The following is a 224,574-nucleotide window of genomic DNA, read 5'->3' as shown; positions in this document are numbered from 1 at the left end:
GCCCCTGTGACGCCATCAGCATCGCAGGAATATCCACGCCCCAGCCGTGAGGAACGAGGAAGATCACCTTCTCGTTGTTGCGGCGCATCTCTTCGATAATTTCCAGCCCTTTCCAGTCAACACGCGTCTGAACTTTCTCCGGCCCTTTGAGCGCCAGTTCGGCCATCATTGCCATGGCCTGAGGCGCGGTCGTATACATGTCGTCAATCAGCGCTTCGCGCTCGGCGTCACTCTTCTCCGGGAAACAGTACAGGAGGTTAATCTGCGCACGGCGACGGGCACTTTTACCAAACCGGCCCGCCAGGCGGCCTATTTTTCCCAGTACCGGATCGCGAACCGAGGCAGGTAACATCGCAACCCCCGCAAATGCGTAAACGCCAAGCCAGGCACTCCAGTTGCGCGGGTGGCGAAAAGATTTTTCAAACTCAGGAATGTACTCAATATTGTTTTTTTGGGTTTCCATGCTGGTTCCAGGGTCTGGTGACGCAAAATTTCATTCAGATAGTGTAGCGAGGCAGCCGCTCGCGCACAAAACAAAAAGCCGGCACATACTGAGGCCGGCTTTTTCACAAAACAGAGGGCTTAATCAAAGCGCAGCTGCGGAATCACCTCTTTCACCTGCGCCAGGTAATCGGAACGATCTTTACCTGTCAGGCCTTCGGTACGCGGCAGTTTCGCCGTAAGCGGGTTCACTGCCTGTTGGTTAATCCACACCTCATAGTGCAAATGCGGCCCGGTAGAGCGCCCGGTATTCCCGGAGAGCGCGATACGGTCGCCACGTTTCACTTTCTGGCCCGGCTTAACCAGCAGCTTACGCAGGTGCATATAGCGGGTGGTGTAGGTACGACCATGACGCACCGCGACATAATACCCGGCTGCACCGCTGCGTTTCGCAATCACCACTTCGCCATCACCCACAGCCAGCACAGGTGTCCCCTGCGGCATGGCAAAGTCAACGCCACGGTGCGGCGCAACACGCCCGGTTACCGGGTTCAAACGGCGCGGGTTAAAGTTGGATGAGACACGGAATTGTTTAGCCGTCGGGAAGCGCAGGAAGCCCTTCGCAAGCCCGGTACCGCTGCGGTCGTAGAACTTACCGTCTTCGGCACGAATGGCGTAGTAATCTTTGCCATCAGAGCGCAGACGCACACCCACCAGCTGGCTCTGCTCACGCTTGCCGTCAAGCATTTCACGGGACATGAGAACGGAGAATTCATCGCCTTTCTTCAGTTTGCGGAAGTCCATTTGCCACTGCATGGCTTTGATTACCGAGCTGATCTCGGCGCTGGTCAGCCCCGCATCGCGCGCGCTGGAGACAAAGCTTGCGCCTACGGTCCCTTTCATCACGCTGTTCACCCAGTCGCCTTTCTGCATTTCACTGGTCATTTTGAAACCGTTTGCAGTGCGATCGTAGGTGCGGGTTTCGCGACGGGACATTTCCCAGGTCAGGCGTTGCAGATCGCCATCAGCGGTTAACGTCCAGGAGAGCTGTTGACCAATTTTCAGATTACGAAGATCTTTATCAGCCGCCGCCAGCTGGCTGATGTTTCCCATGTCGATACCGTACTGGTTCAGAACGCTGCTTAACGTATCACCCGTCGAAACGACATATTCGTGGATCCCCGCTTCATTCTCGGTTTTATCGTCCAGCTCATCCTGCGGGATGGCTTCATCTTCCTGAGCCGCCTGGTCGATAGGTTCACTGGCCTCAGGGAGGAGAGAGCGGATCTCGCTCTTCTCAAGCTCGATGGTTTTGATGATTGGGGCAGAACTCGGATGGTAAACATAGGGCCGCCAGACGGCGACCGCTAACGTGAGAACTGTAAGAGACCCCAGCATAACGCGATGGGGTCGAGGCAGATTGTTAAATGCCAGGGCGACAGAGCGGGCTATCTGTTGCACGTATTCACTTCCTCGTTAATCTCCTTTCAGGCAGCTCGCATACTGGTTCGCCAGTTGGCTGAGAAACTGCGAATAGCTCGCTTTGCTCAACTGGATATTCGTTCCTAGCGGGTCAAGGGTTCCCATGCGCACGGATGTTCCCCTGGCCACGGCTTCTACGACCGCTGGCCTGAACTGTGGCTCAGCAAAAACGCATGTCGCTTTCTGCTCAACCAACTGTGTTCTGATTTCATGTAAACGCTGCGCACCAGGTTGAATTTCAGGGTTGACGGTAAAGTGCCCCAGCGGGGTCAGGCCGTAGTGTTTCTCGTAATAGCCATAGGCGTCATGAAAAACGAAATACCCTTTTCCTTTCAACGGTGCGAGCTCATTACCCACCTGCTTATCGGTTGCGGCTAATTGTGCCTCAAAATCCGTCAGGTTGGCGTCTAGTTTGGCTCGACTTTGCGGCATAAGTTCCACTAATTTGTCATGGATTGCAACCGCCGAAAGCCGCGCTATCTCTGGGGATAGCCAAAGGTGCATGTTGTACTCGCCGTGATGGTGATCCCCATCACCTTTTTCGCCGTCGGCGTGTCCGGCATCATGTTCATCACCGTCGTCGTCAGCCCCTTTCATGAGCAACGGTTTCACGCCCGGGAGTTCGGCAATGGCGACCTGTTTTTCGCCCGGCACCTGTTTTGCCGACTTCTGCATAAACGCTTCCATCTCTGGACCAATCCAGACAACTAAGTCCGCGTTTTGTAAGCGTTTTACATCGGATGGACGCAGGGAATAATCATGCTCGGAAGCCCCATCAGGGAGCAGAACCTGGGTGTCAGTAACCCCATCTGCAATCGCGGAAGCAATGAAACCGAGCGGTTTAAGCGAAGCGACAACAGCAGCGTTAACATCTTGTGCTGTTGAACCCCAAAGGGCAGCGGATAATGCTGCGAAAAGAAGCGTATTTTTATGTAACATAATGCGACTAATCATCGTAATGAATGCGTGGGATGTGATATTATAACATTCGTTGACTTCTGCAAGCTTAAATTGACATGACAACTTTGGTTTCTCTCGACAATATTTCGGTCTCATTTGGCCAACGCCGCGTCCTCTCTGACGTGTCGCTGGATCTGAAACCCGGCAAAATTCTGACGCTGCTCGGCCCCAATGGCGCAGGGAAATCCACCCTGGTGCGCGTGGTGCTGGGTCTGGTAACACCTGACGAAGGGATTATCCGCCGTGAGGAAAAATTACGCATCGGCTATGTGCCGCAAAAACTCCACCTCGACGCCACGCTGCCGCTGACGGTTAGCCGCTTCCTGCGTCTGCGCCCCGGGACACATAAAGCCGATATTCTTCCGGCGCTGAAACGCGTGCAGGCAGGCCATCTGATTGATGCCCCGCTGCAGAAACTGTCCGGGGGTGAAACCCAGCGCGTATTGCTTGCCCGCGCCCTGTTGAGCAGCCCACAGCTTCTGGTGCTGGATGAGCCGACGCAGGGTGTGGACGTCAATGGTCAGGTCGCACTTTATGATTTAATCGACCAGCTACGCCGCGAACTCAACTGTGCGGTGCTGATGGTTTCCCACGATCTCCATCTGGTGATGGCCAAGACCGACGAAGTGCTGTGCCTTAACCATCACATCTGCTGTTCCGGCACGCCGGAAGTGGTGTCAATGCACCCTGAATTCATCTCCATGTTCGGCCCTCGCGGCGCTGAGCAGCTGGGAATTTATCGCCATCATCACAATCACCGCCATGATTTACAGGGACGAATTGTCCTGCGCCGGGGAAATGGACACTCATGATTGAACTGTTACTGCCCGGCTGGCTGGCCGGGATTATGCTTGCCTGCGCCGCGGGCCCGCTGGGCTCGTTTGTGGTGTGGCGCAGAATGTCCTATTTTGGCGATACGCTGGCACACGCGTCTCTGCTGGGCGTTGCCTTTGGCCTGTTACTGGACGTGAATCCCTTCTACGCGGTGATTGTGGTCACGCTGCTGCTGGCCGCAGGGCTGGTATGGCTGGAAAAGCGCCCTCACCTCGCCATCGATACGCTGCTTGGTATTATGGCCCACAGCGCCCTGTCGCTGGGTCTGGTGGTCGTGAGCCTGATGTCGAACATTCGTGTTGATCTGATGGCCTACCTGTTCGGTGACCTGCTGGCCGTGACGCCTGAAGATCTGATCTCCATCGCCGCTGGTGTGGTGGTCGTGCTGGGTATACTGCTCTGGCAGTGGCGTAATTTGCTGGCGATGACCGTCAGCCCGGATCTGGCGTTTGTCGACGGCGTGAAGCTGCAGCGCGTGAAGCTGTTGCTGATGCTGGTGACGGCGTTAACGATTGGTGTGGCGATGAAATTCGTCGGCGCGCTGATCATCACTTCCCTGCTGATTATCCCCGCGGCCACTGCGCGTCGTTTTGCCCGTACGCCGGAGCAAATGGCCGGTGTCGCGGTTATCATCGGGATGATTGCGGTAACGGGAGGGTTAACCTTCTCGGCGTTCTACGATACCCCTGCCGGCCCGTCTGTGGTGCTGTGTGCGGCGCTGCTGTTTATCTTCAGTATGATGAAGAAGCCTGCAAGCTGATCGCCTCTCCCCTCTCCCACCCGGGAGAGGGGACCTCTGCTACGGCATCGCTGGCGGGGTAATACCAAAATGGTTCCACGCCCGCACCGTTGCCATACGACCGCGCGGGGTACGTTGCAAGAAACCCTGCTGGATCAGATACGGCTCAAGCACATCTTCAATTGTCTCGCGCTCTTCACCAATCGCTGCCGCCAGGTTATCCAGTCCGACCGGACCGCCAAAGAACTTATCCAGTACCGCCAGCAACAGCTTACGGTCCATGTAGTCAAAGCCTTCGGCATCCACATTCAGCATATCCAGCGCCTGCGCTGCAATCTCAGCCGAGATCGTGCCATCGTGTTTTACTTCGGAAAAGTCACGTACGCGACGCAACAGGCGGTTCGCAATACGCGGCGTCCCCCGGGAGCGCTTCGCTACCTCAAACGCCCCATCCTCGCTCATCTCCAGCCCCATATAGCGGGCACTGCGGCCAACGATATGCTGAAGATCCGCAACCTGATAGAACTCCAGACGCTGAACGATACCAAAACGATCGCGAAGCGGAGAGGTCAATGACCCGGCGCGCGTCGTCGCGCCAATCAGGGTAAACGGAGGCAGATCGATTTTGATGGAACGTGCTGCCGGACCTTCACCGATCATGATGTCCAGCTGGTAATCTTCCATTGCCGGATAGAGCACCTCTTCCACGACCGGCGACAGACGGTGGATCTCATCGATAAACAGCACGTCATGCGGCTCAAGGTTGGTCAACATTGCCGCCAGATCGCCCGCTTTTTCCAGCACCGGGCCAGAGGTTGTGCGCAGGTTAACGCCCATTTCATTGGCGACAATGTTCGCCAGCGTGGTTTTCCCCAGACCGGGGGGGCCAAAAATGAGCAGGTGATCGAGTGCATCGCCGCGCAGTTTTGCCGCCTGAATGAAGATCTCCATCTGAGAACGAACCTGCGGCTGGCCAATATACTCATCAAGCAGTTTCGGGCGGATGGCGCGATCCACCACGTCTTCTGCCTGAAGGGTGCCTGCCGATACCAGGCGATCTGCTTCAATCATCCTTTACCTCACAATGCCGCGCGTAGCGCTTCACGAATCAGGGTTTCACTGCTGGCATCCGGTTTGGCAATTTTGCTCACCATTCGGCTGGCCTCCTGAGGTTTATATCCCAGCGCCACCAGCGCAGCAACCGCTTCCTGTTCAGAATCGTCAGAGGCTTGTGCGCCCGGCGAGGTAAGCACCAGATCAGCGGCAGGCGTAAACAGATCGCCATGCAGACCTTTAAAGCGGTCTTTCATCTCGACAATCAGACGCTCCGCGGTTTTCTTGCCGATACCCGGGAGTTTAATCAGCGCAGCAGGATCTTCGCGCTCAACGGCATTGACGAACTGTGGAGCGGACATGCCGGACAAAATAGCCAGCGCCAGCTTCGGCCCGACGCCGTTGGTTTTGATCAGCTCGCGAAACAGCATCCGTTCCTGTTTGTTATTGAAGCCATACAGCAACTGAGCATCTTCACGCACCACAAACTGGGTAAAGACAATCGCCTCTTTGCCCGCGTCCGGCAACTCATAGAAGCAGGTCATCGGCATATGGACTTCATAGCCCACGCCACCGACTTCCAGCAGCACTAACGGGGGTTGTTTTTCAATGATGATGCCTCTGAGTCTGCCTATCACGTGACGCTCCTGCGTTCTGGAAGAAATTAACTGCCGACATAATAAAAAAAGGCTGGATAAACATCCAGCCTGATTTGTCATTATCGTAACCTGCCTCGCGCCAGATTAAGCCGCGATTCGCTCATCTGAACCGCGTTCTGGCTTATATGACAGTGGGTAATGGCTATCGCCAGCGCGTCGGCGGCGTCTGCCTGCGGGTTCGCGGGAAGCTTCAGGAGCGTGCGCACCATATGCTGCACCTGACTTTTCTCCGCGCTACCAATCCCCACGACGGTCTGTTTGACCTGTCTGGCTGCGTATTCGAACACCGGAAGATCCTGATTCACCGCCGCAACAATGGCGACGCCCCGTGCCTGACCCAGTTTTAACGCTGAATCGGCGTTTTTCGCCATAAAGACCTGCTCGATGGCAAAAAAGTCGGGTTGAAACTGGGTGATGATCTCCGACACGCCAGCATAGATTAGCTTCAGGCGCGACGGCAGATCGTCCACTTTGGTCCGAATACAACCGCTGCCAAGGTAGGTTAACTGGCGCCCTACCTGCCGGATGACGCCATAACCGGTGACGCGCGAGCCGGGGTCAATCCCGAGGATAATCGACATCACGCGTCTCCCGTAAACGGTTTATACGCTCTCATCAGAGAGTCGCTGCAACCTCATCAGAGATTTCACCGTTATGATACACTTCCTGCACGTCGTCGCAGTCTTCGAGCATGTCGATCAGACGCAGCAGTTTAGGTGCCGTTTCCGCATCCATGTCCGCTTTGGTTGACGGGATCATGGAGACTTCAGCGTTGTCTGCTTTCAGACCCGCCGCTTCCAGCGCGTCACGTACTGCGCCCATCTCTTCCCACGCGGTGTAGACGTCGATTGCGCCATCATCATAGGTCACAACGTCTTCTGCACCGGCTTCCAGCGCCGCTTCCATGATTACGTCTTCGTCGCCTTTCTCGAAGGAGATGACACCTTTTTTGCTGAACAGATAGGCCACTGAGCCGTCAGTGCCCAGGTTACCACCGCATTTGCTGAAGGCATGACGCACTTCCGCTACGGTACGGTTACGGTTGTCGGACAGACATTCAACCATCACCGCCGTACCGCCCGGACCGTAACCTTCATAAATGATGGTTTCCATGTTCGCGTCTTCATCACCGCCTACGCCACGTGCGATAGCACGGTTCAGGGTGTCACGCGTCATGTTGTTGGACAGGGCTTTATCCACTGCCGCACGCAGACGCGGGTTAGACGCCGCATCGCCGCCGCCCAGACGTGCCGCTGTAACCAGCTCACGAATAATTTTGGTGAAGATCTTACCGCGCTTGGCATCCTGTGCCGCTTTGCGGTGTTTGGTGTTGGCCCACTTACTATGACCTGCCATAAAAATTTCCTCAAAGAGCGCGCCTTTTCAGGCTACGTTAATTACAAATTCTTCAATCGCCTGCCGGTTGCTCCACGATTTGGTCAGTGCAGCGGCATCCGCCGCATCCACCCAGCGGTAGGTCAGGTGTTCGGTAAACACGATCTCCCGTTCATGGGGGAGCGCGAGACAGAACCACGATTCCGTATTGCGCTCAATACCCGGCGCATAGCGATGACGTAAATGGCTAAAAATTTCAAACTCCACCGTGCGCTGACAGTCCTTCAGGGTCAGTTGCTCGCAAGCAACGTCAATGGTGACCTCTTCCTTTACTTCGCGCGCGGCGGCCTGCGACGCGGTCTCCCCCTCTTCCAGGCTGCCGGTAACCGACTGCCAGAAATCAGGGTCATCGCGCCGCTGCAACATCAGCACCCGTTTCGTATCTTCTGCATAAATGACAACCAGAACCGAAACGGGACGCTTATACTGCATATTATTCGTTCTCCGAAATCTCTTTTGAAGCTTTCGGAAGCACCTGAATGCCCAGCTCAGCCAGCGCGGCCGGGTTGGCAAAGCTTGGGGCTTCCGTCATCAGACAGGCCGCAGCCGTGGTTTTCGGGAAGGCGATAACATCACGAATGTTGTCGGTGCCGGTCAGCAGCATGGTCAAACGGTCAAGACCGAATGCCAGACCCGCGTGTGGCGGCGTACCGTATTTCAGGGCGTCCAGCAGGAAGCCGAATTTCTCGCGCTGTTCGTGCTCGTTGATTCCCAGAATACCAAACACGGTTTGCTGCATTTCGCCGCTGTGAATACGCACGGAACCGCCACCCACTTCGTAGCCATTGATAACCATGTCATACGCGTTTGCTACCGCATCTTCCGGTGCCGCTTTCAGCTCTGCCGCCGTCATGTCTTTTGGCGAGGTGAACGGGTGGTGCATTGCGGTCAGGCCGCCTTCACCGTCGTCTTCGAACATTGGGAAGTCGATTACCCACAGCGGAGCCCATTTGCTCTCGTCCGTCAGGCTCAGGTCTTTACCCAGCTTCAGACGCAGCGCGCCCATCGCGTCAGCAACGATTTTCTTATTGTCTGCGCCAAAGAAGATCATGTCGCCATCCTGTGCGCCGGTGCGCTCGAGGATCGCTTCCACGATTTCCGCGTTCAGGAATTTCGCCACCGGGCTGGTAATGCCTTCCAGACCTTTCGCACGTTCGGTCACTTTAATATAGGCCAGACCTTTCGCGCCGTAGATCTTGATGAAGTTGCCGTAATCGTCAATCTGCTTACGGCTCAGCGCCGCACCGCCCGGTACACGCAGGGCAGCCACGCGACCTTTTGGATCGTTAGCCGGGCCGGCAAATACCGCGAACTCAACGGATTTCACCAGGTCTGCAACGTCCACCAGCTCCATCGGGTTACGCAGGTCTGGTTTGTCAGAGCCGTAGCGACGTTCAGCTTCAGCGAAGGTCATGATGGGGAAATCACCCAGTTCCACGCCTTTCACGTCATTCCACAGACTGCGCACCAGGGCTTCCATCACTTCACGCACCTGCTCGGCCGTCATGAAGGAGGTTTCCACATCGATCTGGGTAAATTCTGGCTGACGATCAGCACGCAGGTCTTCGTCGCGGAAGCATTTTACAATCTGATAGTAGCGATCGAAGCCGGACATCATCAGCAGCTGTTTAAACAGCTGAGGAGACTGTGGCAGCGCGTAGAATTTGCCTTTGTGTACACGGGATGGAACCAGGTAATCGCGCGCGCCTTCCGGCGTGGCTTTGGTCAGCATCGGGGTTTCGATGTCGAGGAAACCGTGGTCATCCATAAAGCGACGCACCAGGCTGGTGATTTTCGCACGGGTTTTCAGGCGCTGAGCCATTTCCGGACGACGCAGGTCCAGATAGCGGTATTTCAGACGCGCTTCTTCAGTGTTGACGTGGTTGGAGTCCAGCGGCAGCGCTTCAGCACGGTTGATGATAACCAGATCCGACGCCAGCACTTCAATTGCGCCGGTCGCCATGTCTGCGTTAACGTTTTTCTCGTCACGCGCACGTACGGTGCCGGTGACCTGAATGCAGAACTCATTACGCAGCTCAGAAGCCAGCTTCAACGCATCTGCGCGATCTGGGTCGAAGAACACCTGAACGATACCTTCGCGGTCGCGCATATCGATGAAGATAAGGCTCCCAAGATCACGACGACGATTGACCCAACCACACAGGGTTACCTGCTGTCCAACGTGGGACTGACGCAGCTGCCCGCAATATTCTGTACGCATGAGATATCCCTTAATTAGCCGCAGGCTAAATGTCGCCTGGAATGCAGGCTACTATGTCGCAGCTTTCTGTATGTCACAACTGGATGAAAAAAGGCGGCTATTATACTGGAAATTCCGCCAGACGATAAGAGCGAACCACGGCCAGACGGTCGTTTGCTGCGCGCTTATTGCGTATTCTCACAAAAATTAACAAAATTATCCGACCGATAACAGGTCATTACGTCGTAAGGTGTAGCGGAAGCGACTCATTTCACTGGAGTTACCATGTTAACACTTAATGCCCGCAAAACCGCGCTTGTGGTGATTGATTTACAGGAAGGGATCCTGCCGTTTGCCGGAGGCCCGCACAGCGCCGAAGATGTTGTCAGCCGCGCCGCGCGTCTGGCAGAAAAATGCCGTGCCAGCGGTGCCCCTGTGATCATGGTGCGCGTTGGCTGGTCAGCGGATTTCGCTGAGGCCTTAAAACAGCCTGTCGATGCTCAGGTTGCAGCACATTCACTACCTGAAAACTGGTGGACCTATCCGGTTTCGCTCGGCAAACGGGACAGCGATATCGAAGTGACCAAACGCCAGTGGGGCGCATTCTACGGCACCGATCTTGAGCTGCAGCTGCGTCGGCGCGGTATCGACACCCTGATTCTCTGTGGGATCTCCACCAACATTGGCGTGGAATCCACCGCCCGAAACGCCTGGGAACTGGGCTTTAACCTGGTGATTGCTGAAGATGCATGCAGCGCAGCGTCTGCGGAGCAGCACCAGGGCAGTATGACCCACATCTTCCCGCGCATTGGCCGCGTGCGTAGCACGGACGACATTATAAGCGCCCTATGATCTACCTTGGCCTGCCCCAGTGGTCGCACCCGAAATGGGTGCGCCTGGGTATTACCAGCCTTGAAGAATATGCCCGTCATTTCAACTGCGTCGAGGGCAATACCACCCTCTACGCGCTACCCAGAGCAGAGATTGTTGAGCGCTGGCGCGACCAGACGACCGATGATTTCCGCTTCTGCTTCAAGTTTCCGGCGACGATCTCCCACACCGCTGCGCTGCGAAACTGCGGTGATTTGACCGACGAGTTCTTTGGCCGGATGTCGCCGCTGGCGAACCGCATCGGTCAGTACTGGTTGCAACTTCCGGCCACCTTTAGCCCACGCGACCTGCCTGCGCTATGGCAGTTCCTTGATACCCTGCCCAAGGACTTTACCTACGGCGTTGAGGTGAGACATGCGGCGTTTTTTGCCAAGGGAGAGGCTGAAACGGCCCTTAACCGTGGCTTACATGCGCGCGGGGTGAACCGGGTGATTCTCGACAGCCGTCCCGTGCACAGCGCCATCCCGCATAACGAGGCCATCATTGATGCCCAGCGTAAAAAGCCCAGAGTGCCTGTTCACGCCGTGGTCACCGCGCAAAACCCGATGGTCAGGTTTATCGGCAGCGATAACATGCAGCAAAACCAGGAGATGTTCGCCGTCTGGCTGCAAAAATTAGCGAAATGGGAGCAAACCACCACGCCGTATCTCTTTCTCCATACGCCGGATATCGCTCATGCCCCCGAACTGGTCGATGTTCTCTGGCAGGCCTTGCAGGCTGCGGTTCCGTCCGTTGGCAGCGCCCCTTCTATCCCACAACAATCTTCTCTTTTCTGATATCAGCCCCTATCATAGGAAGGTGCCATCTGCCAAAAACAGGGAGTTAGTATGGTCAGCGCGCTGTATGCGGTGTTAGGTGCATTACTGCTGATTAAGTTTTCATTTGATGTTGTGCGCCTGCGAATGCAGTACCGTGTTTCTTATGGTGACGGCGGTTTTTCGGAGTTACAAAGCGCTATCCGCATTCACGGTAACGCGGTTGAGTACATCCCCGTTGCGTTAATTTTGCTGCTGTTTATGGAAATGAACGGCGCGGAAACCTGGATGGTGCACGTCTGCGGCCTGCTTCTGATTGCCGGCCGGTTAATGCATTATTACGGCTTTCACCACCGCTTATTCCGCTGGCGTCGTTCCGGCATGAGCGCGACCTGGTGTTCGCTTTTGCTGATGGTGCTGGCTAACCTTTGGTATATGCCGTGGGAGTTGGTTTTCTCCTTCCATTAGCGCACAATACGCCACTTTATTTTTCCCGGATTTTTACGTTATGTCAGATCGCGACACGCTTTTTTCCGCGCCTATCGCCAGCCTGGGCGACTGGACCTTCGATGAACGGGTAGCCGAAGTCTTCCCGGATATGATCCAGCGCTCTGTTCCCGGTTATTCCAATATCATCTCTATGATCGGCATGCTGGCTGAGCGTTTCGTTCAACCGGGCACGCAGGTGTATGATCTGGGCTGCTCGCTCGGCGCGGCAACGCTGTCGGTTCGTCGTAACGTTCACCATGAAGGCTGCAAAATCATTGCCGTCGATAACTCCCCGGCCATGGTGGAACGCTGCCGTCGCCACATCGACGCGTATAAAGCCCCGACGCCAGTCGAGGTTGTGGAAGGTGATATCCGTGATATCGACATCAATAACGCGTCGCTGGTGGTTCTGAATTTTACTCTGCAGTTCCTGGTGCCTGAAGACCGTCAGCTGTTGCTGGACAAAATTTATAAAGGCCTGAAGCCCGGTGGCGCGCTGGTGCTGTCCGAGAAATTCAGCTTTGAAGATGCCGAAGTGGGTGAGCTGCTGTTCAATATGCACCACGACTTCAAACGGGCCAACGGCTATAGCGAACTGGAAATTAGCCAGAAACGTAGCATGCTCGAAAACGTGATGCTGACGGACTCCGTCGAAACCCATAAAGCACGCCTGCGTCAGGCAGGCTTCGAGCACAGCGAACTGTGGTTCCAGTGCTTCAACTTTGGCTCGCTGGTGGCGCTGAAAGGTGGGGACATCGCATGATCGAGTTCAGTAATTTCTATCAGCTGATTGCCAAAAACCACCTCTCCCACTGGCTGGAGACGCTGCCGGCACAAATTGCTGCCTGGCAGCGGGATCAGCAGCATGGTCTGTTAAAGCAGTGGTCCAACGCGGTGGAGTTTCTGCCGGAACTGACCCCACACCGTCTGGATCTGCTCCACAGCGTTACCGCGCAAAGCGAAACGCCGCTTCCGCCCGGGCAGATAAACCGCATTGAAACGCTGATGCGTAACCTGATGCCGTGGCGCAAAGGTCCGTTCTCACTCTACGGCGTTAACATTAATACTGAATGGCGTTCTGACTGGAAATGGGATCGCGTGCTGCCTCACCTTTCCGACCTGACCGGGCGAACCATTCTGGATGTTGGCTGCGGTAGCGGGTACCACATGTGGCGCATGATTGGCGCAGGGGCACATCTGGCGGTGGGGATTGACCCTATGCAGCTGTTCCTGTGCCAGTTTGAAGCGGTGCGTAAATTGCTGGGTAACGACCAGCGCGCGCACCTGCTGCCGTTGGGTATTGAGCAGCTCCCTGCCCTGAAGGCGTTTGACACCGTGTTTTCGATGGGTGTCCTGTACCACCGCCGCTCCCCACTCGAACATTTGTGGCAGCTGAAAGATCAGCTGGTCAGCGGCGGCGAGCTGGTGCTGGAAACGCTGGTGGTAGAGGGTGATGAGAATACCGTTCTGGTGCCGGGCGATCGCTATGCGCAGATGCGGAACGTTTACTTTATCCCTTCCGCGCCGGCGCTGAAAAACTGGCTGGAGAAGTGCGGTTTTGTGGATGTCCGTATTGCCGATGTCTGCGTAACGTCAACTGAAGAACAGCGTCGCACCGACTGGATGATCACCGAATCGCTGGCGGAATTCCTCGACCCGGCAGACCACAGCAAGACTGTCGAAGGGTATCCTGCGCCAATGCGCGCGGTGTTGATCGCGACGAAACCGTAGATTCCCCCGGTCCTCTTCCCAAAGGGGCGAGGGAGAAAAGACCGCACCGTACTGTCCCTCTCCTCTTTGGGGAGAGGGTTAGGGGCATAAAAAAAGGCCCCTGTTGAAATTGCAGGGGCCTGGTACAAGCAAGCATCATATTGGGCGACATGATGCGCGGTAAAAATCGGTACGTTGCTACACGTGATGACGTTCAATCATCGATTTCATTACCGCAACCGACTCTCCCTCTACACCGTAGCGTGAGTACTCATCCGCTTCAGCATCCGTCGACATTGACAACCCTGTGTTGCGATAATGCATGGGCGATGGCATCCATTTGCCTGCAGAGCTGTGAAGCTCCTCTACCCCGGCGTTTAAAAACAGTTCCATATTGCTGGCACGCACTCCCGCACCCGCCATTATTATTGGAACACCGGAATGTGCTTTTAGTTCCGTAATTAATTGCAGTCCTTTTTCAGCAGAGGACTGCTGACCCGATGTCAGGACCCGCGCCACGCCAAGTTCAGCAAGAATATCAAAGGATTGCAGGGGATCTTTACACATATCAAACGCGCGATGAAAAGTGACCGCCATCCCTTTTGCCGCGTTCATGACCTGACGCATGCGCGGCAGATCGACATTGCCGTCTTCATCAAGCAACCCAATAACCAGGCCGGGGAATCCCAGATCGCCAACGAGAGTGATATCTTCAAGCATGGCACTGAACTCGCCCGGCGTGTAACAGAAATCGCCGCCGCGAGGACGAATAATCGGGTGTACCGGAACGGTGACAGCCTGACGGGCAGACTTCAGCATCCCGTATGAAGGCGTTAACCCACCCTCTTTGGGTGCGGCGCACAGTTCAATGCGGTCAGCCCCGTGCTGTTGCGCGGTGACGGCACACTCCACGCTGTAACAACAAATCTCCAGCAGCGCCATTACATCCTCCTTAATATCCACTTAACGCACCATCATGACACGCAGGCTACGCCCGGTCTCAGCGTACGGTCACATCTTATGCTTCGCTGGCAACAATCTGTTCAATCGTCCAGGGATGGAACTTCACGGTAACCTGTCCGTCAGTGACGGCCAGAGTAGGATTAGGCAGACGCTCACGTTCGCCTTTCGGGGAACTTGTTTTCACAAAAATGCCAGGCTTGCTCAGCCCCTCGTCAGACAACAGCGCCAGTGCACGAGCATTCAGCGTTTCGGGCTCACCCGGCAGGACAATTTCGATATGCTCCCAGCCTTCATGCGGATAGCGTTTCTCGCCCGGCCAGGGCAATTCGACTACACTGAACTGCCAGTGAGCCACGCACACCGGTTCATGCAGTTTGAACAGGCAAATGGGGCGACCGTTGATGATGTTCTCTGAGAGTAACTCGCCACACTGTTCAAACCCGCGACGCCAGCGCTCGGCGGTTGCGTTCTGATGGCAGCGCAAGGAGATGTGATCGGCCTCAAGCGGCGCAATATCCAGACCAAGGCGGGTGGCAAGTTCTGTGAACGCCTGGGTGAAGCGCGGTAAATCTGCGGAAATATCATGCAGTTCGTCAATGGAGTGCCAGTTCGCCATACGTCAGTCTCTTATCGTGTCGCAAAGCCGCTAATTTACTCTGTTGCCCTCTTTCGACCAACCTCTGAATAGCGGTTTTTACGACTGCATGTTTATGCATGCTTTCTTAGCCTGGATTCTGAGCAATCTTCGGCCCCCGCAATGCTGACGCCAGAAGGCATTTGCAGTATACTCCCGCCCTAAATTCTTTAACTGGCGCGGGCGGTTATTTGCCCGCATCAAAAATGTAAGGTATCCAGGTGAATATTCAGGCTCTTCTCTCCGAAAAAGTCAGTCAGGCACTGATTGCCGCAGGTGCGCCTGCGGATTGCGAACCGCAGGTTCGTCAGTCAGCAAAAGTACAGTTTGGCGACTATCAGGCTAATGGCGTGATGGCAGTGGCTAAAAAACTGGGTATGCCGCCGCGACAACTCGCTGAGCAGGTGCTGACTCATCTGGATCTCACCGGTATTGCCAGCAAAACTGAAATCGCCGGCCCTGGATTTATCAACATCTTCCTTGAGCCTGCTTTCCTGGCACGCCACGTTGACGCGGCGCTGAAATCTGACCGTCTGGGTGTCTCCCAGCCAGAAGCGCAGACCGTGGTGATTGACTACTCAGCGCCAAACGTGGCGAAAGAGATGCACGTCGGGCACCTGCGTTCCACCATTATCGGTGACGCGGCCGTGCGTACCCTGGAATTCCTCGGTCACAAAGTGATCCGCGCGAACCACGTGGGCGACTGGGGTACCCAGTTCGGGATGCTGATTGCTTACCTGGAAAAACAGCAGCAGGAAAACGCGGGTGAGATGGCCCTGGCAGACCTGGAAGGGTTCTACCGCGAAGCAAAAAAACACTACGACGAAGACGACGCTTTTGCCGAGCGCGCGCGCAGTTACGTGGTAAAACTGCAGGGCGGCGACCCGTACTTCCTCGAGATGTGGCGCAAACTGGTTGACATCACCATGTCCCAGAACCAGCTCACCTATAACCGTCTGAACGTTACCCTGACCCGTGACGATGTGATGGGTGAAAGCCTCTATAACCCGATGCTGCCTGGCATTGTGGCCGACCTGAAAGCCAAAAACCTGGCGGTTGAGAGCGAAGGCGCGACGGTCGTGTTCCTTGATGAGTATAAAAACAAGGAAGGTGAACCGATGGGCGTGATCATTCAGAAAAAGGATGGCGGCTATCTCTACACCACCACCGATATCGCCTGTGCGAAATACCGTTACGAAACGCTGCATGCGGACCGCGTGCTGTACTACATCGACTCCCGTCAGCACCAGCACCTGATGCAGGCGTGGACTATCGTGCGCAAAGCAGGCTACGTGCCGGATTCCGTGCCGCTTGAACACCATATGTTCGGCATGATGCTGGGTAAAGACGGTAAGCCGTTCAAAACCCGTGCGGGCGGTACCGTGAAGCTGTCCGACCTGCTGGACGAAGCGCTGGAACGCGCCCGCCGTCTGGTGGCCGAGAAGAATCCGGATATGCCTGCCGATGAGCTGGAAAAACTCGCCAACGCCGTGGGTATCGGTGCAGTGAAGTACGCGGATCTCTCCAAGAACCGTACCACCGACTATATCTTCGACTGGGATAACATGCTGGCCTTTGAAGGTAATACTGCGCCGTATATGCAGTATGCCTACACCCGCGTGCTCTCCGTGTTCCGTAAAGCCAGTATCGATGAAAGCGCGCTGGCCAATGCTGAGGTTATCATTTCCGAAGATCGCGAAGCCCAGCTGGCGGCACGTCTGCTGCAGTTTGAAGAGACGCTGGCCGTTGTCGCACGTGACGGTACCCCGCACGTGATGTGCTCTTACCTGTACGATCTGGCGGGTCTGTTCTCCGGTTTCTACGAACACTGCCCTATCCTGTCTGCGGAAAGCGAAGCGGTCCGCAACAGCCGCCTGAAGCTGGCTCAGCTGACGGCGAAGACCCTGAAGCTGGGTCTGGATACCCTGGGTATCGAAACCGTAGAGCGCATGTAATAAACAAACCCGGCCATCGCCGGGTTTTTTATGTTCAAAAATATTTGCGCAGGTATTCCGTTAAACACAGGATTGCCATGGCCTGTCCATAGGGCATCGACGTGCGTGGGATCTGGCGATAGAACGCCAGATCGCTGCCCATCCCCGTACCGAACGACGTCTGCAGTAACTCCCCTTCCGGCGAGATATTTTCCACAATGCCGCGAATCGCTTTCTCCGCCACCTCAGCATATTCCGCGCCGACATAGCGTTTACGCACCGCTTTCAGAATACCGTAGGCAAAGCCTGCCGTGGCTGACGCCTCAAGGTAGGAATGCGGATCGTCGAGCAGCGTATGCCACAGGCCGCTATCGTCCTGACATTTGGCGAGGGCCGCAATCTGCGCGTTCAGCACCTGCACAAGGTAGCGGCGAACGGCGTTATGTTCAGGCAAATCCACCAGCTCAAGGAAATCCGGGATCACGATGGTCAGCCAGCTGTTGCCTCGAGCCCAGCGTGCCTTCGCAAAGTTATGGTGGCCTTCGTAATTCCAGCCGTGGAACCACAGGCCGGTTTCACGATCCATCAGGTTTTGCACGTGCAGCAGAAACTGATACACCGCCTCTTCAACGTACTCCGGTTTATTAAGGAGCTTGCCGATTTTCGCCAGCGGCAGAACCGTCATCATCAGCGTGTCATCCCACATCTGCTGAGAATTCTCTTCCGCCAGGGTGATGTGCTGCATGCCGCCATGGTCGGTGCGCGGCATCTCATTCATGGCCCACTCCGCCCAGCTTTCCAGCCACGGCCGCCAGGCCGGGTTTCTGGTCTCTTCATAACGATATGCCAGCGTCAGGAACGGTGACATGGTATTCACGTTTTTGGTGGTCGCCCCTTCCCTGAAACGATCGGCAAACCAGCGGTCAATGATGTCACGCATCGCTTCGTCGCCCGTCTGGCAGTAATACTGCCAGATACCGTATAACCCCACGCCGTGGGTCCACTCCCAGCCTGCCCATCCTTTGGTGTCAATGACCCGCCCGTCGTCCAGGCGCAGTAAAAACTCACCTGTTGTATCGTGGATATTAACGAGGTTATGCGTCACCTTTTCAATCAGCGATTTCAGCTCGTCCCGGGCGATGAAATGCGCAGGCTGACGCAGGAGTGGACTGTGTTTGACCGGCCAAACTTTCATTATCTTAACCTCTGTTGTATGTCGAATTCAGTACCGCACGCCCCTTCAGCGAAGGTGCCGCAGGCTTATTACGATTCAGATAACCGATGTTGTTATTGCCCCACAGCGACGCATAAGGCATACCGGCCAGCATCTCCACGGTGGCGCGGGCTTCTGGTGTCGCACTCTCAGGAATGGCGCGGCCAGACGCGCGCATTTTGGCGGTCTCTTCACGCAACGTGGTGTGGGTGTGCAAATTGAGTTTGAAACGCAGCGAGACCAGGAAGCCGCAGAACAGCACCAGAAGCGTTCCCACGCTCAGGATCAGCAGAATGGTGTGGCTCACTTCCGCGGGCTGGGTCTTCTGTCCGCTGACAAAGCCGGACATCTGCATCACAATGCCCACCAGCATTACCGCCCCCGCCTGCGAGGCTTTGCGGGTCAGCGTCATGATGCCGGCGAAAATCCCTTCGCGGCGCTGGCCGGTGATCACTTCATCGACATCAGCAATGTAGGTGTAGGTATTCCACGGCACATAGTTGATCCCACCGCGTCCCAGACCGGCAACTGCAGAGACCAGCAATAACAGAGAGTAGATATCACTCAGGCCCGCGTAATACAGCACGGCGTAGGAAAGCGATGCCAGGCCAAACAGCACCACGACCATTCGATAGGACGGCGCGGGTCCGAAGCGAATGCACAGCGGGATCATGGCGATAACCGCAATAAACTGGAAGATGGCCATCGTGCCCAGCAGGCTGGAGGCCATGGATGCTTCCTGCATCAGCACGAAAACCACGTAGTAGGTAAACACGGCATTAAAGACGTCCTGGGCGATATACCCGCCAAGGTACATCCCCAGATGCTGACGAAAAATTCTCACGCGCAGCGTAGAGCTCAACTCCACAAACAGGCGGTTGAGGCTCTGCCCGAGCGACAGTTTCTTCTTCTCCTCTTCGGCACGCAGGGCGGCTTCGCTCCACTCTTCCCGCGGTCGCTCCCAGGTGAAGAACCAGACGAGCATGAGCATCAGCGCGCACAGCACGGAGAAGACCAGGCTTGCATAGAAAAAGGAGACCGCATTGTCTTTGCCGAAATGCGTGAGCAGGATCCCCGGCAGGAATGAGGCCAGGATGGCAGACATTTGCGCCATCGAGATACGGGCACCTGAGAAGCGGGTTTTCTGTTTGAAGTCATCGGTCATTTCCGGCACCAGCGTTTCGTACGGCACCAGAATCATGGTGTAGACGATATCGAACACCAGATAGGTCAGCAGGTAATACCAGAAACTCATCTCCCCCACCCACATCAGGGAGTAGCTGAATACGCACGGGATCCCCAGCAGAATAAAGAACTTACGCCGGCCGAAGCGCTTGCCGAGCCAGGTCGTGCCAAAGTTATCGGTCAAAAAGCCCATCAAAGGGCTGACGACGGCATCCAGTACCCTTGCGGCGGCAAAGATGAAGGTTGCTTCAATCGGGGAGAGTCCACAGAACGTTGTATAAAAATACAACAGCCAGGCCGCCGTCAGGGCGGTGGTTCCCGCCCCGAGGAAATCGCCTGACCCGTAAGCAAGATAATTTGCGAGTCCAATTTTTCGTGTTTTCATTGCCGTCAACCCTACTCAGTTTTGGGAGACTCCCTGTAAGCAAAATCTGATCCGGGAGTTATTACACGGCTACAGTAAGAGTATCGACCTGGTGATACCTTTCTGTTTTTGCCATCACCGGCAAGCGGCTGGCAAAAATGCAAAGAGTGTCGTTACGCGTGTCACTGATTTATAAAACAGCGTTTCTTTTACATCAAAAGAGGAGGTCATTTTTTGCGAGCCAGCCATCAGAAATGACTGATGGCTGGCGTAAAAAGCGGGGTATTAGCGGTAGTTGACGATAACGGAATTACGCTGAACTTTCAGCGCAGGGATCAGGCGTCCGCCGCCCGGCACTTCCCAGATAAAGCGCAAAGGTTCGACAGCAGGCACGCCGTTGAAGGCCTGAGTGGTGCCATTCTCTCCGTCAATTTCCGTACAGCGTGTCTGGGAGCACAGCCGTACCCGAAGCCCTGCAGGCGTTGGGCCAATAAGCGTGTAGTTCCAGACCACCAGGGTCATCAGACCGGACACCGGCTCAGTCGGTGATAGCGGTCGCGAAGACATGGCGACACCGCGGTTGCTGAGGGTCACGCCAATGCTGCTGGCCTGCCAGGTCCCTTCCCCGGCGGCCTGGGCCACCAGCGGAAAAAGTAAAATCCATAACCACTTACGCATTATTTTCCTCCGATCGTCGCCGTCATACGGATATGACGGTTATCCGACAACTCCATATTCGACAGCACGACCAGCTGGTTCAGGCTACGGCGCAGGAAGCGCGACAGCAGCGGACGCAGCGCATGGTTCACCAGCAGAACCGGTGGCGCACCCAGCATCTCCTGACGCGCCAGCGCCTCTTGTGTTTGCTCCAGCAGACGGTCGGCCAGGCCAGGTTCCAGCCCTCCACCGCCCTGCAGAGCCTGCAGCAGCAGACGTTCAAGCGGCGTATCGAGGCCGATAACCTGCACTTCCCCGGTGCCCGGGAACCACTGCTGCGTGATCGCCCGTCCCAGTGCCACGCGCACCACCGCCGTCAGTTCGTGCGGATCGCTTTGCAACGGTGCATGCTCGGCAAGGGTTTCCAGAATGGTACGCATATCGCGGATCGGCACTTTTTCCTCGAGCAGGTTTTGCAGCACCTTGTGCAGCGTGGTCAGCGTCACGACGCCTGGCACGAGATCTTCTGTCAGCTTCGGCATCTCCTGCGTGACGCGATCGAGCAGTTGCTGGGCTTCCTGACGACCAAACAGCTCTGCCGAGAATTGTCCAATCAGATGGTTCAGGTGGGTCGCCACCACGGTACTCGCCTCCACCACGGTGTAGCCCTGAATTTGCGCCTGCTCTTTCAGCGCACTTTCAATCCAGATGGCAGCCAGGCCAAAGGCCGGGTCGATGGTTTGCTCGCCCGGCAGCGTACCCGCCGCGGTGCCTGGATTAATGGCCAGCCAGCGGCCTGGATAAGCATCACCGCTGCCAATCTCTACGCCTTTCATCAGAATACGATAGCGCGCTGGCGGCAGATCCATATTGTCGCGGATGTGAACCACCGGCGGCAGGAAGCCCATGTCCTGGGCGAATTTTTTACGGATGCTGCGGATTCGGCCCAACAGTTCGCCATCCTGCTGGAAATCGACCATCGGGATGAGGCGATACCCTACTTCCATTCCCAGCGAGTCTTCCAGTTGAACGTCGTTCCAGGTCGCTTCCACGGCCTGCGTGTTCTCCGGCATTTTTACCGGAGCAGGTTCCGCTGCCGGGGTCATCTCACGGCCACGCATCCACCAGGCAAGGCCCAGCAATGCCGCAGTGAACAGCAGGAACACCAGGTTTGGCATTCCCGGCACCAGACCGAGCAGGCCCAGCACCGCGGCGGCCAGCAGCATCACGCGCGGGTTGCTGAAGAGCTGCCCGACCATCTGCTCGCCAACATCCTGATCGGTACTGACGCGGGTCACGATAACCCCCGCCGCCGTTGAGATGACCAGTGCCGGGATCTGAGCCACCAGACCGTCACCAATGGTCAGCAGCGTATAGCTTTCCGCCGCGTGGCCCATGTCCATGCCGTGCTGCAGCACGCCCACCAGCAGGCCGCCGACCACGTTAATCACCATGATCAGGATGCCCGCAATGGCATCACCGCGAACAAACTTACTCGCACCGTCCATTGAGCCGTAGAAGTCAGCTTCCTGCGTCACTTCCGAGCGCCGCTTTTTGGCTTCATCTTCGGCAATAAGCCCGGCGTTCAGATCCGCGTCGATGGCCATCTGCTTGCCCGGCATCCCGTCAAGCACAAAACGCGCGCCCACTTCCGCGATACGTCCGGCACCTTTGGTGATAACCATAAAGTTAATGATGACGAGAATGACGAACACCACGATACCGATGGCAAAGTTACCGCCGACCAGGAAGTGGCCGAATGCCTCAACCACTTTACCCGCCGCGGCAGCACCGGTATGACCTTCCATCAGAATGATACGGGTTGACGCCACGTTCAGCGCCAGCCTTAACAAGGTGGTAAACAGCAGAATGGTCGGGAATGCGGCGAACTCAAGGGTGCGCTGGGTGAACATCGCCACCAGCAAAACCATAATGGACAACGCAATGTTGAATGTGAAAAGCAGGTCGAGGATGAACGCCGGAAGCGGCAAGACCATCATCGACAGAATTAGCAGGATGAGAATCGGTCCGGCAAGGATCTGCCATTGCGTCGATTTCAGGTTGCCGGGCAGGCGCAACATTGCCACCAGATTAGCCATCAGTGTCCTTCTCGTTCATAAAATCCAGCGCGTCAGGCACCGGAAGGTTCTCAGGTTTCACAGGCCGTTGACCGCCAGCCAGACGCCAGCGTTTCAACTGCCATACCCAGGCCAGCACTTCCGCCACCGCGGCGTAGAGTTCTCCTGGGATCTGTTGTCCAATTTCCGCATGGCGATACAGCGCTCGCGCCAGCGGAGGCGCTTCGAGTATGGGCACCCGGTTTTCGGTACCAATTTCACGAATACGCAGGGCGATGAGCCCCGCCCCTTTCGCCACCACTTTCGGCGCGCTCATTTTGTTTTCGTCGTACTGCAGCGCAACGGAATAGTGTGTCGGGTTAGTCACAATGACGTCGGCTTTTGGCACATCTTCCATCATTCGTCGACGGGCGGCAGCACGCTGCATCTGGCGGATACGCCCTTTCACGTGCGGGTCACCTTCCATCTGCTTATATTCATCCCGAATATCCTGACGAGACATGCGCAGTTTCTTGAAGTGGCTGTAAAGCTGGAAGATAACGTCAAAACCCACCATGGGAATAATGCTGAGCACCACCAGCAGGGCACAGAGCCCGGCCAGGTTCAGCGCATTGCTCATCGCGGTTAACGGCGATTCGCTGATAAGACGCATCATTTCCGGCCAGTGGTGCCACAGAAAAAAACCGCCGGTACTGCCCATCAGGACCGATTTAAGAATCGCTTTAAGCAACTCCGCACCGGTTTGCGCCGAGAACATTTTCGCAATCCCCGGCAGCGGGTTCAGTTTCGAAAACTTGGGTTGCAGCGATTTCCCGCTAAACACCAGACCGCCCAGCATCACGGGCGAGACCAGCGCCACCAGCACGACGCCGGTAATCAGGGGCAACAGCGCAAGCATGGCATCTTTAACGAGCAGGATTATCTGGCTGAGGATCAGGTTAGGGTCGTTGACCATACTGTGGTCAAAACGTAGGCCAGCCGAGAGCATTCCCGCCAGTTTGCGGGCGAGCGCCTCCCCACCCCACCAGATAATGCACACGCCTACGATGAGGATCAGCAGGGATGTCAGTTCTCGGGATCGGGGGACCTGCCCTTCCTCACGCGCTTTTTCTAGTCGGTGGGGTGTGGGGGCTTCCGTTTTGTCGTCGTTCTCTTCTGCCACAGTGCCTGCTCGCAGCCCATTTAGTCACGGGTATCATGCCAGCCTGACCTTTCATCAATGGGTTGAAAAAACCCAATAACCGGGTTCTTTTAGCCAGTTCAGCGTCGGAGCAATCGGGTGATGAGTAAAAAACGGCAAAAAAAAAATTTGAGATAGCGTTTGGCAACACTGTCAGCAAGCAGGGCGTGAGCAAGGGCCAGCCACCCCAGCGTTATGCACTCAAAATTAAGCGGCATACCCTCAGGTTGCGTACGCAACCTGAGGGTCATCACCTCAATCAGAAACCAAGGCTGTCCAGCAGGTCGTCTACCTGATCCTGGCTTGCCACAACGCCCGCTTTGGTGGCGTCGAGCTGTGGACCGTTGAGCAGGCTTTCGTTCTCGCGTTTTGGACGAGCGGCCGGTTCCGGAATGTTCTCCAGCAGCACCATCAGCAGCTGACGTTCAATTTCCTGAATCACATCCATCATGCGCTTGATAACCTGGCCCGTGAGGTCCTGGAAATCCTGCGCCATCATGATGTCCAGCAGCTGCGCGTTGGTAAAACTGGTGTGGCCCGGCACATCGCCCAGGAACTGACGGGTATCCGTGACCAGCTCGCGGGCATCCGCCAGCTCGATTGGATTCTCAAACCACTCATCCCAGCGTTTGGTCAGCGCTTTCGCGCCTTTCTCCATCGCATCCTGATGCGGTTGTGACGCTTCAACGCTGTTCAGCGCACGTTCAGCCGCCTGAGCGGTCATCTGCACAACGTAGTCCAGACGATCGCGGGCATCCGGAATGGCTTCCGCCGCTTCAGCAATTGCCTGGTCCAGCCCCAGTTCACGCAGGCTGTCACGCAGCATGCGTGTCAGGCTGCCGATGCGGGCAATGATATCGCTGGGCGAGTGTTCTTCAACGGGTTTCATAGCAGGTTGCATCATCATAACCAACACCTCACATGCCGAGTTTCTCGAAGATCTTACCGAGCTTCTCTTCCAGGGTGGCCGCAGTGAACGGCTTCACAACATAGCCACTAGCGCCCGCCTGTGCTGCGGCAATAATGTTCTCTTTTTTCGCTTCTGCGGTCACCATCAGAACCGGCAATGATGCCATTCCCGCGTCCGCACGGATGGTTTTCAGCAGTTCCAGACCGTCCATGTTTGGCATGTTCCAGTCGGAGATAACAAAACCAAACCCGCCCGCCTGCAGTTTGTTCAGCGCATCAACGCCGTCTTCTGCTTCTTCAACGTTGTTGAAGCCCAGCTCTTTCAGCAGGTTGCGTACGATACGACGCATGGTGGAAAAGTCATCCACAACCAAAAACTTAAGCTCTTTATCCGCCATAAAATAATACTCCTGAGTCAAATACGTATTGCCTGTCCGGCACTGATTTTCGCCAGCATCTGCTGGCTTACCTGGCTAAGATCGACCACTTCGCTCACGCCACCCATATTGATGGCCTCGCGCGGCATGCCGAACACCACACAACTTGCTTCATTCTGCGCAATCGTCCAGGCGCCAGCCTGGTGCATTGCAAGCATTCCGGCGGCACCGTCGTTACCCATCCCCGTCAGGATCACCCCAACGGCGTTGCGCCCCGCATGTTTCGCCACCGAATGAAACAGCACATCCACCGACGGACGGTGCCGGTTTACCGGCGGCCCGTCATGAATTTTGATTTGATAGTTAGCGCCACTGCGCGCCAGCTCCATATGCTTGTCACCCGGTGCGATATACGCATGGCCGGGGAGTACGCGCTCACCGTCTTCCGCCTCTTTCACGCTGATCTGACAAAGCTTGTTCAGACGCTCGGCGAACGAGCGGGTAAAGCCTGGCGGCATATGCTGCGTGATCAGAATACCCGGACTTGACAGCGGCAATGGCTGGAGTACATGACGAATTGCCTCTGTTCCCCCGGTTGACGCCCCAATCACCAGCAGTTTTTCCGAACTGAGTAAAGGACCGGCCTTCAGCGTTACCGGTGCATCCATCGGTTTGTGCGCGGCAAGCTTCGCACGTGACGCGGTGCGGATCTTCTCGGCGATCATTTCGCTGTACGCCAGCATCCCTTCACGAATGCCAAGCTGAGGTTTGGTGACAAAATCCACCGCCCCTAACTCCAGCGCACGCAGGGTAATTTCAGATCCTTTTCCGGTCAGGGATGAGACCATCACCACCGGCATGGGCCGCAGGCGCATCAATTTTTCCAGGAAATCAATGCCATCCATGCGCGGCATTTCGACATCCAGCGTTAACACGTCGGGGTTATATTTTTTAATTAAATCCCGCGCTACCAGCGGATCAGGCGCTGTCGCCACCATCTCCATGTCGCTGTGGCTATTGATAATTTCAGTCATGATCTGGCGCATCAGCGCAGAATCGTCGACAGACAACACCCTGATTTTACTCATGCTTTTTCCTTACTCAGCGCATATACCGTTTGCCCACGCAGGCTAAACTCACGCACGAGGTTGCTGAAGTTTTCCGAGTGCCCGGCAAACAGTAAACCGTCAGGCTTGAGCAACGGAACAAACCGACGCAGAATGTCCTGTTGCGTCGTTTTATCAAAATAGATCATGACGTTACGGCAAAAAATAGCGTCGAATGGCCCCGGCACGTTGTACTGCTTATCCAGCAGGTTAACGGGCGCGAATTCGATACAGTTCGCCAGCTCCTGGCGCACGCGCACCAGGCCTTCATGCGGGCCGGTTCCGCGCATGAAGTAACGCTGCAACTGCTGAGGTGACAGCGTTTTCAGCTCATCCTGGCGATACACGCCGTTGCGTGCCTTTTCCAGCACTTCGGTATCAATATCACTGGCGTAGACTTTCCAGCGTCCAGGCGCCATACCCAGCGTGTCGGCAAGGGTGATCGCCAGCGAGTACGGCTCTTCCCCGGTTGAGGCGGCCGCACTCCAGACGCGATACTCCCCGCTGCGGCGACGCGCGTGCTCCGCCAGGACCGGGAAGTGGTGAGCTTCACGGAAAAATGCGGTCAGGTTGGTGGTTAACGAGTTAATAAAAGCCTGCCACTCTGCGCTGTTCTGGTTCGCTTCGAGCATGCTCAGATAGCGACCAAAATCGTCCAGCCCCAGCGTACGCAAGCGCCGCACCAGACGGTTGTAGACCATGTCTCGCTTATGATCGGCAAGCACAATCCCCGCACGCTGGTAGATTAACTGACATATCCGACGAAAATGCGCGTCGGACAGCGCGAGGCGCTGTGTCATCTGCAACAGTAATGACGTTTGCCCTGGGGGCATTGGTGATGTCATAGCGCCTTCTTAATTACATTCAGGATACAACTGGCACGGCCTGCGACCGCCCGACTTCTGTTACTGCTTCAACGTGCTCTTTCACATTAAATACCGCGACCAGCCCGGTCAGATGATCCGCCTGGCTGGCCAGCTGATCGGTTGCCGCTGCCGCTTCCTCCACTAACGAGGCGTTTTGTTGCGTGACCTGATCCATCTGGCTTACCGCCTGGGCCACCTGCTCAATTCCGCGACGCTGTTCATCGGACGCAGAAGCAATCTCGCCCATGATGTCGTTAACCCGCGTAACGGAGGTGACGATTTCGTGCATGGTTTTCGCCGCCGTGTCCACCAGGGCAGAGCCTTGCTGGACGCGCGAAACGGACTCTTCAATCAGTCCTTTAATTTCTTTCGCGGCGTTGGCGCTGCGGCTCGCCAGATTACGGACTTCACCGGCCACAACCGCAAAACCACGCCCCTGCTCACCGGCGCGTGCCGCTTCAACGGCCGCGTTCAGCGCCAGAATGTTGGTCTGGAACGCAATACCGTCAATCACGCTGATGATGTCGCCAATTTTCTGTGAACTGGCGGCAATGTCCTGCATGGTACTGGCCACGTGAGAGGCCTGATCGCCCCCTTTCTTCGCCGTCATCGCCGCCTGTCTGGACAGGTCAGACGCCTGACGCGCGTTATCCGCGTTCTGGCTTACCGTCGCGGTGAGCTGCTCCATGCTGGCAGCCGTTTGCGCCAGCGAAGCTGCCTGCTGCTCGGTGCGCGACGAGAGATCGTTATTGCCTGCCGCAATCTCCGAGATCCCGGTGTGCATGGCATAACTGCCCTGTCGCACATCGGAGACCGTTTCCCGCAGGGCGCCCTGCATCGCCTTCAGGCTGGCAAAAATCGCCGAAATTTCGTTCTTGCCGTACACCGCCACCGGACGCGCCAGGTTACCCTTCGCAATACTGTCGAAGTGGCTGCTGACGATCGCCAGCGGTTGCACAATCATTCTGCGCGACCAGTACAGGGCACCGCCGGTCAGCAGCACCGCCAGAATCACCACCACGGCAAAAATCACGCCTGACATATGGTAGTTTTTACGGCTGTCATTCCCGGCGCGTTGGACAAACTGGTTAATGTTCTGCTGCCAGGCATTAAAGCTCGCATCAAACGCCGCCTGGGACGCCTGGACCGGCGCGGTCATAAAGTCCGAGAGCTGGTTGTTCTCAAGCCAGGTCGCCTGGTGATCCAGGTCGCTGTGCCACTGATCAAAACGCTTCTTCATCGCGACTTTCAGCGCTTTCACTTCCGCGCTGCCGGCGTCCTGTGCCGCGAAGGCGTTAAACTGCGCGTCAGCCAGCTTCAGGCTGTCGCGCGCGGTCACCATCAACGCCTTGATGTCATCCGGCGGATAACTCAGGGCGGTTAAGGTTCCCGCTTTGTTCAGCGCCGTGCTTGCCTGCAACAGTACGGCGCGCGTCTGTGCCACGGCGGCGCGCTGCTGGTTACTCGCCTCAACTTCCTGCAAATTCTGATAGCCATCGCGAAACGCCCAAAAAGACAACCCGTTACTGCCAACCTGCAACACACCGCAAAGGATCAGAATCAAAAACAGTGTGGTCGAGATACGAATACGATTTAACATCCACGCTCCCATCATGCGGCAAGCAGCCGCGGTTTAAATGTCAGTCAAAATGTTTCCCAGTTTTCATTTCCGGTCGTCGCTGCAGGTTTACGGGTCGCTGCCGCTGCTGCGGCAGGCGCGAGATACGTTGCTTGCGGGGTGACCGTGTTTCCAGCGAGTGAAGCGAGACGAAACGCCGAGACGGCCATCTTCAGACGGCTTGCCTGGTCTTCCAGCGCAGCGGCCGCCGCAGCGGACTCCTGCACCAGCGCGGCGTTTTGTTGTGTCACGCGATCCATTTCCGATACCGCCAGAGCGACCTGGTCGATACCACGACTCTGCTCATCAGACGCAGAGGCGATTTCACCCATGATGTCCGTTACGCGGGTAACGGCATTCACGATGTCATTCATGGTTTCCCCTGCGCTTTCTACCAGCACGGAGCCGGTATCGACGCGGGAAACGGAGTCTTCAATCAGGGCCTTGATCTCTTTCGCCGCGTTGGCACTGCGGCTGGCAAGGTTGCGCACTTCCCCGGCCACCACGGCAAACCCGCGCCCCTGCTCGCCCGCACGTGCGGCTTCAACGGCGGCGTTGAGGGCGAGGATATTGGTCTGGAAAGCGATGCCGTCGATAACGCTAATGATGTCGGCGATTTTCTTCGAACTGTCGGCGATTTCGTGCATGGTTTTCACCACGCCGTCCACCACGCGACCGCCTCGCTGCGCCGTTTCGGACGCGCTTTCCGCCAGCTGTGAGGCCTGACGGGCGTTGTCCGCGTTCTGCTTCACGGTCGCGGTAAGCTGCTCCATGCTGGCGGCGGTCTCTTCGAGCGCCGACGCCTGCTGTTCGGTGCGCGACGACAGATCGTTGTTGCCCATCGCAATTTCGCTGGTACCGGTATAAATGGCTTCCGATCCGTTACGCACGTTGGCGACGGTCTCAATTAGCGAGCGCTGCATATGATCAACGCTGTTTGCCAGCTCGGTAATTTCATTGCGCCCGGAGACGGTCAGCGTTTTGGTCAGGTCACCACCGGCAATCTCGCGAATGTGGGCAATGACGCGACCGAGAGGATTAAGCAGGATGTGGCGAATGCCGTACCACACGCCCACCAGCACGATGACCAGCGCCAGCGCCATGACGGCCATCTGCCATTTGGCAAAGCGGTAATCATTCTGGCTTTGCGTAAAGGCCGAGTGATACAGGTCGCCACTGGCTTTGGCGTATTCCCCGAGTGCCGCACCAAGGGCGTTTTGCATCCCCTGGGTAGGTTGCGCGAAATACGCGTCCATGTTGCCGCTTTCCAGGAACTGAATAAGCTCCGTCAGACCGGCATAGTAGGCGTTGTACTTTTCATCGATATTCTGGCTCACCTGCGCCATGGCAGGCTGTGGCGTGATTTTCTTAAAGGCGTCGTAGTGTTTCGCTGCGTCAGCAAGGGTCGCCCGCGCATTTTTCAGCAGTTCCGTTTTCGCACTGCTCTGCTGATTATTTGGATCCATCATCATGCGGGCGGAAGAGCGGCTCAGGTTGATACGCGTTTGCAGCATCAGATCCCACGTCGACGTCAGTTCACTCTGCTGTACGCGGAGATCGTTCGAGGCGGCGAAACTGTCCTGGTTTTGTTTAAGTGACGAGAAAAAAAGCCCGCCGGAGGTAAGCTGAAGAAGTGCGAAAATGACCAGCACCATCATAAGCATTGTGACAACGCGGATACGGTTCAACATACAACACCTTCTCATAGATTTATTAACGGTGTTATCGGCACTGACTACAGGAACTTTACATTTGAGAAAGGGAAAAGCGCGGGGTTAAAACGCAACGTCAACGATCAGCGTATCGGTATAGGTGCCGGCAGGCGGCGTAGACTGGCTGGTAAGGACTTTGGCAGTGTAGTTGTAGGTTCGCAATAAACCGTCGGTACTGACCTGCGAGGAGGTTGCGCTGGTCCAGCGCTCGGTACCGCTGCCACCCCAGCGGTTGGTCGTGGCTTCTTTATAAATGTCGTAACTCATGTAGTTACTGCCGCTCACCATGCGGCGAACATTATTCAGCGCGTTGGCACCATTATTAATTCCGATAGTGTAAGTGCTTCCTTTGGTACAGGTGACGGCAATCGCCTGCGAGACAGTGGGGAAACTTTGCACCAGCGGCGCACTGTTGAAGTTGACGTCCGGCGTGGTCATGGCGCTGCAGTCGTTGGTGACGGTCATGTTGAGAAGAATACTGGTGGTCGCCGTGCCTGTCTGGGGAACGGTGCAAAGGCCCAGCACGCCCACGGAACAGACGCTGTAGTTGATGCTGAAGGTGAGCAGCACCTGATAGGGCCCGGCTGTGACGTTTTGTCCGGCAACGGTGCGGAAATAAAGCGGAATGCTGTACTGTTTTGACCCCAGTAATCCCAGCAGGGTGTTGCCGCTCCAGGTATAAGCTTTGCTGATTTGCACTTCGCTATTGCCCGAACACCCCGTTAACCCGCACAACCGGGTGGGGATCACATCCGTGATGGCCGCATTGTCGGTGCGTTTCATGGTGGCACGGCTGTTGCCTGAAACCGACGCGGCGGTGTAGTTCAGCGTCACCGAGTCGTTGGTCAGAAGATTGAGCACGGCGTCGCATGCCACAATCAGCCTGCCGGTGGTTTCGACCTCCCCGGTTCCGCTGAGCGCGAACGAGGTGACGCTACCAAATGACGCATTTACCGTACTGACGGTACACGCCGCCCAGCCGCCGCCGGAAAACAGCAGCAGCATCAACAGCAGTAAGCGCTTCACCGTTCCTCCCGGCAAATCAGCGGTCCATATGTCTGCAGTTTATGTTCCGGATTGGCCCCCACGGTCAGCGTGGCCGAGCAGTGTTTTCCATCTGGCGTAATCACCTCAAGCGGGTTCACATCGCTGAGATTTTCCAGCCAGGCGATGCCGTCATACCCCACCACCGCATTGTTGCGCGAGGCACGTCGAACCTGGCTTCCCACCGGAATAGCCTGCCCCTGCTTGTCATGCAGAATGACGCTTGCCACCCGCTCCTGCTCCATCGGGAAATCGACCAGATAACCGCTGTGGCGGCGAATAGCGATCCGCCGCTCTGTCTCTTTCAGCCGGGTATCCGCGGGCAGATTCAGGGTATCAATGCGATAACTGGCCGGGTAATAAGCCGATACCCCGCTGACCAGCAGGTAGCCGTTATTGTTCGTTTTGCCGACCGGCTGGTTCTCATAGCTGACGGGAACGTCCGGGTGACCGTCGGTGCTGATCACCACAAACGCATCGTTGATTTTGTTTGCCGCAAACAGCTCGCCGTCCATCAGCACAACCGCGCCCATCGCCTCCCCCCACCAGGTCATCATGTCCCTTTCGCCATAACCACCGCCCTGAAGTTCGATGTTGTTATTGCGCCAGCCCAGCGTTCCCTGCTGATAATCATTGGCTTTCGACTGGTTGGCCCATGCCATGTTCCAGCTAAAGCCACCGTCGGAAGGCATGGAGTGGTTGTAGTTGATACGCTGCGTACTGCCGGCATCTGGCGTGTTTTCATAGGTTACGGCGGCACTGTCACGCTCTCCCAGCGGCACCTGAAGCGACATGGCCACCGTCCAGTCTCCCCGCTGCTGATCGCGGCTTGCAGCCAGATAAATACTGCTCGCCCCCCACAGATTGCGGCTCCAGGAGAGATTCAGCAGTTCGGTTTTTTGGTTGTCAAAGCTCTCCACGCCGATCCACGCAGCACCGAGACTGCCATACTCACCCAGGTTAAAGGTGAGAGAATACTGGTCGGTGTTGCGACTAAAACTGGCGATGGGCCGGTCATTTTCGTCATAGACCGTCGGTTGGTCGTAGAGGGCGAGGTTGCCAAAATCGCGATCGCGCCGCGTATGCTGTGTCGCTACACTAAATTCACTGGTACTGTACTGATAGCCCCAGTTGATTTGCCCGCCATTATCTCCACGCATGCGGCTTTGAGAGTACGCGGTATTCACGACGCCAAACCGACCCAATTTAACCACCGTCCCCATCCCGCCCAGCGCCAGCGCTTCTGCCCCTTCGGCATGGCCCTCCAGCGTCAGCCAGTCCGTAACGCCGTAGCGATACGACCCACTACCCGCCGCCGGGCCGTAGTCAAAATTCTTGATGCCGTAATTACGCCGCAGGCTGCCGAGCGTCACCGCCCCGTCGCTCAGGCCTTGTTTCAGCAATTCGCTGGTGACGTAAAACGGCAGCGTGGTACTCACCTGGCGCCCCAGCGCATCGGTGGTGACCAGTACCGCGTCCCCTGCTCCGTTGATATAGGGCAGATTGGTCAGGGTGAACGGTCCCGGCTGAAGCTGGGTCGAGCCGGAACGATAGCCATTGATAAAGAGATCCACCGAGGTGGGAACCGCCGCTTCGCCCGAGAACTCTGGCAGTGGCCAGGTCACGAGGTCAGGACGCAGGGAGAAATCCCGCCCGTAGCTGATCCCGCCCATGCGCACACTGGTGCTCCAGCTCAGGGCATCGCTGATCACATCCCCGGCGGTCCAGGTCGTGGCCTCGTCCTCGTTCGTCATCAGAAGCGTCGTGTCATAGCGCACATACCCTTCCTGCTGACCGTCGTTTCCGGTGAAATTTTCCCGGGCATAGCCGGTTGAAGAAAAGGAGCCGTTCTCATTGAAGTAGCGGAATTCATGCCAGAGCGAGGCCTGTCCGCCGACATGTTCCGTATGGTTGGTGTAGAGATCGTAATTGAGCAGCGCTCCACGCCCGAAGTGTGGTTTGCTTTGTGACATTTGTCCGCTGAAAGGGGTCACGCGTGAGGCGACCCAGTCGGCCGGAACGCCCAGCAGCAGACGCTGCGCCGCGCTATCGTACTCTACGCGCACCTGCGGCAGGGTAGAAAGGTTCACGTCTCCGGCAGGCACATGCTCCGGCGGAAGCCCTGCCCGCAGCAGGTCGGCGCTGGAAATAAAGAATGCCCCCTCGCGCTGCGTCACGGGCACCACCATACCGGTGTCGTAGTGATTCAACACAATCGAGAGCTGAAAGACCGCTTCGCCGTTCAACGCCTGAGCCTGCGGCGGCGGCGGTAAACTGTCATCGCCGGGCTCAGCCCAGGTGCTGGTACTGACGCAGAGCAGGATCATCATCGCCGGTTTCAGTTGACGGGCGTCGACTGCCATTGCGTATCCCTGGCATTAATCTGCGCGCTCAGCCGGTCTGGCTGGCCTATTCCGGCCGGGATTGACCAGGTGCGGGTGCTGCCCGCAAGAACATACCCGAGTAATCCGTCTGCAACCGTCCGCTTCTGCCCGCCCTGCTCAAGCGCCACCTGGCTGAGTTTGACGTGCACATCCCCCTGATTACGGACCTCCAGGGCAGGATGTCCCTTCTCCTGCGTCACCCGCCAGCTCAGATTTTTGGTCTCCACCAGCGCATGATGTGCCCCCTCTTTTAGGGTCGGGATCCCCTGTCCATAAACGAACAAAGGAATGGAGTAGCGCATTTGCAATTTCAGGCCTATGGCCGGCTCGGCTTTGGCATCCGGCTGGGGGATTTCATCCACAATAATGCGGTAGGCCTGTTCGACGCCGAGCGGCACCGAACCCTGCTTAATCAGACGAATAAGCTGCTTACTGCCTTTGCCAATGGTGACGATGGGCGGGCTGGCCACCACGTCCTGCTGTGCGGAGTAGCGTTCATAACCGCCCTCCTGCTTCCAGCGCACAATGCGGACCTGCATTGTCGTTGCGCTGTTCCCCTGATTCTGGATCCATAATTCAGTGGCTTTGGCATCCGCTGACAGCCACGGATCGATGGGCCACAACAGAATGGTTGCCGCCGCCTGCGCCTGGCCTGTCGCCGCAGCCATTCCCCCCAACAAACTCACCAGACAAAGGTGTCTGAAAAATGGCTTCATCGACTGTCTCCCTTTATCACCATGACAAGGTCACGGTGAGCTGATCAGAATACGTTCCTGCCGGGCTAAACCCGGTCAGCAGCGCCACGCCAAAAAGCGGCAGCGCAATGTTATTACTGTTGGTATAGGTCACCGGTATTGCCTGATTGACGCCAATTTCGCTGTTCGCCGCCAGCGAACTGCTGCTGTAAAGGCGATATCCCACCACTTCCGTTCCCCCTGAGCGCTTCATACGCCGAACGGAGGAGTAATTCTGTCCGCCGTTAATGCTCATACTCAGCGCCACGCCAGGCGTGCAGGCGATGGACAAGGCCCCGTTAGGCACAAAACTGGTGCTCACCGGGGCACTTTCCACCCCGTTGTGGGTACCGAAATCGAGCGTACCGAAAACTCCTCCGCTGCCCGCGGATACCGCGCACCCGGGCACAATGCTCGCGCTGACCTTAAATGACTGTGACGTCACAGCACCCGCCGCAGGCACCAGCATCAGGCAGACGATCAGCGCGTACAAAGGGTGCACGATCCCCTCCGCGCTGTTGCGCAGACGCAAAATGGATGCCTTCATGGCTGCGTGAAACTAGTAGGTGACGCTGACGTTAATCGTGTCGGTGTAGGTGCCCGGAACGACCGTAACGCTGTTACCGCCCCCGGTAATGCGCCCGTAAAGTGTGTAACTGTCGATGCCCCCGGCGGTTGACGCTATTGGTAGTGCCGCGTTGTTGGCAACGACGTTGTTAAATCCGCTGTCGCTATACAGGCTGTAAGCCACACCCTGTGCAGCATTGGTGGTGTTGACCAGATAGCGCGCAGGCGTGCCTGGCGTCCCCACGACGGTACCCGGCGCGGTGGAGTTGGTATTCCCGGTGATCGCCACCGTATAGCTGGCGGTCGTACATTGAATGGTGAACGTGTTACCGCCGCTGGCACCGGTCAACTGCGTCGTCAGGGTGGAAAACGTTGCGGGATGGGTGCCGAAATCCAGGGTCCCGAAGTTAATGCCATTTTGCGTGGGCGAGCCGTTTATCAGACAACCGTTCGTCAGGGTTAACGTCGCGCCAATAGTACCGCTGCTGGTCACCGCCAGCGCCTGTTGGGCTGTTGTCGCCGTCAGCAACGTGCCTGCACAGATCAAAAGGAGTTTTCTTTTCATTTACCACCCTCCAGAAGACATTTCCGTTCGCTTGCCACATTTTATTTTTGCTGTTCAAGATGTTAGCCCCACTTAACGTTCCTCTTCCGGGGGGTTATTGAGAATTTAGTTTATGGATACCGCTTCGACCACCCGCGCCGCGGAGGGCAAGACTGATGGCTTATTGACTGAATATTTATTTATAAAACAGGATGTTAATACTTTGTGAATGCCTTATTTCTCGTATATGCAGAGGATATATCCATCGAAATGTGATCTGCATCACAATATATCGTCGAGGCGTTAACAACAAAATTAATAAAAATTAAAAACTAGTTGTATCTCCCTCCGCTTTACTTCAATTTATGTGCCGAATAATTTCCTGCGTCGTAATAAAAAATCTATATACATCGGCGCAGACGGCAACCAAAGCGCATAGAGGGTCTTTTTTCGTGGCAAGTGCAAACAAACTCACACTCTTCATCGTGATTTTCATGCTGGCGGGTATTCTTTCAGGGGCGGCGATTCATGAGTATGCCTCTGCGGATGCCATCAAAGCATGGTCGGATAACATCACGCTGCTGACCGATATTTTCCTGCGTCTGATTAAAATGGTTATTGCACCACTGGTCTTCAGCACGCTGACCGTAGGCATTATGAAACTGGGTGAAACCTCCACCATTGGTCGCGTGGGCGGCAAAGCGATGGTGTGGTTTATTAGCTCATCCGTGCTTTCCATTCTGGTGGGACTGTTTATCGTCACGCTGGAGCGTCCGGGCAGCGGCCTGAACCTGGCTATCCCGAAAGAGGCGGTAGACACCGGCCTTGCGGTGGGAGGGATGACGCTGAAAGCGTTCTTGTCCCATACCATTCCGACCAGTATCGCCGGTGCGATGGCGAACAATGAAATCCTGCAGATTGTGGTCTTCTCTATGTTCTTCGGCATCGCCGGCGCGTCGCTGGGGCAAAAATTCAATGCCCCGCTGGTGGCCGCGCTGGATGTGGTCTCCCATATCATGCTGAAGGTGACGGGTTACGTGATGTACGTCGCCCCGCTGGCCATTTTCGCCGCCATCTCATCTGTGATTGCCACTCAGGGTCTGGGCATTCTGCTGAACTATGCCTCCTTTATTGGCGGCTACTACGTGGCAATCCTTCTCACCTGCATGGTGCTGCTGGCCGTCGGCTATATGGTGCTGAAGAAAGAGGTGTTCCGCCTGGTCAGCATGCTGAAGGACCCGGTGCTGGTGGCGTTTACCACCAGCAGTTCAGAAGCGGCGTATCCAAAAACGCTGGAGCAGCTTGAGCGTTTTGGTTGCTCGCGCAATATCGCCTCCTTCGTTCTGCCGATCGGTTACTCCTTTAACCTGGTGGGCTCTATGGTGTATTGCTCTTTCGCCTCGATGTTTATCGCCCAGGCGTACAATATTCACCTGAGCTTCACCGAAGTGACCGTGCTGATGCTGACGCTGATGCTGGCTTCAAAAGGGATTGCGGGGGTGCCTCGTTCGTCGCTGGTGGTGCTGGCGGCAACCATCCCGAGTTTCAATATTCCGGTGGCGGGTATTTTGCTGCTGATGGGGATCGATCATTTCCTGGATATGGGACGTTCAGCGATTAACGTGCTGGGTAACGGTATTGCGACTGCGATGCTGTCGCAAAATGAAGGGGCGCGTGAAGCGGAGACTGAGCTGGTAGAGCAGGAAGCGTAACGGGTTGGCCGAATGGTTTCGTTCACCTTAAGACCAGCAGAAAATACTACGTCTGCAGTAAGTGAATAAGATAAGGGGGCTGCAATAGCCCCCTTAATACGTTCACCGCAGCGGGCGAATCAGATAACCGAAATGCCCGACTGAACGAAACGGTTCCACGAAAGCCTCACAGAACCGTTTAGAGAAACATTACGCCACGTGATTCGTCGCGATATCCAGCAGCGCCATCTCATCACTGTTCAGCAGCTTCTCAATATTCACCAGAATTAGCATACGCTCACCCAGCGCTCCCAGCCCGGTCAGATACTCGGTAGACAGCGTGACCGCAAACTCCGGCGCCGGACGGATTTGATCGGACGTCAGGGACAGCACATCAGATACGCCATCCACCACGATCCCAACCACGCGCTGCCCCAGATTCAGGACAATCACCACGGTGTTCTCGTTATAGTCCACGTCACCCTGGCTGAACTTCACGCGCAGGTCAACGATAGGCACAATCACGCCGCGCAGGTTGGTGACACCTTTAATAAAGGCAGGCGTGTTCGCGATGCGGGTAACCTGGTCGTAACCACGAATTTCCTGCACTTTCAGGATATCGATGCCGTACTCCTCATCGCCTAAAGTGAATACCAGGAATTCCTGCCCTGATGGCTCGCCCGCCAGTTTCGTTACATTACTCATACCGGTCATGTTATTACCTTCTACTTAATCAGGCGGCTGTGTACGCCACACGTTGTTCACGATTTAATCCCTGAAGCGCCGACACATCAACGATCAGCGCCACGCTACCGTCACCCAGAATAGTGGCGGCAGAAATACCTGGCACTTTGCGGTAGTTGCTTTCGAGGTTCTTCACGACCACCTGGTGCTGGCCAATCAGCTGATCAACCAGCAGCGCGTAGCGGCGACCCGCACTTTGCAGGATCACCACGATCCCCTGCGTGGCCTCGGTTTTCGCGCCATCCACTTCGAACACTTTCCACAATTCGACCAGCGGCAGGTACTCACCGCGCACTTCAAGAACGCGCTCGCCACCCGCCAGCGGATGCAGATCTTCTTCACGCGGCTGCAGCGATTCCATCACCGCGTTCAGCGGCAGAATAAAGACTTCGTCCGCCACTTTCACCGACATGCCGTCGAGGATTGCCAGCGTCAGCGGCAGCAGGATACGAATGGTGGTGCCGGAACCTTGCTTAGACTTGATCTCAACGTGGCCGCCCATCTCCTGAATGTTACGCTTCACCACGTCCATTCCCACGCCGCGGCCGGAAACGTCCGTCACCTGCTCTGCGGTCGAGAAGCCTGGCGCGAAGATCAGCATGCCCACTTCTTCGTCAGTCATGTTTTCGTTGACCGCCATTCCCTGCGAAATGGCTTTCGCCAGAATGCGCTCACGGTTCAGGCCCGCACCGTCATCGGTCACTTCGATGCAGATGTTCCCGCCCTGGTGTTCGGCGGAGAGGATCAGATTCCCGACCGGGGATTTTCCGGCGGCAATGCGGTTTTCCGGCAGTTCGATACCGTGGTCGAGGCTGTTACGCACCAGGTGCGTTAACGGGTCGATAATGCGTTCGATCAGGCTTTTATCCAGTTCGGTGGAGCTGCCCATCAGCGTCAGTTCAATCTGTTTATTCAGTTTGCTGGCCAGGTCACGCACCAGACGCGGGAAGCGGCTGAAGACATATTCCATCGGCATCATACGAATGGACATCACCGATTCCTGCAGGTCGCGGGCATTACGTTGCAACTGCCCCATGCTGGTGATCAGATCGCCGTGGGTCACCGGATCCAGTTCGTTAGACCGCTGTGCCAGCATCGACTGGGTAATCACCAGTTCACCCACCAGGTTAATCAGCTGGTCAACTTTCTCGACGGCGACGCGGATGCTGGTGGATTCACTGGAACGCGCGGCCGGTTTGTCACCACGGCCTGGCGCGGCAGCATCTTTTGGCACCGCTTTCAATACCGGCGCCGCAGGCGCAACGGCAGGCGCGGCCGCCTGAGGAACAACCGCCACCTCTTCCACTGCCGCTGGCACGTCAACCGCCGCCGTTTCGGTTTCAAACGCGATCTGGTCGGCTTCGATAACAAAGCACAGGACCGCCACGATATCGTCCTGGCTGATCCCCTCTTCCAGCGTCGCACTCAGGCTGTCTTTGCCTTTCACCACGTTGCTTAATTTCGCCAGGTTACTCAGCTCTTCTTCAAGAAGGTCAACTTCGTTCTCTTTGAGGCGTGACAGCACCACGCGCACTTTACTCGCAGCGGCGGCCGGGGCCGCCTCTTGTGCGGTAACGGCATCGACAACGCTCAGTTTGGCTGCCGGAACAACGGCTGCGGCTGCGTCACCTTTGGCTTCCAGCGCGAGCTGGCGCAGCGCATTGCAGATGTATTCAAAGCTGGCGGCATCAGGCTCTGCCGAGCTTTTATAGGCGTCGAGCTGTTCCTGCATAATATCTTTGGTTTCCAAAAACAGGTTGATAATGTCGGTATTGAGCTGCATCTCACCGCGTCGTGCTTCATCCAGCAGGTTTTCCATTAAATGGGTCGTTTCCTGCAGGATGGTAAATCCAAACGTTCCGGCTCCGCCTTTAATCGAGTGCGCCGCACGGAAGATGGCATTGAGCTGCTCGGAGTCCGGTGCTTCAGGCACCAAATCCAGCAAGTGTTGCTCCATATCGGCCAACAATTCGTCGGCTTCATCAAAGAATGTCTGGTAAAAATCGCTAATATCCATGCTCACGCTATCACCTCGGATTGGCTGGTGGCGATGTTGGAACGGCAGCCGAAGGAACGGCCCCAGGCTGTTTTAAATCGTCCAGTGACTCATTCTGACTTTCGGCGTTTTCGTGCAGGATGGCCTGCTCCGCCTGCTGGTTCAGCACTAAAAGACTGATACGACGGTTGATGGCGTCATCCGGCCCGCGGTTAGTGACACGCATGGTTGATGCCATGCCGACCACGCGCAGTACCTTGCCATCATCAAGCCCACCTGCCACCAGCTCGCGACGCGAGGCGTTGGCACGATCGGCAGAAAGCTCCCAGTTGCTGTATCCCTTCTCACCCGTGGCGTACGGGAAGTCATCCGTGTGTCCAGACAGGCTGATACGGTTAGGAATACCGTTCAGCACTGGCGCAATGCCGCGCAAAATGTCGCGCATGTATGGCTCAACTTCCGCGCTGCCCGTTTTGAACATCGGGCGGTTCTGGCTATCAATAATCTGTATACGTAAACCTTCCTGCACCAGATCGATCTTCAGGTGTGGTCGCAGGGCACGCAGTTTAGGATCCGCCTCAATCAGCTGATCGAGATCGCCGCGCAGTTTCTTCAGGCGCGCTTGCTCCATGCGTTTTTTCAGCTCGTCGATGTTCGGCTCTTTCTTCACCTCACCCTTCTGCTGGGTGTAATCATCGCCACCGCCAGGGATCGGGCTGTCGCTGTTAGAGATTCGCTGTCCACCGGTCACGGCGGTCGCCAGCGGCGTTCGGAAATACTCGGCAATCTGGATCAACTCTTTCGGGCTGGAGATGGAGATGAGCCACATCACCAGAAAGAATGCCATCATTGCGGTCATAAAATCGGCGTACGCGATTTTCCAGGAGCCATGCGCGCCGTGCCCATGCCCCTTGTGCTTGCGTTTTTTTACGATGACGATCGGATGGGACTGATTTTTCATGCGTCCTCAGTTGTCGTCTGTTGGTTTGGGTTTTTCACCGCGCGCACGTGTTCTTCAAGCTCGATAAACGACGGGCGCTCGCTGGAATAAAGCGTTTTACGGCCGAATTCAACTGCGATAGGTGGCGCATAACCGTTAAGGTTAGAGAGCAGCGTGATCTTCACGCACTGCATCATTTTGGTCGTTTCCGCGCTTTTCTGACGCAGAACGCTGGCCAGCGGAGAGATAAAACCATACGCCAGCAAAATACCGAGGAAGGTGCCCACCATCGCATGCGCAATCAGCGCGCCCAGCTCTGCCGCAGGACGATCCGCCGAGGCCAGCGCGTGTACCACGCCCATCACCGCCGCGACGATACCGAACGCAGGGAGGGAATCGCCCACCAGCGCCAGGCTGTTTGCCGGCACTTCGGATTCGCTTTCGTGCGTTTCAATCTCTTCGTCCATCAGCGCTTCGATTTCGAAGGTGTTCATGTTGCCGCTGATGATCAGTCGCAGGTAATCGACGATGAAATCCAGCATCATTGCGTCAGCGAGAATGCGCGGGTAGCTGGCAAAAATTTCGCTCTCTTTCGGGTTTTCAATATCCCGCTCAAGCGAGAACATGCCCTGCTGACGCGACTTCGCCATCAGACGATAGAGCAGCGCAAGCAGATCCATATACATGCTTTTGGTGTATTTAGAGCGACGGAACAGCAGTGGAATAGCTTTCAGCGTGCCCTTGATCGATTTACCGTTATTACCAACGATAAAAGCCCCTACCCCTGCGCCGCCGATGATAATAAGTTCAGCCGGTTGATAGAGTGCTCCAAGGTGCCCGCCGGTCATCATGTAACCGCCGAAAACTGTACCGAGAACTACCAGGTAACCTAATAAGATAAGCACGACATCATCCTTCCGCTAGTGACTATGGCAAGGATGTTCAGCTCGCAGCGTTTACCGTTTGCGGGGTAAAAAAAAGCAGCGGTAATTGCTTACCGCTGCTGGAATCTTGCCCACACGTTCGGGTTAAACAGCTTGTTCGATCTGTTCATCCAGCAGTTGTGGAATAATATCGGCAGCTTCCCGGGAAAGTTTACGTCTTTTTACTGCTCGGGATGGAGGCTGGCATAAACTACAGGCGAAGCTGCCTGCAGGCTGATGCGCATGGGTAATAAAATTGCCATCGCAGCAGTTACAGCGCGACAGCTCAAGCATTCCGCTTTCAACAAAACGCACCAGCGTCCATGCGCGGGTGAGCGCCAGCAAAGGACCCTCGTCCTGCTGCGGGCATTGTTCAAGGTAAAGTTTATACGCTTTGATCACGGCATCAACGCCGCTACACAAACCGGTTTTGAGAAGATACTGCCAGGCATTACAGAACATGGAGGCATGAATGTTCTGTTCCCAGGTCATAAACCAGTCCGTTGAAAACGGCAGCATTCCTTTCGGCGGGGGACTACCACGTAACTCTTTATACAATTTGATGAGGCGACCACGACTCAGCTGAGTCTCGCTTTCCAGCATTTGTAAACGAGCACCGAGCGTAATCAGCTCCATTGCTAACTGTATGTCACGCGCTTCCTGAACAATGCTTTTCTCGCTCATTGCTAGGCCCTTTTCTTACGGGCTGCGTCATCAGGCTGGCTGATTTCGGTAAGCAAGCGAGTGGAAAGAAGAATACCGGTATGGATCTGTTGAAGATCGTCAACACGGGAATCCTGCGTCAGACGCGTGATAGTCTGAGGATTGTCAAAACGGAACTGGCAAACCAGTTGGTTTGTTTCCGCCAGTTTAACCATTTGAGGAAGGGTTAACCCACCCAGCATGGTTGCCATTTCTTCATTAATACCCAGACGAAACATCGCGGACGCCTTGTCCTGACTAATCAAACGCTGCGCGAGCAGTAAATACGACAAATTGATGTCATAGATATGTTTTAGCAACTCGGATGTATGCATTGTTCCCATCCCGAATAACCAACTATTATTTTTATGCGGAAAGACCGCACCCCGTGATGTCGCCGGGAAATCACCCGGTATAAAAAAGAAAAGGCTAAATGCATAGTCGAATTTAGGTTTGTATTCATTGAAACGCGCAACAGCTGAAACGCGGTTACGTCTCTTACACGTTTTATCATTTCTTACAAATAACTAAGATTTTTCCTAATTCGACGCAAACTCTACTCGTCAGTTTTGACACATACAATGCAGCCACCCCCAAATTTAAAAAAAATGTGATCTACGTCACACAATTTAAGTGAATATCTCCCATAAATCCATCAGTATGACTTGTAAATTGGTTGTTTTTTGAACGATCGACACTGTTTTCTATTCTTTATGGGCGAATACTCATGCAGGAGCATGAGCAGAAGTGGCATGACATGTGCTGTTCGAAACGTGTCAGCGACCGGATGCGCGTCACAGCGAATCCATCGTAAGGTCACATTTTCATTACCTATAAAAAACATGTAGTTATGCAAAACGCCCATAACAATTGTTTCACATGGTAATCATTAGAAATGTGTTTATAACGTCTTAAAACGATTTAACACCGGAAACGTAAAAAAGTGTGATTCAGGTTAAGTTGTTAATTTTTTTCATTTAGGCACGTTTTCCCGTTATTCTTCTTATAAGAATAATTAATGAATAATTATGATTAGCTTCACACTTATGTCGTATTCACCTCTTGCAGATCCGGTGAAATCGCGGTAATGGTGACTAAGACGCTGTCTTTCAGACACCTAAGGAGTGCGTTATGAGTTACTCCCATCTTCTTGTTTCTGTTGCGGTTTCGCCCGAAAGCCATGAACTCATCGCCCGGGCGGTTTCCATTGCCAGACCGCATAATGCCCGTATCAGCCTGATCACCCTCGCGGCCGAGCCTGAGATGTATAATCAACTGGCTGCCCCCATGCTGGAAGATATTCGTGAGGTCTTACAGGAAGAAACGCAGCAATTTATGCGAGAGCTGGTAGAAAAGGCGCAATATCCTATATATGACACCATTATTGCGACAGGGGAGCTTAATGCGCATATTCTCAGCATGTGCAGTAAGCAGAATATTGATTTAGTAATATGCGGGAATCATAACCACAGCTTTTTTTCTCGCGCAGCCTGTGCGGCGAAATCGATTGTGGCGTCAAGCCAGGTGGATGTGTTGTTAGTGCCTCTTGGGGGTCGTTAAACCCCCAGAGGAAAATCAGGCGAGTTTAGGGAATGTCGCGATCTTTTTTTGCAGATGGCCTTCATTACTCTGCGGCGCAATATCACGAAGATCGCGAATAAAACGCGCCTGCCAGTGGTTAATATCGTTCTTACGGATCGTTTCCATCATCTCGGCATGGCGGGAAATACGCTCCGTGAGCGGCATCGTCAGCGCACGGTTGAGGGCATTCGCCACGTCGTCACGATCGTAAGGGTTGACGATAAGCGCAGACGTCAATTCATTGGCGGCCCCGGCAAACTGGGAAAGCACCAGCACACCCGGATCGGCGGGGTCCTGGGCGGCGACGTACTCTTTCGCGACCAGGTTCATCCCGTCCCGCAATGGCGTAACCAGCCCGACATCCGCATAGCGGAACACTTTCATCAGGATCTTACGGTCAAAGTGTTGATTGAGATAAAAGAGCGGCGTCCAGCCCAACTGACCGTAGCGGCCATTAATGCGCCCTGCTTCCGTCTCCAACTGGTGACGAATATCCTGATAAGCCTGCACTTCACCGCGCGAGGTGGGCGCTATCTGCGTATAGCGGATTTTACCGTGATGCTGCGGATACTTCTCCAGCAGCGTTTCATACGCCAGGAAACGTTCCGGCAGCCCTTTAGAATAATCAAGACGCTCCACCGAGAAGATATTCTTCACGTGCTTGAGTTCATTCTTAAGCTGCGCCAGTTTGGGCGGCAGCGGACCGGAAGCCTGCTCGGCAATCTCTTCAGGTTCAATACCGATGGGATACACTTCAGTGTGGAATGTCTTGCCCCAGGCCGTATGGGTTTTCCCCCCTTTGGTCACCACTCGCGTTTTGCCGGACACAGAATCGAGGAACGCAAGTCGATCATTCTCGGTCTGGAAGCCCAGCAGATCGTAGTCACACAACGCATCCAGCAACTCTTCATGCGGCGGCAGCGCGGTAAAGATTTCTGGCGTCGGGAACGGAATATGCAGGAAAAAACCAATCCGGTTATTCACTCCCCTTTTACGCAACTCTCTGGCGAAGGGCAGCAGGTGATAATCGTGGATCCATAAAATATCGTCTTCCTCGATTAAAGGCAGCAGTTTATCCGCCAGCAGCGAATTCACCCGCGTGTAGCCTTCAAAGGACTCGCGCTGGAATTTGACCAGATCCAGACGATAGTGAAACGCTGGCCACAGCACAGCATTGGAGAACTGCGAGTAATACTCGTCATAATCTTTTTCGTTTAACGCAAACGACGCCCACGTAATATTTCCGCGCGTCACTTTCTTGAGCGGTTTCTGTTCTTCACTGATTTCACCATTCCAGCCAAACCACAGCCCACCGGCGGCTTTTAAGGCACCTAATACCCCAACCGCCAGGCCACCTGCACTGGATTTTTTATCATCAGGCGGTGCAATTCGGTTAGAGACGACGACTAAGCGACCCATAATGGTTTCCCCCTTTGTTTTGCGCTATTTGTTGTTGTTGCTGGTTAGCGATGTCAGATATCCACTGCCAGACGCTGGCGACATCCGCCAGACGCCATTCGGCGACAGTCTCACCAGGCCCGACCTTGATGGCGATCCCTCCGGCCTGATTCACCACACGAAACCCTGCCTCATCGGTCAGGTCATCCCCAATAAAAACGGGCGTCCTGCCGTTAAAAGGCGGTGTCGCCATAAACGCAGCAATCGCCGCGCCTTTATTGATCCCTTTAGGTTTAAGCTCCACCACGCATTTACCCGGCTGCAGCGCCAGCTCCGGATGTGCATTTGCTATAGCGGTCGCAAGCGCAAGCACAGCCGCTTCGTGCTGCGGCGCCTGGCGATAATGCAGGGCAAAGGCCATCCCTTTGGCTTCAAGCTCCGTACCGGGCAATTCTGCCAGCGCAGACGAGAGTTGTACCTGTAGCGCCTGGATTAATGCGTCGGGGAGTGAAACGATATGCGTTTGATCATGGATGTCGCGGCGCTCCGCTCCGTGTACACCGGCCAGCGGAAAGCGATAAGGCCTGGCAAGCTGGTCCAGTTCGGCCATCGAGCGCCCTGATATCAATGCCACTGCTCCCTCAGTCATCTGCGAGAGCTGATGCAACTTCTGAAGAACCGTGGCGGGGATCGCCACCAGGTCAGGATGCGGCTTTATCTCGGCGAGCGTACCGTCGAGATCAAAAAAGAAAGCATAGTGTCCGGGCAGTACAGGCGGTGCAGTTAACAAGTCAGCCACCCTATTCCTCCTTACGGTTTACGAGAGGTAAACGCCTTTACCTCTTTCATAGCCATGTAAGTATAGACAGTGTGACGTCGCTCGCCATTTGACAACCGCCCCGCCAGCAAAACTGGCGAGGCGGTTCGGGGGTCAGCTAAGGTTATTAGTTGAGCAATATAAAGATAGGAAAAACCTCAGACGGTACGCTTCGCTTTTTGCTTGTAACGGTCGAATATCACCGCTGCCAGCAGGATCAGGCCACGAACGACGTACTGAGAGAACGGCGAAATATTGAGCAGGTTCATGGCGTTCTCTACCGTCCCCAGGATCAGGATACCGGCCACCACATATGAGATTTTTCCGATGCCGCCTTTCAGGGAAACGCCCCCCAAAACACAGGCTGAAATGACGATCAGCTCATAACCGATAGAGGTCATTGGCTGGCCACTGGTCATTCGCGACGCCAGAATAATCCCTGCGGCTGCAGAGACCAGCCCGGAGAGAACAAAGATAATAATCTTGGTACGCACCACCGGCACACCGGCCAGACGTGCGGCTTCTTCATTGCCCCCGATAGCCAGGGTATTACGGCCAAACGTGGTCCGGTTGAGCAGGAACCCGAACAGGATAAGACAGGCCACGGTCAGCCAGATTGGCGCTGGCAGCCCCAGCCAGTTAGCGTAACCGAGGGTAAAGAAGCGCTCGTCTTCAATCCCCACCGCTTTACCGTCAGAGATGATATAGGCAAGACCTCGCACAATTTGCATGGTCGCAAGCGTTGTGATCAGGGCGTTAATCTTCAGACGAGCAATGACAAAGCCGTTCACCAGACCGCTGAGCACGCCCAGTAACAGACCCGCCAGCACGCCAATCCACAGGCTCTCCGTCATGTTGATTACCACAGCCGTGGTAACGCCGGCACAGGCAATAACCGAGGCCACCGACAGGTCAAAATCGCCCGAGGCCAGACAGAACAGCATACCGCAGGCCACCATGCCGGACATGGAAATGGCCAGCCCCAGCCCTTTCATATTAATAAAGGTGGCAAAATTAGGAACGAAGATCGCACAGGCGACAAACAGGGCGGCAAAAACCACCAGCATGCCGTACTGATCCCAGATTCGGCCAAAACTGAACGCCGACTTTGGCGCTCCGGATGTAGTAACAGAGGACATCATTAACTCCTTACTCAGGCGACAGCCTGGCTGACTTTAGGCATGGCGAGATTCAACGCCTGTTGTTCATTCGCCTGTTCATGAAGCAATTCACCGGCAATTTCCCCTTCACGCATAACGACAATGCGATCGGCGACGCCAAGCACTTCAGGCAGATCGCTGGAGGCGAAGAGCACCGCCACGCCGCGTTTTGCCAGTTCATAGATCACGTTATAAATCTCGTGTTTTGCCCCCACATCGATACCGCGCGTCGGTTCGTCCAGTAAAATGACCTTCATATCCTCCGACAGCCAGCGGCCCAGAATGGCCTTCTGCTGGTTGCCCCCGGAAAGATTCATGATCAGCTGTTCCGGTCCCGGCGTTTTGATATTGAGTGAACGAATGTGGTGATCGGCATTGCTCGATTCCCAGCTATCGTTGATCAGGCATCCTGCGCGGATAAATTTGCGACGGGCGGAGATATTGATGTTGTCACGCACCGAATGCACCGGAATAATCCCCTCCGCTTTGCGATCTTCCGGGCAGAGCATCATGCCTGCCTTAATCGCGTGGGCGGGCTTCTGAATATCCACCGCTGCGCCGTCAATAGACACCACGCCTTCGGTAATGCGCGTGCCGCCGAACAGCCCTTTCATTAATTCGCTACGCCCAGCGCCCACCAGGCCGAACAGCCCGACGATTTCACCGCTGCGTACCGATAACGAAACCGGCATGCGTACTCCCGGCGCTTTTACATTATCCAGTCGCAGGCGTTCAGGGCCGTACTCACGCGGTTTCCAGTGGTAAATGTCCCCCAGATCGCGTCCGACCATCGCCTGGACAAGCTGGTCATGGTTCACCTGCGCCATATCGCTAAAGGTGCGCACATAGCGGCCATCTTTAAACACGGTGATGGCGTCGCTCAGGGCAAATATCTCTTCCATACGGTGCGAAACATACAAAATCGTGCGGCCTTCCTGGCGCAACTCCCGGATCACGCGGAACAGGTTTTCGATTTCACGTGCGGAAAGCGAACTGGTGGGTTCATCAAAGGCAATAATTCTGGCGTTACGCGCCAGAGCCTTGGCAATTTCAACCATCTGCCACTGGCCGATGGAGAGGTATTTCAGCGGCGTCTGAGGATCGACGTCCAGCCCAAGATGTTTAAGCTGCAGCCCTGCTTCATAATTAAGTAGCGAACGATTAACCACGCCGCTTTTGTGCGGGAGCTGTCCTAAATAGATGTTCTCGGCCACGGTCATCTCTGGGATCAGGTGCAGTTCCTGATAGATAATGGCCACCCCGGCATTAAGCGCCGCCGTGGTATCATCGAAAGCCACCTCTTCGCCACGAATGGCCAGTGTGCCGGTCGTAGGGGAATAGTTGCCGCTGAGGATTTTCAACAGCGTGGATTTCCCCGCGCCGTTTTCACCCATCAGGGCATGAACCTGGCCGGCATAGCAGTCGAAACTGATATCGGTCAGCGCGTTAACACCGGGGAACGTTTTCCCGATGCCGCGAAATGAGAGATACGGATCAGACTGTCGCATAACGTCTCCGTGATTCCTGTAGTGTGTACGTCTGGCCCCTCATGGTGAATGAGGGGCGCAATCACAGCGTATTACTTACCGCCCAGTCCTTTTTTCGCCAGTTCCTCTTTGAAATTGTCGCGGGTAATCAGCACCACGTCGGTCACTTCAGTAAATTTCGGCGGTTCAGCCCCTTTGGTCACCCAGTTGTAGAGCATTTCACTGGATTTATAGCCGTGTACGTCCGGGCTTGGCAGCAGAGAGCCGTAGAAGCCGGTCGCCTGCGCTTTGGACAGTTCGCTGACGGCGTCAACGCCGTTGATACCGATACCGATCACATCCGGAGCTTTAAAGCCCTGACCTTCTGTCGCACGCACGCCACCCAGCACGGTGTTGTCGTTCATACCGACCACCAGCCAGTGTTTAACTTCCGGGTGTTGAACCAGCATTGAGTTCGCGGCGTCGAACGCACCGGGGATATCGTTGGATTTGGTAGGAACTTTATAGATCTGTTTTTCCGGGAAGCCGGCGGCTTTCAGAGCGTCCATGGAACCAGTAGTACGACGACGTGCAGTATCCAGCTCATCAGCCGTGATGGCCATGACGCCCGTCTCTTTTACATCCCAGCCGCGCTTTTGCATCTCTTTATAGAGTTCCTGACCCTGGCGCTCACCAATTTTGGTCGCGGCCATCATTACCAGCGGCACGGTGTCCATTGGCTTGCCTTTGGCATTGACGAACTGATCGTCAACAGCAATAACCTTCATGTCGTAACCGCGCGCTTTAGCCGCAATTGCCGACCCCAGTTTTGGATCGGGTGTACAGATAACGAAACCTTTCGCACCGCTGGCCGCCAGGCTGTCGATGGCGTTCAGGGTTTTTTCACCGTCAGGCACGGCGATTTTAATGACGTCAAAACCTAAATCTTTTCCGGCTTTATCGGCGAATTTCCACTCAGTCTGGAACCACGGCTCTTCTGGCTGTTTTACCAAAAAACCGAGTTTTAAATTCTCTGCGATAGCGGATTGTGACATAACAGCAGCCAGACCAACGGCCGCCAGCGCTTTAGTAAATTTGTGCATGGTAAACTCCAGCTTTAGCATTCTTTTCTGTAGGGAATATTTGCGTGCTTCTTATTTAATCGGACTTAAAACAAGGCATTAGCGCTTACCTCGTCATAAGCGTTATTGCTGGTGATAGTTTTAGCGGGAAATTAATCATCCATAAGAGAGCGCCATCACACCGCAGAATTACAGTAATTGCGTACATAAATTCAGCGGAAAATGACATAAAAACGGCAGGAATTGTCGGACAAATGAAACGGGGTTAAGCAGAATTATCCATAAGATCAGCTAAGAAGTCCCTGAGTGCCGGACGCTCTAGCATCCGGCGGGAAATTTACCAGGCGTAATAGATGTGGTCAGCGTGATCGCGAACGGGCGTTTCGTCACCCAACAGTCGAGCAGCCAGGGCCAGCGCAAAGTCAAAAGCATGACCAAGACCTTTGCCGCTGAGCAGGTTTTTATCCTGGACGACCGGTGCATCCACATATTCACCGTCTTTTACCGTCTCCCATAAATCCCCGGAGCAGACGTAGCGACGCCCCCGAAGCAGCCCATTTCCCCCCAGCACGCGCGCCGCTGCTGAACAAATAGGGCAAATCAGCTTTCCGCGCGCGTCATGTGCAGAAATGAAACGGATAACCTGCGGATCCGCGGCCATATTTGCGCTGCCCTGGGGTCCCCCGGGTAGAACAATCGCATCGTAAAGCGAATCACGGCGTTCTGATAAGGTGCTGTCTGCCACCATGGGAATGTTATGGTAACTGACCACTGCACGCGACTGCGCGCAGGCCAGAGTTTCCACGTCGATGTTCAGCCGGCGCAAAATATCAATGGTGATAATCGCCTCTGCTTCCTCAAAACCGGGTGCCAACAGCACCGCAACCTTTGCCATCATAGACCTCAATGATTGAAACAAGATAAAACAGTGTTTCATTTTTACACAATCATTAAGAACAATCTTGCACAGCGATCACACACTCGCCTTTTTGCGATAAATTGATTTAGCGCAATTTTATTCCTCAAAATATATCCTGATTGATTGATCTGTTTTTCACATCGTCACAGAAGATTCTGTTGCCTTAATATTTTCACTCTTGAAAAAACGAGACAAACAATACACAAACACATAAAAATCAATTAGTTATTAATGTGTTAATTTATATCCACCTGTTTTCATTTCTGTACTATATTAAATTTTGTAATGTATGGTAAACACAGCCTAATTAAGAGTTTTCTTAGACAGAATACAAGGGTATGCTTATTTATATCGAACACAGGAAGTGAATATTCGATCGACTTTTGTCGCCGCAGAAATGCCATTTCTGCATTCCATTAGATGTGCCTGCCGGGTCAGGTTAGCCGCGGACATCACGTCCCACAGTCAATAAGGATATGAGTATGACTACCCAAACGATGATGCAAAAACTCAATGCCCAGTTGAACCTCGAGTTCTATGCCTCGAATCTGCACCTGCATATCAGCTCGTGGTGTTCCGAAAACAGTCTCAATGGCTCTGCCACTTTTTTTCGCAGCCAGGCGCAAAGCAACGTCACCCATATGATGCGTGTTTTTAACTTCATGAAAGCCGCAGGGGCGAACCCAACCGTAAAAGCGCTTGATACGATCGACGATAACTACTCTTCTCTGGAAGAATTGTTTGAGAAAACACTGGAACAGTACGAACAGCGTTGCAGCACGCTTAACAAGCTGGCCGATGAAGCCAGAGCACAACACGACACCAAAACCCTTAAATTCTTACGCGATATGGATAAAGCGCAACAGCAGGACGGCATGCTGCTTAAAACGCTGGCGGACGAAATCCATAACGCGCAGCAGGCGGGTTTATGTCCGGAACAAACCGACCGTCATCTGCTTGACCTTGTGACAGTACAGCACCACTGATCATTTTTCCTGCTCCCGGTCAGGCGCGCTTTTCGGCCTACCGGGAGCAGGTTCCCCTTCTCGTCGCCAACCTTCTGCTTTTGCTCAGATTTAACAAATCAGATCTCGCTCTCAATGATTAACCACACAACATGTAATGATTTATTTAATTACATTATCATTGACGAGGGAGCATCATGATCACCATTGAGTTTATTGTCATCCTCCTCTGCCTGCTGACAGGTACGCGTTTCGGCGGCATGGGGCTTGGGTTGATAAGCGGTATTGGCCTTTTTATTTTATGTTTTGTCTTTGGTCTGCAACCCGGCAAACCGCCGGTTGACGTGATGCTGACCATTCTCGCCGTCATTGGATGTGCCGCAACGCTTCAGACCGCAGGCGGCCTGAACGTCATGATGCAATTTGCTGAGCGCCTGCTGCGCAAACATCCTCAACACATCACGCTTCTCGCCCCTTTTACCACCTGGATGCTGACCTTTCTCTGCGGGACCGGACACGTGGTGTACACCATGTTTCCCATCATTGCGGATATCGCCCTGAAAAAAGGGATCCGCCCGGAACGCCCAATGGCCGTGGCATCAGTGGCATCGCAGATGGCAATTACGGCCTCGCCGGTCTCCGTGGCCGTTGTGTCACTGGTCTCCATTCTGGGCGCGCAGCATGGGCTCGGCCACGCGTGGGGAATACTGGAAATTCTCGCCGTCTCGGTTCCAGCCTCACTGTTCGGTGTGGCGATTGCTGCGCTGTGGAGTTTACGTCGTGGGAAAGCGTTAGCGGACGATAAGGAGTTTCAGGAAAAGCTCAAAGATCCGAAGCAGCGTGAATTCATCTACGGCGGGACGGAAACGTTAATGAATCAACGTTTTCCAAAACAGGCCTACTGGTCCACGTGGATTTTCTTCGCTGGCATTGCCGTGGTTGTCCTGCTGGGGGCATTCCCCGACCTGCGCCCTGCATTTGAGATAAAAGGAAAAATGACGGCGTTGTCGATGAACCTTGTCATCCAGATGATGATGTTAATTGCCGGTGCCGTAATGCTGATGGCCTGCAAGGTCAATGCGTCTGCCATTTCTAACGGCGCGGTGTTTAAGGCAGGTATGGTCGCGATCTTCTCGGTGTTCGGGGTGGCGTGGATGAGCGATACCTTTTTCCAGGCGCATCTTGATGAGTTAAAGCTGGCGCTGGAAGGCGTGGTGAAAAGTCATCCGTGGACCTACGCGATTGTGCTGTTCCTGGTATCAAAGCTGGTGAACAGCCAGGCGGCAGCCCTGACGGCCGTTGCGCCTATGGGGCTGATGCTGGGAATCGACCCGAAAATGCTGATCGCCTTTTTCCCGGCCTCTTACGGCTATTTTGTCCTGCCGACCTACCCAAGCGATTTAGCCTGCATCGGCTTTGACCGTTCGGGCACAACCCGCATCGGCAAATTTATCATTAACCACAGCTTTATTCTGCCGGGATTAATTGGCGTTAGCTGCGCGTGTGCGGCGAGCTATCTGCTGGTACAGACGTTCTTTTAAGGTGAGCGAAGGGCGACAAACGGTCGCCCTTTTTAGCGTCAGGCGGGCTTTAGTGAGACTCGCCCTGCGGCGTGAATCGCAGTTCAATCAGCGCGATGGCTTTCTGAATAGCGCGAAGCGTGACCGGGTCAGCCGCTGCTGGATGGCTGTTGAAATCGATATTTTTCAGCTGCGTGGACATCTTCTCGCGCACTTCAACCGGCGCAATAACGTCTAGGACATCAAGGATTTGTTTGATAACTAACTGACAGGCGACAACGTCAGACACCAGCTCCTGATCGGCGCTCAGGTTTTGTGACATGGGGCTTTCTCCTTATTTAAAGGCCGCCATAGTAACAAAACGCAGGCCCATTCATCTCCCTCTCGTCGCTTACGGGCACAAAAAAACCCGCCGAAGCAGGTTTTTTTCATCAGAACATTGCGCCCGGTGGCACGTCTTTGAAAGTGTTGCAGTAGTTAGCCCACATACTTTTCAGGATTTTGCGAAGTTTCATCAGGTAGCTCCATTAACTTGTTATACAACTTTATCGTCAATGTGCTTATAATATGACCATCGTCACAAAAATCAATATTTTTGTGATGTACATCACAATTTTATTCTTCCTGACAAACCTGAAAAGTGGGGCTCACGGCACCTTAAAGCGTCAGCCTACGATCCCGCGAACAAAAGCTTCGATCTCTTTGTCCTGGCAATTCTCAAAGAAGCACTGCTGGAAACGCTGACCCGAAACGGCCGTCTTCACCAGCTCGGGATCGATTGCGCGCAGCGTATCCAGATAGTTTTCTTTCACGACCGCCGCTTTAACCTGGTTCAGAATACCGGCATTACGCACCTGCGGCTCCTTGCGCTCGGGCGGATAACCTTCACCGTTTCGACCAGTGAACGCTTTTTCAAAGATAAACCGAACGTTCAGTTCAGCCCCCCAACCGAAGCCTTTGGCAAACGGCAGGGAGAGCGCGTTACCGTTGTTGATCTGAGCAAACAGGAACGCATCCGCAGGATCAATGCAATAGCCACAGATAACACCCGGGTGGATGTTCAGCGACATCAATGCCCCCTGCCCCGTACCGCAGCCGGTCACAACAAAATCAACGGCTTTCGCATTCAGTAAAATGCTCGCCATAATCCCCAGATGGATATAGGTCAGGTGATGGTCATTCTCGTCGCTCATGCCCACGTTATAAACCGGGAACCCTTTTTCATCGGCTACCGTTTTCAACTCTTTCAGTATCACTGGGTTTTTCGCGGCCTGGCTGTTTTCCATCATCAGTGCAATTTTCATTTCATCTCTCCTGAATGCGTGGCGGGAGATCCCGCTATGGATACCTTTACCTGTTCACCCTACTATCAAACAAACAACCTTTCAAATTAAATGAAAGGTTGTTTTAAAAAACAAAGACAGGTTCACAATTTAGCGAGAATGAGACCGTACGCCAAACGTGCATTAAAAAGTTGACGCAAACCTGTTGCCGCTTCAGCCCGTTAGCTAGACTGCAAAAGTACACGCTAAAACCGTATGGGGTTGACCTGTGAATCAGCGCTGCCGGATGCTTCGCTCCCTCTTTCTACTCGCGTTGACGGGTTTGTTGCTTGTTTGCCCCCCTGCCCGGGCAGAAGAGCCTGTACCGGTCTGGATCTTTGATGCTAACAACTTCGAATTCTGGCGCACACCGCAAGGAGAGTGGCAGGGTTTTTATCCTGAACTGATTAAGGCCATCAATAAACAGGCGGGTACGCAGCTGCAGCTGCGGCCGCTCTCCGGAGCCGATATTAGCCAGCGTTTTGCACAAAATGAGTATGGCGTGTATGCCGGAGTATTGCGCACGGAGAAGCGAGCCAGAACCAAAATTCTCTCAGCACGTTTGTTTGATAACGACGTGGTGGCCGCCAGTCCATCGATGACGGTGACAACCGCCGGACAGCTCAGCCATGCCCGGGTGCTGTTCCGTAAAGATGACGCGACGCTCGACAGTGTGCAACAACGTTATCCCGACCTTAAATTTCGTTCTCTGCGCCTCGTCGCCACCAGCGACGAGGCTTTTCGCTTACTGAGCGACAACCAGGCTGATTTCTATATTAATGACGCTCCGGAGATGGAAAATACCCAGCGCTATTATCTGGTCTCCCGGCCCTTTCCTGAGCTACGCATTCCTGTCGTCCTCGCCTTCAGCCCTGACCTGCTTCCCCTGCGGGATAAAATCAATGCGCTGATTGGCACCTGGTATCGCAACGGCGAAATCAACACGATGCTGGAGGAGAGCAAGCGCAATTACCTGCTAAGCCGTATCACCCTGTCAGAGGAGGAGCGAACCTGGATCGCGCATAATCGCCTGCAGATCAACCTGCCCAAAAACGAGAATTTTGCCCCGCTTATCTGGCGGGACAGCAAGGGCTACCACGGCACAGCCATTGATATGATTAACGACATGCGCGATTTACTGGGCATGAAGGTTGAGGTCAATTTTATCGATCACTATTCGAGTCTTCCGCGACAGCAGTGGGCGGTTCGATTGATTGATATCGTTGATCGAAGCGACAGTGCGCATGCACAGGGCCGTATCGGCCCCGACATCGCCTGGCACAACGCCTATTACAATCGCAGCAGTCAGCCCTTCTTGTGGAACGAAGAGAGTATTCGCAGCCAGCGCGTCGGCGTACTCGACGGTTCGTTTGCCGCAGCCTATTTACGCCAGCGTTTTGGCAGCGATGTGATCATCGTGACCCGGCCAACCATTGACGGTCTTATCGACGCGATTGAGAACGATGAGATTGACTATATTCTGGGCGACCTCAGTTCGCTGGAGTCCACGCTTCGCGGCAACGAGCTGTTTCGCGGGGTGCTGAAAGTCGCGGGGGTCACCCGCTCTGAGTTTATTATTGGCCCGTGGGTGGATCCGCAGCATCCGCTCTTTCATCTGCTGACTCAGGTTCATCGCCTGTCAGAATACCGCACGCAAATAGAACGTCAGGATGAGCAGAGTTACTTACCCGATTTTTCTAAAAACACGCTGAAGATTATCAGCGTGATTTTGCTGATCGTGGCCCTGTTCAGCATCGGTATGCTGATCATGATGCGTCGCCATTTACGCCAGAACCGGATGGTTAACCGCAATATGGTGCAGGCGCTGGAGAAAGTAAACCGCGCGCACGATGACGAGACCGGCAGCCATATTCAGCGCGTCGCCCGATATTGCGGCTTGATGGCGCGTGAGCTTGGGCTTTCGCGCAAAATGACCCGTGAGATAGAACATTTTGCCTCACTTCACGATGTCGGAAAAATTGCCGTGCCGGAGCGTATTCTGCGTAAGCAAGGCCCGCTGACCCAGGACGAGTTTGCCGAGATGAAACTTCATACCGTGAAAGGGTGGCGGATTATTCAGGGCTTAGAGCTGGGCGCAGTTGCGGAGAATATTATCCATTTCCATCATGAAAAATGGGATGGCAGCGGATATCCGCAGGGGCTGCGGGGAGAACAGATTCCGCTGGAAGCCCGCATTCTGGCGCTGGCCGATGTGTATGATGCCCTGCGGCAAAAGCGGGTCTATAAGCCGGGATTCACACACGAGCAAGCCTGCAAAATCATTCTGGAAGGTGACGGCCGCCATTTTGACCCGCAGCTTATTGCGCTTTTTCGCCTGCATCATCTTAAGTTTAAAACCATTTTTGACAGCCTGGCCGACTAAACGGCCCGTCGCAAAGAGAAAGCGCAGATTGCCCGGCTATTCCTCGCATTGCGACTCACATCTGCAGGTACGATAACGTATTTCCACTCACTCAGAGCGAACCATGAAAAGAGTCTTCGTCGCCGGTACGATCCTGCTGCTGGCGGGCTGTAATATTAATCGCCAGGCTGAGGTCAGCACCCTGGACGCGCCAAACGGCATCGTCCGCCTCGACTACGGGCAAGCAATGCTGCAAAACGCCTATTCCGATGAGTATGTTAATAACGGCACCGCAGCTAAAGCGTGTCAGAGCATGGGGTATGCCACCGCCTCTGCCTTTGGCCAGCCCATTAAAACCTGCACCCTGACCAGCGGCTCTCTGTGTCTCAATGAGAGCGTGACGATCCAGTATAAATGCATGGGCTTTGCCGTAAACCCTAAGGCAAATAACCCGTGGTATTAATCTGTGCTGCCAGTATTGACTGGCAGTGTATTTCATTACGAACAAAAACAATTCTCATTAATAAAAATATAAATCGGCAATGCGTTTTATTCCCATTCGTATTTTAAATAAAGAAATAATTATTTTACGTTTTGCAAATAATTAAATAACAAATTATAGTGTCGCTCATTGTGAACCAGAATTAATAACCCGGAGCGTCACCATGCTGAAAACTGAAATGATCGACAAGCTCAATGCGCAAATGAACCTTGAGCTTTTTTCATCCCTTCTCTACCAGCAGATGAGCGCCTGGTGCAGCTACCACAGTTTTGAAGGCGCTGCCGCCTTCCTGCGCCGCCACGCGCAGGAAGAGATGACCCACATGCAGCGTCTGTTTGATTATCTGACCGACACGGGCAGCCTGCCGCGCATCGATAACGTTGCGTCCCCGTTTGCCGAGTATAATTCGCTTGATGAGCTGTTCCGTGCGACCTATGAGCACGAGCAGCTGATTACGCAAAAAATTAACGAACTGGTTCATGCGGCAATGATCGGCCAGGATTATCCGACCTTTAATTTCCTGCAGTGGTACGTGGCAGAGCAACACGAAGAAGAGAAACTGTTTAAATCCGTGCTGGATAAATTGTCTCTGGTGGGGAAAACAGGCGAAGGTCTTTACTTTATCGATAAAGAACTTTCTACCCTCGATACACAGAAATAATATTGCTGCGGTGCTGTTTTCAGCGCCGCACTTTTTATTCTCCGCGCACAGATTTACATACACCCCGCACAGCTTGTACACCGCCAGTCCTGCGTATTGACCGCCTGGTAAAAATACCGGTAGTTAGCCGTCTCCAGCGGAATACCGGCGTCAAAAAAAACATCTGTCAGCCAGTCTACGTTTTCGATGATCCACTCATCTTCTTTTAGCCCCTGCGCAAAGGTGTCGTCCTCAGGATCGATGATCGAATAAATGGCCCAGGTGCCCATATCCCTTTCACGACGCGATTCAGGAAGCTGCAGGGCCTGGTTCTGCCAGCTGATTATCCAGTGACCATGGCACAGTAAATTACCGCCCCGGCTCCACGCCGCGATAAAGGGATTATTTCCCGCCATCTGCCCTCACATTATTTGAAAACTTATAGTTATTGTTTAAATTACGCCTGATTTTTCGGCAAAAATAGTGCCCTTACGAAGTAGGTATCCCCTCCCAAAGGGGCAGGTCCGGGTAAATTACCTAAAGTCGAAAAATATCGTAAATAATTCATTACACCTACTGTAACGGTCATTTGACGAAGCGGGGCTTTTCCCTTACTCTGCGCCGCAGAATTTGTCGCGATTACGAATCGTTGTAGAGGAATGCGTGAAAAACAGAACCCTGGGAAGTATTTTTATCGTCGCCGGAACGACGATTGGCGCAGGAATGCTGGCGATGCCTCTGGCTGCCGCAGGCGTTGGATTTGGAATGACACTGCTGCTCCTTGGCACACTCTGGGCGTTGATGTGCTACACCGCCCTGCTGTTGCTTGAGGTTTATCAGCATGTGCCCGCGGATACCGGCCTGGGTTCTCTTGCGGCACGCTACCTGGGACGCTATGGCCAGTGGATAACCGGCTTTAGCATGATGTTCCTGATGTACGCCCTGACCGCGGCCTATATCAGCGGCGCCGGAGAGTTAATCGCCTCCAGCGTTAACGACTGGTTCGACGCTGACATCACGCCTTCAACGGGCGTTATCTTCTTTGCGGTTATTGGCGGGGGTGTGGTCTGTGTGGGGACTTCGCTGGTCGATCTGTTTAACCGTTTTCTGTTCAGCGCCAAAATACTGTTCCTGATTGTGATGCTGGTTCTGCTGGCACCGCATGTTCACAAGGTTAATCTGCTGACGCTGCCGCTGGAAAAAGGGCTGGCGCTGTCCGCGATCCCGGTTATTTTCACCTCGTTTGGCTTCCACGGTAGCGTGCCCAGCATCGTGAGCTATATGAACGGCGATATCCGTAAGCTACGCCGCGTCTTTATGGTGGGGAGCGCCATCCCGCTGATTGCCTATATTTTCTGGCAACTGGTGACGCTGGGGAGCATTGACGCGTCGACCTTTACCGGGCTGATGGCGGAACACGCTGGCCTGAACGGTTTTCTGCTGGCACTGCGCGAGGTTGTCACCTCCCCGCACGTTGAGCTGGCGGTCCATCTGTTCGCCGACCTGGCGCTGGCCACCTCATTCCTGGGCGTGGCGCTCGGCCTGTTTGATTACCTGGCCGATCTGTTCCAGCGTCGTAATACTGCCGCAGGACGCTTACAGACAGGGGCATTCACCTTCCTGCCTCCTCTCGCGTTCGCGCTGTTTTACCCGCGTGGGTTCGTGATGGCGCTGGGGTATGCAGGTGTGGCGTTATCCGTGCTGGCCCTGCTGCTCCCTTCCCTGCTGGCGTGGAAGAGCCGCCAGCAGCATCCTCAGCAAGGCTACCGTGTGATGGGCGGTAAACCGCTGCTGTGCATGGTGTTTGCCTGCGGAGTGATGATTATTCTGGTGCAGTGCTTGATAGCCGCAGGGATGTTGCCGGAAGTGGGTTAACAAAAAAGGGGCTGAAATCAGCCCCTTTTTATTAGTGCAAACAGCAGCTCTTAAACTTCTTACCGCTGCCGCACGGACACGGATCGTTACGCCCGACCTTTGTGCCGTTAACAATCGGTTTTTTTGCTTCCGGCTGCTGTGGGTTGTCCACCCAGTAATTGTACAAACGCAGAGCCGCAGGCTGAATGCTCTCAATGCTGGCTTTATATTCGTCTTCGCTCAGCTCATCCAGCTTCTCGCTGTTCTCGTCTGTACCGTGCAGCGCAATCGCATCAAGATCGGCCTTCAGTGCTTCCGGTAAGGCTGACCAGTCCGTCAGCGCCACACCGCGCATATAGCCATAACACCACTCTTCAACAACGGTATAGCTCTCGCCGTCGACATCGTTGTAACCAAACATCGGCTCAAACTGATCCGGGTATTCGCTCAGGCGCTCAGCAATGTCGTTCATATGCTTAAAGCAGAGATCGATAAAACGGTGCATTTCACGATCGTTTTTCCAGCGCGGAATGTATTTCTCGCCACCCCACACGGCCACCAGCCAGGTATCTGGCTCAACGACAACAGGGCCGGAAAGGACTGCGGTAAGCATGCCGTCCAGTTCAGACACGTCAATCACGGACGCATCGTCATGACCGTAAGACATTAATGTCTCTTCAAGCCACGCCATTTCGCTTTCATTCAATGGGCCTTCAGTCATCGCTGACACTCCTGATAAAAAAGGAAAAGATCCTGACACATATCTCACGGCTTTCCTATCTGAAGTTTAGGTCTTTATTGCTGCAAAAACGTGCAAATCGTGACCATTGCACAACTTATGGGCTTTGTTGTTAACGATATGTGATCTCCGCTGTAATTTCATCGCGTCCCACAAGGTGCCATATCACCGCACTCTATACTCAAACATGTCACAACCCGCTCAATGGGTTAACCATTCTGGCAACGATTTTGCTTAATGTTCTTCGCGCGAACCTGCGCAGGGAAACCTCGCCGTATTACGCAGGCGTTGTCTGGATCTTGTTCGTTTAGTGCATTTTGTTCTTGCTCGTGTTTTTGGATTGGCTGCGCCGCCGGCGTCCGGGTTTACGCCGTGGTGCAAAAACCTCTTTGCTAAGGAACATAATAATGTCGCTGAAATTTATCAGAACTCCCCTTTCTCTCGTGCTGGCCGGTTGTCTGGTGACGGCATTTTCTGCGCATGCAGATATTGTCATTGGTGTGGCCGGGCCGTTTACCGGCCCAAACGCCACCTATGGCGATCAGTACTGGCACGGTGCAACGCAGGCCGCTGAAGACATTAACGCCGCAGGCGGCATTAACGGCGAGAAGATTAAGCTGGTTCAGGGGGATGATGCCTGCGAGCCGAAACAAGCCGTGGCCGTCGCCAACCGCCTGGTCGACCAGGATAAAGTCAACGCGGTGGTCGGCCATTTCTGCTCCTCTTCCACAATGCCCGCCTCCGAGGTGTACAGCGACGCGGGGATCCTTGCCATTACCCCCGGCTCCACCAACCCGCTCATTACCGAACGAGGCATGACCGATATGTTCCGCATGTGTGGTCGCGATGACCAGCAGGGCCAGGTCGCCAGCGATTTCATTATCGATAAGCTGAAAGCCAAACGTGTGGTCATCATCCATGACAAAGACACCTACGGTCAGGGGCTGGCAGACGCTACCAAAGCTGCGCTGGCGAAGCGCGGGGTTCAGGATGTGATGTATGAGGGCTTATCCCGTGGTGAGAAAGACTTTAACGCGCTGGTGACAAAAATCGGCGCGCAAAAGCCGGATGTGGTGTTCTTCGGGGGTTGTCACCCTGAAGCCGGCCCGCTGGTTCGCCAGATGCGTGAACAGGGCGTGCAGGCGAAATTCTTCTCCGGCGACTGTATCGTCAACGAAGAGATGGTGACCGCGGCGGGTGGGCCGCAATATACCAAGGGTATTTATATGACTTTTGGTAAAGACCCGCGTCTGATCCCGGATGGGAAAGCGGTCATTGAGAAATTCCGCGCCGGTAAATTCGAGCCTGAAGGTTACACCCTCTACTCTTATGCCTCCGTTCAGGCCATTGCCGCGGCCTTCAAGGCTACGGGCGGTAAAGACTCGGCCAAAGCCAGCGAATGGCTGAAAGCCAATGCCGTCGACACGGTTATGGGCAAAAAAGCCTGGGACAACAAAGGCGATCTGAAAGTGTCTGACTACGTGGTGTATCAGTGGGACGATAACGGAAAATATAAGGAAGTTCAGTAACGGGACGGAGTCACGCTCAACGCCGGCAGGTTCGCCTGTCGGCGCGTAATAAACATCAGGCTGCGCGTGCCGCGCAGCTTAAAATAACGAGCGCGCTATGATGAGTACATTCTTCCTGCAACAGTTAATAAATGGCTTAACGCTGGGCTCCGTGTATGGATTAATCGCCATCGGCTACACCATGGTGTATGGCATCATTGGTATGATTAATTTCGCCCACGGCGAAGTGTATATGATCTCCGCCTACCTCTGCGCCATTGGCCTGGCGCTGCTCTCCTTCTTCGGCCTGCAGTCGTTCCCGTTGCTTATCCTCGGTACGCTGATCTTCACGATTGTGGTGACCGGTGTTTACGGCTGGACTATCGAGCGCATTGCCTATAAGCCGCTACGCAACTCTACCCGTCTGGCACCGCTTATCTCCGCCATCGGGATGTCTCTGATTTTGCAAAACTACGCGCAGCTGAGCCAGGGGCCACGTCAGCAAGGGGTGCCCACGATGCTGGATGGCGTACTTCGCCTGCATATTGGTGAGGGATTCGTTCAGATAACCTACACCAAAGTGTTTATTCTGGTTGCCTCGTTCGCCGGCATGCTGTTGCTGACATGGATAATCAACAATACCCGGCTTGGGCGGATGTGCCGTGCGGTGCAGCAGGACCGCAAAATGGCCTCCATTCTGGGCATTAACACCGACAGAATCATTTCGCTGGTCTTTGTGATTGGCGCGGCGATGGCCGGTCTGGCGGGTGTGCTCATCACCATGAATTACGGCACTTTCGATTTCTACGTCGGATTTGTCATTGGCATCAAGGCGTTTACCGCAGCGGTGCTCGGCGGGATTGGCTCCCTGCCCGGTGCGATGCTCGGCGGGTTGATTCTGGGCGTCGCCGAGGCGCAATTTTCCGGCATGGTGAACTCAGATTATAAAGATGTGTTCTCGTTTGGCTTGCTGGTCTTGATCCTGATTTTTCGTCCTCAGGGTCTGCTTGGCCGCCCGATTGTCGCCAAAGTGTGAAGGAGAATACGATGACCTCTCACGGCTTTTCGCTTAAGCGCTGCATTCTGGACGCCATTTTTTCCGGGCTGATTGCGTTAATAATTTTTGGCCCGATTGCAGGCGTGGTGCTGGACGGATACAGCTTTAATTTCGCCGGACAGCGGCTCGCATGGATAGTCGGCATCGTGATGCTGGGCCGTTTTCTGCTGAGCGCTTTTTTAGGCACCGCTCCGGGTGCACGTTTCCAGGCACGTTTTGAAGCCGACAGCGCGGGGGTTTATGTCCGGCCGCCGGAATACAAAAGCCGCATGCGCTGGATAATCCCGCTGATTATCGCCCTTGCGATCTGCTTTCCCTTTGTTGCCACCAAGTACGTTCTCACCGTCGCCATTCTTGGGCTTATCTACGTGCTTCTCGGTCTCGGGCTGAATATTGTGGTCGGTCTGGCCGGGCTTCTGGATCTCGGTTATGTCGCTTTTTATGCCATCGGCGCTTACGGGCTGGCGCTGGGGTATCAGTATCTGGGATTAGGATTCTGGAGCATGCTGCCGCTGGCGGCAATTATGGCTGCCGCGGCCGGCGCCCTGCTCGGCTTTCCGGTGCTGCGCATGCACGGTGATTACCTGGCGATCGTCACGCTTGGCTTTGGGGAGATTATTCGCCTGATCCTCAACAACTGGCTGACCTTCACCGGTGGCCCGAACGGCGTTTCTGCCCCACCTCCCACCTTTTTCGGACTGGAGTTTGGCCGCCGTGCCAAAGAAGGAGGCGTGCCCTTTCACGAATTTTTCCATCTGACCTACAACCCGAACATGAAGTTTATCTTTATCTACACGGTCCTGTTCCTGGTGGTGATGCTGGTGCTGTATATCAAGCATCGTCTGACGCGGATGCCTATTGGTCGGGCATGGGAAGCCCTGCGGGAGGATGAAATCGCCTGTCGCTCAATGGGATTAAATCATGTGCTGGTCAAGCTCTCGGCCTTTACGCTGGGTGCGTCGACTGCCGGCATCGCCGGGGTGTTTTTTGCCACTTATCAGGGCTTTGTCAACCCGACATCGTTTACCTTTTTTGAATCGGCGCTGATCCTGGCGATTGTGGTGCTCGGCGGTATGGGCTCAACGCTTGGCGTGGTGCTGGCGGCGTTTGTGCTCACGGTGACGCCGGAGCTGCTGCGCAGTTTTGCCGAGTACCGGGTTTTACTGTTTGGCATGCTGATGGTGGTGATGATGATCTGGCGTCCACGCGGGTTGATCCGCATTAACCGCAGCGGGTTTGCCGTGCGTAAGGGCGTAGCGCCATGAACGGAACGATATTAAGCGTTGAACATCTGATGATGCATTTCGGCGGGATCAAGGCGTTAAACGACGTCAACCTGGACGTGCAGCGCGGTTCAATTACTGCGCTTATTGGCCCAAACGGCGCGGGAAAAACCACCGTCTTCAACTGCCTGACCGGTTTCTATAAGGCTTCCGGCGGCAATATTTTCTTCAATACGCGCAATAAGACGACCAACGTCATTCAGATCCTCGGGCAAAAATTCCAGCCAGGAGACTGGATCCACCCTGCGCAGTTTGGGCAACGCCTGTTCTACAAAATGTTCGGCGGCACTCACCTGGTGAACCGCGCCGGACTTGCGCGCACCTTTCAAAATATTCGTCTTTTTCGCGAGATGTCGGTCGTGGAAAACCTGCTCGTGGCCCAGCACATGCGCGTCAATCGCAACCTGCTGGCTGGCGTATTCAATACGCCAGCGTACCGACGGGCGGAAAACGACGCGCTGGACAGGGCCTTTTACTGGCTGGAGGTGGTCGATCTTGTGGAGTGTGCCAACCGCCTGGCGGGCGAGATGTCGTACGGTCAACAACGGCGCCTGGAGATCGCGCGGGCCATGTGCACCGGCCCGGAAATGATCTGTCTGGATGAACCCGCCGCCGGGCTGAACCCGGTAGAGACACATAAGCTGAGTAACATTATTCGTTTTCTGCGCGACAACCACGGCATAACGGTATTACTGATTGAGCACGACATGGGGATGGTGATGGAAATATCGGACGACATTATTGTGCTCGACCATGGCGATGTGATTGCCCGGGGGAAACCTGAGCAGATCCAGCATGACGAAAAGGTGATTGCCGCCTATCTGGGCACCGATGAAAGCGAGGTCACTCTATGAATGAGCCGCTGCTGGCATTTCGCGAGGTGGATGTGTTCTATGGCGTGATTCAGGCGCTGAAGCAGGTATCCCTCGAAGTGCATAAAGGGGAAACGGTGGCGCTTATCGGCGCGAATGGCGCGGGTAAATCGACATTGCTGATGTCTATTTTTGGCCAGCCGCGTATTCGTAACGGGCAAATCCTGTTTTGCGGCGAAGACATCAGCCATAAATCTACCCACTATGTGGCCTCCGGCGGCATAGCGCAGGCACCCGAGGGGCGGCGTATTTTTCCGGATATGACGGTTGAAGAGAACCTGCTGATGGGGACCATTCCTGTCGGCAATCAATTTGCCGCCGACGATATGCAGAGCATGTTTGAATTGTTCCCGCGCCTCAAAGAACGCCGTAAACAGCGAGCCATGACCATGTCCGGCGGAGAACAGCAAATGCTTGCCATCGCCCGCGCGCTAATGAGCCGCCCTAAACTGCTACTGCTGGATGAACCCAGCCTGGGTCTGGCGCCCATAGTGGTTAAGCAGATCTTCCAGACGCTGCGCGAGCTGGCTCGCAACGGCATGACCATTTTTCTGGTAGAGCAAAATGCGCATCATGCTCTGAAGCTTTCTGACCGTGGCTACGTCATGGTCAACGGGCAAATTCGCCTCAGCGGCAGCGGCGAGGAGTTGCTGGGAAACCAGGAGGTAAGAAAAGCCTATTTAGGCGGAGTGTAATTCATACGCGTGTCATACGCATGTCGCGCATAACTGTAAATATATGTCAGGCGATGCGACGCGGTTGATTCAATATACCGTTTTTAACATCTTCGCTGATAATTTATGAAAGATAGACATTTGCGGCCATCGGTCCGCTGAGTCCGTTGATGCGACAGAACTCAACGCGAATCCCGGGAAGGAGCGTTTCTTTTTCGTTGTTATTAAAGGCTGAAATGTGGAGAAAAACGTCCTTTCGACCATCTGAAGGGATGATTAGGCCTTTGCCACTGTGCATATCAAAACTTTTGACAATTCCTGTCATTTTACGAGACAAATAAGATCCTCTTAGAAAACATGCATTAACTATACACACAAATTAATTTTAAGCTAATGTAGCGTGACACTTTTTATGTGAGCCTTCCGGAAGGCTAAAATAAAAATTGCTAATTCTCCCTCCTCATGCATTAATGAAGTCGTTGGTTTAATCCACACACGAGCGTAAAAAATTTTACCCGGCACTCCTCATAACCAGGCGCTATCGCTGATATCCCCTCCTTTTGAGTCCATACGTTTAATATTATACGTTTCTTAGCATTTCAAATACTCACAAGGAGTCTGCATGTCTTCAAGAATTATAGGTTTGGTTAAGTGGTTTAACGAAGATAAAGGTTTCGGTTTTATCTCTCCTGTCGATGGTAGCAAAGATGTGTTTGTGCACTTTTCTGCTCTGCAGGGTGATGATTTTAAAACTCTCTTTGAAGGCCAGAAGGTCGAATTTGCTATCCAGAGTGGCGAAAAAGGCCCTGCTGCTGCAAGCGTAATACTTTGCGATAGATAAAGTTATCACGGACCCGCGATCACGATGATGGATTTTTCCTGAGTAGACGGGTCCTGGATCAGAAGGCTTTTTCTGAGCAACAGGTCAGCATATTTTTCTCGTAGAAAGAGTGTGCTGACCGATGTGATGAAGTGCAGGTCTGCTGCACGAAGAGTCTTAAAGCAGAAGCGAGCTGCTTGTAAAATATCAAAGTGCGTAAGAGGTCAGGCAACCTCCAAAAGCATCACTTCTTCAATGTTGCTTTGCCAAATGAGATCGTCTGTAAAGACGCAAATTCATCATCTGGCAAATGCATTTTTAGAATTTTTGAGCGGTTTTGAAAAGAGTGCTGCAGTGTGGGCAGACAAGTTGAGCCCCTTTTTGTACACGGCTGAAACTATGCTCAGAGTCTTTTGAACAGTTTGGACATGGACATTTTACTAAGTAATTGCGACGGAATTGTGTATTTTTACGTCCTGACATAGGCATCTCCTGATTTAAACGACTGTCACCATACACGTTCACGAAGATGATTGCTTGCTTTTATTTCCGAATGATTGCAAAAACCAAAGAAAGTACAAATGCAACGTTTTTTCGAAAATTAAATACCGCTAATGTTAAAAAAGGTAAATGATATCAACTTAAATATTCACTTCAGATGCCCATGTTGTCATGGCTCCCAATACAGAACGTCGATTTTTGATGTGTCTGAAAAAAATCCGTATGGCGCTAAATGCATTTTCTGCAAATCGACGATGACATTCGCAGACAGGCCTGACAGCCAGACAAAAATTTTCGCGCCGTCCTGATCCCCCTCGCCTTCACAGAGAAGGTGCTTAAGCAGATAACGACCAACAAGGTGAGATATGAAGAAAGTCATCGTCTTTTTCAATGGTAAACCGAGCAATGTTGTCACCGTGCTTAAGGGTATTACATCCATACGGCAGGAATATCCGAATGGTGAAGCGATAAACCTGCAGATAATGTCCGCAGGTTTTCCTTCTCTGACCGGCGATCATGAAGTGGTTTATGTGGCGTCGGACAGGGAGCTGACTTCTCAGGAAATTCTGGATGCGGCTAAGAAATATTTATAATTATTCTGAATGTATGGCTGTTCTTGTAGATGCCCTTGTTTAAGGGTAATCCCTTTCTTATTTGTGCTGCTAACATCTTTTGTTTACCCTCCCCCGCGTTAAAAACCTTATACGGAATGAATAATACGTTAATGCTATCGCGAACAAACACATCCCTAATAGACTTAATTGCGTCATAATGTGTCAGATGGCTTATTGTCTCAGCCCTGACTCATTCAGTTGTGTGTCAGACACAATATGTGTTACCTCATCCAGATGCCCAATTCGGGCCTCCCCTGAACGATTAAACTTACTCTTATCTATCAACAATAAAGACTGAGAAGCGCGCTTGAGTAGCAGCGATTTGAAGCCAGCGTTGACCCTGTTGGAATCCCACAACCCTCCATGACTGTCTATCCCTTCGCAGGAGAAGATAAACAGGTCGATGTCCAGCAGTTTGAGTTGTGAAATCAACGAGGGGTTAACGTAGCAGCCATACTTACGCTCGAGTTTACCGCCGGAGCTAATAAGTTGAATCTGTTCACGTTTGCCCAGTTCCAGGCAGATGGGGTGACTGTTAGTAAAGACCTGAATATCGATGTCAGGCAGTTGACGCGCAAGGTACCAGCAGGTTGAGCTGGCATCCAGGGCAATGACCATCCCGGCTTCAATCCACTCCAGCGCTTCTCTGGCGATATCCGCTTTATGCGTGAAGTGGCTCTTAAGGCGAATATGAAAAGGATCACCGCTGTCCTGGTTTTCCCGGTGAATATATTTTGCCCGACCGTGGTTGCGCAGCACTTTTCCCTGCGCCTGCAGTTCGCTGAGATCGCGGCGAATGGTTTCTTTACTGACGTTAAGCTGGGTGGATAAAACGTCCGTCGTCAGACTATGATGCTGAATCAACAGGTCGATTATCGTTTGCTGACGTGCCTCTTTCATTTTTTCTCACCCATCATTCGATACACGCCCGCGCTGGCGGGCGCACCGGCATGAGATTACGGCGTTACCCCCTTTTTTAAAAGAATATTCCCGTATTTAGCACACTCCCCTGTGACAACGATCGCAAAGGATTTTTTGGCACGTGCGTAAAACGCATAGCGGTCAATACGGGTAATTGCCGGACAGGGTGCCTGACGTGAAAGCGCATCGCGATAGCGAGCCTCAACACGGGGATCGAGGGAGTCACCCTCAACCGCAGCCATCATCACCAGTGGCGGCGCGTAGCTGTCGAGCTCAAACAGCGGGATAATCGCATGCAGCAATTCGCTGACCTTTAGCCCATCGGCGCGTATAACCTGCGGTCCCATACTTTGGGCGGGGAAATGGGCATCAGAAAAAATAATCTCATCGCCGTGGCCCATTTCGGCCAGGACTTTCAGTAGTTCAGGTGATATTAACGGTGAAATCGTTTTTAACATCTCAAACTCCCTCGATCGGTGCAGATTCGGTTTCCGGAAAGAAGTAGCGGTACTGATAATGCATCTGCGCTCTGGCGTGTTCCGGGCTCGTAAATTCTCCGACCCCGTACCAGCCAAACAGGGCTGCCCCCGCGACAGTGGTTTCTGCATCATCAAGTACCTTGATGGGGATGCCGAGCATATTGGCTTTGATCTGGTTCCACAGCATGTTACGGCTGCCACCGCCGACCAGCAGCAGTTCAGTCGCGTTGAAGTGACCAATCTTTTCCAGCGTGCGCAGATTCTGCGCCAGCTGCCCGGTGAGGCCCTCCAGCGCAGCGCGATAAAAATGACCGCGTGTGGTGTTGAGTGTGACGCCCTCCCAGCCCGCATGCTGACAGCCGAGGAGATCACAGTGCATTTTCACCCCTTCGGACCCCATGGGTATGCGGCGGGCTGTCTCAATCAGCGTTTGCCAGGGCGTCTCTTCGGTCCAAAGCAGTTTACGTACCCATTCAAGTACGCCCGATGCCAGCCACTGCATGCCAGGGTTATACAGCCCTGGCTGGCTGTCCAGTTCGCAGGTAGAACCGACGTAGCGACTGAGCAGCGGCGTGTTGACCTGCGCACTGCGCACCATCAGGATCTCCCATGTTCCCGAGGAGAGGACGGGTTCATCCGCCGCGGCACCTGCACCAAACAGCGCAAACTGGGTATCGTGTCCGGCGGAAATCACCGGGATACCGGCGGGTAGGTCAAGCCATTGGGCAGCATCAGACTGTAAATTACCGACGAGCTCACCGGCTTCCACCAGACGTGGGAAGAGCCGACGCGGCAAACCCGCCGCCTGCAAAATTTCATGGCTGAAATCGCGCTGTTGAATATCCAGCATCTGGCTGGTCCCTGCCATAGTAACGTCGGTGGTGAATTCGCCGGTCAGACGGTGGTTAATCAGCGACGAGATAAACAGCCAGGCGTGTGCCTGTTCCAACAGCTGCGGGTGATTTTCTTTTAGCCACACCAGCTTATACAGCGTATTGAAGCCAAATGCCCCCACGCCGGAAATGTCCTGAAGCCGCTGAGGTGACAGCAAGCGGGCAATATTTTTCATCACTTCGATGGTGCGTGGGCATTTCCAGCTGATGATTGGGTAGAGCAGCCTGCCGTGCTCATCGACCAGCGCGCCATCAACGCCGAAGGTGGTCACCGTGACGCCGCGAACGTGGCAGTTTGCCAGACTCGTCTTCAGCGAGCGGCAACAGTCCGCGAAGCGTTGCATAATGGCCTCGAGAGACCACTGGTGCCAGGCGCTATTTTCTATGGCGATGTCGCTGGCATTTGCCGTAGCGGCACGGGCGATAATTTTGCCCTGCCGGTCAACGGCAATGGCCCGGATATTGGTCGCTCCGCAGTCGAGAACCAGAATAACCTCTTGTTTCATAGCAACTCCTGAAACGTCGCCGGCTAACGTGTCGCTTATCCGGCCTGCAATTCGGTGTTTTACAGGCCCGGTAAACATACGCTACCGGGCAAAGACGTTACTCAACGTTTGTACAGCGGGCCATAGTTTTGACAGGCGCGGTAATCCTGGCCTTCGCTATCCATGCCGTGCGCAGCCCAGGCGGAAGGACGATAGACCTTCGACTCTTCCACGTTATGCATGCAGACCGGAATTCGCAGCATTGATGCCAGGGTGATGAAGTCAGCGCCAACGTGGCCGATGGTCAGCACGCCATGGTTTGCCCCCCAGTTCGCCATCACGGAATAAACATCGGTAAAGGGACCTTTACCCGTCAGACGTGGCGCAAACCAGGTGGTCGGCCAGGTTGAGTTGGTACGGGCGTCAAGCTGATCGTGCATCTCTTTCGGCAGTTCCACGCTCCAGCCTTCTGCAATCTGCAGAACCGGGCCAAGACCTTTGATGATATTCACGCGGGTCATGGTGAACGGCACGCCGCCTTCGGTCAGGAAGCGAGAAGAGAAACCGCCGCCGCGGAAATATTCATGTATCGCCGGACACCATTCGGTGGCCGCCAGGCAGGCATCAACCTCCTGCTGGCTAATGTCCCAGAATGGTTTCATCGTTGGCTTGCCATCGCTGTCGCGCTGTTTGCATGAGCCATCGAGAGCCGCAGAGCCGGAATTGATCAGGTGGATAATACCCTTCTCAGCCAGACCGCTGAGCGGTTGACCGGTCACGCGCGCTACCGCTTCTGGAGACCAGTAGGTGCGCACGTCGGCGAACACCTGTGCTGTGCCGGTCAACTGGTGGCCCATTAGCATCGCCACGCCGTTGAGGCTGTCATTTTCGGTCGCGACGACAAAGGGTTCACGCACGCCATTCCAGTCAAAGGAGCTGTTAAGCAACGCTTCGGCGGTATCGCCGTTCGGGTATTGATCGGTCCAGTGACGCTGGCCCTGGAAGCCTGCCGCAATGGCGTTGTAGCCCAGCGATTCTTCCACCCGCCCTTTTTCCGCCAGTGCTGGGTTGCCCTGCATCATGTCGCGGATACACATCGCCATCAGCAGGCTCTCTTTCAGCACCTCGCGGTTCTGCGCTTCGTTACGCTTATACTGCTGCGCGTTCTGGTCTTCGCCGTAGCGGAAGTTTTTGTCCGCCCAGGCCAGCGCCATTTCCAGTTCGGTTTCATCGAAGATTTTCTGATCAATGCGGCGGCGCAGTTCAGTCATATCAACTGCCTGTACCTTCATCCCCAGCCAGGATTCGAAGAAGTTAGGGTCGACGATGGAACCGGCAATCCCCATCGACACCCCCCCAATGGAGAGATAGCTTTTCCCTTTCATACTGGCGACGGCTAAACCGGCACGCGCAAAGCGCAGCAGTTTTTCCTCAACATCTTCGGGAATCGAGGTGTCGTCGGCGTCCTGGACATCATGACCATAAATAGAGAATGCCGGAATCCCTTTCTGGCTGTGTGCAGCCAGCGCGGCGGCCAGATAAACGGCACCCGGACGTTCAGTCCCGTTAAAACCCCAGATGGCTTTCGGACGCATGGGGTCCATATCGATCGTTTCGCTCCCGTAGCACCAGCACGGCGTCACGGTGATGGTCACGCCGACGTTCTGGCTGCTGAATTTTTCTTCACAGGCGGCAGATTCGGCCATCCCCGCAATGCAACCGTCAGCAATGACGCATTCAATTTGCTCGCCGTTGGGGTGACGAAGCTTTTCAGTGAGCAGCGCGGCGGTGGCGTTGGCCATATTCAGGGTTTGCTCCTCCAGAGACTCGCGAACCCCCATACGACGACCATCAATCACCGGACGGATACCTATTTTCGGTAAGCTGATTTTTTTCATGACAGATCCCTCACGTTTTCGGATACAGGTTTAATTCGTTGCCGCTTGCGAACGGAAACGGGCAAAGATGAAGATGACGGCAAAACACACTGCCGGAACCAGTTCTGCTGCTGGGATATTGCCTGCAGCATCGCTGACAAAGCCCATGACCGGCGTCACAATCCCGCCGCCGATAATGGTCATGACGATGAATGACGAGCCGTATTTGGTATCCTGACCCAGGTTCTTAATCCCAAGGGAGAAAATGGTTGGGTACTGAATAGACATAAATGCACTGCACAGCGTTAGGGCCAGTAGACCGAAATGGCCGCCGAATACGGCGGAGACCAGGCATAGCACCATGGCAAGCAGGGCATAAGCGGCCAGTACTTTATGCGGTGCGAAGCGGCTGATTAGCCATGTACCGGTAAAGCGACCGATGAAGAAGCACACCATGGTGCCGGTCAGGTAGTTGGCGGCGAAACCTGGCGTCATGCCGGGGATCTCTTCAATAGCGTACCGGATCAGATAACTCCAGCAGGCAGTTTGCGCGCCGACATAGCAGAACTGCGCCAGCACCGCCCAACGCCAGTGGCGAATACGGACCAGACGGGAAAGAGAGGCAGAAAATGTGCTTTGTGTACCGTCGACGTGATTATCGCTCTGAAGGACCGGAAATTTGGTCAACATAATCAGCAGGGCGACCAACAATACAATTGCCACGATAATCATATAGGGCGTTTGTACGGATAACACCAGGCTATGCTTATAAATGCTTAGCTGTTCTGGCGTCATTTTATCGAGTACCGCCTGAGAGTGATGCGGCACGTTAGACAAAATTAGGCTTTGTCCAAACACAACGGCAATAATAGCGCCAAAAGAATTAAAAGTTTGCGCCAGATTAAGACGGAAATGACCACCACTCTCTGGCCCCAACACTGTAACAAAGGGGTTAGCAGCAGTTTCAAGGCAACCTAACCCCGCCGCTATAATAAAAAGACCGACAAGAAACAATGTATAATTCATTAACTCAGCCGCAGGCCAGAATAATGCAGCACCAATGGCATATAAAAACAACCCGGTAATAATACCTGCCTTATAGCTGAGTTTTTTCATCAGTATCCCGGCAGGAACTGGAATGACAAAGTAGCCGAAATAGAACGCAGATTGTATCAGGCCAGCCTGGAAGTTTGTCAGGGTAAAGGCTTGCTGAAACTGGGGGAGTAAAATGTCATTCAGGTTATTAGCGACTGCCCAAAGAAAAAACAGTGAGCAGAGTAACGCGAAAGGAATAATGTAACGCTGGGCTTGCCCGGCATTGACCGCACGAAAACTCTGCGTTGGTATTGTTGTATTTCCCATAACACCCTCGTTAGTCAGAAGCGTCAGAATGTGACTTTCCTTTCTTGCCAGACGGTAAAAATAAAAAGGTGCTTTACTCTTACTGGCGCGAATCTGGCGATCGGAATGATCTCGTGAATGCATTTTCATGTAAAAAAGGGGGGCGAATATGATGACAATCACATTTAACGGCAACGCGATATCTTTATGTGATCGTTATCACTTTAAATTTAATAAAAACGCCCCCCGCCGGGGAAAATAAACATTAAAAACCACAACCCCAGTGACCGATTTAATGTATTACTCCGAAAACGGGCATTTTCACGGTAAAAATCATCAAAACGACTGTTTGAATAAAAATCTTCTGAATCGGTCATTTTTACCGAAATGAATTAATCGAATAAGGATCAATTCCCGACTATTAATTGACGGCGATCACAAAGTGCAACCACCGTAATTCTTTTAGCGTTATTCCCTATAAAGATGGTGCGCAAATATACGGTTAATTCATCAGGACAACAGGCTTGTTCTGCTGGTGCTTTAGATCATCAAGAGAGGTAACAAATGGAACGAAATAGACTGGCGCGGCAGATTATTGATACCTGCCTGGAAATGACCCGCCTGGGGCTAAATCAGGGCACGGCTGGCAACGTCAGCGTGCGCTATCAGGGCGGGATATTGATAACGCCAACGGGGATCCCCTATGAAAAACTGACGGAGTCACACATCGTTTATATTGATGCCGACGGTCAGCATGAACAGGGCAAACTGCCTTCCAGCGAGTGGCGTTTCCATATGGCCGCGTACCAGACGCGCCCGGATGCGCAGGCGGTGGTGCATAACCATGCGGTGCACTGTACCGCCGTGTCTATTCTTAACCGCCCTATCCCGGCCATTCATTACATGATTGCCGCCGCAGGCGGTAATTCCATACCCTGCGCGCCATATGCCACATTTGGGACACGCGAGTTGTCCGACTATGTCGCCTTTGCCCTCAGGAACCGCAAAGCAACGCTGTTACAGCACCACGGCTTAATTGCCTGTGAAGCAAATCTGGAAAAAGCCCTGTGGCTGGCGCATGAAGTTGAAGTACTGGCACAACTGTACCTTTGCACGCTGGCAATAACGGATCCGGTCCCGGTACTGGATGACGATGCTATCGCCATTGTGCTGGAAAAATTCAAAACCTACGGACTGCGCATTGAAGAATGACATCGCATAGCAAACAGGAGAAATGCCATGGCGAAAAGAATGATTTTGAACGAAACGGCCTGGTTTGGCCGGGGCGCAACAGGGATGCTTTGCGATGAGGTAAAGCGTCGCGGCTATCAAAAAGCGCTGATTGTCACCGACAGGACGCTGATACAGTGTGGCGTGGTGGCGAAGGTCACGGATAAGCTGGACGAAGCGGGGTTGGCCTGGGAAATATACTCCGGCGTGCTTCCTAACCCGACAATCGGAATAGTACAGGAAGGGCTGGGTGTTTTTCAGAACAGCGGCGCAGATTACCTTATCGCTATCGGGGGTGGCTCGCCTCAGGATACCTGTAAGGCAATCGGTATTATCAGCAATAACCCGGCGTTTAAGGATGTTCGTAGCCTTGAAGGCCTGTCCCCAACCCGTAACCCCAGCGTACCCGTTCTGGCCATTCCCACTACAGCCGGAACAGCGGCTGAAGTGACCATTAACTACGTAATCACTGATGAAGAGAAGCGGCGTAAATTTGTTTGCGTCGATCCGCACGACATTCCGCAGGTCGCTTTTATCGATGCAGATATGATGGACGGTATGCCGCCAGTGCTGAAAGCAGCAACCGGCGTTGATGCGCTGACTCATGCGATTGAAGGGTATATTACCCGGGGTGCATGGGCCTTGACCGATGCGCTACACATCAAGGCGATTGAGATTATTGCCGGCGCACTGCGCGATTCAGTCAAGGGCGATCGAGATGCCGTCGAGGCGATGGCGCTGGGCCAGTATGTTGCCGGCATGGGCTTTTCCAACGTTGGCCTGGGGCTGGTTCACGGTATGGCGCACCCGCTGGGTGCTTTTTATGACACACCGCACGGCGTGGCGAATGCCATTTTGCTGCCTCATATCATGCGTTACAACGCTGACTTTACCGGCGATAAATTCCGCGATATTGCACGGGCGATGGGCGTGAAGGTTGAAGGGCTGAGCCTTACGGACGCGCGCAATGCTGCCGTGGATGCCGTCTTCAGGCTTAATCACGATGTGGGCATCCCGCTCCATCTGCGTGAGGCTGGAGTACAAAAAGAAGATATCCCGATGCTCGCCCAGGCGGCATATGATGATGTCTGTACTGCCGGCAACCCACGGGAAGCGAGCCTGGCAGATATTAGCGAGCTGTACCATACCGCCTGGTAGTGCGACTGCGTTACCCGGTTTAGAGGCCCCTTCTGGGCCGGGTGACGCAGAGAGACAGCGCCATCAGTATTTAAACCGTGATTTCGCAGCTGACGACCGACGCCGACAGATCCTATCGGTAATGGCCATTGTTGGGCATGATTGCCCTCTTATTGTGGCGAAGTTGAAAGGTGAAACTATGGTATACGGCGAAAAGTTGATTAAATGTAGTTAAAGAATCAATTCGCCCCTTGTTTCTCCAGCCCTGAACGTGTTGCGACGGGTATTTTCAGCAAGCGTTCAGAATATGCGCCCGCATTGAAAAGCACGAAAGACGCCGTACGACGAAGCGTAAGGAGTTACCCATCATTCCTTACACCCCGCCCTTTAATTGCTATTTGTTTAGCCTATTTCTGGCTTCGTTTAGCTCATATTGAGCGTCTTCCAACTTCTGCTGTTTTTTTATGATTTTATCCGGACGTCCGTCGGCACTGGCTTCAGCCAGTTCCTGACGGCGTTCCTCTACCTTCAGCTCTTTTTTACGTATATCGGCTTCACGCTCAGCATGCAGCCCTTCGTTAGTGCAGTTGGTATTAAGTTCAGAAAGCGCTTTTTCAAGACCCGCTATGCGGTGATTGTTGTCATGGGTGCGGGCGTAATCTATTTGCTCCTCAATATTCTGACGTTTGGCGTCACAGCCTGTGCTTACCTGAGAGGCAGCCTGAACAGAAAAAAGAGGGGCTAGTACCAGCAAACCTGCCAGCAATGTTTGAGTATGTTTCATAATATTCTCCAGATTAATCCTTTTACCTTTATCGAGATAATACAGATAGTGCATTAATATTGTTAATGGTTTTTTAGGAATGATCTATAAATAAAAATCCTGAACCGACGAAAAAAAAGCCAGGATAAAACGAGAAAAAGTAGTTCATCGTATCCTTCATCCACAACATGATGATGTACATCGTACTTATTCTTTCTATATATATTAACCTCTCACGAAAGTTGTAATACTTACCTCTTTAGTCTAAACACTCTATTTTCTGAAGCAACGAATACTCGTAATATGTAAAGGGTAATAAAGAAACGATTTTTTAAGCTTTTTGCCCCATAAGCATCTCAAACTTACTCTTATGTCGAAAATCCAATTCTATTAGCAAAATTAACCTTAAAAACAAAGTCTTTTTTATCGATAAAGATAAAACACAAAAAAACTTAGTAATTCATAATCCTATCCGATAGCGAAGTTATGCGAGGCACAAAACACACCCCCGCACTGCATTCATCCAGCACGTTGTGGATTGCCGCTACTTTTTCATCTTTATACGAGTCGTGGATGTGCAGGGGTGGTTCTGACCTGCGCTATACCAGCTCAGATGGCGGCAGCCAGCGAGAAACGTTTCCGCATGTAACGTACACCCGACTATATCTCTGATTTTTTTATTGCCAGTAGTCCCGTACTCCAGCGTGAACGCTGATAACCAAAATCGCGGGAACAAAGCTTTATCCGTTCACGTAACAAGGTACAGATATATTCTAAAAGCCATCGGCGGGAGCGTCCGGCGGGTAAAGATTTCTGACCTTCAACCCCTGACAGTGTTAACCAGTTATTCCAGCGTCCAACGGATGAACGGACACAACAGAATGTGCTGACGACCTCGCTGATGCTTGCTCCCCGGTGCAACATCAGCATGGCTGTCAGCCTACGGGCATAATTTTTATCGTTCGTTTTATGAATGGCTTTCTGCATCAGGTACCGTTCGTCATGGTGAATGAGAACCATGATCGACATCGTTCAGTCCGTTTGATGATTTGTTTTGATTTGGCGATTGATCAGATCACACATTATGGGCTGGGTTCCCTTTAAGTGTTCTATTTAGCAATTTAGTAATATGACAGTGGTCGGCCAATTTATGCTTTAGCCAATCGTATGGGAATAAAATCACATGGGAGATTATTCAATTAAAATAATTACTAATCATTTCATCGAATTATTTCCTTGAAAAATAGACAATCATCAACCACTACTGAAAAGCAAAAGTTTTTTCCGTATCAACTGAGATTTATATGTGAGGGGTTATATGACTACGTTAGGCACCATAGAAAGTGACAGGAGTTCAGATGTAGATAATGACTTCATTGTTATTAATGAAGGGGATGTAGCAAAAGGATACATTCATCTTTCCAAAGGTGATGAAATCACTATTAAACCAGATGGGAAATGTACATTCAAATCTTCATTATTAAGTAACACCATACCTGTCCAGGTGGGAAGTATAGCGGTGGTGGCTATGGAGTGTTAATGGCCCTGGCAGGGAAAGTTAAAATAACATTATCACCTGTTTATTTTGATTCCAGCGGGAATGAAGTGACAACGTCTGGAATGAGTGATAGCTATTTGCGACTCACGGATCCAATCGTGAATGGTGACGAACTGATTGGGGCGAAAAATGCAACATTAAATAGCGCCTCAAATATCACCCTCACCCTCAACCAAAACCTGGTCTTGATAAAAAAACAATATACACACCTCTATGATGATCTGAGAATAGCATTCAGCGATGCATTGAATAATTTATATCCGGATGTTAATAAAAACATCAATCCTGACGGTGAATATGTTGATGATGAATTGAAAAAAGCATGGGACATTCTTAGTGAAATGTATAATAAAGGGAAAATCACCCTTATTAAATAGCTGCGTTGAATATCGCTACAAAAACCGGAAAAACCGCTTAACTTCCAGACATGATGATTTTCGGCCGCCGCTATGACAAAGGCCCAACTGGAGTCCCAGAGTGGATCTGACATTCATGGAGCAGAGGTGCGCTATGCCCGAGAGCCCAAACGCACACGCTGCTCTTTATTTCCATCAACTGGGATATCATAGATGAAGATACATCTAACCTGGCAGATAGCGGCCTTCCGGTAAGGATTGGCTTTACTGTTCTATTCCCGGCAGGAGATGGAAATGAATTTTGCTCTATGGAACACGTAAAAACTGGTGAGTTAACTATCATCCACAGTGCTGACACTAATATTGCTAAGGGGTGCTTTGAGGTTGATATTCCGCAACCATTGGGCTCTCCCCCTTCAATGTTACAGACGCAAAGTTATATGCTGGACTAACTGATTAATTGACAAGCAGTCAGTATCCATTTGAAACTCGTTCTCTATTCTTGCACTACTAGCTTTTGATCAATAGTGTTCCCCTGCACGGGCAGTTCGCTTACCACGTTTTGTTATACATAAGGGTGACTTTCTTCGCCAGGCGGACCATAACATCTATATCGCGACGACAGTTCTGAAGCCTTCAGGAAAAACAGCGAACTTCTGGACACAAGACCATCACTCATACAGTACGTTATGATCTTAAAGTTAACCTTGTGCCGCTCGCATGCGGGCAAAAATGACAAATAATGTTAGGAACGATGTTAGGAAAATGAATTTCAGGCACAAAAAAACCACCTTTCGGTGGTTTCACGACACTGCTTATTGCTTTGATTATTCTGCTTTTTCCCATGGTAGCCGGAGTGGGACTTGAACCCACACAGCGCGAACGCCGAGGGATTTTAAATCCCTTGTGTCTACCGATTCCACCATCCGGCCAGGGAAGAAAGTGGAGGCGCGTTCCGGAGTCGAACCGGACTAGACGGATTTGCAATCCGCTACATAACCGCTTTGCTAACGCGCCGTAAAACTTTTTTACGCGACACCCGCTATTGCGCATGTCTTTAATCTGGAGCGGGAAACGAGACTCGAACTCGCGACCCCGACCTTGGCAAGGTCGTGCTCTACCAACTGAGCTATTCCCGCATGTCATCAAGTTAACTTCTAACCACTTGATTTCATTATCGTCCGGCTAGCTGTGCCGCCGTTCGATGCGTTGCATTCTACTGATATGACGGTATGAGTCAACGTTATTTTTTGCATCCCCGGATCGTTTGCTGAAAATTACGTCGAAACGATCACTGATCAAGCAAATCGCCGCGGGCAGCGTTTAAATATTGCAGCATAGACCACAGCGTCAGTACCGCAGCAACCCACAGCAGCCCAATCCCCGCCCACTCAACCCAGGCGTTTGGACGCCAGAGCATCCAGACCAGCGAGGCCATTTGCGCGGTGGTTTTCACTTTACCAATCCACGATACCGCGACGCTGCTGCGCTTACCCAGCTCCGCCATCCACTCACGCAGCGCAGAGATGATGATCTCACGACCAATCATGGTTGCTGCAGGCAGCGTTACCCACCACGTGTGGTAGTGCTCAGCCACCAGCACCATCGCGATAGCGACCATGACCTTATCGGCGACCGGGTCGAGGAAGGCACCGAAGCGGGTGCTTTGGTTCCAGCGGCGTGCCAGATAACCGTCAAACCAGTCCGTAACCGCAGCCACCAGGAAAATCAGTGCACAGGCAAAAGGGGCCCAGACGACTGGCAGGTAAAACGCCAGTACAAAGAACGGGATAAGCACAACGCGAAAAAGAGTGAGCAACGTAGGGATATTAAATTGCATAATGACGGTAACTGTTTGTTGTCAGTAAAATTTAGCTCTATGTTGCTACAGAGCCCTCAATGTTTCAACGAGTAGTAGATCTTTTCTGCCAGCGCTTGCGAAATACCCGGCACTTTTGCAATTTCCTCCATGCTGGCATTGAGTAATCCTTGCAATCCGCCCATATATTTAAGCAACATCTGCCTGCGTTTTGGCCCGACGCCTTCGATGGTCTCAAGCGTACTGGTGTTTTTTACCTTCGCCCGTTTTTTCCGGTGCCCGCTGATGGCGTGATCGTGTGACTCATCGCGAATATGCTGGATAACATGCAGTGCCGGAGAATCCGGCGGCAGGCTGAAGCCCTCCCCTTCCGGCTCAAAGAAGAGCGTCTCCAGACCGGCTTTACGATCGGCCCCTTTTGCCACGCCCAGCAGCAACGGATGGTTTTTATCCCAGCTCACATCAAGTGAGTCAAAGACCGCTTTCGCCTGCCCGAGCTGCCCTTTCCCGCCGTCAATCAGTATCACATCCGGGATTTTGCTCTCTTCGATGGCTTTACCGTAGCGACGGCGCAGCACCTGGTTCATGGCTGCATAGTCATCACCCGGCGTGATCCCGGTGATGTTATAGCGACGATATTCCGCGCGCAGCGGGCCGTTAGCATCAAACACCACGCAGGAGGCCACGGTCTGCTCGCCCATTGTGTGGCTGATGTCGAAGCACTCCATCCGTTTAACCTCCGGCAGCTTCAGGAGCGTAGCCAGTGCCGTTAAACGCTGGTGGACCGTCGATTGCTGGGACAGTTTTGTAGTAAGCGCCGTCGCCGCGTTGGTCCGGGCAAGCTTCAGGTAACGCGCGCGGTCACCGCGCGGTTTGGTCTGCACGTTAACCCGACGACCAGCCAGTTCTGACAGTGAATCCGCCAAAAGCGTTTTATCATCGAGATTGAAATCAAGCAGGATCTCCGATGGCAGCGTGCGCATCTGACTCCCCTGCAGATAGAACTGGCCGACGAAGGTTTCAACCACCTCACCCAGCTCCGTCCCTCCCGGCACTTTCGGGAAATAGCTGCGGCTCCCGAGCACTTTACCCTGACGAATAAACAGCACATGCACGCAGGCCATGCCGGCGTCAAAGGCAACGCCGATCACGTCGAGATCGTCACCGGTGTTCGAGACGAACTGTTTCTCAGTGACTCTGCGCACCGCCTGGATTTGGTCGCGGATCCGCGCGGCCTCTTCGAACTCCAGCGCTGCACTGGCTTTCTCCATCCGGGCGATCAGCTGCGTTAATACCTGATCGTCTTTCCCGGCTAAAAACAGGCGCACATACTCGACCTGCTGCGCATACTCGTCTTCACTCACCAGCCCGGCAACGCATGGCCCCAGACAGCGGCCAATCTGGTACTGCAGACACGGGCGCGAGCGATTGCGATAGACACTGTTTTCACACTGGCGAACAGGGAAGATTTTTTGCAGCAGCGCCAGCGTCTCACGGACGGCATAGCCGTTGGGAAACGGGCCGAAATATTCACCCTTGGCATGTTTTGCACCGCGGTGCATAGCAAGCCGGGGGTGCGTATCGCCACTCAGGAAGATGAACGGATAGGATTTATCATCGCGTAACAGCACGTTGTAGCGCGGCTGATAGAGCTTAATATAGTTATGCTCAAGCAGCAGCGCCTCCGTCTCGGTATGCGTGACGGTAACATCAATATTCTGTATGAGTGCGACCAGTGCTTCAGTCTTGCGGGAGGCAAGGTTACTGCGAAAATAGCTGGAGAGGCGCTTTTTGAGATCTTTCGCTTTCCCCACGTAGATAACCGTACCGCCAGCGTCATACATACGATAGACGCCAGGCTGGCTGGTTACGGTTTTCAGAAATGCTTTTGAATCGAACACATCACTCACTGACTTAACAACGTCTCCGCATTACATAAACCATGCCGGATGGCCAGATGAGTCAGTTCAACATCACCATGAATGTTCAGTTTGCTGAACATGCGATAACGATAGCTGTTCACCGTTTTCGGGCTAAGATTCAGCTGTTCCGAGATCTCATTTACCTTCTGACCTTTGGTGATCATCAGCATAATCTGCAATTCACGCTCGGACAAACTGGCAAACGGCGATTCCGTTTTCTCGGGTTCGATCTGACTCAGGGCCATCTGCTGAGCAATGTCGGAAGCAATGTAACGCTGTCCGGCAAACACGGAACGGATAGCATTGACAACCTCCTGCGGCGCGGCACCTTTACTCAGGTAACCGGCAGCGCCCGCCTGCATCACTTTCGCGGGCAGCGGGTTTTCAGTATGCACGGTCAGCATGATGACTTTTGTATCAACAAAGGTACGCGCGATTTTGCGGGTTGCTTCAAGACCACCGATACCGGGCATGTTCATATCCATCAACACCACATCGGCTGAATTAGTGCGGCACCATTTTACGGCATCTTCGCCGCAACAAGCCTCACCAGCAACTTTAATACCTTTTATATCTTCAAGAATGCGTCGTATCCCTGCGCGCACCAGTTCGTGGTCATCAACAAGAAGGACGTTGATCAAAGGAAATGTCTCCAGAATAGGGATAACGCTACTGAGTGATAATTTGGTTTATATTAACGGTTTTCCTCACAAGATTAAAACGTTAAAAAATCGGCTATTCGATTTCGCTCTCGTTTTTGGAAATTAGGCTGTACAGAACGTGGAAAGAGAGCCCGCGCCACCAGGGCTTGTGCAGCTTTTTTTTAAGCATCTGTATTCAAAAAGTTACAAAAAATCTGTCGCCTGAGTCCGTAAAAAAACAGTTCTTAAATTTTTGTAACAATAATTAACGGCAAGCGAACCGGGTATAAACAATTCGTCGCTATTAACGCCGTACAGTTTAGCGGCACGCGTTGTTTACGCAAATAAACATCCAGTGTAAAAGTACGAAAAACAACCGCTGCATTTTTTGCTGCGCCTTGTGGTATACTCCGCCGCCTTGACTTTCATCGTCGCGCACGAGCGCCGTTTTATAATGAGGAAAATAAATGAGCACACCTGAATTTGCCACTGCGGAGAATAACCAGGAACTGGCACAGGAAGTAAACTGCCTGAAATCGCTGCTAACGCTGATGCTACAGGCGATGGGCCAGGCTGACGCCGGTCGTGTGATCATTAAAATGGAAAAACAAATCGCGCAGATGGAAGACCAGGCTGAATCCGCGGTATTTGCCAACACCGTTAAGCAAATTAAACAAGCCTACCGCCAGTAATAAAAAACGGCTGGATGCGGTGCATTCAGCCGTTGCCTCGTCTGACACGCAGAACGTACTCTCTACTCAAATAAGCCCGGTCGCCGCCGCGTAACACGCGATCTGCGTCTTGTTAGGCGCATTGAATTTCTTCTGCATATTCTTCTGATGAAAGTTAACCGTATTCTCTGAGATGGAGAGAATGATCGCAATTTCCGCCGAGGTCTTCCCTTCCGCGGTCCATTTAAGAATTTCCCGTTCACGTTTGCTGAATTTCATCTCAGGCGGCATCACCATCTCATCTTCAAATCGAATCAACGATGTTAAGGCCACTTGCACCAGCAGTTGTAACCGCAGCTCTATTTCCTCGTGGTCTAACGGGCTCTCCAGCATGCTAGTACGAGAAACCGACAGAAAACCGAGAGCATGATTCGGCAGCATCAGACACTGCGTTATTCCTGTACGTAAGCCGTGCTCCCGTGCGCTATGCCATAATTCCTCAGCATCCGCGAATAATTCGTCAGTCCAGGGTAAATGCCCCTGGATGAAATTCTCCGGTTTTAACACCGGGTCAATGGCGAAATAATTCTTCGACTGATATTGCGCCTGCCACTGTGGCGGATAAGTGGTATGCACAGAAATCTTAGGCCGCGTAAAAGGCACGGGATGGCGTACGCAGAGTGCGTAATAATCGAATTCTAGCGCCTGAGTTTGTCGCTGAAGTTCCTGATATACCTCGTCGGCACAGGTCAATTTCTGAAACCGGAGGGAGCATTCCCGTCGCCAGGTGAAAAAGTCTGAATCCTTCATACTTACTAAATGAAGCCTCTGAAATGATATTCATTATTATGGTGAATATAACCTAACACATAAAACTTATTTCTAACTACAAAATATCGGCAACAGCACAATTAACTTTACGTTTGATAAGGTTTATTGGGCCTGAGCGGAATAAAAAAACACGGTGTCGGGCACAGGGGGAGAATAATTTGCCCCAGATGAATTTTCTGGAGCAAATTAGTGCAAAAATTCTACTGCATAAGGAATTTTTCAAGGAACTGACGGGTTCGCGGTTGCTGTGGGTTGGCAAATAAGTGTTTTGCCGGCCCCTGCTCCACGATCCTTCCCTGATCCATGAAAATGGCGCGGTCCGCCACGTCACGAGCGAAGCTCATCTCGTGGGTAACGATAACCATTGTGCGTTTCTCCTGTGCCAGCTGGCGGATGGTGTTCAGCACCTCGCCCACCAGCTCAGGGTCGAGCGCAGAGGTCGGTTCATCAAAGAGGATCACATCCGGACGCATCGCCAGCGCGCGGGCAATCGCCACACGCTGCTGCTGACCACCTGACAGGCGGCGCGGGTAGCTGGTTTCTTTACCGGCCAGCCCGACTTTTGCGAGCAACTCGCGCGCGCGAACCGTCGCGTCCTCTTTGGCTTCCCCTTTTACAATGACCGGGCCTTCAATGATGTTCTCCAGCACCGTCCGGTGTGGGAAGAGATTGAAGTTCTGGAAAACAAAGCCCACATGCTGGCGCAACTGGCGAATCAGACCTTTTTGCTGGCTGATGGATTTGCCGGTATCAATCGTAATGTTCCCTACCCGAATCGTGCCTTCTTCAGGCTGTTCAAGCAGGTTGATGCTGCGCAGCAGCGTTGTTTTCCCGGAACCACTCGGGCCGATAATGGCGACCACTTCACCCTGCTCAACCTCCAGATCAATCCCGTGGAGCACCGTTTGACCGTGGAATTTTTTCACCAGGTTTTTAACGTCGATAGCACTCATTTTGGATCACGCTCCTGGCGGTTAAGCTGGTTTTCGAAATAGTTTTGCAAGGCGGATAACACTGTCGCCATTACCCAGTAAATCAGCGAGGCCGCCAGATACATGGTGAACACTTCCAGGGTGCGCGAGGTAATAAGCTGCGCCTGACGGAACAGTTCCGGTACCTGAATGGTGGCCGCCAGCGACGTGTCTTTCACCAGGCTGATAAAGCTGTTGCTGAGCGGCGGAAGCGCCACACGCGCCGCCTGAGGCAGAATGGCTCTGCGCAGCGTTTGCCAGGGCGTCATACCGATACTGGCCGCCGCTTCCCACTGCCCTTTATCAATGGACGAGATTGCCGCACGCAGCGTTTCAGAGGTGTATGCCGCCGTATTGAGCGACAAACCAATCATCGCCGCGGGGATCGGATCCAGCTCAATACCAAACTGCGGTAAACCGTAGTAGATCATAAAGAGCTGGGCGATAAGCGGCGTGCCGCGAAACACAGAGATATAAAAACGCGCCACCCAGCGTACTGGTAAGACGGGTGACATACGCATTAAGGCCAGCACAAACCCGAGTACCAGACCGAAGAACATCCCGCCAATACTGAGCTGTAACGTAAATACCGCACCTTTAAGCAGGTACGGCAGGGAATCAATAACCAGTTGAATACTTTCTTGCATTATTATTTTTCGACCTGATTTTAGACATGAGGATGGTAGGCAAACAGCGCAGGTGCCCCGCCGGTGTGAACAAACAAAATCGGCCCTTCATCCTTAAAGCGCTTCTGTTCAATGCCATCGATAAGACCGGCCATCGCTTTGCCCGTATACACGGGATCAAGCAGGATACCCTCGAGGCGCGCCAGCAATTTCACCGCATCCATCCCCTCTTCATTAGGCGTGCCGTAGCCTGGTGCAAAATAGTCGTCCCAGAGCTGGATATCAGCCGTTGCCTTCAACGCCAGTTGCTCTGCCACCGCCTGCTGTAAGGTGACCACTTTCGGCTTCTGGTCCGCGACGCTACGCGATACCGTCACGCCAATAAGCTCGACATCGGGTAATAATTGCTCCAGACCTACGGCCAGCCCTGCGTGGGTACCTGCACTGCCGGAAGCAACAACGACAGAAGAGAGGCTGACCGCTCCCTCGCATTGCTGGGCAATCTCCAGCGCACTTTCCACATACCCCAGCGCGCCCAGCGCATTCGAGCCGCCGACAGGAATAACGTAGGGACGAAAACCCTGCGCTTCCAGACGCGTCGCCAGTTCATCAAGTTGTGCGGTCGGGTCGGTTAATGCCTCGACCATTTCGACTTGTACGTTAAACAGATCCAGCAGCAGACGGTTGCCGTTAGTCAGATAGTTTTCTGCGTGCGTTCCAATTGGGTTTTCCAGCAATGCCACACAGTGGAGACCCAGCTTTGCAGCCACCGCGGCGGTCTGGCGGACATGGTTAGACTGAATGGCACCTGCGGTAATGAGCGTATCCGCGCCTTCACGCAGGGCGTCAGCGGCCAGAAACTCCAGCTTACGCAGCTTATTGCCCCCCATCGCCATCGGCGTTACGTCATCGCGCTTAATAAAAATATCGCGTCCTAAATAGTCAGAAAATCGCGGCAGATACTCCAGCGGAGTCGGCGCGCCGATAAACTCCAGGCGGGGAAAGCGCGTTAAATTCTGTAGTGACATGGGTTCTCCGGTAACACAGACTCAAGGTGATATTTTTCATTATGCACGCAGACGCGTAAGAAATAAAAAAGGCGCTTTTAAAAGCGCCTTTTTTTAACGTCAAAGACTTATTTCGTGACGTCTGCCCCGAACCACTTCTCAGAAAGGGCTTTCAGGCTGCCGTCTTTTTGCATGTCAGCAATCGCGGAGTCAATCGCTTTAACCAGGTCGTCGTTGCCTTTACGAACGGCTACACCGGATTCCTGACGAGAGAACGCATCACCAGCTACCGCCAGGGTATTGTTGGTTTTCTTCACCAGATCCAGCGCGGCCAGACGGTCAACCAGAATCGCATCAATACGACCTACGCGGAGATCCTGGTATTTTGTCGGGTCATCATCGTAAGTGCGGATATCTACACCCTGAACGTTCTGGCGCAGCCACTCTTCATAGTTGGTCCCCAGACCGACACCGACTTTTTTGCCTTTCAGGTCAGCGGCCGTTTTGATAGTGCCTTCGTTACCTTTCTTCACCAGCGCCTGGATACCAGACACGGTGTACGGCGTGGAGAAGTCATACTTCTTCTTACGCTCGTCAGAAATGGTCACCTGGTTAATCACCACATCAATACGTTTGGAATCCAGCGACGCCAGCATACCGTCCCATTTGGTCGGTTTGATGGAGGCTTTCACGCCAAGGTGTTTCGCCAGTTCCTGTGCAAATTCCACTTCAAAACCGGTGAGTTTACCGTCATCGCCCTGGAAGCTGAACGGAGGATAGGTTCCTTCCAGCCCGACCAGCAGCGTACCGCGCTCTTTCACTTTATTCAGCAGATTTTCTGCGGCGAACGTTTTCACGCTCATACCCGCGACCAGCGCGACTGCCATTACACCCATCAGCGCCTGACGACCCAGAAGTGCTAATTTCATAAATACCCCGATATAGTGGAATTTTTGAGTAGTGTAGAGAAATCACCTGCAAGGTCAAAGGCGACTGCGCTACATCTTATTCTTTTTTAATATATATCAGAAGTTGTTCCAGCGTGGGCTTTCTGCTTTATGGCACCCGGCATTTGTACCTTATATTGTGCATACTTGCGCAGCGCAATGCGGTAGTTGTTGGTGCTGGTCGCAGGCAGCCACGGCTCAAGATTCTCATCCAGATAGCCGGTCTTCAGCAGATCGCGGGAGATGTTGTTCACGGTGAGATGTTGTCCGAGACGGCGCAGGCGGACGACATATTCGCGTACGGTTCCGTGGCTCATCTCCGTTTGTTCAAACAGGAATTGTTTGAAGCCGATAATGTCGAAGAAGTCGCTTTGCTCTTTGCAGTGGAGATCACCGCAGAAACGGCAAAGCGCCACCCACTCTTTTTGTTCTTCGAGCCATGCTGCTTCATCCATCAACGTGTCGAGGCGTGAAATCGCGATCTTATTAACGATTTCGCCTCGACGAACCAGCGTGATACGATCGAGTAACTTGTTACAGTGGGCGCAATGCGTCTGGCTGTGTTTAAAGTCTTTCAGGTAGCGGCTTAAAGGCCGTCTTTTAGATTGCTGCACCGTCATGATAACTCCTGGTTGTCAATACGTTGTGCGGCATTTTTCAGGTGAATCAATCACCTATAACTTACCCAGCTTTGTGCGTAAACGTTTAATGGCCTGGCTGTGCAACTGGCTCACCCGAGACTCCCCCACTTCCAGAACAGCGCCAATCTCTTTGAGATTAAGCTCTTCCTGATAATAGAGGGTCAACACCAGCTGTTCGCGCTCAGGTAAAGCCTCAATCGCTTCCATTACGCGCTGGCGTAAATTACCTTCCATTAAATGGTGTAACGGGTTTTCTTGCTGATGCTCATCCGTCACCAGCTCGATGCTATCGCCATGCTCTTCTCGCCACTCGTCATAAGAGAAGAGTTGGCTATTATTGGTATCGAGCAACATCTGACGATACTCTTCAACAGCAATGCCAAGACGTTCCGCCACTTCTGTTTCCGTAGCGTTACGTCCCAGTTCCTGTTCCAGCTGCCCCATCGCATGCGCCACTTCGCGCGCGTTGCGGCGAACACTGCGCGGCACCCAGTCGCGGCTGCGCAGCTCATCCAGCATCGCACCACGAATACGCTGAACTGCGTAAGTCGTAAATGCCGTTCCTTGCAGAGCGTCGTATCGGTCAACTGCATTCAATAACCCGATACCGCCCGCCTGTAGCAGATCGTCAAGTTCCACGCTCGCCGGCAAACGCACCTGGAGGCGCAATGCTTCGTGACGCACCAGTGGGACATAACGCTGCCACAGCGAGTGTTTATCCATTACACCTTCAGCGGTATAGAGTGAATTCACGATAAACAGCCCTGCGTTAGTTGAGTTATCGGCATGATTATCCGATTCTGCAGGGCGTTCAATTGGATGAATAGTGGGTAAAATAAGGGGTTATTTGGGGGTTACCGATGCATGCAGGGATAACATGCATCCTGTGGTAAGGATAACGTCAGCCTTTTTTACATAGCAAGAATATACTTGAACATAAATCAGGGTATTGATGGCCTAACTCGTAGCACCCCTCAAGATATTGCTTTGAGATGATATCTGTCTGTAAAAGTTTGTCCCACTGGAAATTAGCGAGCGCCTTGAAAAAAATACCCGTGCGATAAACAACGTTAAGTCCCGCAAGACGGGCATCTCTTTCAAGAGTATCCAGAGAATAAGTACAACGATGGCCATGCTGAAACTCAGCCTCCGTCACCGCACTGTTATGCGAGATTAAGTTCATTTTTACGGCAATCTGTCGGGAGGCGGCATGCGCATTTGGACAAACCAGAAAAAAGTGGCCTTCATCCGTTAACCATTCATTATTAATGCGTTTTAAGAGGTTAACGGGATCGTCAATATGCTCCAGCACATGGGTGAGAATTATATTGTCATAACGCTCCGGCAGTTCAACATCCTCAAAGCGGGAATGCACAAACGAGACATTTTCCCCCAGGCGCTTACTGGCGATATTCATCGCCTCTGCCGAGGCTTCCACGCAGGTGATGTCGCTGAATTTTTCGGTCAATCGTGCGGTAAAATCACCTTTAAAACTACCAAGTTCAAGTAAATTACCCGGCTTAAAAAATGGTGTGAACGCACGGATCATAAAAGGGTGCATCACATCAAAATCAAAGTTATAGGCATACTGATGATCGGCAGTATCTTTGATTTCCAGATTGTAATCACGAAGGGTCATGTTGTTATCTCACTGTGCAAAGTCATGGTTATCTTTGAAGCGTTTGATCTGCCGAAGATAAATCCATGCTTTAGATATAAATGTTGTGCCGACACGTTATTCTTATCGACTTCAAGATTAATTTCCGTTACACCCAGGGACTGTAGATGTTCAATGCTTTGAATTAATAGCTTGCTACCCACACCGCAATGCTGGGCGTCAGGCAAAACGGAAACATGAGTAATATATCCCTGCTGACGCTGCGCGTTATAATAGGCTGCAACCAGTCCGGTGAGCGTGTTGTTATGCCAGGCTTCGGTTCGCCATGCCCGCTCCGCTATTTTTTTGGCATAGTCCTGCAACGCGATTATTTCGGTAATAGACGCGACAAAAAGCGGGTCACACTGATTAAAGTGTTCGACGATCTCCTCCGGTGAGGCGCGATTCTGGCAAAACGCCCAGCAATTCATAACACCAGTTCCGCCAGGCCAAATCCTGCTTTGCCAAACGCGTTACCGTTATAAAGCAAATAAACTTTCTCATCGCAGCGGAACAGATGGGGATAGCACTGCATTTCGCTGTCCCAGTCATTCACGGACGCGAGCGACGCCATCTGGCTGTCGTCACGATGCCAGTGGTGTAAATCATCAGACCAGGCATAGCCCAGACGATAGCCGCGCCCCTGCTCTGTGCGGAAATCGAAACACTCACGGAAGCAAAAGACCATATGATAACGGCCATTGATTTCAATCACCGTCGGCAGTGCTTGGCATTCATCGTCCCCCAGTACGGAAGGGATAATTTGCTGGCTGTCACGCTGCCAGTGGATGCCATCGTGTGATTCCGCATGGGCAATTTTATAGATGCGATCCGGAACCGAATCCGATGTGCGCTTCTTCCAGCCCGTTCCAAAGATGTACCACATGTGGAAACGTTCACGGGTATGTATAACAAAGGCATCCCCCACTAAGTGTGGCTCGTGCAATGAGGGGCCCATCACGGGCCCAGTACCGAAACGGGTGAAGTGTTCGCCATTGTCTGTGCTTACCGCAAAACCAATGGCTGTATCAACCGAGACCGAAACGCGACGATTCCAGCCCGTTGTCCATGCCATGATTTTTCCTTCATGACGCAGAACGTTACAAGGGAAAATACCGTGCTCATCGAATGTGCCCAACTCAGCAGATGCTATCACCGGCTCGGGACTGATACGAAGCACCTCCCGCAAAGATTTATCCATATCCACATAGCAGACACGGCTAATAAACTTTGCTGAATTCGCCTCCCGCTCACGCGTGGAAAAGTAGATTCGGACAAAGTCATCAAACACCAGCGCTTGCGGAGACTGGGCAAAACCCACCCCATTTGCCAGAGGAGGAACCTGTGACGGCGAATAGATAAGCCCGTGCTTACGCCATTTCAGGGTCAGCATAATTTGCCCTCAAGTTGTGCCAGGCCAAAGCCATAGCGGCCCACCTGATCCCCCAGATAAGCCATGTAAATATTGCCATCGAGTTCAAAAACGTGTGGGTAGCTGATCATCTCTGCATCCCATCCGGAAGCAGAAACGTCAATGCCAGCTTTGCTATCATCCCGGTGCCACGACATCATATCCAGACTCCACGCGTAGCCGATGCGGTAACCGTTCTGCTTTCCGCGGTAATGGGCGCTGTAGCGGTAGCAAAAAAACATATGGTATTTGCCGTTGGCGTAAAAGACATCCGGGCTGGCCTGTGCCTCGTCCTCTTCGATACGGCTGGGGATCAGATCTTTATTCAGCTTCGTCCAGTTGATGCCATCTTCAGATGTCGCCATGCGAATCTTGTAGACCGGCTCTGCGCGGCCATCCACCCATTTCCATTTGCGACCAGCAATATAAAAAAGCTGCCATTGGTTATTGAATCTTCGAATTTTCGGCCCACTCATTACAAACGGCTCATCCGGAGAGTAACCGATTGCTGGCCCCGGACCCGCTTTAACAAAGGTCTCCCCCTGGTCATGGCTTACTGCCATGCCAATTGCCACGTTGAACGGCACCGATTCGCAGCGAGTCCAGCCTGCATACCAGGCTTTTACCACATCCTTATCGCGCATCACGGAGACGGGATAGGTACCAAATTCGTCAAATTCTCCGTATCCACCCAGCGGGAGAATCGGTTCACGGGCAAAGCGCAATACCTGGAAGAGATCGTCACGAGCCAAATCCACCCAAGCGGAATAGCTGACATATTTCCCCTGTTCATCAGCAGGCGGGCGGCAGGAGAAATAGACGCGCACGAAATCATCAAAGATCAGCGTCGCAGGGGCCTGAGCAAACTCTTTAAGCCAAGGGAGATGAGTCACCTCCTGCGGGGTAAAGACCTTACCCAATTTTTTCCATGTAAACATATTAAATTAACTCATAACCAAGTTGCAGGCGACGAACCACCTCATCGCGAGAGTTAAACATCATGACGTCAATAATGGACAGCCAGGGAATAAACGCCGCGTCAGAATGCGGGTAGTGCCACGGTTGCGGCTGGATAAATTGCAGCTGAAGCCCGCGTTCGACAAAATCCTGCCGGGAATAGAGCGCCATGCCCCCCGGGGGGTTAATATACGTACGGACGTTCATCACCTGACAAATATCGATGACGCGATCCTGAGACTTTAACGCGTGATTCGCCGGTAACGAAGACGAGACAATTAGCTCACACGAGAAGCCAAAATAGTCCCGCAACCGGTTCAGGCCCAGCCACAGATAATTAAAAAGATTATCCTCCGGGTTCTGAATAATCTCCTCAACGATCGGCATTACCGCGGAAAATGAGGGTGCGTGGCGATACGCACCGACAATTTGATTGCACAGCTTATTGCGGTCAAATGCTGCTGAGAGCTGCCGCTCCCTGATATCCAGAAAGTCCGAGTCTTTTTTTAGTGGCAGCGAGATTAATGACTCCGCACCGCGAACCTGAATACGGTTACGGTTAATCCACCCTTTTTTCGTGTACTTGATGTTGTCATACACCACGAAAGCATCCACTGCCGCCATCAGTTGGAAATAGCCGCAATACGGGAAAAAATAGGGTTGCATGATCGCCAGCTTCATCGGTTTTCTTTCCTATCCATTGACCACAAGCGCAGGCTCTGCCGCACGGGCGGCATTGATAAAGAGTTCCTGGATAATCTCAATAATACGACGTTGATCGGCCACCAGTAGTCCGGGATAGATGGGCAGGCAGAGCACCGCATGAGAAATTTCATCGGCAACCGGGAGATGTTGTGCATTCGCCGTCGGGAAGTGGCGATACATCGGGAACGCGCTGATAAGCGGATAGAAATAACGGCGGGCATAGATATTATGCTTGCGTAATTCCGAATAGATAGCATCCCGGCTGACCGCCGAATCTTCGCGAATAAGTACCGGGAAGTAGGAGTAATTCCATTCAATATTACTGGCAGGTTTAATGTACTCCAGCGCCGGAAGAGCGGAATCGAGCAGTTCAACGTAACGTTGATAAATAACCGCGCGTTCCTGCAGCGCACTGTCAATATACTTTAACTGCAGCAGCCCCATGGCCGCCTGCACTTCATTCATTTTGGCGTTAATACCCGGCGCCATCACAATGGTTTCATCGGCAAAACCAAAGTTTTTAAGATAATCGATGCGCTGCTTGGTTTTGGCATCATGGCAAATAATGGCCCCCCCTTCGAAGGTATTAAACACCTTTGTGGCATGGAAGCTCAGTACGGACAGATCGCCATAATTGAGAATGCTGGCGTTATCTTGTTTGACGCCGAAACAGTGGGCCGCATCGTAAATCACCTTCAGTCCATAGGTATCGGCAATCTTCTGGATGCGTTCCATATCGCACGGAATACCATAGCAGTGGACTGGCATGATCGCCGTCGTTTTAGGCGTAATCAGTTCTTCAATGCGATCCGGATCGATATTAAAAGTGGCGGGGTCAATATCAGCAAACACCGGTGTTAAATCATTCCACAGCAGGCTGTGAGACGTGGCGACAAAAGAGTATGGCGTGGTGATCACTTCACCGGTTATACGCAATGTCTGAAGCGCCGTCAGCAACGCGAGCGTGCCGTTGGAGAACAGGCAGACATGTTTTACCCCAAGATACGCCGCCAGCGCCTCTTCCAGTTGCTGATGGAATTGCCCGCTGTTGGTCAAAATTTTACTTTCCCACAAGGTCTCCAGGTAAGGGATGAACTCCTCAAGGGGCGGAAGAAGTGGACTGGTAACGTAGACATTTTTCATAAGTTAATCCTCAGTACCTGATACCTGGAAACTGCGGGGTGCTTCATCAGCACACCATTTTCGCCAGGCCCCGCGCAGGGCCTGCTGGAAAGGAATCGCCACATTGCTCTGGCTCTGGAGTGGGATTGTGCTCCGCATGCTCTGACGCAAAGCGCTGAGGGTTTCCAGTCGGGTTTGCCAGCTAACGGCCTTGTCGAAATAGTCTTGCTGACTTTCCGCCACAAACTCATCCAGCCCGTAGATATGCAAGATCTCCAGCCCCTGCCGCGCGGGATAGGTTGCGCCTGCCAGGGTAAGCGTCGGGACGCCCATCCATATGCCATGACTGGTGGTGGTTCCCCCGTTGTACGGGAAGGAATCAAGCAACATGTCTACCTCATGATGCATATGAAGATACGATTCCAGTCCCGTCGTTTTACGGAAGATAAGCTGCTCATCCGATACGCCCAGCGCATTGAGCTTTTTGCGGTAGCGGGCGATCATCGCATCGTCATCCATAAAACCAATCAGCAAACGTGACGTGGCGTTATGCAGCAGAATGCGCGCCCACAACGTAAAGACCTGGTCATTCAATTTTTTCGGGCGGTTGAAACTACCGTAGGTAAACCAGCCGTTCGTTAGGGCTGGCAAGGCATTGACGTCAGGGCTGGAAGCATCCGGCTCAAAGAAGTTATCGAGTGGAATCGCGATCAGCTTTTCAGTGAACTGAGCGTCTATCGCAGCATTCCTGACAAACCCGGTGCTGATAATGCGGTAATCCATCTGCCGCATCCCGGTCGTGCCCGGGTAACCGAGCCAGGTGATTTGCACCGGCGCAGGCTTAAAGGCAAACGCGGGTAAACGCGTCCCGGTGGTATGACCCGAGAGATCAAAAAGAATATCAATCCCGTCGCTGTGGATCTGTTTTGCCAGCTCAACGTTATTGAGATGGGTAACAGATAACCACTTCGTCGAGGTGTTACGGAAGTGCTCCGTGACGGCATCATCTTTATCCAGCGTACTATATCCGTAGAGGGAAAACCGCTCCCGATCCATGCCGTCCCAGAACGGGCGCAGGAAGCGGCTTACGGGATGGTTACGGAAGTCTCCGGAGACAAAGCCGACGCGCAACGGCCGCTCAGGATCCTTACTACCCTGCCACGGCAGCGCCAGGTCGAAGTTTGTCGCCCACTCGGTCACCAGTTCACCATAGGCAAGATGGCGATTGAAAAGCACTTCCGGCGAGACAGAAAAATCGTGGGTAAGAACAAACAGCAGGCTGGTGAAACAGTCAAAATCACCCGGCGCAAACTCGAGCGATTTCTCGAGGAAATAGCGTGCTTCCGTCAGTTTCTGATTATCACTGAGAATAATGCCCATCATCGCGAGATGCAGCGGATTCGTGGCGTTATAGCGCAACGATTCCCTGGCGCAGCGTTCAGCCATGGCCATATTGCGACGCGCATGATAAACCACCGCCAGCGTATTCCAGAATGACGCATTATGTTTATTCAACCGCAGCAGCGCCTGCAGGATCCGGGCGGCATAATGCAGCTCACCTTTTTTCTGCAGCACGGTTGCCAGGTCGAACCAGATATCCTGCCCGGCAGAGTAGCGGCTCATGAGCTGGCAGAGTGCCAACAGAGCCTCGTCCCAGTCGCCCATCAGCAGGCTTGCACGGGAAGAGCAGCGAAGCAGATGCAGATTATGAGGATCGTTTTCAATCTGTCCCGTAATGTAATCGCGCGCGTCTTTCGCCAGACCTGCGGCAATCAGCGCGTTTACGTTTTGGTAAATGAGATCGATGCCAGGATCCTGTTCATCCCTCTCCCCTGCCATAATCTGCGCGTCAACAAGTAAACCGCCCTGTTGCGATCCGACATTAAGCAGTAAAAGCGTATCAATGTTGCTTTTAAGGTAGTCGACATCCCCCAGACGCAAAAAACGCTGCAGTGCTTTGCGCCAAGCTTCAGGGGTACCTTTCAATAGTCCTTTCGCCTTCAGTGCAGAAAAGCACTCTCGGCTTCTGGCCTGATTCACATCCATGCCGGCAATCGCGAACTCCCGTTCGTCGTCACTGAGGGTCACACGCTCCCCCCAGAGATTAAGCATGATGTCAAAGTCTTGCCCTACCAGAAGAGGAGCAATTAACGTGAGTTCACTTTCAGGCTGAACATTGTAAGGCCCCGGTGAACCCGCCCAGTGGAGCCCCGGAATTTGGTTGAGAAAGAGATCTTTTAGAGATTCAAGTACGCTCTGGGAGACATCCCCCTCTTTTTCGGGAAGACGAGCGTTGCTCACCAGTTGATCAAATGACAGGCTCAGCGGCCATGCGCCGCCAAGCAGATCGAGAATATGCAGCGTCGTGGTATTTTGCGTCGAGAAAAATTTCCCTTCAGCGTTGGTGTGAGCATTGACGATCTCGCCGCGATCGTTGCGGCAACGTCTGAAATCACCGGCCCAGTGCAGCGTGTTTAACCGGGTAAAATCCAGCGCCGCCGCGTTAACAGTATCATCACGGGAAAGCAGGCTGACGCGCTCGCGACGGTTGACGGCAAAATCGAGATATTGCTGCGCGGCAATCGATGCCTGCCCAGATGAGACCAGTGCGTGCAGCTGATGAATTTGCTCGCTAAAGCTCTCACCCGTTTCGTACTGAGGCAGCGCATCCCCCACGTAGCGCAGCCCGCAGGATGAGAGAGTATCGGTGAACTGAAGGAACTGCCCGGAGATGTGCGTGGCGCTTGCCAGGCTCTCAATAAGGGTCGTGTCGTCAACGCGCTCCATCGCGAGCACATAGTCTTTGATCTCCCCTTCCGGCTGGGTCAATGCCAGATAGCTGAGCATACCACGAGCAAAAGCAACCTTCTCATCTGACCGGCCCGCAAGGCGTGCGTGGAAGGCCAACGCATCCTGAACGTATTGTGCCGCGGATTCAGGCGGGGTAAAAATCTGGTGGATGGCAATAATGCCATACGCCGACAGGTGGCGACGACACCACTGCAACAGCGCGTCACGCTCTGGCATGCCTGCAGGAATAAAGTCCCCGCGAATAAGAATGTAATCGAACTCACCCGGTGACACGCTCAGCACATCGTTAAGACCCGCCGCAACCAGTTCAATACTGACGATACCCAGACGCTGCGCCTGCCTCTGCCCCGTTGCAATAGCGTCTTCGTTAATATCAATACCTATCCCGACACAATCAGGCCAGGCCAGCGCAGCGGATAACAACACCTCGCCCTGTCCGCAACCTAAATCCAGGACGCGTGCATTCTCAGGTGCCCCGGCAGGAAACTGATACAGGGCAGCGGCGGCCTGCAGACCCGATAGCGTGAATCGATTATCTGGATACAACATACAGAGAAAGTTCCATGAGTTCAGTGGTTAGCCAAAATAGGTTTGTTGCATCGCAGCTTTGTAGTTCTGGTACGCTTCGCCGCCTGATTTTTGCGTGGTCACTGTCCAGCTGAACGTGGCGTCGGTGTAGCGAATATCGATCAGTTTCTCCAGCGGCTCGCGATGAATGGCCATCTGCTCAACCGCAGGCAGTGCATCCAGCGCGACAGAAAGTGCGACCTGGTCGAGGAACCACTCCGCATTGCCGCGGCGTAGATTCCAGTCAATAAATGTCGCAACAAGCGACAGGTATTTACGCGAAAGCGTCCCCGGAGCCGTATAGACAAAGCCGGCGGGAACCTGCTCCCATGGCGGTGCGCCGTTACTGTAAGAGAGGACAATTTCCTTATCAGGAAGATATTGCTTAATATCAGCCCAGTTCTTACGAACGAGACAATCTGCATCAAGAACAATAACTGGAGAGGTGAACACGCTCAGTGCATAGCTGAGGAAAACAAAACGTCTTGAGGCGTACCAGACATTGATACCAAAAACGGGCGCAATCTTTTCGGCTGTCACCGATATCACCATTCCCGGAAAATGCTGGTGCAGCGAATGAACGTGCGCCTTTGTCTCATCATCAGGGTTATAAAGATGCAGGTGAACGTTAAGCTGGTCGCCGTTGGTATGGAAGATCGAACCTAACAGCGTCAGGGCGTGATCGAAGTAATAGCGTTTGTCGCACGCTACCAGAACCGTTGTTTTTCCGTTTTCCTCTGCCGGAAGAAGCCACTCGTAGTGCGAAAAATCAGGCTCATAATCAGGCATATTCAGGGCGGAGAAATCGATGAACGTTTCAGGGCAGCCACCCAGTTTATGAATCCCCGTGACGATCATTAGCATCGTTAACGCGTCTTCACCAATATGTTCAGGATCGGCGGTCAGCTGCTGGATAAGCGTCTGCATCTGATTAAAATCATCTTCCATCAGGCACACTAACAGCAATATTTTCATCACGGTTGGGGATGGACTCACCACCGCGTAGTAGTTTGAAATCAGGAATAAGGCGGCGTCAATTTCGTTAATACGGAAGAAAACCTGAATACCCGCTACCAGAAGATTTATGCTGTCGTCATGCTGAAGCGCCTCTACGACCCAACCGGTAATGGTTTCACTCAGCTCTTGCGAAAAGGGTGTCGGCTTGCCCTGGTTTTTAAAATCAAACGCGGCGTTTGCTGCAGCGATCGCGCACAGCATGCGCTTAACAGCGAGTTCTTTTTGTGCATCCAGATCGGTCGTTGCGTCCATGATCTGGGGTTCGAGCGTGGCAATATCAGAATTTTTATAGTGCAGGATTTCGGTTACAACATGCGCAGGCAATGCATCCGTTTCTGGCAAAAAGATTAGCCGTGAAAATTCATCACGGTAATACTGATGCAGCGATCGTGTACGCTCGAACTTGTTCATCCCGATTCTCTTAGTAAGATTGCGATTCTTACCCATCGTACAAGGGAATATTCGAGATAATGGAAGGAACACCCCCGGTAATAATGGCTTATTTCGGAGATTGTCTGGCGGGCAAAAAAAAAGGTTGCTGTCTCCAGCAACCTTTATGAAACAGACGCGGCGATTAACGCAGCAGAGACAGCATAGCCTGAGGAACCTGGTTTGCCTGAGACAGTACAGAAGTACCAGCCTGCTGCAGGATCTGCGCGCGAGACATGTTGGAAACTTCGGTAGCGTAGTCAGCGTCCTGGATACGGGACTGAGCAGCAGACAGGTTATTGATAGAGTTGTTCAGGTTGTTGATGGTAGATTCGAAACGGTTCTGAATCGCACCCATGTTAGAACGCGCGGTATCAATTTTCGCGATTGCAGCATCAGCAGCAGAGATAACAGCCTGTGCAGAGGCGTTATCGGAGATTGCAGTGCTCAGACCAGCGCTCAGGGTACCAGAGGTCGCGTTGATCAGCGCGTTGCTGTCTACAGAGATGGTGTCGTTAGCAGAAGTACCAGCACCAACCTGAATTTTCAGCGCGGTAGATACAGAGCCGTCCAGCAGTTTTTTACCGTTGAAGTTAGCTGAGCCCGCGATACGGTCGATTTCAGCCAGACGCTGTTTGATTTCAGTGTTGACGGAAGTCAGGTCAGAAGAACCGTTGGTGTCGGTAGCAGCCTGAACAGACAGCTCACGAATACGCTGTAAGTTGGTGTTGATTTCGTTCAGGTTACCTTCAGCGGTCTGAACCAGGGAGATGCCGTCGTTGGCGTTACGCGCCGCCTGGGTCATACCTTTAATCTGGGAGGTCATGCGGTTAGCAATCGCCTGGCCAGCAGCGTCATCTTTCGCGCTGTTGATACGCAGACCAGAGGACAGACGCTCGATAGCAGTGCCCAGAGAAGACTGAGATTTGTTCAGGTTGTTCTGAGTGGTCAGGGACAACAGGTTAGTATTGATAACTGCCATAATTTTAATTCCTTCAAAAATGGTTTCTAGGGTCGGTGCCTAACACTCACGGCGTCTCTCACCGTCAACAAGGTTATCGACGCTCGAACAGCAGACTTTAGAAAATATCGAAGAAAATATTTAATTATTTGTTTTATAAAGATTTATTTTGCTCTAAAGCGGCTACAGAGTGCATGATGAATAAAAGATTAACGCAAAAAATCACCGTCTTATTCTCTTCGGTATATTTCTTCGTCATGCACCCTGTTGATTTAAAACGCGTCATTTAGGTCGCTTATTCAGCGATATATTTTTTAAGCTTGCCGTAAACTTTTCGTCGAACGGGCCGATAAACGACTGAAACATCCATTAAGAAGGAACACTACATGGCGACTATCAGTAATCTCGGGGTGGGCATGCCCGGCCTGTCAGATCTGTACGATAAGCTGCAGGCAGCAGAAGAAACAAAATTGACGGCTATTGCCAAGCAAAAAACCACCTACGACGCGCAGATTACCGGTTACGGCAAATTACAAAGCGCCCTGACGAATCTGCAAACCGCAGCTGCTAAGCTCGCAAAAACAGATACGTGGAACTCAACCTCCATTAGCAGCACCAATACTGCATTTTCGGCTATCAGTACCTCCGGCGCTAACGTTGGTGATGTGACAGTCAACGTGAGCAAGATTGCTAAAGGCCAGGTGCTGACAACCACGCCAGGCACTATCGACAGCAATACTAAGCAGTTAGGTGGCACCACGGGCACCAACAGCCGAACCATTACCATTACCCAGGCAGGCGCTGACAGTAAACCACTGACGGTAACCCTGGCCGATGGCGATACCTCCCTGAACGGGATCGCTAAAGCCATTAATGCTGCCAACGGCAGTGTCTCGGCAAGTGTGGTGAAAGCGGATGATGGCGACTATCGTCTGATGCTGACCTCCAAAACCACCGGTACCGATTCTGATATGACGGTAACAGTGACCGGCGACGATACGCTGAAAGGCATCATTGGCAGTGGCGCACTTACCGAACAGGTAAAATCACAAAATGCCGTCGTTAACGTCAACGGTATCCAGATTGTCCGCCAGACCAATACCATCACTGACGCCATTCCAGGGGTAACATTAACCCTGAAAGCACAGAGCACAGCCGATGAAACCCTGACCGTAACCCGCTCTACAGACGATAACAAAAAAGCCATTACAGAATGGGTAACTGCCTATAACTCTCTGCAGTCCACCATTGCCTCATTGACGAAATATGAGCCACCTGCGGTGGGGGCAACCGCCCAGTCTTCGAATAACGGCGTACTGATGGGTGACAGTACTATCCGCGGAGTACAATCCGATCTGCGTGCTTTATTGACCAATGTGCAGAGCGGTTCCTATGCCATTATGGCCCAACTTGGCATCACACAGGACCCGGTCAAAGGCGCGGACGGCGCGGTTGGCAACCTGAAAATTGATGATAAGAAATTAACCAAGATCCTCACGGACGATCCGGCTGGTGTACAGGCCTATTTTGTGGGTGACGGGAAAACGACCGGTTTCGCTACCCAGATGAATAACAAGCTAACCGATATGCTGAGCACGTCTGTCGGCAAAGAAGGCGTTATTCAGAATGCGAAGGACGGTATTAACGCCACGCTCAAATCCATCGGCAAACGTTACGACGCGATGGAATTGACGATTGAAGCCACGATGGCGCGCTATAAAAAGCAATTTAACGATTTAGATAAGTTGGTCACAAAATTCAACGGCACGGCCACTTATTTGACCCAACAGTTCAGCAGTAAGTAAGAAAGGAAACGATATGTATAGCAAATCTGGTGTACAAGCCTATCAGCAGGTAGGTCTTGAATCTGCTGTCTTGAGTGCCAGCCCGCACCAGTTGGTTGTCATGTTGTTCGACGGTATCCATAGCGCGCTTATCCGGGCGCGCCTTTTCCTTGAGCAGGGGGACATCCCGGCAAAAGGAGAGGCCCTGTCTAAGGCCATTAATATTATCGAAAATGGCCTTAAGGCTGGGTTAAATATGGATGTGGGAGGAGAACTCCCCCGCAACCTTTCTGCGCTTTATGACTATATGGTACGCCGTTTGTTACATGCCAATCTGCGCAATGACATCGAGGCTATTACCGAAGTCGAGGCTCTGCTGCTCAATATTTCCGACGCCTGGAAGCAAATCGGCCCGGGTTATACTCCCAAGCAGGATTAACTTTAATGAACGACTCCAGCTTATCCCTTAAAAAGTGGCATGCTCTTTATGCGCTTAGCAATACAATGCTGAGCCTTGCTCAATCCGGGAAATGGGATGAGCTTATCGAACAGGAGGTTGCATACGTTTCGCTGGTTGAAGAGATCAGCACGACTCCTTTTCCGCCCGACAGCAAACACATCCAGGATCAGGCGATGGTGATACTGAATCAGGTGCTGCAGAATGAGCTCCTCCTCAAGGATTTGTTGCAGGAAAGAATGAGTGAGTTGAGCGGTCTTATTGCCCAAACCAACAAGCAAAAAAACGTTAACGTTACCTACGGGAAGTTGTCAGGCAACATATTATTTCCCGGAGAGATGAATCATTAATTCACATTAGCGATTCTTGATCCATACTCCAGAAGTCTGCCAAACGGCTTCTGGAGCACGGACGATGAAAAACCCCACCCTGTTACAATGTTTTCACTGGTATTACCCTGCGGGCGGTGAATTGTGGCGAGAGGTCACGGCGTTAGCCCCCAATCTTAATGAAATCGGCATCAATATGATCTGGTTGCCGCCAGCCTGTAAAGGCGCATCCGGCGGGTACTCGGTTGGATACGACACTTACGATCTCTTCGACCTCGGTGAGTTTGACCAGAAAGGCAGCGTCGCCACCAAGTACGGTGACAAAGCTCAGCTGCTGGAGGCCATCGACGCACTCAAAAGTAATGAGATCGCCGTCCTCCTTGACGTGGTGGTTAACCACAAAATGGGCGCAGACGAGAAAGAACCCGTCCGCGTTCAGCGCGTCAACGAACAGGATCGCACGCAGATCGACGATGAGATCATTGAGTGTGAAGCCTGGACACGCTACACCTTCCCTGCCCGTGCCGGGCAATATTCGCAGTTTATCTGGGATTACAAATGCTTCAGCGGCGTCGACCATATTGAAAACCCCGATGAAGACGGCATTTTTAAAATCGTCAACGACTACACCGGTGAAGGCTGGAACGACCAGGTTGATGATGAGATGGGTAATTTTGATTACCTGATGGGCGAAAACATTGATTTTCGCAACCATGCCGTCACCGAGGAGATCAAATACTGGGCCCGCTGGGTCATGGAACAAACTGGCTGTGACGGTTTTCGTCTGGACGCCGTCAAACACATTCCCGCCTGGTTTTATAAGGAGTGGATTGAGCACGTTCAGGAAGTCGCAACGCAACCGTTGTTTATCGTGGCGGAATACTGGTCCCACGAAGTGGATAAACTGCAGGCCTATATTGACCAGGTCGATGGCAAGACGATGCTGTTCGATGCCCCCCTGCAGATGAAATTCCACGAAGCATCGCGCCAGGGTCGGGAATACGACATGAGCCAAATCTTTACCGGCACCCTGGTCGAAGCCGATCCGTTCCATGCAGTAACTCTGGTTGCTAACCATGACACTCAGCCTTTGCAGGCACTGGAAGCGCCGGTTGAAGCGTGGTTTAAACCGCTGGCCTATGCCCTGATCCTGCTGCGTGAAAACGGAGTGCCCAGCGTCTTTTATCCGGATTTATTCGGTGCCAGCTATGACGATACGGGCGGTGACGGCGAAACCTACCATATTGATATGCCGGTCATCGAGCAGCTTCACGAGCTGATCCTCGCCCGCCAGCGTTTTGCCCACGGCGTGCAGACGCTGTTCTTCGATCACCCAAACTGTATCGCCTTCAGCCGCAGCGGCACCGAAGACGATCCTGGCTGTGTGGTGGTGATGTCGAATGGCGATGACGGCGAGAAAGTGATTTGTCTGGGTGAAAACTACGGCAACAAAACGTGGCGTGATTTTCTCGGCAATCGCGAAGAAACGGTCACCACCGCGGCGGATGGCGAAGGCACCTTTACCTGCAAAGGTGGAAGCGTCAGCGTGTGGGTGATTGAGGATGCGTTGTAGTTGTAAAAGCATCTGACGTGAATTGAATGCCGGGTCAGGCGAAGCTGCCACCCGGCAACATGCACTACGGAAGTTTACTCTCCAGCGGATTTTTGCTCAGATAATCTGCGCACTCTACCGTCGGGCGATCGACCTTCTGTAGCTCCATACCATCATACTCAAGAACAGAGCCATCGCGCTCCAGCGGATAAATATCCAGCTTGCGGGTGACGTTATAATAACTGTCTGAACGCAGCATGATTTTACCCGGTACAGCGATCACGCGCTGCCACTGACGGCAGTCCAGCGTATCGCCCTCCTCCGTCACCACCAGCGTGGCAATCGCCTCTGGGCTCACCATTTTGCTCTGCGGCCCTTTTGACTGCCAGTACCCTGCCAGATGCGCCGGGACGGGGTGTTTGATCACTTCCTGATAGTTATCCACCTGAACGCACCCGGTCAGTGCCAGCAGCGCGCCAGCAATTGCTATTTTTTTCATCATCTTTCCTGCATTCGAAGAAAAAAATATTGTGGCATTAAAGCGCTTAGGCTGCCAGCGAAGATCGAAGGGTCTTAACATAAGGAAAGAGGACTTTACTGAAGCCTGTCAAAACCCCGTTGAGACGGGGTTTTATATGAAAGTTTGAGGGAGAATTAATACAGACTCGAGATAAACGCGCTTACAGGTTCTGGCAACAAATCCTGTGGGTGATCGCCACCGAAGGTAGCCCACTTGCTTTTGCCATTGATAATGGTTGATGCAACACGATTATTGGATTCAGCATTATAAACAGTGATTTTCACTTCAATCTTGTCTGGAATGCCTGACCACTCAGTTGCACGATCCTCCCAGTGCAGTATCTGTGGGACCACATAATATCCCCGGCTGAGTGTATGCCGGTTTTTCAGACATGCGAGATCATCACAGTCACTAAAAACTGTCACATTATCTGAATACCGCAAAAATGCCGCTTTTACAGCATCCGCCGTTGCTTTGCTAGAACCAGAATAAGTGTGTGTTTCATATACGCCGTCAGTTGGCTGAGAGATCGCAACTGGAGCATCTTTTGACAGGGATTCTGTGCGCTCCTGAATATTATTTGTGCTGTATTTGGCGGAACAACCTGCCAGTAAAATTGCAGAAAAAAACAGAAACAAACTTTTCACTTTTCTATCCCTGTAAAATAAAGGAGTTACATTTTATCAGGCCAGTCCAGGTGAAACACATGTTTGCATCATGAAGACGTAACAAAACTGATGATATGTGTCGGGGAGGGCCCAGCTTTGGAAGACGAAAAATGACCGGATGAGACGCCTGTCCAAAACGAAATGTCATTAGCTTTGCCCCGCCCATGCCCCACAACATGTATGAGGGCAATAATTAACTATAAATAGAATCAGGTTAGATAACTTAAACCTGCATCCCCATCACTTCCTGATAAGCAGACACAAGCTTATTACGCACCTGAATCCCCATCTGCAAGGAAACCGAGGCTTTTTGCAAATCGGTCATCACATCATTCAGTGCCACGCCCGGCTCGCCGAGGGTGAACTTCTCCGCCTGAGTACGTGCGGCGGTCTGGGTATCGCTGATACGGTCAAGCGCGGCGTGCAGTTGTCCTGCAAAACTGATGCTCGGTTGTTCTGCCACATTCTGATTACGGGCCGTCATCGCCGTTGCCTGCAACTGACTGATCACCCCTTCAATACCCTGTATAGCCATGACTCTCCCCTGAATGGTTTTTTACGGGGTCAAGACTAACAGCTTGTCAATAAGATAATGGCGGTAAATAGCGTGAAAAAACCAGGTTATTTGACGCATAGAAAATCCTGAATCATCAAATAATGGCAGGGCCATCAATATGGAACTTTTGTCGTGTTTGCCGACCCGGGAGTCAGTTTTGTTTCTCTACACGAATAACGTAAACCACCAGGATTTAAGAGGTGCGCAATGAGTGCAACAGCATCGACAGCGCCACAAAATAAATCACTCGAGTGGATGAACCGCCTTCGCGCGAATCCTAAAATCCCGTTGATCGTGGCAGGCGCTGCCGCAATTGCGATCCTTGTAGCGATGGTCTTGTGGGCGAAAAGCCCTGATTACCGCACGCTTTACAGTAACCTTTCCGATCAGGATGGCGGTGCCATCGTCACCCAGCTTACCCAGATGAACATCCCTTATCGCTTTGCGGATAACGGCGGTGCGCTGGAGGTACCGGCTGATAAGGTGCACGAACTTCGTCTGCGCCTGGCGCAACAGGGACTGCCAAAGGGCGGTGCGGTAGGTTTTGAACTGCTGGATCAGGAAAAATTCGGTATCAGCCAGTTCAGCGAGCAGGTGAACTACCAGCGTGCGCTGGAAGGTGAGCTGGCCCGTACGATTGAAACATTGGGTCCGGTGAAGAGTGCCCGTGTGCACCTGGCCATGCCTAAGCCCTCCCTGTTTGTCCGCGAGCAGAAATCCCCGTCGGCCTCCGTCACCGTTAACCTCCAGCCTGGCCGTGCAATGGATGAAGGACAAATCAGCGCGGTGACCCATCTGGTCTCCAGCGCCGTTGCCGGTCTCCCGCCGGGTAACGTGACGCTGGTTGATCAAAGTGGTCATCTGCTGACCCAGTCCAATACCGCAGGCCGCGATCTGAATGACGCGCAGCTGAAATATGCCGCGGATGTGGAAGGTCGCGTGCAGCGTCGCATCGAAGCCATCCTTGGCCCGGTCGTCGGTAACAGCAACGTGCATGCACAGGTTACCGCGCAGATTGACTTCTCTAATAAAGAACAGACCGAAGAGCAATACAGCCCGAATGGCAACCCGGCTCAGGCGGTAATGCGCTCTCGTCAGGTCAATGAAAACGAACAGGTTGGCGGTGCATACCCAGGCGGTGTGCCGGGCGCATTGTCTAACCAGCCAGCACCGGCTAACGCGGCGCCAATCTCAACGCCACCGGCTAATCAGCAGAACGGTCAGCAAACGAATCAGCAGACCACATCAACAGCCAGCACCGCCGGTCCGCGTACCAGCAGTCGTAACGAAACCACCAACTACGAAGTGGACCGTACTATCCGCCACACCAAACTGAACGTGGGCGATGTACAGCGTCTGTCGGTTGCGGTGGTGGTGAACTACAAGACGCTGGCGGATGGCAAGCCGTTGCCGTTGACCGCCGAGCAGATGAAACAGATTGAAGACCTGACCCGTGAAGCGATGGGTTACTCCGAGAAGCGCGGCGACACGCTCAACGTGGTGAACTCACCGTTCAACTCGGTTGAAGAGTCAGGTGGCGAACTGCCGTTCTGGCAACAGCAGGCGTTTATCGATCAGCTGCTGTCCGCAGGTCGCTGGCTGCTGGTTCTGATTGTCGCGTGGCTGCTGTGGCGTAAGGGCATTCGTCCTCAGCTCCAGCGTCGTGCTGAAGCTGAAAAAGCGGCGCGCGAACAGGTCAGTACCCGTCAGGAAGTGGAAGATGCGGTTGAAGTTCGCCTCAGCAAAGACGAACAGATGCAGCAACGCCGTGCTAACCAGCGTATGGGCGCCGAGGTCATGAGCCAGCGCATTCGCGAAATGTCAGATAACGATCCGCGCGTCGTGGCGCTGGTCATCCGCCAGTGGATGGGTAACGAACATGAGTAACACGCTTTCAGGCACCGATAAAAGCGTCATCCTGCTGATGACCATTGGCGAAGACCGTGCGGCCGAGGTGTTCAAACACCTCTCCCAGCGCGAAGTACAGATTCTCAGTGCGGCAATGGCAAACGTACGCCAGATCTCTAACAAACAGCTGACGGAAGTGCTGTCTGAATTTGAGCAGGAAGCCGAACAGTTTGCCGCGCTCAACGTCAACGCCAACGACTATCTGCGCTCCGTGCTGGTCAAGGCGCTGGGCGAAGAGCGTGCTGCCAGCCTGCTGGAAGACATTCTGGAAACGCGCGATACCGCCAGCGGTATTGAGACGCTCAACTTTATGGAGCCGCAGAGTGCCGCCGACCTTATCCGCGACGAGCACCCGCAGATTATCGCCACCATTCTTGTCCACCTCAAACGTGGCCAGGCGGCCGATATTCTGGCGTTGTTCGAAGAGCGCCTGCGTCACGATGTGATGCTGCGTATCGCGACCTTCGGTGGTGTCCAGCCAGCCGCGCTGGCGGAGCTGACCGAAGTGCTGAACAACCTGCTCGATGGCCAGAACCTCAAGCGCAGCAAAATGGGCGGCGTGAGAACGGCGGCAGAGATCATCAACCTGATGAAAACGCAGCAGGAAGAGGCGGTCATTACCGCCGTCCGCGAATTCGACGGCGAGCTGGCACAGAAAATTATCGACGAGATGTTCCTGTTCGAAAACCTGGTCGAAGTGGACGATCGCAGCATCCAGCGTCTCCTCCAGGAAGTGGACTCCGAGTCGCTGCTTATCGCCCTCAAAGGTGCCGAGCAGCCGCTGCGCGAGAAGTTCCTGCGCAACATGTCTCAGCGTGCGGCAGATATCCTGCGCGACGACCTTGCCAACCGTGGCCCGGTCCGTCTGTCTCAGGTGGAAAACGAACAGAAAGCCATCCTGCTTATCGTTCGTCGTCTGGCGGAAACCGGCGAGATGGTGATTGGCAGCGGAGACGACACCTATGTCTAATGAACTGCCGTGGAAGCGCTGGACGCCCGACGATCTGGCGCCTCCCCTGTCAGAGTTCACACCCGCCGTGCTGTCGCCCGAAGAGGGCGACCCGGACATCGAGCAGCCTGAGCTGAGCGAAGAAGAGCAGCGCGCGCAGATGCTGGCCCAGCTGCAGATGCAGGCCCATGAGCAGGGCTACACGGCTGGCCTGAACGAAGGACGCCAGAAAGGCCACGATCAGGGGTATCAGGAAGGTCTGGCCAAAGGGTTAGAACACGGCATTGAACAGGCGCGCCAGCAACAGGCTCCACTTCACGCCCGTATGCAGCAGCTGGTCAGCGAGTTTCAGCACACGCTGGATGCGCTGGACAGCGTCATTGCCTCAAGGCTGATGCAGATGGCGCTGGAAGCCGCCCGTCAGGTGATCGGCCACGCGCCGGCGGTGGACAACACCGCGCTGATTAAACAAATTCAGGGCCTGCTTCAGCAGGAGCCGCTGTTCAGTGGGAAACCGCAGCTGCGCGTTCATCCGGACGACCTCCAGCGCGTGGAAGAGAGTCTGGGCGCGACGCTGAGCCTGCACGGCTGGCGTCTGCGCGGCGACCCGTCGCTGCATCACGGAGGCTGCAAGGTCTCTGCCGATGAAGGCGACCTGGATGCCAGCGTTGCGACCCGCTGGCAGGAACTGTGCCGCCTGGCAGCACCGGGAGTCGTCTGATGACTGCACGCCTCACCCGCTGGCTCAACACGCTCGATAATTTTGAAGCGAAGATGACGCAGCTGCCGTCCGTTCGCCGTTACGGACGACTCACGCGGGCCACCGGCCTGGTGCTGGAAGCCACTGGCCTGCAGCTTCCGCTGGGAGCCACCTGCGTGATTGAGCGTCAGGATGGACAAGAGACGCGTGAAGTTGAGAGCGAAGTCGTCGGCTTTAATGGCCAGCGCCTGTTCCTGATGCCCCTTGAAGAAGTTGAAGGCATTCTGCCCGGTGCGCGCGTGTATGCGAAAAACATCAGCGGCGATGGACTGCAAAGCGGGAAACAGCTCCCGCTTGGCCCTGCCCTGCTTGGCCGCGTACTGGACGGAAGCGGTAAACCGCTGGACGGCCTGCCCTCACCGGACACTACCGAAACCGGCGCGCTGATCACCCAGCCGTTTAACCCCCTTCAGCGTACCGCCATCGAACATGTCCTCGACACCGGCGTGCGCCCGATTAACGCCCTGCTGACCGTAGGCCGCGGGCAGCGTATGGGCCTGTTTGCCGGCTCAGGGGTGGGTAAATCCGTCCTGCTTGGCATGATGGCACGTTACACCCAGGCCGATGTCATCGTCGTGGGTCTGATCGGTGAACGTGGTCGCGAAGTAAAAGACTTTATTGAAAACATTCTCGGTGCAGAAGGCCGTGCCCGCTCGGTGGTCATCGCCGCACCGGCGGATGTCTCACCGTTACTGCGTATGCAGGGTGCTGCGTATGCCACCCGTATCGCGGAAGATTTCCGTGACCGCGGCCAGCACGTGCTGCTCATTATGGACTCACTGACCCGCTATGCGATGGCGCAGCGTGAAATCGCTCTCGCCATCGGAGAACCTCCGGCGACCAAAGGTTATCCGCCTTCGGTCTTTGCCAAGCTCCCGGCGCTGGTCGAACGTGCAGGAAACGGCATCAGCGGCGGCGGCTCAATCACCGCTTTTTATACGGTTCTGACCGAAGGCGATGACCAGCAGGACCCGATTGCCGACTCCGCGCGTGCGATCCTCGACGGTCATATTGTGTTATCGCGCCGTCTGGCCGAAGCCGGTCACTACCCGGCAATTGATATCGAAGCATCAATCAGCCGTGCAATGACGGCATTGATCACAGAGAAGCACTACGCCCGCGTGCGTAACTTCAAACAACTCCTCTCCAGCTTCCAGCGCAACCGCGATCTGGTGAGCGTGGGGGCGTATGCCAAAGGCAGCGACCCGATGCTCGACAAAGCGATTAGCCTGTGGCCGCAGCTGGAGGCGTTTTTGCAACAAGGTATTTTTGAACGCGCCGACTGGGAAGACTCACTCCAGGCACTGGATCTGATTTTCCCGCAGGTGTAACACAGGTGGAGGGCGAAGGTCATGGCGCAAAACAGCGCGTTATCAACGCTGAAAGATCTGGCTGAGAAAGAAGTTGATGATGCCGCATTGCAGCTTGGCGCAATGCGACGCGGGTGCCAGCAGGCTGAAGAGCAGTTGAAGATGTTAATCGACTATCAGCATGAATATCGCACCAACCTCAATACCGATATGACACAAGGCATTGGAAGCCAGCGCTGGATTAACTATCAGCAGTTTATTCAGACGCTGGAAAAGGCGATTGAACAGCATCGCCAGCAGCTTAACCAGTGGACCCAGAAAGTCGACACCGCGCTGAATTTCTGGCGCGAGAAAAAGCAGCGACTGCAGGCCTGGCAGACCTTACAGGACCGACAGATCGCGGCAACGACCCTGGCGGAAAACCGTCTGGATCAGAAGAAAATGGATGAGTTTGCCCAGCGCGCATCAATGAGGAAACCGGAATGATCACATTGCAACAACTGCTGATGACCGACAGCGACCTGTCGGGCGGCATGCAAACAGGGAAAGGCACCGACGGTGCACAAGACTTTCTTTCTCTGCTGGCAGGCGCCCTGACGGACGCAACAGGCCATAGCAACGATGCGCCGCTGACGCTGGCTGACCTGAAAGCAGCCGGCAGTAAGCTGTCAAAAGTTGCTCAGGAAGCCGGGGGAGAGAACACCCTGCAGGCCAAAATAGCCAACCTGCTCTCGCGTCAACCAGCCCTGACAGGCGATGAACCGACAGCAGCCACCCCGCTGGAAACCCTTGTTTCCGGGCTGGTGCCGGTTTCAAAAGGTGATGCCCTGAAGACCCTGAGCGCGGTGAAAACGCAGGATGACAGCAAAAGCGAGCTGAGCGAAGAAGAGCTGGCAGGGTTGAGCGCGCTGATGGCGATGCTGCCCCACCAGCAGACGGCAACGCCGGTGGCCTCTGGCGCGACAGGCAATGGCCTGACGGCGAAATCAACGCTGAACGCTGCCGCGTTTTCGCAAAATGGTGCAGGTCAACAGTCCATGAGCACCCTGCTGGCGGGCCATGAAAAAACGCAACAAGCGTCGACTTATCAGGCGCAGGCGCAAAACGCCGATCCGTCTCAACCAGTCAACGCACCGGCGACCCCGATCGTGGCCGCCGCCGCTGAGAAGCAGGATCTCGCCAGTTCACCCTCTTCAACAGCCCCAACCGCAACGCTTGCGCCCGTCATTTCAAGCAACGTCACCAGCCACGCTGCCGCAACCGTTGCCACGGCACCGGTATTGAGCCAGCCGCTGGGAACCCAGGAGTGGCAGCAATCCCTGAGTCAGCACATTACGTTGTTCACGAAACAGGGCCAGCAGACCGCAGAGTTGCGTCTGCATCCGGAAGATCTGGGCCAGGTCCAGATTACCCTGAAACTGGATGATAACCAGGCACAGCTGCAAATGGTGTCAGCGCACAGCCACGTGCGTGCGGCCCTGGAAGCTGCACTGCCGGTCCTGCGCACGTCGCTTGCTGAGAGTGGCATTCAGCTCGCGCAAAGCAGTGTCAGCAGCGAGAGCTTTGCCGGACAGCAGCAGTCCTCCTCTCAACAGCAGCAACAGGCTTCACGTTCCGGTAATACCGGCGGTTTTAATGAGGAGAGCGATGAGTTACTGCCTGCCCCTGCCGCCCTGCAATCCGCGGCGCGTGGCAACAGTGCCGTAGACATCTTTGCCTAAACGCCAGAGGTAGCGTGATTATCCCCGTCTTTTCCACGCTTTGACGACAGCAGGACACGGGATAATCACCTTATTATGCTGTACCGAAACAGGAAGCTCGTATCAGATGACTGACTCCGCGATCACCAAAAAAAGCAAGCGTTCCATCTGGATCCCGCTGCTGGTGTTAATCACGCTCGCCGCCTGCGCTACCGCGGGCTATAGTTACTGGCGTATGCAGCAGGAACCTTCTACCGCTGCGGCCAAAGCCGAACTGCCTCCTCCGCCGGCACCGGTATTCTTCCCACTGGATACCTTCACCGTGAATCTGGGTGATGCGGATCGTGTGCTGTATGTGGGTATTACGTTACGCCTGAAAGATGAAGCCACGCGTGCGCGCCTGAATGATTATCTTCCTGAAGTGCGTAGCCGTCTGCTGCTGCTGTTCTCTCGTCAGGACGCCTCAACGCTTGCTACCGATGACGGTAAGCAAAAGCTGGTCGACGCCATTAAACAGACGCTGGCGACCCCGCTGGTAAACGGTCAACCCAAGCAGGAAGTCACTGACGTTCTGTATACAGCCTTCATACTGCGGTAACGACATGGGCGACAGTATTCTTTCTCAGGCAGAAATCGACGCGCTTCTTAACGGCGACAGCGATAAGAACGATGATCCGCAACCGGGTATTGGCGGCGATAGCGATATTCGTCCCTATGATCCCAATACCCAGCGCCGCGTAGTACGTGAACGTCTGCAGGCGCTGGAGATCATTAACGAACGTTTTGCACGTCAGTTCCGTATGGGGCTGTTTAACCTGCTGCGTCGTAGCCCGGATATCACGGTCGGTGCGATCCGCATCCAGCCGTATCATGAGTTTGCCCGCAACCTGCCGGTGCCAACGAACCTTAACCTGATCCACCTGAAACCGCTGCGCGGCACAGGTCTGGTGGTGTTTTCGCCAAGCCTGGTGTTCATTGCGGTGGATAACCTGTTTGGTGGCGACGGGCGTTTCCCGACCAAAGTGGAAGGGCGTGAATTTACCCACACCGAGCAGCGCGTCATCAACCGCATGCTGAAGCTGGCGCTGGAATCTTACAGCGACGCGTGGAAAGCGATTAACCCGCTGGAAGTGGAGTACGTACGTTCTGAGATGCAGGTGAAATTTACCAATATCACCACCTCCCCGAACGATATCGTCGTGAATACCCCGTTCCATGTGGAGATCGGTAACCTGACCGGTGAGTTCAACATCTGCCTGCCGTTCAGCATGATCGAACCGCTGCGTGAACTGCTGGTCAACCCACCACTGGAGAACTCACGCAACGAAGATCAGAACTGGCGTGAAAACCTGGTGCGTCAGGTTCAGCATTCTCAGCTTGAGCTGGTGGCGAGCTTCGCGGATATCCCGCTGCGCTTATCCCAGATCCTGAAATTACAACCCGGCGATGTTTTGCCGATAGAAAAACCCGACCGCATTATTGCCCATGTGGATGGTGTCCCCGTGCTGACAAGTCAGTACGGCACAATTAACGGTCAGTATGCGTTACGCGTTGAGCACTTGATCAACCCGATATTGAATTCGCTGAATGAGGAACAGCCCAAATGAGTGACATGAACAATCCGTCCGATGAAAACAGCGGAGCACTGGACGATCTGTGGGCTGACGCGTTAAACGAGCAAAAAACGACTCCGGCCAAAAGTGCAGCGGATGCTGTGTTCCAGCAGCTCGGCGGCGGCGATGTCAGCGGTACGCTGCAGGATATTGATCTGATTATGGATATCCCGGTTAAGCTGACAGTGGAACTGGGCCGCACCCGCATGACCATTAAAGAGCTGCTGCGTCTGACGCAGGGTTCCGTGGTGGCCCTTGACGGTCTCGCCGGCGAACCGCTGGATATTCTGATCAACGGTTATCTCATTGCCCAGGGTGAAGTCGTGGTGGTTGCCGATAAATACGGCGTGCGCATCACCGACATTATTACGCCATCTGAACGTATGCGTCGTCTGAGCCGTTAAGCATGAAAACCCAGGCAACAATATCACAGCCCTCTGCCGTTCCCGGCTCTCCGCTGCTCCAGGTGAGTGGCGCGTTGCTCGGTATTATTGCCTTTATTCTTATCGCCGCATGGCTGGCGAAGCGCTTCGGCCTGGCGGGTAAAACCGCCGGCACCCGCGGTCTGAAGGTCAGCGCCAGCACGACGCTGGGGCCACGCGAGCGCGTGGTTGTTGTCGATGTGGAAGATGCACGGCTGGTGCTGGGCGTGACTGCCTCCAGCATCAACGTCTTGCATAAACTGCCGCCAGCCCCGGCAACGGGTGACGAGCGCGCAGAAGTCCCTGCGGATTTTCAGTCCGTCATGAAGAGTTTGCTTAAGCGTTCCGGGAGATCCTGATGCGCCGTTTGTTATCCCTTACGCTTGCGGGCGTCGGCCTGTTTGCCCCTGCGGTTTACGCGCAACTGCCCGGTCTGGTCTCAACCCCTCTTGCAGGCGGTGGGCAAAGCTGGTCGCTGCCGGTGCAGACGCTGGTTTTCATCACCTCGCTGACGTTTATTCCGGCGATCCTGCTGATGATGACCAGTTTCACCCGAATCATCATCGTCTTTGGTCTGCTGCGCAATGCGCTGGGCACCCCGTCCGCGCCGCCTAACCAGGTACTGCTGGGTCTGGCGCTGTTTTTAACCTTTTTCATTATGTCGCCGGTTATCGACAAGATTTATACCGACGCATACCAGCCGTTTAGCGAAGATAAAATCTCCATGCAGGAAGCGCTCGATAAAGGGGCTCAGCCGCTGCGGGAGTTTATGCTCCGCCAGACCCGGGAGGCGGACCTGGCACTCTTCGCCCGCCTGTCCAATACCGGCGAGCTTCAGGGACCGGAAGCCGTTCCGATGCGTATTCTGCTGCCTGCGTATGTCACCAGTGAGCTGAAAACGGCCTTTCAGATTGGCTTTACCATCTTTATTCCGTTCCTGATTATCGATCTGGTGATCGCCAGCGTTCTGATGGCGCTCGGGATGATGATGGTGCCCCCGGCCACCATTGCCCTGCCCTTTAAGATCATGCTCTTTGTCCTGGTCGATGGCTGGCAACTGCTGGTCAGTTCGCTGGCGCAGAGTTTCTACAGTTAAGGAGCCGTAATGACGCCAGAATCGGTCATGATGATGGGCACGGAAGCGATGAAAATCGCGATCGCCGTTGCCGCGCCGTTACTGCTTGTCGCGCTGGTGACCGGTCTGATTATCAGTATCCTGCAGGCCGCCACGCAGATTAACGAAATGACGCTGTCATTTATCCCAAAAATCATCGCCGTGTTCGTGGCGATTATCGTTGCCGGGCCGTGGATGCTGAACCTGTTGCTGGACTATATGCGCAACCTGTTTACCAATCTGCCGTACATCATCGGCTGACCCGACGATGCTGCACTTCACCAGTGACCAGTGGGTTCAATGGCTTGGCGTCTATTTCTGGCCGATGCTGCGTATTCTGGCGCTGATTACAACGGCCCCCATTCTCAGTGAGAAAACGATACCCAAGCGCGTCAAAGTGGGGCTGGGCATCATCATCACCATTATCGTCGCCCCTTCTCTCCCGCCCGTGGATATTCCGATCTTCTCGGCGAAAGCGGTGTGGGTTGCACTGCAACAGGTGATGATTGGCGTGGCCGTAGGCTTTACCATGCAGCTTGCCTTCGCGGCCGTGCGGACCGCCGGCGAACTGATTGGCCTGCAAATGGGTTTATCATTCGCCACGTTTGTGGATCCCGGTAGCCACCTCAACATGCCGGTGCTGGCGCGCATTATCGATCTGCTCGCCATGCTGCTGTTCCTGTCGTTCAACGGCCATCTGTGGCTCATCTCCATGCTGGTGGATACTTTCCATACGCTGCCGATTGGGGAAAACCCGGTGAACAGCAACGCGTTTCTGGCGCTTACGCGTGCGGCCGGGCTTGTTTTCCTGAACGGCCTGATGCTGGCGCTGCCGATCATCACCCTGCTGCTGACCGTGAACCTCGCCTTAGGGTTACTCAACCGAATGGCACCGCAGCTCTCGGTGTTCGTCATTGGTTTTCCGCTGACGCTGACGGTCGGTATTTTATTAATGTCATTACTGATGCCCCTTATCGCCCCCTTCTGTGAGCACTTATTCGGCGAGATATTCAATCTGTTAGCAGATATTGTCAGTGAGCTACCGCGTAAATAATAGCCCTCACAGTTGATATTGTCTTTCTGAGGATATTCCTAAAATAAAACGTGAAAAACATCTTCCAGGATATATCTGACGCGGTTTAATTGTTTCTAACCACCTCACAATACTTAATATTTACTTTACTTTAAGAAGATTCCTGGCAAATTATACGTAACTTTACGGGATAGTGAGTCCGCCTGAAAGTCTTTGTCATGCTCACAGGTTTATTAATTTTTTCCATCCCGTATGGCTGTTATGAGCTCTCAGGCAGATGGTGAATTATCGTTACGCATTGAGTGAGGGTATGCCATGTCAACGATCATTATGGATTTATGCAGCTACACCCGGCTAGGGTTAACCGGGTACCTGGCAAGCAGAGGGGTAAGAAAGAGAGACATCAACGATGCACACACCGTTGACGAACTCGCAGCCGCTTGTGACGAACTTAAACCAGGCGTGGTGTTTATTAATGAGGACTGTTTCATTCACGATCCAGCCAACAGTCAGCACATTAAGCAAATCATTAATCAGCATCCAAAAACCCTGTTTATTGTTTTTATGGCGATCGCGAATATCCATTTCGATGAGTATTTGTTGGTTCGTAAAAATTTATTGATCAGTTCTAAATCGATTAAACCAGAGTCGCTGGATGACATTCTGGGTGATTATTTGAATAAAGAAGTTAAAAATGTAGGAGCGGTTAACTTACCCACCCTATCATTAAGCAGGACTGAATCAAGCATGCTGCGAATGTGGATGGCAGGCCAAGGGACTATTCAGATCTCAGACCAGATGAATATTAAAGCCAAAACCGTTTCGTCACATAAAGGAAATATTAAAAGGAAAATTAAAACGCATAATAAGCAAGTGATCTATCACGTGGTACGCCTCACCGATAATGTGACGAACGGGATTTTCGTCAACATGCGTTAGTCGCTAAAAAAACCCTTTGCACCCTACCTTTGATCTCTGGCCTGGCCAGAGATTTTTGCTTCTGTGGACAGTGTCGGGCGCGCCAGTCGCCACCCGACGCCATGCTATTGCGCCTTCTCTACAAAGATGCCATCCGGGTGTCCCAGTTCGTTAAAAAACCAGATGCCGAGCGGGTAGTCTTCAAGTGATACCAGGTACATCGTGCCTTCACTAAACTCTTCAATTGCCAGGACCACACCCGGGCGGCGCGGTCCACCGTCCGTTTTAACGGTTACCCGATCGTTGACCTTCATACGTTCCTCCTCTGGTTTTGAGCCAGTGTAGAACAAAACGCCTTAACTGGCATCGCTGCCCGGTGTGAATGGCGTTTTTGTGCGCAGTCTATACTTACGGTTGGAGACGGCAAAATGAGGTACCCCGTAATGAAGACCGACAAAGAGTACAGCGACACCATCAAACGTGAGGTTGAGGTGGATGTCGATGCCCTGCTGGCCGCCATCAATGAGATCAGTGAGTCAGAAGTCCGTCGTTCGGACGACAATTCAGACAGGGTCATTGTGAACGGAAGGGATTATCACACCTACCGTGAACTGGCGGAGGCCTTCGAGCTTGATATACACGATTTTAGCGTGTCTGAAGCAAATCGTTAGGACGAAAAAAATCCCGGTCATGGGGATGGCCGGGATCAAAACTTGCTTATGCAAGAAGCACTTGAAAATTCGTTACACCAGGAAATCTGATGTACACAAAACACTATCCTCAACCATTTTGTATGACAAGCATATATTCTCATGGCGAATATAATATTTGGTACATAATAAATTTAGTTATGAGGGACAACATGCGCCGCATGCGGGTTTGGCAGGAGAGATACCCTTTTGCCTCACTTAAGCGTTAGGAATTTTTTTAGGAATATTCTTAGGTGGCAGTTTGTCAGTTATCAGGAGTCGTTATGCCTTCACTGCAGGATAGCCTGCTGATCTTTTCCGATCTCGACGGCTCGTTGCTCGATATTCATACGTACGAGTGGCAACCGGCCATGCCCTGGCTGGACACCCTCCAGGATAACCAGGTGCCGGTTATTCTCTGCAGCAGCAAGACCGCCGCAGAAATGCTGGATATCCAGCAGGATCTGGGTCTGGAGGGGTTGCCCTTCATAGCTGAGAATGGCGCGGTGATTCAGCCCGACGTGCGCTGGGAGACAGGTCAACGCCACATCAGGGGGATGACACACCGCGACATTCGCCCGCTGATCGACCAGATTCGCCAGCAGCGGGGCTTTAAATTCACCACCTTTGATGACGTCGACGAACGGGTTATCAGCGAGTGGACGGGGCTGACGCGCTATCGTTCGACCCTCGCGCGCCGACACGAAGCCTCCGTCACGCTCATCTGGCGCGACAGCGATGAAAAAATGGCGCAATTTGACGAGGCGCTGGCGCAGTGCGGCCTGAAATGCCTGCAGGGAGCCCGCTTCTGGCATGTTCTGGATGCTCGCTGCGGTAAAGACGTTGCGGTTGACTGGCTGATTGAGCAGTACCGTGAGCGGGAAGGCATTGTGCCGGTTACCCTGGGGCTTGGCGATGGTCCAAATGATGCCCCGCTGCTGGACAGCGTGGACTACGCCGTGGTGATCAAGGGCATTAACCGGCAGGGCATCACGTTACGTGACGATAACCCCGCCCGGGTGTACCACACGCAACAGCCCGGACCCGCGGGCTGGCAGGAGGGGCTGGATCACTTCTTATCCTGATCGTGCCAGAACACCCGGTTGCGCCCGCACTGCTTGGCCTGATACAACCGGGCATCCGCCACTGACTGCAGCTGTTCGAAATCGTAATTGTCCTTTTCCTGGGCGCTGCTTACCCCCAGTGAGGCACTGATACGCACGGTGGTGCTCTTTTTCACCAGGATCTCTTTACTGTTGATGCGTGAGCGAATGCGTTCCGCAATCCCCCTCGCCTCTTCAAGCCCGCTGCCGGGCAGTACCACGCAGAACTCTTCCCCACCCACGCGTCCGGCAACATCATTCTTGCGCAGTGCGCTGCCAATCAGGCCCGCGGCATGGGAAAGCACTTTGTCCCCGGCCTGATGGCCAAAGCGATCGTTAATGCTTTTAAAATGGTCGAGATCGATTTGAATCACCGAGAACGGCAGCGACTGCTGCCGACATTTTTCCGACAGCATTTTGGCACGCTCAAACAGGGCACCACGGTTATTCAGGCGGGTGAGCGGATCGTGCCAGGCCTGCCACTGCAAAGAGTGCTGAAGCGTATACATATTGCTGACCATCCGACGGATAACCAGCCACGAGATAAGAAGCATGGCGGTGAAGAGTGCCCAGAGCAGCGCCAGCACGATACTGATACTGCCGAAGTCCCCCTTAACGCCTTCATGAAGGGTATGAACGCGTAAAATCACACCATCGAAGTGGTCGAGCCGCTCCCAGCTGATAAAGCGGCTTCCGAGACGGATCCCCCCGCCGGTATCGTTCTCGATTGCGTGTGCTATCTGCGCCGTTTCGCGTTCGTCAAACCGGTTCACCAGGCTACCGGCCTCTTCTGACGTGGCAATCATATTCAGCCGGGTGTCGTACAGCTGATATTCCCCCTCTGTACGCTCTTGCGTTGCCTCTTCCAGCAGATGTTTCATGGTCTTCAATGAGAAATCCATCGCCACAACGCCATACCAGTAATGGTCAAAATAGATCGGCACACTGGCCGTGATCATCCGTTCACCACCGGTCCAGGGTGACGGGCTGGAGATAAACCAGCGCACCGCGCGAGCGCGATTGTTACGTTCAGACTGCTGGGTAAACCACGGCTGGGTAACCAGATTGTAATAGCGCTGGCTAATATCACTCGTCTGTTCAGGCGTGTCCGTCGCAAGGTAAAACCCGGCGCGAGACGCATAGATAACCCGCTCTTCACTTTGCCCCACCGAGGACGCCAGTCGGAGTAAATACCCCACTTCGAGGGCGGCAGAAATTTCATTGCTGATACGCTCAGGGTCACGATTCAACAGCGTGGTTTTTTCGACGAACGCATCCGACACGCCGTTAACAGGAAGAGTGCGTTTTTTATCAACGGCGAGCTGCCAGCTGGGGCGCGTGCGAAAGGCGTTAAAGCGTGAAATCGCTTCATACAGGACATCAAAGGCCAGCGGTGTCTGGATGGCATCACGCATGCTTTTGCGGAAAAAAAGCATTTTATCCACGCTGTACTGTAACTGCCGGTCCAGCGAAGTGGCTACCGTTTCCAGATGATTACGCTGGCTGGAGATATACGCATCTTCCAGTACCACCACCTCTCGCCAGGTCAGAAGCGTGGAAAATATCAGTACGATGAGAAAACAGAGATTAACAATCAACCCCGGATTGCTACGCATATGCAGCCATTGCAGAAAAGATCGTCTTACAACAAAGGTCTCGCGCTGCACACACACTCCCTGATTACTGCCCGACGCCGGATACGGAAGGTAAAAACGCCCGGCAAAGCCGGGCGTTATGTCATTAAGCCTTGTCTCGCTTGCGCTGCCCGTCTCCCGGCTGAAGCTCATCTTCACGGAACGCTTCCCGCTTGATGCTATAACCGTCGTGCCACCGGCATTCCACCATACCGCTGGAATACCCGGTGACAATCATACGTGGGCCGCCCTTCTTAGGCTTAACTTCATCACTGACCAAAAAGACCATACCTGCCTCCTGTATCAGGGTGAAACGTTTTCAATTTAGACGAGGAATGATCTTTTTGCACCCCGCAACAGGTAACAATTAGTGCGACGTTCCGCGGATTTTTTCGACCAGTTTTACGGCCCCAACCACGATAATGCCAATGATAAAGCCCAGCACAAGATTAAGCAGCGTGGGCAGAATTGCCGCCACTATGCTGCCCTGCGCCGAGGCGAAATGTTCAATAGCATGGTGCAGCGGCGCGATACCGTGAACCACAATACCGCCTCCGACAAGGAACATCGCCAGCGTGCCAACCACTGACAGGCTCTTCATCAGCCAGGGCGCGGTCACCAGCAGGCTTTTGCCGATACCTTTGGCGATAGCGCTCGATTTTTCTTCCAGCCAGTAGCCGATATCATCCAGCTTAACGATAAGCCCCACCAGCCCGTACACCCCCACCGTGACCAGAATGGCGATCCCTGAGAGGATCAGGACCTGGTTCAGAAGCGGTGCTTCAGAGACAATACCTAACGTAATGGCCACGATCTCCGCCGACAGAATAAAGTCGGTACGAATGGCACCTTTCACCTTATCACGCTCGAAGGTTTTAGGATCCTGCGCGGCCAGCGCCTCAAGACGCTGCTGGCGCATTTCCGGCGTGTCGCTGTTCTTACGTGCGGCGAACGAGTGCAGGATCTTCTCAGCGCCTTCGAAGCATAAAAATGCGCCGCCAATCATCAGCAACGGCGTGATCGCCCATGGGATAAACGCGCTGATCAGCAGCGCAAGCGGCACCAGGATCACCTTATTCAGGAATGAGCCTTTCGCTACGCCCCATACCACCGGTAATTCACGGTTGGCCCGAACGCCGCTCACCTGCTGGGCGTTGAGCGATAAATCGTCTCCCAGAACCCCGGCGGTTTTCTTCGCCGCCAGTTTTCCCATCACCGAAATGTCATCCAGTAAGGTGGCAATATCATCCAGTAATGTTAATAAGCTACTTCCTGCCAAAATCTCATTCCTTCTTTTTTTGGTAATTAAGTGAATAGTATGGAGCAAAAGTGTAAACCCGGAAACAGGCACCTCGCGTCAACAAAAAATTCACATCAACTACACAATTAAAGGGCTCGCCAGGCCGATAGTTTTGGCGTTTACTGTCAGCGACCTTTTCATTTTGTCGCGAGGGATTATGCGTTTCCGGCAACTGCTACCGCTCATTGGGGCACTTTTTTCGCTGTATATCATCTGGGGTTCCACCTACTTTGTCATTCGTATCGGCGTGGAGAGCTGGCCGCCGCTCATGATGGCGGGCGTACGCTTTCTCTCGGCGGGCGTGTTACTGATGGCCTTTCTGCTGTTACGGGGCCATAAGTTGCCTCCGCTTCGCCCGATGCTCAATGCCGCCCTGATTGGCCTGCTGCTACTGGCCATAGGGAATGGGTTTGTGACGGTCGCCGAGCACCAGAACGTGCCGTCCGGAATTGCCGCCGTCGTGGTCGCGACCGTCCCGCTGTTTACCCTGTGCTTTAGCCGTCTTTTCGGCATCCGCACCCGCAAGCTCGAATGGGTAGGGATTGGGATCGGGCTTGCCGGGATCATCCTGCTCAACAGCGGCGGCAACCTGAGCGGAAATCCGTGGGGCGCAGTGATTATCCTGATCGGCTCCATGAGCTGGGCATTTGGGTCGGTATACGGTTCACGAATTGAGCTGCCGACCGGCATGATGGCGGGCGCGATTGAGATGCTCGCGGCGGGAATTGTGCTGCTGATTGCCTCAACGCTGACGGGCGAAAAACTGACAGCCATGCCGGACCTTTCGGGCTTCCTGGCCGTGGGTTACCTGGCATTATTTGGCTCTGTCATCGCCATTAACGCCTATATGTTCTTGATCCGCAATGTCTCGCCGGCGATCGCGACCAGCTACGCTTACGTGAACCCGGTGGTTGCCGTACTGCTGGGCACCAGCTTTGCGGGCGAAACGTTATCTCCCGTGGAATGGCTGGCGCTGGGCGTGATTGTCTTTGCCGTTGTGCTGGTAACGCTGGGGAAATATCTGCTTCCTGCGAAGCCGGTTGTTACGCCGTGTGAGGTGGAGAAACCGTAAGCGGGTGAATACCCTGGGTGTCGATCTGCGCGGCCTGCCCGCCGCCGCAGATCCACTCTTCCAGCCGTTCTGTCAGGTCGGCATCGGTACGTCTTAATCTGCCGCGCAGCGCGCACTCCCAGACAATCAACACCCGCCAGCCCTGCGCGAGAAGCGTGCTAAGGTCACGGTTGTCCCGCGCGACGTTCTTGCCAATCTTCTCCAGCCAGAAATCCGTACGCGTCGCGGGAACCTTAAACAGGTAGCAGTCGTGGTGATGCCAGAAACAGCCGTGGGTAAAGATGATGCATTGATACGCATCGATAACGAAATCCGGACGGCCCGCAAGCGCGGCATCCTGCACGCGGAAATCAAACCCCGCCTCGGTCAGCAGCCCGGCTAGCCGCTTTTCAATGGCGGTATCACGCGTGCCGATGGCACGCATGTTTTTACTGCGCGTCGCCTTATCGTGAACATCCGTCATTGACGGCCTCACTCTCACGTAACGCCACGGCCTGTCTGATGCGGGAGGCCAGCAGTTTTGCCACCGCCGCAAACGCGGGAACGACCACCGAGTTACCAAACTGCCGATAAGCCTGGGTGTCCGACACCGGAATGCGGAAGGTGTAACCCTGCGGGGTCTCAAACCCCATCAGCCGAGCGCATTCACGCGGCGTTAAGCGGCGCGGACGGTGACGCTGGTTATCGGGATCGTCAAAATCTTTCTCCCCCAGCGCTTTATCCCAGCCCCGGTCGATCAGGATCTCTGCGCCATCTTTATAGTAGCGAGCGGACAACGTGCGCGTCACACAGTGCGGATCGTTCGGATTAACCATCCCGAAGCCAAAACCGTTGCCTTTGGCCTGGTGTTTTTTCGCATAGCGGTAAAGGTATTTCCACAGCACCGGGGTGAGGATAAATTTCGCGTCGACAACAGGCTCCAGCAGGTCGGCCACGGTTGGGCGACGCGCAGGATATAAAGAGGGAATATCCCGCAGGGTAAAATCCCCCTTCAGTTTGAGGTCGCGGCGAAAACCAACCAGCACAATGCGTTCGCGGTGCTGCGGCAGGAAATGCTTACCGTCGATGATTTTCGGGTCATCCGCGCCCATATGCTGAGCGTCCGCTACGTCATACCCCAGCTCCTCGAGCGTTTGCATGATAATGCGGAAGGTCTTCCCGCCGTCATGGCTCTTGAGATTCTTGACGTTCTCCAGCACGAAAATCGCCGGACGACGGGCATCGATAATGCGGACAACATCAAAGAACAGCGTGCCTTGCGTATCGCAGGCAAAACCGTGGGCGCGTCCGAGGGCATTCTTTTTCGACACGCCGGCCAGCGAGAAAGGCTGACACGGGAAGCCCGCCAGCAGGACATCATGGGCCGGAATTGACTGGCGAATGTGCTCAGCCGCCTCTTCATCACTCACGCCGCTTTTGTGGCTCAGCGTAACATCACGGATATCGGCGTTGAAACGGTGTTCATGGGGATCGCAGTACCAGTTGGCTTTGTAGGTACGGACCGCATGTTTGTTCCACTCGCTGGTAAACACACACTGCCCGCCAATAGCCTCAAACCCGTGTCGAATGCCGCCAATGCCGGCAAACAGATCGATAAAACGGAAGGCATAGTTCGGGTGCGCGGCTGAAGGACGCGGAAGCAGGTTTTGCAGGTAACGAAACTCGCCCTCACTCAGACGCTGCCCTGCCCGCTCGCTGGTCAGCAGTCTCTTCAGGATTGCCGGACTCCAGTGGCTCTCACCGTGCGCCACCAGCTGATTCGCCAGCGTTTTAGCATCATAGATATCCAGCAGCTGGCGCAATAAAGCCTGCACCGTTGCCGTTGATTTCTCAGCCTGCTCTGGCGCGGGCTCACTCACTGATCGATTTTCCTGCATTCTTTTAACCGGAGAATAAAGACTGGAAACAGATTACCACAGTTCACTCGCTCAAACTGCGACGGAAGCGGCTCAGCACCTGGGTATCCAGCCCCAGGCAGTCGCCCTGTAATTCGGCACTTAATTTCGCCATAAACTGGATGAGAAAATCGGCGTTGTGTTGCGCAAGTTCGCGCCCCACGTCTGTGTGCATTGTATCAGGCAAGCGCAGCAGCTTGGTCTGAAAATGGTCGAGGGCAAAGGCGCGGTCATTAAGGGTGCGCGCATCGGCAAACGGGTCTTCAGCGTTAAAGAGCGCCACGCCCAGCGCCCCCGATACCGCAAAGACGCGCGCAAGACCAATAGCACCAAGCGCTTCCAGCCGGTCAGCATCCTGAACAATTTTGGCTTCAAGACTGTGCGGCGCGATACCGGCGCTAAAACTGTGCGCTTCAATGGCATGCTCCACGGCCGCATAGCGTTCAGAGGAGAAATCCGGAAAATCGCGACGCAGAATGTCGAGCGTCTTGCTGGCCGCCAGACGTGATGACTGGCTGCGTTGGGGATGGTTTTTCGGCAGGCTGACAATGTCATGGAAATAACAGGCGGTCAGTACCACCAGTGAATCGACCGCCTGGTTCGCCATGATTTTTTGCGCCGTCATCCAGACACGACGAAAGTGCGAAATATCATGCGCGGCGTCGTGGGTCGCGTGGTTTTCATCGAGCCAACGCTCAAAGCGAGACTGCCACTGTGTAAGTTCCATCATCACGTCCTGTTGTTAAAACGGCTACAATAGCAACTTTCCCCGCCGCTATCACGGCTTGTCCTGACAGGGACGCGTGTACCCTGCATTCCCGAGGAAATATATTTAATATCAATTGGAGATATTAAATAATACTGCCGCTAAATACTTAATGATAATTTATTTCTATATATCCTAAGCTCTAATTCACCAGAAAAATAAAGCGACAGATAGAAATGTTTTGCAATATTTCTACGATTTTAATTACATTTATTTTTGAACCAAAATGACATTGCGTAGAATAGTATCAATTCTGTAATGACAGAGAGTGATTACATATATTCATATTAATTATCTTTAAAGGGAATATATAATGAAAAGAAAAGTTCTGGCAATTCTCGTACCCGCGTTATTAATGGCTGGCGCAGCACATGCAGCTGAAATGTATAACAAAAACGGCAATAAAGTTGATCTGTACGGTAAGATCGATGCGCGTCATACCTTCTCTGATCACCCTGGGGATGATGGCGATGAAACCTATGTACAAATTGGTTTCAAAGGCGAAACACAAATCACTAACGATGTTATTGGTTATGGCCAGTGGGAATATAAAACCTACGCCAATAATACCGAAGACGCCGGTGATACTTCTTTTAACCGTCTGGCGTACGCTGGCCTGAAATATGGCGAATACGGTTCATTCGATTACGGTCGTAATTACGGCGTCGTGTATGATGTTGAAGCCTGGACCGATATGCTGCCCGTATTTGGGGGCGATTCTTATACCTGGACCGACAACTTCATGGTCGGCCGTGCAAACGGTGTGGCGACCTACCGTAATGCCGATTTCTTCGGCCTGGTTGAGGGTCTGAACTTTGCGCTGCAGTATCAGGGGGCAAACGAAGGTCAGGACGCAACAGAAGATCAGGAAGGGACCAAGAACGGTCATAACGACGTGCGTTTCCAGAACGGTGACGGCTTCGGTATGTCCACTAGCTATGATTTCTCCGGCGATCTGTCTGGCCTGACCTTAGGCGCGGCCTACTCCTCTTCTGACCGTACCAATGAGCAGGAAGCGAAGGGTATACAAGACAGCGCACGTTTCGCCGGCGGTAAGACTGCGGAAGTGTGGACCGTTGGCGCGAAATATGATGCCAACAGCGTTTATCTGGCGATGATGTATGCGCAAACCCGTAATATGACGCCATATGGCGATACCGGGATTGCGGATGAGACGCAGAACTTTGAAGCCGTGGCGCAATACCAGTTCGACTTCGGCCTGCGTCCGTCCCTGGCATGGGTTTACTCCAAAGGCAAGGACATGACTTATCCTGGCAATGCGGGTAACCCACAGGGCCAGCATGGCGACATGGATCTGGTTAACTATATCGACGTCGGTATGACCTACAGCTTTAACAAAAACTTCTCCACCTATGTTGATTACAAAATCAACATGCTGGACAACGACGAAAGCTTCTACGAAGCAAACGGCATCTCTACAGATGACATCGTTGGCGTAGGTATGACGTACCAGTTCTAACTTCCCACTATGATAAAAGCCCGCATCGCGGGCTTTTTTTTATTCAACAGAGAAATGTTATGGAGCTTCCTGCAGTGCCAGACGAATAAAACCGTTATTCTGCGCCAGCAGTTCATGCGCCTTCCAGGCATCCAGCCCTGTCAGCACCATCAGCACCGCTGTTTTACAGTTATGGTTGCAGCTCTCCAGCGCGGCTTTCGCCGCTGACCGGGTGCATCCCCCCGCTTCCATGACGATGGCAATTTGCCGTTCAGACCATTTGGTGTTGCTGGCGTCCAGATCCACGCGCAGGTTGCTGAACACGCGTCCGGTTCGAACCGCCAGGCCGGTGGTTATCATGGTCAGGATCATTTTTTGTGCGATCCCGGCTTTGGTATTGATATAACCCGCGATCGCGTCCGCGCCAAGCTCCGGGGCAATCACCATGCTCGCCAGCTGCGCGGCTTCACTTTGCGCGTCATCCGTAATAGCCGCGACCGGGGAACCCAACGACCACGCATGGCGCATCGCGCCCCAGACCCACGGTGTTTTGCCGCTGACGGTGACCGCCAGCATCATATCCTGTTCACCAAATTTGATGGCCTGCAGGTCGGCGACACCGCGCTCGTAGCTGCCCGCCTCCTCTCCCGCCGTTATGGCGATGACAGGCGTTTTTCCCGGGGCATACTCATCGGCTGCCTGCTGCGCGACACGGCCTGACGGGCCGGCGCCAACAATGACCAGACGACCACCGTGACTCAGGGTCGCAGCGGCGTTATCCACCACGCGGGCGATCGTTGTTAAACATGGGGTTATTGCAGCGGAGATGAGGGCATCATCCTGGTGAATGACTTTCAGCATGTCCAGCGTGGACAATCTATCGATATTCATCGTGCTGGCGTGCCGTCTTTCCTTGACCGAACCGGTAAGCGTAATGCTCATAAACAACCTCCTTATTATGAGTACCCCTACACTATAAAGTGTTTTAGACAGGTGACCTGCGAGGAGGGTCACGAAAAGAGGACCGAATCCATGCCTTTACATGGCTTTAAGAAACGCCCGTCATCGGCGATAATTACCCCTTTCTTAATCATCGCGGAGTTTTGATGAGCGATTTGCAGCCCTTCCCCCTGACGCGCAAGCGCCCCATGAAACTGAACACCCTGGTCACGTTAATGGTGTGCGCGATTATCGGTTCTGTGCTGCTGTTGGTATTTGCGCTCTATTCCGTCCAAATCACCCGCGCCACCCGCGATGATGTTAAGGATACGGCCCTCGGTATCGCGCGAACGCTGGCCGACAGTCCCGAAATTCAACGCGGTCTGATGCAGGCTCCCCAGGCGGATATTATTCAGCCCATCGCCCAGGCGGTCACCAGGCGCAACGACCTGCTCTTCACCGTGGTCACCGACATGCGCGGTATTCGTTACTCGCACCCGAACGAAGCCCTGCTAGGTCTGCACTTTATCGGCGATGACCTGACGCCCGCGCTGGAAGGAAAGGAGCATGTCGCCGTTAACCGGGGTGCCCTCGCCGAAGCGCTTCGCGTCTTTACTCCCGTCTTTGATAGCCAGCACGAGCAGATCGGCGTGGTGGTGGTCGGCATCTCCCTTAAAAAAGTGGAAGATCAGATTGCCCGTGGGCGGCTTAACGCCATCTGGACCATATTATTCAGTATATTAATGAGCTCGCTGGCCATCTGGGGTCTGGTTCGCGTGCTCAAACGCATCCTGTTCGGCCTTGAGCCGTATGAGATCTCGGCGCTGTTCGAACAGCGGCAGGCGATGCTGCAGTCGCTTCGCGAAGGGGTACTGGCCGTGGATATTCAGGGTCGGGTGACGATGATTAACCACACCGCCAGAGAAATATTGCTTCTGCCTTCCGGCAAACAGACCGAAAATGCCAGTGCTCCCCTGCTGGCAAGCCTGCGGGAAGTCTCGAAGAGTGGCATTGCGCGCAAGGATCAGGAGATCAGCTGCAACGGGCGACTCTTGCTGTGCAACATGGTGCCTGTAAAAAGCCAGGAGCGGGTTATTGGTGCCATCACCACTTTTCGCGATAAAACGGAAATCAGCCAGCTGATGCAGCGCATCGATGGCATGGTCAATTATGTCGATGCCCTGCGCTCCCATACGCACGAGTTTATGAACAAACTGCACGTGATCCTCGGTCTGCTGCATATGAAGCGCTACGACAAACTTGAAGAGTACATCATCCAGACGGCGCATAATTATCAGACCGATATTGGTACCATTCAGAGCAAAGTTAAATCTCCGGTGATAGCCGGGTTCCTGCTGGGTAAAATCAACCGGGCTAAGGAAGCAGGGATCGCCCTGACGCTGGCCGATGAGTGCCAGATACCGGATACCGCCAACGAAGAGCAGGTTGCGGTGCTGATTACCGTGCTGGGTAACCTCATTGAAAACGCGCTCGACGCGATGGAAGGACAGCAGGAAGGCGAAATTGGCCTGCTGCTACATTATCAGAATGGCTGGCTCAGTTGCGAAGTCAGCGACGATGGCCCCGGTATTGATCCGGCTCAGCTCGAGGCTGTTTTTACAAAGGGCTTCTCAACCAAAGGCGAAAATCGCGGCGTTGGGCTGTTCCTTGCTCGTCAGCAGATCCAGAACCTGGGCGGAGATATTACCGTCGAGTCTGAGCCTGGCGTATTTACCCAATTTTTTGTTCACATCCCCTGGGATAGCGAGAGGAATATCGCGTGATAAATGTGTTAATTGTCGATGATGACGCCATGGTGGCCGACCTCAACCGTCTGTATGTCAACCGTGTTGAAGGCTTTAGCTGCTGCGGCGTCGCCTCCACGCTCAACCAGGCCAGGGCCATCATTAACGACCCCAGCCAGCCTGTCGATCTGGTGCTGCTGGATGTCTATATGCAGCAGGATAACGGGCTGGATCTCCTTCCCGTCATCCGTGCCTCAGGCCGGCCGATCGATGTCATTATGATCTCCTCCGCCGCCGATGCCGCCACCATCCAGACCTCCATCCATTACGGTGTGGTGGATTATCTGATTAAACCGTTCCAGTTCCCGCGTTTTGAAGAGGCGCTGAACGGCTGGAAGGCAAAGCACAGCCTGATGGGATCGCATCAGTACTATGAGCAAGCCGACGTCGACAGATTGATCCACGGCGGTGCGCCGGAACTGGCGGACAGTAAAAAACTGCCGAAAGGGTTAACGCCGCAAACGCTGCGTACGATTTGTCAGTGGATTGATGCGCACCCGGAGACGGAGTTTTCCACCGATGATCTGGCAAACGCGGTCAATATTTCACGCGTGTCCTGTCGCAAATACCTGATCTGGCTGGCGCAAATCAACATTCTGTTTACCAGCATTCACTACGGTGCCACCGGGCGGCCGGTGTATCGCTATCGCCTGCAGCCCGAACAGACGGCACTGCTCAAGCAGTACTGTCAGTAACGCGGTAGCTGTTATCCAGCAAGGTAAAGCGGAAGTGGTGCGCTGAAGAGAGCACCACTTCTTTTGTTTTGGTCACGAAGATTGCTTCAATGTCGGGTCGTGCACGCAGCGCTGAACAGCCTTTACTGACGCCCATGCCGTACATCAGCGTGGTCCAGATATCACCATCAATGGAGTTTTTCGAAATGATGGTGACGCTGTCCAGTTCGTTATCCAGCGGATAGCCGGTGCGCGGGTCAAGTATGTGGTGATAACGCCTGCCGTTCTGCTCAAAAAAGCGTTCGTAGGTACCCGATGTCACCACCGACATGTTCTCTACGGTCATCGTACCGATCAGCGCCTCCCCGGCGAACGGTTTTTTGAGCCCCACGCTCCAGCCCCCTTCCGGTGAACCCAGCGTCTGGATATTACCGCCAAGATTTATAAGCCCCAGTTGAGCACCCTCTTTACGCAGGTAATCGCGCACTCTGTCGGCGATATAGCCTTTGGCGATGGCCCCCAGATCAATCTCCATGCCCGCCCGGGCCAGGAACACGCTGCTGCTGGCCTCATCAAGGACCACATCCTCAGGATGGGTAATGGCGAGCAACGACGCGATTTCATCGGCAGGCGGAACGCTATCTCCCCGAAAACCGATTTTCCAGCGTTTCACCAGCGGGCCGATGGCCAGGTTAAATGCGCTGTCCTTGAGCTGGCTTGCCGCTTTCGCACAGCGGATAAGCTCAAAAACCGGGCGACTGACGGTGACAGGATGCTGGCCGGCAGCATGGTTGATATCCATCACCTGCGAGCTGGCACGGTTGACGGTCAGCAGGTCTTCATACTGTTTAATCAGTCTAAAAACGCGAGAAGCGAGGGCTTCATCATGAGAGAAAAGCTTCAGGAGAATGGGCGATCCCATCAGAACGGCGGAGTAACTGTAGACGCGGTGGTCAGAAGACATGGTGCAAGCTCCCTGGTTGAAATGCCAGATACACGGTGCGTATCCGGCATACCCTTACGGCTGACTTACGCCCTTTTCGCGCGCATCGCCGCCTGATGTCCGGCAAGCGTACCAAAAATAATGATATCTGCCACCGCGTTACCCCCGATGCGGTTACCACCGTGGATACCACCGACCACTTCACCGGCCGCAAACGCCCCTGGCAGCACGTTGTGGTTGCTGTCCAGTACGCAGGTTTCGGTGTTAATGGTCACACCGCCCATGGTGTGGTGCACGCCCGGCGCAATCTGAATGGCATAGAATGGCCCTTCGTTGATTGGTGCACGCAGCGCGGTCGTACGGCCAAAATCGTCATCGTGCTGTTTTTCAACAAAGCCGTTGTAACGCTCCAGGGTCGCCAGGAAAGCGTGGTAATCCATACCCAGGGCTTCAGCCAGCGCTTTAGGTGAGCTGGCGCTGGTGACAAACCCTTTGGCGATGTACTCATCTGCCGCTTTGTTTTTGGCGCGGACATGCTCATCAAAGACGATGTAAGCGTATTTCTCCGGCAGGGCGATAATTTGTGCAGAGACTTTATCGCGGGTTTCCATCTCGTTGAAGAAACGGTTCCCCTGCTGGTTCACCAGAATCGCCCCGCCACCGCGGATGGATTCGGAAATCAGGTACGAGGTTTTCTGCTCAACGGTTGGGTGGATCTGGATTTCCCCCATATCGACCGTACCGGCGCCAATACGCTCCAGCAGCGCGATACCGCCCCCTGTCGCCCCTTTGTGGTTGGTGGTCACGAAACCTTCCAGGTCAGGACGGTACTTAACCACCATCTGGCTATTGGCGCTGAAACCACCGGTAGCCACAATGACGCTTTTGGTTGCTACGGTAAGGGTTTCGTTTTCTTCCGTGGTCAGACGTACGCCGGTGACTTCGCCGTTCTCGAAGAGAATGTCGCTGACCGACGTATCGAGCATGACCTCGATGTTGCGTTTGTTGACGTTACGCACCAGGCCGCTAATCAGATAGCCGCCCACCGCAGAACCGTCTTTTGGACGGTGAGTACGGTCGATGCTCATCCCGCCGGTGGTGGTGATGTCGTTGAGCATAATGCCGCGGGTCGCCAGCCACTCTATCGCCTGTGGGGCATTTTCCACAAAGCGGCGCAACAGTTCCGGGTTGTTCTTGTTTTTACCGCCTTTCAGGCTTTCCTGATAGAACAGCTCTTTGCTGTCCTGAATTCCTTTCACCCGCTGGAAGCGTGTTTCCGCGGCGTTCATCCCCGCAGACGCTTTAATGGTGTTACCGCCGATGGAGGGCATTTTCTCAACAATCAGCACGCTTGCGCCTTCGTCATGCGCCTGGATTGCTGCGGCCAGACCCGCGCCACCGCTACCGACCACCACAACGTCAACGCTTCGGGTCTCGTTCGGGTCGACACCCTCTTCGGCTGCCAGCGCTTTGCTGGATTTCAGCATGGCTTTAGACACCGCTTTTTTGACCGCTTCACTCTGGCTGGTTGCACCGGTAATGGCATCCACGTGCGGGGTGTTTGCATCCAGAATACGGGTGCGGATCTCTTCGAAGCTGGTGACAAACTCAACGTCCTGGGTCGGGCCAGAAGCCAGTTCAATGTCGGCGATGCGGTCGGTCTCCAGGCTGACGTTAATCACCAGTTCGTTGCTATCGTCCCGAACATTCTCACTAAACATGCCCGGTTTAAATTTCGATTCACCCATGCTCATATCGCGGATCATCGCCTCCACCAGCGAGAAACGCCACAGCGGCTCAGGGATGCTTAGCGCTTCGCGTCGGGTGCTGTCCATAAACAGTTCCAGCGTTTCTCCCGCCGCGATGCGGTCTGTCCAGTCCGGGTAGGCTATAGTGGCGCGGCCTACGGCGATAAGATCGTAGCCATGTTCCAGCGCCTCGTTCGCATCCGCGGCATTGACCACGCCACCGACGCCCATGACCGGCACCTGCGCCAGCGTGTCAGAACGCATTGCGCGGTATTTTTCGATAAGCGGGGTCGGATCCTGCGTGTCGACAATAGAAGGACGCAGGGTTGCGCCAACGGAGAAGTGCAGATAATCCACACCGCGCGCGGCCAGCTTTTCCAGCAGGTACATGGTGTCTTCAAAGCGGATGCCCGGCTCTTCCAGCTCTTCAGGGGAGAAGCGATAGCCGATGATAAAGGCGTCATCGGCGTACTGGCGCACCATTTTATGGGTGATGTCGAGCACGGCCAGCGGGAATTTCGCGCGGTTATCGCGGCTGCCCCCCCACTCGTCGTCACGCTGGTTAGAGTTTGGAGAGTAGAACTGCTGAATCAAATAGGTGTTGGCCCCATGGATTTCAACGCCATCGAAACCCGCCTGAATCGCACGGCGTACTGCTTCACCGAACTTACCAATCATCCCTTCGACTTCTTCTCCCGTCAGGGCAACCGGCGTGGCGGCGCCGTCACGCGGCGCGGCAACGGCACTTGGCCCCACCGGCGTGCGGCCACCGATCAGTTTCGGATCAACCATGCGGCCGCCGTGGTAGATCTGCAGCAGCGCTTTAGAGCCTTTGGACTTAATCGCCTCAGCGATCTTCGCCAGCCCGGCGATTTTCTCGTCGTTATCAATGCCAATCGCACCCGGGAAGGCGAGACCGAGATCGTCAACAAAGCAGCACTCAACAATAATGGTACCAATACTGCCTGAGCGGGCGCGATAGTACTCAACCAGCTCGCTGGTCACCGTACCGTCGTAATAACCGGTACAGGTCGTCATAGGGGCCATTAACAAACGGTTTTTCAGTTCGGTACCATTCGGTAATGTGAAGGGGCTTAGAATACGTTCGTTAGTGCTCATAATAGAAACTCCAAACTTTAAAATTAAGAATTCGTTATCGGGCTCAGTTTTATTTCGATTTTTTATTCCGATGTCATAATACTAATATAATGATTTTTTTAGTTTCTAAAGCTATTACGTTAGTTAAAAAACTATTTAATCCCTTCAATAACATTAATAACACATTGGTGTTAGCAATATTAATTACTCCATTCACAATCCTTTAAACACTGTTAACGTATCAATGACCTTTTCACGATCCCAAGAGACAAAAACAAACCATTAAAAACAAAGAGTTATATGAAAATGGCTATTTGAAATGTTAACAACATTGAGTAAAATCCATATCAAAATAAATAATACCCACATACGCCAGAGTGGTTATTATCAACTGAACAAAAACACCACCGCAACTCTATTTTTTTGATCGCGATCAAGCATCGAGACAGTCAAAGGCGCAATATATAAATATCATCAATTTTTAATTTAGCGCATCAAAAATGCGTTAAATCGCTATTGCTGAAATAGCAAATGCGCACCTTTAGTAACTAACAAAAATAAAAACAAACTAAAGAAAGCAAATGAATATTTCAGCGCATAACCGAATTCCTGACAACTTAAGACGCGAAACTATGAATACAAAAACTGCTGTAACGCCCCCTGTGGCGAGTCAAGCATCCAACGGAAAGGCAAAACGTCTGCTAATGATGGCATTGCCCGTTGTCGTTGCCGTGCTGTTACTGTTTGTTCCGGTCCCGGAAGGGCTTCCTCCTTACGCGTGGCACTACTTCGCTATCTTTGTCGGCGTGATTGTCGGTTTGATCTTCGAACCGCTGCCAGGCGCGGTCATTGGCCTGACCGGCGTCGTGGCGATTGCGCTCTGCAGTCAGTGGGTGTTGTTCAGCCCGGAACAATTGGCCGACCCGAAATTCAAACTGGCGGGTGCCTCCTTTAAATGGGCCGTGAGCGGTTTTGGTAACTCTACCGTATGGCTGATTTTCGGTGCCTTCATGTTTGCCGCAGGCTATGACAAAACCCGCTTCGGCCGCCGTCTGGCGCTGATTCTGGTGAAATATCTGGGTCGTCGCAGCCTGACGCTCGGTTACGCTATCACCTTCGCGGACCTGCTGCTGGCACCGTTTACACCTTCCAACACCGCGCGTAGTGGCGGGACCATCTATCCGATTATCGCTAACCTGCCGCCGCTGTATGGTTCGAAACCGAACGATCCAAGCGCGCGTAAAATTGGTTCTTACCTGATGTGGGTGGCGATCACCGCGGCCTGTATTACCAGCTCAATGTTCCTGTCTGCCCTCGCACCGAACCTGCTGGCGCTGGCGCTGGTGAAAAGCACCGTGGGGATCGACATCTCCTGGGGCACCTGGTTTATCGCATTCCTGCCGCTGGGCGTGCTGCTGATTCTGACCATGCCGCTGCTGGCCTACTGGTTCTACCCGCCTGAAGTTAAAGTGAACAACGAAGTGCCACTGTGGGCGACCCGTGAACTGGAAAAACTGGGCAAACTGTCCCGTAACGAAATCCTGCTGCTGATTTTCGTCTGCTGCGCGCTGCTGATGTGGATTTTCGCCGCCGCGTGGATTGAACCGGCAATGGCTGCACTGTTAATCGTGGGTCTGATGCTGTGGACCGGGGTGCTGGAGTGGAACGATATCACCGGGAATAAAGCCGCCTGGAACACCTTCGTCTGGTTCGCCACCCTGGTTGCGCTGGCGGATGGCCTCTCCTCCACGGGCTTCATTAGCTGGCTGGGTAAAGAAGGTGGTCTGCTGATGAGCGGTATCTCGCCGGGTGTTGCCACCATCGTACTGCTGCTGGCGTTCTACCTGCTGCACTACCTGTTTGCCAGCACCACCGCACACACCACGGCGCTGCTGCCAGCGATGCTGACCATCGCCTCTACCATTCCGGGCATGAATATGGAGGTGTTCGTCCTGCTGATGGTGACCTCCCTGGGTGTCATGGGGATTATCACCCCTTACGGTACCGGCCCTAGCCCTATCTACTACGGTAGCGGCTACCTGCCAACCAAAGACTACTGGCGCCTCGGCACCATCTTTGGTGCCATCTTCCTGGCGGCCCTGCTGCTGATTGGTTATCCGTGGATGTCCATGCTGTTCTGATCCCTGACCGCCGGGCTACCTCTCCGGCGGTTTTATTTTTTTGGAGCAATACGCTATGTCAAACAAACCGTTTTACTACCAGAACCCCTTCCCTCTCGCACACGACGATACCGAATACTATCTGCTGACCAAAGAACACGTCTCTGTTGCCGAATTTGAGGGTCAGGAGATCCTGAAAGTGGAACCCGAAGCGCTGACGCTGCTGGCACAGCAGGCTTTCCACGACGCCGCCTTTATGCTGCGCCCTTCGCATCAGAAACAGGTTGCCGCGATTCTTAACGACCCACAAGCCAGCGAAAATGATAAATACGTTGCCCTGCAGTTCCTGCGCAACTCTGAAATCGCGGCCAAAGGCGTGCTGCCCACCTGCCAGGATACCGGCACGGCGATCATCATGGGTAAAAAAGGCCAGCGCGTCTGGACCGGTGGCGGTGACGAAGCCGCGCTGAGTCAGGGTGTCTATAACACCTACATCGAAGATAACCTGCGTTATTCCCAGAATGCCGCGCTGGATATGTATAAAGAAGTCAATACCGGCACTAACCTGCCTGCGCAGATCGATCTCTACAGCGTCGACGGGGACGAATATAAATTCCTGTGCATGGCAAAAGGCGGCGGTTCCGCGAATAAAACCTATCTCTATCAGGAAACCAAAGCGCTGATTACCCCGGCGAAGCTGAAAAACTATCTGGTTGAGAAAATGCGTACCCTGGGTACCGCGGCCTGCCCGCCTTACCATATTGCCTTCGTGATTGGGGGAACGTCGGCTGAAGCGACGCTGAAAACCGTTAAGCTCGCCTCAACGCGCTATTACGACGCGCTGCCCACCGAAGGTAACGAACACGGTCAGGCGTTCCGTGATGTTCAGCTCGAACAGGAACTGCTTCAGGAAGCACAGAACCTCGGCCTGGGCGCACAGTTTGGCGGGAAATACTTCGCCCATGATATTCGCGTGATCCGTCTGCCGCGCCACGGCGCCTCCTGCCCCATTGGTATGGGCGTCTCCTGCTCCGCTGACCGCAACATCAAAGCCAAAATCAACCGCGACGGTATCTGGATTGAAAAACTGGAGCACAATCCGGGCCAGTATATTCCTGAATCCCTGCGTCAACAGGGCGAAGGCGACGTGGTCAGCATCAATCTGAATAAGCCGATGAAGGAGATCCTGGCCCAGCTTTCTGCTCATCCGGTCTCTACCCGCCTGTCACTGAACGGCACCATCATCGTGGCGCGCGACATTGCCCACGCGAAGCTGAAAGAGCTGCTCGACAACGGTGAAGAACTGCCGCAGTACGTCAAAGACCATCCAATCTACTACGCAGGCCCGGCCAAGACTCCGGAAGGCTATGCATCAGGCTCTCTCGGCCCAACCACGGCTGGACGGATGGATTCGTACGTCGACCTGCTGCAGTCTCACGGTGCGAGCATGATCATGCTGGCGAAAGGCAACCGTAGCCAGCAGGTGACCGATGCCTGTCATAAGCACGGCGGTTTCTACCTCGGCAGCATCGGCGGCCCGGCGGCGGTACTGGCACAAAACAGCATCAAGCGTCTGGAGTGCGTGGCCTATCCTGAGCTGGGTATGGAAGCCATCTGGAAAATCGAAGTGGAAAACTTCCCGGCGTTTATCCTGGTGGATGACAAAGGTAACGACTTCTTCCAGCAGATCCAGAATCAGCAGTGCAATGGGTGTTCACAGCGCTGAGTTTTTCCACAACGCCGGTAACAGCGACAGCGTTTCAGCGATCCTCTCTCGCTTGTCGCTTCCCGGCTTCCAGATGGTCACCATCGTCTGACTTATCCCCTGGCTGCCCACTTCGGTGTGCAGCCTTTTTACCTTTTTCCACCCGGTCGGCTGGAAATGCGTCGGTAAAAATCCCCAGCCGCATCCCTGCTCCAGCAGGCCCCGCAACATCTCCAGCTCATTGGTGAAAAGGGTGTGCCCCGAAATCTGCAGACGACGTGCCACCGGCTCATCCGAGGCGGCGTGCATAATCACCTGCGGCACCAGCGATAACTCAAGCAGCGACAGCGGCTGCGTGGTTTCAGCGAACAGCGTGTTGCAGGCGTAGAAATCCATATCGATCGCCCCGAGCGCCCGCCACTCCATTTCATTACCCACACTGCGATTACGTGCCTGGCAAATGCCCAGATCCGCCTGCCCGCTGGCCAGCATCGCTTCAGCCTCATCCCGGGAGGCGCTGACCAGGCTCAAACGTAAATGTCGCTTCGCCATCTCGCCAATCAGCGCCTGCAAAAATGGCCTTGAGGTAAAGGGATCGTAAACCAGCGTGATGTCCTGCGTAGCACGATCCGGCACCGCGCTGGCAAATGCCTCAAAGGCTTTCACCTGGCGCATCAGCAGGTGCGCCTGCCGCTGCAGCTGCTCGCCCTCAGAGGTCAGACGCAGCGTGCGTCCTTCACGCACAAACAGCCTGTACCCTAATCCATCTTCGAGAAAATCAATCAGGTCGCGCAGCGTCGTACGATCTTTCCCGAGCTTCATCGCCGCTTTTGCCAGGCCACCGTATTCCACCACGGCGGTAAACGCTTCCAGTTGGGCAAAGGAATAAATTACCGTCGTCACGCCACTCTCCATTCAGTTTTCGGGGGGAATTTCCCCCATTACGCGTTTTTTATTATAAGTCGCGGGTTCTTAAACTGAAGGCGTTCCTAATCACAGCGAGAAAAATGATGAATTATCCTTCACTGAACCGCACGCTGCTGGCGGGCGTTGTAATTAGCCTGTGCAGCGGTCTGTTTGCGCCTGTCGCGCTGGCGGCCTGCGACGATACTGACCTGAACACCTGCCCTGCTCCGTTCGACAAACAGCTTCCTGACACGCACAAGATGCTCACCTGGAGCCAGGCGGATCGCGTGGTCGGCTTTCGAAATGACTACCGCAACTACGCGGGAGATGTGTTCCATCACGGCAACGCCACGCCGCTGCCCAGCGCAGAGAAACCGCTCACTGACGCCCGCTATCAGGTCAATGGCAAGACCTATAACCTGCAGGACTACCTGAAACGTCAGAACGTGAGCGGCATGCTGGTACTGAAAGACGGCAAAATCGCGTGGAAATATCTCGGCGAAGGCAATACGGATACGACGCTCTGGACCTCCCGTTCGGTCGGGAAATCCGTGGTCTCAACGCTGGTTGGCGTGGCTCTCAAAGAGGGAAAAATTCGCTCACTCGACGACCTTGTCACGCAATACGAGCCAGACCTGAAAGGCACCGCCTGGGACGGCGTGACGTTAAAACAGCTGATCACCCACACCTCCGGCGTGGCATGGAACGAAGACTACACCAATCCCGCCTCCGATTTCGCGCAGCTCACCGAGTGCGAAGCGAAACCAGGCACCTATGACTGCGTGCGTAAGCTGGTGTCCGGGCTGAAACGCGAACACCCGGCAGGCCAGCACTGGTCTTACTCCTCCGGTGGCGCCTGGCTGTTGGGTGACGTGCTTGAGCGTGCAACGGGCATGACCCTGGCCGCCTATCTTGAGAAGAGCATCTGGCAGCCGTACGGCATGGCGAGCGACGGTGTATGGCATGCCTACCGTAAAGGTCAGCATGATGTCGGCGCGCATGGCTTTAACGCCACGCTGGAAGACTGGGGACGCTTCGGGGAATTTATCCTGCATAACGGCACACTACCGAACGGTAAACAGATCCTCCCCGACAACTGGGTGAAAGACGCCTCACGCTGGACGCAGGCTGATGGCTCTGTCTCTGACGAACACCCGACCGGCTTGTACGGCTATCAGTGGTGGAACAACGAAGTGCCCGTCACGGCCACGAAGGTGGTGCCCGCGGCGAATGAGTCGCTGAAAGGCTCGCTCTGGGCGCTGGGGATCTTTGGGCAGATGATCATGGTAAACCAGGCGGAAAATCTGGTGATCGTTCAGTGGTCCACCTGGCCGCAGTCCGAACCGTCGTTTAGCGCACAGCCGCTGGAAGCCTCACTGATGTTCAGTGCGATTGCCAACGCGTTGCGGTAAGTGATAGTTAACAGCCAGGCATCGCCTGGCTTTTGTCTTCTCTGCAAACAAGGGTGCCTCTGCGCGATGTCACAAAACGGCAATATCAGTGACTTACCCAAACTGGTGAATAAAAAATCAATTAATTGTTAAGTTGTTGTTACGACAATCACTCCCGATCGGCTCTTCGCCATTGATGCGTTAAATGCATCAGTCCATGTATTAATTGCGCTTATAAATTTGGGGTTCTTGATCCAGTTTTCAGAAACAGACGAGCAAAACGTCAACAATAAACTGGAGATAACCATGTTTTCCTCAACCTCACCTGCAACCGTTCGCTCGAAAGCGGGCGCGATACTTCGCGTGACGTCCGGCAACTTTCTCGAGCAATTCGACTTCTTTCTCTTCGGCTTTTATGCGACCTACATCGCGCATACCTTTTTCCCGGCGAGCAGTGAATTTGCTTCCCTGATGATGACGTTTGCCGTCTTCGGCGCAGGATTTTTAATGCGCCCCATCGGGGCAATCGTACTGGGTGCCTATATCGACAAGGTTGGGCGCAGAAAAGGACTCATCGTGACCCTGTCGATTATGGCGGCGGGTACCTTCCTGATCGTGCTTATTCCGTCTTATCACAGCATAGGTCTGTGGGCACCGTTACTGGTTCTGACTGGCCGACTGTTGCAGGGGTTTTCTGCCGGAGCGGAGCTGGGTGGCGTATCGGTCTATCTGGCTGAAATTGCTACGCCCGGCCGCAAAGGTTTTTACACCAGCTGGCAGTCCGGCAGCCAGCAGGTCGCGATTATGGTTGCGGCAGCCATGGGGTTTGCGCTGAATGTGCTGATGGCAGAGAGCGCCATTCGTGAATGGGGCTGGCGTATCCCGTTCCTGGTCGGCTGTTTAATCGTACCGTTTATCTTTTTCCTGCGCCGCAAGCTGGAGGAGACAGAGGAGTTCAATGCACGCCGCCATCATCTGGAGATGCATCAGGTCTTTAAAACCTTGCTCGGTAACTGGCAGGTGGTCATTGCCGGCATGCTAATGGTGGCAATGACCACCACGGCCTTTTATCTGATCACCGTTTACGCGCCGACTTTCGGGAAAAAAGTGCTGATGCTCAGCGCTTCGGACAGCCTGCTGGTCACGCTTCTGGTGGCAATTTCCAACTTTATCTGGCTGCCGGTAGGCGGTGCGCTGTCGGACCGCTTTGGGCGTAAACCGGTGCTTATCGCCATGACGCTGCTGGCTCTGGCGACGAGCTACCCGGCACTGACGCTGCTGGCGCAGGCACCGAGCTTCTCAATGATGCTGAGCGTCCTGCTGTGGCTCTCTTTCCTCTATGGCCTGTACAACGGTGCGATGATCCCGGCGCTCACGGAGATCATGCCTTCTGAAGTTCGCGTGGCGGGGTTCTCTCTGGCCTACAGTCTGGCAACGGCGGTATTTGGGGGGTTCACGCCGGTAATGTCTACCGCGCTGATAGAATATACCGGGGATAAAGCCTCTCCCGGCTACTGGATGAGTTTCGCCGCGGTGTGCGCCCTGCTGGCAACGCTCTACCTGTACCGTCGTCGTGCAGTGACGCTGCAAAATACCGTGAAATCAGAGGGGGCGGCATGAGACTGATTCCTCGACTGACCACCAGCGCGTTGATACTGACCGTCCTGAGCTTCAGTGCCTCAGCGAAAGAGGTGACGGTCATGATCTCAGGCGGTTTTAAAGCCGCCCTTGAAAAGCTGGCACCGGAATATGAACGCCAGACCGGAGATAACATTGTGCTCATTCCCGGCCCGTCTATGGGAACGACTCCGCAGGCAATTCCTAACCGGCTTGCGCGCGGGGAAAAAGCCGACGTGGTGATCATGGTGGGCGATGCGCTGGCAACACTTGAAAAGGACAACCTGACTCAGCCAGGCTCGCGCACGGAACTTGCGGACTCCCCTGTCGGTATGGTGGTAAAAAAAGGCGCTGACGTCCCGGATATCAGTAACGAGGCGAAACTTCGCCATACGCTGCTTCAGGCGGAGTCCATCGCCTACTCCGACAGCGCCAGCGGCAGATACGTCAGCCAGACGCTGTTCAAAACGCTGGGGATTGAAAAAGAGGTGATGGGTAAAGCAACGAAGGTTGAGCGCATCCCCGTCGCCGAAGAAGTGGCGAAAGGGAAATACGCGGTAGGTTTCCAGCAAGTCAGCGAACTGCTGCCGATTCCAGGGGTGACGTTTATTGGCAAACTCCCGGACAACCTGCAATACATCACCCGCTTTGCTGGCGCTGTGACCCGCCAGGCCGACCATCCTGGCGAAGGGAAAGCGCTGCTGGATTACCTTTCCTCGACACAGTCCAGCGCCGTGATTCGCGACACGGGGATGAGCCCCGTCACGTCCCGCGGTACTGCTCAGTAATGTGTTTTTCCAGTTCAGCCGCAATGTAAGACTGGATACGCCCCCGGCGTCGAATCAGCCCCACAGTGCGTTTCACCTCCGGTGCCACGAGCGGGACAGACGTCAGTAGCGAGTGCTCTGACGTCGGCATCGACATGGCGGGCACGGCAGCAATGCCGATGCCCGCCTCTACCATACCGAGCATCGTGGTCACATGGCGCGTTTCGCAAACGCTGGGACGCGCAGGCACGATATCCCCCAGCATCCGGTCGAGCAGGTTACGGTTGCCTGACGTTTTGTCGAGGATGATATAGTCCTGCTGATAAAACGCCTGCCACGTCAGGTGAGTCTTTTTTGCCAGAGGGTGATCGCGCCTGCACGCGGCGACATAGCTATCTTCCACAAGGGGGAAAAACTCGATTTCAGAGGGCAAACTCCCGGCGAAACAGATCCCGAAATCCGCCTGGCTACGGGCAACCGCGTCAATGACATTCCCCGCGCTGCTGTCGATGAGCTTAATCCGGACACGCGGATAACGGGACTGAAAGCGACGAATGACATCCGGCATAAAGTAATAGGCCGCAGACGGTACCGTAGCGACGGTAATCAGCCCGGTCCGCTCTTCACTCACTTTATCAATATCAGCCAGCATGGACTCAACGTTATCGAGCAACTGCGCTGAACGTTCAGCAAAGTTCTGCCCGTACAGTGTCAGAGCCACGTGGCGGGTGGTCCGGTCAAACAGCTTCGCTCCCAGCGCCACCTCCAGTTTTTCAATCCTGCGGCTCAGTGCTGACGGGGACAAACAGATAGATTCAGCAGCAACCCGAAAGTTGCCGTATTCCACTAACGCTCTGAAAGCATAAAGATCGTTAAGGTCAAAATTTACGGGCATAGCGTCTGAATGTCCTGTCTGGCAATACGAACGAAAGTCAAAAATAATAGCGGCTTATTGTCCTGCCGCAACCGGTGAAGCGCCGAAATCCCTTAAGGAGTTGGTTTTCACGCTGACCATAATGGGGTAAGTGTCATAAGATTAGGCTTCGACTGAGTTCACAAAATGAAGGTGATACCAGCAAACCGCTATCCACCGTTACGTACGAAGTGATAGTTTATCCAGGCTGGAATTGAAGCAATGACCGAATGTCTGGCATTTTAACAGAACCTTACCTTCCCCTTTTGTTCAAGTGACGAGTTTGCGAGCAAAGCGATGATTAAGTGGCCCTGGAAAACGAATGACGCTGGCCGAAATATGGCGCTGCCGTGGGATGAAGCGCTGGCGATCCCTGTTCTGGCTAATCTTCAGCCGGATGAACAATCAAAACTGGTTCAACTGGCGGATCGCTTTTTGCAGCAAAAACGTCTGGTTCCGCTGCAGGGCTTCGAGCTGGATCCCCTGAAAAACGCGCGTATCGCCCTGCTTTTCTGTCTGCCGGTTCTGGAACTCGGTATTGAGTGGCTGGATGGCTTCCATGAAGTACTCATTTACCCCGCACCGTTTGTGGTGGACGATGAATGGCAGGACGATTTCGGCCTGGTGCATAACCAGCGGGTGGTGCAGTCCGGGCAAAGCTGGCAGCAAGGACCGATCATTCTGAACTGGCTTGATATTCAGGACTCCTTCGACGCATCAGGCTTTAACCTGATCATTCACGAAGTGGCGCATAAGCTGGATACCCGCAACGGGGATCGTGCCAGCGGTGTACCGCTGATCCCGCTTCGTGAGGTCGCGGGTTGGGAACACGATCTGCATGCGGCAATGGATAATATCCAGGATGAGATAGATCTGGTGGGCGAAAGTGCCGCCAGCATCGATGCCTATGCGGCAACCGATCCTGCGGAGTGCTTTGCGGTGCTGTCAGAATATTTCTTTAGCGCGCCTGAGCTTTTCGCCCCCCGTTTCCCGGCCCTCTGGCAACGGTTCTGTCAGTTTTATCAGCAAGACCCTCTGCTGCGTCTGCGGCAAAATGAGGATCCTGCCGGCAATTCATCTCACCAGCTCCATTAAGACGGGTCGACATGGGTACGATTGACCGCCCGTACCCATAGGCTCATCACCAGAAACATCAGCGCCATCACCCAGGCGGCCTGCGTTAAAAATACCTCGCCGAATAAACGCGTGACGACAGGCACCAGCAGCGCACTCAGGCCGTAGCCCAGCGTGTGGCTGGTGGCAATCACTCCCGCCCCTTTTCCGGTGGTCAGCCGTTCATTCAGCAGCAGCTGGTATCCCGGCGTCGCCATGGCGGCTCCCAGCGACGTCATGACAATCCCCACGTAGAACAACACCAGACCGGCAATACACATTAGCCCCAGTCCCGTCACCATCAGTACCGCGGCCAGGCAGAGCAATGTCACCGGGCTGAAATGCTGCGGACGGACCACCAGAAATTGTGCAGCGAGCGTTGCCAGCGCGGCCAGGCTCAGCAGCAGCGCGACATGATGACTCACCTCTCGCGGGTTACCGTCCAGCAGAGGGCTGAGATGCGGTGACAGGCCAAGCTGCATCAGGCTCACAAGTGCAGCCAAAAGCAACGCCAGCACAAGGTACGGCAGCATTGAAACCTGCACACGCGTCGCCTGATGCGCGACAGGCGGCAGCGGCGGATCGGCGACCTCTCGAAAGACCAGCAGGAGAGCGATAAACGGTGCAATCGCCATCAACCAGAGGGGAGCCACCGGATTGACGCTGAGCATCATCGCCGCCAGCGGCGGCCCCAGCAGACGACCGCAGCTGAGGCCGGAGCTTATGGTCGCCAGCGCGGCCATGCGTTTATCCAGACCCGCGCGCTGGATGGCCCATGTCTGAGCCGCGGGCACCAGCCCTGAGACAGTCAGGCCGTACAGCGTACGCGAGAGGATCAGGCCCGCCAGCCCCCAGACAGCACTCATCATCCCGCTTGCCATCGCCCAGACCACCAGCGCCATCACGACGAAACTCGCCAGATAGCCACTTAGCGAGGCCAGCATCACGACCTTACAGCCGTGTCGCTCGCTCTGACGCCCCCACCAGGGCGATGCGGGTAAAAAGAGCATGGAGCCGAACATTAACAGCCCCGCCCAGACGGAGAGCGATAACCCGGTCAGGGTGACCAGTTGCGGCAGCATGACCAGCAAACCGTTTTGCCCAATACCTAACAATCCGGCGCATAACGCCAGTGGCCAGTTCGCTTTCGGGGTGAGGTTTTCCGTCAGTGTTTCAGGGTAAGTGCGCATGAGAATGTGAACATAGTGTCAATAAATGTGTGGAAATCATGAAGTTTATGAAAACAAATATTGCAAAAATAGTTGCGACTGTAAACATAATGCATATCATAACGATAATTATTATCAATCATGGAATGAGGTACACCTATGCGTACTCTGCCCCGCTCCGCCGGTACAGACGTTGCGGCCCAGTGTTTTTTGAACGCCCTGTTGCGTGAAACGAAGGACTGGCGCTATCTCCCCGCTACCGTTGCGGATGAGCTATCGCAGATTCATATTCCGCTCTCTTCAACCCAGGCCATTCGGGTTCCGGTACGCTATTTCTCTCCAACTCAGCATCATCAGTATCACTTTCCGGCGACGCTTATCCAGCGCGACAGCGACAGCGGTGACGCCGTCACTTTCACGCAACTGGTTGACTTAATTCTGGAAAAACCTTCAGTTAAAGGCTCACTCGATACCGAAACGCTGGCGCGCTTTAAGCAACGCGCCCTTGAAAGCCATGCCCACACCTGGCAGACCATCGATTTGCGCCACAACTGGGCAAACCTGCGTGACAAACCGCTGAATTTTGCGCAAGCAGAACAGGCGCTGCTGGTGGGGCATGCGTTTCACCCGGCCCCCAAATCTCACGAGCCGTTTAACGAAAGTGAAGCGCGCCGCTATTTGCCTGATTTTGCCTCCCGCTTCCCGCTGCGCTGGTTTGCGGTTAAGCGTGAATTGATTGCCGGCGACAGCCTGGCCGTCTCTCTTCGCGAACGCCTGCTGCGCTTCGCAGCGCAGAGTGCCCCTGAGCTCCTCGGTCACTTCACCGACACCTGCTGGCTGCTGCCGATGCATCCGTGGCAGGCCGAGCATCTGCTGGGTCAGGCCTGGTGCCAGCGTCTTGTGGCTAACGGCGACCTGCAGGATTTGGGCGAAGCGGGCGCGCAGTGGCTGCCCACCAGCTCCTCGCGCTCGCTCTACAGCGAAACCAACAATGACATGATCAAGTTTTCCCTCAGCGTGCGCCTGACCAACTCCGTGCGCACGCTGTCGGTGAAAGAGGTTAAACGCGGTATGCGCCTGGCGCGTCTGGCTAAGACAGCGCGCTGGCAGACCTTACAGGCACGCTACCCGACCCTGCGTGTTATGCAGGAAGACGGCTGGGCGGGGCTGCGTGATGAAAATGGCGTCATCCAGGACGAGAGCCTGATGGCCCTGCGCGTGAACCTGCTGTTTGAGACGCCAGAGAGCCAGACCAACGTACTGGTGAGCCTGACGCAGGCGGCACCGGACGGAGGTGACAGTCTGCTGGTTGCGGCGGTACGTCGTCTGAGCCATCGCCTGGATTTACCCCTCGCCGAGGCTGCGCGCTGCTGGGTGCAGGCGTATTGCGATCGCGTCTTACTTCCGCTGTTTAGCGCTGAAGCGGATTACGGCCTGGTTCTGCTGGCGCACCAGCAAAATATCCTCGTTGAGATGCAGCAGGATTTCCCCGTCGGGCTGATCTACCGCGATTGTCAGGGCAGCGCCTGGACTGAAGGCGCCGATGAATGGCTAAAAGAGGCGGGTGAACATGATGTGGAAAACCGTTTTGGCGAAAGCCAGCTGCTGCGCTACTTCCCCTACTACCTGCTGCTGAACTCAACGCTTGCCGTGACTGCCGCCCTCGCCGCCGCCGGTTTCGACAGCGAAGAGAGCCTGATGGCGCAGGTGCGTGACGCACTGGCCGAATTACGCAAAACAGCGAAACAGACCCGCTGCCTCGACTACGTGCTCGACAGCCCAACCTGGAACTGTAAAGGCAACTTTTTCTGCTATCTGCACGATCGCAACGAAAACACCATCGCCGATCCGGCAGTGATCTATTTCGACTTTAGCAACCCGTTTTACAAGGAGAAGGCGTGATGGCAAACGCGAATATCGTCCATTCTGGCTATGGCTTTCGCTGCACCGCAACGGAGAACACTCTGCCCCTGACGTTAGGTCTCGACGGCAGCGCAGTGCTTGAGCGCGTGAGTGGTATCCCGGAAGGCTGGTTAGTCGACGCGCTGGATCAGCTGTTTATCGCCGCACCGGCACTGACCGGCGTCACGCTCCCCTGGTCTGCCTGGCAGGATGAACCGCAGGCGCAGGCGCTGTTTACGCTTGCCAGCGGAGATTACCTGGCGCGCGAAACGTTCTGGCAGTTGCCTCTGTGGCTGAAGGGAGAACGGCCCCAGAACCACGGCGGCATGCAGTTCGATGAAAGCCGTCAGCTTTACTTCCCGCTGCGCCCTCACCGTCCGCAAGGCGAAGTCTATCGCCGTTACGACCCGCAGATTAAACGCACCCTGAGTTTCCGCGTGGCCGATGTGGCGCAGGACGGCGAACGTTTCACCCGCTGGATGAACACCCCGCGCGTTAACGCCTTCTGGGAGATGGCCGGCCCGCAGGCGGAGCAGGAAAATTACCTGCGCCGTCAGCTCGACTCGACCTATTGTTATCCGCTTATCGGCTGCTTTGATGACCAGCCGTTCGGCTACTTTGAAATTTACTGGGCGGCGGAAGACCGTATTGGCCGTCACTATCGCTGGCAGCCGTTTGACCGCGGCCTGCACATGCTGGTTGGGGAAGAAAACTGGCGCGGCGCGCAGTATATCCGCAGCTGGCTGCGCGGTCTGAGCCATTATCTGTGGCTGGATGAGCCACGCACAACACGCATCGTTGCCGAGCCGCGTTTCGACAACCAGCGCCTGTTCCGCCATATTTCGTCTGCCGGTTTCGAGACCGTAAAAGAGTTCGACTTCCCGCATAAACGCTCGCGCCTCATCATGAACCAGCGTCACCGCTTCTTCAGCGAGGTGGGACTGTGAACGGGTACTGGCAGAAAGTGAACCGCGACATGGTGGCGAAAATCCTCGCCGAGCTGGAATATGAACGCACCCTGAGCGCCCGGCAGCTGGCAGACAATCGCTGGCAAATCACCATGGGCGCGGAGACCTGGCAGTTCCAGGCCACGCGCGGGATCTGGGGCTGGCTGCATATCGACCCCGAGAGCCTGACCACCGTCAGCGGTAACGCAGTGGACGCAGAAACTGCACTGCTGCAGCTTGCGACGGTACTGGAGATGAGCGACGCGCAGACCGCGGAGCATCTGGAAGATCTCTATGCCACGCTGCGGGGTGACATTCAGCTGTTACAGGCGCGTGAAACGCTGGATGCTGACGCGCTCATTCATCTCGACCCGGACGAATTACAGTGCCTGATGAGCGGCCATCCTAAGTTTATCTTTAACAAGGGACGGCGCGGCTGGGGGCTGAATGCGCTACGCCAGTATGCCCCGGAATACCGTGGCCGTTTTCGCCTGCACTGGGTCGCCGTGCAACGTGCGCACCTGGTCTGGAGCAGCGATGTTGATTGCGATATCAATACCCTGCTGGCGAGCGCCATGGATAACGCCGAGCGCGCCCGGTTTGATGCCCGCTGGCAGGGGCTGGATCTTGATGATAACTGGCTGCCCGTGCCGCTGCATCCGTGGCAGTGGCAACAAAAGATTGCTGTCCATTTCCTGGCGCAACTCGCGCGCGGCGAAATGGTTGAGCTGGGCGAGTTTGGCGACGAGTACCTGGCGCAGCAATCGTTGCGTACCCTCACCAATGCCAGCCGCCGCACGCCGTTTGACATCAAGCTGCCGCTGACCATTTACAACACCTCCTGCTATCGCGGTATTCCGGGTAAGTACATTGCCGCTGGCCCGCTGGCCTCACGCTGGTTACAGCAGCAGTTCGCCAGCGATGCCACGCTTATTCGCTGTGGCGCGCAGGTGCTTGGCGAGCCCGCGGCCGGGTATCTTTCCCATCCGGGTTACGCCGCGCTGCCGAAAGCGCCTTACCGTTATCAGGAGATGCTGGGGGTTATCTGGCGCGAAAATCCGTCCTGTTATCTTCAGCAGGGTGAAGAAGCGGTGCTGATGGCTGCGTTGATGGAGAGCGATAACACCGGACGCCCCTTGATTGACGCATGGATCGCCCAATCCGGTTTGACCGCTGAAGCCTGGCTGGAAAAGCTCTTTGACGCGACGGTCATCCCCTTCTATCACCTGCTCTGCCGCTACGGCGTGGCGCTTATCGCCCACGGCCAGAACGTGACGCTGGTGATGAAAGACGCCATCCCGCAACGCATCCTGTTGAAAGATTTCCAGGGGGACATGCGCCTGGTGGATGAAGATTTCCCGCAGGCAGCAAGCCTGCCTGAACAGGTGAAGTCCGTCACGGCGCGCCTGAGTGCGGATTACATCATTCACGATCTGCAAACCGGTAACTTTGTCACGGTGCTGCGGTTTATTTCACGCCTTACCCTGCGAAGCGGCGTCAGCGAAACCCGTTTCTACCAGATCCTGGCCGAGGTATTGCGCCGCTATATGGCCGCGCATCCCGATCTCGCCGAACGCTTTGCGAAGTTTGATCTGTTTAAGCAGCAAATTATTCGCGTGATCCTCAACCCGGTCAAACTGACCTTCTCCGAACACGACGGCGGCAGCCGCATGTTGCCGAACTATGTCACCGATCTTGATAACCCTCTTTTTCTGGTCTCCCAGGAGTCAGCGCAATGAAAACGTATGATTTCATCGGCATTGGTATTGGCCCGTTTAACCTCAGCATCGCCGCACTGGCTGAGGGACTCGACGGTTTTAGTTCCCTGTTTCTTGAACGCAAGCCGCATTTCTCCTGGCACCCTGGCATGATGGTGCCGGACTGCCATATGCAAACCAGCTTCCTGAAAGATCTGGTGAGCGCCGTGGAGCCCACCAATCGCCACAGTTTTCTTAACTATCTGGTGCAGCGTAAAAAGTTCTATCGTTTTCTGACCACCGAGCAGCGTACCGTCTCTCGCGAAGAATTTGCCGATTACCTGTGCTGGGCCGCGGAAAACCTCACCAACCTGTCCTTCAGCCAGCAGGTACAGCAGGTCAGTTTTGATGAAAAAAACGGTCTGTTCGACGTGGTGACTCAGCGCGATCGCTTCCTGGCGCGTCACGTCTGCGTGGGAATTGGCAAACAGATTAACCTGCCTGACTGCGCTCCGGCGCAGGATGACAGCTGCTTCCACGCCAGCGAGATGATGCTGCGCACGCCGGATTTAGCGGGTAAACGCGTCACCGTCGTCGGCGGAGGTCAGAGTGGTGCGGATCTGTTTCTGAATATCTTCCGCGGGGAGTGGGGTCAGCCACTGAGCCTGAACTGGGTTTCCCGACGCAACAATTATAACGCGCTGGATGAAGCGGCTTTCGCCAACGAGTATTTCACACCGGAATATGTAGACAGCTTCTCTACGCTTGGCGAAGAGGCGCGTCGTCAGATGCTGCACGAGCAGAAGATGACCTCCGACGGCATCACCACGGAGTCTCTGCTGGCGATTTATCGCGCCATGTATCACCGCTTCGAAGTGCTGCGGGAAAAACCGTGGGCACACCTCCTGCCCTCTCGCTCGGTCACCGCGATCGCGCAGCAGGAGAACGGTAAGCGCCTGACGTTACAGCATCACCTTGACGGCGGCCGTGAACAACTCGATACCGACGTGGTGATTTTCGCGACCGGCTATCGCACCGTGCAGCCTGCGTTTCTGGCACCACTCTCTCATCGCCTGCGTCTGGACGCCGACGAAACCTTCTGCATCAACAATGATTTCACCCTTGAATGGGACGGTCCGCAGAGCAACCGCCTGTTCGCCGTGAATGCCGGGATGCACCGTCTTGGCATTGCCGAACCCCAGCTCAGCCTGATGGCCTGGCGCGCCGCGCGAATTCTGAATCGCGCGCACGACGACGAGCCGTTTGAGCTGGCCACCACCCCTGGCGTGATCCACTGGCGTAGCACTCCCCGCCCGGACAGCAGCCAGGTTTATCAATCTTTAGCAAGAACCACCGAGTACTGACACACACATTCAGGAACTACATAACAATGAAACGTTCTCATCTTTGGGTTTTAAATCCTTGCTTGCTTGCAATGCTTTCTACCTCTGCGTGGGCGGAAGAACAAAAGGAAGAAAATATTGTTGTCTCCGCCAGCCGCGCGCACCGCAGCGTGGCTGAGATGGCGCAGACTACCTGGGTTATTGAGCGTGCTGAGATTGAACAGCAGGTTCAGGGTGGAAAAGAGATTAAAGAAGTCCTGGCGCAGTTGATCCCGGGCATGGACGTCAGCAGCCAGGGCCGCACCAACTACGGTATGAACCTGCGCGGCCGCTCGATGATGGTGATGGTGGATGGCGTGCGTCTTAACTCGTCCCGCAGCGACAGCCGCCAGCTCGACTCCATCGATCCGTTCAACATTGACCGTATCGAAGTGATCTCCGGCGCCACGTCCCTCTACGGCGGCGGCAGTACCGGCGGTCTGGTGAATATCGTGACCAAAAAAGGCCAGCCTGATACCGAAGTGGAGTTCCAGACCGGAGCAAAGAGTGGCTTTAACAGCCATAACGATCACGATGAGAACGTGTCAGCCGCGGTGAGCGGCGGCAACGACAATGCCTCTGGCCGGTTGTCAGTATCGTATCAGCGCTACGGCGGCTGGTACGACGGCAAAGGTAACGAGGTGATTATTGATAACACCCAGACCGGATTACAATATTCCGACCGTCTGGATGTGATGGGAACAGGCACCCTCAACATCGACGATCACCAGCAGCTGCAGCTTACGACGCAATACTACAAGAGCGAGTCCGACGGGAAGCATGGCCTGTTCCTTGGGGAAAACTTCTCCGCGGTTACGGGTGATGCCAAAGCCTACAATAAAGGCAACCTGAACTCTGACCGCCTGCCGGGCACAGAGCGGCATCTGATTAACCTGCAGTACTCCAACACCGATTTCTGGGGCCAGGATCTGGTCGCACAGATTTACTATCGTGACGAAAGCCTGACCTACTACCCGTTCCCGACACTGACCAAAGGCGTGGTGAGCAGCATCGGTGCGTCGCAGCAGAAAACCGATTTTTACGGCGGCAAGCTGACGCTGAACAGCAAACCGATGGATGATTTAACGCTGACCTGGGGTGTGGATGCTGACCACGAAACCTTCGACGCTAACCAGCAGTTCTTCAATCTTGACAAAGCGGCAGCAAGCGGCGGTATGGATCTGGAGAACGCCTATAACGTGGGCCGTTACCCGGGTTACAGCATTACCAACCTCGCCCCGTTCCTGCAGGCCAGCTACGACATTGATGCCATTACCCTGAGCGGCGGCGTGCGCTACCAGTACACCGAAAATAAGGTGGATGACTTCGTTGGTTATACCCAGCAACAGGCCATCGCTAACGGGAAAGCCACATCGGCTGATGCGGTACCGGGCGGGAAAACCAATTACAACAACTTCCTGTTCAACGCCGGGATCCTTGGCCGCCTGACCGAACAGCAGCAGCTGTGGTTTAACTTCTCCCAGGGCTTCGAAATTCCGGACCTGGCGAAGTACTACGGCTCCGGTACCTACCAGCTTGTCGACGGGCACTATCGCCTGCTGAACAGCGTGAACGTTAACGACTCGACGCTGGACGGCATTAAGGTTAACGCGTATGAGCTGGGCTGGCGCTACACCGGCGATAACCTGCGCACGCAGGTTGCGGCGTACTACTCGCTCTCGGACAAAACCATCACCATCAACAAGACGGACATGACCATCAACCTCGAAGACGACAAGCGTCGTATCTACGGGATTGAAGGCCAGGTGGACTATTTCTTCACCGACAGCGACTGGAGCACCGGCGCGAACTTTAACGCCATTAAGTCTGAAACCCGCGAGAACGGTAAATGGGAGAAGCTGACGGTAGACAGCGCCAGCCCGTCAAAAGCCAGCGCCTGGGTCAACTGGGCACCGGGCGATTGGGCCCTGCGCGTGCAGAGTACGCAGACCTTTGACGTGTCTGATGCCGACGGTAAGAAGATCGATGGCTATAACACGGTCGACTTCCTGGGTAGCTACGACCTGCCGGTGGGTAAAGTCAGCTTCAGCGTGGAAAACGTGCTGGACAAAGACTACACCACCGCCTGGGGTCAGCGTGCGCCGGGGCTGTATAGCCCAACCTACGGTGCACCAGGTCTGTATACTTATAAAGGCCGTGGCCGTACGTTTGGTCTGAACTACTCCGTACTCTTCTAATCCTGCGCGCCGCCTGCGGGCGGCGCAATTTGCTGTGTAATTTCAGCGCGAATTTGCTATAAAATCAGCGATTTGCTGAAATTGTCGGCAAACGAACGAAAAGTGCGTTTTCCCCCTTTGACAAGACGAACTGAGGTCGATACTATGCGCCTCGTTCACACGATTCCTCTGTAGTTCAGTCGGTAGAACGGCGGACTGTTAATCCGTATGTCACTGGTTCGAGTCCAGTCAGAGGAGCCAATTTAAAGAAACCAGATGTCTACTGACGTCTGGTTTTTTGCTTTCTATCAATTGGTTAATCCTTCTAGCTTGTCTACTCATGTCTAGTAAAAAACACTCGAAGCTACACCCTTTTGCTGGTAAAGCTGGTTCGGTTTTTCTTTTACCAGCATCCAGGGGTAACCGCCATGCCACTTACTGATACTAAAGTAAAAAATGCTAAACCCGCTTAAAAGCCCGTTAAGCTCACTGGTGGGTTCGGCCTCTACCTTCTGGTACATCCTAACGGTTCAAAGTACTGGCAGTTGGGTTATCGCTTTGAAGCGAAACAAAAGGTGTTTTCCATAGGTGTCTACCCTGCCGTTTCTCTGGCAGACGCAAGGCAACGCCGCGACGAAGACAAAAAGCTTTTAGCATCAGGAGTTGATCCCAGCGCTAAAAAACAGGCTGACAACAAAACCACGATGGAAAAGCGTAACAATACCCGCGCTTTTAAAACCGTTGCAAAAAGCTGGTTTGCAACCAAAACTAACTGGTCAGAAGATTATCAGCGCTCAGTCTGGACTCGTCTTGAAACTTACCTGTTTCCTGATATCGGTAACAAAGATATAGGTGAGTTAGATACGGGTGATCTTTTGGTTCCAATCAAGAAGATTGAAACACTCGGTTATCTTGAAATCGCTATGCGTGTAAAACAGTACGCTACCGCTATCCTACGATATGCTGTTCAGCAAAAGATAATCCGCTTCAATCCTGCCTATGATCTGGAAGGTGCAGTACAGAAGCCACAGACAGAACATCGACCTGCAATTGAACTGGAAGATATACCAGCACTTCTGGAACGTATTGATGGTTATCAGGGACGTAGCAGGCTCACGTTACTGGCGATCAAGCTCAATCCCCTGACGTTTGTGCGTTCCAGTGAACTACGATTCGCCAGATGGTCAGAAATCGATTTTAAGGGTGGGCTTTGGGTCATCCCGGAACAGCGTGAAGCAATTGAGGGCATTAAGCATTCTGCTCGTGGTGCTAAAATGCGAAGGAAACATTACGTGCCACTGTGTAATCAGGCTCTAATCATTATTGAAGAGATAAAGACGCTGACTTATGGCGTAAACAATGATAACGATTTTATCTTTACGGGCTGTTATGACGCGATGAAGCCTATGAGTGAAAACACAATCAACAAGGCGCTACGTAAAATGGGCTATAAAACCAAAACCGACTTGTGCGGTCATGGTTTCCGTACCCTAGCTTGTAGTGCTCTGATTGAATCAGGTATCTGGTCAGAAGATGTTGTTGAACTTCAAATGAGCCATATGGAAAAGAACAATGTCCGTGCAGCCTACACACATAAGGCCAAACATCTTGAACAGCGCCGCTTAATGTTACAATGGTGGGCTGATTTTCTCGATGCAAATAAGAATTCTATAGTAAGACCGTTTGATTTCGCAACTAATAAAAATCATTAGAATAATGATAACGGGAAGGCCCCTCTATAAGGGGCTAAATGGTAAAGAAAAATTAATAATAAAATCCAGCAATGACATTCAAGCAAAAAATGTTAATACTGAATATTAAATTTAATTCTTGCCGCACCCGGTGGGTTTGTCCAACCCTTCACAGACCAAAACAAGTTTTAGTCAGTTCAGCGTTATATCTGAAAAGCCTTTACTTGATTCATAGCAGTTAAAGCTGTCTTATCTTTTTTACACTGTTCGAGTGCTCTGGACAACTTTTCATGAAACCGCTGATTTGAATATATCTGAGCGATATCTTTACCCGACATCGTCATTATGTTTCCACCGTTTTTCCTGTAATTTTTAATAAAACTTTCAATATCAAACTTAAACTCATCATTGAAGATGTTTTCAAATTCAGATGTCGCAATCTCCGGATAACAACCTGAGAGAATGGAGAACAGAAAAAAAGCCATATGATCTGTTGCTGCCGCAATGACCTCATCATTGCTTTCTCTACCTTCCAAATTAATTTCATTCATTTTTATTTTTCTTCTCTGTCAGTTTCTTTTCGAGCATTGCGGAAAAAGTGTTATTAAGCTGCATTGCCTTTCCCTTTTCAGTATTTTTTGTCATTGTATCAGGCTGAATAACACTTCCCGATTCATGATATAACTTAATATCGTCTTTTTCATGAGCATTTTTATATAATTTTTATTTCTTTGCTCTTTTCTCAGACTTTCATTTTCTCTGGCTCTGACCCCGTTACTTAACCAGGTTTTTCGTTGTACATCTGTCGAGCTGGCGAAAGTCAGTAGAAAACCAATTAACAAATCATGATTAATATCCAGCCCCCAGATACTTTGCCACCTCACCGCCAAGCACAATTGGTTCCGGACACGTCAGTGCCATCCGGTTCGGTCAGCAAATCATCTCTGAATTTAGACGCGACCGCATTCACAGGGAGGTGGCACGCACTCAGGGAACCCGTGAACAGACCCGCCGGTATGACAGTCTCGGCAGACGTACCGGGCAGCGCAGTTTCTCACCCGACCTGCCGGAACAGACAATCTTCGAACGCGCCTTCAACTACACCGGGAGTGGAGAATTGTCAGACGTCAGTGACCCCCTGCGTGGCAACACAATTTACGGCTATGATGAGGAAGGCCGTTTTCTCAGGCACTACGAAGCCCGTCCGGACCACAGTAACAGGAGGTTCCGGTACGACACTGCGGATAACCTGCTGCCGGATGATGACCTTTCTGCCCTGTCGCTGAGGGATAACCGCCTCACGCACTGGCAGAACCTGTTTATGAAATACGACTGGTGGGGTAACCTGGTCTTTCGCCGAAGTGGTCTGTATGAACAGCATTATGTATACGACGCGGAAAACCGCCTGATACGGGCCGGGGGCAATGGACCAGAAGGCAATTTTACCGCCCGCTACCATTATGACGCCCTGGGCCGCCGCACACGCAAAACGGTCACCATGCCACACGGCACCACAAAGACCCGCTTTCTGTGGCAGGGATACCGGCTGTTGCAGGAACAGCAGCAGAACGGACAGTGTCAGACATATGTTTACGACCCGAACGAAACATACAGCCCGCTGGCGCGTATTGACCATTTGCGTGACGAAACCAGCGGAGAGGTTCTCTGGTTCACAACCGATCTGAACGGTGCACCGCTGGATATCACTGATGAACAGGGACAACTCCGGTGGAGCGGTCATTACGGGAGTTTTGGTGAGGTTGCACGACAGACGGAAGGCTTCCACAGATTCACGCAGCAAACTGCCCTCGCTCATCAGCCACTGCGCTATGCCGGGCAGTACGCAGACAGTGAAACGGGATTACACTATAATATGTTCCGTTATTACGATCCGAAGGTTGGGCGGTTTACGGTGCAGGACCCGATTGGATTACTGGGAGGCTGGAATCTTTATCAGTATGCACCGAATCCGCTGGGTTGGATTGATCCGTGGGGGTTAGCTAACAGGCCAAATAATGGTGAATATCATATTTTTCATGATTATTCACTTGACCCTCAATATCGATATTCCAGTGATGCAGTCCAGTTCAACAGAGCTAATGTGGATTTTGTTCAGAAAATGGAGACGAATCCGGAATTTCGCCAAGATATGCTCAACAGATATCCAAAACTAAATGACTGGCTCAAAGATGGGGATATGAGCAGAAGTCCTTCGGGATTAACCTGCCATCACCATGAAGATATAAACAGACTGACTCTGGTCGACAGAGCAGACCACAGATCTAATCATTCTTTATATCATCCAACTGGTAAAGGTGGACGTGATATATGGGGTGGTGGAAAACCTGGACGACAAGGTAAGCTTGATGGTCCTACTGGTAGAAAAATTTGTAGCTAAACCTAAATAAAAAGGGGATAGTATGTCGATTAAAGGTAACCATATGAAATTGAAAGATATAATTGATATCATGGTTAAATCGCGTTGTGAAGATGATAATTTTTGCATTTATGGCTCAGACGGAGAGTTATTCGGAGAAAAAGAATATTTTGTCTCCGGTTATCCACAGGTAGATGAAAACGATAAAGAAGTCTATCCGCAAGATGCGGCTAGCAGAGATTTATCATATATTTATTCTGGTGAGCAGTTTGCTGATGTAATCTTATCAGTAATCGAACAAAAACCTTCTGCCAGTAATCAAGATTTTATTGATGCTTTAAACTATTACCTTGAGAATGATGATTTTTTAGATTTCTGACATTTATCCAGACAGCCTGCACACTATTTTTAAGGGTTGCAGGCTGTATTAAACTATTTTCAGCGCCATCTTCATCAGAAATTAACTGAGGATATGAACAGACGTTAGTCTCGCGAGGACAATCACTTGTAATCATTTCATGACATTCGTGAAAGCCATTATTCTAACTTAATTCTTTTGTTGAGGATGATTTTCAAACAGCCCTTGCTCATCAGCCATTGCGCTATGCCGACAGTGAAACGGGATTACACTATAATCTGTTCCGTTATTACGATCCGCAGGTCGGGCGTTTTACGGTGCAGGTGACCTTCCCCCAGTATTAGCTACAACCGTCAGTTAGTAATGTCGGTTTGTTTACCTTCACATTTTCCATTTCGCCACCGTGCTGCAAACTCTGATGGCGTCTGATAATTCAGTGCCGAATGTGGCCGACACTCGTTATAATCCTGCCGCCAGTCATTAATCGTTTTCCGGGCATGAAGAATATCGCTGAACCAGTATTCATTCAGACACTCATCGCGACAGCGTCCGTTAAAACTCTCAATAAATCTGTTCTGCGTTGGCTTACCTGGCTGGATAAGCCGTAGTTCCACGCCATGCTCAAAGGCCCATTGATCGAGCGCGCGGCAGGTAAATTCCGGGCCCTGATCGGTTCTTATTGTCGTCGGATAGCCCCGAAATAGCGCGATGCTGTCCAGAATACGCGTGACCTGAACGCCTGAAATACCGAAAGCAGCGGTGATCGTCAGACACTCCTTCGTGAAATCATCCACACAGGTCAGGCACTTGATCCTGCGACCGTTGGCCAGTGCGTCCATAACGAAATCCATCAACCATATAAGGTTCGGCGCATCCGGGCGCAGAAGCGGAAACCGTTCGGTCGCAAGCCCTTTACGGCGTCGTCTGCGTTTTACGCTCAGTCCATTAAGGTGGTAAATACGTTATACCCGCTTGTGATTGACGTGAAGGCACTCCCTACGCAGCAACTGCCAGATGCGCCGATAACCAAAACGTCTGCGTTCAAGCGCCAGCTCAGTAATACGCCCTGATAAATGTGCATCAGCAGCCGGACGCTGAGCATCATAACGGCAGGTCGACAGGGACAAACCTGTAAGCCTGCAGGCACGACGTTGCGTCAAACCGGTCGCATCACACATCAACACCACGGCTTCACGCTTCTGCCCTGTCGTCAGTACTTTCGCCCCAGAGCCACCTGAAGCGCCTCCTTATCCAGCATGGCTTCGGCAAGCAGCTTCTTGAGCCTGGCGTTCTCTTCCTCAAGCGACTTCAGGCGCTTAACCTCAGGCACCTCCATACCGCCATACTTCTTACGCCAGGTGTAAAAGGTAGCGTCGGAAATGGCGTGCTTACGGCAGAGCTCACGGGCAGAAACCCCGGCTTCAGCCTCGCGGAGGATACTGATGATCTGTTCGTCGGAAAAACGCTTCTTCATGGGCATGTCCTCATGTGGCTTATGAAGACATTACTAACATCGCGGTGTATTAATCAACGGGGAGCAGGTCAACCGGCCAATCTGTCAGTAATACTCACTCAGGCCGTAAGATACTGATGATATTCGCCATAACGAATTTATTGTAATGTCTGTTTATCATCTTCAATGAAGCGTTATTTCACACAGACAGGAAAACTGGAATCATGATAAAGCTGATTGGCATGATGGATTCTCCTTATGTACGCCGCGTGGCGGTCTCCCTGGAACTTTATGGCGTTGCGTTTGAAAGCCAGCCGTTGTCCGTATTCAGCACATTTGAGGAATTTTCCCGGATTAACCCTGCGGTAAAAGCGCCAACGCTGGTTCTGGAGAATGGAACACGTCTGATGGACTCGTCTCTCATACTGAATTATTTTGAGGCTCAGGCCGCGCCTGAACGGAGACTCCTGCCCGTGACGCCGGATGCACTGGCGAACGATCTCCAGACGCTGGGCTTTATCCTCGCCGCCGCAGAGAAAGCTGTGCAAAATGTGTACGAACACAATCTGCGCCCGGCGGAGAAACAACATAATCCGTGGATAGAACGTATTACCGTCCAGCTGCTGGCTGCCTGTCGGGAATGGAACGCGCTGCTGGAAGCACGCCCGGAAAACGCGGTGGCCGATCAGGTTGCTGTTACCAGTACGGTTATCTGGACATTTATTCAGTGAATGATCCCTCACGTCGTTAACGCCGGGGATTTTAAAAAGATTCAAGCGGTAGCCGACATTTTCGAAAACCAGGCGGCATTTAAAAAATACCCTTTTAGTTAACGCTTCGCTCGGCGTGTTATAGGGCTTTTCAGCCCTTTTTTTGCCGCACAGGAATATTATCCTCATCTAAAAGAATCATATTTCTTTATTCTTATATGTAACCCAATGGAAATATGAGAAATATTTCTATATAAGACAATCTTATGACGTCACAGGGTATCGTTATTCATCAGGATATTCTTGAGAACAAGCGGTCAGGAAATTAAACGGTTTCAATAAAAAAGCCTGCTTTAATTGCAGGCTTGTGCTTCTTGTCGACGGGGACGGGTGCTATAAGGGGCTTAAATCTGATAATCAATCGCCACTTCTTCTGGCTCCATCACCTGACGTTTAATCTCATCCACGGACAGCCCGGCGTTGCAGAGTTCGATAAAGCGCCACACATAGTTGCGCTGCAGTTGTCCACGCTTCAGGCCGAGCCATACGGTATTGGCATCAAAGAGATGACGCGTATCCAGTCGTACCAGGCTCTCCGTCTCGCGTTCACCACCGGACTGTTCCGCCACCAGACCAATGCCCAGCCCCAGCTCGACGTAGGTTTTGATTACATCAGAGTCCTGTGCACTCAGCACCACATCCGGCGTTAAGCCTTTGCGATTAAAGGCTTCATCAATGCGCGAGCGTCCGGTAATACCCTGCCGGTAGGTAATCAGTGGCCATTTCGCGATATCTTCCAGCGTCAGGGGCGTAACCTGATTCAGCGGATGGTCGACGGGAAGTAACAGACTGTGGTACCAGCGAAACCACGGGAAAGCCACCAGCAGCGGATCGTTGCTCAGGCGTTCACTGGCAATGCCGATATCTGCCCCACCGTTTTGCAATAGCACTTCAATTTCCTGCGGCGTGCCCTGGATAAGCTCCAGACGGACGTCAGGGAAAAGTTCACGGAAGGCTTTAATCACCGGCGGCAGGCTGTAACGCGCCTGGGTGTGGGTGGTGGCGATAGTGAGGACGCCCGAGGCGTCATTGGTAAAGAGATCCGCCAGGCGACGCACATTGCTGGCCTCGTTGAGGATCCGCTCCGCGATGGTCAGCAAGGCTTTGCCCGGCTCCGTCATGCCAAGCAGACGCTTGCCGCGACGGATAAAAATCTCTATCCCCAGTTCTTCTTCCAGCTCGCGGATATGGCGACTGACGCCGGACTGAGAGGTATAAAGCATATTGGCGACCTCGGTCAGGTTGTAATCCCGCCTGGCCGCCTCACGGATAATTTTAAGTTGCTGGAAATTCACGATTCACTCCGGCGCATCTGACATAACGCTATTGTTAGAGTCAGCCGACCTGCAGAACAAATAATAAAAACCAGCATCTTATGCTTTTATGGAATATCAACTCACCAGCTGCAGCTCACGGTTCTCCAGAGACGGTTTGCTGACCAGGGACATCAGAATCTCTTTTACCGCCTGCGCCTGAGGTGACAGCGATCCGCGCGCGGACATATTCAGCGACAGCGGTAAGCTCATCGAAGGCGTGGTGATGCGCGCCATCCAGCCGTTTGCCGCGCTGCACAGCGAACGTGCTGCGGATTCAGGCAGAACTGTCACACCCATACCGCTGGCTATAGCGGCGGTTAGCGTGGAGATGGAATCAATTTCACCGATAATTTTTGCCGTCAGGCGGCGCAGGGAAAACGCTTCATCCACACGCACGCGCACCGCGCTGTAGTCACGTGGCAGGAAAAGATTCATTTCTGCAACGGCCGTCAGATCGACGCTCTGCCCCGGACAGTCGCGGGTGCCCACAAGGTAGAGATCTTCTTTCAGCAGCGGCTGGCTGGTGATCCCGGCCACCGGTGAGCGGTCGTACAGCACCGCCATATCCAGTTGGCCGCTAAGAAGTTTGTCATTCAGCACAGAACCGCTGTTCTCATGCAGGTAAACCAGTACTTCTGGCAGCTCTGCGCGGACGGCCTGCAGCAGCGGCATGGTAATAGAGGACGCGGCCGTTCCCGGAGCCAGACCAATGGATACGTGGCCGCTCAGCGTCTGGCCCACATTATTCACTGCCAGCTGCGCCTGTTCGCACTGGCGAAGGATAGTGCGCGCATGGGTATACAGGATTTTGCCTGCTTCCGTTGGCGTCACGCCACGTTTGGTGCGGATCAACAGCTGCTGATCCATCTCGCCTTCCAGAGTAGCCACCTGCTGGCTCAGCGCAGGCTGCGCGATATGCAGCACTTCCGCCGCTTGAGTCAGGCTGCCGATATCGACGATTTTTACGAAGTATTTCAGTCGTCTTAAGTTCATTTTGCCCCCTGTTCGAAATGCTGTGCCGGTACTGGCTTTTCATTGTTGATAGGGTTTTGCAATATGAATGCCAGTTTTACGAAGAGGTCTGATTTGTCGCTAAGCGGCTGAAAATAAGGAAAGCTAATCATAAGCAGCGGTTTTATTACTGAAACAGCAGTTTATGATCTGCCCCATTAGGGGTATGTGCGCACCATTACGGTGCATTCCGGCGTCAAAAACGCCATTTTGCTGATTTTGTCAGCAAACGATCAAAAGGCGTTGATCCACCCTTTGACAAGGCCGGCTGACGTCGATAATATGCGCCCCGTTCACACGATTCCTCTGTAGTTCAGTCGGTAGAACGGCGGACTGTTAATCCGTATGTCACTGGTTCGAGTCCAGTCAGAGGAGCCAAATTTGAAAAGCCTGCTTTTAGAGCAGGCTTTTTGCTTTTCTGCGGCAGGTAAAATAGCCCTCACTTGCTGAGCTTAACCGGCATCCCTGACCGACGTTCCAGTTCCGCGCCCGCCCCCTCGTTGACAAGCTCGGTTCGCAGCGAGGCAGATATCGGCAAAGGCACTCTCCGGGTCGATTCAAATTCCGCCCGGTTCCGTGATAACGGCTCATGCACCTCTACCCAGCGGCTGCCGTCCGGCTCTGTCGTCACTTTAACGGGCTGATCGATAAGCTGCACACGGGTGCCTACCGGGACGTTATCGAAAAGATATTTAATGTCGTTATTGCGCAGACGAATACAACCCTGGCTCACCCGCAGTCCGATGCCAAAATTGGAGTTTGTCCCGTGAATGGCATACAGCCTGCCAATATAAATCGCATACAGTCCCATTGGGTTATCGGGCCCGGCGGGCACGAATGCAGGCAGCGTTTTCCCCTCTGCCGCATAGGCGCGGCGCGTATTCGGCGTAGGAGACCAGGTGGGGCCTTCCTGCTTACGTTCTACCGCTGTGACCCAGTTTCGCGGGGTTTCGCGCCCGGCCTGACCAATGCCGATGGGTAACACTTCAACAGTGTTGCTTCCCGGTGGGTAATAGTAGAGGCGCATTTCTGCCGCATTAACGATAATTCCCTCGCGGACGGTGTCAGGCAAAATCAGCTGCTGGGGTATCACCAGTTGCGTACCGGATTTAGGCAAAAAAGGATCCACGCCCGGGTTCGCTTCCAGCATATTGCTCAGACCCTGCCCGTATTGCGCGGCAAACGCTTCGAGCGGTAGCGTATTGTGATCCGGCACGGTAATGGTTTGCGAAGTGCCCACCAGCCGACTGCCTGTCGGCGGTAAAGGATAACTTACCGCCTGAACGCTCTGGCTGATAAGTAATGCAGCAAGACAACTCAACACATTTATACGACACATATTCCCTTCCTCAGTCGCACCTTGATTTGCTAAGCATAGCGTAGCCGCTTTGCATTACCCATCAGGAAATAAAATCAGTTTGCACACGCGCCCTGGCGCGGTAGTCTCATACGTTCCGTTTATATGACGGTGGCTATGTGAGTGACCTTTTCTTATACCAATAATTAGAAATACGTGCAGACAGGACAACTATGGACTCCACTCTCACCTCCACACATCCCAACGAGGAGACACCTTCGCTCAATCGTGCCCGCCGCGCAGCCCTCGGCAGCTTCGCGGGTGCCGTCGTCGACTGGTATGATTTTCTTCTTTACGGCATTACTGCCGCGCTGGTGTTTAACCGCGAATTCTTCCCCCAGATTAGCCCGGCAATGGGTACGCTCGCCGCGTTTGCTACCTTTGGCGTCGGCTTCCTGTTTCGTCCACTGGGCGGAGTGATCTTCGGCCACTTCGGTGACCGTCTCGGTCGCAAACGCATGCTGATGCTCACCGTCTGGATGATGGGCATCGCCACCGCGCTGATTGGCGTTCTCCCTTCATTTTCCACCATTGGCTGGTGGGCACCGGTGCTTCTGGTTACGCTGCGCGCCATTCAGGGCTTCGCGGTAGGCGGCGAATGGGGTGGCGCGGCGCTGTTATCCGTTGAGAGTGCCCCAAAAAACAAGAAAGCGTTTTACAGCAGCGGCGTGCAGGTGGGCTATGGCGTAGGTCTGCTGCTCTCCACCGGGCTGGTGTCGCTGATGAGCCACTTCACCACCGATGAACAATTCCTGAGCTGGGGCTGGCGCATTCCGTTTATCTTCAGCATCGTGCTGGTTGTCGCTGCCCTGTGGATCCGCAACGGCATGGAAGAATCTGCTGAGTTCGAACAACAGCGGCAAGAACCGCCCGTTGCCAGAAAACGGCTGCCGGTGATGGAAGCGCTTGTCCGGCATCCTGGCGCTTTTCTGAAAATTATTGCCCTGCGCCTGTGCGAACTGCTGACGATGTATATCGTGACCGCGTTTGCCCTCAATTATTCAACGCAAAATCTCGGTCTGCCCCGCGAGCTGTTCCTGAACATTGGCCTGCTGGTCGGCGGGATCAGCTGCCTGACTATCCCCTGCTTCGCCTGGCTGGCGGACAGGTTTGGTCGCCGTCGCGTCTATATCACCGGGGCGCTGATTGGCACCCTCAGCGCCTGGCCGTTCTTCATGGCACTGGAGGCACAGTCGATCTTCTGGATTGTCTTCTTTGCCATCATGCTCGCTAACATCGCCCACGATATGGTGGTCTGCGTGCAGCAGCCCATGTTTACCGAACTGTTCGGGGCGAGCTATCGCTACAGCGGCGCGGGCGTAGGCTATCAGGTGGCAAGCGTGGTCGGCGGCGGGTTTACGCCATTTATTGCCGCCGCGCTGGTGACCTTCTCCGGCGGCAACTGGCACAGTGTGGCACTTTATCTGCTGGCCGGTTGCCTGCTGTCAGCAGCGACGGCGCTATTGATGAAAGAGACGAGCCACACCTGATCTCACTTTTGTTTCACAGGCGTGTGACATACTATCGGGTAGAGTCGCACACCTGTGGAACAAGGAGACAGAGATGAATAATAAGGGCTCCAGCCTGACCCCGGCTCAGGCACTGGAAAAACTCGATGCACTGTATGAACAGTCCGTCAACGCGCTGCGCAGCGCCATCAGTGAGTATATCGAAACAGGGAAACTCCCCGACGAAAAGGCCAGAAGTAAGGGCCTTTTTGTTTATCCATCGCTTTCCGTCACCTGGGACGGCAGCGCGACTAACACGCCGAAAACGCGCGCCTACGCACGCTTTACCCACTCCGGCTGCTACAGCACCACCGTCACCCGCCCTGCACTGTTCCGCCCTTATCTTGAAGAGCAACTCACGCTGTTGTATCAGGATTACGGCGCGCACATTGCCGTTGAACCTTCACAGCATGAGATCCCGTATCCGTATGTGATTGACGGTTCGGCATTAACCCTTGACCGCTCCATGAGCGCGGGGCTGACGCGCCATTTCCCGACCACCGAGCTGTCGCAGATTGGCGATGAGACGGCGGACGGTATCTACCATCCGGCAGAATTTTCACCGCTGTCGCACTTTGATGCCCGCCGCGTGGATTTCTCTCTGGCGCGCCTGCGTCACTACACCGGGACGCCCGTCGACCATTTCCAGCCCTTTGTACTGTTTACCAACTACACCCGCTATGTCGACGAGTTTGTCCGTTGGGGCTGTAGCCAGATCCTCGACCCGGATAGCCCTTACATCGCGCTGTCCTGCGCCGGCGGGATCTGGATCACCGCGGAAACCGAGGCACCCGAGCAGGCCATCTCCGACCTGGCGTGGAAAAAACACCAGATGCCTGCCTGGCACCTGATCACCGCTGACGGCCAGGGGATCACCTTAATTAACATCGGGGTTGGTCCGTCAAATGCCAAAACCATCTGCGACCATCTGGCGGTATTGCGCCCGGACGTGTGGCTGATGATTGGACACTGCGGCGGCCTGCGTGAAAGCCAGTTGATTGGCGACTACGTGCTGGCCCACGCCTATCTGCGTGATGACCATGTGCTTGACGCTGTGCTTCCACCGGATATTCCTATCCCGAGCATCGCCGAAGTGCAGCGTGCGCTGTATGACGCTACCAAAGAGGTGAGCGGTATGCCGGGTGAAGAGGTTAAACAGCGTCTGCGTACCGGTACGGTAGTCACGACGGATGACCGCAACTGGGAGTTGCGTTACTCCGCCTCCGCGCTGCGTTTCAACCTCAGCCGTGCCGTCGCGATTGATATGGAAAGCGCCACCATCGCCGCACAGGGATATCGCTTCCGCGTCCCTTACGGCACGCTGCTGTGCGTTTCCGACAAACCGCTGCACGGCGAAATTAAGCTTCCGGGTCAGGCCAACCGTTTCTATGAAGGGGCAATCTCCGAACATTTGCAAATCGGCATTCGCGCCATTGATTTGCTGCGTGCGGAAGGTGACAGGCTGCATTCCCGTAAATTACGTACCTTCAACGAGCCGCCATTCCGCTAACCAGAACAAGGAATCACCATGCACACCCCATCACGCTTATCGGCCCTGCGCCGATGGCTACAGGAAAACAATCTTGATGGCATGATCGTGCCGCGCGCGGATGCCTGGCAGAGTGAGTATTGCGCGCCGTACGATGAAAAGCTGGCTTGGCTGACGGGCTTTGATGGCTCCGCAGGTCTGGCGCTGATTCTGAAAAACACAGCGCTGCTGTTTGTCGATGGCCGCTATCAGGTTCAGGCTCGCCTTCAGGTCAATATGGATGAAATTGAAATCCACCATCTGCACAATGAACCGCTGGCCGAATGGCTCACAGCCAACGCCGGGGCCGGCATGCGTATTGGGTTTGAAGCACTGCTGATGACCAATACGGAGTTCGGGCAACTGTCTGCAACACCCTGTGAACTGGTTCCCCTCAGTCAGTCGCCATTTGATACCTTATGGCACGATCGCCCTGCCGCGCCGGCGGGACGTATTCGAGAAATGCCGGTGGAGGTCAGTGGCGAAAGCAGCCTCGCCAAACGCCAGCGCGTTGCCGCCGTGCTGGCCGCACACGATGCCGATTATCTGGCCGTGACTCTGCCGGATAACATAGCCTGGCTGTTGAACGTGCGTGGCGCCGACATCCCATCCAGTCCTGTTCCCCTCTCCTTTGCCCTTCTTGACCGTGACGGTAGCGTGGAGTGGTTTGTTAACGACAATAAGCTCAGCGAGCTACCCGAGAGCGTGAGAAACGCGTTCAGGATTGCGCCACAGGATGCCTTTATCGAACGCTGCCAGCGACTGTCACAAGGTAAGCGGGTGATGGTTGATGCCGATTCCGCGCCGGTCGCCCTGCGCTTTGCCATTGAGCCCGAGGGCGAAATAGTCTGGCGAACCGATCCCATCACTCTGATGAAAGCCACTAAAAACCCGGTCGAACTTGCCGGGTACCGCGAGTGTCATCACCAGGACGGTGCTGCCTGGGTGAATTTCCTGGCCTGGCTAAGCCGTGAAGTCCCCCTGCGTGAGGCGGCGGGAAAACCGCTGACGGAGCTGGAAGCGCAGGCGCAGCAGCTTGCATTCCGTAAACAGCAGCCTGGATTTATTGAGCAAAGTTTTGCCACCATCTCCGCCTCCTCCAGTAATGCGGCGATGTGCCACTATCACTCAAGCGAAGCCAGCAATAAGCCCATCGGTCATCATCATTTTTACCTTAATGATTCCGGCGGTCAGTACCATAACGGCACCACTGACGCCACGCGTACGCTGGCATGGGGTAGCGTGCCGCCACAGCAGAAGTTGCACTATACCGCCGTACTGAGAGGGTTTCTGTCGTTGATAACCTTACAGTTCCCCTCCGGCAGCCAGGGCCATCAGCTTGATGCCTTCGCGCGTCGTCCGCTGTGGGAAATGGGGCTGGATTACGATCACGGGACAGGGCATGGGGTAGGACATCAGTTGCTTATTCATGAGAACCCGCATCGTCTCGCCAAAAAGGTTAACCCGTGGCCCCTGGTGGCCGGCACCATCATGACTATCGAGCCTGGATATTATCTGGCGGACAGCCATGGGATCCGCATTGAAAACCAGGTGGAGATTGTCGAAAGCCGTCCGGGATTCTGCACGTTTTCCTCACTGACGCTGATCCCGATCGACCTGAGCCAGGTCGAGTTACAGCTGTTGAACGAACAGGAAAAACAGTGGCTGGATGAGTATCATCATCAGGTGCGTGATGCCCTGTTACCGTTGGTCGACAGCGACGCGCGGCAATGGTTGCTTGAGGCGACGATGCCGGTTGGGGTTAACCACTAGAAATATCAGGTGGATGCCGGGCGGCGGTTTCGCCTGACCCGGCTGTAAGCCCGTCGCATCGGACCTTTTCAGAACGCAGAAAAGCAAAAAGCCTGCTATAAAAGCAGGCTTTTTAAATTTGGCTCCTCTGACTGGACTCGAACCAGTGACATACGGATTAACAGTCCGCCGTTCTACCGACTGAACTACAGAGGAATCGTGTGAACGGGGCGCATATTATCGATGCTCCCCGATGATGTCAAAGGCAGAATGCATATTTCTGACTGTTTGCCGAATTATTCTCCACTTCGCGCATTTGTCAGGCATTCTGTTGATTCTGTGGTCGTTGGTTCCTGTTTTATTCGCGGGTATTTCCAGAGCCAGCGCCCACTGACCATACGCCAGTAGAACAACGCCCCACGCACCGCCCAGTCAAGGAACATCCCCAGCCAGACGCCGACTACCCCCATGCCAAGCATGACCCCGAGCGTGTAACCCACCACCACACGGCAACCCCACATGCCGAGCATCGACACCCACATCGCGAAGCGTGCATCGCGTGCCCCTTTCAGCCCGGCAGGCAAAACCCATGAAGCCGCCCAGATGGGCATAAAGGCCGCGTTCAGCCAGATCAGGATCTTAACGACCTCTTTGACATCATCTTCGTGGGTATAAAAAGAGGCCATAAGCCCGGCAAAGGGGGCGCTTCCCCAGGCGATCAGCGTCAGGCCAATGGTTGACAGCCAGAAAACGTGCCGCAACTGCCGTTCCGCCTGCCCTATCTGCCCTTTCCCCAGCCGTTTACCGGTGATGATGGTCGACGCCGAACCGAGGGCGTTGCCCGGCAGGTTTATCAGGGAGGCGATGGAGAAGGCGATAAAGTTACCGGCGATAACGTCAGTCCCCATCCCGGCAACAAACATTTGCGTCAGCAGCTTGCCCCCGTTAAACAACACGGATTCAATACTGGCGGGAATACCAATTCCCATCACTTCCCAGATTATGGCGAAGTTAAAGGGGCGGAAATAGCTCTTCAGCGTAAGGCGCAGTGACGGCGTGATCCCCGCCACCAGCACCCCGAGAATGGCGGCCGCACCGATATAACGTGAAATCGTTAACCCCAGCCCGGCACCCACGAACCCGAGCCCGTCCCAGGAGAAGACGCCGTAGATCAGCACGCTGCTGATAATAATATTCAGGATGTTCATCCCGCCGTTTATCAGCAACGGAATTTTGGTGTTGCCCGCGCCGCGCAGCGCGCCGCTGCCAATCAGCGCGATGGCTGCAGCCGGATAACTCAGGACCGTCATTTCCAGGTAGGTCAGCGCCAGATCTTTAACTTCATTTGTGGCCTCACCGGCGACAAAATCGATAATTTCCCTGCCGAAATAGTGGATCACCGCCGCCAGCACGATCGAGAAAATGGTCATGATCATCAGCGACTGTCGGGCAGCCTCGCGCGCACGTTTAGGATCGAGCTTGCCGAGGCTAAAGGCGACGACAACCGTCGTCCCGAGGTCAATGGCAGCAAAGAACGAAATAACCACCATGTTAAAGCTGTCCGCCAGCCCGACACCGGCCATCGCCTCTTTACCCAGCCAACTGACCAGAAAGGTACTCAGCACCCCCATCAACAGAACGCAGGTGTTTTCCAGGAAAATAGGCACGGCAAGGGGGGTGATTTCACGCCAGAACAGAACACGATAGCTTTTACGCTTTGCATACCATGGCGTGCGCATAATCGCCTGGCGTAGGGGGGCAGTGACGTTCAAAATGGACCTTAACGAGAAAGTTGAAACTCCATTTCAAATGATGGGGGAGAAATGCTAAACCTGCAAAGTATTTTCCATAAAAAGATGTGTGGATTTACAACAAACTGTAGACAGAATCATCAATCGATCGCTAATCGCTAAGATCAGGTTTGACAAAACTTTTTTCGCCGCTAAGATAAGCCTCCACAACGATTCCTCTGTAGTTCAGTCGGTAGAACGGCGGACTGTTAATCCGTATGTCACTGGTTCGAGTCCAGTCAGAGGAGCCAAATTTAAAAAGCCTGCTTTTATAGCAGGCTTTTTGCTTTGCTGATGAGGGAAAATGAACGCTCTGTTTGTCTACGGCACGCTACGCCCGGGTCACGCGAATGCACATATTCTTGAAAACATCGGTGGCGAATGGCAGGCCGGTTTTGTCACCGGGACGTTTTACGAACGTGGCTGGGGCGCGGCGGCAGATTTTCCGGGGATAGTGCTGCACCCGGACGGCCCACGCGTGGAGGGCTTTCTGTTTATTTCTGATAGCCTGAGTGCACACTGGCCAATGCTGGACGAATTTGAAGACGGCTACGATCGGGTTGAGGTCAATGTGACCACGCCGGATGGAAAACAGATCAACGCCTGGATTTATCAGCTACAGCCGCGTACTGCGTAATAAAAAAGGCTCTCTGTCACCAGAGAGCCTTTTTTGTATTCATCGGCGATTACTCGCTTTTGGCTTCACCGTTTTTGATTTCGCCCATTACTTTCAGTTTCTTGGAGATATCACGGCGTTCTTTAGACAGCTCAGCGTTTTTGATGATGTAGTCATCAACGCGGTCTTCGTAGTCGCTCTTCATGCTGGCGATGATGCCCTGAATAGCCTCAACGCTCATGCCTGGCTTGATGTAGTCGCTCAGGTTATCGAGCAGCAGGACACGTTTCTGGTTGTCACGGATCTTCTTCTCAACGTCCTGGATTTCACGCTGCAGTTTGTTTTTGCGGCGGAACAGGCGGACGAATTCCAGAACATCCTGGAACGAAGGCTTGGTAGTTTCCATTTTTACACCCCTGATAATGTGAGATTCGGATTCGTTAAAGCAACCGTTGTAACAATAACCTTACTGACAGCGGCTGCGAATGACAATGAGTATATCGTTTAAAGCTATCATAACCCCAATTGATGCTGAATCGAAGCAGCAGGCGTCACATATGGAGATAGCTGCTCTTTATTTGCGCAGCGCCCGGCAAATGAGATGCGACAGTAGCTCCAGCTGCCGCGCCAGCTCCATGCTCAGCCAGACATAACCATGAATAGGCGTTTCCGCAACGTTATCGCTCTGACGCTCATTCATTAACTGCTTCAGCTCCGCAACGATCTCATTCAGACGTTCACTGTTCGCCAGGATGGGCTGCGGGTTACCTTCATAAAGCGCGTGAGCGATGGTGAGCAGCGTTTGCTGCGTCATCTGCTGCGTCTCTTTTAAGGTATGGGCATTGAGCATTAAAAGGTGGCTGGGACGAGAAGCCCAGTGCGCGTTGATTTGCAGCTCAAGCATGCATACCAGATTGCGGCTTACCGTCTGAATGGCTTCGAAAATGGATTTCTGGATATGGGTTTCTTTGCTGGCCGGAGTAATCAGCCCGCGCATCCTGACCACATCGTTGAGGATCGTTTGCAGGTGTTTTTCCAGCCGGGGGCGCTCAACCAGGTTAGGGGAAAATCCGGCCTGATAGACGCGGTTGAACGCGGTGACATAGTTAGCCATCTGAATACGCCAGTGCAGAAAAGCACGCTGTGGCCAGATGCCGGTAAAAAGCATAGCCAGCAGTGAGCCGAGGATAACGTCCCCGCTTCGCCACAGGGCGGTCGTCATATCCCCCGCCGGTGCACCGACCACCACCGAGAGCGTGATACCAATCAGCAGCGCCTGATAGGGCCTTTTGCCTAATGCCAGCCAGCCGCAAAGGAACATCGCGGCACCGCACCAGATCAACATAACCGGAAACGAGATAAGCTCAAGCTTCAGCGCGATAAGCCCCAGGGCAGAGCCTAAAACGGTACCGCCAATGCGCTCGAAGGCGCGTGGAACAACGTTCCCCCAGAACGAAATAGGCCCCATCACGACCACCAGCGTGATAAGCGGCCATGTTCCCTCAGGAACATCCAGCAAACGAACCAGCACAAACGTCAACACAAAAGCCAGCGCGATACGGCACCCATGTACCACGCGGTAGTGTTTGTACAGACGAATTTCAAAAGGGGTTAATGATTTGTCGGGACGCACACCCGCTCTCCAGCTACACGGCAAATCACAATTGTACTGTGTTTTCAGCCGGGCGGATCACACCCGGCTGAAAAACCCTGTAATAACCAGGCTTAACCCGCTTTGTGCTCTACACCAATATACATTTCGATGTCCCAGTAACCGTCCGCGTTACCATCATTAAGGTAGCGCTCGAAACAGGGTTTAGGGGCCATCTGGTAGCTGTTGTCCTGCAAGAGGGAATTAAAGAACTGGTTCCATGGGGTCGCGAAGTCATGGTTTTCAACGCGCGCCGTCGCCACCGCATACTCTCCAGCGGCGATTTCCGTCATCATGACGCCTTCGCTGTTTTCAGGAATGACAAAATCGTCCGGGACCGTTACGGCCGTGTCACAGCGCAATTTTTCTGCCGGGACCTCGTCCGGATTATCGTAGTAAACCGCAACCCACTCCAGCGGCTGAATGTGACGTCCATCCACCCACATGACTAACTGTTCGAAGCCCTGTTTAACCGTTTTGTCCCACGGCCCGACCAGATGAAAGCCGGCGATTTTACGTTTCTGTTGCTGCTTGATGCTGTAGTCCATGCTGCCTCCTTTTATTACTGTATATTTATACACTATAAAGCAGGTTTTAACTGTTCAGCAAACGAGGAGTGTTTATTATGTGAGCAGACTCGCAACCGCGCCAGTCTGCTCATGTGCTTTAACGCAGGCCGTTACAGCGTGTGATGCAGATAATCGCTCAGACGGGAGAAGAGGCCGCCTTTATTCACCGCTTCGAGCGTCACCAGAGGCCAGTGCGCCACGACTTTGTCACGATCGAAAAGCTGGATCTCCCCTACCCGCTGATGAGCCGCAATCGGCGCTTCCAGCTCTTTTTTATCCAGCACGTACTTGGCTTTGATGTTAGGAACTTCTGTTTTAGGCAAGGCCAGCCAGAAATCCTGGTCGGTGCCCAGTTCCACCTGCTCTTTATCGCCGTACCAGATACGCTCTGTTCCCACTTTTTTGCCGTTATGCAGGATCTGCACCGTATCAAAGTTCTGCTGCCCCCAGTGCAGCAGCTTCCGGGCCTGTTCCTCACGCCCTTTCGGGCTGTCAGCACCCATCACCACCGCGATTAAACGACGCTGACCGTCAACCGCTGACGCAATCAGGTTAAAGCCCGCTCCCGACGTGTGCCCCGTTTTCAGGCCATCAACGTTCATGGTTTTATCCCACAGCAGGCCGTTACGGTTTTGCTGGGTGATCCCATTCCAGGTAAGGCCTTTTTCGCTGTACATGTGGTAGAACTCTGGCTCGCCGTGAATGATAGCCCGGGAGAGCACGGCCAGGTCATAGGCAGAGCTGTGCTGGCCCGGCGCGTCCAGACCGTGGACGGTTTCAAAGTGGGTATCGCGCAGGTTCAGCTTTTGTACATAGTCGTTCATCATCTTCACAAACTGCGGCTGACCACCCGCTACGTGATCCGCCAGCGCCACGCAGGCGTCGTTACCGGAATCCACAATCAGTCCACGGCTCAGGTCGCGCACCGAGACGCGATCGCCCTCTTTCAGGAACATCAGCGACGACCCTTCAAACACCGGGTTCCCTTTTGCCCACGCGTCGCGGCCAACGGTAACGATGTCATCCGGAGTAATGCGGTGGCTGTCGATGGCCCGATCGACAACGTAGCCCGTCATCAGCTTGGTCAGGCTCGCCGGATTACGTTGTTGATGTTCGTTGCCCGCCGTTAAGATCTGACCAGTCGTGTAATCCATTAGCACCCAGGAGCCCGCCTGAATGGCCGGAGGCTGCGGCGAAAAATCCAGCGGATCGGCCGCGAAGGCAGAAGAGACACTCGAAGCGAGTAAAGAAACAGCAATAAACAGACGGCGTTTCAACGGTATATCCTCAGGTCATTAAAAATCGATGACCTTTTTACGGGAGTTCTGTTGTCGTTACCTGGCTTAATTGCAAAAAAATGTGACAGAAAGCAGATTTTACGCTGAAGCGGCCTCGCAAATTTGCACGGTGATGGCGCTTTTTATTCGGACTGACCTGCACAATCGTTTACCATAGAGACGTCATTTTTTAACAGGATGGTATTACTGGTGTCTGATTCAGCCGCGCGCCCTACATTTTTGTTCCACGATTACGCGCAGTAGCCATACAACCCTCGCCCCAACAGGCATCACCTCCATCACAATTTTATTTGGTACGCAATTTGGTACACAACCAATAATTTACCTCGGGTGCTGATTTCACTCCCTGCCCTATACTTTCAGTCTGACATCTGGCTGGAGGTTTCTATGTGTGGACGTTTTGCACAAGCCCAAACCCGTGAAGAATATCTGGCCTACCTGGCCGACGAAGGCGATCGCGACATCGCATATGACCCTGAGCCAATTGGACGATACAACGTTGCTCCCGGTACCAAAGTTCTGCTGCTGAGCGAACGCGATGAGCAACTTCACCTCGATCCGGTTTTCTGGGGTTACGCTCCCGGGTGGTGGGATAAACCGCCACTGATTAACGCGCGCGTCGAGACGGCTGCCACCAGCAGAATGTTTAAACCTCTCTGGCAGCATGGCCGTGCTATCTGTTTTGCTGATGGCTGGTTTGAATGGAAGAAGGAAGGCGACAAGAAACAGCCCTACTTCATCCACCGGTCCGACGGTCAGCCAATATTCATGGCGGCGATTGGCAGCACGCCCTTCGAACGCGGTGACGAAGCGGAAGGCTTCCTGATTGTGACGTCTGCAGCAGATAAAGGCCTGGTCGACATTCACGACCGCCGGCCACTGGTCCTGTCACCAGAAGCGGCACGGGAATGGATGCGCCAGGATGTTGGCGGGAAAGAAGCGGAAGAGATTATCGCTGATGGTTCTGTGCCAGCCGACAAGTTTATCTGGCACGCCGTGACGCGCGCCGTGGGGAATGTCAAGAATCAAGGGCCGGAAATGATTGCGAAAAATTAGATAATTATTAATAACCTGCGTAGCCTCGACGACCATAAGATGCAGTGATAGAATGCCTTTTATCAGGCATTAACAATTACTAATTTATTTTTACCCTTAAGGTTAGATGATGGATTTATTATTCTCGCTTTGCCTTGTTTTAACCTGCTTAGCACTGGCAATTGGAATATTTAGCTTGCCGTTATTCAGATTTATAGATGAAGATACAGATGCTGCAAGAGCAAATAGTTTAGATGGCATGAGATTCATTCTCGCTTCTTTTGTAATATTTCACCATATTGACTGTGCCTATACCTACATAACAAAAGGCAAATGGATGCCAACTTCAGATTGGTTGTTGTATATGGGTAAATATGGTGTGGCTTTATTTTTCATGATTACAGCTTTTTTGTTTTGGGGGAAAGTAAGAAAATCCAATGAAGTTGATTGGGTTGACTTATATAAAAAAAGATTTTATAGGATTGCACCTTTATCCATTTTCTGCTCAGCCATTGCACTGGCAAGTCTGTTTTTATTGACCGAAAGAAAGGACTTTTCTCATAGTATCCTCGCTGCTTCACTCTCCTGGTTTGATGCTGGGCTGTGGAATTCCAAACCTGCGGTTACTGCTTTTACGCCTCCGTTTATGGCATTGGCTGGCGTTACCTGGACGCTCCGCTGGGAATGGATCTTTTACTTTTCACTACCCCTGTTCTTCATGTTCAAGAAATGGTCATTTGAGTTAACTGTTTCTGTTTTTGCTTTTTCTGTGTATTTCCTTCCAGACTTTACTAAAGATGCATATTTATGGTCATATTTTTTCGCTGGAATGTTATGCAGCGTTCTAAAAGATAAGATTCACTTAAACGCTAAATCTGCCAACACCATATTAGTAGTTATGATATTAGCCACTTTGTTAGTCCAGCCAACTTTGTACGGCTCTCCTGAAAAGATATTCCTCTGCGTTATATTTTTCTCAGTTGTATCAGGAGCTAATCTTTATGGAGTATTAATTAACAAAGCGGCAATTCGCCTTGGGGCAATAAGTTATAGTTTATATTTAACACAAGGATTGATTCTTTTCCCAATGGTTATCTACTTTAAAAATGGAAGCAATTTAGCCTTAGATATAAACACATTTATTATATTCACAGTATCTTATGTCTTAATTTGCATTCTATCATCATTAACCTTTCATTTTATTGAAAGGCCATTTATGAAAAGAATAAAGGCCAGTAATACTGCTGACAAGGCATACAATAAATAATGGCATCCGGCGACTTGTCGCCGGAGATTTAGATCTTTAGTTACCTAACAATCAGTAGATCTGAGTATCTTGTCGTATACCTCGGAGATAACATTTCACGCTTCATTTGCCATTGCTGCTGAATGCCCTGCCCGGCAAAGTAGAGCGTACCTTTGCCACCCTTAGCATTGAGTTGATCGAGAACGTTCATCAAAGATGCGCTATCGTTACGCGGCGCATTTTCATCAAACAGGTTGAGCTGCGCCACACCCTGGCTGAAAAAATCTCCCAGCATGATTCCAGCCTTTTGATAGCGGTGGCCATCCTTCCAGATTTTATCCAGACACTTTACCGCGGTGTTGATGATGTCGCGGGAATCCTGAGTGGGGGTGAGAAGCTTCATGGACGCGCTGTTTCCGTAATACGGCTCATTAAGCGCGAATGGTGAGGTTTTCACGAACGCAGAGATAAAGCGGCAGTACTGATGCTCGCTGCGAAGCTTTTCGGCCCCACGCGCCGCATAGCTGCAAATAGCCTGCCGCATCTGTTCGTATTCGGTCACGCGTTCGCCGAATGACCGGCTGCAGACGATTTCCTGCTTAGCTGGTGCAAACTCCTCCAGATCCAGACATGGTTCGCCGCGCAGCTCCCGGACAGTTCGCTCCAGGACGACATTGAAGTGCTTTCGAATAATCCACGTACTCTGCTCAGAGAGATCCAAAGCAGTTTTGATACCCATCGCATTTAGCTTTTTGCTGATGCGTCGGCCGACGCCCCAGACATCCTCTACAGGCACGATCGCCAACAGCCGATGCTGGCGATCGATATTGGACAAATCAACAACTCCGCCCGTCTGTCTCTGCCATTTCTTGGCTGCGTGGTTTGCCAGCTTAGCGAGTGTTTTTGTCTGCGCGATGCCAACCCCAACGGTCAGGTGCGTACGCTTCAGAACGGTAGCGCGGATCTCTTTGCCGAACTCCGTCAGGTCCCGGCAGTTGCGAACACCTGTCAGGTCGCAAAAAGCTTCATCGATACTGTAAATTTCGACGCGGGGGCTCATTTCCTCAAGCGTCGTCATTACCCGGTTCGACATGTCTGCGTACAGCTCGTAGTTGCTGCTGAAGCAAACAACCCCAGCGCGCCGAAATAAGTCCTTTTGCTTGAAGAAAGGCTCTCCCATTGTAATTCCAGCGGCCTTGGCCTCGGCGCTGCGTGCGATTACACAGCCATCGTTATTCGAGAGAACGACAACCGGCCGGCCTCTTAAATCGGGTCTGAAGACCGTCTCGCATGATGCGTAGAACGAATTCACATCACAGAGCGCGAACATGTTCAGCTCGCCGATTTGACGATGAAAGTCACTACGCCGAAAACGTCCAGCGTGTCTTCGCAGCCAACAACAATAGGGCTGTAGGCGCTGTTCATAGGAATGAGTTGCACGGTCGGGCGGAGCTGCAGACGTTTAACAGTGAACTCACCTTCTACCGCGGCGATTACGATATCTCCGTGTTCTGCAGTCCGGGAGCTATCAACCACCAGCAGATCACCGTCGCTGATACCGGCCTCTATCATTGAGTCACCGGCTGCTTTTACGAAATACGTCGAGCTGGGATGGGAAACGAGTAACTCATTGAGATCGATACGCTGTTCGACATAATCAGCTGCCGGGCTAGGAAAGCCGCATTGAACTAAGTCGCTGAAAAGCGGGATTGCAATAATTTCGCGTAATTCTGCCGGTCTGTAGAATTCCATAATGCACACCTCAATACTGTTTTTATATACAGTAGTTTTAACTGAGGCGCTGATCAAGATGGACGAGTGTTTCTGTCTGGCTACTTCATAGCCGCTTCGTTTCTAAACCTGTAACGCTGTTAGACTTTTGGCGTTTGTAAATATCAGGAATAGAAGTGTCGATTGCTCATTTTAAATACTACATGAAGGGGTTTATGTCTGAAGAAGCCGGGTGAATGGTATGAGTAACAATACCGATCAGGTGAACGTCATCAAGTGAGTCACCTTCTATGGCTTCACCATCATCAGTTATCAGTGCTTCACCCGCAAGGTAAGCGTATTGATGACGCCCGCAGAACCAGATGAGCAGCTTCACGCCCTGCTCTGGTCTACGAACTTTTTCAATAATCGCGTAACCACCCGGCGCACCGACGACGTTTGCTGTGGCTGGTAAACATTCAGAGGGGCTTTTTCGCGTGACCTCGACAAAGGCGCCATGTTTGTCAGCTATGTTTGGCATAATCACCTCACAATATAACTGTATATATAAACAGTATTACTTCATCAACAGTTATGATCAATATGTACAGTGAAGAAAGTTATTCTGATAATATTGTCTAAAGGTCTTAAGTGAAGGTAATGGTATGAGCTCGTTCAAAAAATTGATGTACAAAATTCTTTCTACTGGTTCTGAGGCTGTAGTTCCTGAGATGAGCACTGACGAACTAGTGATGAAAGTCGCGCAGGATACACCAGATCTTAAGTTGTGGGTTGTTAAGCTTGAGTCTGGGGAAGTTACCCGCGAGGAGTTTAATCGCGTATGCATAGGGCATATAGTCAAAGAGTTATATGCTTTCAGAAAGGAAGAAGAAAACTCAAGGATGCAGGCCTGGTGACAGCATGATCTATGTAGTGATATTTGTGCTCGCCGCGCTGGCTTTGTTTGAATTCTTTCTTTCAGGCAAGAAGATATCCCCATCACTTGTCATGCTGTGTATCTGGGCGGTTTCCCTTACAGCGTGCTCATTCTATGAGAACGATGTTGGGGATATATCCGGAGAAACGTTGTTATGGATTTTACTTGGCAACGCTGCTTTTTTCGTTGGAGGATTTTTAGGCAGAATTATTTTCAGGAATAATGCCCGCAACTACGACTCAGGCCAAGTGTCATTAAGTTTCTTACTGCCAATTTATGCAATTTCAGCAGTTCTTATGTACCAGATGTATCTATCAGGTTTGTCTGAGTCATCAAATTGGTATGTGGGAATGCGAACCATAATAAACTATGGCGAGCCTAATATTTATTTCAAATTGTTTGGGTATGTGTACTATATACTTTATCCAGCCCTGTATATTTCAGCGGCTTCATACTATAGAAACCCAACCAAACGCGGTGCCAGGTCATTCTGGTCACTGTTGTTTTTCTGCATGCTTTACGCTGCATTTTCAACTGCCAAGATAAAGATACTTCTAGTCATAATCCCTGTATTCTTCATTAGATCATACTTTAGAGCGTCAAGTACTAAGCTTATAATTTTTTTGGGCTTGATAATACTTAGTGCAATGTATCTATCTTTGTTGCTTCTAAACAAGATTAATGGAGATGGTAATTTTACAGATTTGTTGCTTACAAATATAGGTAACTATACGTTTGCCAACATATTCTCTTTTGACAGCCTTAACTTTAATACCCTTCCGGATTTAGAGTGTTATGACGCATCTGGGTGTCAATTATTGCCATTTTATGAGGGCGGCCCATTCAGAACAAACGTATACACTCTAATGTACTGGTTTATTGATTATGGGGTGATTGGATTTTCCGCGTTTTGCATGTTTATCGGAATGATACACAACGGCGTTCACAACGTAGCGAGATTAACAAAAAACACAATGTTTGTTATCTCCAGCTCAGTGCTTTATTTCCCTCTGATATTCCAAATCATGGATGACCAATATACTTCATCAAAATATCTTTTGTGGATTTATGCATTCACATTAGTAATTTTGTTAAGCATGAGAACAAAATTCTTTGTAAAAACCGCCCCATAATGGGGGCGGTTTCATTACCAGGTATACCTTACCGCCTTCCAGTCTGTATCAAGAACATTTCCGCTGCCAGTGGTTATTCTAAGCCAACCATGCAGCACGTACCCTGTCGTGACGGTGAGGGTGTTGGCTTGTACAAAATCGCCGCTAACATAATACCCAACACCAGGCATGGCGTTACTCGTACTAAAGCCGTTACATAGAATATTTTTCCGGAAGTTAGCCACCTGACCTGATACCGCAGCTCCCCAGTTTGACCATCCGCCAAGATTGCTGTCAGTCCACAGGCATTCACTGAAGGTGATTAATCCACTGGCGTTACGCGCTGCCCACTGAGCATTTCCCACTTCCGGAACCTGGCACTTATAGGTGTTACGTGTGCACGTATAAGCTGCCCCTGATTGCGGGGCATCAATGCGTAACGCAATGCCAGTGCCACCAGCGCGACAGTCGTACGCATTCCATTCAATTTTGCTACGGCTGACAGAGCCACTTCTAGCCACATAGTTGAGCCATGAAGCACCAGTAACACTGACCTCACATCTCAAAACCTCACCACGATATCCGATATCAAACCCGTTATCGCAGTTCATATGGCGTACGACTACCTTGCTATCAAGGCATGTGTCCATTTCCCCAGCAAGTACGGTACTGTCCTTGACCATAAGTTCAACATCACACTCTCTGAATCGTGACAGGTAAGCGTGCGTGTTGTTTCTCAAATTTGCCTTCGCTTTAACGTTGGTGATGTTGTATGACTTTCCGAAGAAACAGAGGCCGTAAGCGCAGTTATCAGCAACAACATTAATAGTTCCGTTATCGATAACCTGATAGTCGAAATTTGGCTCCAGATCGACGCCGCCAGGCTGCTGCACGCTACCAACCACACCTCCTACGTTTTTAACGGAAACATCTATATTAAAGTTTTTGCAGCTAATAACAGAGATGGCATTTCTTCCATCAATAGCGTTGTTGGAAATTGTTCCTTTTAGTCGTAAACCATCTGTCACGGTGCTGTTTGATAACCAGTCAGACTGATTAACATAAACACCATCGCCTTTAATCTCTTTGATATCGATCGTGAAGTCATGCCCCCCGCCACCCGCTATACCAACACAGTAAATATGTTCTTCATTGGGCTGGACCGCTCGCTGCCCGTCGAATCGTAGATGGCCTGAGATATTGAAGACATCTTTCAACAAGATGCCCATGAACGCAGGCATTCCGGCATTATTTTCAGAGGTTGAAGCTCGCTGCCGAAGTTTAATTACCCCTTCGCACTGGAATCGAGTATTGTCATAAGTGCTGTTATTGAGCGTAACCCCGGCAGCGATAAATTCGGCTTCAGGAATGACAACCAGTTTGCCTTTCTTGGCATCTACCAGACGCTGTAATGCAACGCTGCTGTCTGTTCCCGGTACGCCGCCTGCATCCAGCAGCGTGATGCGAGAAGACATGCGCTTCCAGCGTTTTCCCCCAGCGGTGACAAACACATCAACACCATTATCGGCGCTTGTTGTATCTGCGTTGTCGTACCAAAGAATCCCACCGCCATATCCAGTACCCGTAGCGTACTCGACCAGGCTGATCATCTGCTTATTGATGGTCGGCTCAACCATACGAAGAGCCGTGACCGTCGCGCAGCGGCCTATTAATTTGAAGCCATCCGAAGCTGCCAGGTCTTTCCTCAACACATCAGAAACATCTACGGGCTGCCACTTGCCCGGGCCAGTACCCCCAGCAGAAGAAGGAGTTGACCCGGCTTGAACCGTTTTTGGTAGCGTGGCGAGATCATCCCAGCGGTACCAGATTAATGAGGCTGTATCCTGCAGCAGATCGCCAGCCGCGGCCACTGTCCCTCCGCCCTGAAATGTGCCTTTCAGGTTCCAGCCAAGATTGTAGATTTGCTGCAGAACAAGCTGCTTCAAACCTTCAATCGTGTAATGCTGAACGCCAAATCGATCGACATACCACTGTGAAAACGACGTAACGAATTCATCAATTTTCCCTGCATTAAATTTCATGTCGATTGGAGATTCACTTGGAACAGGCAGGTTTGTTGGTGTAGTAGCCATATTTATTCCATAAAAAAACCCGGCGCGGTGGCCGGGTTGTGATGGTCGGGATGGGTCTTATTGGTAAATCAGATCGCTATACTCAGCCAGGGTTAAAGCTGTGCTTCCCTTACCGTCTGGCTGCTTGGCTGTGATTGTCCACTGCCCTGCATCCAGTTCCTGAGACGTGGCAATGACGTATCGGGAAGGCGACTGGACGTCGACACCATCGAACAGGTTCAGGTAGATATCAGGAATGGCAGCGGTAAAGCCAAACGCGGTGTCAATGCGCGGGGATGCCGGGTATCGTGCAGTAGTAGCACCGGACGAATCCGTGACCTGCACATACATGGTTCCTGAGAAGTTGATGCGCTCACTCGTCTCAAAGTCATTGCCGACCCGTGACACGATGTATCCAGCCTGCTGGTTGGTGTCGTATGTATCCGGCACCTGGACCATATCGCCAATGTTTACCCACTCTCCATCTGCCATTGCTGTAATAGCCATGGTCATACGGGAGAATATGAGCCTCTTGCACTCGCGCAGCGCCCGCTCGTCCGCCTGATACCTGTTCCTGACGTACAGCATTTCGAACTTTTTCGCCTTGGCCGGCGATCCTTCGATGATGGAATTGCCGGATATCCGGTACCGGACAAAGTCCTGCTTATTGGTGTCCGGGTTGCGGAACTGCACTTCAACTCCGTCATAACCGCCTGGAAGCGTCATGTCGTAAGAAAGTGAGTAACCATCTGGCTTGGTGTTGGCCCGGTTGAATATTGTGGCCGCAGACGTCTTTTTGCTGTCTCGTGTGAATGACAGCACACCGTTATCGTCGTAAACGGACACGCTGGCAGCGTCACAGATGGTCTCCATTCGCGAGCCGAGAGACACATCCTCATCGTCAAAGGTGTAATCGAAGTATCCGAGTCGCGGGTCGATAGCGTCGATTTCAGCCTGAATCTGGTACAGGCCGAAGATATCAATGCTTGATACCGGCTGCTGCCCGACAACGAGCCAGTTAAACAGGGCGATATCCGCAAATTTCCGAGACGGTCGGAGCGTATAATCAACCTGCTGCGTCGTCATGTTGTAGCTGATTACATGGCGGGTGATCAGCGCATTGTATTTCCTGTCACGGCTGCCGGTGGCGTTCTCTGTCGCACGGACGACTATTTTCACCAGCGTGTCATCAGGATGCACAACATTTGTCCTGACGTTGATAGCGTGAATCTCCTCGAGCTGTATTTTGCTGTCACTTGCGCTGTTTGTTATGCGCTCAAGTGAGACGGCATAGCGGCCGTAACCGGCTGCAGGAGTTTGCTTATATGTCCGGTAGTAGGTTTTCGAAACTCCCTTTATCCCTTCTACAATCGCATAAGTCACCGTCTCCTCTGTGCCTGGGATCTGATTATTATCATCGTCGACCTTCCACCATTTAATTTTGAAAGAGTCGTTGTGCTGCCCGGCGTAACCGGCAATCACGTGGATCCACAGCTGAGTTGACTGCACTGGAGAAATAAACGGACCTACCACAAGCGTTCCGTTATCGGCCAGGATGAATTTTGTTGTGTTGATGGTGACGCCTGATAAATCAAAGCCCGGTGCTGAAATTTTATTGAACCTGAACGTGTAATACCTAACCGGGTTAATGACACTTCCGTCGTCGCTTTCAACGATGCTTATCATCGACCCTGAAAGCTGGACGTCTTCTGTTACAGAACCACCCGGCACCGGCCTGGTTACATTGATCGTGAAAGTAACCGGGTGAGGGAGGATCAGGCCAAGGAAATAGTCAAAATCAGCCTGTTTTACGATTTTCATCGCAATTTCTCCACCAGCGTAAACGCCACTTATGACGGTTGTCGCCGTCGCGCTTTCAATTGGCGTGCCTTCTTTTTCGTTTGGCCCGAGAAGTTCCTGCCCGTCAACATCGTCAAACTGGTAGCCCTCGATAACCTGGGGGAGCACTTCACCGGGCTGATAAATGGTGTAACTTGCTCCCGCCATTGAGCCAAGATTAGTTTCAGAGAACCGCACAGAGGTTATGTCATATTTCCCCAGGCCAAAGCACATAAGCTCAGTTACGTATTTCAGCCAGGTGTTATCTGCGCCGCCCGGGACATATTCAAAAACTGATTCCTGGGTAAGGTCGGGAAACGCCCTGATCTGCCCAAAGTTATCAGGCTTAGCTTCGCCATTGCGCGCGATGTTGGTCTGTCCCTTCAGGCTGTTGTTTGGCGATGTTTTGCTGTTCCCACTGGACGCGCTCGCATTGGGTTTTGGCATCAGGCCGGCAAGCACCTTCTGCGTAAACTTAATGGGATTGAGGTGCTCGAGTGGGTTCAGGATGGTACCAATCAGACCACCGCTTTTAGGCTGGTCAAAAATGACTACCCTGTCATTTTCCTGAAGAATAAAGCCCAGCTCTTCTTCAGGCTGCAGTTCTTTGCCGTTAACATTAATGCGGATATCGCGGTGGAAGCTCTCCTGAGCAAGCCAGTCATAAAACACCGTTCCTGCTTCAACTTCCGCCCTGTCCTTCGGCATCCCCGGGACGCGCTGAATTTCGATTACCGGCATACTGGTAAAACTCCACTCTGGTGAATAGCTTCTGAATTGTCCGTATCGCGTCAAATCTGACGTGCCCGTTTTCCCCGCGACTGTGCAGCGCAAGGCCGCCCAGTATCAGCCCAACATGCACGGGCTGACTGCCGACCCAGGCCACGAAGATCCCTTCATCGCAAAATGTTTCGCTTCGCTGCCAGAACACGACATCAGCGTCATAACACGTCATGAAGTCGCGCCCGGATTCGTAGTCCGCGGTCTGGTGTACTTCGATACCGAGAACATGCCGGTAATACATCACCACCAGACCCCAGCAGTCTGCTGCGTTGAAACTGCACGCCCGGTTACTCCATGGCACGCCCTCAATTCGAGAGATAAACTCGTCTCTATGCATTCTGAAGCCCCGGGTATTCTTCGACGGTGTACAGGCGGCCAACGTTACGGTTTAGCGGATTTATGCGCGTCAGGCTGCATGTGACATCCTTGTCATCCATCGAGCAGTCATTGACATATAGCGTCCAGGACTTGATGGCTGTGCTCATGTCAGCAGCGTCAAACTGTTGATAGGTGGCAGAGATCGGCGTGATGCGTGAATGCGCCTTCCAGAGTTTCAACTTCTGTTTAAAGTCCTGCGCCAGGCGGCTAAATTTAACCGTGCTGTCGAGTACCGGCGTATTGCTTTGCTGGCTCTCTGTAAGTTCCATCCGGCATGGAGTGAACACCTGACCGCCGAGCGTTTTGGGGAATATCTGGTTGTTCACCAGACGCACATATCCAAACGTCTCGTTGTAAAAGGTGATCGTCTCGTAAAGTATCCGGTTCGGTCTCTGGCTCTGAAATTCTCTCAGTGTGGGCATTACGGAACCCTCGGCAGACTTTCCGGATCGCGTCCATCCGGATAACCGGTGACGATAATATCGAGCCATGAACCCCACGGCGGAGGCAACTCAACGATAATGTCGTCAAACTCGTCATCTGAGTTAACCAGCTCGCGCGCAACGACATCACCGCTCCATGTGAAAATTGACCCGGACTGCGACCATGTCGGCCAGGAGAGGAAATGCAGTTCCTGAACTTCAAGGCCTGTGTCTCCAGTGCCGGTACCGAGGCGCATCGTGAACCACTGATTGCAGTTGTCCAGATAGTTCGGACTCCGCAGCCACTGCATGAAGGCCCGATGCTGATCCCGGGTGAATATCCACGTAAGAGAAAAGGTGGTCTTCAGGTCATCGGTGAGCTTCTGAAATATTGGCGCGCCGACCGACGGCTGGTCCGTCCGAAACCCGGTATCGGTCGACGGTGTTTTCCCTTTTTGCGCCAGGGGCAGCCAGTCAGGATATGGAATAGGCATAGTTAGCTCCTTGCCTTACGTGGTGCCTGGTGATTTCGCTGTATGGCCTGGCTGGCAGGACCACCGTTATCGAGGTCATAGACGAATGCATCCACCGTCCACCCTCCATTTCCGTCTGGTGTTGCCTGCGCATCTACGTTTGACGACGTATAGTTGTTGATATTGACCACTACTCCACCACCTCCGCCATTCGTCAGATCCTTATTGCTAATCACCTTTCCGTTGTCGCCGGGGATCATGTACTGACTGCCATTACTGGCCTGGTAGATTTCAGGCATGCCGCCCTCGCCTACCTGGTACATAGAGCCAGCTGATACAGGACCGCCATTTTTACGCTTACCTGCGATACCACCAGCCATGGCCATGGCGGCAATAACTGCACCGATACCAATGGCCGCAGCACCACCGAACGAGCCGATAGATGCCACAATGGCTGCAGGAGTCCATGCTGCAGTGGTTGCCGCGGCAGAAGAAACGCTCGCCGCGGTTGTCGTAGCCGTGCCAGCCACAGCTGCCGAAGTTGTAGCTGCAGTAGCTGCTATCTGTGCGCTGCTGCCAGTAACTGCGGCCTTCACCCACTCCATGCCCATCTGTACGAACGTATTTACGACGCTGTTTAGCACAGTGCTACCGATGGATTGCAGCGCTTCAGAAGCTGACATGCTGCCAGTAATAATCCCTGTCAGGGCATTTGATGCGTTGTTACCGAATGCTTCAAAGGCTGCAGATGCTGCCTGCGTAGCAAGGTTTTGCTGAGACCACTCTTCCCACATGGCAGCATTACGCTGGTCCCGGTACTGCTGTTCAATCGCAGCACGGGCAGCTTCTGCCTCGCCAATTTTTTGCGGGTATAACTGGGCATATAACTGGATGTCAGCAATGTCTTTCTGATACTGGCTATCAAGACCGGCTGTTTTACTGGTCTTACCCTGGATCGAGCTGAATTTGTTAGCAGCTTCAGTGCGCTCCCGCTCTGCTTTTGCCTGCTCACGCAGCGCATTAGCATTATCCCAGGCTTTTCCTGCCAGTTGCCCGGCGAGCATGACTTGCTCTTGCGAAGCAGTATTACCGAGAGACTGCTGTGCGTTCAGTACTGCCTGCGCGCGCGACAGTTCGCCTATACTCCCTGCTGACAGCTCCGCCTTTTGCTTCAGTTCATCCAGTTTTTTGTTAACGGACTCCTGCGCTTTGGCGTATTGCTCAGCATCTTTCTGTGCTGCGGACTTACCTCCTTTTGCCTTGCTGCCGGCGGTCGTTCCGGTGGTCTTTGTCTCAACCGGCTTTGTGTTAGCTGCAGTTTTCGAGGCTTTCGTGACAGCATCCAGATCGCCAACCAGCATGGCGGCTTTATTACTCAAACCAGCCAGCGCTTTGTTTTGGGCTTCCCACCCGTCCAGGCCGAGCCATGACCAGGTTCGGGCCCGGCGCGTGAACATTTCCGCCGTACTGTTCAGATCTGAGATCTGTGAATCGGCAGAGATGGCTTTTCCTGCCAGCCTGTCCAGCGCGGCCGTCAAAGAGTCAATTACAGCAACCATGCCAGAGCTTGCGCCCGTTGCCTGGTTTACCGAATCTATCATCGACAAGAAAGAGTTTGTCAGCGCAGTGTTTGCCTGTGAAAGCGTACGCGGCAACTTCTCGAACTCAGCATTCACTGAACCGGTTTGTTTCTGAATGGCGTTTAGCGCGTCCTCAGCTGTTAGTTTCCCGTCCAGCATAAGTTGACGCAACTGTCCGATGCTTACTCCTATTCCCGCGGCGATCTGGCGAGCCAGTTCAGGCATCTGCTCAAGGATGGAGTTGAATTCCTCAGCACGGACCATGCCAGAAGATATGGACTGGCCGAACTGGCGGAGCGCATTAGCCATTTCCTCTGATGAGGATCCGCCGATGCGCCCGATTTTTTGAAGCGTCTCGGTCAGCTGTAAAATCTGACCATTTGTCGCACCGGTATCGCGCAACGCCGTGCTCAGGGTTTCCCAAAGCTTTTCCGTGTCCTGAAGCGACCCGCCTGTAGCTGAGCTGATACGCATCAGACTCTGCATCGTCTGTGAGGCCGCGGCGGCGCTACCGGTTAATCGTTCAATTCGTGCATTCAACTGACTCATGTTGTCAGCTGCAACGAGAAACGCCTTACCCCAGTCAACAACCAGTGACGCTGCAATGGCACCTGCTACGCGGTTGATATTCGTCTGCAGCTCATCCATCTTTTTGGCTGCATTCGTGGCAGAGTTGCCAATAGAGTCGAGCGACTTATTGGCCTTTCCCTGCGCCTTCAGCAAGCCAGAAACATCGGCTTCGATGTCGTAATAAATCTCGCCTGCTTTTTCAGACATCAGTTTTCTCCGGGCATAAAAAAACCCGCCGTAGCGGGTCAGGATTTTGACTTGTGCCTATGAATCTCTTCCTTGAAGAAATCAAATGTCCCTTTATTTGGGTCAATATTTTTTCTACAAGTGGTGAAGTCTTTTGAAAGTTGACTTCCATCGCCTTGTTCACTTAACGATTTTTCAGTTAATTCGATGACAGCTTGTGATGCATCAGAAAGGCAATTTACTTGTTGCTTCGCGAATTTAGTTAAAGTCCATTGGATACCATAAATGCTGGTAGGTACGCCAAAAATGATACCTAAAGCCCAGATGATAGCCTTTTGCTTAGGAGTTAGCATTTTATAACCCTGAGGAGGAAAGTTCAGATTATTCTAATCTTTCAAACACAATTAATTAACTCCTACAATTCGCAGTTCAGGTTTTTAAAAGGTTACGTTCGCGCTCAATCATTGCCTTCCATCGACGATCATCATCATCCATAACCGCGTCATACTCTTCCCTGGTGAAGCCTTTCTGGTCCGGGTATTTGGCGTTCAGCATCATGGCGAATTCGGTCATGGTTAGCTCCATCGCCTCTTCCTTGCTGATGCCAAAATGATTGCGGGCGGCCATGATGTATTCAGTCGCATGAAACTCAGAAGTCGTTTCCTTACTTTCGTTCTTCTGCAGCGTCCTGACTCTGGCCCGTCCGATGATGCCATGCATCATCAACGACTGAGCTATGAGAATGAGGTTCTCAGGAGGTAGCGAGCCGCGATGCCATACGAATGTGCGTCGCCCAGTACGGGATGGCTCATTCCAGCCAGTCAGTTCAGAAACATCCTCATCACAGCAGGACTGGATGACGTTGATCGCGGAGAGTAAAGTTTCACGAAGAAACGCCGCTGAACCTGCAGCTTCAAGCGCCCAGAGAGGATGCGTTACATCTCCGAAGTAGTGTGCGTAAAATCTTCGCTGATGCTCAGGTATAGCGCTGTGAATTTCGCGTGCTGCCTCAAGCATTTTCGCCACGTCATCATTGAAGAGTGCGTAGAATGTACGAACGATATGCTCTGGCTCGCCGATACGCGTCATATTACGAAACGATGGCCGGAAGAAATACTCATGCTCGTCAACGCCGATCACGCACTCGCCAATTTCTTTCAAAGGGGTCATATCTGTCTCCATAATCAGTATCAAGGGCAGCACGCCACCCTTTGTAGTGATTACGGTGCGGCAGTTACGGTAACAGCGCAGGTGTCAGTAAAGTCACCGTCCGCCGTAGTTGCCGTAATAGTCGCGGTACCAGCAGCAACGGCAGTAACCAGACCGGTTGAACTGACTGTCGCAATGGAAGGTGCCGAAGTCGTCCAGGTGATAGACTTATTCGTAGCATCAACAGGCTGAACTGCGCCGCTGAGTTGCTGGGTTGCCCCGACGACCAGAGATGCAGTTGCCGGGGTTACTTCCACACCAGTGGCTGCGATGGAGTCAGCAACTTCAAACACAACTGTGTCAGCGTCGTAGACTTTCCACTCTCCGGAGAAGGTTGAGATATCGTTGGTACCGAAATCAGCGGACCATGAAGTGGTGTTCATGTACCCCTGGATATAAGTACCGGCGTTCTCACCCGCGAAGTCAAAGCGAACCCAGAGATTCGGCTGCCGACCGGCCTGGACTTCATCGAAAATATATTTCGAAAGCCTGAAAGCGCCGATCTCGTTATCTTTATCAGACTTTCGAAGCTCCCCTTCACCGGAGATCGTCAGATCCATATTGTTGACCAGGTTCTCCACCAGCCCTTTAGCATCATCTGCCTCAGAGTTGATGGTGTTCATCGAATAGTCGATGCCCTTGGTCGTCATAGCGCCGAGACGCTTCCACTCGGAAAGCGCCGGGACTGCGTCGGGGCAGCCAAAGGCCATGCGTAGCACAGCTACTTTCCCGATCAGCTTGCCAAAATCATTAGCACAGCCTTGCATGTGTACCTCTCAAATAAAAAAAGGCCGCCGGATGGCAGCCTGATGGGTTGGTGATGGGGTTATTCGCCGTATACGCACATAAACTGAAGCCGGAAGACCAGGCGGCCCTCTTCGGTCGGGATCGGTGCCGGCATGTTACCGAGGTTTTGAATCAGGCCAAGGCATTCATCAGTAATGTCGTTCTGTTCGACATAATTGATGATTTCCTGAGCCTTCTCAGCGGCTGCTCGGCGCTTATCCTTGGCGGAAATGACATCCACCAGCACGTAGTGATCAGATCCGAGGTCATTTCGGATGTCGGTACCGCCGTTAGGCCGGAACACTATGAATGCGTCGGTTAACTTGGCTGTGTCGTCCCACGCCAGCATTTGAACAATGAAGCCAGTGGTAAGCCCGGCATCAACGAAGTAGTTACGCACGCGCTCATACATGGCAGGCGTCATACTGAAAGCTCCTTGCGCATCACGGCATCAATCTCGCTGCGGGTGTCTTCAAAGCCTTTAGTGAGGAATTCTTTCTGCGCGGTAGCGCGGCGGAAGGTTTGCGGAACATTCGGATCGTGAACGAAAACAGCGTAGTTCGCCGTGTATCCAACCCGTCCTGTCAGCCTAACGCCGTTGTTTACCAACTCACGATACTGGCTATTCAACAACGTTGAGGTGTCGATTGGCGTGTAAAGCGCGGCCTGTGAGCTGCCGATTATCATTGCTGACTGCAACGCCCGGACAACCTTTCGCCCTCTCACATCGTTGATGATGCGGTTGAGCCCGGCTTTCGACTGCTTAACGCCGCGCACTTTGATACCCATGGTTTTCTCCAGGCAATAAAAAACCCCGCCTGAGCGAGGTTTGATTTCATTTAAAGATGAATCAAAAAGGGAGCATTTCGCGGATTTCAGTGTGCCAGTTATGAAAGGCAGGCAGGTCATCTAATAACCAGAATCCAAATCCAATCATTACAACGCCAATAATCATTTGAGCAATAACGCTGAACCAGTATTCAATAGGCTTGCTGTCTTTATGGATGTACTCCTTTCGCGTCGTCCCCTTAAATGTCTTTGTATAGACACCTCGTCGCAAAAAGATAATCGACTGAACAAACGCAAAGGGGCCGGTCAGAAAAATTCCACATACCGCAAGCCAATATTGAAATCCCATCACCAATCATTCCAGTTAACGTTTTGGGCCATTATTGCACAGGTTTATCAAACTCCCGTCAGGATGGCGTAATCATCCGCCAGTCGCTCGAACGTGTCGGCGTAGCGGATAACCTGCCGCACCTCGTCGGCACCGGCCACAACCGGGTCCGCTTCTGTCGATACGCCAATCAGCAAGTAATCACCCGCAGCCGCCAGCGCAAACTCCGTCCAGACGGTATTCTTCACGACGATTTCTGCGCCCAGACTGGCTAACTTCTTGCTGAGTCCGCCCTCGTAATCGCATAGGATTTGCTCAGGCTCGGTATATCCCATCGGATCGCCGTATTCGTCATTACCTTCCAGCTTTCGCCAGATAGTCGCCGTGGCGGTATAGCTCCAGTTCGCTACCGATGACATCAGCCCTCCTTCCAGCGCAACACCTTCGCGCCAGTCGCCCGAATGCGCGGGCAGTTGATGAACCACTCGCCGTCAGACTTAACGTAGCCGGTAGTCTCCCGCCCGGTATCGGTCATCACCCAGACGCGTACGAATGAGCGCGGCAGCCCGTGCTTAACTGACTTGTACGTCATCACTTATCCCCGCACATGCAGCCGCCCTTCCCGATCCAGATACCAGCGAATGCCGGGGCGGCGGTAGGATCGGCAGGAATCAGCGAGTTAGCGCAGCCGTACTTATCCAGCCCGCGCAACAGGTTAACCGAGGCCTTCCAGCGATCGGTGAACGACTGGTATCGGAACGAGCGCGACGCACCACTCGGCGCTGTCTGGCTAGAGATATACTTATCCCCCTGCCCGAGCCCCATAAGTGCCAGCAGATAGAGCTGAATCAGCAGCGCTGTCGATGCCGGATAATGCGCATCAAGACACTCCTGAATGCTGTTGGCCTGGTCGACGAGAGCCTGAAGAACAAAATCGGGAATGGTAATTCCCTGGCTCTCCAGATACTCCTTCGCCTGTTCGAGAGTTACCATTATCGACTCCGTGAAATACCCCGCCGGAGCGGGGCATAAAAAAACCGCCTTAGCGGCGGCTGTTATTCAGCAGGGAATAGCTTTTCGAGCTCACCGTCAGGCAACAACTCGCTGAGCTTTTCAGCGCCCAGATTGCCTTTAAACTCGATGCCCAGTTCAGTCAGACGAGCCTGAATAATCTCTTTGCGAGATTTCTCACCGGTACCGGCACCAGGATTCGACGGGGTAAGTTCTCCGCCTGCCTCACCATTGATGAGACGGACGTTAGACTTCAACGCCGGGTGCAGTTCTTTCAACTCAACCACCTGTCCTACCTTAACGCCGAACCACGCCCGAACAACTTCGTATTTAGCCATGCTGTTTCCTTACGCCAGGTTAGCGCCGTAGACAACGCCAGAAAGTCCCTGTTCGTCTGCGGTGATTTGCAGACCTTCAGCAGACATGATCTGGAAGTTGTAGTTAGCGTTAGGGAGTGGACGCGGCAGCGGAACAACACCGACAGCCATACCCACCAGTGGAGAGATCACGTCACGGCGACGAACGTACGCGATGAACTCGTTACCGGCCAGCGCGAAGCTCATGCGGATTTCTTTCACCGGTGCGAACGGCAATACCGCCTGCAGGAGAGTGCCGCTTACCACGCCATTTACCACGTACGGCTGCGCCATGTTTGCCCAGATTTCAGGCGACACCCACATCACATCATACTGAGCTACTTTGTTGGCACGCGCGGTGGTACCGAACGCCCCTTTACCAAAGAACTCAAAATACTGAGTCGTGGTTGCGCTGGTCAGGTCGATATTCGCGCCACCGGCACCAGAGCCGAGGTTAATCTTCTTGGTGTTTCGGTGGTTCTTGATGCCCTGAGCCGGGTAGGACTGAACCTGAATTTTTGAGTCGCCATTCAGGTAGTAGTTAACGCGCTTCTGGTTGAACTTGCGCATCTTCGCCATCTGCGAGTCCAGCACCAGGTCAATGCCCACAGAGTTCATACCAGCAGCATGACGCCAGTTCACCCCGTAACCGGCAGTGAATACCGGAATAGGATCGCCGTCGCTCGCGTAATCAGTGTGATCGAAGGAGAATGGCGCCTGACCATCGATGCTTACTAACACGTCATCAGCGATGTCGCCGACAACGTTATACAGCTTGGCTGTTTTACCAACCGGCAGCACCGTTTGAACACCGATCAGGTCGTTCACGATTTCCATGCCGACTTCCTGATCGCGCAGTTGCAGCACCTGGTTGTCAATCTCAGCCCAGAAATCACGGGAGAAACCGCCAACGGCGTTACAGGCCAGCATATCAGGCGTCATAATTGCTCGGTTAGCTGCAATGATGGTGTCGTTCTGCAGGTTCCACATGTTGCGGTTTGCCCACAGCTCGCTCCAGTGCCCGCCGAGGCGGGAGTTAGTCGCCAGCGTCTCTTTAGAGAAGTACATATGTGTTTGTCCTTTTGTTACGCGCCAGCTGCGGCGACAGTGCCAACGCGCATGCGCACGCGAATGAAGTCGGTGGTGCTGGCCGCGATGGTGTATTCATCCTGGCTGTAGCCGATCACTGAATCAGTATCGGAAGTGGCAAGAGTGAACTGACCAGCCGTCCCCAGCTTGATCGGGCTGTCTTTCTTGTAAGCACCAGGCAAGCAACGTAACGCCAACTCACGCCCTTCTTCGACGTAGTTGCCGACTGCTGAATCACCTGCAGGGATTGCTTCGGTGATAGTCAGGCCCTGGTGGTAACCGACATCGATGATGTACAGGCGGCCGGTCAGCGCAGTGGCCTGGGCGAATTTATCGGATGAGTTGATAGTTGCCGCAGTACCAGGAAGCAGCGCGGCGGCCGTAGTGCGGGTTTCGGTCTTGTACAGAGACTGACCGTCGATATTAACGCGACGATAACGTGGCATTATTCCGGCTCCTTACTTGAAGTGTTCGTCTGCGGCAGGTGCGCCGGTTTCTTTGTGCTGCTGAGCATTGTTGGTTCCCAGCGGAGCAGCTTCGCCAAGCGACTTAAACATAGCGTCCAGTGCTTCGCCAGACAGCGCGTTAGCCACGATATCGCCATGGACCTTCGCAACTGCTTCACGCTTTGCCTTCTCTTCAGCGCGGGAGTTGGCGGTCAGGGTTTCTGCGAGCTGCTTCTGATTGGCCTGTAGCGCATCAACCTTTTCCGCGAGGGGCTTGATAGCCGCTTCCGTGTTGGTCGCAACAGCCTGGCCGATCATGCTGCCGATTTGTTCCAGTTCTTCTTTGGTTAAAGGCATGTCGCCCTCCGTTTTGTGGTTTGGTGCAGGCTGTTCCTGCGGTGTGAATAGAGCTTTAAATTTGTTTGCTACGACGGCCACCCACGATTCCTGGCGCGCCACTGAGGTTCCGGTATCTTCGATAGTGATCTTCCCGCCATCAGCGGAGTAACCGTAAACCTGAGCATCGCCGCCATTTCGCACGATGACCACCTGCGAGTCAGTGAAGTCAGCAACCCATGCATATTCATCCGTGCCCAGCGCAAACTTCGCTTTGGCCGCCCGATCGAGACGCTGCTCGCGCTCCCGGTAGGATTCGCCCACCAGTGCGCCAGAGTTGGCCTTAAGCGGCTGAGCCAGATCGGCATTCACCATCAGGCCAACGCCTTGCTCAGGGGTGGCGGCTCCTACTTCGTGCAACAGGATCGCGTCGTGGTCCATGCCGTGGATATCCGCTACCCACTCGGCACCCGTTGCGCGCTGCTGATCGTTCGGCTCAAGCTGATCGAGGAAAGCAGCCACGCTGGTATGAATCGGCGGAACATCTTCACCGCGCTCAATGGCGGCGACACGTTCGAGTAATTCTTTACCGCCTTCTGACTCACTGGCGCGGGCCACATCAACCCACTTTTCGAGGTAGATGCGATTACCGGACTTCTTAACGTTACGGTTCCACGCGCCGATATGGCCTGCGTTAATCCCCTCCGGGGAGAATGCAGACACGAACTGGCCGTTAACCTGAGGATGCCCAAGAGGAGCCAGGGTGCCCTCCAGACCCTTATAGTGGGCGTCGATTTGCTCCTGTGTGTACAATCCGCCATTCATGACGACGTTCGCCGGAAGCGTGTAACTCGGCAGCACCAGGTGCTCACGCCCATTGTATGTTTCGCGCCGGATAGACTGGCTGTTCACCTTCGTGGTGATATTGACCTGCATTGGCATGGTTAAACCTCAAGCTGCCTTTTTGCAGCAGTGACAAGCTGAATGATTGACCTTCATCTTTTTCCAGTGGCTGTCGAATTCCTTCTTAGCCATTTCGATGACGCTCGGATAAAGCGGATTGCCGTCTGCATCCACCAGCACCTCAACCTGACCGCACTTACAGTTAATTGCATTAGCATCAACGGCGTACCAGTCCCTGACCTCTTGAACCGTGTATGTATGCGCATGCCTAAGGGCGTGCTTTATTCGCGTCGTGGGGCTTAATGCTGAAAGGTGAAGAAGCCTGATATTTAAGCCGAGATCATCCATCGATGATTCGGCCTCATCCCATCGTGCGCGACGCAGCGCGGTAGTCACTTCAGTGCGCGCTATCCGGTTCGCCCTGCGTTTCTCAATTCCGGTCTGGTCTGTCAGGTTGCGGGCAATATCCAGCGGATTGAGCCCGCGCCCCACCCCATCAGTCAGCACGCGCGCCATGTCGCGCTTAACGTCAGCAGTCAGCCCCTTCATTTCCTCAAATACACGGGCATGCACCAGCGCCATTCGTTGCTGATACGGGTCGCTTGCGAGGATGGATGCCAGTGACTCACGACCAGCCGCGTACGCCGGGGATTGCTGGCTGAGGTTGTAGAACGACTGCCCGGTCCCTTTCTCCGAAGCCAGATCGATGTACTCGTAAAACCACAGGTCGTAATCGCCACCTTCAAGCAGCACCTGATCAACCAGGTAACTGGCATCGTTCAGGATGATGGAGAGTAACGTTGGGTTTAGCTGGTATTCGTATCTGGCGTTTACTGCGAGGGAGGAAGGTATTTTGTCGAGTGCTGATTTGTACGCTTTGCCAATCTTATTCATCCGCCTGGTGAAGTCTTTCATTGCCCGGCGTTCCAGCGCATCGGCTCCGGTCGGATCCTGATAGTTACGCGGCAGAATCGGCGGCTTCGTCTTCTTCGTCGCCATCCTCTTCTCCTAACGGTTCTTCGTCGTCATTGTCGTAGCCTGCAGCGGTGCGAATCTCTTCACGGCTAAACGCCGGGGCATCACCGCCGCCCAGCATGGTCTGGTTAATCTCGCCCATGGTCTTAGCGTTGGTGAGCTTCTCAGTACCGGTCTGCTCGTTCAGGTCATCCCAGATAACAGCCTTCTGGCTGACTGAGTCCACGATCTGCAGGTCGATAAGCTTGTCGCAGAAGTCCTCTATTTCAAAAGACAGGTCCACGCGGCGCGACTGACAACGAGCATTAAAGTACTTCTGGTCTTCGGTGCTGGAGCGCTCGGCCTGCTGATTACCAACCAGAATGCGCGTCGGGATATCAACTCCGGCGGCAGCGGTTTGCAGGTTGACGTTATAGGTCGCTGACGGATCAGCTACAGCAGTCACCAGCGGTGTGACCGTGGCCCCTTGGGTTGTCATCAGAACATCGTTACCACGGTTCATTTCCCCGGCAACTTCGTTAAACTTATCCTGCAACTCGTCAATGCTCACGCCATAAAGAGTCGCGAGATTGTTGAAGTCGATTTCCTTCTCAAAGTTGACATTAAGCTGACGAGCGGCGTTCTTCAGGAATGATTCGCCTGAACCTCCCTCTACTTTCTCCAGGCTCACAAAGGCGTTATAAGCTGGTTCAAGGAAGCCAATAGCATCGTCTGAGTAATCACCCAGGATGAAAACGCGATCAGGATGGATATTGACGCGGCGGCTTGAGCCATTCGGCAACCGTTCGGCGTACTGCCACATCTTTGGCTGTCCGTACGTCTGCGAGTTCAGGCCAGTGTCCCACTCACCAACCGTGAGCGATCCGGCCCACGCAACGGATATTTTCTGAAGACCTCGCCCTTTGGTGACCGGAAGGCTCCAGTCTTTTTCGTCGCGGATGTGCAGAAGGATTCCTGCATAACGACCGACAAGACGGCGGCGATCAGCCTCAAAGAATGAGCGCCAGAACCGGTTGGTGAATACCTGCTTGGACTTTTTCTCCCAAGCGGTTTCGTCCTCGCTCTCGTCGGCATCATCACCCTCGATGATTTCCGGGTTCGTCTGCCAGCACTTGCCCACCAGCTTCTCAACTGCGCCGTGGGCTATTCCACCACGTCGGTACAGTGCGTAGAGGTTTTCGTAAGTTACCTGCTCAGGGAATCCGTACTCGCACCATGCAGAATGGCGCTTATTGTCCAGCCCCATCGTCGGTGCCATCAGCCCCATACGAGCACGTGCAAACCTGGCGTCGTTCAACGCATTGTTGACGGCCAACGCATGGTTGACGGCGAGAGTTAATTTGTCAGTCATGGATTGTCCGTTGGAAGGAGATAAGTTGAAAGGCCCACAGAGGGGCCTTTAAGGAACATTACATGTTGGAGAACTTTCTCAGTTCATTTGCATATTTTTTTGCAGAAATAATGGCTAATTTTACAGCTTCATTAACTTCATTTACATACACCTTTTCATCACAGGATAATGGCAGTTGAAAAGGGTGTAACCCTTCAGCCACTAATCCATCTTCGTAAGTAATAACGGTTTTAGCCAAAAGATTAGCGTTAGTAGACGAACAGAATACGGTAATAATTTCGGTACTAGTTTGCATGTATTTACGAGACACAGTTAAATTCCTGTCCAACGTTAAGGGAGACATATTATATCTTCATTTTCGCTGCAAACGCTTAGGAATCATCATCCCGGCCATCTGCCCTTTGCGCTTAATGTGTCCGTCGAGGCTGTAGCGAATGCCGTCCCAACAGTGCTCATAGCCGTCGGCCAACTTCGGCAACACCTCACCAGTGATTCGGTCCGTTTTGTATGACCACATGCGGGCCTCGCGTGCCACGTTCTTGCAGCGGGGATGGATAATGATTTCGTCGAACCCGCGAAGGTGTGCGATTCCGTCCTCAACGCTGCCCTGCCACTTCTCAGCAGCTGAGATGTTGAAGCCCTGCCGCTTGAGATAGCTGATTGTTTCAGGTCGCGCAGAGTCGGCCTTGATGGGCCAGTCTCGCGCACCGGGAATCGTGTCGTATAGCTCCGGCATGTGGTCGAGTTCTGTGTGCTGTCCGTATGCCTCGTATTCGATGTACAGCCTGTTGTGCAGAATGAACGAGCGCACCAGCGTGTTGGGGTCTTTGGCGAAACCGAAGTCAGCGCCGAAGAACAGGCGCTCAGCTTCTTTCCAGAGATTTTCCGAAAACTCAGCGATCCGGTATTTTCCGGCCAGCACCTGCTTATCGGAGTTTTCGAGGTAAGCACCTTCCCAAACCCATGCGTATGTTGCCGGGTCAAGACGGCGCTGATCATTCTGTCGCTCACCTTCAAGCACGTCCGGGAACCACGGGTTATCCGTGTAATTCATCTCAACGGTGATACAGTCGTCTCCAGCTTCTTTGCGGAAGCGCTTATCCGTGGCGCTACCATCGCGCTCCGGGTTCCACGTCACCCAAATCTCTGATCCCTCTTCACGAACGGTCGGACTCAGCTTCTGCCAGGCTATTTCACTGACTGATTCAGCCTCGTCCACCCAGCACAGCAGAATGCGCGCTTTCGACTTGATGCTGTCGAGGTTATGCCGCAGACCGCAGAACACGTAGTTAACGCTCTTGTCTATGGTGCGGATGTACTTCTCGCCGATATCAAAGTTGGAGGCCAGCCAGGGAACGGACAGGATCGCCTGCTTCACTTCCTGCATGCTCGACTCTTCCAGAGAGTTCATAAACTCACGCGCGCAGAGCACCACGCCACTTTCACCGTTCATCATCGACTGATACGCCTTCACGGCAGTCATCAGCGCGAATGTGCGCGTCTTGGCACTACCACGTCCACCGTGCGAGCATCGGTAACGCTTATTCACGGCAGTGAACAGTGGCGCAAGCTTAGCGGGGATCGGCAGTTGAACGGCGTTACTCATTCTTTCGGCTCAACGGGGAGTAGCTGGATGATGGTCGGCTGCGGTGTCATGGTTCCGTCCGGGCTGGTGTGCTCGACTTTCTGTTTGTTGCTATACGCATCCCCGCACTCTTTGGCTGCCTGCTCCATAAGGGAGGCCGCCAGCGCCATGTTTCGCATGCTCTCGGCTTTGGTCATCATTCGGTCGAGCGCGCGGAGACGATAGGCTTTGTTGGCGATCGGGATGTCGCTTAATTCGGTCTGGAAGCGCTTACGGGTTTCGTGGAATAGCTCAACCCATTTCTGCGCCAGCCCCCTGCCGTTTGCTTTCGTCGGGTCGTGAGATTCGACCTGCTGACGAGTGATGCTCAGGCCAAATTCTTTTTTGACCAGCTCAACCACTTGGGATGGAGTATCGAAGCAGGCAAGGGACTGAACAATGAAGGCTTTGACCTCACCTTTCAGTGTCGCCATTGATTACCTGCCTGTCATAATCAGTCATATTGTTAGGCCAGCTTTAGCATGCATGTACCGCATGACCTGGCTATATCGATGTGAGCCACTTCTGCTGGCGCATTGGCCGCATCAACAAGCTCCTGTACTTCTTTGCTGGCACCGTATCGACGTACGACACCAGTGAATTCTTCGACGTCGTGGCCGCGCAGTGTAAGCACTGGCTGCCCGGTCTCTTTGTTGAACTTAGGCGCGCCGAAATCGTCGGTGGCCTGGGCGATGTGGTAAAGCTCATGCTCTACCAGCGCGCAGAATTCGAGGTCACTGCATTGTGAGCAGTAATCGGCGGCAAGCGTGATGATGAACTTCGGGATGCGCCCGAACCATTCATACATCTGCTGTTCCATTCTGGCTTTCTGCCATCCACCGGCGCGGAGCATTACCTGTTCAGCCTGGCCAAGGACTAAGCGCCCTTTCTTTGCGAACGATTCAGAAGCCCACATGAAGCAGATATCAGCATCAATCAGGTGTTTGTGGTCAGGGTTATGGATTCTTCCGGTATCGCTGAGGATTTGGCGACTTATCCACTCATGCACTTCGTTTGCAGGAATCAGCCTGGTGAATGGCTGCCAGTTGTCGGAGTCGATGAAGTTAACTGGCGGGTATGGCCTGCGCTCGTCATCGTTTTGCATTTCCACTCCGTTGCGCCAAAGATTGGGCGGATGTATCGTTGTAAAAAAAATGTGAATCACCGACAAGCAACGAGGCTTACATGGGAACATCATTCTGGTTAACAGTTGGAACCAGCGCACTGATCGGTGCGTGTTTAACAGGACTTTGGAATATCGTAAAAGATATTCTTTCACGCAGAGCTGAGGCCAAAGCTCTTGAGAACGGTTTAATCGCTGAAGTTAAAACACTTTCCCATCTGTTACAGGTTCGGCGATATAAAAAGACGCTGGAAGATTCGCTACAAGAAATGATTGCTAACAATCAGGATACTGTTGAGTTTAGCGTTTTTATCCATGACAATTTCAATCCTGTTTACAGAGCTAACGTTCAAAAAATCGGCATGCTAGACAATGGGTTAGTAGAGCATATTGTCAAATATCATGCTTACCTGTTTGCCTTGGTATGTGACTTACATGAGAAGTCTATTTTGGCAAAGGATGGTTATACTCAAGATGCATTAAAAGAGATGGTGCAAATTTTAAATGATGCAGAGGCTATCTCAGATAAGATTGCAAATTATAAATAGTTTTTTTAACCACTCGTCACTTCTGCTACTCCGGACAGGTACGCTATTCTGATCTCCTCCAGTCCAGCCCAGTCCGGTTTGCTCATTCGTTACTCCGTCGTTTGTTCTGCTGGCTGTTCTGGTTGATCTGCCGGTACTGGCGTGAACTCCACGCGCTTTACATCAGCAGGAGCGAAATACAGCCACTGTCCCGTCTCGGTCGTCAGCGGCACAAAGCCATTAACCAGCTCAGGCTGACGTCGTGACATCTTGCCCGTGAAGGTTTCGCCTGTTTGGGTGGTTAGCGTGATTTGGTAGATGTCTGACATTTAGAGCCTCTTTATCCGCTTAAGGTAGATTTCAGGACTACTTAAATCAAATAAGCCACATAGTCGTGGCTTATTTTGTTTTTCTCATTCGTTATAATCCAATAAACTTTGCACTCTTAACATCTTTTTTTAGTGCTAAAGCCACTTCATGCGGAACAATTACTGTAGTCTCAATGAAAGTGCAATCTACAAAAGTGCAGTTTAAAAATGTCAATACTCCGCTCAGTTCAACTGCATTTTTCCCCTCAGGAAGTTTGATAAACTCACCGCAGTAACTAAAGTTTGACTGTGTTAATGTTCCTCCACCTATCAAAATAGCCATAGGCCCAATCAATTTACATCTTCTGAATGTTTTATTCTGATGATGTTCGTTCAATGGTAATCGCATTTCTTCAAGGTGAATTATAAGATCTGAAAATGAATCTCCTAAAGGATTTATGTCCGATTTTCGTTCCGTGAGACTCATGTAGTAACTTTCTTTCAAGGTTGAAAGTTTAGCCATTTTATAGAAATAGAGCATTGAGAAGAATAAAACACCACACAAAAGAAACACTAAACCATAGGCCAAATACCCAATTTTCTTGAAGTAAGGGTCCATCCATGCAAGAAGGCCTAAAACTCCAGTGCCCCCTAGAGAAATTATTAGAAACTGAAGTATTTGATAGATCTTCTCAGCGATAGAGTATGATGAATCAAACTCTTTCAATCCGCCTTTGACACGCTTAAACATAGCATAACCTCCATGATTTTCTCTCAATATCATTGAAGATCTATGCAAAGGTCAACTACATGTTTAAATTGATTTATTTATTTGCTTTATGTCGATTAATTTCTATTTTTCTAATGCTCGATTTATCCATATTGCACTGCCCCAGCGCCGTATAGAGCTGAGCGTTTAACTCCAGACTTGCCTGCCACGTGAACGGAACCACCGTTCCGGGGATCGGCGTGTCTGCGGTCAGGTCAGCGCTTATCGGCACCACTGGGGCTGGAACGTAAACTGTCTGCGTATTCCCGCAGGCTGTCAGCAGCGGAAGAAGGAACAAGCTGGTTAGCGCACGGATCACCTTCAAGCGCCTGCCTGATGTAGACAATGCGCGTCTCGCCCTTTCGAGCCAGTTCGTTCTTTGCATTCTGGGTAGCCTGAGAGATGTCACGAATGAGGTTCATCGTGGTGATCACGTTGTTGGTGATCGCTTCCGATGTGTCTGCCCGGACCGTCGCTTTATCGCGCTGGTCTTTGTAGGTAATGGCGTTGTCGCGGTAGTGGTTCACGAAGAACGCCAGCACGCCGATTAAGGCCACCACCAGCAGCTGCCGCCAGTAACGCTTTACCAGCGCGCCAATCACGACAGGAACAGAGCACGCTCCGCCTCACGCCGACGGGTCAGCCCGTTCAGGACTTTGCCACCAGCTTTATTCCAGCGCAGGAACTCATCGGCAGCGCCAGCGTAATCACCGGCGTTGAGTTTTCGCAGGAGGGTTGATGTCGACAAAGACCGGGCGCCGAGGTTATACGTGAACGACACCAGGGCATCGAATTGCCCCTGAGTCAGGCCAACTTTGACCAGGCGGGACACGTCACTTTCGTAGCTGACAAGTCCGGTTTTCAGTAGACGCTCAGCCGTTTCCTGCTTAATCGTCATCCCGGCGCGGATCGGTTTACCGTCGACAGGCTGAGTCCATCCGTATCCGATCGTCCACACTCCGACGCTGTCCTGGTACGCGGTGAGCTTGCAGCCTTCGAACTGCTTGATCAGGGCAATGCCTTTATCACTGGTTTGCATTCTTCATCCCCGTCAGGCGCTCCCAGAAGTACGTCAGTGCGACGGAGCCCATCGCCCCGCTGATACCAGACGTAACCAGGATCATGTAAAGACTCAGCCCACTTTCAACGCTGATCAGGCCACCAATGAGACCGGTAAATCCGGACACTGCGATTTGCGCCAGTGCGTTGATCCAGCTCCAGGTGGCTTTATTCTGCTTCACGTCAATAAGGTATCGGACCAAGCCGCCCCAGCATGACAGAGCAAGGACAATCAGCCATGATACTCCGGCAATGCTTTCTTTATCTTGCATACGTTTAGCCATATCACCTCCGAATAACGGGGTGCTGTTTGTGTAGTGGGGAAAGGCCGTCAGACACGATAGCTACGGGGCATCTGGAATTGATTGTCTGCGGCCTGAATAAAAAACCCGGCGACAGGCCGGGAATATGAGGGTGTGGCAATGTCGGCTCTTCGGCCTAAGGGTCCCAGGTAGTGGGTTCTGCGTGCGGCGTACCGCAAATAAAAAAAGCCCCGCACGATGGCGAGGCTCTTAATTCTTTGTCGACCTGCGAAGCTATGGCGACGATATCAGATTTACATGAAATATATGCGTTTCAGTTCGGTTTTGCAAGACTCACGTCTAAATTTGTCGCCTTTTGTTGTGAACGTGATCGCGTTACGGAGATAAGCGCGCCACTATCGAGTCGCTTAAAGCTGTTCCGCATCGCCAGCCAGTGATGCAGGTACGTTTCTGTCCAGGTGGATTTCGCCACGCCAGCCAGTTCTGCCAGTGCCTGGTATTCGTACGTCTCCCGCCCCGCCAGCTCCGCTTTGACGTCCTGCGCCGCCAGCCAGATAAGCTTCTTCAGGCGCTCCATCGTCTTGCCGGCCACTTTCTTCGTGCCAAGCTGTTCCCGGAACTCTGGCCATGCCCATTGGGTAATCGCCACCTGGTACTCGAAACGGATATTCTCGCTGTAGTTCCACAGTAGCCAAGCTTTCTGGTGGTCTTCCAGAGACAGGACAGCACGGCGCCAGGATGCGGTCACGAACTCAACCGGACCTACCAGTGCGATGGATGAGCCCTTGGCGCGGGACTGGCTGCCGCTCATCGGCGGGCCGTCAGGGTTAACCATGCGCTGCTTATCCTTGTCGAATACCTTTTTTCGCCCCCGGCTGCGCGCCGTCGCGGTGAATTGTGCGTTCTCGGCGAAAGCTACCAGTTGCCCTTTCGTCGCCCCGCTCAGATCTGCGGTCGCCACAATGAGCTGCTGACGTACGTATTCCAGTTGCTGACTGTTCATGCGGCTTCCTTCTGTGGCTGAGTGGTTTTGGTCTGGCTGTGCTTTGCTACTGGCGGCAGGCTGGCGCGCTTAACGCTTTCTGCCTGGTAACGGGCTATCTGGTCTCTGGTCATCGCATTGACCTCGGTCTGGTTACGCATACAGAAATCCGATAATGCTTGCCGGCATCAAAGACGAACCCCTTCGCGTAAGTGGAGAGACCATCAGATACCGTCTTTCTTGCCATTCGATCCGCTACCTGCTGCGCCTGTTTCTTGTTCATTCTGATTACATCGAAGTTGGCATCTGTCAGAGGACCACCTATGCCAAAAACTGGCTTTATCATGCTGCCTCCCGCTGCTTCAGTGCTTTGAGCTTGGCGCGGTACTCATCGCGGATCCGGATGAAGTCCTCCCGGCGGTAGTTGGTCATTTCGTGTGGACCGTTGAGCCAGTCGACGTAATCCTGCCCGTAACGAGCGATCAGCCCAGCTTCATATTGCTGCGCGACCGTCGCCTCTTTTGCGGTGTATTTGCCTGCGCCGCCATTACAGGATTTGCACTGCTTATGAGCGTTGCGCTCTTCAAAACGCAACTCAGGGTTAGCACCGACCGTCTTGAAGTGGCCGCAGTCCCACTGGCCGCCATGCAGATCAGGCGGGTTGGTCTCGCCGCAGCTGATACATGGCAAATCGGAGTCACGCGCCCGGATGTAGGCGTTGAATGCCTGCTGAGCCTGCGCTTTGTAATAACCGTTAGGTCTGAGTTCTGCCAATCTTGCTTTACGGCGCTGGCGGCCTGCCTTCTCTTCGGTGCGCTGGCGCTGCGCTTCCTTCTGCTGAGCGGCTTCGCGGGCTTTTGCGGTCTGTTCTTTGCCGATCGCGCTGGCGCACTCGAATGAGCAGACCACCTGCCCTTCGCGGACCGGGTGGAACCACTGGCGACAAGCTTTATGGGCGCACTTGCGGCGCGGTAACTTAGCCATGCGCCCTCCGTGCCGCGAGACGCAGCCATTTCTGATCCACCAGGCGGGCGGTGTAGCCCTTCAGTGTCGGGATGTCGGACGGTTTAAGCGCTGGCTTACGCTTGCGGCGCGCCGGAACGCGGAAGATTTCGTTGGTGATGACGCGGGAAAGTGGAGTAGACATCAGGCCTCCTGCTTATCGCGCAGCTGCTGGTACTCGCAACTTTGGGGAATGGTCAGGTGGCAGCCGATATTCATCGCCCAGGCTTCGACCTTGCACAGGAAGATGTACATTTCGCCCGTTTCCAGCTCTGACGTATGGCGTAGGGATTGGACGGTGGTGACCTCGCCAGACACGACGTCTACACGGTCCTTGCTTTCGTATCCGAGATAGGTGTGCTTCATCGCGTCTTTGACCCACTCAGGCGTAGCGAAGGTCTTGCCGCGGGCGATGAGATAGTCGCTGATTTCCGTGTACCACATGTGGCTGAGAGCGTTCTGCGACAGGCTGCGCTTCTCTCGCCATGGCTTAACCTGAAGGCGGAAACATTGCCCGGCATCCAGCAATGGCTGAATCTGCTGGCCGATGGCCGCGAAGTTACCGCGATGGAGTTTGATGCCGTCAACTGGCAGAGTCATGCGGCCTCCTTAACGGAAACCGCAGAATGCAGAAAATCGCAGGTGCATTTCTGCATCTGTGACAAGGTGAGGAGTTCAGATTGTGGTCGCATTTAAGTCCCCTTAAATGCGCAGAAGTCACTAACGGTTGTTCAGGCCGTCAGCACAGATAGTATGGACGGTTGATTCAACAAAATCAACGCGAGAAAAAGGCCTCCGAAGAGGCCGGCTTGTTAGTCGTCTATGTGCTTAAAACAGAGCGGACAACGATCATTCCCGCCATGCTCTTCATATGCAATTTGAACGGAATCTGTCATTTCCCTGGCGGTTTCGAATGGTGATTCACCGTTGCTTTTGTTAAATGCTCCCATCGCATATTTATAGATTTCAGGTTCTTCAATACCCTCGTCAACGTAAACACCCTCATGATGAGGACATGGTGTTAACGCCCCACGTTTGACCAGCACCATTATTGCCCAGTTTTCTTTCTCCATAGCCAAATCATCAACACTCATAACGCCCCCATTTGGTTTGTTCCGAGCTATGAATGTACCACCAAAAAAAGAATAACCAAAGTACTGATAATGTAAAAAATGTATATATATCAGCATATTACTGAACTAATACTCTACAGTGACTTCCCCTGCTGAGGCGCTGCTGGCAGTGGCATCCAGTGGGTTACGTTGTCGACAGGTTCGTCATCGTCATATTCGAGAGCCTGAAGATAGAAACCTTTCTTTTTGGAGTATGAAACCCCTGACATAACAATTTCATCTGTGAACACAATCATGTCATCACCTTCTTCAGGCATCCGCTCACTGCAAGCCACCCAACCGTCCGGAATCACCGGATAATTGCTGCTGGGCGACTCGGCGTTTTCGGCACCCTGAAGCATGGCGGCGCGTCCTTGCCACCCTTCCCACATTGCCGCCATCATCATAAACCAGACGTTTCCACAGCCAGCCTTTTTGTTATCAAAGAACCAGTCAGCAAACTCTCGGCTCATGCCGTTCTGCTCTGCTATTTCGTAACGATTATCCATTGCTTTTCTCCTGGTTGAGCATGGCGGCGCGGCGACTCCATGCCAGCCAGGCAGCCGTTTTCGCATCGCGGCCAGCAAGAGGGCAATCTGTATCGTTGTTCCAGGCATTGAATGCTGCCCGCTCATCAGGCACAGATACCGGCGTTGTCGGGGCGGTGTAAAGCGGCTCACATTCCCAGCCTTGCTTTTGCCAGGATGCCAGGACATTTTTTGAGCCTGTCAGAAGTCCGTGATTTTCGTAATAAAGCGATCGCCACGCCACCGGCTCCGCTTCGAGCGATGCCAGCGCCAACTTCATCGCTGCCAACGCCATAGCCGCGTCTTCGTTTACTGCGCCTGGCGTCGCATCGCGCTCTTCTTCAAGCTCCGCGATGGTCTTCAGTAGCCATTCTTTTAGGGTAGTGCTCATAGGTTAGCCCTCTACTTTGGCGGCATTTTTACGGTTTGAACGACACACCAGAGCCCAAAAATTCATTTCGCAAATCAGCGCCGCCGTTGTTTCTGCCCGGCGACGAAATCCCAATTTATTAGACTTACCAACAGAGCGTTTACGCTGACGCATTACTTTTCTCGTGTGCGCCGCTTGCACTTCTTTTTGCCGCTGCTTGGATGCATAAACACCCTTAGCTGGTATCTTACGAGCTTGTTTTTGATAAGCAGTTAACAGGTCATGTACTTCTGTAAATTTAGCCATACTCACTCTCCTTTACCGGCTGCGGCGGTTCGGTCTAAGCGCTCAATTTCGGCTAGGATTAGAGCGCCAGCTTTCACAAGGTCACGACGGCGGTTAGTTGGCTTCCACCACTCATCAGACCACGGCCATTGGCGCGGCGGCTCCCCGACGCATTCGAACAATTCAGATGACAGCGCGTAGCAACCTGCTGCATCTGCTAATTCGCCATGCTCGTACTTGTCATCATGCTCAGACGTCCAACCCTCAATAGCCCGCTGCCGCTGGCGCTCGGATATCACATCCAGAAGCGCGGGATTGAACGCGGTCACCTTTATCTCAGCAATCCGCTTGTCTTTGGCTTCCAGTTCGTCCAGCAGCGCCAGCGCTAACTTTCGCAGGTGGGCATTGCTACCGATCGCAGGGTTCGATAACTCTTCACGTAATGCGCGTTTGTCGATGTTGCTCATTGGCCGGCATCCTTGACTTCATCCCACTCGACCCATGCGTTGTCACCGTCAGCGTCAATTTCTCCCTTATGTCCGCATTTTGCGCACACAACCTCATCGCCAGCCCATAACGCTTCAGGCGTCACTGACCACCCGGTGACTCGCGCCTTTTGATGCTGGCAGCTTGGGCACTTATCAAGCCATTCAACTTCTACAGTTGATGGACCGAAACCATGCTTAGATCGAATGCTCATGACTGCACTCCTTTGCGAAGCTGGGCGGCGAACACCTGTAGTTCGTTAATCTGGCTACGAATAGACATGGCGTTAGCGCCGAACGCATGAGTATCGGGATGCATATCTGCCAACTGCTTAGTCTTGATACTTAACAGGTTATCGATAGCACTGGCCCGCACTTCAGCCAGGAAGGCGTCTGTGGCTGGGGTTTCGATATCCATATTCAGCGGATAGTCTGCGTCCAGTTCTTCGTGAATGAATTCAGCCAGACGCTGACGACTTTCCTTTAGCCCCGCATTCTCCGCAGCAATCTGAGCCAGCTTCATCTCCAGATTATCGATTGTGATATCAGTCTGGCGGCCGTAGCGCTCTGACTCTATGAGGCGCTGCTCGAGCTGTTCGTATGTTGGTTTCATGCGGATGCACCTTCAAATTGATAAGAAATTTTAATCCCGAGCTTTTTAGCCATGGCATGTTCAGCGACAGCACCTTCAGACTCTTTCCATCCGTGCAGCATGTGAATTGCGTCAGCGCAGCGCAGCATTACCAGGCAGATGTCCATGTATTCACGTTGAGATAATCCATCAGGAAGAGCGGCCGGATTTAGTGCAACATGACCACCCGATAACATCTGTTGAGCGACTGCGTTAAACATCGGGCGGTTAAAGTTTTCGTAACCCGTCATTGGTCCTGCGATATAAATTTTCATACTCCTGCCCTCCCCCAAACCATCAATACCCGCTTCATCGCCGGACTGTTCCGGCACTCCTGGCAGATCAAGTTCACCGACTCAGCACGGCGGCCTGATTTCTTTTTTGCCTGCGACAGCGAATAAACACGGTGACCTTTCGGACCTTCAAACTTCAGTTCACCTGTGTTGACCATCACCGATATAACGCTGGATATGCTCCGGTAAGTGGCTCCCATGGCATCTGCGATTTGTGTAGCACCCAGCTTGCTGCCATCGCTCAGTACGGCAACGATCCGCGCCGGGTAGCTGCTATCGCTTACTCTTCTCGCTTTTGCACTGCTGAATGCGCCTTTCATCGCCCGGTTCTTCAGATGATGAGCACCCTCGCCTTTACGCCACTCCTGATACTTCGCCTCACTGGTGAAGTAGCCGAAGCCAGCCATGCTGAAAATAAGACCCAGTCCGCGCAGTGCAGATATTTCCCGATCAAGGCCTTTGCCACTGATGCCAATCACCTCAATGAGGTCAGCGCGCTTAACAGGCTGGTTGGCCTCCACGTAATCAACGATGCGTTGTTTTAAGCTGTCCATCATGCTGCCCCCTTAGAGCGGTATGAATCCCATGTGAATGACAGAGTGCACCCGCCGCCGTCGCTCATGCGGTCAAGAACGCGCTCGCCGATGAACGCAGCCAGCTCTTCCCTGGTCTGGTTGCTGATCAGGATGGTTGGCTTCATCCGCTCATAACGGGTGTTGATGATTTCGAACATGATCAGCTTCTCGGCGTCGCTTCCGAACTGCACACCAACCTCGTCGATAATCAGCAGGTCAGGCTTTGTGAAGTAACGGATCACCTCATCCTCAGTACGGCTTGACCCCTTCGACCATGTCGACTTGTACTCACGGGCAATTTTCAGCGCGGTGGTGAACACAGCTGAGCTTTGGTGCTCGGTGATCGCATGCCGGGCGATAGCCAACGCGAGGTGGTTCTTACCGGTTCCTGGCTTGCCACACATCACCAGTCCGCCACCCTTCTGCAAACGTTCAGGCCAGCGGTTGGCGTATGCCTGGCAGACCTTTAGTGCGCGTTTCGCCTCTTCGTTCACCGGCTCATAATTCTCGAGAGAACAGGATTCGAACCTGGCCGGGATGCTCAGACCATCCATGAGGCGCTCGATGTTTCTTTTGCGGGCTGCTTCGTTGATGCTAATTCTTTCCGCCTGCAAGCGGCCTAGCTCCTCTTTTAGGCATTCAGGGCAGGAGCTTGGGCGTGGGGGAATCTTCACGACAGAGTTTAAAAAATGCCTTGTCCTGCATTCAAAGGGGCCATGCGTTTCGCAGTTCTCGGTGCTGATAGTTAGCTCGATATCTTCATGCTGAACTGGCGGCTTGCTCAGCTCAGTAATGCGTTTCTCAAGTTGATTGATTTTTTCATCCAGCGTCATGATCAGTCCCTCGCCCATGCAGGTATTTCTGTATGGCCGTAGTCTTTGCCAGCAAAGTTCTCAGATACGCGAGACGGAGTGCGCGAAGGCTGTTTAGAACCCTTCGGCTCAAATAAGCCCTGCCAGCCGTTTGCGATGCTCTGGTTGATGATTTCTTCAGGCTGATATCCGCTGCACTTGCAACGTTCGAGCAGGTTGATGGCCTGAGTTACCGTCTGCTGAGACTTGATCGGTTTCTTCAGGTCACGACGATAATCGACCCATGACTTCCAGACTGAAACCGACAGCCACTCAGGAAGCTCAACACAAGCCGGATCGAACGAAGCCGGCTTGGGGGATTTAGGGGGTTTATTAATATTGTCTTTATTGTCTTTTGTATGTTTGTCTTTTGTGTTTACCTTATTTGGGTAAGTGTCGTTACCTGATTCTGGTAAACATTCCTTACCTGATTCAGGTAAATTTACCTCTTTCAGGTAACGTTTATTTTCATTACCGGTTTTGGGTAATTTCACCCATTCACTAACCGTTTTGTTAATGCCGACAGAACGCCCGATTTGGGTAAATACTCCACGCTTCACTAACGAGCTTTTAGCAGCAGAGCATTTGTGCGGAAGAATGCCGGTAAGGGCAGATAACTGATCGTTACTAACCCAGTCAGCTTTTTTGTTGAAACCGTATGTTTTACGCATTACAGCCATGAAGACCAGCAGCTGATGCTGAGACAATCCTGCCAGCATGACAGCCTCCAGAAGTTCATTGGCAATACGCGTATAGCCATCATCAAGATCTGCCACGCGCGGCTCCACGACCTGCAAATCAGGCCTGATTGGTGAGATATTGTTAATTGCTAAGTTCATCAGCAGCCTCCCCGCCTTTCTTGAGGATAATTTCGACACAAAGCAGAATGCAGTTATCGCAGATAGCAACGCCTGGACCGGCAACCATGGTTTTCACGTCGCTATCAATATTGCTTCTGTCGCAGAAAGAGCTTTTATGAGTTGCGTGCTGATTTGCCTTTTCGTTTATTGCTGGCATACTTACTCCCGTTACTTGGCGTAACACAGTGTCTTGAAAGCCGTTGCTGCTACCAACAGCGCGGCTTTCGCCTTTTCAGAGCAGACCTGGCTGCTGCTGCACACGCTTAACGCGCTTCTTTTCGAACTTGTCTGACGGAATCTGCTGCTTCTCCGCCCAGAGTTTTGCGTGTCGTAACACGTCATCGAAAATCCTCCCCTTACGACTGGCTTGTGACATACGCTTGTACATATCGACGGCCTGAAATGCCCCCCCTTGAGCCACCGCTACGGTGAATCCCTGTTTAATCAGTTCATCGCGTACATGCTTCTCGATAAATTCGATGTGGTTCATGGTGTTCTCCGGTTACATGACGCCGAGCATCGACGTGACCATCGTCATTAGCGGTCCTACCTGCTCCGGCATCAGGCGGAACAGCGACGCTATACCCTCGCTTACCTCTTTCAGCTTCTGATGCTCTGGAGCGTCCAGCAGCACGGCCTGTTTAGCTTCAGCACACTCTTTCATCGCAGAGGCGAGCAGCGACATCGTGTCGTTTTGTGGTGCCAGGCGGTTGCGGTACTCCAACGGCAACACGGCCAGGATTGCCGGAGCCAGCTGTCGAATGTTATTGGCGGCGTACTCGGTGTCACCATCGATCCAGCGAAACACTTTCTGCATCTGGCGATGCGAGTCAGTCGGGATATCCAGACCGTTGCCGCCGGTTGCCCGCCACTCTTCAACAATCAGCGCAGCGACAAATTCACGGCTGTGGCAATCAGCTGCCCAGGCGCGAACAGCTGCGCGGATCCCATCGATGTTTAACGCCGTGGAATCAGGTTCCCGGCGATTCTGGTAAATCATCGCCGTTGGCGAAAATTTGTTACCTTGTTGATACGCAAGTGAATGCATTGCTTTCCCTTTCGTGATTAGGGCCGCCGGTCAGGCGGCATTGCTTTTGGGGGGAACAAGGCATCAAGAGATGTGTTGCTCCCTAGCTTGTTCATCGCCTCAACCAGGCGGCGGCACGACTCCAGGTCTGGTGCTCGTATGCCAGCTTCATAGTTAGCAAGGCGGGACTGGTTCCAGCCGCATGAGCCCGCTAACTCTGATTGAGTGATGCCAAGCTTCTTACGTTCGTTGGCGATATTGTTCATGCTGATCCTTTCAATAATGGTCACTCAGCATCATTAAACACAATTCGTGATTAATAATCAACACAAATCGTGAAATGCATTCCAACACGCTACGTGATAAAAATATGCGTATGAAAAAAAATGAATCTATAGCCAGCAGAATTAAGCGCATCCGTGAGTCAAAAGGCCTATCTCAGAGGGCTTTAGCTGATCTTTGTGGGTGGGCTTCGCAATCACGCATAGGAAACTATGAGGCTGGCACACGTAGTGTGAGCGTTGATGATGCAGAGGTTATTGCCAAGGCTTTGGGTATCTCCGCCCCTGAGCTATTATTTGGTGATGACTTTGTTGGCCATTACAAACCAGGAGCAAAGTATCCTTTGATTAGCTGGGTAAGCGCAGGGGCGTGGTGTGAGGCTAATGAGCCATATACTCTGAAAGACATAGAGGAATGGTATGAATCTGATGCTCATATTGAGGGGACGGCTTTCTGGTTACGTGTTCAGGGAGACTCAATGACATCACCCGTTGGACTAAGCATCCCTGAAGGCATGATGGTTCTTGTCGATACCGGGAAAGAACCAGTAAACGGAAGCCTGGTAATAGCTAAACTTACCGACGCTAATGAGGCGACATTCAAAAAGTTGGTTATCGACGGTGGTAATAGATACCTCAAAGGCCTCAATCCGCAGTATCCCCTGATCCCAGTGAATGGTAACTGCAGAATTATTGGTGTTGCCATTCAAACTATGATGAAGCTTTGAAGACCAATTAGGACGGAACCAGGAATGAAAAAAATAATTTTGGCTTTGGTAGTTTCAGCGCTGTTATCTGGATGTGTTATGAAGAGCACAGCCCATGCTGGAAAAGACTTTGATGAAACTAAGATTTCGCAAATCGTTAGTAAGCAGACTACAGAAGCTGACCTTCTCCGCCTGATGGGTGAACCAGTGAAAAAGGAGATCGTTAGCGACAATGAAGTTAAGTGGGTCTACGAATACGTAACTTCTAATGCAGCCGTAAGAATGTTCTCCACTAAGCCAAATGTCGATGTTACGAAAAAGGTTCTTGAAGTATTGATCCGCGATGGCGTTGTTGTTAATCACGCGTATACAAATCCAGGTACAACTACATACAAGTAACCCCTCCAGAACCATCATCATGATTGAAGCCCACTTAGGTGGGCTTTTTTTATGCCCGCCGAAAAAATAAATTTCTATAAAATTCAACAACAACACGATATGTGTTCATTTATAATCACAATTCGTGTTGACTGCATAAACACATTCTGTGATTATCAATCCATCGAAACGAAACATCGACAGCTGAGCGAAGTTAGCCAGCGGCGGACAGCAAGTCGCCTGCTTTTTAACAACATGCAAAGTCGGAACAGCACTCAGTAATCCTGTTTAGACCCCAACGTACAAATTCGGCGTAGCACCGGGCGCGATCCGGTCGGTGTGAGGCTACCCCCTCGCGAGAGCGATAAAGGCGTGGGAACGGGAAAAACGGATGGGATGAGAAGTGCGAAGCGCAAACAGATTTATTCCAGTCCATTCGAAGCTGAGTGGGCTGGGCTGAATTAGAGCATTTCTCCCGCATCAGCGGGTAACGACAGAGGGTAAGACAATGAAGTTTGGCAAAACAAAATGTAATCCATCAACCGACAACGGTGAGGCAAACAGCGTGACTATTGGCAATATCACAATCAGTCAGTTCGGCGAAGGCGGTGTATGGCTTGAGGATGGTGATATAGACGCTGGTTCATTTGATGAAGCCTTGTTCGCAGAGCACATCAAAAAGTTTTACGACGAAAATCTGTGAGTAGATAAGCCGCCTAACAAGCGGCTTTTTTCATACCTCACCGTTCTCGATGAGTGCGGTTAGTTATGACAACCGGCGGCCATCCACCGCCAAAATTGTTTGAATGTGCGCTTGCGCAGAGGTCTTGTATTAACCGTTCCGTTCGCCGCGATAAGGCCAAGAGGATTTATGGGTAAGAAAAATGACGGTGGCTTCGCCTTCCCTATGGAAGCTACAGATGCCACAGCCTGGAAGGATTGCAATCAGGGAATGACGCTACGCGACTACTTCGCGGCTAAGGCTATGGCAGCCATTGTGCGCAGATGGGACGGGCATTCGTTTGGTGGCGGCCCGGAATCACCACAATACAAAGAATTAGCCGAAGATGCGTATTACATTGCCGACGCAATGCTCCGCGCCCGGGAGGTATCATGACAGTCACCCACAACGGCAAGCAGTACTCCGTAAAGCGCTGCGCCCTGAACAATAACGAGTGGCGGTTAACGTCCGTCACCAATCCGCGCGAGCAGGTCACGCTGAACCGCTGGCAGATGCATATCGCTGGCCTCCTGAAACAGGTTGAGGTGAAGGCATGATCAATCATCACCTGCTGCGCGCCGCTCAGAGTAAAGCCGCTATTGCCCTGTTTATTGGTGATGGCGCCATGTGGATGGCAGCCTACGACGAAATGAAGGTTGCCATCGGTTATCCGTGGCATAGAAAAACAGCCTAATCCCCCCTATTCAACCGATCGGCCTGGCATTACGCGGGCGGGATCTGCACATCCAAATTTCAGGAGTTCAGCCATGAACGCATACCTCACTTACGACCGCATCGAAGATCGGCGTTGGGATGAACAGCAGCTCACCGACGAGAAAGAGAAGTGGATCGGCGACCGGGCGCAGCAAATCATCGACATGATGCCCAAAGAACCGTCCGGCCTCTTCCACTTCTCGGTCCCGATTCACAACACACCTTACTCCGGACTTCGCAGCGATAAAGCTGGTGAGGCCTACAACGATTTCATTTCGGCAGTTGCTTACGCCCAGGCGGAACACGACTGGGAACACCGTACCGGCTGCCCGTTTTAATTTTTGAGGGGATTAACGATGGCAAACGAATTAACAATCACAGCGAGCGCGCTGCAGGAAAAAGGCATCGACGTCGCTACCTGGAGTGCTCTGAAGAACAGCATCTATCCTGGCGCCAAAGACGAATCGGTAATGATGGCGCTTGATTATTGCCGCGCCCGTCAACTTGATCCGTTACTGAAGCCCGTTCACCTCGTGCCGATGAGCGTCAAAGACTCGAGAACAGGTAAAAGCGAATGGCGCGACGTGGTCATGCCGGGTATCGGCCTTTACCGCATTCAGGCGGACCGCTCCGGAGATTATGCCGGGGCCCGCGAACCAGAGTTCGGTCCTGACACGACGCAGACGCTTTCTGGTGTCGAGGTGACCTTTCCTCAGTGGTGCAAATACACCGTCTACAAGCGCATGCCCAGCGGCGAGATCGTCGAGTTTAGTGCAAAAGAATACTGGATTGAAAACTACGCAACCGGCGGCCGCGACACCACTGCGCCGAATGCAATGTGGAAAAAGCGCCCATACGGCCAGCTTGCGAAATGCGCAGAAGCCCAGGCGTTGCGTAAGGCATGGCCTGAGATTGGACAGCAGCCAACAGCCGAAGAAATGGAAGGCAAATCACTGGACGTTGATATCCGTGACATCACGCCTCGCAGCACTACAGAAGCGCTTCCACCAGCCGCAAGCGATGAAACCATCCAGTCCATTACCAATCTTTTGAAAGAGCTTGGTAAGGACATGGAGCAAGACTTTCTTCCTCTTTGCAGCGACATCTTCAAGCGGCAAATCCTTGAGGCGTCAGAACTCACTGAAGAAGAGGCGCTGAAAGGGTTTGGCTTCCTTCAGAAAAGGGCTAAGGCGGCAGCATGACACCCGAAATTATCCTGTCCCGCACCGGAATTGACGTAACCACTATCCAACAGGGCGATGAGGCGTGGCACAGGCTGCGCCTCGGCGTCATTACCGCCTCTGAAGTGCACAACGTCATATCCAAGCCAAGATCGGGGAAGAAGTGGACAGACATGAAAATGTCCTACTTCCACACTTTGCTCGCCGAGGTGTGCACCGGCGTAGCGCCAGAGGTGAACGCCAAAGCGTTGGCCTGGGGCAAGCAGTACGAGGAAGATGCTCGTACCCTCTTCGAGTTCACCACTGACGTCAAAGTCACGGAGTCACCGATCTTGTTCCGTGACGAGAGCATGCGCACTGCGTGCTCCCCTGACGGCCTTTGCAGTAACGATTCCGGCCTCGAATTGAAATGTCCGTTCACCTCCCGAGACTTCATGAAATTCCGCCTTGGCGGTTTCGAAGCCATCAAGTCTGCGTACATGGCCCAGGTGCAGTACAGCATGTGGGTGACCGGAAAAGAGGCCTGGTTCTTTGCCAATTACGACCCGCGCATGAAACGCGAAGGCATTCATCATGTCGTCGTTGAGCGGGATCCACAGTACATGTCCGACTTCAACGAAATGGTGCCGGAGTTCATCGAGAAGATGGACGAAGCGCTGGCTGAGATCGGCTTTACGTTTGGGGAACAGTGGAAATGAAACGCACACCCTTCTACCGCCGGCCCGGGCGTACAGGGCAATTCTCCGGCCTCCGTGAACGCGTTATCTGGATGATTCAGGCGCGCGGCCGCCCGGTAACCGGCAGCGAAATCGCCGAGAAGTTCGGCGTCACGCTCATCGAGTTTAACCGGGTAGCCAACGGCATCACCCGCGGTTCCGGACAGATAGCGCAGATAGTTGAGTCGGAGAAATGGCTCAACGAGGACGGCATCTGCGACCGGACATTCGACCTGGTCACGAAGCCAAAGGTCGTAACGCCCCAGGGTAAATCACGACTATTCACCCGGCGCGCCATAGAGCAATCGCAGGAAGGTAGACGGCAGGAGTGCATTGAACGTGCCGCCCGCCGTCGCCGCCTCATTGCTCAGGGCCTCTACATCGACGAAATGGAGTCCATCCTATGACTCACGCTCACGACGACATCAGGGTAGGCACACTGTGCCTTCCCTTCATTGGTAACGGCTGGCTAATGCCATGGGGTGAAGTGGTCAGCAATCCATTAAAGGCGCAGCGGCTCGCTGAGAAATATCGGGAAAGGCAGGAGGCAGCATGACCTATCAACTCCACGTCGGGCGCTGCGAGGACGTTCTGAAAACGCTGCCGGATAACTCAGTTGACGCCATCGTGACGGATCCTCCGTATGGTCTGAGCTTCATGAATCATAAGTGGGATTACGACGTCCCCACCGTTGAGCAGTGGCAGGAATGCCTGCGCGTCCTTAAGCCAGGCGGACACTTGCTGGCGTTTGGCGGATCACGCACCTACCACCGCCTTGTGGTTAATGCAGAGGATGCCGGTTTCGAAATCCGCGACCAAATTCTCTGGATTTACGGCAGCGGCTTCCCCAAGTCGCATAACCTAGATGGTGATTTTGATGGCTGGGGAACGGCTCTGAAGCCTGCGCACGAACCGATCGTCATGGCTCGCAAGCCATTCAAAAAAACGGTGTCAGCGAACATGGCTGAGCACGGTACCGGGGCAATCAATATCAATGCATGCCGCATCCCTACCGACGAGGCGCTAAATGGCGGTGCTGGCGGTCTGCTTTCCCACCAGCGTGATGGTACTGAACCTGTTGCCGATTACGAGCAGGCACCAGAGGGTCGCTGGCCGGCAAACATAATTCACGATGGAAGCGATGCTGTAGTGTCAGCGTTTCCGGATGCGAAAGGCCAGCAAGGAGCGCTTACCGGAAATGAGCCCAGCTCGAAAATGGGAGCGGCGAATTGCTACGGGCAAATGGACCGGCGGCACGAATCAATTCCACGTATCGATAGCAGCAAGAGCGCCGCCCGCTTCTTCTACTGCGCCAAGGTCAAGCCGAAAGAGCGCGATGAAGGCCTCGAGAGATTTATAGCGACATCAGCCAGCGACATGACCGGCGGCCGAAAAGAAGGAAGCGTCGGCATTAACGACCCGCGCGCCGGTGCCGGGCGTACCAGTGGCGCGAAGAACAATCACCCCACCGTTAAGCCGATCGCCCTGATGAGCTATCTCTGCAGGCTGATTACCCCACCTGGCGGTACCGTGATTGATCCGTGGATGGGAAGCGGGAGCACAGGCCGGGCAGCTATAGAGGAAGGTTTCAACTTCATCGGCATCGACCTGAACCCGGATTACGTAACCATTGCATCTGCTCGAATTGCTCACTCCTTCAAAAAGACGACGGAGGCCGCATGACACCAGCAAATGAAAACGCCATCCGCGCCGCCTGCCGCCGCTACACCGAGGAAATTCAGCAGGCCATGCGCAAGAAGCCAAAGCCTAACTGGAACGAAACGGTGCCTCCCATCATCAACAAGCATCACAAGAAAATTGAAGCTCTGGGAGTTAGCCTCCTGGAGTTCGTCGTCAAAACTGGCCGCCTTAACGGGCGGTTTGGAGCCGAACAATGATTCGCCGACAATTCGAAACATCAACCCGATTTCTGCTTGATACCGCCTTTCACCGACTTGAAATAATCCGTGATGAAGGTCTCTACCGCCACCTGCGCATGAAGCAGCCCGGCACGTCCTGTTATTACTTCGACATTATTACCTGGCCGGGATATCTCACTGTCACCGGCGACATGGGAACCTGGACATTCTCCCGTATCGCGGACATGTTCGACTTTTTCGGTCCATGGCAAGACGGTATTAACACCGGTTACTGGTCCGAAAAGCTGGAGGCTGGCGCTGGCTATTCAGCCTGTGAGCTATTGGCGAAAGAGTACGATCATGATGCTTTTTGCCGGAGCCTGAAGGAATCAATGAGCGAATATCTGGAAGATGCTCCAGAAGACCAGCAGGAAGACGAAGACTGGGATGATGAAGACGATACTCCAGACAGTGATAAAGCCAAGGTCCGTGAGGTAGTCCGTGAATTATGCCGCGGTGGGTTTAGCAATGATTGGGAAGCATACCAGGCAGTTTATAACGCTGACTGGCCAGAAAGGTGGAGTGCGTGGGATGTCTGCGATGGGTTGACGTTCAAAACCTACACCAGCCACTTCCGCTGGATCCTTTTTGCCATCACTTGGGCGATCTCCAAATACCACAACACGAAGATGGTCGATAAGTCGATGGCTACCTTCCTCGCAGTGAAAGGGTTACCAGCATGAACAGAGCCGCACCCGTTGATTTGAGGAAAAGCCTCGAAATCGCCAACCACCTGGCGCACATCGGGATTCGCTTTGTGCCGATCCCGGTGGCGACCGAGGAAGAATTCCAGACGCTGGCCGCCGATTTATCGCGACGGCTTGAGCAGATGGCGGTCGAAGCCGAAAAGAATGAAGGCGGTACAGCATGACCAAATACGCGAAACTGGATAGCGAGGTGTTAAGCGCAATCGGCGCTCGGCCAACCTCATTTTCTGAACTATTTAGCCCTTCCGTCAGACAGGAGTGCCTCGTCATTGCTGAAGCAGAAGGAAAGCACCCGATGGACGTCTTCCGCATTCTTGACCGCCGGCTCCAGTCGCTCAGGAAGCTTGGCGTCATCCAGCACGTCAAAGGTAAAGGATGGATACAGCCATGAAGAAACAATTCACAAGGTCGCTATCGCGGCCTTTTTTATTGCTGGCGTTCACATTCAACCGAATTAACCGACAGTTCCGGGAGCATTGACCATGGACATCATCGATACCGCAGCAGAGATTGAAGAGCTTCAGCGTAACGCTGCCCTTTCCGCTCACCGGCTCAACCGCAATGCAGTATCAGCTGAGCATTGCGCAGAGTGCGGGGAAGACATACCGGCGCCTCGACGCGCTGCCGTTCCCGGCTGCCAGACATGCGCTGAGTGCCAGGGCGTTATCGAATTGAGGAATAAGCAGAGGGGGATCCAGTGAAAGAGCGCGGAATGATTTTTAACGGCGAGATGGTGCGCGCCATTCTCGACGGCGGCAAGACGCAGACGCGGCGGCCAGTGAAGGTCCCACACATTGATAGAGATGCAATGTGCGAATTATCTGGCAATGAATTGGCTGGTGAGTTATCGGCGGGAAATTACAGAAGCAGCCCACACGGTAAACCAGGCGATCGTATCTGGGTGCGGGAGACTTGGGCACGCTACAACATCGACCAGGATAGCCACGATATGGCTTACCGAGCTACGCCACCTGGAGATTGGCCGGAAGAAGGAAGATGGCGTCCATCAATTCACATGCCGCGCTGGGCCAGTCGCCTAATGCTGGAAATTACCGGTGTGCGAGTTGAGCGATTGCAGGCCATTACCCTTGGGGATATCTGTAAGGAAATCGGCTGTGGTCTTTACGACTTCCGCCCTGCTACTTATGGCTTTCAGGTGTGGGAAGAACTGTGGAAGTCCATCTACGGCGAAGAAAACTGGCAGGCCAACCCCTGGGTCTGGGTAATCGAATTTAAGGTGGTTCCTAATGTTCCAGCTAATTCAACGGGGTCAGATTTACGCTGACCAGCACGGCTGGCCCGTCATCATCCACAGTTGCACTTCACAGATAGTCCGCTACTGGCGACAGGGTCGGATCAACACCGCTTCAATCGAACGATTCAACAATGACTTTGAGCACCTCGATCACCGTGAGGCGGCGCAGATACGCGCCGAATTGGAGACGAGCGAGCACATTAAATCACTGCGTGCCCAGCGCGCGGCATGAGGACATCAATGAAGACCATTCAGGACATACGAACGCAGCTATCTACCCTTGTCACCGAGGCGCACAAAGTAGCGTGTGCCCTCGACATTGGTGACGAGCGAACCGAGGCTTTCGAGCTATACGAAGCGCTTCGTCGGCTTCAGCGCCAGGGTGCCGCCGGAGAGATTCTCTCAGCAACTAACCCCCTTCTCGCCTCGCCATATTACGACGAGGACTGGGACGAAGATGAAGACGACTGACGCAACTTATAGCCAGTTATGAGCTGGCTATTGGGTGCGAAAGCACTGCTCCGTTATCCCTTTTGCCCGGCCCCGCGCCGGGCTTCTTTTTGGGAGTTAACCATGCAATCAAATCCCATGACCTGGCTCATCGCCGCACTTATGGCGCTGGGCGCTCTCATCTCATTTCTTCACGAACCGGAAGGTGTGCAATGGCTGCTTTTAATGTGGGCGCATTAGTCCAGAAGAAGACCGGCGGCATTCATGGCGTGGTGGATAGCCTGCAGGATCCTGACGGC

245 protein-coding genes, 7 tRNA genes and 7 pseudogenes (2 of these 259 running past the window's edge) are annotated in these 224,574 nt (G+C 53.2%); 103 read left to right on the top strand and 156 right to left on the bottom strand.

The genetic code is table 11. The annotated features are described in order from the left end of the window. The 3 genes from lpxM to znuA all read right to left on the bottom strand — a co-directional run. On the bottom strand, nucleotides 1-463 hold the start of the coding sequence (gene lpxM / locus AM410_RS16770; RefSeq protein ID WP_079230847.1) for a lauroyl-Kdo(2)-lipid IV(A) myristoyltransferase. It extends 509 nt beyond the left edge of the window; 463 of the gene's 972 nt are visible here — the first part of the coding sequence; it begins with the start codon at nucleotides 461-463; the stop codon falls past the left edge of the window. Between the two features lie 119 nt (nucleotides 464-582). Continuing rightward, on the bottom strand, nucleotides 583-1,902 hold the full coding sequence (gene mepM / locus AM410_RS16765; protein ID WP_014170636.1) for a murein DD-endopeptidase MepM: 1,320 nt from the start codon (nucleotides 1,900-1,902) through the stop codon (nucleotides 583-585). A 15-nt stretch (nucleotides 1,903-1,917) separates the two neighbouring features. Continuing rightward, nucleotides 1,918-2,862: a zinc ABC transporter substrate-binding protein ZnuA gene (gene znuA / locus AM410_RS16760; RefSeq protein ID WP_050737179.1), complete on the bottom strand. Its 945-nt coding sequence runs from the start codon at nucleotides 2,860-2,862 to the stop codon at nucleotides 1,918-1,920. 77 nt (nucleotides 2,863-2,939) lie between these two features. Between znuA and znuC the strand changes: the two genes are divergently transcribed. Then, the gene (gene znuC / locus AM410_RS16755) at nucleotides 2,940-3,695 is read left to right on the top strand and encodes a zinc ABC transporter ATP-binding protein ZnuC (RefSeq protein ID WP_020883396.1); all 756 of its coding nucleotides are present in this window, start codon (nucleotides 2,940-2,942) and stop codon (nucleotides 3,693-3,695) included. Further along, nucleotides 3,692-4,477, top strand: coding sequence for a zinc ABC transporter permease subunit ZnuB (znuB, locus tag AM410_RS16750; protein WP_014170639.1), 786 nt, complete (start codon nucleotides 3,692-3,694; stop codon nucleotides 4,475-4,477). The genes znuC and znuB overlap by 4 nt, the downstream gene beginning before the upstream one ends. A 39-nt stretch (nucleotides 4,478-4,516) precedes the next feature. On the opposite strand, the gene ruvB is transcribed toward znuB, so the two are convergent. From ruvB to aspS, 6 genes are all read right to left on the bottom strand, one after another. Further along, nucleotides 4,517-5,527, bottom strand: coding sequence for a Holliday junction branch migration DNA helicase RuvB (ruvB, locus tag AM410_RS16745; RefSeq protein ID WP_073396016.1), 1,011 nt, complete (start codon nucleotides 5,525-5,527; stop codon nucleotides 4,517-4,519). Nucleotides 5,528-5,535: 8 nt separating this feature from the next. After that, nucleotides 5,536-6,147: a Holliday junction branch migration protein RuvA gene (ruvA, locus tag AM410_RS16740; RefSeq protein WP_073396017.1), complete on the bottom strand. Its 612-nt coding sequence runs from the start codon at nucleotides 6,145-6,147 to the stop codon at nucleotides 5,536-5,538. A gap of 80 nt (nucleotides 6,148-6,227) precedes the next feature. Next, a complete protein-coding gene (gene ruvC, locus AM410_RS16735; RefSeq protein WP_025203848.1) occupies nucleotides 6,228-6,749 on the bottom strand; it encodes a crossover junction endodeoxyribonuclease RuvC in 522 nt (173 codons plus the stop codon). A 34-nt stretch (nucleotides 6,750-6,783) separates the two neighbouring features. After that, nucleotides 6,784-7,524: a YebC/PmpR family DNA-binding transcriptional regulator gene (locus AM410_RS16730; RefSeq protein ID WP_014170643.1), complete on the bottom strand. Its 741-nt coding sequence runs from the start codon at nucleotides 7,522-7,524 to the stop codon at nucleotides 6,784-6,786. 27 nt (nucleotides 7,525-7,551) lie between these two features. Beyond that, nucleotides 7,552-7,995 carry a dihydroneopterin triphosphate diphosphatase gene (nudB, locus tag AM410_RS16725; RefSeq protein ID WP_014170644.1) on the bottom strand — a complete coding sequence of 148 codons (444 nt, stop codon included), beginning with the start codon at nucleotides 7,993-7,995 and terminating at the stop codon, nucleotides 7,552-7,554. A 1-nt stretch (nucleotide 7,996) separates the two neighbouring features. Continuing rightward, nucleotides 7,997-9,784, bottom strand: coding sequence for an aspartate--tRNA ligase (gene aspS, locus AM410_RS16720; RefSeq protein WP_032678430.1), 1,788 nt, complete (start codon nucleotides 9,782-9,784; stop codon nucleotides 7,997-7,999). Between the two features lie 264 nt (nucleotides 9,785-10,048). On the opposite strand from aspS, the gene AM410_RS16715 reads away from it, so the two are divergent. The 5 genes from AM410_RS16715 to cmoB are packed head-to-tail and all read left to right on the top strand — an operon-like array spanning nucleotide 10,049 to nucleotide 13,629. Then, nucleotides 10,049-10,615, top strand: a complete 567-nt coding sequence (locus AM410_RS16715) for a hydrolase (protein ID WP_032678431.1) — start codon at nucleotides 10,049-10,051, stop codon at nucleotides 10,613-10,615. Next, entirely contained in the window at nucleotides 10,612-11,430 is an 819-nt protein-coding gene (locus AM410_RS16710) for a DUF72 domain-containing protein (protein ID WP_020883392.1), read from the top strand. Before AM410_RS16715 ends, AM410_RS16710 begins: the two co-directional genes overlap by 4 nt. A gap of 51 nt (nucleotides 11,431-11,481) precedes the next feature. After that, a complete protein-coding gene (locus tag AM410_RS16705; RefSeq protein ID WP_020883391.1) occupies nucleotides 11,482-11,877 on the top strand; it encodes an MAPEG family protein in 396 nt (131 codons plus the stop codon). 40 nt (nucleotides 11,878-11,917) lie between these two features. Continuing rightward, entirely contained in the window at nucleotides 11,918-12,661 is a 744-nt protein-coding gene (gene cmoA, locus AM410_RS16700) for a carboxy-S-adenosyl-L-methionine synthase CmoA (protein WP_020883390.1), read from the top strand. Then, entirely contained in the window at nucleotides 12,658-13,629 is a 972-nt protein-coding gene (cmoB, locus tag AM410_RS16695; protein ID WP_020883389.1) for a tRNA 5-methoxyuridine(34)/uridine 5-oxyacetic acid(34) synthase CmoB, read from the top strand. Before cmoA ends, cmoB begins: the two co-directional genes overlap by 4 nt. Nucleotides 13,630-13,806: 177 nt before the next feature. On the opposite strand, the gene cutC is transcribed toward cmoB, so the two are convergent. Beyond that, the gene (gene cutC / locus AM410_RS16685) at nucleotides 13,807-14,550 is read right to left on the bottom strand and encodes a copper homeostasis protein CutC (protein ID WP_108648148.1); all 744 of its coding nucleotides are present in this window, start codon (nucleotides 14,548-14,550) and stop codon (nucleotides 13,807-13,809) included. A gap of 76 nt (nucleotides 14,551-14,626) precedes the next feature. Continuing rightward, entirely contained in the window at nucleotides 14,627-15,187 is a 561-nt protein-coding gene (locus AM410_RS16680) for a VOC family protein (RefSeq protein ID WP_014170652.1), read from the bottom strand. Between the two features lie 239 nt (nucleotides 15,188-15,426). Between AM410_RS16680 and argS the strand changes: the two genes are divergently transcribed. Then, a complete protein-coding gene (gene argS, locus AM410_RS16675) occupies nucleotides 15,427-17,160 on the top strand; it encodes an arginine--tRNA ligase (protein WP_014170653.1) in 1,734 nt (577 codons plus the stop codon). 34 nt (nucleotides 17,161-17,194) lie between these two features. On the opposite strand, the gene bglB is transcribed toward argS, so the two are convergent. The 16 genes from bglB to AM410_RS16595 form a co-directional block, all read right to left on the bottom strand. Continuing rightward, nucleotides 17,195-18,334, bottom strand: a complete 1,140-nt coding sequence (gene bglB / locus AM410_RS16670; RefSeq protein WP_108648147.1) for a beta-galactosidase BglB — start codon at nucleotides 18,332-18,334, stop codon at nucleotides 17,195-17,197. A 4-nt stretch (nucleotides 18,335-18,338) separates the two neighbouring features. Continuing rightward, nucleotides 18,339-19,922 carry an MFS transporter gene (locus AM410_RS16665; protein WP_025203842.1) on the bottom strand — a complete coding sequence of 528 codons (1,584 nt, stop codon included), beginning with the start codon at nucleotides 19,920-19,922 and terminating at the stop codon, nucleotides 18,339-18,341. 264 nt (nucleotides 19,923-20,186) lie between these two features. Next, nucleotides 20,187-20,582 (bottom strand): flagellar protein FlhE, encoded by a 396-nt coding sequence (flhE, locus tag AM410_RS16660; protein WP_123266835.1) that lies wholly within the window; start codon nucleotides 20,580-20,582, stop codon nucleotides 20,187-20,189. After that, entirely contained in the window at nucleotides 20,579-22,657 is a 2,079-nt protein-coding gene (flhA, locus tag AM410_RS16655) for a flagellar biosynthesis protein FlhA (protein WP_014170658.1), read from the bottom strand. Before flhA ends, flhE begins: the two co-directional genes overlap by 4 nt. After that, nucleotides 22,650-23,798 (bottom strand): flagellar biosynthesis protein FlhB, encoded by a 1,149-nt coding sequence (flhB, locus tag AM410_RS16650; RefSeq protein ID WP_073396028.1) that lies wholly within the window; start codon nucleotides 23,796-23,798, stop codon nucleotides 22,650-22,652. Before flhB ends, flhA begins: the two co-directional genes overlap by 8 nt. Before the next feature lie 277 nt (nucleotides 23,799-24,075). After that, nucleotides 24,076-24,720 (bottom strand): protein phosphatase CheZ, encoded by a 645-nt coding sequence (gene cheZ, locus AM410_RS16645; RefSeq protein ID WP_013096065.1) that lies wholly within the window; start codon nucleotides 24,718-24,720, stop codon nucleotides 24,076-24,078. Between the two features lie 13 nt (nucleotides 24,721-24,733). Then, complete coding sequence (gene cheY, locus AM410_RS16640; protein ID WP_000763862.1) at nucleotides 24,734-25,123, bottom strand: chemotaxis response regulator CheY; 390 nt, start codon at nucleotides 25,121-25,123, stop codon at nucleotides 24,734-24,736. Nucleotides 25,124-25,140: 17 nt separating this feature from the next. Next, a complete protein-coding gene (locus tag AM410_RS16635; protein ID WP_014170663.1) occupies nucleotides 25,141-26,190 on the bottom strand; it encodes a protein-glutamate methylesterase/protein-glutamine glutaminase in 1,050 nt (349 codons plus the stop codon). Beyond that, nucleotides 26,187-27,053: a protein-glutamate O-methyltransferase CheR gene (gene cheR / locus AM410_RS16630; RefSeq protein WP_083599652.1), complete on the bottom strand. Its 867-nt coding sequence runs from the start codon at nucleotides 27,051-27,053 to the stop codon at nucleotides 26,187-26,189. Before cheR ends, AM410_RS16635 begins: the two co-directional genes overlap by 4 nt. A gap of 19 nt (nucleotides 27,054-27,072) precedes the next feature. Beyond that, a complete protein-coding gene (gene tap / locus AM410_RS16625; protein WP_032680769.1) occupies nucleotides 27,073-28,674 on the bottom strand; it encodes a methyl-accepting chemotaxis protein IV in 1,602 nt (533 codons plus the stop codon). A gap of 44 nt (nucleotides 28,675-28,718) precedes the next feature. Further along, nucleotides 28,719-30,383, bottom strand: a complete 1,665-nt coding sequence (gene tar / locus AM410_RS16620) for a methyl-accepting chemotaxis protein II (RefSeq protein ID WP_047744853.1) — start codon at nucleotides 30,381-30,383, stop codon at nucleotides 28,719-28,721. Nucleotides 30,384-30,467: 84 nt separating this feature from the next. Next, on the bottom strand, nucleotides 30,468-31,430 hold the full coding sequence (locus tag AM410_RS16615; protein ID WP_032680768.1) for a Csu type fimbrial protein: 963 nt from the start codon (nucleotides 31,428-31,430) through the stop codon (nucleotides 30,468-30,470). After that, nucleotides 31,427-33,811: a fimbria/pilus outer membrane usher protein gene (locus tag AM410_RS16610; protein ID WP_073396033.1), complete on the bottom strand. Its 2,385-nt coding sequence runs from the start codon at nucleotides 33,809-33,811 to the stop codon at nucleotides 31,427-31,429. The genes AM410_RS16615 and AM410_RS16610 overlap by 4 nt, the downstream gene beginning before the upstream one ends. After that, nucleotides 33,787-34,548 (bottom strand): fimbrial biogenesis chaperone, encoded by a 762-nt coding sequence (locus tag AM410_RS16605; protein WP_032680765.1) that lies wholly within the window; start codon nucleotides 34,546-34,548, stop codon nucleotides 33,787-33,789. The genes AM410_RS16610 and AM410_RS16605 overlap by 25 nt, the downstream gene beginning before the upstream one ends. A 16-nt stretch (nucleotides 34,549-34,564) precedes the next feature. Then, entirely contained in the window at nucleotides 34,565-35,113 is a 549-nt protein-coding gene (locus AM410_RS16600; protein WP_050736992.1) for a Csu type fimbrial protein, read from the bottom strand. Between the two features lie 12 nt (nucleotides 35,114-35,125). Continuing rightward, nucleotides 35,126-35,698, bottom strand: a complete 573-nt coding sequence (locus tag AM410_RS16595; RefSeq protein ID WP_020883378.1) for a spore coat protein U domain-containing protein — start codon at nucleotides 35,696-35,698, stop codon at nucleotides 35,126-35,128. A gap of 431 nt (nucleotides 35,699-36,129) precedes the next feature. On the opposite strand from AM410_RS16595, the gene AM410_RS16590 reads away from it, so the two are divergent. After that, nucleotides 36,130-37,389, top strand: coding sequence for a dicarboxylate/amino acid:cation symporter (locus AM410_RS16590; RefSeq protein WP_025203835.1), 1,260 nt, complete (start codon nucleotides 36,130-36,132; stop codon nucleotides 37,387-37,389). 189 nt (nucleotides 37,390-37,578) lie between these two features. On the opposite strand, the gene cheW is transcribed toward AM410_RS16590, so the two are convergent. From cheW to flhD, 6 genes are all read right to left on the bottom strand, one after another. After that, a complete protein-coding gene (cheW, locus tag AM410_RS16585) occupies nucleotides 37,579-38,082 on the bottom strand; it encodes a chemotaxis protein CheW (RefSeq protein WP_020883376.1) in 504 nt (167 codons plus the stop codon). A gap of 19 nt (nucleotides 38,083-38,101) precedes the next feature. Further along, entirely contained in the window at nucleotides 38,102-40,135 is a 2,034-nt protein-coding gene (gene cheA / locus AM410_RS16580; RefSeq protein ID WP_014170675.1) for a chemotaxis protein CheA, read from the bottom strand. 4 nt (nucleotides 40,136-40,139) lie between these two features. Further along, complete coding sequence (gene motB, locus AM410_RS16575) at nucleotides 40,140-41,069, bottom strand: flagellar motor protein MotB (RefSeq protein WP_073396034.1); 930 nt, start codon at nucleotides 41,067-41,069, stop codon at nucleotides 40,140-40,142. Next, nucleotides 41,066-41,953, bottom strand: coding sequence for a flagellar motor stator protein MotA (gene motA, locus AM410_RS16570; protein WP_008500417.1), 888 nt, complete (start codon nucleotides 41,951-41,953; stop codon nucleotides 41,066-41,068). The genes motB and motA overlap by 4 nt, the downstream gene beginning before the upstream one ends. A 123-nt stretch (nucleotides 41,954-42,076) precedes the next feature. Next, a complete protein-coding gene (gene flhC, locus AM410_RS16565; RefSeq protein ID WP_014170677.1) occupies nucleotides 42,077-42,655 on the bottom strand; it encodes a flagellar transcriptional regulator FlhC in 579 nt (192 codons plus the stop codon). A 2-nt stretch (nucleotides 42,656-42,657) separates the two neighbouring features. Next, a complete protein-coding gene (flhD, locus tag AM410_RS16560) occupies nucleotides 42,658-43,008 on the bottom strand; it encodes a flagellar transcriptional regulator FlhD (RefSeq protein WP_020883374.1) in 351 nt (116 codons plus the stop codon). Between the two features lie 796 nt (nucleotides 43,009-43,804). Here flhD and uspC point away from each other — a divergent pair. Continuing rightward, on the top strand, nucleotides 43,805-44,233 hold the full coding sequence (gene uspC, locus AM410_RS16555; protein WP_032678440.1) for a universal stress protein UspC: 429 nt from the start codon (nucleotides 43,805-43,807) through the stop codon (nucleotides 44,231-44,233). Between the two features lie 15 nt (nucleotides 44,234-44,248). Here the strand turns inward: uspC and otsA are convergent, their stop codons facing one another. From otsA to AM410_RS16520, 6 genes are all read right to left on the bottom strand, one after another. Beyond that, entirely contained in the window at nucleotides 44,249-45,673 is a 1,425-nt protein-coding gene (gene otsA / locus AM410_RS16550) for an alpha,alpha-trehalose-phosphate synthase (RefSeq protein ID WP_014170680.1), read from the bottom strand. Then, complete coding sequence (gene otsB / locus AM410_RS16545) at nucleotides 45,648-46,451, bottom strand: trehalose-phosphatase (RefSeq protein ID WP_014170681.1); 804 nt, start codon at nucleotides 46,449-46,451, stop codon at nucleotides 45,648-45,650. The genes otsA and otsB overlap by 26 nt, the downstream gene beginning before the upstream one ends. Before the next feature lie 176 nt (nucleotides 46,452-46,627). Next, nucleotides 46,628-47,608, bottom strand: a complete 981-nt coding sequence (gene araH / locus AM410_RS16540) for an arabinose ABC transporter permease AraH (protein ID WP_014884358.1) — start codon at nucleotides 47,606-47,608, stop codon at nucleotides 46,628-46,630. A 14-nt stretch (nucleotides 47,609-47,622) separates the two neighbouring features. After that, a complete protein-coding gene (araG, locus tag AM410_RS16535; protein ID WP_073396037.1) occupies nucleotides 47,623-49,137 on the bottom strand; it encodes an L-arabinose ABC transporter ATP-binding protein AraG in 1,515 nt (504 codons plus the stop codon). Between the two features lie 71 nt (nucleotides 49,138-49,208). After that, nucleotides 49,209-50,198, bottom strand: coding sequence for an arabinose ABC transporter substrate-binding protein AraF (gene araF / locus AM410_RS16530; RefSeq protein ID WP_020883371.1), 990 nt, complete (start codon nucleotides 50,196-50,198; stop codon nucleotides 49,209-49,211). 316 nt (nucleotides 50,199-50,514) lie between these two features. Continuing rightward, nucleotides 50,515-51,072, bottom strand: a complete 558-nt coding sequence (locus AM410_RS16520) for a DJ-1 family glyoxalase III (protein ID WP_108648146.1) — start codon at nucleotides 51,070-51,072, stop codon at nucleotides 50,515-50,517. Nucleotides 51,073-51,578: 506 nt separating this feature from the next. Between AM410_RS16520 and AM410_RS16515 the strand changes: the two genes are divergently transcribed. Together AM410_RS16515 and AM410_RS16510 are read left to right on the top strand one after the other, a co-directional pair. Next, nucleotides 51,579-52,082, top strand: a complete 504-nt coding sequence (locus AM410_RS16515; RefSeq protein ID WP_020883369.1) for a non-heme ferritin-like protein — start codon at nucleotides 51,579-51,581, stop codon at nucleotides 52,080-52,082. A gap of 176 nt (nucleotides 52,083-52,258) precedes the next feature. Continuing rightward, the gene (locus AM410_RS16510) at nucleotides 52,259-53,602 is read left to right on the top strand and encodes an anaerobic C4-dicarboxylate transporter (protein ID WP_020883368.1); all 1,344 of its coding nucleotides are present in this window, start codon (nucleotides 52,259-52,261) and stop codon (nucleotides 53,600-53,602) included. Nucleotides 53,603-53,651: 49 nt separating this feature from the next. On the opposite strand, the gene AM410_RS16505 is transcribed toward AM410_RS16510, so the two are convergent. The 3 genes from AM410_RS16505 to AM410_RS16495 form a co-directional block, all read right to left on the bottom strand. Then, nucleotides 53,652-53,903: a DUF2766 family protein gene (locus tag AM410_RS16505; RefSeq protein WP_014170688.1), complete on the bottom strand. Its 252-nt coding sequence runs from the start codon at nucleotides 53,901-53,903 to the stop codon at nucleotides 53,652-53,654. A gap of 109 nt (nucleotides 53,904-54,012) precedes the next feature. Next, nucleotides 54,013-54,096 (bottom strand): stress response protein AzuC, encoded by an 84-nt coding sequence (gene azuC / locus AM410_RS16500; protein WP_014832437.1) that lies wholly within the window; start codon nucleotides 54,094-54,096, stop codon nucleotides 54,013-54,015. Between the two features lie 150 nt (nucleotides 54,097-54,246). Further along, nucleotides 54,247-54,885: an RpiB/LacA/LacB family sugar-phosphate isomerase gene (locus AM410_RS16495; RefSeq protein ID WP_020883367.1), complete on the bottom strand. Its 639-nt coding sequence runs from the start codon at nucleotides 54,883-54,885 to the stop codon at nucleotides 54,247-54,249. A gap of 304 nt (nucleotides 54,886-55,189) precedes the next feature. Between AM410_RS16495 and AM410_RS16490 the strand changes: the two genes are divergently transcribed. The 3 genes from AM410_RS16490 (at nucleotide 55,190) to ftnA (ending at nucleotide 58,428) form a co-directional block, all read left to right on the top strand. After that, on the top strand, nucleotides 55,190-57,286 hold the full coding sequence (locus AM410_RS16490; protein ID WP_236900076.1) for an HD domain-containing phosphohydrolase: 2,097 nt from the start codon (nucleotides 55,190-55,192) through the stop codon (nucleotides 57,284-57,286). A gap of 103 nt (nucleotides 57,287-57,389) precedes the next feature. Continuing rightward, complete coding sequence (yecR, locus tag AM410_RS16485; RefSeq protein ID WP_108648145.1) at nucleotides 57,390-57,728, top strand: YecR family lipoprotein; 339 nt, start codon at nucleotides 57,390-57,392, stop codon at nucleotides 57,726-57,728. Between the two features lie 202 nt (nucleotides 57,729-57,930). Further along, complete coding sequence (gene ftnA, locus AM410_RS16480; RefSeq protein WP_014170693.1) at nucleotides 57,931-58,428, top strand: non-heme ferritin; 498 nt, start codon at nucleotides 57,931-57,933, stop codon at nucleotides 58,426-58,428. A gap of 53 nt (nucleotides 58,429-58,481) precedes the next feature. Here the strand turns inward: ftnA and AM410_RS16475 are convergent, their stop codons facing one another. After that, nucleotides 58,482-58,823, bottom strand: a complete 342-nt coding sequence (locus AM410_RS16475; protein WP_108648144.1) for a hypothetical protein — start codon at nucleotides 58,821-58,823, stop codon at nucleotides 58,482-58,484. A 247-nt stretch (nucleotides 58,824-59,070) separates the two neighbouring features. Here AM410_RS16475 and tyrP point away from each other — a divergent pair, with 247 nt between their 5' ends. Beyond that, nucleotides 59,071-60,282, top strand: a complete 1,212-nt coding sequence (tyrP, locus tag AM410_RS16470; RefSeq protein ID WP_108648143.1) for a tyrosine transporter TyrP — start codon at nucleotides 59,071-59,073, stop codon at nucleotides 60,280-60,282. Nucleotides 60,283-60,313: 31 nt separating this feature from the next. On the opposite strand, the gene AM410_RS16465 is transcribed toward tyrP, so the two are convergent. After that, entirely contained in the window at nucleotides 60,314-60,982 is a 669-nt protein-coding gene (locus AM410_RS16465; RefSeq protein ID WP_020883362.1) for a YecA/YgfB family protein, read from the bottom strand. A 425-nt stretch (nucleotides 60,983-61,407) separates the two neighbouring features. Between AM410_RS16465 and AM410_RS16460 the strand changes: the two genes are divergently transcribed. From AM410_RS16460 to AM410_RS16440, 5 genes are all read left to right on the top strand, one after another. Continuing rightward, the gene (locus AM410_RS16460) at nucleotides 61,408-62,529 is read left to right on the top strand and encodes a branched-chain amino acid ABC transporter substrate-binding protein (protein ID WP_108648142.1); all 1,122 of its coding nucleotides are present in this window, start codon (nucleotides 61,408-61,410) and stop codon (nucleotides 62,527-62,529) included. Nucleotides 62,530-62,629: 100 nt separating this feature from the next. After that, the gene (locus AM410_RS16455; RefSeq protein ID WP_025203827.1) at nucleotides 62,630-63,544 is read left to right on the top strand and encodes an ABC transporter permease subunit; all 915 of its coding nucleotides are present in this window, start codon (nucleotides 62,630-62,632) and stop codon (nucleotides 63,542-63,544) included. Nucleotides 63,545-63,555: 11 nt separating this feature from the next. After that, nucleotides 63,556-64,830 (top strand): high-affinity branched-chain amino acid ABC transporter permease LivM, encoded by a 1,275-nt coding sequence (livM, locus tag AM410_RS16450; RefSeq protein WP_020883360.1) that lies wholly within the window; start codon nucleotides 63,556-63,558, stop codon nucleotides 64,828-64,830. Further along, nucleotides 64,827-65,702: an ABC transporter ATP-binding protein gene (locus AM410_RS16445; RefSeq protein WP_014170700.1), complete on the top strand. Its 876-nt coding sequence runs from the start codon at nucleotides 64,827-64,829 to the stop codon at nucleotides 65,700-65,702. Before livM ends, AM410_RS16445 begins: the two co-directional genes overlap by 4 nt. Continuing rightward, complete coding sequence (locus AM410_RS16440; protein ID WP_014170701.1) at nucleotides 65,699-66,415, top strand: ABC transporter ATP-binding protein; 717 nt, start codon at nucleotides 65,699-65,701, stop codon at nucleotides 66,413-66,415. The genes AM410_RS16445 and AM410_RS16440 overlap by 4 nt, the downstream gene beginning before the upstream one ends. Nucleotides 66,416-66,518: 103 nt before the next feature. On the opposite strand, the gene cspF is transcribed toward AM410_RS16440, so the two are convergent. Beyond that, a complete protein-coding gene (gene cspF / locus AM410_RS16435) occupies nucleotides 66,519-66,731 on the bottom strand; it encodes a cold shock-like protein CspF (protein WP_025203826.1) in 213 nt (70 codons plus the stop codon). 285 nt (nucleotides 66,732-67,016) lie between these two features. Between cspF and AM410_RS16430 the strand changes: the two genes are divergently transcribed. Next, a complete protein-coding gene (locus AM410_RS16430) occupies nucleotides 67,017-67,235 on the top strand; it encodes a cold shock domain-containing protein (protein ID WP_014170702.1) in 219 nt (72 codons plus the stop codon). Nucleotides 67,236-67,532: 297 nt separating this feature from the next. Here the strand turns inward: AM410_RS16430 and AM410_RS24045 are convergent, their stop codons facing one another. Further along, nucleotides 67,533-67,697: a YnfU family zinc-binding protein gene (locus AM410_RS24045; RefSeq protein ID WP_214579409.1), complete on the bottom strand. Its 165-nt coding sequence runs from the start codon at nucleotides 67,695-67,697 to the stop codon at nucleotides 67,533-67,535. Between the two features lie 131 nt (nucleotides 67,698-67,828). Here AM410_RS24045 and ymcF point away from each other — a divergent pair, with 131 nt between their 5' ends. After that, complete coding sequence (ymcF, locus tag AM410_RS24160; protein WP_032669962.1) at nucleotides 67,829-68,023, top strand: cold shock small protein YmcF; 195 nt, start codon at nucleotides 67,829-67,831, stop codon at nucleotides 68,021-68,023. A 57-nt stretch (nucleotides 68,024-68,080) separates the two neighbouring features. Further along, nucleotides 68,081-68,308, top strand: a complete 228-nt coding sequence (locus AM410_RS16420) for a hypothetical protein (protein WP_014170703.1) — start codon at nucleotides 68,081-68,083, stop codon at nucleotides 68,306-68,308. 192 nt (nucleotides 68,309-68,500) lie between these two features. Here the strand turns inward: AM410_RS16420 and fucR are convergent, their stop codons facing one another. The 5 genes from fucR to fucP all read right to left on the bottom strand — a co-directional run bounded on the left by fucR (nucleotide 68,501) and on the right by fucP (nucleotide 74,346). Beyond that, entirely contained in the window at nucleotides 68,501-69,229 is a 729-nt protein-coding gene (fucR, locus tag AM410_RS16415; RefSeq protein WP_032678450.1) for an L-fucose operon activator, read from the bottom strand. A 56-nt stretch (nucleotides 69,230-69,285) separates the two neighbouring features. Next, the gene (fucU, locus tag AM410_RS16410; RefSeq protein WP_073396044.1) at nucleotides 69,286-69,708 is read right to left on the bottom strand and encodes an L-fucose mutarotase; all 423 of its coding nucleotides are present in this window, start codon (nucleotides 69,706-69,708) and stop codon (nucleotides 69,286-69,288) included. Between the two features lies 1 nt (nucleotide 69,709). Next, complete coding sequence (fucK, locus tag AM410_RS16405; RefSeq protein ID WP_073396046.1) at nucleotides 69,710-71,128, bottom strand: L-fuculokinase; 1,419 nt, start codon at nucleotides 71,126-71,128, stop codon at nucleotides 69,710-69,712. A gap of 101 nt (nucleotides 71,129-71,229) precedes the next feature. Further along, nucleotides 71,230-73,005 carry an L-fucose isomerase gene (gene fucI / locus AM410_RS16400; protein WP_073396047.1) on the bottom strand — a complete coding sequence of 592 codons (1,776 nt, stop codon included), beginning with the start codon at nucleotides 73,003-73,005 and terminating at the stop codon, nucleotides 71,230-71,232. 30 nt (nucleotides 73,006-73,035) lie between these two features. Then, nucleotides 73,036-74,346, bottom strand: coding sequence for an L-fucose:H+ symporter permease (gene fucP / locus AM410_RS16395; RefSeq protein ID WP_108648141.1), 1,311 nt, complete (start codon nucleotides 74,344-74,346; stop codon nucleotides 73,036-73,038). Between the two features lie 543 nt (nucleotides 74,347-74,889). On the opposite strand from fucP, the gene fucA reads away from it, so the two are divergent. Then, the gene (gene fucA / locus AM410_RS16390) at nucleotides 74,890-75,537 is read left to right on the top strand and encodes an L-fuculose-phosphate aldolase (RefSeq protein WP_073396049.1); all 648 of its coding nucleotides are present in this window, start codon (nucleotides 74,890-74,892) and stop codon (nucleotides 75,535-75,537) included. A gap of 27 nt (nucleotides 75,538-75,564) precedes the next feature. After that, nucleotides 75,565-76,713 (top strand): lactaldehyde reductase, encoded by a 1,149-nt coding sequence (fucO, locus tag AM410_RS16385; RefSeq protein ID WP_073396050.1) that lies wholly within the window; start codon nucleotides 75,565-75,567, stop codon nucleotides 76,711-76,713. Nucleotides 76,714-77,086: 373 nt separating this feature from the next. Here the strand turns inward: fucO and AM410_RS16380 are convergent, their stop codons facing one another. Then, nucleotides 77,087-77,476 (bottom strand): DUF1090 domain-containing protein, encoded by a 390-nt coding sequence (locus tag AM410_RS16380; RefSeq protein ID WP_073396052.1) that lies wholly within the window; start codon nucleotides 77,474-77,476, stop codon nucleotides 77,087-77,089. Between the two features lie 488 nt (nucleotides 77,477-77,964). Next, nucleotides 77,965-78,484: pseudogene (locus tag AM410_RS23930) on the bottom strand (IS630 family transposase); the annotation flags it as partial. A gap of 289 nt (nucleotides 78,485-78,773) precedes the next feature. Between AM410_RS23930 and AM410_RS16375 the strand changes: the two are divergent. Beyond that, nucleotides 78,774-78,995, top strand: coding sequence for a hypothetical protein (locus AM410_RS16375; protein WP_073396055.1), 222 nt, complete (start codon nucleotides 78,774-78,776; stop codon nucleotides 78,993-78,995). Next, on the top strand, nucleotides 78,995-79,390 hold the full coding sequence (locus AM410_RS16370; RefSeq protein WP_073396056.1) for a hypothetical protein: 396 nt from the start codon (nucleotides 78,995-78,997) through the stop codon (nucleotides 79,388-79,390). The genes AM410_RS16375 and AM410_RS16370 overlap by 1 nt, the downstream gene beginning before the upstream one ends. A gap of 824 nt (nucleotides 79,391-80,214) precedes the next feature. Here AM410_RS16370 and AM410_RS16360 read toward each other — a convergent pair. The 6 genes from AM410_RS16360 to uvrY all read right to left on the bottom strand — a co-directional run bounded on the left by AM410_RS16360 (nucleotide 80,215) and on the right by uvrY (nucleotide 83,751). Beyond that, nucleotides 80,215-80,301, bottom strand: a tRNA-Leu gene (locus tag AM410_RS16360). Between the two features lie 11 nt (nucleotides 80,302-80,312). Further along, nucleotides 80,313-80,386: transfer RNA gene (locus tag AM410_RS16355), tRNA-Cys, on the bottom strand. Between the two features lie 46 nt (nucleotides 80,387-80,432). Continuing rightward, nucleotides 80,433-80,508, bottom strand: a tRNA-Gly gene (locus tag AM410_RS16350). Nucleotides 80,509-80,660: 152 nt separating this feature from the next. Next, complete coding sequence (gene pgsA / locus AM410_RS16345; RefSeq protein WP_014170706.1) at nucleotides 80,661-81,209, bottom strand: CDP-diacylglycerol--glycerol-3-phosphate 3-phosphatidyltransferase; 549 nt, start codon at nucleotides 81,207-81,209, stop codon at nucleotides 80,661-80,663. Between the two features lie 56 nt (nucleotides 81,210-81,265). After that, nucleotides 81,266-83,098 carry an excinuclease ABC subunit UvrC gene (gene uvrC / locus AM410_RS16340; protein WP_014170707.1) on the bottom strand — a complete coding sequence of 611 codons (1,833 nt, stop codon included), beginning with the start codon at nucleotides 83,096-83,098 and terminating at the stop codon, nucleotides 81,266-81,268. Beyond that, nucleotides 83,095-83,751 (bottom strand): UvrY/SirA/GacA family response regulator transcription factor, encoded by a 657-nt coding sequence (gene uvrY / locus AM410_RS16335; protein WP_013096026.1) that lies wholly within the window; start codon nucleotides 83,749-83,751, stop codon nucleotides 83,095-83,097. Before uvrY ends, uvrC begins: the two co-directional genes overlap by 4 nt. Nucleotides 83,752-84,151: 400 nt before the next feature. Here uvrY and AM410_RS24370 point away from each other — a divergent pair, with 400 nt between their 5' ends. Next, the gene (locus AM410_RS24370; protein WP_418251707.1) at nucleotides 84,152-84,232 is read left to right on the top strand and encodes a hypothetical protein; all 81 of its coding nucleotides are present in this window, start codon (nucleotides 84,152-84,154) and stop codon (nucleotides 84,230-84,232) included. Continuing rightward, a complete protein-coding gene (locus AM410_RS16330) occupies nucleotides 84,219-84,443 on the top strand; it encodes a DUF2594 family protein (protein ID WP_003859644.1) in 225 nt (74 codons plus the stop codon). Before AM410_RS24370 ends, AM410_RS16330 begins: the two co-directional genes overlap by 14 nt. Nucleotides 84,444-84,509: 66 nt before the next feature. On the opposite strand, the gene sdiA is transcribed toward AM410_RS16330, so the two are convergent. The 16 genes from sdiA to AM410_RS16250 form a co-directional block, all read right to left on the bottom strand. After that, complete coding sequence (sdiA, locus tag AM410_RS16325; protein ID WP_014170708.1) at nucleotides 84,510-85,232, bottom strand: transcriptional regulator SdiA; 723 nt, start codon at nucleotides 85,230-85,232, stop codon at nucleotides 84,510-84,512. A 221-nt stretch (nucleotides 85,233-85,453) separates the two neighbouring features. Continuing rightward, nucleotides 85,454-86,206: an L-cystine ABC transporter ATP-binding protein TcyN gene (gene tcyN / locus AM410_RS16320; RefSeq protein WP_014170709.1), complete on the bottom strand. Its 753-nt coding sequence runs from the start codon at nucleotides 86,204-86,206 to the stop codon at nucleotides 85,454-85,456. Then, nucleotides 86,203-86,871 (bottom strand): cystine ABC transporter permease, encoded by a 669-nt coding sequence (tcyL, locus tag AM410_RS16315; protein WP_014170710.1) that lies wholly within the window; start codon nucleotides 86,869-86,871, stop codon nucleotides 86,203-86,205. The genes tcyN and tcyL overlap by 4 nt, the downstream gene beginning before the upstream one ends. Before the next feature lie 20 nt (nucleotides 86,872-86,891). Next, nucleotides 86,892-87,878 carry a D-cysteine desulfhydrase gene (gene dcyD / locus AM410_RS16310; RefSeq protein ID WP_020883351.1) on the bottom strand — a complete coding sequence of 329 codons (987 nt, stop codon included), beginning with the start codon at nucleotides 87,876-87,878 and terminating at the stop codon, nucleotides 86,892-86,894. A gap of 107 nt (nucleotides 87,879-87,985) precedes the next feature. Continuing rightward, the gene (gene tcyJ / locus AM410_RS16305) at nucleotides 87,986-88,786 is read right to left on the bottom strand and encodes a cystine ABC transporter substrate-binding protein (protein WP_020883350.1); all 801 of its coding nucleotides are present in this window, start codon (nucleotides 88,784-88,786) and stop codon (nucleotides 87,986-87,988) included. Nucleotides 88,787-88,872: 86 nt separating this feature from the next. Next, nucleotides 88,873-89,424, bottom strand: coding sequence for a flagella biosynthesis regulatory protein FliZ (gene fliZ, locus AM410_RS16300; protein ID WP_008500339.1), 552 nt, complete (start codon nucleotides 89,422-89,424; stop codon nucleotides 88,873-88,875). Between the two features lie 54 nt (nucleotides 89,425-89,478). Then, entirely contained in the window at nucleotides 89,479-90,198 is a 720-nt protein-coding gene (locus AM410_RS16295; RefSeq protein ID WP_014170714.1) for an RNA polymerase sigma factor FliA, read from the bottom strand. 148 nt (nucleotides 90,199-90,346) lie between these two features. After that, a complete protein-coding gene (locus AM410_RS16290; protein WP_032680753.1) occupies nucleotides 90,347-91,084 on the bottom strand; it encodes a class I SAM-dependent methyltransferase in 738 nt (245 codons plus the stop codon). After that, nucleotides 91,081-91,533 carry a GNAT family N-acetyltransferase gene (locus tag AM410_RS16285; RefSeq protein WP_032680752.1) on the bottom strand — a complete coding sequence of 151 codons (453 nt, stop codon included), beginning with the start codon at nucleotides 91,531-91,533 and terminating at the stop codon, nucleotides 91,081-91,083. The genes AM410_RS16290 and AM410_RS16285 overlap by 4 nt, the downstream gene beginning before the upstream one ends. Next, nucleotides 91,530-92,495 carry a hypothetical protein gene (locus tag AM410_RS16280; RefSeq protein WP_032680751.1) on the bottom strand — a complete coding sequence of 322 codons (966 nt, stop codon included), beginning with the start codon at nucleotides 92,493-92,495 and terminating at the stop codon, nucleotides 91,530-91,532. Before AM410_RS16280 ends, AM410_RS16285 begins: the two co-directional genes overlap by 4 nt. Then, the gene (locus tag AM410_RS16275) at nucleotides 92,489-93,451 is read right to left on the bottom strand and encodes a glycosylase (RefSeq protein WP_032680750.1); all 963 of its coding nucleotides are present in this window, start codon (nucleotides 93,449-93,451) and stop codon (nucleotides 92,489-92,491) included. Before AM410_RS16275 ends, AM410_RS16280 begins: the two co-directional genes overlap by 7 nt. 1 nt (nucleotide 93,452) lies before the next feature. Continuing rightward, entirely contained in the window at nucleotides 93,453-94,151 is a 699-nt protein-coding gene (locus AM410_RS16270) for a WbqC family protein (RefSeq protein ID WP_032680749.1), read from the bottom strand. Between the two features lie 12 nt (nucleotides 94,152-94,163). Then, a complete protein-coding gene (locus AM410_RS16265; protein WP_032680748.1) occupies nucleotides 94,164-95,318 on the bottom strand; it encodes a DegT/DnrJ/EryC1/StrS family aminotransferase in 1,155 nt (384 codons plus the stop codon). Nucleotides 95,319-95,321: 3 nt separating this feature from the next. After that, a complete protein-coding gene (locus tag AM410_RS16260) occupies nucleotides 95,322-98,657 on the bottom strand; it encodes a bifunctional class I SAM-dependent methyltransferase/glycosyltransferase (RefSeq protein WP_073396058.1) in 3,336 nt (1,111 codons plus the stop codon). Between the two features lie 27 nt (nucleotides 98,658-98,684). Beyond that, the gene (locus tag AM410_RS16255; RefSeq protein WP_073396060.1) at nucleotides 98,685-100,103 is read right to left on the bottom strand and encodes a hypothetical protein; all 1,419 of its coding nucleotides are present in this window, start codon (nucleotides 100,101-100,103) and stop codon (nucleotides 98,685-98,687) included. A gap of 163 nt (nucleotides 100,104-100,266) precedes the next feature. Then, the gene (locus AM410_RS16250) at nucleotides 100,267-101,103 is read right to left on the bottom strand and encodes a flagellin N-terminal helical domain-containing protein (RefSeq protein ID WP_028013689.1); all 837 of its coding nucleotides are present in this window, start codon (nucleotides 101,101-101,103) and stop codon (nucleotides 100,267-100,269) included. A 365-nt stretch (nucleotides 101,104-101,468) separates the two neighbouring features. Here AM410_RS16250 and fliD point away from each other — a divergent pair, with 365 nt between their 5' ends. From fliD to amyA, 4 genes are all read left to right on the top strand, one after another. After that, nucleotides 101,469-102,887 (top strand): flagellar filament capping protein FliD, encoded by a 1,419-nt coding sequence (gene fliD, locus AM410_RS16245; RefSeq protein WP_032680745.1) that lies wholly within the window; start codon nucleotides 101,469-101,471, stop codon nucleotides 102,885-102,887. A 13-nt stretch (nucleotides 102,888-102,900) separates the two neighbouring features. After that, on the top strand, nucleotides 102,901-103,305 hold the full coding sequence (gene fliS / locus AM410_RS16240; RefSeq protein ID WP_014170724.1) for a flagellar export chaperone FliS: 405 nt from the start codon (nucleotides 102,901-102,903) through the stop codon (nucleotides 103,303-103,305). A 5-nt stretch (nucleotides 103,306-103,310) separates the two neighbouring features. After that, nucleotides 103,311-103,673 (top strand): flagella biosynthesis regulatory protein FliT, encoded by a 363-nt coding sequence (gene fliT / locus AM410_RS16235; protein WP_014170725.1) that lies wholly within the window; start codon nucleotides 103,311-103,313, stop codon nucleotides 103,671-103,673. A 64-nt stretch (nucleotides 103,674-103,737) separates the two neighbouring features. Next, entirely contained in the window at nucleotides 103,738-105,225 is a 1,488-nt protein-coding gene (gene amyA / locus AM410_RS16230; RefSeq protein WP_020883341.1) for an alpha-amylase, read from the top strand. 64 nt (nucleotides 105,226-105,289) lie between these two features. Here the strand turns inward: amyA and yedD are convergent, their stop codons facing one another. From yedD to fliE, 3 genes are all read right to left on the bottom strand, one after another. Next, entirely contained in the window at nucleotides 105,290-105,703 is a 414-nt protein-coding gene (gene yedD / locus AM410_RS16225; RefSeq protein WP_020883340.1) for a lipoprotein YedD, read from the bottom strand. A gap of 155 nt (nucleotides 105,704-105,858) precedes the next feature. Then, complete coding sequence (locus tag AM410_RS16220) at nucleotides 105,859-106,371, bottom strand: DUF4823 domain-containing protein (RefSeq protein WP_108648140.1); 513 nt, start codon at nucleotides 106,369-106,371, stop codon at nucleotides 105,859-105,861. Between the two features lie 244 nt (nucleotides 106,372-106,615). Then, the gene (gene fliE / locus AM410_RS16215) at nucleotides 106,616-106,927 is read right to left on the bottom strand and encodes a flagellar hook-basal body complex protein FliE (protein ID WP_014170728.1); all 312 of its coding nucleotides are present in this window, start codon (nucleotides 106,925-106,927) and stop codon (nucleotides 106,616-106,618) included. Between the two features lie 228 nt (nucleotides 106,928-107,155). Here fliE and fliF point away from each other — a divergent pair, with 228 nt between their 5' ends. From fliF to rcsA, 14 genes and pseudogenes are all read left to right on the top strand, one after another. After that, nucleotides 107,156-108,835 (top strand): flagellar basal-body MS-ring/collar protein FliF, encoded by a 1,680-nt coding sequence (fliF, locus tag AM410_RS16210; protein WP_014170729.1) that lies wholly within the window; start codon nucleotides 107,156-107,158, stop codon nucleotides 108,833-108,835. Then, a complete protein-coding gene (fliG, locus tag AM410_RS16205; RefSeq protein WP_014170730.1) occupies nucleotides 108,828-109,826 on the top strand; it encodes a flagellar motor switch protein FliG in 999 nt (332 codons plus the stop codon). Before fliF ends, fliG begins: the two co-directional genes overlap by 8 nt. Then, nucleotides 109,819-110,526: a flagellar assembly protein FliH gene (fliH, locus tag AM410_RS16200; RefSeq protein ID WP_063858311.1), complete on the top strand. Its 708-nt coding sequence runs from the start codon at nucleotides 109,819-109,821 to the stop codon at nucleotides 110,524-110,526. Before fliG ends, fliH begins: the two co-directional genes overlap by 8 nt. Next, nucleotides 110,526-111,896 (top strand): flagellar protein export ATPase FliI, encoded by a 1,371-nt coding sequence (gene fliI / locus AM410_RS16195; RefSeq protein ID WP_025203804.1) that lies wholly within the window; start codon nucleotides 110,526-110,528, stop codon nucleotides 111,894-111,896. The genes fliH and fliI overlap by 1 nt, the downstream gene beginning before the upstream one ends. 21 nt (nucleotides 111,897-111,917) lie before the next feature. Continuing rightward, the gene (fliJ, locus tag AM410_RS16190) at nucleotides 111,918-112,361 is read left to right on the top strand and encodes a flagellar export protein FliJ (protein ID WP_014170734.1); all 444 of its coding nucleotides are present in this window, start codon (nucleotides 111,918-111,920) and stop codon (nucleotides 112,359-112,361) included. After that, entirely contained in the window at nucleotides 112,358-113,596 is a 1,239-nt protein-coding gene (fliK, locus tag AM410_RS16185) for a flagellar hook length control protein FliK (RefSeq protein WP_073396062.1), read from the top strand. The genes fliJ and fliK overlap by 4 nt, the downstream gene beginning before the upstream one ends. Before the next feature lie 106 nt (nucleotides 113,597-113,702). Further along, on the top strand, nucleotides 113,703-114,173 hold the full coding sequence (gene fliL, locus AM410_RS16180) for a flagellar basal body-associated protein FliL (RefSeq protein ID WP_073396063.1): 471 nt from the start codon (nucleotides 113,703-113,705) through the stop codon (nucleotides 114,171-114,173). Nucleotides 114,174-114,177: 4 nt separating this feature from the next. Next, nucleotides 114,178-115,182, top strand: coding sequence for a flagellar motor switch protein FliM (gene fliM, locus AM410_RS16175; RefSeq protein ID WP_014170737.1), 1,005 nt, complete (start codon nucleotides 114,178-114,180; stop codon nucleotides 115,180-115,182). Then, nucleotides 115,179-115,592 carry a flagellar motor switch protein FliN gene (gene fliN / locus AM410_RS16170; protein ID WP_014170738.1) on the top strand — a complete coding sequence of 138 codons (414 nt, stop codon included), beginning with the start codon at nucleotides 115,179-115,181 and terminating at the stop codon, nucleotides 115,590-115,592. Before fliM ends, fliN begins: the two co-directional genes overlap by 4 nt. 2 nt (nucleotides 115,593-115,594) lie before the next feature. After that, a complete protein-coding gene (gene fliO, locus AM410_RS16165) occupies nucleotides 115,595-115,969 on the top strand; it encodes a flagellar biosynthetic protein FliO (protein WP_025203802.1) in 375 nt (124 codons plus the stop codon). Beyond that, complete coding sequence (gene fliP, locus AM410_RS16160) at nucleotides 115,969-116,706, top strand: flagellar type III secretion system pore protein FliP (protein WP_008500316.1); 738 nt, start codon at nucleotides 115,969-115,971, stop codon at nucleotides 116,704-116,706. Before fliO ends, fliP begins: the two co-directional genes overlap by 1 nt. Before the next feature lie 9 nt (nucleotides 116,707-116,715). Continuing rightward, complete coding sequence (gene fliQ, locus AM410_RS16155; protein WP_008500315.1) at nucleotides 116,716-116,985, top strand: flagellar biosynthesis protein FliQ; 270 nt, start codon at nucleotides 116,716-116,718, stop codon at nucleotides 116,983-116,985. Between the two features lie 7 nt (nucleotides 116,986-116,992). Continuing rightward, nucleotides 116,993-117,794 (top strand): annotated as a pseudogene (gene fliR / locus AM410_RS16150) (flagellar biosynthetic protein FliR). A gap of 278 nt (nucleotides 117,795-118,072) precedes the next feature. Next, complete coding sequence (gene rcsA / locus AM410_RS16145; protein ID WP_008500313.1) at nucleotides 118,073-118,696, top strand: transcriptional regulator RcsA; 624 nt, start codon at nucleotides 118,073-118,075, stop codon at nucleotides 118,694-118,696. Between the two features lie 104 nt (nucleotides 118,697-118,800). Here the strand turns inward: rcsA and dsrB are convergent, their stop codons facing one another. Then, nucleotides 118,801-118,989: a protein DsrB gene (dsrB, locus tag AM410_RS16140; protein ID WP_020883333.1), complete on the bottom strand. Its 189-nt coding sequence runs from the start codon at nucleotides 118,987-118,989 to the stop codon at nucleotides 118,801-118,803. A 129-nt stretch (nucleotides 118,990-119,118) separates the two neighbouring features. Here dsrB and yodD point away from each other — a divergent pair, with 129 nt between their 5' ends. Beyond that, the gene (yodD, locus tag AM410_RS16135) at nucleotides 119,119-119,346 is read left to right on the top strand and encodes a YodD family peroxide/acid resistance protein (protein ID WP_008500310.1); all 228 of its coding nucleotides are present in this window, start codon (nucleotides 119,119-119,121) and stop codon (nucleotides 119,344-119,346) included. Nucleotides 119,347-119,648: 302 nt separating this feature from the next. After that, on the top strand, nucleotides 119,649-120,449 hold the full coding sequence (locus AM410_RS16130; protein WP_020883332.1) for a mannosyl-3-phosphoglycerate phosphatase-related protein: 801 nt from the start codon (nucleotides 119,649-119,651) through the stop codon (nucleotides 120,447-120,449). Here the strand turns inward: AM410_RS16130 and dgcQ are convergent. The 3 genes from dgcQ to AM410_RS16115 all read right to left on the bottom strand — a co-directional run bounded on the left by dgcQ (nucleotide 120,434) and on the right by AM410_RS16115 (nucleotide 123,380). Then, the gene (gene dgcQ / locus AM410_RS16125) at nucleotides 120,434-122,134 is read right to left on the bottom strand and encodes a cellulose biosynthesis regulator diguanylate cyclase DgcQ (protein ID WP_108648139.1); all 1,701 of its coding nucleotides are present in this window, start codon (nucleotides 122,132-122,134) and stop codon (nucleotides 120,434-120,436) included. The two genes, AM410_RS16130 and dgcQ, sit on opposite strands and share 16 nt — an antisense overlap. Nucleotides 122,135-122,207: 73 nt before the next feature. Beyond that, on the bottom strand, nucleotides 122,208-122,390 hold the full coding sequence (locus AM410_RS16120; protein ID WP_014170745.1) for a YodC family protein: 183 nt from the start codon (nucleotides 122,388-122,390) through the stop codon (nucleotides 122,208-122,210). Between the two features lie 78 nt (nucleotides 122,391-122,468). Beyond that, a complete protein-coding gene (locus tag AM410_RS16115; RefSeq protein ID WP_020883330.1) occupies nucleotides 122,469-123,380 on the bottom strand; it encodes a DUF808 domain-containing protein in 912 nt (303 codons plus the stop codon). A 178-nt stretch (nucleotides 123,381-123,558) separates the two neighbouring features. Between AM410_RS16115 and yedA the strand changes: the two genes are divergently transcribed. Next, complete coding sequence (yedA, locus tag AM410_RS16110) at nucleotides 123,559-124,473, top strand: drug/metabolite exporter YedA (protein WP_020883329.1); 915 nt, start codon at nucleotides 123,559-123,561, stop codon at nucleotides 124,471-124,473. Here the strand turns inward: yedA and AM410_RS16105 are convergent. From AM410_RS16105 to AM410_RS16095, 3 genes are all read right to left on the bottom strand, one after another. After that, nucleotides 124,445-124,936: a very short patch repair endonuclease gene (locus tag AM410_RS16105; protein ID WP_050737015.1), complete on the bottom strand. Its 492-nt coding sequence runs from the start codon at nucleotides 124,934-124,936 to the stop codon at nucleotides 124,445-124,447. The two genes, yedA and AM410_RS16105, sit on opposite strands and share 29 nt — an antisense overlap. Next, nucleotides 124,917-126,332: a DNA cytosine methyltransferase gene (locus tag AM410_RS16100; RefSeq protein WP_108648138.1), complete on the bottom strand. Its 1,416-nt coding sequence runs from the start codon at nucleotides 126,330-126,332 to the stop codon at nucleotides 124,917-124,919. Before AM410_RS16100 ends, AM410_RS16105 begins: the two co-directional genes overlap by 20 nt. Nucleotides 126,333-126,393: 61 nt before the next feature. Further along, nucleotides 126,394-127,095, bottom strand: coding sequence for a phosphohydrolase (locus AM410_RS16095; RefSeq protein WP_044867870.1), 702 nt, complete (start codon nucleotides 127,093-127,095; stop codon nucleotides 126,394-126,396). Nucleotides 127,096-127,447: 352 nt separating this feature from the next. On the opposite strand from AM410_RS16095, the gene ompC reads away from it, so the two are divergent. After that, nucleotides 127,448-128,614, top strand: a complete 1,167-nt coding sequence (gene ompC, locus AM410_RS16090; RefSeq protein WP_044867871.1) for a porin OmpC — start codon at nucleotides 127,448-127,450, stop codon at nucleotides 128,612-128,614. A 57-nt stretch (nucleotides 128,615-128,671) separates the two neighbouring features. On the opposite strand, the gene AM410_RS16085 is transcribed toward ompC, so the two are convergent. Beyond that, on the bottom strand, nucleotides 128,672-129,535 hold the full coding sequence (locus AM410_RS16085; RefSeq protein WP_020883324.1) for an N-acetylmuramic acid 6-phosphate etherase: 864 nt from the start codon (nucleotides 129,533-129,535) through the stop codon (nucleotides 128,672-128,674). Between the two features lie 164 nt (nucleotides 129,536-129,699). Between AM410_RS16085 and AM410_RS16080 the strand changes: the two genes are divergently transcribed. Then, nucleotides 129,700-131,316 (top strand): sensor histidine kinase, encoded by a 1,617-nt coding sequence (locus tag AM410_RS16080; protein ID WP_108648137.1) that lies wholly within the window; start codon nucleotides 129,700-129,702, stop codon nucleotides 131,314-131,316. Next, nucleotides 131,313-132,032, top strand: coding sequence for a two-component system response regulator DcuR (gene dcuR, locus AM410_RS16075; protein ID WP_014170753.1), 720 nt, complete (start codon nucleotides 131,313-131,315; stop codon nucleotides 132,030-132,032). The genes AM410_RS16080 and dcuR overlap by 4 nt, the downstream gene beginning before the upstream one ends. Here dcuR and AM410_RS16070 read toward each other — a convergent pair. Together AM410_RS16070 and AM410_RS16065 are read right to left on the bottom strand one after the other, a co-directional pair. After that, nucleotides 132,013-132,975 (bottom strand): FAD:protein FMN transferase, encoded by a 963-nt coding sequence (locus AM410_RS16070; RefSeq protein ID WP_108648136.1) that lies wholly within the window; start codon nucleotides 132,973-132,975, stop codon nucleotides 132,013-132,015. The two genes, dcuR and AM410_RS16070, sit on opposite strands and share 20 nt — an antisense overlap. Nucleotides 132,976-133,040: 65 nt before the next feature. After that, nucleotides 133,041-135,821, bottom strand: coding sequence for a flavocytochrome c (locus AM410_RS16065; protein WP_049023026.1), 2,781 nt, complete (start codon nucleotides 135,819-135,821; stop codon nucleotides 133,041-133,043). 611 nt (nucleotides 135,822-136,432) lie between these two features. Between AM410_RS16065 and AM410_RS16060 the strand changes: the two genes are divergently transcribed. Together AM410_RS16060 and fumA are read left to right on the top strand one after the other, a co-directional pair. Next, nucleotides 136,433-137,941 (top strand): anion permease, encoded by a 1,509-nt coding sequence (locus AM410_RS16060; RefSeq protein WP_108648135.1) that lies wholly within the window; start codon nucleotides 136,433-136,435, stop codon nucleotides 137,939-137,941. A 55-nt stretch (nucleotides 137,942-137,996) separates the two neighbouring features. After that, nucleotides 137,997-139,646 carry a class I fumarate hydratase FumA gene (fumA, locus tag AM410_RS16055; RefSeq protein ID WP_025203790.1) on the top strand — a complete coding sequence of 550 codons (1,650 nt, stop codon included), beginning with the start codon at nucleotides 137,997-137,999 and terminating at the stop codon, nucleotides 139,644-139,646. Here the strand turns inward: fumA and AM410_RS16050 are convergent. Then, nucleotides 139,635-140,540: a LysR family transcriptional regulator gene (locus AM410_RS16050; protein WP_032680673.1), complete on the bottom strand. Its 906-nt coding sequence runs from the start codon at nucleotides 140,538-140,540 to the stop codon at nucleotides 139,635-139,637. The two genes, fumA and AM410_RS16050, sit on opposite strands and share 12 nt — an antisense overlap. 95 nt (nucleotides 140,541-140,635) lie before the next feature. Here AM410_RS16050 and AM410_RS16045 point away from each other — a divergent pair, with 95 nt between their 5' ends. The 3 genes from AM410_RS16045 to AM410_RS16035 all read left to right on the top strand — a co-directional run bounded on the left by AM410_RS16045 (nucleotide 140,636) and on the right by AM410_RS16035 (nucleotide 144,327). Beyond that, nucleotides 140,636-141,943: a serine hydrolase domain-containing protein gene (locus AM410_RS16045; protein ID WP_108648602.1), complete on the top strand. Its 1,308-nt coding sequence runs from the start codon at nucleotides 140,636-140,638 to the stop codon at nucleotides 141,941-141,943. A gap of 285 nt (nucleotides 141,944-142,228) precedes the next feature. After that, nucleotides 142,229-143,542: an MFS transporter gene (locus AM410_RS16040; RefSeq protein ID WP_108648134.1), complete on the top strand. Its 1,314-nt coding sequence runs from the start codon at nucleotides 142,229-142,231 to the stop codon at nucleotides 143,540-143,542. Continuing rightward, on the top strand, nucleotides 143,539-144,327 hold the full coding sequence (locus AM410_RS16035; protein WP_108648133.1) for a substrate-binding domain-containing protein: 789 nt from the start codon (nucleotides 143,539-143,541) through the stop codon (nucleotides 144,325-144,327). Before AM410_RS16040 ends, AM410_RS16035 begins: the two co-directional genes overlap by 4 nt. On the opposite strand, the gene AM410_RS16030 is transcribed toward AM410_RS16035, so the two are convergent. Then, nucleotides 144,302-145,201: a LysR family transcriptional regulator gene (locus tag AM410_RS16030; RefSeq protein WP_078774570.1), complete on the bottom strand. Its 900-nt coding sequence runs from the start codon at nucleotides 145,199-145,201 to the stop codon at nucleotides 144,302-144,304. The two genes, AM410_RS16035 and AM410_RS16030, sit on opposite strands and share 26 nt — an antisense overlap. A gap of 315 nt (nucleotides 145,202-145,516) precedes the next feature. Here AM410_RS16030 and mtfA point away from each other — a divergent pair, with 315 nt between their 5' ends. After that, a complete protein-coding gene (gene mtfA, locus AM410_RS16025) occupies nucleotides 145,517-146,314 on the top strand; it encodes a DgsA anti-repressor MtfA (protein WP_014170764.1) in 798 nt (265 codons plus the stop codon). On the opposite strand, the gene AM410_RS16020 is transcribed toward mtfA, so the two are convergent. After that, a complete protein-coding gene (locus AM410_RS16020) occupies nucleotides 146,311-147,522 on the bottom strand; it encodes an MFS transporter (RefSeq protein WP_108648132.1) in 1,212 nt (403 codons plus the stop codon). The genes mtfA and AM410_RS16020 overlap by 4 nt on opposite strands. Nucleotides 147,523-147,660: 138 nt before the next feature. Here AM410_RS16020 and AM410_RS16015 point away from each other — a divergent pair, with 138 nt between their 5' ends. The 7 genes and pseudogenes from AM410_RS16015 (at nucleotide 147,661) to AM410_RS15985 (ending at nucleotide 157,318) form a co-directional block, all read left to right on the top strand. Then, on the top strand, nucleotides 147,661-149,403 hold the full coding sequence (locus AM410_RS16015) for an IucA/IucC family protein (protein WP_108648131.1): 1,743 nt from the start codon (nucleotides 147,661-147,663) through the stop codon (nucleotides 149,401-149,403). Further along, on the top strand, nucleotides 149,403-150,350 hold the full coding sequence (locus AM410_RS16010; protein ID WP_108648130.1) for a GNAT family N-acetyltransferase: 948 nt from the start codon (nucleotides 149,403-149,405) through the stop codon (nucleotides 150,348-150,350). The genes AM410_RS16015 and AM410_RS16010 overlap by 1 nt, the downstream gene beginning before the upstream one ends. Further along, a complete protein-coding gene (iucC, locus tag AM410_RS16005; RefSeq protein ID WP_073396086.1) occupies nucleotides 150,347-152,089 on the top strand; it encodes an IucA/IucC family protein in 1,743 nt (580 codons plus the stop codon). The genes AM410_RS16010 and iucC overlap by 4 nt, the downstream gene beginning before the upstream one ends. Then, the gene (locus AM410_RS16000; RefSeq protein ID WP_020883310.1) at nucleotides 152,086-153,411 is read left to right on the top strand and encodes a lysine N(6)-hydroxylase/L-ornithine N(5)-oxygenase family protein; all 1,326 of its coding nucleotides are present in this window, start codon (nucleotides 152,086-152,088) and stop codon (nucleotides 153,409-153,411) included. Before iucC ends, AM410_RS16000 begins: the two co-directional genes overlap by 4 nt. 26 nt (nucleotides 153,412-153,437) lie before the next feature. Further along, nucleotides 153,438-155,627, top strand: a complete 2,190-nt coding sequence (locus AM410_RS15995; protein WP_073396087.1) for a TonB-dependent siderophore receptor — start codon at nucleotides 153,438-153,440, stop codon at nucleotides 155,625-155,627. A gap of 164 nt (nucleotides 155,628-155,791) precedes the next feature. Next, nucleotides 155,792-155,867, top strand: a tRNA-Asn gene (locus tag AM410_RS15990). A gap of 167 nt (nucleotides 155,868-156,034) precedes the next feature. Further along, nucleotides 156,035-157,318: pseudogene (locus tag AM410_RS15985) on the top strand (tyrosine-type recombinase/integrase). A 182-nt stretch (nucleotides 157,319-157,500) separates the two neighbouring features. On the opposite strand, the gene AM410_RS15980 reads toward AM410_RS15985, so the two are convergent. After that, nucleotides 157,501-157,848 carry a hypothetical protein gene (locus AM410_RS15980; protein WP_073396089.1) on the bottom strand — a complete coding sequence of 116 codons (348 nt, stop codon included), beginning with the start codon at nucleotides 157,846-157,848 and terminating at the stop codon, nucleotides 157,501-157,503. A 347-nt stretch (nucleotides 157,849-158,195) separates the two neighbouring features. Here AM410_RS15980 and AM410_RS15970 point away from each other — a divergent pair. The 3 genes and pseudogenes from AM410_RS15970 to AM410_RS24365 form a co-directional block, all read left to right on the top strand. Beyond that, nucleotides 158,196-159,695 (top strand): annotated as a pseudogene (locus tag AM410_RS15970) (RHS repeat-associated core domain-containing protein); the annotation flags it as partial. Nucleotides 159,696-159,717: 22 nt separating this feature from the next. Continuing rightward, nucleotides 159,718-160,053 carry a DUF7716 domain-containing protein gene (locus AM410_RS15965; RefSeq protein ID WP_032678492.1) on the top strand — a complete coding sequence of 112 codons (336 nt, stop codon included), beginning with the start codon at nucleotides 159,718-159,720 and terminating at the stop codon, nucleotides 160,051-160,053. Nucleotides 160,054-160,247: 194 nt separating this feature from the next. Next, nucleotides 160,248-160,355 (top strand): annotated as a pseudogene (locus AM410_RS24365) (RHS repeat-associated core domain-containing protein); the annotation flags it as partial. Between the two features lie 30 nt (nucleotides 160,356-160,385). Here the strand turns inward: AM410_RS24365 and AM410_RS15955 are convergent. Beyond that, a pseudogene (locus tag AM410_RS15955) lies at nucleotides 160,386-161,506 on the bottom strand (IS3 family transposase). Between the two features lie 203 nt (nucleotides 161,507-161,709). Here AM410_RS15955 and AM410_RS15950 point away from each other — a divergent pair. After that, nucleotides 161,710-162,318 (top strand): annotated as a pseudogene (locus tag AM410_RS15950) (glutathione S-transferase family protein). Nucleotides 162,319-162,599: 281 nt separating this feature from the next. On the opposite strand, the gene cbl reads toward AM410_RS15950, so the two are convergent. Both cbl and nac read right to left on the bottom strand, forming a co-directional pair. After that, complete coding sequence (gene cbl / locus AM410_RS15945) at nucleotides 162,600-163,550, bottom strand: HTH-type transcriptional regulator Cbl (protein ID WP_073396092.1); 951 nt, start codon at nucleotides 163,548-163,550, stop codon at nucleotides 162,600-162,602. A gap of 96 nt (nucleotides 163,551-163,646) precedes the next feature. Next, the gene (gene nac, locus AM410_RS15940; protein ID WP_014170773.1) at nucleotides 163,647-164,564 is read right to left on the bottom strand and encodes a nitrogen assimilation transcriptional regulator NAC; all 918 of its coding nucleotides are present in this window, start codon (nucleotides 164,562-164,564) and stop codon (nucleotides 163,647-163,649) included. Between the two features lie 320 nt (nucleotides 164,565-164,884). On the opposite strand from nac, the gene AM410_RS15935 reads away from it, so the two are divergent. Continuing rightward, nucleotides 164,885-164,960: transfer RNA gene (locus AM410_RS15935), tRNA-Asn, on the top strand. 61 nt (nucleotides 164,961-165,021) lie between these two features. On the opposite strand, the gene ldtA is transcribed toward AM410_RS15935, so the two are convergent. Next, nucleotides 165,022-165,921, bottom strand: coding sequence for a L,D-transpeptidase (ldtA, locus tag AM410_RS15930; protein ID WP_073396093.1), 900 nt, complete (start codon nucleotides 165,919-165,921; stop codon nucleotides 165,022-165,024). Nucleotides 165,922-166,112: 191 nt separating this feature from the next. Here ldtA and shiA point away from each other — a divergent pair, with 191 nt between their 5' ends. The 3 genes from shiA (at nucleotide 166,113) to AM410_RS15915 (ending at nucleotide 170,748) form a co-directional block, all read left to right on the top strand. After that, entirely contained in the window at nucleotides 166,113-167,429 is a 1,317-nt protein-coding gene (gene shiA / locus AM410_RS15925; RefSeq protein WP_032680659.1) for a shikimate transporter, read from the top strand. A gap of 73 nt (nucleotides 167,430-167,502) precedes the next feature. Further along, entirely contained in the window at nucleotides 167,503-168,957 is a 1,455-nt protein-coding gene (locus tag AM410_RS15920) for an AMP nucleosidase (RefSeq protein ID WP_014170778.1), read from the top strand. A gap of 18 nt (nucleotides 168,958-168,975) precedes the next feature. Then, nucleotides 168,976-170,748, top strand: a complete 1,773-nt coding sequence (locus AM410_RS15915) for an aminopeptidase P family protein (protein ID WP_073396095.1) — start codon at nucleotides 168,976-168,978, stop codon at nucleotides 170,746-170,748. A gap of 119 nt (nucleotides 170,749-170,867) precedes the next feature. Here the strand turns inward: AM410_RS15915 and AM410_RS15910 are convergent. Both AM410_RS15910 and emmdR read right to left on the bottom strand, forming a co-directional pair. Then, nucleotides 170,868-170,943: transfer RNA gene (locus tag AM410_RS15910), tRNA-Asn, on the bottom strand. 80 nt (nucleotides 170,944-171,023) lie between these two features. Continuing rightward, nucleotides 171,024-172,502 (bottom strand): multidrug efflux MATE transporter EmmdR, encoded by a 1,479-nt coding sequence (gene emmdR, locus AM410_RS15905; RefSeq protein ID WP_440271459.1) that lies wholly within the window; start codon nucleotides 172,500-172,502, stop codon nucleotides 171,024-171,026. Between the two features lie 190 nt (nucleotides 172,503-172,692). Between emmdR and AM410_RS15900 the strand changes: the two genes are divergently transcribed. Both AM410_RS15900 and AM410_RS15895 read left to right on the top strand, forming a co-directional pair. Then, nucleotides 172,693-172,768: transfer RNA gene (locus AM410_RS15900), tRNA-Asn, on the top strand. A 53-nt stretch (nucleotides 172,769-172,821) separates the two neighbouring features. Then, the gene (locus AM410_RS15895) at nucleotides 172,822-173,154 is read left to right on the top strand and encodes a gamma-glutamylcyclotransferase family protein (RefSeq protein WP_014170780.1); all 333 of its coding nucleotides are present in this window, start codon (nucleotides 172,822-172,824) and stop codon (nucleotides 173,152-173,154) included. A 49-nt stretch (nucleotides 173,155-173,203) separates the two neighbouring features. Here AM410_RS15895 and AM410_RS15890 read toward each other — a convergent pair whose 3' ends face one another. The 4 genes from AM410_RS15890 to dacD form a co-directional block, all read right to left on the bottom strand. After that, nucleotides 173,204-173,539 carry a DUF496 family protein gene (locus AM410_RS15890; RefSeq protein ID WP_008499467.1) on the bottom strand — a complete coding sequence of 112 codons (336 nt, stop codon included), beginning with the start codon at nucleotides 173,537-173,539 and terminating at the stop codon, nucleotides 173,204-173,206. A 168-nt stretch (nucleotides 173,540-173,707) separates the two neighbouring features. Continuing rightward, nucleotides 173,708-174,766 (bottom strand): FUSC family protein, encoded by a 1,059-nt coding sequence (locus AM410_RS15885; RefSeq protein ID WP_020883296.1) that lies wholly within the window; start codon nucleotides 174,764-174,766, stop codon nucleotides 173,708-173,710. Nucleotides 174,767-174,858: 92 nt separating this feature from the next. Beyond that, nucleotides 174,859-175,332 (bottom strand): DNA gyrase inhibitor SbmC, encoded by a 474-nt coding sequence (sbmC, locus tag AM410_RS15880; RefSeq protein WP_032678501.1) that lies wholly within the window; start codon nucleotides 175,330-175,332, stop codon nucleotides 174,859-174,861. A gap of 131 nt (nucleotides 175,333-175,463) precedes the next feature. Continuing rightward, nucleotides 175,464-176,630 carry a serine-type D-Ala-D-Ala carboxypeptidase DacD gene (gene dacD, locus AM410_RS15875; RefSeq protein WP_108648129.1) on the bottom strand — a complete coding sequence of 389 codons (1,167 nt, stop codon included), beginning with the start codon at nucleotides 176,628-176,630 and terminating at the stop codon, nucleotides 175,464-175,466. Between the two features lie 408 nt (nucleotides 176,631-177,038). On the opposite strand from dacD, the gene AM410_RS15870 reads away from it, so the two are divergent. Continuing rightward, the gene (locus AM410_RS15870; protein WP_108648128.1) at nucleotides 177,039-177,707 is read left to right on the top strand and encodes an SOS response-associated peptidase; all 669 of its coding nucleotides are present in this window, start codon (nucleotides 177,039-177,041) and stop codon (nucleotides 177,705-177,707) included. Nucleotides 177,708-177,813: 106 nt separating this feature from the next. Further along, a complete protein-coding gene (locus tag AM410_RS15865) occupies nucleotides 177,814-178,953 on the top strand; it encodes an acyltransferase family protein (protein WP_236900075.1) in 1,140 nt (379 codons plus the stop codon). Between the two features lie 40 nt (nucleotides 178,954-178,993). Here AM410_RS15865 and AM410_RS15860 read toward each other — a convergent pair whose 3' ends face one another. The 3 genes from AM410_RS15860 to AM410_RS15850 form a co-directional block, all read right to left on the bottom strand. Beyond that, a complete protein-coding gene (locus AM410_RS15860; RefSeq protein ID WP_108648126.1) occupies nucleotides 178,994-180,262 on the bottom strand; it encodes a Y-family DNA polymerase in 1,269 nt (422 codons plus the stop codon). Nucleotides 180,263-180,264: 2 nt separating this feature from the next. After that, nucleotides 180,265-180,684, bottom strand: coding sequence for a translesion error-prone DNA polymerase V autoproteolytic subunit (locus AM410_RS15855; protein ID WP_108648125.1), 420 nt, complete (start codon nucleotides 180,682-180,684; stop codon nucleotides 180,265-180,267). Between the two features lie 178 nt (nucleotides 180,685-180,862). Further along, complete coding sequence (locus AM410_RS15850) at nucleotides 180,863-181,183, bottom strand: hypothetical protein (protein WP_108648124.1); 321 nt, start codon at nucleotides 181,181-181,183, stop codon at nucleotides 180,863-180,865. A 124-nt stretch (nucleotides 181,184-181,307) separates the two neighbouring features. Between AM410_RS15850 and AM410_RS15845 the strand changes: the two genes are divergently transcribed. After that, entirely contained in the window at nucleotides 181,308-181,559 is a 252-nt protein-coding gene (locus AM410_RS15845) for a hypothetical protein (protein ID WP_108648123.1), read from the top strand. 4 nt (nucleotides 181,560-181,563) lie between these two features. After that, entirely contained in the window at nucleotides 181,564-182,712 is a 1,149-nt protein-coding gene (locus tag AM410_RS15840) for an oligosaccharide repeat unit polymerase (protein WP_159082270.1), read from the top strand. Between the two features lie 14 nt (nucleotides 182,713-182,726). On the opposite strand, the gene AM410_RS23925 is transcribed toward AM410_RS15840, so the two are convergent. The 25 genes from AM410_RS23925 to AM410_RS15715 form a co-directional block, all read right to left on the bottom strand. Continuing rightward, nucleotides 182,727-184,784: a hypothetical protein gene (locus tag AM410_RS23925; RefSeq protein ID WP_159082269.1), complete on the bottom strand. Its 2,058-nt coding sequence runs from the start codon at nucleotides 184,782-184,784 to the stop codon at nucleotides 182,727-182,729. 57 nt (nucleotides 184,785-184,841) lie between these two features. After that, nucleotides 184,842-187,343 (bottom strand): MoaD/ThiS family protein, encoded by a 2,502-nt coding sequence (locus AM410_RS15830; protein WP_108648121.1) that lies wholly within the window; start codon nucleotides 187,341-187,343, stop codon nucleotides 184,842-184,844. Further along, entirely contained in the window at nucleotides 187,285-187,722 is a 438-nt protein-coding gene (locus AM410_RS15825; protein WP_108648120.1) for an NlpC/P60 family protein, read from the bottom strand. The genes AM410_RS15830 and AM410_RS15825 overlap by 59 nt, the downstream gene beginning before the upstream one ends. Next, complete coding sequence (locus AM410_RS15820) at nucleotides 187,715-188,185, bottom strand: hypothetical protein (RefSeq protein WP_044865745.1); 471 nt, start codon at nucleotides 188,183-188,185, stop codon at nucleotides 187,715-187,717. The genes AM410_RS15825 and AM410_RS15820 overlap by 8 nt, the downstream gene beginning before the upstream one ends. After that, nucleotides 188,185-188,679: a hypothetical protein gene (locus tag AM410_RS15815; RefSeq protein WP_108648118.1), complete on the bottom strand. Its 495-nt coding sequence runs from the start codon at nucleotides 188,677-188,679 to the stop codon at nucleotides 188,185-188,187. The genes AM410_RS15820 and AM410_RS15815 overlap by 1 nt, the downstream gene beginning before the upstream one ends. Before the next feature lie 2 nt (nucleotides 188,680-188,681). Further along, a complete protein-coding gene (locus AM410_RS15810; protein WP_108648117.1) occupies nucleotides 188,682-191,015 on the bottom strand; it encodes a tape measure protein in 2,334 nt (777 codons plus the stop codon). Nucleotides 191,016-191,053: 38 nt separating this feature from the next. Next, the gene (locus tag AM410_RS15805; protein ID WP_108648115.1) at nucleotides 191,054-191,347 is read right to left on the bottom strand and encodes a hypothetical protein; all 294 of its coding nucleotides are present in this window, start codon (nucleotides 191,345-191,347) and stop codon (nucleotides 191,054-191,056) included. Between the two features lie 76 nt (nucleotides 191,348-191,423). Next, a complete protein-coding gene (locus AM410_RS15800) occupies nucleotides 191,424-192,164 on the bottom strand; it encodes a DUF6246 family protein (protein ID WP_108648114.1) in 741 nt (246 codons plus the stop codon). 50 nt (nucleotides 192,165-192,214) lie between these two features. After that, nucleotides 192,215-192,970, bottom strand: a complete 756-nt coding sequence (locus AM410_RS15795; RefSeq protein ID WP_078774518.1) for an Ig-like domain-containing protein — start codon at nucleotides 192,968-192,970, stop codon at nucleotides 192,215-192,217. Between the two features lie 59 nt (nucleotides 192,971-193,029). Then, entirely contained in the window at nucleotides 193,030-193,413 is a 384-nt protein-coding gene (locus AM410_RS15790; RefSeq protein ID WP_108648112.1) for a phage tail termination protein, read from the bottom strand. Then, nucleotides 193,410-193,778, bottom strand: a complete 369-nt coding sequence (locus AM410_RS15785; protein WP_108648110.1) for a hypothetical protein — start codon at nucleotides 193,776-193,778, stop codon at nucleotides 193,410-193,412. The genes AM410_RS15790 and AM410_RS15785 overlap by 4 nt, the downstream gene beginning before the upstream one ends. A 61-nt stretch (nucleotides 193,779-193,839) precedes the next feature. Next, complete coding sequence (locus AM410_RS15780) at nucleotides 193,840-194,127, bottom strand: hypothetical protein (protein ID WP_108648108.1); 288 nt, start codon at nucleotides 194,125-194,127, stop codon at nucleotides 193,840-193,842. A 47-nt stretch (nucleotides 194,128-194,174) separates the two neighbouring features. Beyond that, nucleotides 194,175-194,525, bottom strand: a complete 351-nt coding sequence (locus AM410_RS15775) for a hypothetical protein (RefSeq protein WP_108648106.1) — start codon at nucleotides 194,523-194,525, stop codon at nucleotides 194,175-194,177. Continuing rightward, nucleotides 194,525-194,698, bottom strand: a complete 174-nt coding sequence (locus tag AM410_RS15770; protein WP_057060243.1) for a hypothetical protein — start codon at nucleotides 194,696-194,698, stop codon at nucleotides 194,525-194,527. The genes AM410_RS15775 and AM410_RS15770 overlap by 1 nt, the downstream gene beginning before the upstream one ends. Beyond that, entirely contained in the window at nucleotides 194,698-195,099 is a 402-nt protein-coding gene (locus AM410_RS15765) for a DUF7370 family protein (protein WP_108648104.1), read from the bottom strand. The genes AM410_RS15770 and AM410_RS15765 overlap by 1 nt, the downstream gene beginning before the upstream one ends. Before the next feature lie 62 nt (nucleotides 195,100-195,161). After that, nucleotides 195,162-195,455 carry a hypothetical protein gene (locus tag AM410_RS15760; protein WP_108648102.1) on the bottom strand — a complete coding sequence of 98 codons (294 nt, stop codon included), beginning with the start codon at nucleotides 195,453-195,455 and terminating at the stop codon, nucleotides 195,162-195,164. A gap of 9 nt (nucleotides 195,456-195,464) precedes the next feature. After that, nucleotides 195,465-196,541: a major capsid protein gene (locus tag AM410_RS15755; RefSeq protein WP_108648100.1), complete on the bottom strand. Its 1,077-nt coding sequence runs from the start codon at nucleotides 196,539-196,541 to the stop codon at nucleotides 195,465-195,467. Between the two features lie 17 nt (nucleotides 196,542-196,558). Beyond that, entirely contained in the window at nucleotides 196,559-197,008 is a 450-nt protein-coding gene (locus tag AM410_RS15750; protein WP_044856870.1) for a gp53 minor capsid family protein, read from the bottom strand. A gap of 12 nt (nucleotides 197,009-197,020) precedes the next feature. Next, nucleotides 197,021-198,286 (bottom strand): hypothetical protein, encoded by a 1,266-nt coding sequence (locus AM410_RS15745; protein WP_108648098.1) that lies wholly within the window; start codon nucleotides 198,284-198,286, stop codon nucleotides 197,021-197,023. Between the two features lie 9 nt (nucleotides 198,287-198,295). After that, the gene (locus AM410_RS15740; RefSeq protein WP_108648097.1) at nucleotides 198,296-199,246 is read right to left on the bottom strand and encodes a phage minor head protein; all 951 of its coding nucleotides are present in this window, start codon (nucleotides 199,244-199,246) and stop codon (nucleotides 198,296-198,298) included. Next, the gene (locus AM410_RS15735; protein ID WP_108648095.1) at nucleotides 199,206-200,573 is read right to left on the bottom strand and encodes an anti-CBASS protein Acb1 family protein; all 1,368 of its coding nucleotides are present in this window, start codon (nucleotides 200,571-200,573) and stop codon (nucleotides 199,206-199,208) included. Before AM410_RS15735 ends, AM410_RS15740 begins: the two co-directional genes overlap by 41 nt. A 58-nt stretch (nucleotides 200,574-200,631) precedes the next feature. After that, on the bottom strand, nucleotides 200,632-200,883 hold the full coding sequence (locus AM410_RS15730; RefSeq protein WP_159082268.1) for a hypothetical protein: 252 nt from the start codon (nucleotides 200,881-200,883) through the stop codon (nucleotides 200,632-200,634). Between the two features lie 42 nt (nucleotides 200,884-200,925). After that, the gene (locus AM410_RS15725) at nucleotides 200,926-202,179 is read right to left on the bottom strand and encodes a PBSX family phage terminase large subunit (RefSeq protein WP_108648092.1); all 1,254 of its coding nucleotides are present in this window, start codon (nucleotides 202,177-202,179) and stop codon (nucleotides 200,926-200,928) included. After that, a complete protein-coding gene (locus AM410_RS15720) occupies nucleotides 202,176-202,631 on the bottom strand; it encodes a DUF2280 domain-containing protein (RefSeq protein ID WP_108648091.1) in 456 nt (151 codons plus the stop codon). The genes AM410_RS15725 and AM410_RS15720 overlap by 4 nt, the downstream gene beginning before the upstream one ends. Before the next feature lie 32 nt (nucleotides 202,632-202,663). Next, nucleotides 202,664-203,302, bottom strand: coding sequence for a putative metallopeptidase (locus tag AM410_RS15715; RefSeq protein ID WP_108648089.1), 639 nt, complete (start codon nucleotides 203,300-203,302; stop codon nucleotides 202,664-202,666). An 80-nt stretch (nucleotides 203,303-203,382) separates the two neighbouring features. On the opposite strand from AM410_RS15715, the gene AM410_RS15710 reads away from it, so the two are divergent. Continuing rightward, nucleotides 203,383-203,868 (top strand): hypothetical protein, encoded by a 486-nt coding sequence (locus tag AM410_RS15710; protein ID WP_108648088.1) that lies wholly within the window; start codon nucleotides 203,383-203,385, stop codon nucleotides 203,866-203,868. 89 nt (nucleotides 203,869-203,957) lie between these two features. Here AM410_RS15710 and AM410_RS15705 read toward each other — a convergent pair whose 3' ends face one another. The 26 genes from AM410_RS15705 to AM410_RS15575 all read right to left on the bottom strand — a co-directional run bounded on the left by AM410_RS15705 (nucleotide 203,958) and on the right by AM410_RS15575 (nucleotide 215,512). After that, on the bottom strand, nucleotides 203,958-204,176 hold the full coding sequence (locus AM410_RS15705) for a hypothetical protein (RefSeq protein ID WP_108648086.1): 219 nt from the start codon (nucleotides 204,174-204,176) through the stop codon (nucleotides 203,958-203,960). Nucleotides 204,177-204,267: 91 nt separating this feature from the next. Further along, nucleotides 204,268-204,906, bottom strand: coding sequence for a hypothetical protein (locus tag AM410_RS15700; protein ID WP_108648084.1), 639 nt, complete (start codon nucleotides 204,904-204,906; stop codon nucleotides 204,268-204,270). Nucleotides 204,907-204,979: 73 nt separating this feature from the next. After that, nucleotides 204,980-205,156, bottom strand: a complete 177-nt coding sequence (lysC, locus tag AM410_RS24360; RefSeq protein ID WP_442876283.1) for an Rz1-like lysis system protein LysC — start codon at nucleotides 205,154-205,156, stop codon at nucleotides 204,980-204,982. Next, nucleotides 205,140-205,526, bottom strand: coding sequence for a DUF2570 domain-containing protein (locus AM410_RS15690; protein WP_108648081.1), 387 nt, complete (start codon nucleotides 205,524-205,526; stop codon nucleotides 205,140-205,142). The genes lysC and AM410_RS15690 overlap by 17 nt, the downstream gene beginning before the upstream one ends. Further along, nucleotides 205,523-205,963 carry a lysozyme gene (locus tag AM410_RS15685; RefSeq protein ID WP_023311422.1) on the bottom strand — a complete coding sequence of 147 codons (441 nt, stop codon included), beginning with the start codon at nucleotides 205,961-205,963 and terminating at the stop codon, nucleotides 205,523-205,525. The genes AM410_RS15690 and AM410_RS15685 overlap by 4 nt, the downstream gene beginning before the upstream one ends. Further along, the gene (locus tag AM410_RS15680; protein ID WP_122008274.1) at nucleotides 205,950-206,255 is read right to left on the bottom strand and encodes a phage holin family protein; all 306 of its coding nucleotides are present in this window, start codon (nucleotides 206,253-206,255) and stop codon (nucleotides 205,950-205,952) included. The genes AM410_RS15685 and AM410_RS15680 overlap by 14 nt, the downstream gene beginning before the upstream one ends. A 304-nt stretch (nucleotides 206,256-206,559) precedes the next feature. Next, entirely contained in the window at nucleotides 206,560-207,249 is a 690-nt protein-coding gene (locus tag AM410_RS15675; RefSeq protein ID WP_108648079.1) for a bacteriophage antitermination protein Q, read from the bottom strand. Further along, complete coding sequence (locus AM410_RS15670) at nucleotides 207,246-207,362, bottom strand: hypothetical protein (protein WP_108648077.1); 117 nt, start codon at nucleotides 207,360-207,362, stop codon at nucleotides 207,246-207,248. Before AM410_RS15670 ends, AM410_RS15675 begins: the two co-directional genes overlap by 4 nt. Before the next feature lie 208 nt (nucleotides 207,363-207,570). Then, nucleotides 207,571-208,212 (bottom strand): recombination protein NinG, encoded by a 642-nt coding sequence (locus AM410_RS15660; protein WP_108648074.1) that lies wholly within the window; start codon nucleotides 208,210-208,212, stop codon nucleotides 207,571-207,573. Beyond that, nucleotides 208,205-208,375 (bottom strand): NinE family protein, encoded by a 171-nt coding sequence (locus AM410_RS15655; RefSeq protein ID WP_108648072.1) that lies wholly within the window; start codon nucleotides 208,373-208,375, stop codon nucleotides 208,205-208,207. The genes AM410_RS15660 and AM410_RS15655 overlap by 8 nt, the downstream gene beginning before the upstream one ends. Beyond that, nucleotides 208,375-208,830: a YbcN family protein gene (locus AM410_RS15650; protein ID WP_059453306.1), complete on the bottom strand. Its 456-nt coding sequence runs from the start codon at nucleotides 208,828-208,830 to the stop codon at nucleotides 208,375-208,377. Before AM410_RS15650 ends, AM410_RS15655 begins: the two co-directional genes overlap by 1 nt. A 212-nt stretch (nucleotides 208,831-209,042) precedes the next feature. Next, nucleotides 209,043-209,324: a hypothetical protein gene (locus AM410_RS15645; protein ID WP_108648601.1), complete on the bottom strand. Its 282-nt coding sequence runs from the start codon at nucleotides 209,322-209,324 to the stop codon at nucleotides 209,043-209,045. Between the two features lie 113 nt (nucleotides 209,325-209,437). Continuing rightward, nucleotides 209,438-209,851, bottom strand: coding sequence for a DUF551 domain-containing protein (locus AM410_RS15640; RefSeq protein WP_236900071.1), 414 nt, complete (start codon nucleotides 209,849-209,851; stop codon nucleotides 209,438-209,440). Further along, nucleotides 209,844-210,260, bottom strand: coding sequence for a hypothetical protein (locus AM410_RS15635; protein WP_108648070.1), 417 nt, complete (start codon nucleotides 210,258-210,260; stop codon nucleotides 209,844-209,846). Before AM410_RS15635 ends, AM410_RS15640 begins: the two co-directional genes overlap by 8 nt. A gap of 3 nt (nucleotides 210,261-210,263) precedes the next feature. Continuing rightward, complete coding sequence (locus AM410_RS15630; protein WP_058672867.1) at nucleotides 210,264-210,545, bottom strand: hypothetical protein; 282 nt, start codon at nucleotides 210,543-210,545, stop codon at nucleotides 210,264-210,266. A gap of 2 nt (nucleotides 210,546-210,547) precedes the next feature. Further along, a complete protein-coding gene (locus AM410_RS15625) occupies nucleotides 210,548-210,991 on the bottom strand; it encodes a hypothetical protein (RefSeq protein ID WP_108648068.1) in 444 nt (147 codons plus the stop codon). After that, entirely contained in the window at nucleotides 210,988-211,224 is a 237-nt protein-coding gene (locus tag AM410_RS15620) for a hypothetical protein (protein ID WP_108648067.1), read from the bottom strand. The genes AM410_RS15625 and AM410_RS15620 overlap by 4 nt, the downstream gene beginning before the upstream one ends. After that, nucleotides 211,221-211,622, bottom strand: coding sequence for a hypothetical protein (locus AM410_RS23985; protein WP_181012746.1), 402 nt, complete (start codon nucleotides 211,620-211,622; stop codon nucleotides 211,221-211,223). Before AM410_RS23985 ends, AM410_RS15620 begins: the two co-directional genes overlap by 4 nt. Continuing rightward, a complete protein-coding gene (locus AM410_RS15610) occupies nucleotides 211,619-211,915 on the bottom strand; it encodes a DUF4406 domain-containing protein (protein ID WP_108648065.1) in 297 nt (98 codons plus the stop codon). The genes AM410_RS23985 and AM410_RS15610 overlap by 4 nt, the downstream gene beginning before the upstream one ends. Next, on the bottom strand, nucleotides 211,912-212,490 hold the full coding sequence (locus AM410_RS15605) for an ArsR family transcriptional regulator (RefSeq protein WP_236900070.1): 579 nt from the start codon (nucleotides 212,488-212,490) through the stop codon (nucleotides 211,912-211,914). Before AM410_RS15605 ends, AM410_RS15610 begins: the two co-directional genes overlap by 4 nt. Continuing rightward, a complete protein-coding gene (locus tag AM410_RS15600) occupies nucleotides 212,487-213,359 on the bottom strand; it encodes an ATP-binding protein (RefSeq protein ID WP_108648064.1) in 873 nt (290 codons plus the stop codon). Before AM410_RS15600 ends, AM410_RS15605 begins: the two co-directional genes overlap by 4 nt. After that, a complete protein-coding gene (locus AM410_RS15595; RefSeq protein ID WP_108648062.1) occupies nucleotides 213,344-214,198 on the bottom strand; it encodes a replication protein in 855 nt (284 codons plus the stop codon). Before AM410_RS15595 ends, AM410_RS15600 begins: the two co-directional genes overlap by 16 nt. Next, a complete protein-coding gene (locus AM410_RS15590; protein ID WP_108648060.1) occupies nucleotides 214,182-214,376 on the bottom strand; it encodes a ClpX C4-type zinc finger protein in 195 nt (64 codons plus the stop codon). Before AM410_RS15590 ends, AM410_RS15595 begins: the two co-directional genes overlap by 17 nt. Before the next feature lie 75 nt (nucleotides 214,377-214,451). Beyond that, the gene (locus tag AM410_RS15585; protein WP_108648058.1) at nucleotides 214,452-214,709 is read right to left on the bottom strand and encodes a hypothetical protein; all 258 of its coding nucleotides are present in this window, start codon (nucleotides 214,707-214,709) and stop codon (nucleotides 214,452-214,454) included. Between the two features lie 12 nt (nucleotides 214,710-214,721). Beyond that, nucleotides 214,722-215,267 carry a toxin YdaT family protein gene (locus tag AM410_RS15580; protein ID WP_108648057.1) on the bottom strand — a complete coding sequence of 182 codons (546 nt, stop codon included), beginning with the start codon at nucleotides 215,265-215,267 and terminating at the stop codon, nucleotides 214,722-214,724. Nucleotides 215,268-215,284: 17 nt separating this feature from the next. Next, nucleotides 215,285-215,512: a helix-turn-helix domain-containing protein gene (locus AM410_RS15575; RefSeq protein WP_108648055.1), complete on the bottom strand. Its 228-nt coding sequence runs from the start codon at nucleotides 215,510-215,512 to the stop codon at nucleotides 215,285-215,287. Nucleotides 215,513-215,616: 104 nt separating this feature from the next. Between AM410_RS15575 and AM410_RS15570 the strand changes: the two genes are divergently transcribed. The 21 genes from AM410_RS15570 to AM410_RS15475 form a co-directional block, all read left to right on the top strand. Continuing rightward, entirely contained in the window at nucleotides 215,617-216,255 is a 639-nt protein-coding gene (locus AM410_RS15570; RefSeq protein ID WP_108648598.1) for a LexA family protein, read from the top strand. 24 nt (nucleotides 216,256-216,279) lie between these two features. Continuing rightward, nucleotides 216,280-216,633, top strand: a complete 354-nt coding sequence (locus AM410_RS15565) for a hypothetical protein (protein ID WP_108648053.1) — start codon at nucleotides 216,280-216,282, stop codon at nucleotides 216,631-216,633. Between the two features lie 487 nt (nucleotides 216,634-217,120). Next, nucleotides 217,121-217,315, top strand: coding sequence for a hypothetical protein (locus AM410_RS15560; protein WP_108648052.1), 195 nt, complete (start codon nucleotides 217,121-217,123; stop codon nucleotides 217,313-217,315). A gap of 168 nt (nucleotides 217,316-217,483) precedes the next feature. Next, nucleotides 217,484-217,729 (top strand): hypothetical protein, encoded by a 246-nt coding sequence (locus AM410_RS15555; RefSeq protein WP_236900068.1) that lies wholly within the window; start codon nucleotides 217,484-217,486, stop codon nucleotides 217,727-217,729. Continuing rightward, on the top strand, nucleotides 217,726-217,890 hold the full coding sequence (locus tag AM410_RS23980) for a hypothetical protein (RefSeq protein WP_181012745.1): 165 nt from the start codon (nucleotides 217,726-217,728) through the stop codon (nucleotides 217,888-217,890). The genes AM410_RS15555 and AM410_RS23980 overlap by 4 nt, the downstream gene beginning before the upstream one ends. Then, nucleotides 217,887-218,027 carry a host cell division inhibitory peptide Kil gene (gene kil / locus AM410_RS15550; RefSeq protein ID WP_023327239.1) on the top strand — a complete coding sequence of 47 codons (141 nt, stop codon included), beginning with the start codon at nucleotides 217,887-217,889 and terminating at the stop codon, nucleotides 218,025-218,027. Before AM410_RS23980 ends, kil begins: the two co-directional genes overlap by 4 nt. A gap of 73 nt (nucleotides 218,028-218,100) precedes the next feature. Continuing rightward, nucleotides 218,101-218,385: a host nuclease inhibitor GamL gene (gamL, locus tag AM410_RS15545; protein ID WP_108648050.1), complete on the top strand. Its 285-nt coding sequence runs from the start codon at nucleotides 218,101-218,103 to the stop codon at nucleotides 218,383-218,385. Between the two features lie 18 nt (nucleotides 218,386-218,403). Beyond that, a complete protein-coding gene (gene bet / locus AM410_RS15540) occupies nucleotides 218,404-219,249 on the top strand; it encodes a phage recombination protein Bet (protein ID WP_108648048.1) in 846 nt (281 codons plus the stop codon). Further along, nucleotides 219,246-219,926: a lambda exonuclease family protein gene (locus AM410_RS15535; RefSeq protein ID WP_108648047.1), complete on the top strand. Its 681-nt coding sequence runs from the start codon at nucleotides 219,246-219,248 to the stop codon at nucleotides 219,924-219,926. The genes bet and AM410_RS15535 overlap by 4 nt, the downstream gene beginning before the upstream one ends. Then, a complete protein-coding gene (locus AM410_RS15530; RefSeq protein WP_108648045.1) occupies nucleotides 219,923-220,351 on the top strand; it encodes a regulator in 429 nt (142 codons plus the stop codon). The genes AM410_RS15535 and AM410_RS15530 overlap by 4 nt, the downstream gene beginning before the upstream one ends. Then, entirely contained in the window at nucleotides 220,348-220,500 is a 153-nt protein-coding gene (locus AM410_RS15525) for a DUF1317 family protein (protein ID WP_108648043.1), read from the top strand. Before AM410_RS15530 ends, AM410_RS15525 begins: the two co-directional genes overlap by 4 nt. Next, nucleotides 220,497-221,627, top strand: a complete 1,131-nt coding sequence (locus AM410_RS15520; protein WP_108648042.1) for a DNA-methyltransferase — start codon at nucleotides 220,497-220,499, stop codon at nucleotides 221,625-221,627. The genes AM410_RS15525 and AM410_RS15520 overlap by 4 nt, the downstream gene beginning before the upstream one ends. After that, nucleotides 221,624-221,842, top strand: coding sequence for a hypothetical protein (locus AM410_RS15515; RefSeq protein ID WP_108648040.1), 219 nt, complete (start codon nucleotides 221,624-221,626; stop codon nucleotides 221,840-221,842). The genes AM410_RS15520 and AM410_RS15515 overlap by 4 nt, the downstream gene beginning before the upstream one ends. Then, on the top strand, nucleotides 221,839-222,546 hold the full coding sequence (locus tag AM410_RS15510) for a hypothetical protein (RefSeq protein ID WP_108648038.1): 708 nt from the start codon (nucleotides 221,839-221,841) through the stop codon (nucleotides 222,544-222,546). The genes AM410_RS15515 and AM410_RS15510 overlap by 4 nt, the downstream gene beginning before the upstream one ends. After that, on the top strand, nucleotides 222,543-222,734 hold the full coding sequence (locus tag AM410_RS15505; protein ID WP_108648037.1) for a DUF1382 family protein: 192 nt from the start codon (nucleotides 222,543-222,545) through the stop codon (nucleotides 222,732-222,734). The genes AM410_RS15510 and AM410_RS15505 overlap by 4 nt, the downstream gene beginning before the upstream one ends. Continuing rightward, nucleotides 222,731-222,961, top strand: a complete 231-nt coding sequence (locus AM410_RS15500; RefSeq protein ID WP_108648035.1) for a hypothetical protein — start codon at nucleotides 222,731-222,733, stop codon at nucleotides 222,959-222,961. Before AM410_RS15505 ends, AM410_RS15500 begins: the two co-directional genes overlap by 4 nt. 91 nt (nucleotides 222,962-223,052) lie before the next feature. After that, on the top strand, nucleotides 223,053-223,271 hold the full coding sequence (locus tag AM410_RS15495) for a TraR/DksA family transcriptional regulator (protein WP_108648033.1): 219 nt from the start codon (nucleotides 223,053-223,055) through the stop codon (nucleotides 223,269-223,271). After that, nucleotides 223,268-223,855 (top strand): hypothetical protein, encoded by a 588-nt coding sequence (locus tag AM410_RS15490; RefSeq protein WP_236900067.1) that lies wholly within the window; start codon nucleotides 223,268-223,270, stop codon nucleotides 223,853-223,855. The genes AM410_RS15495 and AM410_RS15490 overlap by 4 nt, the downstream gene beginning before the upstream one ends. Then, complete coding sequence (locus AM410_RS15485) at nucleotides 223,818-224,057, top strand: DUF4222 domain-containing protein (RefSeq protein WP_108648031.1); 240 nt, start codon at nucleotides 223,818-223,820, stop codon at nucleotides 224,055-224,057. The genes AM410_RS15490 and AM410_RS15485 overlap by 38 nt, the downstream gene beginning before the upstream one ends. Before the next feature lie 8 nt (nucleotides 224,058-224,065). Beyond that, complete coding sequence (locus AM410_RS15480; RefSeq protein WP_108648030.1) at nucleotides 224,066-224,296, top strand: hypothetical protein; 231 nt, start codon at nucleotides 224,066-224,068, stop codon at nucleotides 224,294-224,296. 191 nt (nucleotides 224,297-224,487) lie between these two features. Next, a protein-coding gene (locus tag AM410_RS15475; RefSeq protein WP_108648028.1) for a hypothetical protein crosses the window boundary here: on the top strand, nucleotides 224,488-224,574 show its beginning. Its footprint extends 114 nt past the window's final position; 87 of the gene's 201 nt are visible here — the first part of the coding sequence; its start codon is at nucleotides 224,488-224,490; its stop codon lies beyond the right edge, outside the window.

This window comes from Enterobacter cloacae complex sp. FDA-CDC-AR_0164, assembly GCF_003071645.1.
Lineage (GTDB): Bacteria > Pseudomonadota > Gammaproteobacteria > Enterobacterales > Enterobacteriaceae > Enterobacter > Enterobacter ludwigii.
This window is presented reverse-complemented; position numbering and strand designations above follow the sequence as displayed.

Coding starts and splice junctions, on each gene's coding strand:
- znuA (WP_050737179.1), bottom strand. CDS start 2,862: ATGTTACATAAAAATACGCTTCTTTTCGCAGCATTATCCGCTGCCCTT.
- znuC (WP_020883396.1), top strand. CDS start 2,940: ATGACAACTTTGGTTTCTCTCGACAATATTTCGGTCTCATTTGGCCAA.
- znuB (WP_014170639.1), top strand. CDS start 3,692: ATGATTGAACTGTTACTGCCCGGCTGGCTGGCCGGGATTATGCTTGCC.
- ruvB (WP_073396016.1), bottom strand. CDS start 5,527: ATGATTGAAGCAGATCGCCTGGTATCGGCAGGCACCCTTCAGGCAGAA.
- ruvC (WP_025203848.1), bottom strand. CDS start 6,749: ATGTCGATTATCCTCGGGATTGACCCCGGCTCGCGCGTCACCGGTTAT.
- AM410_RS16730 (WP_014170643.1), bottom strand. CDS start 7,524: ATGGCAGGTCATAGTAAGTGGGCCAACACCAAACACCGCAAAGCGGCA.
- nudB (WP_014170644.1), bottom strand. CDS start 7,995: ATGCAGTATAAGCGTCCCGTTTCGGTTCTGGTTGTCATTTATGCAGAA.
- aspS (WP_032678430.1), bottom strand. CDS start 9,784: ATGCGTACAGAATATTGCGGGCAGCTGCGTCAGTCCCACGTTGGACAG.
- AM410_RS16715 (WP_032678431.1), top strand. CDS start 10,049: ATGTTAACACTTAATGCCCGCAAAACCGCGCTTGTGGTGATTGATTTA.
- AM410_RS16710 (WP_020883392.1), top strand. CDS start 10,612: ATGATCTACCTTGGCCTGCCCCAGTGGTCGCACCCGAAATGGGTGCGC.
- AM410_RS16705 (WP_020883391.1), top strand. CDS start 11,482: ATGGTCAGCGCGCTGTATGCGGTGTTAGGTGCATTACTGCTGATTAAG.
- cmoA (WP_020883390.1), top strand. CDS start 11,918: ATGTCAGATCGCGACACGCTTTTTTCCGCGCCTATCGCCAGCCTGGGC.
- cmoB (WP_020883389.1), top strand. CDS start 12,658: ATGATCGAGTTCAGTAATTTCTATCAGCTGATTGCCAAAAACCACCTC.
- cutC (WP_108648148.1), bottom strand. CDS start 14,550: ATGGCGCTGCTGGAGATTTGTTGTTACAGCGTGGAGTGTGCCGTCACC.
- AM410_RS16680 (WP_014170652.1), bottom strand. CDS start 15,187: ATGGCGAACTGGCACTCCATTGACGAACTGCATGATATTTCCGCAGAT.
- bglB (WP_108648147.1), bottom strand. CDS start 18,334: ATGAAAGTTTGGCCGGTCAAACACAGTCCACTCCTGCGTCAGCCTGCG.
- AM410_RS16665 (WP_025203842.1), bottom strand. CDS start 19,922: ATGAAAACACGAAAAATTGGACTCGCAAATTATCTTGCTTACGGGTCA.
- flhA (WP_014170658.1), bottom strand. CDS start 22,657: ATGGCTAATCTGGTGGCAATGTTGCGCCTGCCCGGCAACCTGAAATCG.
- cheZ (WP_013096065.1), bottom strand. CDS start 24,720: ATGATGCAACCTGCTATGAAACCCGTTGAAGAACACTCGCCCAGCGAT.
- cheY (WP_000763862.1), bottom strand. CDS start 25,123: ATGGCGGATAAAGAGCTTAAGTTTTTGGTTGTGGATGACTTTTCCACC.
- AM410_RS16635 (WP_014170663.1), bottom strand. CDS start 26,190: ATGAGTAAAATCAGGGTGTTGTCTGTCGACGATTCTGCGCTGATGCGC.
- cheR (WP_083599652.1), bottom strand. CDS start 27,053: ATGACATCACCAATGCCCCCAGGGCAAACGTCATTACTGTTGCAGATG.
- tap (WP_032680769.1), bottom strand. CDS start 28,674: ATGTTAAATCGTATTCGTATCTCGACCACACTGTTTTTGATTCTGATC.
- tar (WP_047744853.1), bottom strand. CDS start 30,383: ATGTTGAACCGTATCCGCGTTGTCACAATGCTTATGATGGTGCTGGTC.
- AM410_RS16610 (WP_073396033.1), bottom strand. CDS start 33,811: ATGGCAGTCGACGCCCGTCAACTGAAACCGGCGATGATGATCCTGCTC.
- AM410_RS16605 (WP_032680765.1), bottom strand. CDS start 34,548: ATGAAGCCATTTTTCAGACACCTTTGTCTGGTGAGTTTGTTGGGGGGA.
- AM410_RS16600 (WP_050736992.1), bottom strand. CDS start 35,113: ATGAAGGCATCCATTTTGCGTCTGCGCAACAGCGCGGAGGGGATCGTG.
- AM410_RS16595 (WP_020883378.1), bottom strand. CDS start 35,698: ATGAAAAGAAAACTCCTTTTGATCTGTGCAGGCACGTTGCTGACGGCG.
- cheW (WP_020883376.1), bottom strand. CDS start 38,082: ATGACCGGTATGAGTAATGTAACGAAACTGGCGGGCGAGCCATCAGGG.
- motB (WP_073396034.1), bottom strand. CDS start 41,069: ATGAAAAATCAGTCCCATCCGATCGTCATCGTAAAAAAACGCAAGCAC.
- flhC (WP_014170677.1), bottom strand. CDS start 42,655: ATGAGCGAGAAAAGCATTGTTCAGGAAGCGCGTGACATACAGTTAGCA.
- flhD (WP_020883374.1), bottom strand. CDS start 43,008: ATGCATACATCCGAGTTGCTAAAACATATCTATGACATCAATTTGTCG.
- uspC (WP_032678440.1), top strand. CDS start 43,805: ATGAGTTACTCCCATCTTCTTGTTTCTGTTGCGGTTTCGCCCGAAAGC.
- otsA (WP_014170680.1), bottom strand. CDS start 45,673: ATGGGTCGCTTAGTCGTCGTCTCTAACCGAATTGCACCGCCTGATGAT.
- araH (WP_014884358.1), bottom strand. CDS start 47,608: ATGTCCTCTGTTACTACATCCGGAGCGCCAAAGTCGGCGTTCAGTTTT.
- araG (WP_073396037.1), bottom strand. CDS start 49,137: ATGCGACAGTCTGATCCGTATCTCTCATTTCGCGGCATCGGGAAAACG.
- araF (WP_020883371.1), bottom strand. CDS start 50,198: ATGCACAAATTTACTAAAGCGCTGGCGGCCGTTGGTCTGGCTGCTGTT.
- AM410_RS16520 (WP_108648146.1), bottom strand. CDS start 51,072: ATGGCAAAGGTTGCGGTGCTGTTGGCACCCGGTTTTGAGGAAGCAGAG.
- AM410_RS16515 (WP_020883369.1), top strand. CDS start 51,579: ATGACTACCCAAACGATGATGCAAAAACTCAATGCCCAGTTGAACCTC.
- AM410_RS16510 (WP_020883368.1), top strand. CDS start 52,259: ATGATCACCATTGAGTTTATTGTCATCCTCCTCTGCCTGCTGACAGGT.
- AM410_RS16505 (WP_014170688.1), bottom strand. CDS start 53,903: ATGTCACAAAACCTGAGCGCCGATCAGGAGCTGGTGTCTGACGTTGTC.
- azuC (WP_014832437.1), bottom strand. CDS start 54,096: ATGAAACTTCGCAAAATCCTGAAAAGTATGTGGGCTAACTACTGCAAC.
- AM410_RS16495 (WP_020883367.1), bottom strand. CDS start 54,885: ATGAAAATTGCACTGATGATGGAAAACAGCCAGGCCGCGAAAAACCCA.
- yecR (WP_108648145.1), top strand. CDS start 57,390: ATGAAAAGAGTCTTCGTCGCCGGTACGATCCTGCTGCTGGCGGGCTGT.
- ftnA (WP_014170693.1), top strand. CDS start 57,931: ATGCTGAAAACTGAAATGATCGACAAGCTCAATGCGCAAATGAACCTT.
- AM410_RS16475 (WP_108648144.1), bottom strand. CDS start 58,823: ATGGCGGGAAATAATCCCTTTATCGCGGCGTGGAGCCGGGGCGGTAAT.
- AM410_RS16465 (WP_020883362.1), bottom strand. CDS start 60,982: ATGACTGAAGGCCCATTGAATGAAAGCGAAATGGCGTGGCTTGAAGAG.
- AM410_RS16460 (WP_108648142.1), top strand. CDS start 61,408: ATGTCGCTGAAATTTATCAGAACTCCCCTTTCTCTCGTGCTGGCCGGT.
- AM410_RS16455 (WP_025203827.1), top strand. CDS start 62,630: ATGAGTACATTCTTCCTGCAACAGTTAATAAATGGCTTAACGCTGGGC.
- livM (WP_020883360.1), top strand. CDS start 63,556: ATGACCTCTCACGGCTTTTCGCTTAAGCGCTGCATTCTGGACGCCATT.
- AM410_RS16445 (WP_014170700.1), top strand. CDS start 64,827: ATGAACGGAACGATATTAAGCGTTGAACATCTGATGATGCATTTCGGC.
- AM410_RS16440 (WP_014170701.1), top strand. CDS start 65,699: ATGAATGAGCCGCTGCTGGCATTTCGCGAGGTGGATGTGTTCTATGGC.
- AM410_RS16430 (WP_014170702.1), top strand. CDS start 67,017: ATGTCTTCAAGAATTATAGGTTTGGTTAAGTGGTTTAACGAAGATAAA.
- AM410_RS24045 (WP_214579409.1), bottom strand. CDS start 67,697: ATGTCAGGACGTAAAAATACACAATTCCGTCGCAATTACTTAGTAAAA.
- ymcF (WP_032669962.1), top strand. CDS start 67,829: ATGTTAAAAAAGGTAAATGATATCAACTTAAATATTCACTTCAGATGC.
- AM410_RS16420 (WP_014170703.1), top strand. CDS start 68,081: ATGAAGAAAGTCATCGTCTTTTTCAATGGTAAACCGAGCAATGTTGTC.
- fucR (WP_032678450.1), bottom strand. CDS start 69,229: ATGAAAGAGGCACGTCAGCAAACGATAATCGACCTGTTGATTCAGCAT.
- fucU (WP_073396044.1), bottom strand. CDS start 69,708: ATGTTAAAAACGATTTCACCGTTAATATCACCTGAACTACTGAAAGTC.
- fucK (WP_073396046.1), bottom strand. CDS start 71,128: ATGAAACAAGAGGTTATTCTGGTTCTCGACTGCGGAGCGACCAATATC.
- fucI (WP_073396047.1), bottom strand. CDS start 73,005: ATGAAAAAAATCAGCTTACCGAAAATAGGTATCCGTCCGGTGATTGAT.
- fucP (WP_108648141.1), bottom strand. CDS start 74,346: ATGGGAAATACAACAATACCAACGCAGAGTTTTCGTGCGGTCAATGCC.
- fucA (WP_073396049.1), top strand. CDS start 74,890: ATGGAACGAAATAGACTGGCGCGGCAGATTATTGATACCTGCCTGGAA.
- fucO (WP_073396050.1), top strand. CDS start 75,565: ATGGCGAAAAGAATGATTTTGAACGAAACGGCCTGGTTTGGCCGGGGC.
- AM410_RS16380 (WP_073396052.1), bottom strand. CDS start 77,476: ATGAAACATACTCAAACATTGCTGGCAGGTTTGCTGGTACTAGCCCCT.
- AM410_RS16375 (WP_073396055.1), top strand. CDS start 78,774: ATGACTACGTTAGGCACCATAGAAAGTGACAGGAGTTCAGATGTAGAT.
- AM410_RS16370 (WP_073396056.1), top strand. CDS start 78,995: ATGGCCCTGGCAGGGAAAGTTAAAATAACATTATCACCTGTTTATTTT.
- pgsA (WP_014170706.1), bottom strand. CDS start 81,209: ATGCAATTTAATATCCCTACGTTGCTCACTCTTTTTCGCGTTGTGCTT.
- AM410_RS16330 (WP_003859644.1), top strand. CDS start 84,219: ATGAGCACACCTGAATTTGCCACTGCGGAGAATAACCAGGAACTGGCA.
- sdiA (WP_014170708.1), bottom strand. CDS start 85,232: ATGAAGGATTCAGACTTTTTCACCTGGCGACGGGAATGCTCCCTCCGG.
- tcyN (WP_014170709.1), bottom strand. CDS start 86,206: ATGAGTGCTATCGACGTTAAAAACCTGGTGAAAAAATTCCACGGTCAA.
- tcyL (WP_014170710.1), bottom strand. CDS start 86,871: ATGCAAGAAAGTATTCAACTGGTTATTGATTCCCTGCCGTACCTGCTT.
- dcyD (WP_020883351.1), bottom strand. CDS start 87,878: ATGTCACTACAGAATTTAACGCGCTTTCCCCGCCTGGAGTTTATCGGC.
- tcyJ (WP_020883350.1), bottom strand. CDS start 88,786: ATGAAATTAGCACTTCTGGGTCGTCAGGCGCTGATGGGTGTAATGGCA.
- fliZ (WP_008500339.1), bottom strand. CDS start 89,424: ATGACGGTGCAGCAATCTAAAAGACGGCCTTTAAGCCGCTACCTGAAA.
- AM410_RS16290 (WP_032680753.1), bottom strand. CDS start 91,084: ATGACCCTTCGTGATTACAATCTGGAAATCAAAGATACTGCCGATCAT.
- AM410_RS16285 (WP_032680752.1), bottom strand. CDS start 91,533: ATGAATTGCTGGGCGTTTTGCCAGAATCGCGCCTCACCGGAGGAGATC.
- AM410_RS16280 (WP_032680751.1), bottom strand. CDS start 92,495: ATGCTGACCCTGAAATGGCGTAAGCACGGGCTTATCTATTCGCCGTCA.
- AM410_RS16275 (WP_032680750.1), bottom strand. CDS start 93,451: ATGTTTACATGGAAAAAATTGGGTAAGGTCTTTACCCCGCAGGAGGTG.
- AM410_RS16270 (WP_032680749.1), bottom strand. CDS start 94,151: ATGAAGCTGGCGATCATGCAACCCTATTTTTTCCCGTATTGCGGCTAT.
- AM410_RS16265 (WP_032680748.1), bottom strand. CDS start 95,318: ATGAAAAATGTCTACGTTACCAGTCCACTTCTTCCGCCCCTTGAGGAG.
- AM410_RS16260 (WP_073396058.1), bottom strand. CDS start 98,657: ATGTTGTATCCAGATAATCGATTCACGCTATCGGGTCTGCAGGCCGCC.
- AM410_RS16255 (WP_073396060.1), bottom strand. CDS start 100,103: ATGAACAAGTTCGAGCGTACACGATCGCTGCATCAGTATTACCGTGAT.
- AM410_RS16250 (WP_028013689.1), bottom strand. CDS start 101,103: ATGGCAGTTATCAATACTAACCTGTTGTCCCTGACCACTCAGAACAAC.
- fliD (WP_032680745.1), top strand. CDS start 101,469: ATGGCGACTATCAGTAATCTCGGGGTGGGCATGCCCGGCCTGTCAGAT.
- fliS (WP_014170724.1), top strand. CDS start 102,901: ATGTATAGCAAATCTGGTGTACAAGCCTATCAGCAGGTAGGTCTTGAA.
- fliT (WP_014170725.1), top strand. CDS start 103,311: ATGAACGACTCCAGCTTATCCCTTAAAAAGTGGCATGCTCTTTATGCG.
- amyA (WP_020883341.1), top strand. CDS start 103,738: ATGAAAAACCCCACCCTGTTACAATGTTTTCACTGGTATTACCCTGCG.
- yedD (WP_020883340.1), bottom strand. CDS start 105,703: ATGAAAAAAATAGCAATTGCTGGCGCGCTGCTGGCACTGACCGGGTGC.
- fliE (WP_014170728.1), bottom strand. CDS start 106,927: ATGGCTATACAGGGTATTGAAGGGGTGATCAGTCAGTTGCAGGCAACG.
- fliF (WP_014170729.1), top strand. CDS start 107,156: ATGAGTGCAACAGCATCGACAGCGCCACAAAATAAATCACTCGAGTGG.
- fliG (WP_014170730.1), top strand. CDS start 108,828: ATGAGTAACACGCTTTCAGGCACCGATAAAAGCGTCATCCTGCTGATG.
- fliH (WP_063858311.1), top strand. CDS start 109,819: ATGTCTAATGAACTGCCGTGGAAGCGCTGGACGCCCGACGATCTGGCG.
- fliI (WP_025203804.1), top strand. CDS start 110,526: ATGACTGCACGCCTCACCCGCTGGCTCAACACGCTCGATAATTTTGAA.
- fliJ (WP_014170734.1), top strand. CDS start 111,918: ATGGCGCAAAACAGCGCGTTATCAACGCTGAAAGATCTGGCTGAGAAA.
- fliK (WP_073396062.1), top strand. CDS start 112,358: ATGATCACATTGCAACAACTGCTGATGACCGACAGCGACCTGTCGGGC.
- fliL (WP_073396063.1), top strand. CDS start 113,703: ATGACTGACTCCGCGATCACCAAAAAAAGCAAGCGTTCCATCTGGATC.
- fliM (WP_014170737.1), top strand. CDS start 114,178: ATGGGCGACAGTATTCTTTCTCAGGCAGAAATCGACGCGCTTCTTAAC.
- fliN (WP_014170738.1), top strand. CDS start 115,179: ATGAGTGACATGAACAATCCGTCCGATGAAAACAGCGGAGCACTGGAC.
- fliO (WP_025203802.1), top strand. CDS start 115,595: ATGAAAACCCAGGCAACAATATCACAGCCCTCTGCCGTTCCCGGCTCT.
- fliP (WP_008500316.1), top strand. CDS start 115,969: ATGCGCCGTTTGTTATCCCTTACGCTTGCGGGCGTCGGCCTGTTTGCC.
- fliQ (WP_008500315.1), top strand. CDS start 116,716: ATGACGCCAGAATCGGTCATGATGATGGGCACGGAAGCGATGAAAATC.
- rcsA (WP_008500313.1), top strand. CDS start 118,073: ATGTCAACGATCATTATGGATTTATGCAGCTACACCCGGCTAGGGTTA.
- dsrB (WP_020883333.1), bottom strand. CDS start 118,989: ATGAAGGTCAACGATCGGGTAACCGTTAAAACGGACGGTGGACCGCGC.
- yodD (WP_008500310.1), top strand. CDS start 119,119: ATGAAGACCGACAAAGAGTACAGCGACACCATCAAACGTGAGGTTGAG.
- AM410_RS16130 (WP_020883332.1), top strand. CDS start 119,649: ATGCCTTCACTGCAGGATAGCCTGCTGATCTTTTCCGATCTCGACGGC.
- AM410_RS16120 (WP_014170745.1), bottom strand. CDS start 122,390: ATGGTCTTTTTGGTCAGTGATGAAGTTAAGCCTAAGAAGGGCGGCCCA.
- yedA (WP_020883329.1), top strand. CDS start 123,559: ATGCGTTTCCGGCAACTGCTACCGCTCATTGGGGCACTTTTTTCGCTG.
- AM410_RS16105 (WP_050737015.1), bottom strand. CDS start 124,936: ATGACGGATGTTCACGATAAGGCGACGCGCAGTAAAAACATGCGTGCC.
- AM410_RS16095 (WP_044867870.1), bottom strand. CDS start 127,095: ATGGAACTTACACAGTGGCAGTCTCGCTTTGAGCGTTGGCTCGATGAA.
- ompC (WP_044867871.1), top strand. CDS start 127,448: ATGAAAAGAAAAGTTCTGGCAATTCTCGTACCCGCGTTATTAATGGCT.
- AM410_RS16085 (WP_020883324.1), bottom strand. CDS start 129,535: ATGAGCATTACGCTTACCGGTTCGGTCAAGGAAAGACGGCACGCCAGC.
- AM410_RS16080 (WP_108648137.1), top strand. CDS start 129,700: ATGAGCGATTTGCAGCCCTTCCCCCTGACGCGCAAGCGCCCCATGAAA.
- AM410_RS16070 (WP_108648136.1), bottom strand. CDS start 132,975: ATGTCTTCTGACCACCGCGTCTACAGTTACTCCGCCGTTCTGATGGGA.
- AM410_RS16065 (WP_049023026.1), bottom strand. CDS start 135,821: ATGAGCACTAACGAACGTATTCTAAGCCCCTTCACATTACCGAATGGT.
- AM410_RS16060 (WP_108648135.1), top strand. CDS start 136,433: ATGAATACAAAAACTGCTGTAACGCCCCCTGTGGCGAGTCAAGCATCC.
- fumA (WP_025203790.1), top strand. CDS start 137,997: ATGTCAAACAAACCGTTTTACTACCAGAACCCCTTCCCTCTCGCACAC.
- AM410_RS16050 (WP_032680673.1), bottom strand. CDS start 140,540: ATGGAGAGTGGCGTGACGACGGTAATTTATTCCTTTGCCCAACTGGAA.
- AM410_RS16045 (WP_108648602.1), top strand. CDS start 140,636: ATGAATTATCCTTCACTGAACCGCACGCTGCTGGCGGGCGTTGTAATT.
- AM410_RS16040 (WP_108648134.1), top strand. CDS start 142,229: ATGTTTTCCTCAACCTCACCTGCAACCGTTCGCTCGAAAGCGGGCGCG.
- AM410_RS16035 (WP_108648133.1), top strand. CDS start 143,539: ATGAGACTGATTCCTCGACTGACCACCAGCGCGTTGATACTGACCGTC.
- AM410_RS16030 (WP_078774570.1), bottom strand. CDS start 145,201: ATGCCCGTAAATTTTGACCTTAACGATCTTTATGCTTTCAGAGCGTTA.
- mtfA (WP_014170764.1), top strand. CDS start 145,517: ATGATTAAGTGGCCCTGGAAAACGAATGACGCTGGCCGAAATATGGCG.
- AM410_RS16020 (WP_108648132.1), bottom strand. CDS start 147,522: ATGCGCACTTACCCTGAAACACTGACGGAAAACCTCACCCCGAAAGCG.
- AM410_RS16015 (WP_108648131.1), top strand. CDS start 147,661: ATGCGTACTCTGCCCCGCTCCGCCGGTACAGACGTTGCGGCCCAGTGT.
- AM410_RS16010 (WP_108648130.1), top strand. CDS start 149,403: ATGGCAAACGCGAATATCGTCCATTCTGGCTATGGCTTTCGCTGCACC.
- AM410_RS16000 (WP_020883310.1), top strand. CDS start 152,086: ATGAAAACGTATGATTTCATCGGCATTGGTATTGGCCCGTTTAACCTC.
- AM410_RS15995 (WP_073396087.1), top strand. CDS start 153,438: ATGAAACGTTCTCATCTTTGGGTTTTAAATCCTTGCTTGCTTGCAATG.
- AM410_RS15980 (WP_073396089.1), bottom strand. CDS start 157,848: ATGAATGAAATTAATTTGGAAGGTAGAGAAAGCAATGATGAGGTCATT.
- AM410_RS15965 (WP_032678492.1), top strand. CDS start 159,718: ATGTCGATTAAAGGTAACCATATGAAATTGAAAGATATAATTGATATC.
- nac (WP_014170773.1), bottom strand. CDS start 164,564: ATGAACTTAAGACGACTGAAATACTTCGTAAAAATCGTCGATATCGGC.
- ldtA (WP_073396093.1), bottom strand. CDS start 165,921: ATGTGTCGTATAAATGTGTTGAGTTGTCTTGCTGCATTACTTATCAGC.
- shiA (WP_032680659.1), top strand. CDS start 166,113: ATGGACTCCACTCTCACCTCCACACATCCCAACGAGGAGACACCTTCG.
- AM410_RS15920 (WP_014170778.1), top strand. CDS start 167,503: ATGAATAATAAGGGCTCCAGCCTGACCCCGGCTCAGGCACTGGAAAAA.
- AM410_RS15915 (WP_073396095.1), top strand. CDS start 168,976: ATGCACACCCCATCACGCTTATCGGCCCTGCGCCGATGGCTACAGGAA.
- AM410_RS15895 (WP_014170780.1), top strand. CDS start 172,822: ATGAACGCTCTGTTTGTCTACGGCACGCTACGCCCGGGTCACGCGAAT.
- AM410_RS15890 (WP_008499467.1), bottom strand. CDS start 173,539: ATGGAAACTACCAAGCCTTCGTTCCAGGATGTTCTGGAATTCGTCCGC.
- sbmC (WP_032678501.1), bottom strand. CDS start 175,332: ATGGACTACAGCATCAAGCAGCAACAGAAACGTAAAATCGCCGGCTTT.
- AM410_RS15870 (WP_108648128.1), top strand. CDS start 177,039: ATGTGTGGACGTTTTGCACAAGCCCAAACCCGTGAAGAATATCTGGCC.
- AM410_RS15865 (WP_236900075.1), top strand. CDS start 177,814: ATGATGGATTTATTATTCTCGCTTTGCCTTGTTTTAACCTGCTTAGCA.
- AM410_RS15860 (WP_108648126.1), bottom strand. CDS start 180,262: ATGTTCGCGCTCTGTGATGTGAATTCGTTCTACGCATCATGCGAGACG.
- AM410_RS15855 (WP_108648125.1), bottom strand. CDS start 180,684: ATGGAATTCTACAGACCGGCAGAATTACGCGAAATTATTGCAATCCCG.
- AM410_RS15850 (WP_108648124.1), bottom strand. CDS start 181,183: ATGCCAAACATAGCTGACAAACATGGCGCCTTTGTCGAGGTCACGCGA.
- AM410_RS15845 (WP_108648123.1), top strand. CDS start 181,308: ATGAGCTCGTTCAAAAAATTGATGTACAAAATTCTTTCTACTGGTTCT.
- AM410_RS15840 (WP_159082270.1), top strand. CDS start 181,564: ATGATCTATGTAGTGATATTTGTGCTCGCCGCGCTGGCTTTGTTTGAA.
- AM410_RS23925 (WP_159082269.1), bottom strand. CDS start 184,784: ATGGCTACTACACCAACAAACCTGCCTGTTCCAAGTGAATCTCCAATC.
- AM410_RS15830 (WP_108648121.1), bottom strand. CDS start 187,343: ATGCCGGTAATCGAAATTCAGCGCGTCCCGGGGATGCCGAAGGACAGG.
- AM410_RS15825 (WP_108648120.1), bottom strand. CDS start 187,722: ATGCATAGAGACGAGTTTATCTCTCGAATTGAGGGCGTGCCATGGAGT.
- AM410_RS15820 (WP_044865745.1), bottom strand. CDS start 188,185: ATGCCCACACTGAGAGAATTTCAGAGCCAGAGACCGAACCGGATACTT.
- AM410_RS15815 (WP_108648118.1), bottom strand. CDS start 188,679: ATGCCTATTCCATATCCTGACTGGCTGCCCCTGGCGCAAAAAGGGAAA.
- AM410_RS15810 (WP_108648117.1), bottom strand. CDS start 191,015: ATGTCTGAAAAAGCAGGCGAGATTTATTACGACATCGAAGCCGATGTT.
- AM410_RS15805 (WP_108648115.1), bottom strand. CDS start 191,347: ATGCTAACTCCTAAGCAAAAGGCTATCATCTGGGCTTTAGGTATCATT.
- AM410_RS15800 (WP_108648114.1), bottom strand. CDS start 192,164: ATGACCCCTTTGAAAGAAATTGGCGAGTGCGTGATCGGCGTTGACGAG.
- AM410_RS15795 (WP_078774518.1), bottom strand. CDS start 192,970: ATGCAAGGCTGTGCTAATGATTTTGGCAAGCTGATCGGGAAAGTAGCT.
- AM410_RS15790 (WP_108648112.1), bottom strand. CDS start 193,413: ATGACGCCTGCCATGTATGAGCGCGTGCGTAACTACTTCGTTGATGCC.
- AM410_RS15785 (WP_108648110.1), bottom strand. CDS start 193,778: ATGGGTATCAAAGTGCGCGGCGTTAAGCAGTCGAAAGCCGGGCTCAAC.
- AM410_RS15780 (WP_108648108.1), bottom strand. CDS start 194,127: ATGGGATTTCAATATTGGCTTGCGGTATGTGGAATTTTTCTGACCGGC.
- AM410_RS15775 (WP_108648106.1), bottom strand. CDS start 194,525: ATGTCATCGGTAGCGAACTGGAGCTATACCGCCACGGCGACTATCTGG.
- AM410_RS15770 (WP_057060243.1), bottom strand. CDS start 194,698: ATGACGTACAAGTCAGTTAAGCACGGGCTGCCGCGCTCATTCGTACGC.
- AM410_RS15765 (WP_108648104.1), bottom strand. CDS start 195,099: ATGGTAACTCTCGAACAGGCGAAGGAGTATCTGGAGAGCCAGGGAATT.
- AM410_RS15760 (WP_108648102.1), bottom strand. CDS start 195,455: ATGGCTAAATACGAAGTTGTTCGGGCGTGGTTCGGCGTTAAGGTAGGA.
- AM410_RS15755 (WP_108648100.1), bottom strand. CDS start 196,541: ATGTACTTCTCTAAAGAGACGCTGGCGACTAACTCCCGCCTCGGCGGG.
- AM410_RS15750 (WP_044856870.1), bottom strand. CDS start 197,008: ATGCCACGTTATCGTCGCGTTAATATCGACGGTCAGTCTCTGTACAAG.
- AM410_RS15745 (WP_108648098.1), bottom strand. CDS start 198,286: ATGCCAATGCAGGTCAATATCACCACGAAGGTGAACAGCCAGTCTATC.
- AM410_RS15740 (WP_108648097.1), bottom strand. CDS start 199,246: ATGGCGACGAAGAAGACGAAGCCGCCGATTCTGCCGCGTAACTATCAG.
- AM410_RS15735 (WP_108648095.1), bottom strand. CDS start 200,573: ATGACTGACAAATTAACTCTCGCCGTCAACCATGCGTTGGCCGTCAAC.
- AM410_RS15725 (WP_108648092.1), bottom strand. CDS start 202,179: ATGAGTAACGCCGTTCAACTGCCGATCCCCGCTAAGCTTGCGCCACTG.
- AM410_RS15720 (WP_108648091.1), bottom strand. CDS start 202,631: ATGGCGACACTGAAAGGTGAGGTCAAAGCCTTCATTGTTCAGTCCCTT.
- AM410_RS15715 (WP_108648089.1), bottom strand. CDS start 203,302: ATGCAAAACGATGACGAGCGCAGGCCATACCCGCCAGTTAACTTCATC.
- AM410_RS15710 (WP_108648088.1), top strand. CDS start 203,383: ATGGGAACATCATTCTGGTTAACAGTTGGAACCAGCGCACTGATCGGT.
- AM410_RS15705 (WP_108648086.1), bottom strand. CDS start 204,176: ATGTCAGACATCTACCAAATCACGCTAACCACCCAAACAGGCGAAACC.
- AM410_RS15700 (WP_108648084.1), bottom strand. CDS start 204,906: ATGTTTAAGCGTGTCAAAGGCGGATTGAAAGAGTTTGATTCATCATAC.
- AM410_RS15685 (WP_023311422.1), bottom strand. CDS start 205,963: ATGCAAACCAGTGATAAAGGCATTGCCCTGATCAAGCAGTTCGAAGGC.
- AM410_RS15680 (WP_122008274.1), bottom strand. CDS start 206,255: ATGCAAGATAAAGAAAGCATTGCCGGAGTATCATGGCTGATTGTCCTT.
- AM410_RS15675 (WP_108648079.1), bottom strand. CDS start 207,249: ATGAACAGTCAGCAACTGGAATACGTACGTCAGCAGCTCATTGTGGCG.
- AM410_RS15670 (WP_108648077.1), bottom strand. CDS start 207,362: ATGACCAGAGACCAGATAGCCCGTTACCAGGCAGAAAGCGTTAAGCGC.
- AM410_RS15660 (WP_108648074.1), bottom strand. CDS start 208,212: ATGGCTAAGTTACCGCGCCGCAAGTGCGCCCATAAAGCTTGTCGCCAG.
- AM410_RS15655 (WP_108648072.1), bottom strand. CDS start 208,375: ATGTCTACTCCACTTTCCCGCGTCATCACCAACGAAATCTTCCGCGTT.
- AM410_RS15650 (WP_059453306.1), bottom strand. CDS start 208,830: ATGACTCTGCCAGTTGACGGCATCAAACTCCATCGCGGTAACTTCGCG.
- AM410_RS15645 (WP_108648601.1), bottom strand. CDS start 209,324: ATGAGTGTTGATGATTTGGCTATGGAGAAAGAAAACTGGGCAATAATG.
- AM410_RS15640 (WP_236900071.1), bottom strand. CDS start 209,851: ATGGATAATCGTTACGAAATAGCAGAGCAGAACGGCATGAGCCGAGAG.
- AM410_RS15635 (WP_108648070.1), bottom strand. CDS start 210,260: ATGAGCACTACCCTAAAAGAATGGCTACTGAAGACCATCGCGGAGCTT.
- AM410_RS15630 (WP_058672867.1), bottom strand. CDS start 210,545: ATGGCTAAATTTACAGAAGTACATGACCTGTTAACTGCTTATCAAAAA.
- AM410_RS15625 (WP_108648068.1), bottom strand. CDS start 210,991: ATGAGCAACATCGACAAACGCGCATTACGTGAAGAGTTATCGAACCCT.
- AM410_RS15620 (WP_108648067.1), bottom strand. CDS start 211,224: ATGAGCATTCGATCTAAGCATGGTTTCGGTCCATCAACTGTAGAAGTT.
- AM410_RS23985 (WP_181012746.1), bottom strand. CDS start 211,622: ATGAAACCAACATACGAACAGCTCGAGCAGCGCCTCATAGAGTCAGAG.
- AM410_RS15610 (WP_108648065.1), bottom strand. CDS start 211,915: ATGAAAATTTATATCGCAGGACCAATGACGGGTTACGAAAACTTTAAC.
- AM410_RS15605 (WP_236900070.1), bottom strand. CDS start 212,490: ATGATGGACAGCTTAAAACAACGCATCGTTGATTACGTGGAGGCCAAC.
- AM410_RS15600 (WP_108648064.1), bottom strand. CDS start 213,359: ATGGGCGAGGGACTGATCATGACGCTGGATGAAAAAATCAATCAACTT.
- AM410_RS15595 (WP_108648062.1), bottom strand. CDS start 214,198: ATGAACTTAGCAATTAACAATATCTCACCAATCAGGCCTGATTTGCAG.
- AM410_RS15590 (WP_108648060.1), bottom strand. CDS start 214,376: ATGCCAGCAATAAACGAAAAGGCAAATCAGCACGCAACTCATAAAAGC.
- AM410_RS15585 (WP_108648058.1), bottom strand. CDS start 214,709: ATGAACCACATCGAATTTATCGAGAAGCATGTACGCGATGAACTGATT.
- AM410_RS15580 (WP_108648057.1), bottom strand. CDS start 215,267: ATGCATTCACTTGCGTATCAACAAGGTAACAAATTTTCGCCAACGGCG.
- AM410_RS15575 (WP_108648055.1), bottom strand. CDS start 215,512: ATGAACAATATCGCCAACGAACGTAAGAAGCTTGGCATCACTCAATCA.
- AM410_RS15570 (WP_108648598.1), top strand. CDS start 215,617: ATGCGTATGAAAAAAAATGAATCTATAGCCAGCAGAATTAAGCGCATC.
- AM410_RS15565 (WP_108648053.1), top strand. CDS start 216,280: ATGAAAAAAATAATTTTGGCTTTGGTAGTTTCAGCGCTGTTATCTGGA.
- AM410_RS15560 (WP_108648052.1), top strand. CDS start 217,121: ATGAAGTTTGGCAAAACAAAATGTAATCCATCAACCGACAACGGTGAG.
- AM410_RS15555 (WP_236900068.1), top strand. CDS start 217,484: ATGGGTAAGAAAAATGACGGTGGCTTCGCCTTCCCTATGGAAGCTACA.
- AM410_RS23980 (WP_181012745.1), top strand. CDS start 217,726: ATGACAGTCACCCACAACGGCAAGCAGTACTCCGTAAAGCGCTGCGCC.
- kil (WP_023327239.1), top strand. CDS start 217,887: ATGATCAATCATCACCTGCTGCGCGCCGCTCAGAGTAAAGCCGCTATT.
- gamL (WP_108648050.1), top strand. CDS start 218,101: ATGAACGCATACCTCACTTACGACCGCATCGAAGATCGGCGTTGGGAT.
- bet (WP_108648048.1), top strand. CDS start 218,404: ATGGCAAACGAATTAACAATCACAGCGAGCGCGCTGCAGGAAAAAGGC.
- AM410_RS15535 (WP_108648047.1), top strand. CDS start 219,246: ATGACACCCGAAATTATCCTGTCCCGCACCGGAATTGACGTAACCACT.
- AM410_RS15530 (WP_108648045.1), top strand. CDS start 219,923: ATGAAACGCACACCCTTCTACCGCCGGCCCGGGCGTACAGGGCAATTC.
- AM410_RS15525 (WP_108648043.1), top strand. CDS start 220,348: ATGACTCACGCTCACGACGACATCAGGGTAGGCACACTGTGCCTTCCC.
- AM410_RS15520 (WP_108648042.1), top strand. CDS start 220,497: ATGACCTATCAACTCCACGTCGGGCGCTGCGAGGACGTTCTGAAAACG.
- AM410_RS15515 (WP_108648040.1), top strand. CDS start 221,624: ATGACACCAGCAAATGAAAACGCCATCCGCGCCGCCTGCCGCCGCTAC.
- AM410_RS15510 (WP_108648038.1), top strand. CDS start 221,839: ATGATTCGCCGACAATTCGAAACATCAACCCGATTTCTGCTTGATACC.
- AM410_RS15505 (WP_108648037.1), top strand. CDS start 222,543: ATGAACAGAGCCGCACCCGTTGATTTGAGGAAAAGCCTCGAAATCGCC.
- AM410_RS15500 (WP_108648035.1), top strand. CDS start 222,731: ATGACCAAATACGCGAAACTGGATAGCGAGGTGTTAAGCGCAATCGGC.
- AM410_RS15495 (WP_108648033.1), top strand. CDS start 223,053: ATGGACATCATCGATACCGCAGCAGAGATTGAAGAGCTTCAGCGTAAC.
- AM410_RS15485 (WP_108648031.1), top strand. CDS start 223,818: ATGTTCCAGCTAATTCAACGGGGTCAGATTTACGCTGACCAGCACGGC.
- AM410_RS15480 (WP_108648030.1), top strand. CDS start 224,066: ATGAAGACCATTCAGGACATACGAACGCAGCTATCTACCCTTGTCACC.